Below are 228987 nucleotides of genomic sequence, written 5' to 3'. Positions count from 1 at the left end.
CCACGCCGATGCCGCGCCGCCGCGATGCGTTGCTCGGCGCGTCGCGCGTGGTGCAGCTCGTCAATGAAATCGGCCTGCGTCATGCGCCGCTCGCGTGCGCGACGGTCGGCATGATGCAGGTGCATCCGAACTCCCGCAACGTGATTCCGGGCCGCGTGTTCTTCACGATCGACTTCCGTCACCCCGAAGACGCCGTGCTCGCGAAGATGGACGCCGAGCTGCGCGAAGGCATCGCGAAGATCGCGGAACAAGGCAAGCTCGAAGCCGAAGTCGAGCAGATTTTCTACTACGCGCCGGTGCCCTTCGACGCGGCCTGCGTGAAATCGGTGCGCGCGGCGGCCGAGCGCTTCGGCTATTCGAATCGCGACATCGTCTCGGGCGCGGGCCACGACGCGTGCTATCTCGCGACCGTCGCGCCCACGTCGATGGTGTTCGTGCCGTGCATCGACGGCATCAGCCATAACGAAATCGAGGACGCGACGCCCGAGTGGATCGAGGCCGGCGCGAACGTGTTGCTGCACGCGATGCTCGAACGCGCGAACGAGCCGAGCTAGCCGCTCGCGCTTGAACATCGCTTGTTCATAGCTTGATCGTCGACTGAATGCCAGCGGCCACAGAGCCGCACAGTGATTCCGCTTTGTCCCCACGTACCGGCCGCGCTGCCTCGCGCACGCGGCCGGCGGACCCGTGTTTTGCCTCGCAAGGAGCATCCGGATGTCCCACTCCACGAAGAACAACGTGCGTGCCACGCCCGGCATCGCCGCAGGACGACTCAGCGCAGCGGAACTCGGCTGCCAGTTCGCCGATGTCGCGCCGCCGCTGTCCGCCAATGCGGCCATCGTCGCCGCCGACCGCTGCCACTACTGCTACGACGCGCCCTGCGTCACGGCCTGCCCCACCGGCATCGACATTCCCAGCTTTATCCGCAAGATCGGCAACGGCAATCTCAAGGGCGCCGCGCGCGACATCCTGAGCGCCAATCCGCTCGGCGGCATGTGTTCGCGCGTCTGCCCGACCGAGATTCTGTGCGAAGGCGCGTGCGTGCGAAATCATCAGGACGGCGAACCCGTCAGCATCGGCGCGCTGCAACGCCACGCCACCGACTTCCAGATGGCGCGCGAACGCGAAGGCGCACCGCCGCTCTTCAAGCGCACGACCGAAACGGGCCGCAAGGTGGCCGTGATCGGCGCGGGTCCGGCGGGGCTTGCGTGCGCGCATACGCTCGCGCTCGCGGGTCACACGGTGAGCGTGTTCGATGCGCGCGCGAAGCCTGGCGGCCTCAACGAATACGGCATCGCCGCCTATAAGACCGTCGACGATTTCGCGCAGCGTGAAGTCGAGTGGCTGCTCTCGATCGGCGGCATCGAGTTGAAGCAAGGGCAGCGTCTGGGCCGCGAGATCGCGCTCGATACGCTGCGCGCGGACTTCGACGCCGTGTTCGTCGGCATCGGGCTGGGCGGCACGCAGGCGCTGAAGATCGAAGGCGAAGGGCTCGACGGCGTGCGCGACGCGGTGGATTTCATCGCCGATCTGCGCGAGTCGCGCGATCTCGCGGCGCTGCCCGTGGGCCGCCGCGTCGTGGTGATCGGCGGCGGCAACACGGCCATCGACGCCGCCGTGCAAAGCCGCAAGCTCGGCGCGGAACACGTCACGCTCGCGTACCGGCGCGGTGCCGCGCAGATGAGCGCGACATGGGCCGAACAGGAATTCGCGCGGACCCAGGGCGTGAGCATCGTCGAGTGGATGAAGCCGTTGCGCATCGTAGGCGCGGGCCGCGTGGAGGCGATCGAGTTCGAACGCAGCGCGCTCGATGCGAACGGCGCGCTGCACGGCACCGGCGAGATCGAACGCATCGAGGCGGATGCGGTGCTCAAGGCGATCGGCCAGACGCTGTTGCCGGAAGGACTCGACGCGCTCGCGTTGAACGACGCCGGCACGCGCATCGCCGTGGACGCCGATGGCGCGACCTCGCTCGCGGGCGTGTGGGCAGGCGGCGACTGCGCCGGACACGGCGCGACCGACCTCACCGTGCAGGCCGTGCAGGACGGCAAGCTCGCGGCGCGCGCCATCGACCGCTGGCTCGCCGCGCAAAGCGAGCAGGCGGCCTGAGCGCAGCGCTGACGCACCACGCACGTACACGAGACAAACCATCGACAAGGAGCCTCATCATGGCCGATCTGCGCTGCACGATTGCCGGTATCGAATCGCCGAATCCGTTCTGGCTCGCCTCCGCGCCGCCCACCGACAAAGCCTATAACGTCAACCGCGCCTTCGAGGCGGGCTGGGGCGGCGTGGTCTGGAAAACGCTCGGCCTCGACCCGCACGTGGTCAACGTCAGCTCGCGTTACGGCGCGACCACCTGGCGCGGCCAGCGCATCGCGGGCCTGAACAATATCGAGCTGATCACCGACCGTCCGCTCGAAGTCAACCTCAAGGAAATCGCCCAGGTGAAGCGCGACTGGCCCGACCGCGCGCTGATCGTTTCGCTGATGGTGCCGTGCACGGAGGCGGACTGGAAATGGATTCTGCCGCTCGTCGAGGACACCGGCGCGGACGCGGTCGAACTGAACTTCGGCTGCCCGCACGGCATGAGCGAGCGCGGCATGGGCGCGGCCGTGGGCCAGGTGCCCGAGTACATCGAAATGGTCACGCGCTGGGTGAAGGAAGGCACGCGCCTGCCCTGCCTCGTCAAGCTCACGCCCAACGTCACGGACATTCGCCACGGCGCGCGCGCCGCGCACAAGGGCGGCGCCGACGGCGTCTCGCTCATCAACACCATCAACTCGATCGTGGGCGTGGATCTCGACGCGATGGCGCCGCTGCCGACCGTCGACGGCAAAGGCACGCACGGCGGCTACTGCGGCCCCGCCGCGAAGCCGATCGCGCTGCACATGGTCGCCGACATCGCGCGCGATCCGCAAACCCAGGGCTTGCCGATCTCGGGCATCGGCGGCATTTCCGACTGGCGCGACGCCGCCGAATTCATCGTGCTCGGCGCGGGCAGCGTGCAGGTCTGCACCGCCGCGATGCATTACGGATTCCGAATCGTTTCCGACATGATCGACGGCCTCTCGAACTGGATGGACGACAAGGGCTACGCGAATCTCGACGCGATCCGCGGCCGCGCCGTGCAGAACGTGACCGACTGGCAATACCTGAACCTGAACTACGACATCAAGGCGCGCATCGATCAGGACCGCTGCATCCAGTGCGGCCTGTGCCATATCGCCTGCGAGGACACCTCGCATCAGGCCATCACCGCGACGAAGAACGGCGAGCGTCACTTCGAGGTGGTCGATGCGAATTGCGTCGGGTGCAATTTATGCATGCATGTTTGCCCGGTCGACGCATGCATCACGATGGAGCGTGTCGATTCGGGCCGCTATGCGAACTGGACGACGCATCCGAACAACCCCGCGCGCGTGGCCGATCCGAAAGCCGCTTGAAACATTGGCCTGAATTGCGCGCGTCGACTTGAACAAAAAAAGCCAACCACAAACCGAACGACAAGCCACGGAGAATCCGCATCATGAGCCAGTCAGCAGCCAGCAGCGGCAGCGACGCAAGCGCGCGGCGCAGCGCCAGCGAACTCTATAACGACGACCTCGCGCCCACGGGCGCCGCGCAGCGCACCTGGCGCTGGTATCACTTCGCGGCGCTGTGGGTGGGCATGGTGATGAACATCGCCTCGTACATGCTCGCGGCCGGGCTCACCGAGCAGGGCATGTCGCCGTGGCAGGCGGTCGTCACCGTGCTGCTCGGCAACGTGATCGTGCTGGTGCCGATGCTGCTGATCGGCCACGCGGGCGCGAAATACGGCATCCCCTACGCCGTGCTCGTGCGCTCCTCGTTCGGCACCCAGGGCGCGAAACTGCCCGCGATGCTGCGCGCGATCGTGGCGTGCGGCTGGTACGGCATCCAGTCGTGGCTCGGCGGCAGCGCCATCTACACGCTCGCGAACATCCTCTTTCACAACGCGCTGGTCGGCGACGCGCTGCCCTTTCTCGGCATCTCCATCGGCCAGGGCGCGTGCTTCCTGATCTTCTGGGCGCTACAGCTTTACTTCATCCTGCACGGCACTGAATCGATCCGCTGGCTCGAAAGCTGGTCCGCGCCCATCAAGGTCGTGATGTGCGTGGCGCTCGTCTGGTGGGCCTGCTCGAAGGCGGGCGGCGTGGGCTCGATGCTATCGCAGCCCTCGCAATTCGCGCCGGGCGGCAAGAAGGCGGGCCTCTTCTGGATCACGTTCTGGCCGAGCCTCACGGCGATGGTGGGCTTCTGGGCCACGCTCGCGCTGAACATTCCGGACTTCACGCGCTTCGCGAAAACGCAGAAGGATCAGCTCGTCGGCCAGGCGATCGGTCTGCCGATTCCGATGGCGCTGCTCTCCGTGGTCTCGGTCGTGGTGACGTCGGCGACCGTCGTCATCTACGGCAAGGCGATCTGGGACCCGATCGACCTCACGAGCCGCATGGAAGGCATCGGCGTGGGCATCGCGCTCGTCATCCTCACGCTCGACACCATGTGCTGCAATCTCGCCGCGAATCTCGTCGGTCCCGCCTACGATTTTTCGAGCCTCTGGCCCAAGGGCATTTCGTACAAGGCGGGCGGCCTGATCACGGCCACGCTCGCCATCGTGATGATGCCGTGGAAGATTCTCGCCACCACGCAGGGCTATATCTTCACCTGGCTCGTCGGCTATTCGGCGTTGCTTGGGCCCGTCGCGGGCATTCTGATGGTCGACTACTTCCTGATTCGCGGCACGCGTCTCGACCCCGATCAGCTCTTCGAGGAAAACGGCGAATACGCCTACACCAACGGCTGGAATCGCGCCGCCGTGATCGCGCTGCTCGCGGGCGTGCTGCCGAATCTGCCGGGCTTTCTGAACATTGCGTTCCCGAGCGCGTTTCCCTCGGTGCCGGACGCGTTCAAGGCGCTCTATACGTATGCGTGGTTCGTGGGTCTCGCCATCGCGGCACTGGTCTACGGCGTGCTGATGAAGCTCGGCAAGAGCCGCAGGCCGAGTATTGCGAGCGCGTGAAACCCCTGTATTTACAGGCTCAAACCGAAGGAGACATAGCATCATGGCGATCCTGATTCGAGGCGGCACTGTCGTCGACGCGGACAAGACCTGGCGCGCGGACGTGCTCTGCGAAAACGGCGCGATCCAGGCGATCGGCGAAAACCTCGACGCGCCCGCGGGCGCCACCGTCGTGGATGCGGGCGGCCAGTACGTGATGCCCGGCGGCATCGATCCGCACACGCACATGGAGCTGCCGTTCATGGGCACCAAGGCGCACGACGACTTCTACACCGGCACGGCGGCGGGACTCGCGGGCGGCACCACGTCGATCATCGACTTCGTGATTCCGAACCCGAAGCAGCCGCTCATGGAAGCGTTCCGCGAGTGGCGCGGCTGGGCCGAAAAGGCCGCCGCCGACTACGGCTTTCACGTGGCCGTGACGTGGTGGGACGAGAGCGTGCACCGCGACATGGGCTTGCTCGTCAACGATCACGGCGTGTCGAGTTTCAAGCACTTCATGGCGTACAAGAACGCCATCATGGCCGACGACGAGATCCTCGTGAACAGCTTCGCGCGCTCGCTCGAACTGGGCGCCCTGCCGACCGTGCACGCGGAAAACGGCGAGCTGGTGTTCCAGCTTCAGCGCCAGTTGCTCGCGCGCGGCTTCACAGGACCGGAGGCGCATCCGCTCTCGCGTCCGCCCGAGGTCGAAGGCGAAGCCGCGAACCGCGCGATCCGCATCGCGCAGGTGCTCGGCGTGCCGGTGTACATCGTGCACGTCTCGGCGAAAGAGGCGCTCGACGCCATCACGCGTGCGCGCGCCGAAGGTCAGCGCGTGTTCGGCGAAGTGCTCGCGGGCCATCTGGTGATCGACGAGGCCGTGTATCGCGATCCCGACTGGACCCGCGCCGCCGCGCACGTGATGAGCCCGCCGTTTCGCAGCAAGGAGCATCGCGACGCACTCTGGCGCGGTCTGCAAGGCGGCGTGCTGCAGACCACGGCCACCGATCACTGCGTCTTCTGCGCCTCGCAGAAAGCGATGGGCCGCGACGATTTCACCCGCATTCCCAACGGTTGCGGCGGCGTGGAAGACCGCATGGCGATACTCTGGGATCAGGGCGTGAACACGGGCCGCCTCACGCCGAACGAATTCGTGCGCGTCACGTCGACGAACGCCGCGCAGATCTTCAATCTCTATCCGCGCAAGGGCGCGGTGGCCGTGGGCGCCGACGCCGATCTCGTGGTCTGGGACCCGGAAGCCACGCGCACGATCTCGGTGAAGACGCATCATCAGAACGTCGATTTCAACGTGTTCGAAGGCATGACGGTGCGCGGCGTGCCCACGCACACGCTGTCGCAAGGCGAACTGGTGTGGGCGAACGGCGATTTGCGCGCGAAGCGCGGCGCGGGGCGTTATCTGAAGCGGCCGGCGAATCCGGGCTATTTACAGGCGTCGCGGCTCGCGAAGCAGTTGAAGGAAACCGAGCCCGTGCATCGCGAGGGCGACAAGGTGAAGTGAGCGTAGCGTGTCGATGAAGATGTCGAAGCGCGTGTGCTTCGCCATCTTCATCGAAGAAATCGAACTCAAATTCAGATTCAAGCCGCCAGCTTGCCGACCGATCCATTCGCAGGCGGCAAAGCCACTCCCGCGCGCGCGTAGCGGATCGCGTCCATCAGCGCTTCGTGCTCGCCCACGTGGTTCGCGAGCAGCAGAATCAGTTGCGCATTGACCGACTGGCTCTGCGCTTCGTCCAGATCGCGATGCATGTCGATCAGCGCTTCGTAGAAGTCGTCGGGACGCGCGAGATTGGGTTGCGTGTTCAGCATCGTTGTCTCCATCTTTGATAGTGTGAGGCGCGCGGTCGGATCAGGTCATGCCGTGCCCGCCACGCACAACGCCCGCTTGAGCGCGCGCTCGACGCGCGGCGCGTCGGCCTGACGCCAGCGTGCGCACACGTGCTGGTCCGGGCGGATCAGATAGCACGCGCCGTCGCGCGCGTCGTAACGCTGCGCCGCGTGGCCGTTCGTATCGCGCAGCACCGCGGTGCCCGAAGGCAGTCCGGCGGGCGCCGCGCCTTCGCCTTCGAGCACCGCCACGAAATGTATCGGCACCGGGCCGCCCGCGAGCGCGTCCAGCGCCGCGCGCGTGCCGCTCGCGAGCGCGGCGCCCGCGCGGCAGAACACGAGCGCCGTGAAGCGGTTGCCGAGTTGCGCGAGCAGCCATTGCTCGCGGCCTTGCGCGTCGGCGAGCGGCGCGTCGGCGCACGAAGCGCCCGGCACCATCTGCCCCGCGAATACGTCTTCGTCGGCGGTATTGAGCGCGGATTCGTGCAGCACCGCGGGCACCGAAAGCCGTCCGCTGTTCACCAGTTGGCGCGCGAACGCATGCTCGCGCGCCAGGGTGAGCACGGCGTCGCGGAACACGCGGCTCACCGCGCTCTTTGGCGTGATGAAATCGGTCGAACGCGTGGAATTGCGCAGGTTTTCGTCGGCGGCGAATTCGCGCTCGCTCGCATAGGTGTCGAGCAGCGCGTCGGGCGCGCGCCCTTCCAGCACCATCGCCAGTTTCCAGGCGAGGTTCTCGCCGTCCTGGAAGCCGCTGTTCGCGCCGCGCGCGCCGAACGGCGAAACGAGGTGCGCCGAGTCGCCCGCGAACAGCACGTTGCCGTGCCGGAAACTGTCCATGCGCAGGCACGAAAACGTGTAGATGCTGACCCACTCCAGTTCGAATTTCACGTCCGGGCCGAGCAGCGCGCGCACGCGCGGAATCACGCGTTCGGGCGTTTTTTCGAGCACCGGATCGGCGTCCCAGCCCAGTTGAAAGTCGATGCGCCAGACGTTGTCGGGCTGGCGATGCAGCAGCACCGACTGGTTCGGATGGAACGGCGGATCGAACCAGAACCAGCGCTCGGTGGGGAAGTCGGCTTCCATCTTCACGTCGGCGATCAGGAAGCGATCCTTGAAGGTGCGGCCGTGGCTGTCGAGGCCCATGAGCTTGCGCACGGGACTGCGCGAGCCGTCGGCGGCCACCACGTAGCGCGCGCGCAGTGCATACGGGCCATCGGGCGTCTCGATCTGCAGCGTGACGAGCGGCTCGGCTGCATTGTCATCGTTACGCTGCGCGATGCCCATGACCTTGCTCTTCCAGCGAATCTCCAGATTCGGCAACGCCTGCGCGCGTTCGAGCAAAAAGCCTTCCACGTAATACTGCTGCAAATTCACGAAAGCCGGACGATGATGGCCGCTCTCCGGCAGCAGGTTGAACGTATAAACGAGTTCGTCCTTGCGGAACACCTTGCCCACGTTCCAGCTCACGCCCTTCTCGACCATGCGCTCGCCGCAGCCGAGCCGGTCGAAGATATCGAGCGAGCGCTTCGAAAAGCAGATCGCGCGCGAACCCGTGGACAGCGTGCAATCGTCGTCGACGAGCACCACGGGCAGGTTCTGCTGCGCGAGGTCGATGGCCGTCGCGAGTCCGACCGGACCCGCGCCCACCACGACGACCGGATGCACGCATGCATCCGCATGCTCGCCCTGCTCGTTCTGCTCGCGACAACGCGTGTAGTCGAAAGTCAGCGTCTGATAATCGATCATTGTTTTGTCTCCACCATGCCTTTAGCGGCATTCAGCGCGCGCGTGCGTGCCTGCATGCATGCACCCGGCGACGCGCGCGCCCTGCTCATCGCCCGCTCAATCCTGCAACGCGTCCCACATTTCCTTGTCGCGCTGCGCGGTCCAGATGCGCGGATGCGTGATGCCGCTCGCTTCGTCGTACGCGCGCGAGACGTCGAACGGCAGGCAGTGTTCGTAGATGAAGACGTGGCCGAACTTCGGGTCCATCGCCTCGCGCGTGAGCGCCATCGACTGCTTGAGATCGAGCTGGCGTTCGACCGCCTTGCGGCCCTGCGCGAGCAGCGTGGAAACGAAATCCTTCGTGTAATCCAGGCCCTTGTTCACGTCGGCGGGATTGAGCAGCGCGGGGCCGCGGCCCGGCACGAGCTTTTGCGCGCCCAGCGCGCGCAGCGCTTCGAGCGTGGCGGGCCAGTCGGCGAGTTGCGCATCGCCGCAATAACAGGCCGCGTCGTATTCCACGAGATCGCCGGAGAACAGCACCTTTTGCTGCGGCAGCCAGACCACGGTGTCGCCCTTCGTGTGGCCCGAACCCAGATGCGCGATCTTCACTTCGAGCTTGCCGAGGAACAGCGTGATTTCCTTCTCGAACACGAGCGTGGGCCACGTGAGGCCCGGCACGGTTTCGACGCCCGCGAACAGACGCGGAAAGCGCTCGATCTCCGACTTCATGTCCTGTTCGCCGCGCTCGACGATCATCTCGTACGTGCCGCGGCTCGCGATGATCTGCTGCGCGCCTTCCTTGAAATACGCCGACGCGCCCAGCACGCGCACCGCGTGATAGTGAGAGAGCACGACATATTTGATGGGCTTGTCGGTGACGCTGCGGATCTTCGCGATGAGGTCCTGCGCCATGGCGGGCGTGGCCGTGGTGTCGACGATCAGCACGCCGTCGTCGCCGATGATCACGCCCGAATTCGGGTCGCCTTCGGTGGTGTAGGCGTATGCGTTTTCAGAGAGCTGCGTGAACGTGACCTGCTTCTCTTCGAGGTCGGCCTGGGATGCGAACGCCTTTGCCATCGTGAGTCTCCGTTTGTAGGGGGAGGCGTATGCCTCGCCCCGTCTCGTTTGAATGATCCGCTGTTCTGCCGGGGTGAGGCCATGATCGTCCCGCGATTTTTATTTGTCAATAGCGAATACTATCGCTATTTGCTAATTTCTGGATCGCGCCGACAGTTGCGCTTTGCGCCGCTTCGCCCGCGCAGGCGATCGGCGGGCGATCGGCGGGAAATCGCGCGCGCTTCGGTTAACATGGACCCTTTTTCAGCCCGGGACAACGCGTGAAGACCCCTCGCAACGCCGACACGGAAGGCGCGAAAACGCAGCGCGGCATTCAGAGCGTGGAAGTGGGCGCGCGCCTGCTGCGCATGCTCGCCGACGCGCGCGTGCCGCTCGCGCCCAGCGATCTCGCGGCCGGCGCGGACATTCCGTCGAGCCAGGCGCACGCCTATCTGGTGAGCCTCACGCGCCTCGGCCTGATCAAGCGTGACGCGCTCTCGGGCCGCTACGAAGCCGGTCCGCTCGCGCTGCGCCTCGGCCTGCTGCATCTCGCGCAGCAGCCCGCGCTGCGTGAAGCCGTGCCGCACGCGGCGGCGCTCGCGCAGGCGCACAACTGCAGCGTGGCGATCTGCATCGCCGGACCTCAGGGACCGACCATCGTGCGCTACGAGCATGCGAGCCTGCCGCTGCACGTGAATCTGCACGTGGGCACGGTGATGTCGCTGCCGGCCACGTCCACGGGCCGCGTGTTCTGCGCGTATCTCGACGACGCCGCATTGCACGCGATGTGGGCCAACCAGACGTCGCAGCCGGTCTGGCGCGGCACCCTGAACACGCCCGACACCGCGCCCGACGCCGCGCCGCGCGAGGACGCGGCCTTCGCCGCCGCGCTCGACACGATCCGCGCGCGCGGCTTCGAACTGGGCATCGACGCCCCGAGCCCCGGCGTGAGCAGCGTCTGCGTGCCGGTGCTCGACGCCGCGGGCACGCTGCGTCTCACGCTCACGGCGATCGGCGCGAGCGGCGCGCTCGACGTGCGGACCGACGGCGCACTCGTGCGCGCGCTGCGCGAGGCCGGCGGCGCCATCGCACGCGCCGCGTTTTCATCGACATCGAATTGACCATGCCGAAGTCCGACCCTACGCCGCCCGTCCAGACCGACACCGCCGACAAACCGCAACGCGGCATCCAGGCGCTCGACGCCACCGGCGAGCTGCTGGCCGCGCTCGTCGCGGCGGGCGAACCGCTCGCGCTGCGCGCCCTCGCGGCGGCGGCGGGCATGCCGAGCGCGAAGGCCTTTCCGCACCTCGTGAGCCTGCTGAAAACCGGTCTGCTCGAACGCGACGAAGCGGGCCGCTACGGCGCGGGGCCGCTGAGCCTCGAACTGGGCCTGCTGGGTCTCGCGCGCCTTTCGCCGGTGCGCGAAGCCGACGCCGAACTCGTCGGCCTCGCCGCCGCGACCGGCATGAGCGTCGCGCTCGCGGTGCAAGGCCCGCTCGGCCCGACCGTCGTGCGGCTCGAAGAATCCACGCGGCCGTTGCACGTGAGCCTGCGGCCCGGCACCGTCATGTCGATCGTCAACACGGCGATCGGCCGCGTGTTCGCCGCCTGGTTCGACGACGACGTGCGCGCCGCGCTGCTCGCGCAGGACGGCCTGCGCCTCGCGGGCGCGACGCCGTCCGCGAACACGGCCAATGCGGCGAACGCGAACGCCGCCTACGTCGAACGCCTCGCCGCGATCCGCGCGCAAGGGCTCGACACCGCGCTCGACAAGCCGATTCCCGGCATCAGCACCGTGGCCGCGCCGGTCTTCGATCACACCGGCAGCGTCTGCCTCGTACTCGCGCTGATGGGCCCGTCGGGTCACCTCGACACCGGCCGCGACGGCGCCTGCGCGTCCCTGCTGATGGCGGCGGCCGAGCGCCTCTCGCGGCGCTTCGGCTACGTGGCGGGCGCGGCGGCAGCGCCGCTATAATCGGCTTCCATCAGACGATTCACGCGCAACGCCTGGCGCCGCCACGCGCCCCGATCCGGTGTGTCGACGCGCCAATCCGCGCAAATCCGTGCCGATACGCGTCGACAGATATCGGCAGGCACGGCGGCCCCATCACAAGGACAGCCCCATGAGCACCGCCTCCACCGGTTCCGCCACCGCGCTGCGCCAGGTCGCCGACCTGCCCTGCCCGCGCGGCCTGCCGCTGATCGGCAACCTGCTGCAACTCGAACCCACGCGGCTGCACCAGATCCTCGAACGCTGGGCCGAAGAACTCGGCACGCCGTATCGCTTTCAGGTCGGCAGCATCCCCATCACGATCTGGACCGACACCGAACTGATCCAGTCGATCATGCGCGAGCGCCCGCACCGCTATCGCCGCTATTCGCCGATCGAAAGCGTGTTCGACGAAATGGGCGCGAACGGGCTCTTTTCCTCCGAAGGCGTGCAGTGGGAATCGCATCGGCGGCTCGTGATGCAGGCGCTTTCGATCCCCAACATCAAGGCGTTCTATCCGACGCTCGCGGAGATCACGCAGCGTCTGCGCACGCGCTGGCTGCGCGCGGCCGAGCGCGGCGAGACCGTCGAGATGACCGACGACCTCAAGCGCTACACGGTGGACGTGACGAGCGCGCTCGCGTTCGGCGAAGACCCGCGCACGCTCGATCAGGATCACGGCGTGATCCAGGAGCATCTCGAACGCATCCTGCCCGCCGTGATGGGCCGCATCAACGCGCTGTTTCCGTACTGGCGCGTATTCAAACTGCCCGCCGACCGCAAGCTCGATCACTCGCTCGCGGAAGTACACCGCTACATCGACTCGATGATGGCGCGCGCTCGCACGCGCATGCGCGACGAGCCGTCCGAACTGCCGCGCAACCTGCTCGAAGCGATGCTCGTGCAGCAACAACACGACGGCGAGCCGATTTCCGATGCGCAGATTCGCGCCAACGTGCTCACGCTGCTGCTCGCGGGCGAGGACACGACCGCCGATTCGATCGCGTGGACGCTGCCCTATCTGGCCGCCGACGCCGCGTTGCAGACGCATCTGGGCGAGGAAGCGCATCGCGTACTCGGCGACGCGCCCGTGTGCCCCGACTACGCCACGCTCAAGGACCTCGACATCTTCGAAGCGATCGCCATCGAAGCGACGCGTCTGCGGCCGGTCGCCGCCGTGCATTCGTTCGAACCGCTCGAAGACGTGGTGGTCGACAACGTCGCGCTGCCCAAAGGTACGCGCATGTTCTTCGTCGCGCGGCCCGCGATGATCGACGAGAAAAATTTCGCCGATCCGCAGCGCTACGATCCGTGGCGCTGGATGCGCAAGGGCGAGCACGACGCGCCGCGCGAAGGCGCGCATGGCGCACATGACGTGCGTGCGTATCTGCAATTCGGCGCGGGTCCGCGCGTATGCCCCGGACGCCATCTCGCGACGGTGGAAATGCGCCTCGCGCTCTCGATGCTGATGAACGAATTCGAAATCGAACTGGCCATCGATCCAGAGCAGATCAAAGAGGTGTCGGCGTTCACGATGGTGCCGGACACGATGCCGGTGAAGCTGCGCAAGCGCGTGCGCTAGCACTTCAGCGCGCGTTACGCCTTCACTTCGCCCGCGCTGTCCGAGTCGCTGCGCGCCTGCGCGTCGCGCATCTTGGCGAGCGTCGTCGGTCCGAGCCCGAGCGAAACGCCCAGCGCGAGCGCGTCGATCACCGTGAGATGCGCGATGCGCGGCACGCCCGGCGCGTGCGCTTCGTCGGCGGCCGGCACGCGCAGCAGCAGCGGAATGTCGACCACCCACGCGAGCCGCGAGCCCGCGTTCGTCAGCGCGATGGTTGTCGCGCCGCGCTCCTTGGCGATCTGAATGCTCTCGTTTACTTCCACGCTGCGGCCCGACTGCGAGATCGCGAAAGCGACGTCGCCGGGTTCGAGCAAACCGGCATAAAGGCGCTGCAAATGCGCGTCGGTGAACGCGCTCGCGGCCACGTCCAGACGCAGGAAACGCAGCGCCGCGTCGTTCGCGACCAGCCCCGAACCCGCGCCCACGCCGAAGAAAAACACCCGCCGCGCGCTGCCGAGCGCCGCCACCGCCGCCTCGAACACGGCCGGATCGAGCGAGGCGCGCGCGTGCATCACGCCCTGCACCACGGCGTCGGCGACCTTGTCGAGCAACGAGCCGATTGGCGTGGGCTCGCCGTTCGCCGCGTCGTCGGCGGCGGAAAACGGCACGCCGCCCGCGGCGCTCTGCGCGAGCCGCATCTTGAAGTCGCGCAGCCCGTGCGCGCCCACCGCGCGGCAAAAACGCGTGACCGAAGGCTCGGAGACGTCCGCGCGCAACGCGAGTTCGGTGATGCTCGCGCGCATCGCGAAGTCGATGTCGGCGAGCACCATCTCCGCGACCTTGCGTTCGGCGGGCCGCAGCGACTCCGCCACGTTGCGGATGTGATGGATCAGGTTGGAGACCGGCAAGCTATGTTCCGTGGGTTGAACCGTGGAAGATGCGAGACGCCCGACGCCCGGGTTCAATGCTTCAATCGAGACGCTTGCCGCTTTCTGTGTCGAACAGATGCAGATGCGCGAGAGGCAGACCGAGCGTCATGCGCTGGCCCGGTTCGATGCCGGGACGCGCGCGGGTCGTGACGCACCATGACTGGCCGCCTATTTTCCCGTACAAGTGCGTTTCCGCGCCAGTCGGCTCGATCACCTCGACGCTGAACGGCACCTCGCCCGCGTTGGCCTCCACATGCTCGGGGCGAATCCCCAGCGTCACGCGCGCGCCCGCCTGCGCGCGGCCTTCGGGCAGCGCGATGCGCACGCCGTCGTCGAGCACGAGCGCCGTGCCGCGCGCGTCGTTCATCACGCTGCCCGCCACGAAGTTCATCGACGGCGAACCGAGAAAGCTCGCCACGAACAGATTGCCGGGCTTGTCGTAAAGATCGAGCGGGCGGCCGATCTGCTCGATACGCCCCGAGTTCATCACGACGATGCGGTCGGCCATCGTCATCGCTTCGATCTGGTCGTGCGTGACGTAGACGACCGTGTTGCGCAGCCGCTGATGCAGCGCCTTGATTTCGGTGCGCATCTGCACGCGCAGCTTGGCGTCGAGATTCGAGAGCGGTTCGTCGAACAGGAACAGCGACGGCTCGCGCACCACGGCGCGGCCCATCGCCACGCGCTGGCGCTGACCGCCCGACAACGCGCGCGGCAGGCGGTCGAGATAGTTCGAGAGATTGAGCATCTTCGCGGCGGCTTCGATGCGCGGCTTGAAGCCGTCCTCGCGTTCCTTGCGGATGCGCGGGCCGAACGCGATGTTGTCGTACACCGAAAGATGCGGATAGAGCGCGTAGCTCTGGAACACCATCGAGATGTTGCGCTGCTGCGGCGGCAGCGCGTTCGCGCGCGTGCCGCCGATCGTGAGGTCGCCGCCCGAAATATCTTCGAGACCCGCGATCATGCGCATCAAGGTGGTCTTGCCGCAGCCCGACGGTCCGACCAGCACGACGAACTCGCCGTCCTCGATGTCGAGGTCGACGCCGTGCACGACCTGCGTGTCGCCGTAGCGCTTGTAGATGCCGTTCAGTTGTACCGCTGCCATGCTGTCCTCGTGTGCTGTCGTGTGCTGTTATCGCTGCTTGCGTGTGTGTTCCTGCTTGTTTTCCTGCTTGTTTTCCTGCTTGTTTTAGCGGCTTTTCTGCGGCTCAGAACGGATCGAGCGTCAGCTCGTTCGCCATCAGCCGGTTGCCCGCCATGAGGCCCGCATCCACCGGCAAGGCCACGCCGGTAATCACGCGCGCTTGCGGCGACGCCAGAAAATGCACGGCGTCGGCGATATCGGCGGGTTCGGCCACATCGCCGAGCGGATACCACTTGCTCAGTTGTTCGAAGATGGCCGGATGCTGCTCCACGCGCGCGCGCCACGCGGGCGTCTTCACGGTGCCCGGACACACGATGTTGGCGCGGATGCCGTGCGGCCCCAACTCCATCGCGAGCGCCTTCGTGTAGCTCACGAGGCCCGCCTTCGCGGCGCTGTACGCGGGATGCCCGAGCGCGCTCAGTCCGTTCACGGAGCCGATCAGCACCAGCACGCCGCGCTTGCGTTCGATCATCGCCGTTCGCACGGTTTCGATCGTGTTGTAGGTGCCGTTGAGATTGAGGTCGACGTCGCGCCGCCAGCTCGCCGCATCGGTATGCGCGAGCGTCGTGCCGAGCGCGCCGCCCGCATTGGCGACCGCCACGTCGACCGGACCGCGCGCCGCCACGCCGCGCGCCACGGCGTCGGCCATCGCGAGCGGATCGCTCACGTCGGCGGCCAGCGCCTCCAGCCGTTGCGCGCCGAATTCGTCGGCGAGTTGCTGCACGCCCGCCGCGTCGCGGTCGAGCGCGAGCACGGTGTCGCCGTCGTCGAGAAATCGCTTGCACAGCGCACGGCCGATGCCGCCGCTCGCGCCCGTCACCAGCACTACCCGGCTCATGTTCGAACTCTCCGCGTATCGACTGAAAAAGCCCGCCGGCGTGCGCGCCAGCGGGCCTGTAAATTTCCAACAGACGCACGTTAAATATCGTTTGGCATGCGATCCGTTGCGGGTTTACACGCAGGCGTCCCACATAGTGCACTGCATGATTTCCCCCATGTTTTACGGCATGTTAGGCAAATTCAGGAGCAGAAAACAATATCGCGTTTCCCAGGTGACAACGTTTTTTTCATCCTGTAGGATTTTTTCAAACAAGGCAACTGGCACAAAAAACAGGCAGCAAAAAAACGCGCCCATCCAGGCGGCGGCAGTCGGTGCAATAAAACAGGAAGACCACATAGGAGAGTCAGAATGTCGTTTCAGCAACGTGCAACCCTCACGCTCGGCAAGCTGGCCGCCGCGCTCGCGTTCGCCGGCATCGCCGTCGCGGCGCACGCCGACACGGTGCGCGTGACCGTCGCGCACTACAGCGACGCCACCGCGCCGTACTTCGAGAAAATGGCCAAGCAGTTCGAGGCCGCCAATCCCGGCACGACCATCAAGATCGAAGACGTGAACTGGGACTCGCTGCAACAGAAACTTCAGACCGACATCTCCGGCGGCGCCAACGCCGACCTCGCGATCATCGGCACGCGCTGGCTGCTCGACTTCGTGAAGGACGACATCGCCGAGCCGCTCGATCCGTACATGGACGCGAACTTCAAGGGCCGCTTCATCGGTCCGTTCCTCGCGCCGGGCGAGATCAACGGCAAGATCTACGGCCTGCCGATCGCGGCCTCGGCGCGCGCGCTCTACTACAACAAGGACATGCTCGCGTCGGTCGGCTATCCGAACGGCCCGAAGACCTGGAACGACGTAATCGACGCCTCGAAGAAGCTCAAGGCGAAGGGCATCGCGGGCTTCGGTCTGCAAGGCAAGGAAATCGAAACCGACGTGTACTTCTACTACGCGCTGTGGACGCACGGCGGCGACGTGGTGGGCAAGGACAACAAGGCCGCGTTCAATTCGGCCGCCGGCGTGAAGGCCGCCACGCTCTACAAGACCATGATCGACGAAGGTCTGACCGAGCCGGGCGTTACGGGATACAGCCGCGAAGACGTGCAGAACCTCTTCAAGCAGGGCCGCGTGGCGATGATGATCTCCGCGCCGTTCCTCGCCAAGCAGCTGAAGAAGGAAGCGCCGAACATCAAGTACGGCATCGACCCGATTCCGGTCGCGACCGCGCCGGCCACCTACGCGGTCACCGACTCGATCATGATGTTCAAGAACTCGAAGGTGAAGAAGAGCGCCTGGAAGTTCCTCGACTTCCTGTTCACGAAGCAGCCGCGCGTGGAGTTCACGAGCACCGAAGGCTTCCTGCCGACGACCAAGGCCGAAGCAAGCGACCCGGCGTTCCAGGATCCGGACACGAAGGCCTTCGTCGCGCTGCTGCCGCACGCGAAGTTCGCGCCCACCGTGACGGGCTGGGAAGACACCGCCAAGGCCGTGACCAACGCGATGCAGTCGATCTATCTCGGCAAGGCCAAGCCCGCCGACGCGCTGAACCAGGCCGCGACCGAAGCGAACAAGTCGCTCGGCAAGTAAGCGGGCGTTACGTCAGCAGGCGGCACGCCGCGGCGTGCGCCTGCGGCACGAACCGGCCCGAACCGGCGCGACGCGTAGCCCGCAGCACCGCTACGCGTCGCGCCGCTTGCGTCATCCTGCTTCACGCTGTTTCATCGACCGACCGGACGCCTCACGACATGACCACGGGTCCCCTGAAGCCGACACCGCCAGCCGCTCCGGCGGACGGCGCTGCCCCCGACCCCACACGCGCACGCCAAAGCCCCAGCATGAGCCGCCCCGACCGCGCCGCCCGCAACGTTTCCGCGCCCCGCGCGCCCTGGCTGCTGATCGTGCCGAGCCTCGCGCTCGCGCTGTTCATCATCAGCTATCCGATCTTCAATATCGTCTGGCAGTCGCTGCACGACGTGTCGCGCTTCGGCCAGATCCGCGACTTCAGCGGCTTGCAGAACTTCCTCAACGTGTTCGGCGACCCCGTGTTCCTGACCGCGCTGAAAAACACCATCATCTGGACCTTCTGCGTCGTGGTGGGCACGGTGGCGATCTCCGTGCCGGTCGCGCTCGTGCTGAATCAGGACTTCTACGGGCGCGGCATCGCGCGCACGATCGTCATGCTGCCGTGGTCGGTGTCGCTCACCATGACCGCCGTGGTGTGGCGCTGGGCCTTCAACGACGACTACGGCATGGTCAACGTCACGCTGCAAAAGCTCGGCCTGATCGCCGGGCCGATTCACTGGCTCGCCACGCCCGAGTACGCGTTTCCGGTGGAAATCGCCGTCGGCATTCTGGTGTCGATTCCGTTCACCACCACGATCTTTCTCGGCGGCTTGTCGTCGGTTCCGGGCGACATCTACGAAGCCGCGCGCATCGACGGCGCGAGCGCCTGGCAGCAGTTCCGCCTGCTCACGCTGCCGCTGCTCAAGCCCTTCATCAACATGGCGATCCTGCTCAACGTGATCTACGTGTTCAATTCGTTTCCGATCATCTGGGTGATGACGCAGGGCGGTCCCGACGACAGCACGCACATCCTCGTCACCTATCTCTACGAACTCGGCTTCCGGCTCGGGCGTCCGGGCGAAGCGGCGGCGGTGTCGCTCATCATGCTCGTGATCCTGTTCGCGTTTTCGGTGGCGTATCTGCGCGTGCAGGCCAAACGCGGCGGCGCGCAAGGAGACCTCGCATGAACCGCAAGCTCAAACGCTCGCTCTGGTGCTGGCTCGCGCTTTCGCCGCTGGTGGTCGCCGTGCTGTTCCCGTTCGCGGTGATGTTCTTTACGTCGTTCAAGCCCGCCAACGAAGTATTCGTCTACCCGGCGCGCTGGTTGCCGCAGCATTGGCGCTGGGAAAATTACGTCGATATGTGGCAGGCCGCGAACTTCGGCGTCGCGCTGCGCAACAGCATCGTGATCTCGTTCCTCTCCACGGCGCTCGCGCTCGCGGTGAGCCTGCCCGCCGCCTACGCGCTCGCGCGCTTTCCGTTTCGCGGACGCGGCGCGTATCGCCAGTTCCTGCTGGTCACGCAGATGCTCTCGCCGATCCTGCTGGTGGTGGGCCTGTTCCGCCTCGCCGCAATGATTCCGTACGGCGACGGCAATCTCGTCGATTCGAAGCTCGGCGTGATCGTCTCGTATGCGGCGTTCAATATCGCCTTCGCGGTGTGGATGCTGTCGTCGTATTTCCAGACCGTGCCGCGCGATCTCGAAGAATCGGCGTGGCTCGAAGGATCGAGCCGCACGGGCGCGGTGTTCCGCGTGTTCCTGCCACTCGCGATTCCGGCGGTGGTGGTCACGGCGATCTTCACGTTCATCAGCGCGTGGAACGAGTTCGCCGTGGTCTACACGCTGATCCGATCGCCCGAGAACAAGACGCTGACCGTGCAGGTCACCGACATGGTCGCGGGCAAGTACACGGTCGAATGGGAACTGGTGATGGCCGCCACGCTCGCGGCGACGCTACCGGTGTCGGTGGTGTTCGCGTGGCTTCAGCGTTATATGGTGAAGGGGCTCGCGCTCGGCGCGGTCAAATAGGCTGGCAGGGCGTCGTTCGCCGCGCTCGCTCAACAAAACACCATGGGCCGATCTCGCGATCGGCCCGTTTTTTTTTGCGCGACGAAGGTGCAACGCAAGCGCCCTCAAGCGTCCGGCGCGCCCTTCTTCAAACACGCGATACGGTACACGCCGTCTTCGGCTTCCACGCCGTGCGTATCGTGCGCGAAGCCCGGAAAACGCCGGTCGAACGCTTCGAGCGCCTTCAGATAGCCGAGGAATGGCCCATCGCCGTCGCCGGCATTTTCGCCGGGCATCAGCAGCGGAATGCCGGGCGGATACGGCACCACGCCGGTCGCCACCGTGCGTCCTTCCATGCGCGCGAGTTCGAGCGTTTCGATGTCGTTGTGGACGAGCCGCTCGTACGCTTCGGCGGGACTGCAATCGGGATGCGGCAGCGTGGAAAACGCCTGCGCGAGCAGCTCGGTCGTGCGCAGATCGCGCATCGCCGCGAACATGCGGTCGCACAGTTCGCGCAGCCCGATGCCCGCATAGCGCTGCGGATGCTGTTCGACGAGTTCGGGCAGCACGTGTTCGAGCGGCGCGTTCGCGTCGTAGTCGCGCTTGAAATCAAGCAGCGTGTTCACAAGCGTGCCCCACTTGCCTTTGGTCACGCCGATCGAAAACAGGAACAGGATCGTGAAGTCCGCGGTCTTTTCGACCACCACGCCCTGGCGGTCCAGATACGCCGTCACCACGCTGGCCGGAATGCCCACCGGCAACAGCCCGCCGTGCGGCGCCACGCCCGGCGTCACGATCGACACCTTGATCGGATCGAGCATGCAGTAGCCGTCCTCGATGCGGCCGAAACCGTGCCAGTCGTCCTCCGGATGCAGCACCCAGCACGACGGGTCCTGCAACAGCAGCGCTTCGGGCGCGTCGTGAAAGGCGTAGCGGCGCGCGCTCTGCCGGTCCACCACGGAGCCGGGCTGCCAGACGTGGAAGAACCAGTCGTCGCGATCGTCGAAACCGGCGGCGAGACGCGCGAGCATCTGACGAAAGCCGATCGCCTCGCGCATCGCGTCGGTCGTCAGCGCGATGCCGCCGGGGCCGTCCATCATCGCGGCGCTCACGTCGTTCGACGCGATGATCGCGTATTGCGGCGAGGTCGACGCGTGCATCATGAACGATTCGTTGAAGCGCGCGTGGCCAATCGCGCTGCGCCCGTTGCGCACGTGAATGAACGAGGCCTGCGAGAGCGCGGCGAGCAGCTTGTGCGTCGATTGCGTGGCGAACACGGTCGGGCGGCTCGCGTCGTGCTCGGCGGGGTCGCCGTGCATCGCGTAGCGCTCGCGATAAAGCGGATTGAAACGCGCGTAGCCGTACCACGCTTCGTCGAAATGCAGGCGGTCCACGCTCTCGCCGAGCAGCGCTTCCACGCGCGCGACGTTGTAGCAGAGGCCGTCGTAAGTCGAGTTGGTGATGAGCGCGTGCACCCGCTTCGGCTTCACCTCGGGGCGCCCCTTCACCAGCGGATTCTGCTCGATGGCGAGCCGTATCGCCGCTTTCGTGAGCCGCTCGGGCATGATCGGCCCGATGATGCCGTAACGGTTGCGCGACGGCACGAGATACGTGGGAATCGCGCCCGCGAGCGTCATCGCGTGCTCGACGGACTTGTGGCAGTTGCGGTCGCACAGCGCGACTTCGTTGCGCGTCACGCTCGCCATCACGATCACGCGGTTCGAGGTCGACGAGCCGTTGGTCACGTGATAGCTGCGATGCGCGCCGAACACGCGCGCGGCGTACTTCTCGCTCGCGCCGATCGGCCCGCTGTGATCGAGCAGCGAACCCAGTTCGCCCACCGAGATCGACAGGTCGGAGCGAAACAACTGCTCGCCGAAGAACTCGAAGAACGCGCGCCCGACCGTCGACTTGAGGAAGGCCGTGCCGCCCGTGTGGCCGGGCGTGTGCAACGAATATTCATAGACGCGCGAGAAGCGCGCGAGCGCGCCGAACATCGGCGGCAGCACGGTTTCGCGGTAACGCTCGATGGCCGCGACGACGCGCCCGCCGATGAACGACGTGGTGTCCTCGAGCATCCAGATGAAGTCGTCGGCCTGGCGCATCGCTTCGACGGGCACGCCGGCCGCGCTCGTGCGATCCGCGAGCAGGAACACGGGCAGCGTCGCGTTGCGCGCGCGCAGCGCGTCGAGCACCGTGCGCGCGGCGGCGTGCGCGCTGGCGTGCGAACCGGCGTCGGCGTCGCCGGCGGCCGTGCCGAGTTCCCAGTCGAGCAGCAGACACTGCACGCCCGGATCGGCGCCGATCACGGCGACGGCGTCGTCGGCGCTCGCGGCCGTCACCACGTCGACGAGACGCTCGCGCAGTTCCTCGATCAGCGCGCGCGCGGCGCGGCCGTTGGCCGTGGCGGCCTCGATCTGCGGATGGACGAAGAGCGCGCGCATGCCGAGGCGGCGCGACGCGTGTAGCGGGGTCACAGTGCTCATGAAGCATTCTCCGAGTTCGTGGAAGGCGTGGCGGGCGACGCGGCTGGCGCAACCGTCGCCACCGGCGCGCTCGCGACGCCCGGCAGCGGCACGCGCGGCCGCAGCGTGAGGCCGCGATCGCGGCCCACCGACATCCAGAAGGTCGCGACGAGCGCCACCACGGCGACGCCGAACGACATGTAACGCACCCAGCCGGGCACGCGCCCGCCGGGATGCAGATGCTTTTCAGTGATCTCGCGCTGGCGATTCACCGACAACTCGTAGAACACCACCGTCGCGATCACGAAGATCAGCGACCAGCGCGTCTGCTGGCCGTCCGAGCCGACCATCGCCCAGAGCGCGTAGACCGCGCCGATCAGCCCGACGACCGTGTAGAACGAGAACTGATGCGGTGACATCTTCCCGTAGCCGAGCACCTTGATCGCGATGCACGAATAGATGTACGGCAGCAGCGTCATGATCACGGCGATCGACGCGATCTTGCCGAACTGCTCGCTCGCGTTCGGCGACATGGTCGCGAGCACCTGCACGGTCATGATCGTCGCGACGATGGCAAGCCCCGCCGAGGGCACGTTCTTCGCATTCACGCGGGCGAAGACGTTGCCGAACAGACCGTCGTCGGCGGCCGCTTTCGCGGTCTGGCCGACCAGCAGCGTCCAGCCGCCGAGCGAGCCGAGGCAGCCGAGCGCCGCGCACAGCGCGACCGCGTTCGCCGCCGTGCTGCCGAGCGCGACGCGTGCGGCGTCCGCGAACGGCGCGTTCGAGGCGATCAGCGCCTTGTTCGGGATCATCCCCATGATGACGGTCGAGCTGAGCACGTAGCACACGGCCGCGATCACCACGCCGCCCACGGTCGCGATCGGCACGTTGCGCTGCGGATTGGCCACCACGGCCGTGGACACCGAGGCGCTTTCCACGCCGATGAACGCCCACAGCGTGAAGTTCAGCGTCGAGCCGATGGCGCTGAACGCGTTGCCGCCGCTCACGTTCCAGCCCGACATGTAGACCGCGCCGCTGAACCAGAACCAGCCGAACACCGCCATGCCGACGATCGGAATGAGCGCGATGATCGTCGTGACCGACTGCACCCGCGCGACCACCTGCGGGCCGAGAATGTTCGCGTAGGTCAGCAGCCAGATCACGAAGATCTGCGCGGCGGCGAACGTGAGCGGGTCGCGCAGCGAAGGAAAAAAGTGCGTGAGATAGCCGAGGCCCGCGACCGCGAGCCCGGTGTTGCCGAGCACGTTGGCGAGCCAGTAGATCAGGTTGGTCTGGTAGCCGACGTAGTTGCCGAACGATTTGCGCGCGTAGGCATAGGGGCCGCCCGCGAGCGGCTCGATGGCGGCCAGTTTGGCGAACACGAGCCCGAGCGACACCGCGCCCACCACCGTGATCAGCCAGCCGAAAATGGAAATGCCGCCCGTGGCGGCGAGATTGGCGGGCAGCATGAAGACGCCCGAGCCCATCATGTTGCCGGCCACCATGAGCGTGGCGGCCACGACGCCGATTTTCGGCGCCCCCTTGCCCTCCGCATCGCGCTCATTACCGCTCGCGGCGCCGCCCTGTGTAAGGGCGGTGCCGGAAGGTGTCGCATCAGACATGCGCTCTCCCGAACAGGTGTGATGCAGCCGTGTGGGCTGCGATGACAACCTGGCGAGACGCGTCGGCGCGACGCCTCGCCGCCTGTGCGAAACCGTCGGATTACGGCTTCGAACAGGTAGGAAGAATAGTCTGACGAAGAAGGAAAACAGAGCGATTCAGGTCAGGAATCGCGTGCATTACGCGACTTCCTGCCTTAAATCAATTCATCCCAATTTTGTCCGGCGTAGCGCGGAACGCCGCGAGCGACGGCGAACGCACGGCGCGTTCTAGCGTGCGTTCACGGTGCGCGGGGCCGCGTGACTACTTGCCGAGTTCGTGCCCGATCACGCCGCCCGCGACCGCACCGCCGACCGTGCCGACGGCACTGCCGTTCGTCGCCTTGTTGCCGACATAGCCGCCCGCGGCCGCGCCGCCGAGCGTGCAGGCGCTGCTGCCGAGCGCCACGAGAACGAGGAGCGCGAGCGCCGCGCCGCTGCGAGAAAGCCGCTTCATCGTCATCTCCTGATCGATGCTGACGGCTATCGGTCAGCAAACCGCGTGCCGCATTCGCAGGCTGAATCGCCCCGGAGCGCGACCGTCAGCCGTGATGCAGATGCAGCAGGATCAGCGTGAGCGTGACGAGCGAGCCGAGCGTCGAATGCAGGATCGTGCGCCCGGTCACGTGCGCCTCGCGCTTGTAATACTCCGCGAGCATGAACGGACCCGTGCCGGTCGGCAGCGCGGCGAGCAGCACGGCCGTCTCCACCAGTTGCGGCGAAAGGCCGAACACGCGGTCGGCGAGCAGCCACGTGAGCGCGGGCTGCGCCACCAGCTTCGAGAGCGTGAGCCACCACGACGACTCCTTCGGCGCGTCGCTTTTCGCGCGGCGCTCGGCAAGGAACAGGCCGAGGCTCACCAGCGCACACGGGCTCGCCGCGCCGCCGAGCAGCTTGAGGAAGGTTTCGGCGCTCGCGGGCATCGTCACGTGCAGGCCGGACATCAGCGCGCCCAGCGCGGGCGCGACCAGCAGCGGATTGCGCATGAGCGAGCGCACCACCTTGATCAGCAGACGGTGCGGACGGCGCTCGCTTTGCAGCCCCGTTTCGATCAGCACGATGGCGATGGCGAACAGCACGCACACCACGAGGATCGTCGCGATGGTGGTGGGCGTGAGGCTCGACGGCCCGAACGCGATCATGCAGAGCGGAAAGCCCACGTAACCGGTGTTCGGATAGGCGGCGGCGAGGCCGTCGATACTCGCGTCGGCGAGCGGGCGGCCGAGGAACAGGCGCACCGCGACCACGCCCACGAACACCGCGAGGCCCGCGATGCCGAACGCGGCCACGAACCCCGGCTGGAAGAGTTCATGCCAGGTGGCGTGCGCGAGGATGTCGAACAGCAGCGCGGGCAGCGCAAGCCAGACGACGAAGCGGTTCAGTTCGGAGGCGGCGGCGGGGCCGAGCACGCCGAAGCGGCGGCAGGCGAAGCCCGCGAAGATGAGGCCAAAGACGGGCAGCAGGATGGAAACAGCGGAGAGCATCGGAGTTCGCTAAATGGAGCGGCAAAAAGCATCGCGCGCGGACCGGGCCGCGCGCACGACGGGGTGAAACAGGAAAAGAAGCGGCGAGACGGGTTCAGTGCATCGGCAAATCCGTCTCAGTCCATGGCCGCGTGGTTCGCCTCGGCGGCGCCCGCGGCGTGCGAGGAAGGCCGGATGAACACCAGCAGCGGAATCACCAGCAGCGTGGCGACGAACATCATCTTGAAGTCGTTCAGATACGCAATCATGGTCGCCTGCTGCGTGATCGACTGGTTCAGCACCGCGAGATCGTAGCGCGATCCGGCTTCGAGCATCGGCTGCACCGCGGGGTTGAACGGCGTGATGTTGGCGGCGAGATCCGAATGCGCGACCTGCGTGCCGCGCGTGACGAAAGTCTGCACGATCGAGATGCCGATACTGCTGCCGATGTTGCGCATCAGGCTGTACGTGGCCGTGCCGTCGGCGCGCAGTTGCGGCGTGAGCGTGGAGAACGTGAGCGCCGACAGCGGCACGAACACGAAGCCGAGACCGAAGCCCTGCACCACGCCGGGCCAGACGATATCGGACGCGGACAGCACGATGGTGTACTGCATCATCTGCCAGAGCGCATACGCCGACACCACGAAGCCGAACAGCAGCATCGCGCGCGCGTCGACGTGCTTGAGCATGCGCCCCGCGATCAGCATGGCGATCATCGTGCCCGCGCCGCTCGGTGCGGTGACGAGGCCGGTGGTGGCGACCGGATAGCCCATCAGGTTCTGCAGCATCGGCGGCAGCAGCGCGCGCGTGGCGTAGAGCACCGCGCCGATCACGAAAATGAAGAACGTGCCGGTGGCGAAATTGCGGTCCTTGAGCAACTGGTAGCGGAAGAACGTCGTCGGCCCGGACGACGCCGTATGCACGATGAAGAACGCGAACGCCAGCACCGCGAGCAGCGCCTCGATGCGGATCTCCAGCGAGCCGAACCAGTCGAGTTGCTCGCCGCGGTCGAGCATCGCCTGCAATGCGCCGATGGCGAGCGCGAGCGTGGCGAAGCCGAACAGATCGAAGCGCGACTCGCGCAGCGGCTCGCGCGCGGGCAGGAAGGTCGAGACGCCGAACAGCGCGAACGCGCCGATCGGCACGTTGATGAAGAACACCCAGCGCCAGTTGTAGCTGTCCGTGAGCCAGCCGCCGAGCGTGGGCCCGAGCACCGGCCCGACCATCACGCCCATGCCCCAGACGGCCATGGCCTGGCCCTGGCGCTCGCGCGGATTGATGTCGAGAAGAATCGACTGCGAAAGCGGCACGAGCGACGCGCCGAAAATGCCCTGCAACAGGCGCGAAAGCACGATTTCGCCGAGCGTTTCCGAGAACCCGCACAGCGCCGACGCCAGCGTGAAGCCCGCGATCGCCACGCCCAGCAGCTTCTTCACGCCGTACCGGTCGGCGAGCCAGCCCGTGAGCGGCGTGGCGATGGCCGCCGCCACGATGTACGACGTGAGCACCCACGTGATCTCGTCCTGCGAGGCCGAGAGCGTGCCCTGCATATGCGGCAGCGCGACGTTGGCGATCGTGCTGTCGAGCGTCTGCATCAGCGTCGCCAGCATGATCGAGAGCGTGATCATGCCGCGATTCAATGGCGCTTCCGTATGGGGCGCGTCCTTGCGCGGCGCGTCGTCGTGCGGCGGCGCCGGACGCGACGCGGCGGCGGCGCCGTCCTGCGTAACAGCGGTCATCGTGAGCCGTTCGGGTGCGTGGGTGAGCGGGTAAGTAAGCGGTCGGGTCAGGTCGAACAGAAATAATAAGCCTGCTTATTATACGAATCCGAAACGCCGGCGCAATCGGGAACAATAGTGACGGGCGCGGATAAAGAGGGTCGATGCACGTCGTGGGCGGCGTGGGTGCGCCTCGCCCGCGCCGGCCGCCGCGCGCGGGGCTGCCCACGGCGCGCCCGTATAATCGCGCCATGACTACCGACACTACCGACCTCGAAAAACGCTTTGGCTTCTTGATCGTCGATGTGGGCCGGCTGTACGGCAAACGTTACGACGAGCTGGCGAAGTCGTCGCTCGATCTCACGCGCGCGCAGTGCCGCATGATCGCGTACCTCGCGCACTATGGCGCGATGAATCAGGCGAGTCTGGCGGAGCAGCTGGAAGTGGCGCCCATTTCGGCGGGCCGATTGCTGGAACGCATGGAAGAAGCGGGCTGGGTCGTGCGCACGCCCAATCCCGACGATCGCCGCGAATTGCTCGCGAGCCTCACGCCCAAAGCGGAAGGCGTGCTGTCCGCCGCGCGCCGCGTGGGCGACGAAGTGCAGGACGAAGCCCTGGCGGGCTTCACACCCGAAGAAGCGGAGCAGTTCAGCAACATGCTCCAGCGCGTGCGGGGCAATCTGAGCGCATTGGTCGAGCGCTAGACGCCCCGGTCGACTCTCACCACCCTCAGCGCCCGGCGACCTTGCGCTGCCGCCACAGGCACAGCAGATCGCACGCGAGATGCGCAGCGGCGAGCGCCGTGATCTCGCTCTGATCGTAGGCGGGCGCGACCTCCACCACATCCGCGCCCACGAGATTCAGCGCCTCCAGGCCGCGCACAATCGCCAGCGCCTGCGCCGACGACAGCCCGCCCGCCACCGGCGTGCCCGTGCCCGGCGCGAACGCCGGATCGAGACAATCGATATCGAAGGTCAGATACGCGGGCCGCTCGCCCACGATCTCCAGAATGCGTTCGCGCGCCGCGCGCGGACCGTGCTCGTGCACCCACGCGGCGTCGAGCACGTTGATGCCGAGAAAGTCGTCGTTCCACGTGCGAATGCCCACTTGCACCGAAGTCTGCGGATCGATCAGCCCTTCTTTCACGGCCTTGTAGAACATCGTGCCGTGATTGAGGCTGTCGGGCGCGTCGTCGGGCCAGGTGTCGCAATGCGCGTCGAAGTGAATCAGCGACAGCGGCTTGCCGTACTTTTCCGCATGCGCGATCAGCAGCGGATACGTGATGAAGTGATCGCCGCCGAACGTGAGCATCTTCGCGTTCGAGCGCAGGATCGAGCGCGCATGCTCGACGATGGCGGGTTTGATGGTCAGCGGATTGTGCGCGTCGAACCAGCAGTCGCCGTAATCGGTCACGGCCAGCGTCTCGAACGGATCGAAACCCCACGGATACGGATGCAGTTCCGCCAGTTGCACGCTCGCCGCGCGCACCGCCGCCGGACCGAGCCGCGCGCCCGAGCGGAACGTCGTGGCCAGATCGAGCGGCACGCCGCTGATCGCCACGTCCACGCCGTCGAGATCGCGCGTGTATTTGCGGCGCATGAACGACAGCACGCCCGCATAGGTGTTTTCGATCGAAGAACCGTGCAGCGAGTCGCGGCGAATGGCGCCGTCACCGTGGAGCGTGGCCGTCATGCAATGCCCTTGTCGTGGAGCCGAGAATGAAGAACGCGGCGGCGCGCGCCGCCGCGCTCACGCTAGACACAGACGCTTAACGCAGCCGCACGAGCGTGGACTTCAGCTCGGTGTACTTCTCCAGCGCATGCAGCGACTTGTCGCGTCCGTTGCCCGACTCCTTGAAGCCGCCGAACGGGAAGTTCATGTCGCCGCCTTCGTCATAGCAGTTCACCCACACCGTACCCGCGCGCAGGCGTCGTGCGATCTCGTGCGCGTTCGTGAGATTCGCAGTCCACACGGCGGCCGCGAGGCCGTAGTCGCTGTCGTTGGCGATACGCACGGCTTCGTCGATCGTACTGAACGTAATCACCGACAACACCGGCCCGAAGATTTCCTCACGCGCGATACGCGCGTCGTGATGCGTGTCGAACACGGTCGGCTCCACATAGAAGCCGCCGCTCGCTTCGTTCACGCGCTCGCCGCCGTAGAGCAGCTTCGAGTCCTTGCGGCCCGCTTCGATATAGCTCAGCACGCGATCGAGCTGGATCTTGTCGACGATCGCGCCCATCGACACGTCCGGGTCGAGAGGATTGCCAGGCTTGTACGACTTCGCCGCTTCCACGAGCTTCACGAGGAACACATCCTTGATGTCGCGATGCACGAGCAGACGCGAACCCGCCGTACACATCTCGCCCATGTTGTAGAAGATCGCGCCCGCCGCCGCGTTGGCCGCGCGGTCGAGATCGGGGCAATCGGGCAGCACGATGTTCGGCGACTTGCCGCCCAGTTCGAGCCACACGCGCTTGAGATTCGACTGGCCCGCGTACTGCATGATCTGCTTGCCGACGTTGGTGGAACCGGTGAACGCAATGCAGTCCACGTCGCGATGCAGGCCGAGCAGCTTGCCCGGTTCGCCGCCGCCGGGCAGCACGTTGAACACGCCCGCCGGGATGCCCGCTTCGTGCGCGAGCTGCGCCACGCGAATGGCCGTGAGCGGCGATTTTTCCGAAGGCTTGAGCACCACGCTGTTGCCCGCCGCGAGCGCCGGGCCGAATTTCCACGACGCCATCAGGATCGGGAAATTCCACGGCACCACGGCCGCCACCACGCCGATCGGCTCGCGCGTGACGAGGCCGACGAGATGATGATCGGCGGGCACGACTTCGCCGCCCACCTTGTCGATGGCTTCGGCGAACCACTCCACGCAATAGGCGGCGCCCGGCACGTCCACCGTGGTGGTGTCGCCGATCGGCTTGCCCGCGTCGAGCGTTTCGAGCAGCGCGAGTTCGTCCTGGTGCTCGCGCATCAGCGCCGCCCAGCGCTGCAGCACGGCCTTGCGCGCGCGCGGATTGAGCCCGGCCCACACGCCTTCGTCGAAAGCGCGGCGCGCGGCCGCCACCGCCGCGTCGACATCGGCGGCGCCGCAGTCGGCCACGCTCGCGAGCACGCGGCCGTCGATCGGGCTCACGCAGTCGAAGCTGCGTCCCGAGTACGCGTCGCGATACGCGCCGTCGATAAATGCGCGGCCTTCGATCGACAGCGTCGCGGCCTTGTCCTGCCAGTAAGCGAGAGTTTTCTTTTCCATCAGGATGCCTCAATAAATGACGATTCGCCCGGCGTGCCACGCATCGTGTGACGCGTGCGGCAGCGGGCGCATCGGTTTCGCGCGATCAGAACGTGGGCGGCGAATTCGCCGACACCACTTCGCAGACGTCGGTCGCGCTGGGATTGCGAAATCGGTGCGGAAGGCGGCTTTCGAAGTAATAACTGTCGCCGGGGTCGAGCAGCCACGTCGTGCCGTCGACGGTCAGTTCGATCTGGCCGTTGACCACGACGCCGCCCTCGTGCCCGGCGTGAACCAGCATTTCAGGTCCGGTATCCGCGAGCGGTTGATACACCTCGCGCAGAATGCCCATGTTGCGGTCCTTCACGTTCGCGCCCGCCAGATAGAACTCGATGGACGCGTTGCCGAGATTGGGCATCTCGTCGCGCCGCGACACCACGCTCGCGCCCTCGTTCAGATCGAAGGTGAAGAACTCCGCGAGGCTCATCGGAATGCATTCGAGCAGTTTCTTGAGCGACCCGACTGAGGGACTGACACGACTTTGCTCGATAAGCGAAATCGCGCCGTTAGTCACGCCCGCACGCTTGGCGAGTTCGCGCTGCGACAAGCCATAGCGTTTGCGCACATAACGCAGGCGCGTGGCGACTTCGGTGGAAACGGATGCGGACTCGGTCACGGTCGAAAACCGGTTTGGGTCAGGGAACGCGCAGGGGACACAGCAGCGCGGCGCGATAAACGTGTTGAATATTCTAATCAGTTTGCTTTTTTTTGCGTCAGTACAAACCCCTGTAAGTAATTCGAAATATAACGACAGTGCGGCATATTTCGCACTCCGCTGTGTTTACGGGCGTCTTGGGGAAAGTGCTGACATAAAAAACGTAAAAAAATAATTGACGGCCTTTTTGGCTCGTATATGCTGAAACACAGGTCGATCGAACGATGATTCACGCATCACATCGCACCGCAACACGCGAACAATGCGCATTACATCGAACGGCACCTATGTTCCGGTTCACGAAGCGCATTTTGCATACCGCGCGGTGCGAACCAGACAACTGACCAACAAACCCCAGTCGAGTGTAATTGTGAGAGTCCGTGGCCCTCTGGTGAGATGGGATCGAAGTCATGCGAGGTGTCTTCGCAGTGACTGCGCCGCCATCGCCGACGGCTGTAGCGGCAGGCTTGCCTCTCGCCTGCTTCTCTCCGTCTTCACAATCCTTTCCCGCCGGTCCGTCCGGCGCCATAACGCCGTTTCCGCACGCGCCTTTATCGCCGTCCACACGGACGAGGTCGCGTCGCTGCTGCCCTAGCGCCTCTCCTTCCTGCGCCGTTCGTTTTTATCGCCGTGTTGTGCATGCGAGGACGTCTGTCGTCCATGCGCGGTGTGCTTGCGCACGTCTGAATACCGTCGCGCCGCATAACGGCAGAAAACGAACCGCCTACATGATCTCCACGCGCAGCGCGATGCGTTAGCGTCGCTCAATTCTGCGCGAACCCGTTTGCAGCCGTGCATGCCGTGCGGTTGCAAGGTCATGTCACGCCTGTTGCGCCTGTGCATTACGTTTGCAAACGCGCATCAGGAAGAAGAAGTGAACCATTAGTCATGCGAACCAAACCTTTGATTGGCGTTACCGCCGATCGCACGATGATGGGACCGCACGCGTCGCACGTGGCCGGCGAGAAGTACATCGCCGCTGCCGTGGATGGCGCCGGGGCGCTCGCGTTCGTGCTGCCCGCGCTCGGCGAGCGTCAGGCGGCGGCGGACATTCTGGATGCCGTGGACGGACTGCTCTTCACGGGCAGTTACTCGAACGTCGAGCCGCATCGCTACGGCGGCCCGGCGAGCGCCGCGGGCACGCTGCACGATCCAGCGCGCGACGCTACCACCTTGCCGCTGCTGCGCGCCGCCATCGAGGCGGGCGTGCCGGTGCTGGCGATATGCCGCGGCTTCCAGGAGATGAACGTGGTGTTCGGCGGCACGCTGCATCAGGAAGTGCATGCCGTCGACGGACTGCACGACCATCGCGAGAACAAGGCCGATCCGCTCGATACGCAATATGGTCCGGCGCACACGATCGCGCTCGTCGAAGGCGGGCTGCTGCGCGAGATCGCAGGCGGCGCGCACGAGGCCAGCGTGAATTCGCTGCACGGGCAAGGTATCGACACGCTCGGCCACGGACTCGTTGCTAACGCAACGGCCCCCGACGGTCTCATCGAAGCGATCAGTGTGGCGAACGCGCGCGCCTTCGCACTCGGCGTGCAATGGCACCCCGAGTGGCAGCACGCGCATAACGCCTTGTCCACCGCCATCTTCCGCGCCTTCGGCGAGGCTTGCCGCGCACGCATGCTGGCCCGAATACCGGGCGGCGCCGCGCATCAGCCCGCACGCGCCCACGCCGCGCACGTCTGAGCCCGGCCCTGAACAGAACAGAGAGAACGAACATGCACGACATCGACGAATTCCTGAAGAAACATCACATCACCGAAATCGAAGCGATCATCCCCGACATGGCGGGTATCGCGCGCGGCAAGATCATTCCGCGCAGCAAGTTCGAATCCGGCGAATCCATGCGCCTGCCGCAAGCCGTGATGATCCAGACCGTGACCGGCGACTATCCGGAAGACGGCACGCTCACCGGCGTCACCGACCCCGACATGGTCTGCGTGCCCGACGCCTCGACCATCCGCATCATTCCGTGGGCCGTCGATCCCACCGCGCAGGTCATTCACGATTGCGTGCATTTCGACGGCTCGCCCGTCGAAATCTCGCCGCGCCGCGTGCTGCGCCGCGTGCTCGAACTCTATGACGCGAAGGGCTGGAAGCCCATCATCGCGCCAGAACTGGAGTTCTATCTCGTCGACATGAACAAGGATCCGGACATGCCCCTCACGCCGCCGATCGGCCGCACGGGCCGTCCGGAAACGGGCCGCCAGGCGTATTCGATCGAAGCCGTGAACGAATTCGATCCGCTGTTCGAAGACATCTACGAGTACTGCGACGTGCAGGATCTCGAAGTCGATACGCTGATTCACGAAGTCGGTGCGGCGCAGATGGAAATCAACTTCATGCACGGCGAACCGCTAGGCCTCGCGGACCGCGTGTTCCTCTTCAAGCGCACCGTGCGCGAAGCCGCGCTGCGTCACCATATGTACGCCACCTTCATGGCGAAGCCGATGGAGAACGAGCCGGGTTCGGCCATGCACATCCATCAGAGCCTTGTGTCGGCGGAAAGCGGCCAGAACCTGTTCACGGGCGCGGACGGCAAGCCCACCGACATGTTCCATGCGTACATCGCGGGCCTGCAGAAGTACACGCCGGCGCTGATGCCGATCTTCGCGCCGTACATCAATTCGTATCGCCGGCTGTCGCGCTTCATGGCCGCGCCGATCAACGTGGCATGGGGCTACGACAACCGCACCGTGGGCTTCCGCGTGCCGTATTCGTCGCCGGCCGCGCGCCGCGTGGAGAATCGCATTCCGGGCGTCGATACGAATCCGTACCTCGCCATCGCCGCGACGCTCGCGGCCGGTTATCTGGGCATGACGCAGCACCTCAAGCCCACCGAGCCGCTCGTGAGCGACGGCTACTCGCTGCCCTACCAGTTGCCGCGCAATCTGGAAGAAGGCCTCACGCTGATGGGCGCGAGCGAGCCGCTGATGGGCATCCTCGGCGAGAAGTTCGTGCGCGCGTATCTCGCGCTCAAGGAAACCGAATACGAAGCGTATTTCCGCGTGATCAGTTCGTGGGAACGCAAGCACCTGCTGCTGCACGTGTAACGAGAAAGGAGACATTGCAATGAGCTATCGAATCGACGCCCCCGCCAGCGCGCTCCAGGAAGCGCCGACGACGCTGCGCGCACAAGCCGCGCAAGGCGCACGCACGACCGCTGAATATCGCGCGCTGGACGCCGCGCATCACATCCATCCGTTTTCGGACATGGGCTCGCTGAACAAGGCCGGCAGCCGCGTGATCGTGAAGGCCAAGGGCGTGTATCTGTGGGACTCGGACGGCAACCAGATCATCGACGGCATGGCCGGTCTGTGGTGCGTGAACGTAGGCTATGGCCGCAAGGAACTCGCGGACGCCGCCTACGAGCAGATGCTGCAACTGCCGTTCTACAACACGTTCTTCAAGACCACGCATCCGCCGGTGATCGAACTCTCGGCGCTGCTCGCCGAAGTCTCGCCGGAACCGTTCAACCACTTCTTCTATTGCAACAGCGGCTCGGAAGGCAACGACACCGTGCTGCGCATCGTGCATCAGTACTGGCTCACGCAGGGCAAGCCGTCGAAGAAGGTCGTGATCTCGCGCCGCAACGCGTATCACGGTTCGACCATCGCGGGCGGCACGCTCGGCGGCATGGGCTATATGCACGAGCAGATGCCTTCGAAGGTCGAAAACATCGTCCATATCGATCAACCGTATTTCTACGGCGAAGCCGAGGGCAACATGACGCCCGAGGAATTCGGCCTCGCGCGCGCCCAGCAGCTCGAAGCGAAGATTCTCGAAGTAGGCGCGGAGAACGTGGCCGCCTTCATCGGCGAGCCGTTCCAGGGCGCGGGCGGCGTGATCTTCCCGGCGTCGACCTACTGGCCGGAAATCCAGCGCATCTGCCGCAAGTACGACATTCTGCTGTGCGCCGACGAAGTGATCGGCGGTTTCGGCCGCACGGGCGAATGGTTCGCGCATCAGCACTTCGGTTTCGAGCCGGACCTCATCACGATGGCCAAGGGCCTCACGAGCGGTTATGTGCCGATGGGCGCGGTGGGCCTTCACGACCGCGTGGCCAAGGCGCTGATCGAGAACGGCGACTTCAATCACGGCCTCACGTACTCGGGTCATCCGGTGGCCGCCGCCGTGGCCGTCGCGAACCTGAAGCTGCTGCGCGACGAGAAGATCGTCGAGCGCGTGAAGACCGATACGGGTCCGTACCTCCAGCAGCAGTTGCGCGAGACCTTCGCGAATCATCCGATCGTCGGCGACATTTCGGGCGCGGGTCTGGTGGCCGGTCTGCAACTCGCCGAAGACCCGAAGACGCGCAAGCGCTTCGCGAACGGCGGCGACGTGGGCACGATCTGCCGCGACTTCTGCTTCAACGGCAACCTCATCATGCGCGCCACCGGCGACCGCATGCTGCTCTCGCCGCCGCTCGTCATCACGCGCGGCGAGATCGACGAAATCGTGTCGAAGGCGAAGAAGGCCGTCGACGCCACCGCGCAGCAACTGGGATTTTCGTAACGCAGTCACCACCGGGCCGGCGGCGCACAACGGGGTGCGGGCGCCGCCCGCCAACCTTCATCACCTGGGGAAATCAACATGAGTGTCAGACATCTTCGTCATGCCGTCGCACTGGCCGCGCTCGCCGTCTGCGCGGGTCTCACGGCAACTTCGAGCCAGCCGGCTCGCGCCGCGGACGACACACTGAACGTCTACAACTGGTCCGACTACATCGCGAAAGACACGATCCCGAACTTCGAAAAGCAGACGGGCATTCACGTCAAGTACGACAACTACGATAGCGACGACACCTTGCAGGCCAAGCTGCTCGCGGGCAGCTCGGGTTACGACATCGTCGTGCCCACGTCGAACTACATGGCCAAGCAGATTCAGGCCGGCGTATACCAGAAGCTCGACAAGTCGAAGCTCCCCAATCTCTCGAACCTCGATCCGGTGCTCATGCACATGATCGCGGACGCCGATCCGGGCAATCAGTACGGCGTGCCCTGGGCCTACGGCACCGACGGCATCGGCTACAACCAGGAAGCCGTCGAGAAGGCACTCGGCACGAGCGCGCCCGTCGACAGCTGGTCGCTGATTTTCGATCCGGCCAATCTGTCGAAGCTCAAGGGCTGCGGCGTGTCGTTCCTCGACCAGGCCGCCGACGTGTTCGCCGCCACGCTGCAATACATGGGCAAGAATCCGAACAGCACGAATCCGGCCGACTATCAGGCCGCTTTCGAAACGCTGAAGAAAGTCCGCCCGTACATCACGCAGTTCAATTCGTCGGGCTACATCAACGACCTCGTGAACAACGACATCTGCGTGGCCTTCGCCTGGTCGGGCGACGTGGGCATCGCGCATCGCCGCGCCGAGGAAGCCAAGCGTTCGTATCACATCAAGTTCGGCAACCCGAAGGAAGGCGGCCTGCTGTGGTTCGACGTGATGGTGATCCCGAAGGATGCACCGCACCCCGAAGCCGCGCTCAAGTGGATCAACTACATCCAGGATCCGAAGGTCAACGCGGCGATCACCAACGAAGTGTTCTATCCGACCGCCAACAAGGCCGCGCGCCAGTTCGTGACGCCTTCGGTGGCGCAGGACCCGACCGTGTATCCGGGCGACGAAGTCCTCAAGAAGATGACGCTGATGAAGCCGATGCCGGCCGAAATCCTGCGCCTCGAAAACCGCCTGTGGTCGCAGTTGAAAACGGGCCACTAAGCGCATAACAGGAGAAGGAAGGAGACACCGCGCGGTAGAGGGATCGCTCGACCCCTCGCCGCCACCAGGCAAGTCCGCTGTTCGAAGTCCGGCTGTGCGCGTCGCCCCCTTTCCCCGGCAACGCGCCAGCCTCCACCGAGCTCCGTTCGCAGTACTGACGTCCGCGAGTCGCCTTGTGCGCCCCGTGCGGGGCGACTCGCGCCCGCGCTTTGCAGAACCGCCGCGAGGCAGCAGGCAAACAGGCAAACCGCGCGACAACGCGCAGTGCCGCGATCAGAAAGGAAACCGTTACATCATGAATTCGACGTCCAAAGTCCACGCCTCCGAAGCCGCGCAACCGGGCGCGCAGGCCACCTCCCGCGACGCTTTCGTGCGTATCGAAAACGTCGTCAAGAAGTTCGGCGACAGCGTCGCCGTGAACAACGTCAGCCTGAACATCGCGAAGAATGAACTGTTCGCGCTGCTCGGCAGTTCGGGCTGCGGCAAGTCCACGCTGCTGCGCATGCTCGCCGGGCTGGAAACGGCCACCTCGGGCAAGATCTTCGTCGATGGCGAGGACCTCGCGGCGCTGCCGCCCTATCGCCGTCCGGTCAACATGATGTTCCAGTCGTATGCGCTCTTTCCGCATATGAGCGTGGAATCGAATGTTGCGTTCGGCCTCAAGCAGGAAGGGGTGCCGAAGAACGAAATCCGGGAACGCGTGGCCGACGCGCTCAATCTCGTGCAGATGAGCCGCTACGCGAAGCGCAAGCCGCATCAGCTCTCGGGCGGCCAGCAGCAGCGCGTCGCGCTCGCGCGTTCGCTCGTCAAGCGCCCCAAGCTGCTGCTGCTCGACGAACCGATGTCGGCGCTCGATAAGAAGATCCGCCAGAAGACCCAGCTCGAACTCGTGAACATCATCGAGAAGGTCGACGTCACCTGCGTGATGGTCACGCACGATCAGGAAGAAGCGATGACAATGGCCAATCGTCTCGCGGTCATGAGCGAAGGCCGCATCGTGCAGATCGGCTCGCCCAACGAAGTCTACGAATTCCCCAACAGCCGCTTCTCGGCCGAGTTCATCGGCTCGACCAATCTGTTCGAAGGCAAGGTGGTCGAAGACGAGCCCGATCACATCTACGTCGAAAGCGAAGACCTCGAAACGCGCATGTACGTGAGCCACGGCGTGACCGGCCCGCTCGGCATGCCGGTCGGCATTTCGGTGCGCCCCGAGCGCGTGCGCGTGACGCGCGAGAAGCCGGGCACGCAGACGAACTGGGCGCGCGGCGTCGTGACGGACGTGGCCTACATGGGCAGCTATTCGCTCTATCACGTGCGCCTGCCCGGCGGCAAGGTGGTGGTGTCGAACCTGTCCAGCTCGCATCTGATGAACGAAGGCGCGCCGGCCTGGAACGACGACGTGTATGTGTCGTGGTCGCCCGCCAGCGGCGTCGTGCTCACGCAATAACGGAGATGCCGACATGAGTACGTCCCTGCCCTCCACGCCCTCCGTGCCGTCGCGCAGCAACGCGCCGCGCGGCATGCTCGCGCGCGTGTTCTCGCGCTTCGTGCCCTCGGGCCGCACCACGGTGATCGGCGTGCCGTTCCTGTGGCTCGCGCTGTTCTTCGCGCTGCCCTTCGTGCTGGTGCTCAAGATCAGCTTCGCCGACCAGGTCATGGGCATTCCGCCCTACTCGAACCTCGTCGAGATGAAAGACGGCATGGTGCATCTGGCCTTGCAGCTTTCGCACTATGCGTTCCTGCTGCAGGACAGCCTGTATATCGCCACCTACATCAGTTCGCTGAAGATGGCGGCGGTCTCGACGATCTTCTGCCTGTTGATCGGCTATCCGATCGCCTACTACATCGCCCGCTCGAATCCGGCCACGCGCAACGTGCTGATGATGGCCGTGATGCTGCCGTTCTGGACCTCGTTCCTGATTCGCGTCTACGCGTGGATCGGCATTCTCAAGGACGACGGCCTGCTCAATCACGCGCTGATCGCCATCGGCCTGATTCACTCGCCGCTGCGGCTCTATCACAGCGACGCGGGCGTCTATATCGGCATGGTCTATTCGTATCTGCCGTTCATGGTGATGCCGCTCTACGCGCACCTCGTGAAGATGGACCTCACGCTGCTCGAAGCTGCGTACGACCTCGGCGCGAAGCCGTGGGTCGCGTTCACGCGGATCACGTTGCCGCTCTCGAAGAACGGGATCATCGCGGGCAGCCTGCTCGTGTTCATTCCGGCGGTCGGCGAATACGTGATTCCCGAACTGCTCGGCGGCGCCGACACGCTGATGATCGGCCGCGTCATGTGGGACGAGTTCTTCAACAACATGGACTGGCCGATGGCATCCGCCGTCACGGTCGCGATGGTGCTGCTGCTGCTCGTGCCGATGGCCGTGTTCCAGTACTACCAGGTCAAGGAACTGGAGGAAGGCAAATGATCAAGCCCAATCGCACGCTCTCGACCAGCGTTCTCACTGTCGGCTTTCTGTTCCTCTATATCCCGATCATCAGCCTCGTCGTGTACTCGTTCAACGAGTCGAAGCTCGTGACGGTGTGGTCCGGCTTCTCGCTCAAGTGGTACGCGGCGCTGCTGCAGGACGACGAGTTGCTGAGCGCCGCCTGGCTTTCGCTGAAGATCGGCCTGATGACGGCGTTCGCCTCGGTGGTGATCGGCACGTGGGCAGGCTTCGTGCTCGCGCGCATGGGCCGCTTCCGCGGCTTCACGCTCTACACCGGCATGATCAACGCGCCGCTCGTGATTCCCGAAGTGATCCAGGGCATCTCGCTGCTGCTGCTGTTCGTGGCGCTCCAGCAGATGATCGGCTGGCCCGCCGGGCGCGGCATCCTCACGATCTGGATCGGCCACGTGATGCTCTGCGTGTCGTACGTCGCGATCATCGTGCAGTCGCGCGTGAAGGAGATGAACAAGTCGCTCGAAGAGGCCGCGCTCGATCTCGGCGCCACGCCGCTGAAGGTGTTCTTCGTCATCACGCTGCCGCTGATCTCGCAGGCGCTGCTCTCCGGCTGGCTGCTCTCGTTCACGCTCTCGATCGACGACCTCGTGCTCTCCGCGTTCCTCTCCGGTCCCGGCTCGACCACGCTGCCGCTCGTCGTGTTCTCGCGCGTGCGTCTCGGCCTGAATCCGGAAATGAACGCGCTCGCCACGCTCTTCATCACGGCCGTGACGATCGGCGTGATCGCGGTGAATCAGTTGATGAGCGCACGCGAGAAGAAGCGTCTGCGCGATCTGCAGATGGCCTTCACGCAGCCCGATCCCGCCGAAACCGCCAGCGCCGCTTCACCGGCCGGCGCGGTCGGCGCACCGATCGGACGGCGCGCGGCCTGAACCGTTTTTTGAAGCAAGTCGTAAAAGCCGCCCGTAGAGAACCTCGCGCGGAACCTGAGAGTTCGACAACAAGACGGCGCGCCTCGCGCGCGCCGCGTGCAACGGCCCGCCGCAAGAAAAGCAAGAACGCCTCGAAGTGTTTGCAATAACGACCCAATAAGGAGAATTGTCGATGAAGAAGAAGTTAATCTGTCTGCTGGTGGCCGGGGCACTGCCGGGGCTCGCTTTCGCGGACTCGACCAGCGATCAGATCAAGGCCCTCCAGGCACAGTTGAATGCCCTGCAAAAAGAGGTGAAATCGCTCAAGAGCGAAATCGCCAGTTCGAAGAGCACGGCGAAGGCGTCGTCGAAAACAGCCACGGCTTCCGCGGGCGGCGCGGCAGCGGGCACGGCAGGCGCCACGGCCAGCACGGCGGAAGCCGCGCCGGTCGACATCAGCTCGCCCGACTACGGCAAGGCGCCCGCTCACCTGACCAACGACGACGTCGACTCGATGAAGCAGCAGATCGCGAGCCAGCAGTTGAAGGTCGATTCGCTCAGCGACGCGGCCAGCACCGGACCCATCGCGGGCCTCTCGATCACCGGCTATATCGACCCGTCGTACATCTACAACCGCGCGCCGGGCACTTCGTCGTTCCTGTTCGCGAATCACGAGAGCTCGTACAACTACTTCAACAGCACGTTCGGCGATCTCTACCTCGACATCAAGAAGACCTTCGGTGTCGGCCCGATGGCGCCGTCCGCCGAAATCACGCTCATGCCGAACCGCGGCAACGGCATCACGCTGCTCGCGAACGAACACGGCGACATCGGCAACAACATCCTGAACACGGCCGTGGTGACGGTGCCGATCACGGCCACGCAGACCTTCGTCGCCGGTCTGATGCCGAGCTTCGGCGGCTACGAGGTGCAGCAGTCGAACCAGATGCTGACCCTCACGCACAACCTGCTGTACGACTTCTCGGATCCGGGCAGCTACGTGGGCGTGGGCTGGAACTACACGCCGGACGGCAGCCAGTGGGCCTTCAAGTTCATCCTCGGCAACGAGCAGTACCGCACCTACGGCGCGGTCACGCAGACGGGCACGAACGCGCTGGGCGACCCGATCACGACGAGCAACAAGATCCCGACCTTCACGGCGCGCGCGGACTACACGATGTCGAGCGCGCTCGATATCGGCGGTTCGTTCAACATTGGCCGCCAGACGCTGTCGAGCGCGACCAATGCGGACGGTCAGGTGGTCTACGGTCCGGGCGGCCAGGCGTCGAGCTCGGGCGGCTACTTCTTCTTCGGCGAAGTCGACGCGACCTACTCGCTCGCGGACATCCAGTACAACGCCGAAGTCGATTACGGCCAGCAGCAGCGCGCCGCGTTCAACGGCGGCAACGCGCAGTGGTACGGCCTCTCGCTGCTCGCGCACCGCAAGTTCAACGCGCCGGTCGTGGGCCGCATGGGCGTGACCGCGCGTTACGACCTGCTCGTCGACAGCAAGAACGGCGGCGGCGGCGGCGGCGTGGCGCTCAACGGCAATGGCATGGACCCGTACAACGGCTTCGGCATCGGCGCGGACTGCCTCGCGAACTCGCAGGCGGGCGGCGGTTACGGCTTCGAGTGCAAGGGCGCGGTACGCCAGGACGTCGCGCTCGACCTGCTGTTCTACCCGACGCAGCAGATCACCGTGAAGGTCGAATATCGCCACGACTGGGCCTCGCAGAAGGTGTTCCTGCGCAACGACGGCTCGTACAGCAAGAGCAACGACTTGCTGGGCGCGCAGTTCATCTACGCGTTCTGAGGCGTATGCGGCGGGCAGCGGGCCTCGCGCCTGCGCCCGCCGTTTTTTTCGCACGCATTTCCTATGCTCAAATTCGCCAATCAGTCTCATGCGCCGTCGTGGTATGCGGCCACCGCCAACGACGCCACCCGCCATCCGTCCTTGCAAGGCACGCTCGACGCCGATGTCTGCGTGATCGGCGCGGGCCTCACGGGCGTCTCCACGGCGCTCAATCTCGCGGAACGCGGCTATCGCGTCGCGTTGCTCGAAGCCTCGAAAGTCGGATGGGCCGCGAGCGGGCGCAACGGCGGCCAGTTGATCGGCGGCTTCGCCTGCGGCATCGACACGTTCGCGCAGTTCATGAACGAAGGCGAAGTCAAACAGATGTGGGACATGGGCCTCGAAACGCTCGACATCGTGAAGTCGCGCGTGGCGAAGCACAACATCGACTGCGCGCTTACGGAAGGGTATTTCACCGCCGCGAACAAGGCGCGCGACGTCGACGAACTCAAGCGCTGGCGCGACGACGCCGCGCGACGCTTCGGCTACGACCGCTTCCGTTACGTCGACGCCGACGGCGTGGGCCGTTTCGTGCAATCGGGCCGCTATCCAGGCGGCCTTTACGATCCGGACAGCGGCCATCTGCATCCGCTCAACTACACGCTCGGCCTCGCGCGCGCGGCTCGCGAAGCGGGCGTGCAGATCTTCGAAGACAGCGCCGTCATGCGCATTCGCGACGAAGCGGGCGCGCACGTGATCGAGACCGCACAAGGCCAGGTGCGCGCGAAGTTCGTCGTGCTCGCCTGCAATACGTATCTGGGCGCGCTGGCGCCGGCGCTCGCGCGCAAGATCATGCCGGTCGGCACCTACGTGATCGCCACGGAACCGCTCGGCGAGGCGCGCATGCGTTCGCTGATGCCCGCGCAGGCCGCCGTGTGCGACAGCCGCTTCGTGCTCGACTACTTCCGCCCCGCGCCCGACACGCGGCTGCTGTGGGGCGGCAAGGTGAGCTATTCGACCTTCGCGCCGCCGAATCTCGGCGAAGCGATGCGCCGCGACATGCTCAAGACCTTCCCGCAACTCGCCGATGTGAAGGTCGATTACGCGTGGGGCGGCTACGTCGACATCACCATGAATCGCGCGCCGCATTTTGGCCGCGTCTCGCCCACGGTATATTTCGCGCAGGGGTTTTCCGGGCACGGCGTGAACACCACGGGTCTCGCGGGTCAGCTGATCGCCGAGGCGATACACGGCCAGGCCGCGCGCTTCGATCTGTTCGGCAAGATCCGTCACCGCGACTTTCCTGGCGGCGCCACCCTGCGGACCCCGGCCCTCGTGCTCGCGATGGCCTGGTATCGAATGAAGGACCTGCTTTGATGGATCTGAACCGATGAAACTCGACCTCGACGCCCAGGCGGACGTGCTCGCCCGCCACTCGTACTACGAAGCCTCCGTCACGCGCCCCGCCGCCGACGACCCGGTGCTCGAAGGCGCGCTCGACGCCGACGTCTGCGTGATCGGCGCGGGCTTCGCGGGCCTCTCGGTCGCGCTCGAATGCCGCACGCGCGGCCTCTCCGTCGTGGTGCTCGACGCGCATCGTCCCGGCTGGGGCGCATCGGGCCGCAACGGCGGGCAGACGCTCGTCGGCTTCGCGAAGGACGAAGTGCTCGAACAGCAACTCGGTCCGCAAGGCATGCGCGCCGCGTGGGCGCTCTCGATCCAGGGCGTGGAACTCGTGAAGGAGCGCATCGCGCGCTACGGCATCGACTGCGATTTCACCTCGGGCTACGTGACGGTCGCGACCAAACCGAAGCGCGTGCCGAGCCTGCGTTCGTGGATGGACGCGGCGCGTGCGCGCTGGGGCTACGACAAGCTCGAATGGCTCGACACCGACGCCACGCGCGCACGCGTGAATTCGCAGCGCTATCTCGCGGGCGTCTACGATCCGCTTTCAGGGCATCTGCATCCGCTCAAATACTGCCTCGGTCTCGCCGATGCCGCGCGCAAGGAAGGCGCGCAACTGTACGCGCATTCGCGCGTCACCTCGGTCGTGCGCGGTGCGCGGCCCGTGGTGAAGACCGCGCGCGGCGAAGTGCGCTGCCGCTTCGTGGTGTCGTGCTGCAACGCCGCACCGGGCGGCGTGCTACCCGCGCCCGTGGAAGCGCGCATCGCGCCGATCGCCTCGTACATCATCGCGACCGCGCCGCTTGGGCGCGCGCGCGCCGACGCGCTGATTCCGGGCCGCGCCGCCATTTGCGACAACAACTTCTTCCTCGACTACTTCCGTCTCTCCGCCGACGACCGCCTGCTGTTCGGCGGCCGCGCGGATTCGACCGGCGCCGCGCCCGCGCAGCTCACCGAAGCGATGAAGGCGCGCATGACCGGCGTGTTCCCGCAGCTCGAAGGCGTGCAGGTGGAGTATGCGTGGGGCGGTTTCGTCGACGTCACGCGCAACCGCGCGCCCGACTTCGGCGCGGTCGATCCGAACTGGTTCTACGTGCAGGGCTTTTCGGGGCACGGCGTGGCGCTCACGGGCATCGCCGGGCGCGTGGTTTCGCAGGCCATCGCGGGCGAGCGCGCCGCATTCGATCTCTTCGCGCAGCTGCGCCACGCGCGTTTTCCGCTTGGCCCCGCGTGGCGTCGTCCCGCGCTCGAAATCGGCATGTTCTATCACCGCATCATGGAGATGTTTTGAGCGTGTCCCGCATCGCGGCTCACAGCATTGCGCGCACCACGCGCGCGAGCGTGGCCATCAGCGCATCCGAATCCTCCGGCGTGGCTTCCGCGTAACCGAGCAAAAAGCCGTTATAGGGCGCGGTATCGGGCGCTTCGAGCCGATACGCGCTCAGCGGCGACAGCGCGAGTCCATGCTCGCGCGCGGCTTCGCTCACGGCCACATCGTCGAGCGGCGCATCGAGACGCACGCTCAGATGCATGCCGCCCGCGTCCGCCGAGACCGTCATCAGCCCGCACAGATGCTTGTCGATGGCGGCGACGAGGCCGTCGCGGCGCGCGAGATACAGCTTGCGCATGCGCCGCAGATGGCGCGCGTAACGGCCGCTCTCGATGAATTCGGCGAGCGCGCGCTGGTCGGCCACGCGGCCCTGGCGCACCAGCGTGCGATGCGCCATGTCCACCTGCTCCACCACCTGGCGCGGCACGATCATGAAGCCCATGCGCAGCGCCGGAAACAGCGTCTTGCTGAAGGTGCCGAGATAGATCACGGGCGTGTCGTCGGCGAGGCCCTGGATCGAGGGCAGCGGCGGGCCGTCGTGGCGCAGCTCGCTGTCGTAGTCGTCTTCGATGATCCACGCGCCGCACGCCCGCGCGCGCTCGATCAGCGCGAGCCGCCGCTCGAGGCTCAGCACGCAGCCGAGCGGATATTGATGCGACGGCGTCAGATAGATCAGGCGCGGCGGCGCCTCGCGCCAGTGCTCCTCGCGCGCGGCCATGCCCGCCGCGTCCACGGGAATCGGCACGAGTTCGAGACTGGCCGCCTGCATCGCGACGCGCGCGCCCAGATAACCGGGATTCTCGATCCACACGCGCTCGCCCGCATCCGCGAAAAAACGCGCGCAGAGATCGAGGCTTTCCTGCGTGCCTTCGGTGATGAACACCTGATCGGGCTGACAACGCACGCCGCGCGACACGCGCACGTATTGCGCGATGGCCTGGCGCAGCGCCGGAATGCCCGCGCTCGCGCCATAGCTGAGATCTTCCGGGCTCAACTCGCGCTGCGCGCGTTCGAGCGTGCTGCGCCATTGCGCGAGCGGAAACGCGTCGAGCGCGGGCACGCCCGGACGCAGCGCCGTCACGCCCGCGCGATACGCGTGGCGCGGCGGCAATTGCCGCACGCGGCGCGACAGCGTGCGAGGCGCATTCTCCGCCGATTCCGCCGATTCCGCCGCGACTGCCGCGCGCCCCGATGTGTGCGCGGCCACCGACTTCACGTCGTTCACCACGGAGCCGTGCCGCGTCGCCGTGATGAAACCCTCCTCCAGCAAGCGCTCGTACGCGTAGAGCACCGAATTGCGCGCGATGCTCATCTCCTCGGCCAGCGCGCGGCTCGACGCGAGACGCGTGCCGCGCACGATATCGCCGTCAAGAATCGCGCGGCGCAGGCTCTCGTAGAGCAGATCCTGCTGTGTGAGCCGGCGCTGCACGCTGGTGCGCGCCTTGCGCTCGTAGGCCGCCATCATCAGCGCGTAGTCCAATTGCGTGGCTCCATCATTTGTCGGTTGCGTGGGACTAACAATGGTGCCACAGATCGCTTACGCTGACACTTCCCCTCGCATACGACACCAGGAGAACGAGATTGAGCGAAGCGATTCATGTGCGCCCCGTGACGCCCGACGACTACGCGGCATGGCGTCCGCTGTGGGACGGCTATAACCACTTCTACGAGCGTTCGGGCCCGACGGCGCTGCCCGAGTCGATCACGCGCACCACGTGGACGCGCTTCTTCGACGGCTACGAACCCATGCACGCGTTCATCGCGCTCAAGGGCGAGCGCGTGGTCGGTCTCGTGCATTTCATCTATCACCGCAGCACCACGCTCGACGGTCCGATCTGCTATTTGCAGGATCTGTTCACGGCGGCGGACGTGCGCGGCCAGGGCGTAGGACGCGCGCTGATCGAAGCGGTGTACGCGCATGCGAAGGCCGCGAACTCGTCGCGCGTCTACTGGCATACGCACGAGACGAATCACACCGCCATGCGCCTTTACGACGACGTCGCGGTGAAGCCCGGCTTCGTCATGTATCGCAAGGACGTTTGACGCGCGGCGCGGCGCGAAGCATCATGCGCCGCGCTCAGTCGAGATCGCCGAGCAGCGACTCGCGCACCGCGCCTTCGATGGTCTGCACCGGCACGCGATAGTTCGGATGATCGCAGCCGATTGTGAGCGCCGCGCCTTCTCGCAGGCGCGTTTTCATCGCCGGCGTCAGTTCGAAGCGCACGAAATGCACGGCCGAGGTTTTCTCTTCGTTGTCGCGTTCGAGGTCTTCGTCGGCGATGGCGAACACGGGCGCTTCGCCCGCTACCTGCACGAACACGCGGTCCTCGATGCCGATCAGCCGCGCCAGCGCCGCGCGGCGCTCGGTTTCGTTCTCGTATTCGATTTGCAGCGTGGCCTTGAAGTTGCTGCCGTCCGGCACGAGCGGCGCGTAAGCGTCGAGTTCGCCCTGAATGCCCGCCTCGTCGAAAATACGCTCGATATGCAGCATTTCCTGAATCTGATAGCGGATCGTCGCGTCGTCCTCGAACAGAAACGTGAGGTGATTGCCGAGCGCCACGGCGCGGCGCTTCTTGTGCTCGATGATGCGGCTGCGCATCTCGATGCGCTGTTTCGCATACGCTTCCAGCGTGAGCAGCGAATCTCTGGCGATGGTCATCGGAATCTCTCGTGGCTTGATTGCATCGTTATCCTGATCAAATGCCGTACGCGCGGCGCAGCAGCGTCAGCGGATGCGCGAGCGGCGGTCCGCCCTGCGCGTCGCGCAACTGCATCTCGTCGATCCCCTGCGCGATGTGATGGCCCGCGAGCGCGCAATCGGAGGCAATGAAATCCGGCTCGCCCTGCGCCATCTGCCTGAATACCGGCGTGCCGATCTTCATCGCCATCGCATGGAATTCCTTCTTCACGCCGAAGGTGCCCGCGTGGCCCGAACAGCGCTCGACCACGTTGACCTTCGTGTCCGGCACAAGCGACAGCAGATCGGCGGTCTTGCGGCCGATGTTCTGCACGCGCGCGTGACACGGCACGTGATACGCCACCGTGCCGAGCGGCGCGCGAAAATCGGTTCTGAGCAGGCCGTCGCGATTGCGCGCCACGAAGTATTCGAACGGATCCCAGAACGCGTCGCTCACGGCGCGCGTGTCGGCGTCGTCGGGGAACATGAGCGGCAGTTCGTGCTTGTACATCAGCACGCAGCTCGGCACCGCGCCCAATAACGCGTAACCGTCGCGCGCGTACTGCGCGAGGATCGGCGTGTTGACGTCGTGCTTCTTCGCCACGCCGGCCAGATTGCCCTGTTCGAGCAGCGGCATGCCGCAACATGATTCGCTTTTCACGAGCACGTAGGGAATCGCGTTGTGATCGAGCACCGCGAGCAGATCGTGGCCGATGCCCGGCTCGTTGAAATTCACGTAGCAGGTCGCGTAGATCGCGACCTTGCCCGGCGTGCGCTCGCCGTCGCGCACCTCGCTCGCCGACGCCTTGCGCGCCGCGCCGCGAAACTTGCGCGTGGCGAACGACGGCAGCCACGCATGCCGATCCACGCCGAGCGTGTCCTCCAGCGCCGCGCGCATCGCCTTCGTGCCGTTCACCGCATTCACCGTCTGCGTGACGACCGGAACGCCCGCGAGCTGACCGAGCGCGTCGGTGTTCGAGAGCACGCGGTCGCGCAGCGTCACCTCGCCGTTGCGATAGTCGATCGCCTTCGCGCGCAGCATCAGATGCGGAAAATCGACGTTCCACGGATGCGGCGGCACATAGGGACACTTCGTCATGTAGCAGAGATCGCACAGATAGCACTGGTCGACGACCTTCGGGAACGCGGCCTTGTCGACGTCGTGCGCCTCGCCGCTATCGGTTTCGTCGACGAGATCGAACAGCGCCGGAAACGCGCCGCACAACGACACGCAGCGGCGGCAGCCTGCGCAGATGTCGAAGACGCGCGCCAGTTCGTCGTCGAGCTGGGCGCGGTCGTAGAACGCGTCGGCGCGCCAGTCGAGCGGATGCCGCGTCGGGGCTTCGAGACTGCCTTCCTTGTGGGGCATGACGTCTCCTTGTTTTCGTTTTTCTATGTCGATACGGCGCGCGCGCACGAACGCACGCGACGCGGCGCCGGCCGCGTGCGCGTGGCGGCGGCAAAGCGCCTGCGTGGGCGCGCGGGTCGCGCCGTGAATCGTCGGGACCGGATCGGCCGGAATTACCTGGCCGGCGCTAATCGGCCAAACCTAAACGGCCAAATCCAATCGGCCAACCCTAATCGGCCAGCGATTCCAGCGCTTTCGTATAACGATTCGCGTGGCTGCGCTCCGCCTTGGCGAGCGTCTCGAACCAGTTGGCGATTTCGTCGAAGCCCTCGTCGCGCGCGGCCTTGGCCATGCCCGGATACATGTCGGTGTATTCGTGCGTTTCGCCCGCGATCGCCGCCTGGAGATTCAGCCGCGAACTGCCGAACGGCAGGCCCGTGGCCGGATCGCCGACGGTTTCCAGATATTCGAGGTGGCCGTGCGCGTGGCCGGTTTCGCCTTCGGCCGTCGAGCGAAACAGCGCGGCGACGTCGTTCTGGCCTTCCACGTCGGCTTTCGCCGCGAAATAGAGGTAACGCCGGTTCGCCTGGGATTCGCCGGCGAACGCGTCCTTGAGATTTTGCTCGGTCTTCGAGCCTTTGAGCTGTGCCATCTGTGCCTCCATCCATCGTCTGATTGTGGGAACTATGGGGACGCGGCGCTGCGCATCTTCGTGCGGTGCAGCAGACATGAATGCGGACGACGCCGCTCTATCAATCTAGGAAATGCCCTTTGCAGTCCCAATTGCGAATTTCAATCTCGCCGATAGCCGGAACGCAAATCGCCGCGCGACGGCGCGCCACCGGCAGCGAAGCTTGGCCCAATCCGGACACTGCACAGGCGCGACGATTTGACGTCCCACTATGTGAAGAATCGCCTTGCACAAGCGCGTACACATCCTATGCTGAATGTCTGCCCCCGAGTCTCAACGAGTGTCACGACAGTTTCCGCGCCGATGGCGCGTCTTTGCGGAGATCACATGCGACTGACGATCCTGATTAACGGTCCCGATCCGACCGTCAACCACGACTACGCCGTGCTCTGGCTCGATACCGACCAGCAACGCTGGTCGCGCGAGTCGCACGACGGCATCGAGCTTCCCGCCTGGGGCGAGATACGCGATGCGAACGGCGTGACGGCGCTCTGCGCGCCGCGCGAGAACGAACCGCTTTGCACCCTGCGCGGCCTGCATGTGAACCGCCGCCAGGAAATCAGCTCGGCGCACGGCGACGCCACCTGGGCCTGCGAAACCTCGCACGCGCAGATGGAAGGCCAGTGGCGCCTGCAAGCGGTGGATCGCCAGGCGATCCACGCCGAAAACGCGCTGTTCGCAGGCTGATCCCTTCGCGCCGCGCGGCGCGGTCGTTCCCTTTAGCGTCTTTGCTACATGCCTTGCGGCGCCGCTTCCAGCGGCGCCGTTTTACTTTGTGCGCGCTGTCTGCCCATATGGCCGCTCGCGAACGCGGCCGCTATACTTTCGGGCCCTTTATGCATAGTGCGCAGGGCACGCCCGAAGCGTCGCTGGCGTTTGAATTTGCGCTTCGCGTTTCACGTCGCCCCGCGTGATCCGATCGTCTCCCGTCTTCCCGTATTCCCGCCGATGAAGAAGCTGTTTGCCTGTCTCGTCATGGCCGTGTCGAGTTTCTCGAGCCATGCGTTCGCCGCGCCCGCCTGCACCGATTTCGTCCCCGACGGCCAGTTCCCCAAGCTCACCAATCCGCGCATGGCGCCGAAGACGCGCATGCTCTGTTATTCCGATTTCGTGGTGCTGCATTCGGGCGTCACGCACGGCCCGCTCTGGTCGGCGGAACACCTCACGCGCGATCACCTCGAAGACGCGAAGGAGATGACGCGCACCAATCGCTTCTTCGAAGACGACCGCCTGCCGGCCGGCGAAGGCGCGACACTCGCCGACTACAAGCGCAGCGGCTTCGACCGCGGTCACATGAGCCCGGCGGGCAATCGCTGGAATCCGCAGGCGATGGCCGAATCGTTCTCGCTCGCGAACATCGTGCCGCAGAACCGCGAGAACAATCAGCGGCTGTGGTCGCATATCGAAACGGCCGTGCGCAAGCTCGCATCGAAATATGGCGACGCCTACGTCGTGACCGGGCCGCTGTTCACGGGCGCGCAGTTGCAGACGATCGGCGCGTCGCGCGTGCTGGTGCCCACGCAGATCTTCAAGGTGGTGTACGTGCCGTCGCAGCAGCTCGCGTTCGCGATCGTCGCCGACAACACGACCGTCGATCGTTACGACGTGCGTTCGGTGCGCGATCTGGAAACGCAAAGCGGCATCGCGTTTCCGGGCATTCCGGCGAACGTCGCCGCGCAGTCGAAGGTGACGTTCAACGGGCGCGCGTTCGCCGTGAAGAAGTGGGGATGGTGAGGACGTGAAGGGACGAAGCGCGGGCGGATCACAGATCCAGCCGCGACACCTTCGACCCTTCGAGCGACACGCCGGCCATCAATCCCGCATTGGTCAGCACGAAGGCCTCGATGGGATTGACGGCCGTGGTGGTATCGAGCGTGCCGTTCGCGCCCATCTTGACGAGCGCGACGGTCGCGTCCGCGCCCGCGGCCCAGCCGCTGCTGCGCTTGAAGCGATCGAGCGCGCCGCGGGTCATGAACGCGTAGACAATCGTGCGTGACTGAGCGCCGATCTGCACGCCGAACGAGCCCGAGGTCGTGCTGAAATAGCCGATCGTGCGTGCGCTCACGCGCAATGCGCCGCGCCCGTACTGGCCGCCCACGCCGAAGCTCGCGCCCACCACGTCGGGGAACACGAGCACGCCGCTCGCCTTGTCGATCAATTCGCGCGAGCCTTTCACGGTGCGATAGAGCCTGGCGAGCGCGGCGTCGACATCGGCGTCGATTGCGCGGCGCGCGCGGATGTTGTCCGCAGCGATGTCGCCCGGCGAAGCGGACGGGGTCGTGCACGCGCCCAGCGCGAGCGTGGTCAACGCGGCGGCGGTTGCTGCGCCGCTCGCGAGAAATTGCCTTCTGTCCATGAGGTGTCCAATCTGTGCGGCGGGATGGCGAATCGATCGCCGTGTGTCAGGGCGTGGCGCGCGGCAAACGGGTTTGCGGATCGACCGCCTTGCCGTCCTCGCGCACTTCGAAAAGCACGCCGCCTTTGTTCGCGCCATCGGCGGCGCTGGTGGCGAGCGTCTGGCCCTGCTTCACGGCGTCGCCTTCCTTGACGAGCACTTTGCCGTTGCGCCCGTAAGCGGTAATGAGATGCGCGTCGTGCTTGACGATCACGAGCTTGCCGTAGGCCTTCATGCCGCTGCCCGCGTAGACCACGCGCCCGGCGGCGGCAGCCTTGACCGGTTGCCCCGGCTCGCCCGCGATGGCGATGGCTTTCGACTTGCCGATCGTCGTCGGAGTGACGGTGCCGTTCATCGGCCAGACAAGGCGGCTGCCGGCGCGTGCGGTGGTCGTCGCGGCGGAGGTGGATTTCGTCGCGCTGCTTGAGGCTGAAGAAGCGGCTGCGGCTGTGGAAGCGGAAGCCGGTGTGGTCGTGGAAGCCGCAGACTTCGCCTCGGCGACAGCCGATGCGGCGGCAGGCGGCGTCACCCGCAGCAGTTGCCCCGTCTGCACCTGGCCCGACGCGGGCAGCTTGTTCCACGCGGCGATATCGGTGGCGCGCTGCTTCTGGGTCGCCGCGATGTGATACAGCGTGTCGCCCGCCTTGACGCGATAGAAGCCCGCAGGCGCGGCTGCGGATGTGGCGGCCGTCGGTGTCGCGGAGGTCGTCACGAGCGGCATGGCGACCGGCGACGCTACGGCGGCGCCGGTTTCGTGCCTTTCGGCCGCCGCAGTGGCGTCATCGTCGCCTTCGCGCGAGAGCGACTGCCACGGCGTGAACGTGCAGGCGGCGAGCAGCGAGACCATGCCGGCGGCCACCGCCACACCGGCGATGTCGCTCGCCTTGTCTAGAATTCCCATGACGCTCTCCCTGTTCAAGCTGCACGATTCGTCCGCGCCGCGCGGCGCAGGTGCGTCATGATCTTCGCTTTACTGGAAAGTGCTGCGGATTCGCGCGAGAATTCTGACGTTAATCAACGTCATGACCGGGCATCACGCAATATTTGACAATCAATTAACGCTTTCGCGCACAAATCGCGCAATGGATCGATGCCGTTGCACAGCGGTTTGATCGCGTCGCGGGCGGCTTCTTATAATGCGGGCCCGCGCTTTACGCTCAAGGAGATTTCGATGGGGTTCGACGCATACGCAAACGACGACGACGTGCTCAACGTGCAGGGCGACGCCCTCACCGTCACGAACGGCACCACGCGCGTGACGCTGGCCGGCACGCTCGAACTGACGCGCGACAAGCGCGGCCTCGCCGCCGCGCTCGCGCTCAAGGCCGCGCTCGACAGCGTGGTCGCCGCACTGCAGACCGACCCGCATCTGCCCGCGCAGGTGAAGGACGAGCCGGACGCGAAGCCCGGCGTCGTCGACAATCCGTTTCGTTGAGCGTTCATCGCTGAACGTCGGTCGCTGAACGTTGATCGCTGAACGTCGGTCGCGGATCGTGAACGCGCGCGCCGCGCGCGTCAGAACGGCTTGCCTTCGCTCGTTTGCCACGCGGGCATGAGCGTGTTCGACGGCAGCGTTTCATCGAGCAATTTCTTCGCGCTCGCGATGCCCGCGATCGGCAGCCCGGTCGGATCGATGGCGCCGATCTGCGCGAGCACCGAAGCCTGATCCCAATAGATGTGCTCGTTATAGAGCTTCGCGCCGCGAAAGCAGATCACGGCCAGCATCGGCACTTCGAAATACTTGCCGGTGGGCGCGAGGCCCGGCAGCAGCCAGTCGATCTCGCGGTCGTGCGTGCAGCAGAAGATGAACTCGTCCACCACGCGGTCCGAGCCGATGGTGCGCGAGATCGGAATCAGGCGCGTGTCGGCGGGATTCGAATGCACGAAATGGTGCGTGTAGAAGCGCTTGAGTTCGTCGTGGCCCACGCCGCCCGTCATCGTCGGAATGTGGTTGACGTAGGGCTGCGCGACCATCGTCGGCATCACGTCGTGCGGATTGCGCGTGACGAACTCGTGATAGCAGTGCTCTTCCCAGAGCGCATTGAAATCGTAGATCGGACCGAGCACGCGGCGCAGCATCGCGAGCGTGCGCGAGTAGGCCATCATCGCGGCGGGCTTGTCGTATTGCGGACGCGCCGCCGATGCGAACGCATGATCGCAGCCCGGATACGTGTACAGCTCGACGCCCGGCTTGCCCGCCAGCGCCTGCGCGATGCGCTCGCGCGCCGCGGCGTCGCACCATTTATCTTCGGCGGGGAAGTGCAGCATCAGCGGACAGCGGATCGTATCGGCTTCGTTCAGCACGTTCTCAAGGCCCACGGCGTAGTAGCCGATCGCGCAATCGATGTCGGTGCGCGCCGCCGCGAGATACGCGAGCCGCCCGCCCAGACACCAGCCGACCGCGCCCACCTTGCCGCGCTGCGAGGGATGCGCGCGCAGCGCCGCGAGCGTCTGCGCGATGTCGTCGATGGCGAGATCGACGTCGAAGCGGTCGTAGAGATCGAGCGCTTTCGCCATGTCGGCGCCCTCGTAACCCAGATCGACGTCCGGCTCCAGACGCCAGAACAGGTCAGGCACCATCACCACGTAGCCTTCCTCGGCATAACGCTCGGCCAGCGCGCGCATCGATGCGTTCACGCCGAAGATCTCCTGCAGCAGCACGAGGCCCGGCCCGCTGCCTTCGGGCGGCAGCGTCGTCCAGGCGCGGAACGTGCCGCCGTCGCGCGAAGTCACCTGAGTCCATTGTCCGTTCATGGGTGCGTCTCCTTGTGTTCGTTTTTGCGTTCGATTGTGGGTTCGCTTGTGCGTTCGATTGTGCGTTCGTTTATGTGCCGACGTGCGCGTCACGCGGGAATTGACCGGCGGCGCTCAGGCCGGCGCGAAGCCGCCTTGCGGCGCGAGCGCGGGCAGCGGCGCCTCGCCGCGTATCCAGGCGTAGTTCGCGAGTTCGGCCATTTCGCGGTCGCCGCGGCTGTCGCCGTAGGCATACAGCGTGGCGGGCGCGTGCTCGCCCCACCAGCCGCGCAGCCGCGCGACCTTCTCCGGGCCCCAGCAGTTCTTGCCCGCGAGCTGTCCAGTGTAGACGCCCTCGCGCCAGGCCAGTTCGCTCGCCAGCACGGTGTCGATGCCGACGCCCGGCGCCCACTTGCGCAGATAGATCGACGGCGACGCGCTCACGAGCACGACTTCGTGGCCGAGCGCCTGATGTTCGCGGATGCGCGCGAGCATCTCGGGGCGCAGCAGATCGGGCAGGCGCGTCTCGACGAAACGTTGCGCGGCGGCTTCGAGCGCCTCGCGCCGCACATTGCCGAGCGCGGCGCGCAGAAAGCGCGCCTTGGTGCGGCCACGGTCGGACCAGCCGGGCGCGATGCCCGCGAGCCACGGCAGGCAGCGCAGCGCGGCGAGGGCGAAGCGCGCGGGCCCGGCGGCGTCGAGCATGAAGGCGCGGAAACTATCGGACGTGGTGATGGTGCCGTCGAAATCGAAGGCGGCAACGACGCGGTCGGTCATGAAGCTCAAGGGGGAGCGCGGAAATCCGCGAGGTCGATAGGCCGGGCTTGCCGGTCGAAAGCAACGAAAGCCGCGTCATTGTCGATGCAAACGGCGCGGCGCTGCAATGGCGCGGATGTTCTGGCCGCATGCTTTCGTCAATGTTGATCTTGTCGATCAATATTGATTCCACCCACCTTCGGCGCGATCAGTGCGCCTGCTGCTCCAGCCGCACCGCATCGACGATCTCAATTTCACCGTAGCGCAGTTGCACGAGTCCGTCGCGTTCGAACTGGCGCAGGATCTGGTTCACGGTCTGGCGCGAGAGCGCGAGCATCAGCGCGAGGTCTTCCTGCGGCACGTTCACCACGCGCCGCGCCGACTGCGTGCCGCCGTCATCGGCCGCCAGCACCAGCAGGCGGCGCGCGACGCGCGCGGCGGCGGGCAGCAGCGCGCTTTCCTCGATGGCGTCGAAGGCGAAGCGCAGCTTCTGCGCGAGCAGCAAACCGAAGGCATGCCAATAGGCGGGCGTGGCCGCGAGCAGCGCGGCGAGCGGCGCGCTCGGCACATGAAAGAGCGTCGAGTCGCGTTCGGCGTAGGCATCGTGCGTGCGCACGCCCGCATCGAACAGCGCGATCTCGCCGAACCAGTGCGCGGGGCCGACCACGGCGAGCAGCGCCTCGCGTCCGGTCATGCTGGCCGCGCCGACGCGCATCGCGCCGTCGAGCACGCAATAGAGTCCGTCGGCGGCGTCGCCGCGCAGGAACAGGCGCTCGCCCGCGCGCAGCACGCGCACGCGGCCCGCCGCCCGCAACGCTGAACGCAGCGGCGCGGGCGCGGCGGCGAACCAGGCGCTGCGTTCGAGCGCGACGCTCACGGCGGCGGCATCGTCGGCGTAAACGACGTTAGCTGAGGAAGCGGGCGAGGCGGGACGGGTCGAAGTCATCGGATCGGGTCGGTGCCGGCGCACGGGATCATGGCGCGGTGCAGCGGTAACACGCGCGGTAAAAAGCGCGGCAATTGTCGGCTAGCCGAAGGTTCGGGGCCGCGCGCCCGACGATCATAATGATTTTGGAGACAGAGGGGCATCCATGAGAAACCTGACAGAGCAGCTCACCCAGTACGCCGGCTATCACCGCGACGCCCGCAATATCGCCACGCATTTCGTCGGCATTCCGATGATCGTGCTGGCGCTCGCCGTGCTGCTCTCGCGCCCGGCGTTCGCCGTCGCCGCATGGCCGCTCGCCGCCGTGCCGCTCTCGCCCGCGTGGCTGCTGTTCGGCGGCGCGACGCTCTATTACCTCGTGCTCGACGTGCCGCTCGGCGCGATGATGGCCGTGTTTTCGGCGTTCTGTCTCGGCGTGGGCGCGTGGCTCGCGCGCGAATCCACGGCCGTGTGGCTTGCGGCCGGCGTCGGTCTGTTCGTGGTGGGCTGGATCTTTCAGTTCGTCGGCCACGTGGCGTGGGAGCATCGCAAGCCCGCCTTCGTCGACGATGTGATCGGCCTGATCGTCGGGCCGCTGTTCGTGCTCGCGGAGGCGCTGTTCGCGCTCGGCTGGCGCCCCGCGTTGCGCGAGGCGATCGAAGCGAAAGTGGGCCCGACGCGTATCAATCCGCCGCGCGCGCAGCACGCGCAGTGACCGCGCGCAATGAGCCTGGTCAGCGCGCGCCGCTTCTTCACCGCTTCTTCACCCAATCAGCGTGACACGCGCACGAGCCGCGCGCCGTGCAGCGCCGTCAACGCGACCGCCAGCCAGATCGGCACATAAGTCGCGAGCTGACGCGCGCCCAGATGCTCGCCGAGCAGCGTCACCGACACCACCACGAGCAGCACCGGCTCCACATAACCGAGGATGCCGAACAGCGCCATCGGCAGCAGCCGGCTCGACTTCAGGAAGGTCGCGAGCGCGACCGTGCTGATCACGCCCAGCCCCGGCAGCAGCACCCACGCGAGCAGCGCATGCTGGCCGAGCAGCGCGAGCGAGCCGCCCGCATGCACTTCGATGAAGGCCACGGGCAGCAGCAACACCATCTCGATGGCGAACATCGCCAGCGAATCCGCGTGGATCTTGCGGCGCAGCACGAAATACGGCGGATAACCGAGCGCCGTGATCAGCGTCGGCCACGAAAACGCGTGCGTCGCCCAGAGTTCGTGCGCCACGCCCACGGCCGCGCAGGCCACCGCGATCCATTGCAGCGGCTCAAGGCGCTCGTGATAGTAATAGCGTCCGACCAGCACCATCACCAGCGGCAGCATGAAATAGCCGAGCGACACCTCGAGCATGCGGCCGTGCAGCGGCGCCCACAGAAACACCCATAACTGCACGCCGAGCAGGGCCGCGCCCGCCACCAGCATCAGCGCGATGCGCGGATCGCGGATCGCGCGCGCAAGCAGGTCGCGCATGTGCGGCAGACGCTTGCGCAGCACCACCAGCGCGAGCGCGCCCGGCACGGTCCAGATCACGCGCCACGCGAAGATGTCGAGGCCGCCGAGCGGCGCGAGCAGCAAGGTGTACGCCGACATCAGCGCGAACAGCGCCGAAGCGGTCACGGAAAGCGTGATGCCGCGCCCGGGTTCGTAGCTTATCGACATGTCGAGCGGCGCGAAAAAGCGGAATCGGCAAGCACGGCGGCCGGCGAGGCGAGGGCGGCGGCGCGTCGGTGCGACGCGGCGGACGCCGGAAAAAGCGTTGTCATTTGAATGTTGTATTGATTTAGCAGCGGCCGGATGCGGCGCTCGCGCCGGTCGGCCAGCCGGCATTCTAGTCTCCCGCCAGCCGCGCCGTAACGGCGGGCACGGCCGATGCTGACTCTGCCGAGGCAGCGAAACCGCCAATTTAGTCCGTGAATTGCACGCGATGATGGACTAGAACGTAAGTCTCGCTTCGGAACCGCCCACCGGCCGCCGCGCATCGAGGCCACGCCGTCGCCGCGCCCCCGCCACCCGCCGTCCAACGCAACTGGAGCCCGCATGTCACTTCCTGCGTCCCGCCCCACGCCGCAGCCAGGCCCGCCTTCCACCTTCGCCGCCGACGTCCGCGCGGGTCTCACGCACGCGCCGCAGAAGGAATTGCCGTCGATGTATCTGTATGACGAAGTCGGTTCGGCGCTGTTCGAGGTCATCACGGTCTTGCCCGAATACGGCGTCACGCGCGCCGAGGAGCGCCTGCTCACGCGCTACGCCAACGAGATCGTCGACGCGCTGCCCGCCGACGTCAAGGTCGCCGAACTCGGCAGCGGCAGCGGCCGCAAGACGCGCCGCATTCTCGAAGCGCTGTGCCGCAAGCGTCCCACCGCGTATTGTCCGATCGAAATTTCGCGCACCGCGCTGCAACTGTGCCGCCGCGAACTGGCCGACATCGAGCGCATTTCGATCGTCGGCTACGAGCGCGACTATCTGGCCGGTCTCGCCGAAGTCAGCCGCCAGCGCAAGGACGGCGAGCGCCTGTTCGTGCTGTTTCTCGGCAGCACCATCGGCAATTTCGCGCGCCTCGCGGCGACGCGTTTTCTGCGCGACATCCGCGCGATGCTGCGTCCCGGCGATACGCTGCTGCTCGGCACCGACCTCGTGAAGCCCGTCGATACGCTGATCGCCGCCTACGACGACTCGATCGGCGCGACGGCCGCGTTCAACCTGAACCTGCTCTCGCGCATCAATCGCGAACTCGACGGCGACTTCGACCTGCACGACTTCGAGCACGTCGCGCGCTTCAATCCCGACGTGCGCAGCGTGGAAATGCACCTGCGCGCGAAGCGTCACGTCGAGGCGCACGTGGGCGCGGCGCGTCTGAGCATCGAACTGGAGCCGGGCGAGACCATCTGGACCGAAAGCAGCCACAAGTATCACGCCGACGAAATCCCCGCGATCGCCGCCGATGCGGGCTTCGACTGCGCGCATCAGTGGGTCGAGAGGGAGTGGGGCTTCGCGGAAAGCCTGCTCGCGGTGCGCTGACCCGCGCATCGTTTTCCCGAGCCGGAATAAAAACGGGGCGCTTTCACAAGCGCCCCGTTTTTTCATCGCCGGATCTCAGTGCTGTTCGAAGCGCTCGTAACGCTTCTCGGTGCGGCGCTCCTCGCTTTCCACGGCACTCACGCGCGCGGCGGGCGGCCCGTGACGCAGCCACGACAGCATGCGGTCCACCTGATTCGCCGAGCCCTGAATCACGGCTTCGACCGAGCCGTCCTCAAGATTGGCGACGTAGCCGCGAATGCGCAGCGCGTGCGCCTGACGCACCGTCGCGTGACGAAAACCCACGCCCTGCACCGTTCCGCGCACGCGCACGTAATACGTTTCCAGGCGCGCATCCAGATCCGGTTCGCTCATCGTTCGATCTCCTCTAGCCGTGCTTGCAACTTACGGTCGGCATTGTAGACGCGATTGCCTTGACCCTGCGCGCGCACGCGCCGCCGCCGCGCCACGTACAATCCGTGCCACTGCGGCGGCCTGCATCACGGCGCGCCGCTCATCGAACCCGAAAGCGAAATCCAGAATGACCGACACTTCCCGCGCTAACAAGGACCTCGTGCTGATCACCGGCGCGTCCGGCTTCGTCGGCTCGGCCGTCGCCCGCATCGCGCTGGAAAAAGGCTTCGCCGTGCGCCTGCTGGTGCGCGCGACGAGTCCGCGCAAGAACCTCGAATCGCTCGACGTCGAGATCGTCACCGGCGACATGCGCGACGAAGCCTCGATGCGCCGCGCGCTAGACGGCGTGCGCTACCTGTTCCACGTCGCCGCCGACTATCGCCTCTGGGCGCCGGATCCGCTCGAAATCGAGCGCGCCAATCTCGAAGGCGCCGAAGCCACCATGCGCGCCGCGCTCGCGGCGGGCGTCGAGCGCATCGTCTACACGAGCAGCGTGGCCACGCTCAAGGTCACGAGTTCCGGCAATTCCGCCGACGAAACCTCGCCGCTGAAGGCCGATCAGGCGATCGGCGTGTACAAGCGCAGCAAGGTGATCGCCGAGCGCGCGGTCGAACGCATGATCGAGCAGGACGGCCTGCCCGCCGTGATCGTCAATCCGTCGACGCCGATCGGTCCGCGCGACGTGAAGCCGACGCCCACGGGCCGCATCATCGTCGAGGCGGCGACGGGCAAGATGCCCGCATTCGTCGACACGGGCCTGAATCTCGTGCACGTCGACGACGTCGCGAACGGTCACTTTCTCGCGCTGGAGCGCGGCCGGATCGGCGAGCGCTACATCCTCGGCGGCGAGAACCTGCCGCTGCAACAGATGCTCGCCGACATCGCCGGCATGGTGGGCCGCAAGCCGCCGACGATCGCGCTGCCGCGCTGGCCGCTCTATCCGCTCGCGATGGGCGCGGAAGCCGTGGCGCGCATCACGAAGCGCGAGCCGTTCGTGACCGTCGATGCGCTGAAGATGTCGAAAAACAAGATGTATTTCACGTCGGCGAAGGCGGAGCGCGAGCTGGGCTATCAGGCGCGGCCGTATCGCGAAGGCCTCAAGGACGCGCTCGCGTGGTTCCGCGAAGCCGGTTATCTGAACGCGAAATAAGCGACGCCCGGCCCCCGTCCGGATCGACCCAAACGCCCGATCTGCGGGCTTCTGGCGGCCATCCGCGCACTTTGTTACAACTTTTGTTGCGTCATGCTTACAACGGCGGACGGGCAATGCGCGTGCGCTATGGGTAAAATCGCGGGTCTTACCAGAGAAGCCTCGCATGAATCTTCAAGACCAGATCGGCGCGCTCGAAGTGGGCGTCGATCAGCTCATCCAGGCCGTCCGCACCGCGCCCGCGCTGCATATCGTCGATACCCCGGCCGCCGGCCCGGCGCTCGCGCCGACCGACACGCCCGTGTTCGAAGCCCCGCCGAAGCTCGAAGTCCCGCCTTCGCCGTTCGAAGACGCCGGGTCTGTCGCGTCTGTCGCGTCTGTCGATACGCCGGCGCAGCCGTCCGCGCGCGCGGAGACGGTAGAAGCGCCGCAGGCTGAACCGCAAGCCGCCGAATCCGCTGAAGCTGAAACCGCAGCCGTTGAGGTCGCTGACGCTGCCGACTCCGCGAGCGCGCAAGCCGAAGCCGTGGAAACCTCGGCAGCCTCGGAAACCGCAGCCGCCGCCCCGTTGCTCGAAGTCGGCCGCCCGTCGCAGAACGAGATCACGATGACGATCGGCGGTCAGACCGTGTCGCTGCATCCGATGCAGATTGGTCAGCTGATCGAGGAACTCGCGAACGCGCGCGCCTCGATGCAGCCCGAGCCGCCGCCCGGCATTCCGCCCGGCTGGCGCTTCGCCTCGACGAAGAATCCGACGATGGCCGTGCAGAAGCAGTCGAACGGCGACCGTCTGCTGGTGCTGCGCCATAACGGCCACGGCTGGGTGCCGTTCACGTTCTCGCCCGACATGGTCGTGCAGATGTACATGATGCTGACGCAGCGCTAAGCCGCGCCGCATCGCCGAAGCGCGAACCGCATCGGCATAAAAAAAGCCGCCGCGTGAAGACGCGGCGGCTTTTTTACTGGCGCGCGGCTCAAGGCACGCGCGCCGGCGAATCTCAGCGCCCTTGCACCGGCGCCTGCACGCGCGCCTTCCACTGGCCGCCCTTGCCGCGCCAGAAGCGCCACGCCGAAGCGAAGGTCGCGCCCACGTAGAACAGCGCGACGAGCGGCAGGAACGGCGCCCACAGCGGCGAGCGGCGATAGTAGGCAAGCATCGGCGCGTAGGCGCAGCACATCAGCGCCCAGGCGAGCCACGCGGGCCAGCCCTGCGCGCCCAGCGCGAGCGCGACCACCGGCGGCGCGAGATAGATCACCGCCATGCCCAGCAGCGTGCCCGCGAGCTGCCACGCCGAGTAATGCAGCTGCGTGAACGCGGTGCGCGCGATCATGTTCCAGATGTCCTTCCACGAATCGTACGGGCGCAGCGACACGCTCTTCGCCGCCACGTCCAGACGAATCGGATGATGCCCCTCGCCGCGATGCTTGATGCGCGCCGCGAGGCTGCAATCGTCGATGAGTTCGGCGCGGATCGACTCGATGCCGCCCGCTTCCTCCAGCGCCGTGCGGCGCACCAGCATGCAGCCGCCCGCCGCCGCCGCCGTCTTGTTGCGCGGATTGTTGACCCACGCGAACGGATAGAGCTTGGCGAAGAAAAACACGAAGGCGGGAATCAGCGCCTTTTCCCAGAACGAGTCGCAGCGCAGACGCACCATCAGCGAAACCAGGTCGCGCTTCTCGGCCTGCGCGCGCACCACGAGTTGCGCGAGCGCGTCGGGCGGATGGCCGATGTCGGCGTCGGTGAGCAGCAGGTAGTCGGCATCCAGACCGAGCGTGCGCACGGCTTCGATGCCCTGCGACTGCGCCCAGACCTTCCCCGACCAGCCCGCAGGCAGCGGCTTCGCGGTGATGACGGTGAGCTTTTCCGGGCAGTGCAGCGCGAGCGCGGCGGCGCGCGCGGCTTCGGCGGTGCCGTCGGTGCTGTGATCGTCGATCACGATCACGTGGAAGTCGCCGCCATAGTTTTGCTGGAGCAGCGAGGCGACGGCTTCGCCGATCGCGTCGGCTTCGTTGCGCGCGGGCACCACGGCGCACGCCGACGGCCAGCCCGCCGCGGGCTCGACGACCGGCAGCGGCTCGGCCGGACGCGAGCGCCAGAAGCCGCCGCGCCCGAACAGCAGCACGAACCAGATCACCAGCGACAGGCAGGACACGGCAAAGAGAATCGTTGTCATCATGCGTTATTACTCTCGATCGAAGGCGCGCGCACGCCAACCCGGCGCGACAGCCACATGGCCGCCGTGCGCATCAGCACCACGGCCCAGTCGGATGCGCGCAGCGCGGGCCGCACGCGGAAAATATCGTAATCGGCGCGCTCGATGAGTTCGAGCACGCGCAGGCCGCCGTGCACCACGCTGCACAGTTCCAGCCCGAAGCGCCCCGGCACGCGCAGCGCGAGCGGCGCGCCGCTGAGCATCAGCGCGCGCGCTTCGTTCACCTCATGGCGCATCAGCGCGCGCCACGCGTCGTCCACGACGCCCGCGGCGATCTGCGCCTCGGTGACGTTGAAACGCTCGCGCTCGGCTTGCGGCAGGTACACGCGGCCGCGCTGCCAGTCGGCGGGCACGTCCTGCAAGAACGTGATGAGTTGCAACGCCGTGCAAATCGAATCGGAGTCGGCGAGATTCGCGGGCGAGGCCTCGTCGATCAGTTGCAGCATCAGGTGCCCGACTGGATTCGCCGAGCGGTGGCAGAAGTCGAGCAGCGTGAGGCGGTCGGCGTAACGCGTGGTGTCGATGTCCTGATCGAACGCCGACACCAGGTCGTAGAACGGCTGCAGCGGCAGACGGCAGCGGCGCACCACGTCGGCGAGCCGCGCGAACAGCATCGGATGCACGGGCGCCGGGCGGCCTTCGGCGACGGCGTCGAGCCCGTCGCGGAAGTCGTCGAGCCGCGAATGGCGCTCCTCCGGAAGCCAGTCGCCTTCGTCGGCGATGTCGTCGAGCGCGCGCGCGACATGGTAGATCACGCCGACAGGCGCGCGCAGCGCCTTCGGCAGCAACAGCTTCGCTACCGGAAATTCGTCGTAGTGGTCGGGTTCCATGGCGTCCATTGGGGTCGGTCCCGCCCGGCATCGCGATTACGCGCGGACGGCGGGGAGCGATAGTTTAAGGGTTCCGGCGTCATGTTGCACCGCGCCACGGTCGGCCGTCGGACAAACCGGCCGCGCGTCGGCGCAGCGGCCGGCCAGCCGCCTCCAAGCCCTTCATTTTCCTTACTAAAAGCCGCTGAAGCCCGCCAGCCGGGCCTTGTCACGGTGCCGCCACGCACCTGACACTTCGCTGACATCGCATCGTCACGGGCCAAAACAGCCGCGAGAAAAGAGGCCAAAATGGGGCCCTAATCGATTATCGTCGCGTGCGCGCAGCACCTTCTCGTTCGCCAACCAGCAAACACAAGGCGATGGGGTTAAAATGCGCGTCTGGTTTTTCCGCCATCCCCTGGCGGATCAAGCATTTACTAGCTTCTTATTAATAATGATGGTCGCGGCGAGCGGGGCTGACACGTCCCTTTCGGTAACCGCGGCAGTCGGAGTTCGCCACCTTATGCGAGTGATCCTTGCCCAACCCCGCGGCTTTTGTGCGGGGGTTGTCCGTGCGATCGAAATTGTCGATCGCGCACTGCAGAAGCACGGCGCGCCCGTCTACGTGCGCCATGAAATCGTCCACAACCGGCACGTGGTCGAGAACCTGCGCAACAAGGGCGCGCGTTTCGTGGAAGAGCTCGACGAAGTGCCCGAGGGCGCAGTCGCCATTTTCAGCGCCCACGGCGTTGCCAAGACGGTCGAACGCGCCGCCGAAGAACGTGACCTCGACGTGCTGGACGCAACCTGTCCGCTCGTCACCAAGGTCCACGTGCAAGGCCGTCAGTACGTGGCCGCCGGCCGCACGCTGATCCTGATCGGCCACGCCGGTCACCCGGAAGTGGAAGGCACGATCGGCCAGATTCCCGGCACCGTGCTGCTGGTGCAAAGCGAAGCCGATGTCGCGAAGCTCGAACTGCCGCTCGACGCGCCGCTCGCGTACGTGACGCAAACCACGCTGTCGGTGGACGACACGCGCGGCATCATCGACGCGCTGCTCAAGCGGTTCTCCGACATCGTCGGTCCGGACACGCGTGACATCTGCTACGCCACGCAGAACCGTCAGGCCGCCGTGCGCGATCTGTCTTCGCAGGTCGATGTGCTGCTCGTCGTGGGCGCGACCAACAGCTCGAACTCGAATCGTCTGCGCGAAATCGGCAGCGAGTCGGGTCTGCCGAGCTACCTCGTCGCGGACGGCTCGGAAGTGAAAGCCGAGTGGTTCGAAGGCGCACATACGGTCGGTATCACGGCCGGTGCGTCGGCGCCCGAAGAAATGGTGGAAAACGTGATCGACGCGCTGCGCGCGTTGGGGCCTGTCGAGGTGTCGACGATGGCGGGCCGTGAGGAAAAAGTCGAATTCAAGCTGCCGTCGAAGCTGCTGCAACCGCTCGTCGCGCGCGAAGTTTAAGGAGGACGTCTTGTCTATTCCGCTGCTACAAAAAGTCCGCGTTGGCGCCTACATTTTCCGCCAACATTTCGGCGGCAACAAACGCTATCCGCTCGCGCTGATGCTCGAGCCGCTGTTCCGCTGCAACCTGGCCTGTAACGGCTGCGGCAAGATCGACTATCCGGATCCCATCCTGAACCAGCGTCTGTCGCTGGAAGAGTGCCTCGGCGCCGTGGACGAATGCGGTGCGCCGGTCGTGTCGATCGCAGGCGGCGAGCCGCTGCTGCACAAGGAAATGCCCCAGATCGTCAAGGGCATCATGGCGCGCAAGAAGTTCGTGTACCTGTGCACGAACGCGCTGCTCATGGAAAAGAAGATGGACGACTACGAGCCGAGCCCGTACTTCGTCTGGTCGGTTCACCTCGACGGCGACCGTGAAGCGCACGACCATTCGGTCTCGCAGGAAGGCGTCTACGACAAGGCCGTCGCGGCCATCAAGGAAGCCAAGCGCCGCGGCTTCCGCGTGAACATCAACTGCACGCTGTTCAACGACGCGCAGCCGGACCGCGTGGCGAAGTTCTTCGACACGGCTCACGCCATCGGCGTCGACGGCATCACGGTGTCGCCGGGCTATGCGTATGAGCGCGCGCCGGACCAGCAGCACTTCCTGAACCGCGACAAGACCAAGAACCTGTTCCGCGAAATCTTCAAGCGCGGCAACAACGGCAAGAAGTGGTCGTTCAGCCAGTCGAGCCTGTTCCTCGACTTCCTGGCCGGCAACCAGACCTACGAATGCACGCCGTGGGGCAACCCGGCGCGCACGGTGTTCGGCTGGCAAAAGCCGTGCTATCTGGTCGGCGAAGGTTATGTGAAGACCTTCAAGGAACTGATGGAAACGACCGAGTGGGACAAGTACGGTACGGGCAAGTACGAGAAGTGCGCGGACTGCATGGTCCACTGCGGCTTCGAAGCGACCGCCGTGATGGACACGGTCGCGCATCCGCTGAAGGCGCTGAAGGTCGCGTTGAGCGGCCCGAAGACCGAAGGCGCGTTCGTGAAGGACATCCCGCTGGACACGCAACGTCCGGCTGAATACGTGTTCTCGCGTCACGTCGAAATCAAGCTCGACGAGATCAAGAACTCGGCCAAGACGAAGAAGCCGGTGACGGTCGCGGCAGGCTAAGCCATCGCCATCGCGATACGTTCAGCGCGATCGCGCCGCGAGGCGCGAGGCTGAATCGAAAAAGGCGCAACGGTGCAGACCGTTGCGCCTTTTTCTTTTGGCGAAGGCGAAGCCGAACGTCGCGCCTTCAGTTTTTCGCCGACTGGATCATCTTCCAGCCGTTGCCCGCCGGGTCGCGGAATCCCGCGTCGATGTTGCCGTAACGCTCGGTCGGCTCCTGCGTGAACTCGACGCCGCGCGCCGACCATTGCGCGTAAAGCGCCCGGCAGTCGGCCACGGCGAGCACGAGCGGCGGCATCGCGCCTTTGGCCACCATCGCGCGCAGCGTCTGCGCCGTGGCTTCGTCGTGCACGGGCGGACCGGGCGTGAAGAGGCCGAGCTGAAACGACGGCTGTTCCGGATGCTGGACCGTGAGCCAGCGATACGCGCCGTTACGCACGTCCGTGTGCACGCGAAAGCCGAGTTTGTCGACGTAGAACGCGAGCGCCGCGTCCTGATCATCCACGTAGATGCCCACCACATTGACGCCCTGCTGGGCGCCGTGTTCGTTACCCTGATTCATCCTGTCTCCCTGGCCTTCGGCCGCGTGCTGGTTGATGGCCGCACTGTAGCCTTCGCCGCGCGGCGGCGCTTCTCCAAAACTGCCATCGTCAGATCGGGGCGCTGCGCGGCCTTCAGCACGCAGGCGGGCACGCTGCCCGGTTCGGCCACGCTCGCGCACGCCGCCACGCGCATGGCGCTCGGGCTCGTCCCGGTGATGTCGCGAAAGATGCGCCCGAAGGTGCCGAGGCTTTCCCAGCCCGTGGCGAAGGCGATATCGGTGATCGCGAGGTCGGTGTCGCGCAGGAGCGTGGTGGCCTGCTCGATGCGCCGGGAGAGCAGGTAGCGATGCGGCGGCAGGCCGAACGCGCGCTTGAACGAGCGCGCGAAATGCGCCTCGGAGACGCCGCTCACCGCCGCCAGCCGCCTGACGGGCCACGCTTCGTGCGAGGCGGCGTCCATGCGATCCTTGGCGCGCAACAGGCGGCGCAACAGCGCGGGATCTTCGAGCGCGTCGGCGGGCGTCGCCGATGGCGCGGCATCGAACTCTTCGCGGGCGGACATGATCGGCGGCGATCCTCGGGACACGTCCAACGGACGGGATGCGCGTAGTGTAGGCCGCTTTGCGCCGCCCATGAAAAAAGCGCGAAGGCTTTCGCCCTCGCGCTTTTTTATCGACAGCGGCCGCGGCTTGTTTCAGCGGCTTGTGCCCGCTTACGGCCCGCGCCTCAGCAGCATTTCCCCGCGCCCGAACCGTAACGCGCATTCTGGCGCTCGCGGAAAAACTCCTCGTAAGTCATCACCGGACGATCGGGATGCGTCGCGCGCATGTGCGCGACGTAACCGTCGTAGTCCGGCAGACCGACCATCAGACGCATCGCCTGGCCCAGATAGCGGCCCGCGGTCTGCACGTTGTCGCGAAGTTCCGAGAACATGATGCGCTCCGTTCAGTGCGTCAGTATCAATGCACGCGATGCGCCGCGACGGCCGCGCCGTTCGCCGGCATCGCCTCGTACGGCGTTTCCTGCACGGTCGGACGGTCGATGCGGCGCGCGCGCGCGATCGCGATCAGGCCGTACACCACGATGCTCACCACCACGAAGATGAACAGGCCCGAGAGCGCGGCATCGACGTAATCGTTGAAGATCATGCGCTGCATCTGCTCGACCGACTTCGCGGGCGCGACGATCTTGCCCGCGTCGAGCGCCGCCGACAGCTTCTGCGCGTGCGCGACGAAGCTGACCTTCGGGTTGCTGTCGAAAATCTTCTGCAGACCCGCCGTGAGCGTGCAAATGAGCAGCCACAGCGTCGGCAGCGCCGTCACCCATGCGAACTTCTCGCGCTTCATCTTGAACAGCACGACGGTCGCGAGCATCAGCGCGATGCCGGCGAGCATCTGGTTCGAGATGCCGAACAGCGGCCACAACGTGTTGATGCCGCCGAGCGGATCGACCACGCCTTGATACAGGAAGTAGCCCCACGCGGCCACGCACAGCGCCGTGGCGATCAGATTCGCGGGCAACGATTCCGTGCGCTTCAAAGCCGGATGGAACGTGCCGAGCAGATCCTGCAGCATGAAGCGGCCCGCGCGCGTGCCCGCGTCGACGGCGGTCAGGATGAAGAGCGCTTCGAACAGAATCGCGAAGTGATACCAGAACGCCATCATCGCCTGGCCGCCCACGACCTGGTGCAGGATCTGCGCCATGCCGACCGCCAGCGTCGGTGCACCGCCGGCGCGCGCGACGATGGTCGTTTCGCCCACGGCCTGCGCCGTTTGCGTGAGCATGTCCGGCGTCAGCACGAAGCCCCAGTGGCCGACCGTCTGCGCCACCGCGTCCGGCGTCGTGCCGAGCACGGCGAGCGGCGCGTTCATCGCGAAGTACACGCCCGGCTCGATCACCGAAGCGGCCACCAGCGCCATGATCGCCACGAACGATTCCATCAGCATCGCGCCGTAACCGATGAAGCGCGCGTTGGTTTCGTTATCGAGCAGCTTGGGCGTGGTGCCCGACGAGATCAGCGCGTGGAAGCCCGAGACCGAACCGCACGCGATCGTGATGAAGAGGAACGGGAACAGGTTGCCCGACCACACCGGACCGGTGCCGTCGATGAACTTCGTGAACGCGGGCATCTTCAGTTCCGGCGCGACGATCAGAATGCCGATCGCGAGCGCGAGAATCGTGCCGATCTTCAGGAACGTCGAGAGATAGTCGCGCGGCGCGAGCAGCAGCCACACCGGCAGCACCGACGCCACGAAGCCGTAACCGATCAGGATCCACGTGAGCTGCGTGCCCGTGAACGTGAACCACGCGGCGAGCGTCGGCGAATCGTGCACGTGCTGGCCGAACGCGATCGACGCCATCAGCAGAATGAAGCCGATGATCGAGATCTCGCCGATCTTGCCCGGACGGATGTAACGCACGTACAGGCCCATGAAGATCGCGATGGGAATCGTCGCGGCCACGGTGAACGTGCCCCACGGCGAGTTCGTCAGCGCCTTCACCACGATCAGCGCGAGCACCGCGAGAATGATGATCATGATGAGGAAGGTGCCGAACAGCGCGATCACGCCGGGCACCGGGCCGAGTTCCATCTTCACGAGGTCGCCGAGCGAGCGGCCGTCGCGGCGCGTGGAGAGGAACAGCACCACGAAATCCTGCACCGCGCCCGCGAACACCACGCCCGCGAGAATCCACAGCATGCCGGGCATGTAGCCCATCTGCGCGGCCAGCACCGGGCCGACCAGCGGACCCGCGCCCGCGATCGCCGCGAAGTGGTGGCCGAACAGTACGTATTTGTTGGTGGGCACGTAATCGAGCCCGTCGTTGTGGCGCACGGCCGGCGTCATGCGCAGGCCGTCGAGTTGCAGCACCTGGGTCGCGATGAAGCGGCTGTAGAAGCGGTACGCGATCAGATAAACGCACACGGCGCAGATCACGATCCACAGTGCGCTGATTCGCTCGCCGTGCGCGAGCGCGATCGTGCCGAACGCGAACGCGCCAAGTAGCGCGACGATCGTCCACACGACAAAACTGGATGTCCGACTCATGCGGTGTCTCCTGTCTTATTTATAGATTCGTTGGGTAGTCTTTGCGCGCGCCCGACATCGGGAGCGACGCGCGACGCGCCGGGCTTCGATTCATACTAGTCGAAGGCGGCGCGGCAGGTGGCGCAGTTGCGCCACGCTATGGGCGTGTAGTATTCGCTTTCGCCTTGTGCGCCACAAGCGGACAACTACGTAAGGGAACTACGTGAAATTACGTAGGCCGAACCGCGCATCGAGCCGCTCACCATGACTCTCAAGACCCGAATTTTTCTGCTCGCCGTGGTGCCGTTTCTCGCGGCCATCGCAGGGATCGGGATCGGCGTGCGCCAGCAGGCCACCGCGCTCGCGCAGACCCAGCACGCGACCATGCAGGCCGCGTACCTGTCGAGCAAGGAAATCGAACTGCGCCATTACGTTGAGCTCGCCACCAGTGCAATCGCGCCGCTGTATGCGCCGGATTCGGATTCGGCCGCGGATTCAGCCCCGGATTTCGCCGCCACGCCCGCCAGCGAGGCCGCGCGCCAACGTGCCGCACTCGCCGTACTGCAAAAAATGGACTTCGGCCCCGACGGCTATTTCTTCGTCTACGACCTGCACGGGCGCTCGCTCATGCATCCGCGCGAGCCCGGTCTCGTCGGCCAGGACCTGTGGAATCTGCGCGATCCGCAAGGCTCGCTGACGATCCAGCAACTCGTGGCCGCCGCGCAGCATGGCGGCGGCTATGTGCGCTACATGTGGCATCGACCGTCGACGGGCAAGCTCGCGCCCAAGCTCGGCTATGTCGTGCCGCTGCCGCGCTGGGGCTGGATGATCGGCACCGGCATCTATCTCGACGACGTCGATTCCACGCTCGCGCATATCGACGAACGCGCCTCCGCGAATATCGAGCGCACGCTGCAATGGCTCGGCGTGATCGCGCTCGCGGGCGTGGGCGTGATCGCGCTCGGCGCGCTCGTGCTCAACGTGAGCGAATACCGCAGCACCGACGCCAAGCTCAAGCGCCTCGCGCAGCAAGTGGTGGAATCGCAGGAACAGGAGCGCGCGCGGCTCTCGCGCGAGCTGCACGACGGCATCAGCCAGATGCTGGTGTCGGCGAAACTGCTGCTCGAATCGGCGCTCGCGCGCTTCGAGCGCGGCGAAACGCGCGTGGCCGCCGCCGAAGCTTCGCTCGCCACCGGCCTCACGCGCCTGTCGGACACGCTGCGCGAAGTGCGGCGCATCTCGCACGCGCTGCGTCCGGCGATGCTCGACGATCTCGGCCTCGCCGCCGCGCTCGAACAGCTCACGCGCGAACTCGCCGAGGAGACGGAAATCGAGATCGGCTTCACGCTCTCGGGCGATTGCCCGCCGCGCACGCGCACCCGCACGCCGACGAGCGCCGCGCCCTTGCCCGACGCCGTCAACACCGTGCTGTTCCGCATCGCCCAGGAAGCGCTCACCAACATCGTCAAGCACGCGCAGGCGCGGCGCGCGGCGCTCACGCTGGCAGTCACGCCGCAAGCGGTATCGCTCTCGATCGCCGACAATGGCCGCGGTTTCGACGTCGCGCACGCGCTGGCCGATCCGCGCGCGGGCATGGGTCTGCGCAATATGCGCGAGCGTCTGGAGCCGCTGGGCGGCACCCTCACGGTCAGCTCGAAGCCCGGCCACACGGTCGTCAGCGCGTGGGTGCCGATCCACGCGGCCCACGTCGCCGACACAACGAACGAAGTCAGACACACATGAACGACCCCAGCAAACCGGCGCGCCTCGTGCTCGTCGACGATCATCCGCTCGTGCGCGACGGCCTGCGCGCGCGTCTCGAAGCCGTGCCGGGCCTCGAAGTCGCGGGCGAGGCGGGCAACGCCGACGAAGCGATCGACCTCGCCGCCACGCTCGAACCCGATCTCGCCCTGATGGACGTGGGCATGGCCGGCATGAACGGCATCGCGCTCGCGGGCATCTTTCACGAACGCTTTCCGGCGATCCGCGTGCTGATGCTGTCGATGCACGACAACGTCGAATATGTGACGGAAGCCGTGCGCGCGGGCGCGAGCGGCTACGTGCTCAAGGATTCGCCGGCCACGGAAATCGTGCGCGCGATCGAGGCCGTGCTCGCGGGACAGACGTATTTCAGCGCGGGGCTGGGCGCGCGCATGATCCAGGCGTCGCTGAAGGAAACGCCCATCGAGCGCCTCACGCCGCGCGAACGCGACATCCTCGACGCGCTCGCCGAAGGCCTCTCCAGCAAGCAGATCGCGCAGCGCGAAGGGCTGTCGGTGCGCACGGTCGAGACGCACCGGCTCAATCTGAAACGCAAGCTCGATATCGAAGGGCAGGCGGAACTGATCAAGTTCGCGGTGGAGAATCGCAGGAAGTAGGGGACGCGCGGCGCCACCGGATCGCGGCGCACAAAAGCAGAACGGCGCGCCTCTTGCGAGAACGCGCCGTTCTTTTATGCGAAGCTGCGAAGCGTGGGCCTCGCTCACGCGGACTTAGCTGCGCGCGTTGTGATCGATCAAGAACTTGATGAGCCCGTCGATGCCGCCTTTGGCGATCTGGTCGGCGAATTGCGTCTGATAGACCTGGATGAGCCACGCACCCATCATGTTGATGTCGTAGATCTTCCAGCCGCCGGCCGTGCGTTCGAGGCGATAGTCGATGGCGTCGTCGCCGCCGTTGCTGAGCACGTGCGATTGCACGACGGTGTCTTTCGCGCTCCCGGCCGTGTTCGACGGCACGAACTTGAAGTTCACCTGGGTGTCGCGTAGCTGCGCGAGCGACGAGGCGTAGGTCTTCACGAGCAGGAGTTGAAATTGCTCATAGAGCTTCTGCTGTTGTTCGGGCGTGGCCGTGGTCCAGGCCTTGCCGATCGCGATACGCGTGGTGCGCTGGAAGTCGGTGGCCGGCACGAAATGGGTCTCGACCACTTGCGTGATCTGTTTCATGTCGCCGCCGCGCGCTTGCGGATCGGCCTGCATGGCCTTCACGGTGCCTTCCACGGCCGCTTTGACGACGGCGTCCGGGGAGGACTGCGCGAAGGCGGCGCCCGACACGCCCGACAGGAAGGCAGCGGTGAGTAATGCGGTCAGATAACGTTTCATACGCGTTTTTGGAACAGTAAATATCAGGCGCCGACGAAGCGGACCACTACACCGGCCTGCTCGATGGCACGTCTGGGGCTCGATCCCGCCCCGGCCGGACCAGTATAACGGCTTTGACGTTCGCGCTCGTGTGCGCGAGGCGCGCCGAGTTGGGCGAGGCCGGTATACTTGAGCGCTTCGTTCAAGAATATTAATCGCCGAGGCTCCCCTCGCCTTTATGCTGAAGCCATTCATCATTCACCTCGTCGCCTGGTCGGTTCGCCGCGCGGCGTGGGTCATCGCACTTGCGATCGTACTGGCCGTGCTGAGCGGCACGTACGTCGCGAAGCATTTCAAGATCAACACGGACGTCAGCGGCCTCGTCGAGAACACCGCCGAGTGGGCCGCGCTCAGCGACGCCAAGGACAAGGCCTTCCCGCAACGCAGCAGTTCGCTGCTCGTGGTGGTGGAAGCGCCCGCGCCCGAACTCGCCGACGCCGCCGCCGACAAGCTCGCCGACGCGCTCAAGCAGGACTCGCGCGAATTCAGCGCGGTCTCGCAGCCCGCGGGCGGCCCGTTCTTCGAGCACAACGGGCTGCTGTTCCCGTCCACGCCCACGGTGCTGTCCACCACGGGCCAGCTCGTCCAGGCGCGTCCGCTGATCAACCAGCTGGCGAAGGACCCGAGCCTCGCGGGCCTCGCGGGCACGCTGATCACCACGCTGCAACTGCCGCTCACGATCGGTCAGGTGAAACTGCCGCAGATGGCGGGCCTGCTCGGCAGCGCCGCCGACACCGTCGACCAGGTGCTGGCGGGCAAGCCCGCCGCGTTCTCGTGGCGCGCGCTCGTCGACAAGGACGCCGCCGCGAAGCCCGCGTTTTCGTTCGTGACGGTGCAGCCGGTGCTGAATTTCGCCGCGCTCAAGGCGGGCGCGAGCGCCTCGCAGGCGATCCGCGACACGGCCGCCTCGCTGCATCTGGACACCGAATACGGCGCGCGCGTGCGTCTGACCGGCGAACAGCCGCTCGCCGACGACGAATTCGCCTCGGTGCAGGACGGCGCCGCGCTCAACGGCGCGATCACGACGATCGTCGTGCTCGTGATCCTGTGGCTCGCGCTGCGCTCGGGCCGTCTGATCGGCGCGGTGCTCGTCACGCTGGTGGTCGGGCTCGTCGTCACGGCGGCGCTCGGACTCCTGATGATCGGCTCGCTCAACATGCTGTCGGTCGCGTTCATGGTGCTGTTCGTGGGGCTGGGCGTCGACTTCGGCGTGCAGTTCGGCGTGAAGTATCGAGAGGAACGCTTCCAGGACGACCGGCTCGACGCCGCGCTGCTCAAGACCGCGCGTCTGATCGGCGTGCCGCTCACGCTGGCCGCCATCGCCGTCGCCGAAAGTTTCTTTTCGTTCCTGCCGACCGCCTACAAGGGCCTCTCCGAACTCGGCCAGATCGCGGGCGTCGGCATGTTCGTCGCGTACTTCGCGAACATGACGCTGCTGCCCGCGCTCATCAGCGTGTTCAAGCCCAAGGGCGAGCGCGCCTCGCCGGGCTTCGCGTTCCTCGCGCCGGTCGACACCTGGCTTGCCGAGCATCGCAAGCCCGTGCTGATCGGCACGCTGATCGTCGTGCTGGGCGCGTCGCCGCTGCTGTTCCATCTGCGTTTCGACTTCAATCCGCTGCATCTGAAAGATCCGCACACGGAGTCGATGGCCACGCTGATTGCGCTGAAGAATTCGCCGGTCATTTCGATCAACGACGTGAGCGTGCTCGCGCCCTCGCTCGCCGACGCGGACAACATCGCCGCGAAGCTCTCGAAGCTGCCGGAAGTGGGCCGCGCGACCACGCTGAGCTCGCTGATCCCCGACGACCAGCAACAGAAGATGATGCTGATTTCGAGCGCCGCGCAGCAGCTCATGCCCGCGCTGACGCAGCAGCCGTCGTCGCCGGTGACGGACGCGGTGCGCGTCGACACGCTCAAGCGCGCCGCCAACCAGCTCGCGCTCGCGGCGGGCGATCACCCGGGTCCGGGCGCCGCCGAAGCCAAGCATCTCTCGGACGGCCTGACGAAGCTCGCCAACGCCGACGCCGCCACGCGCGACCGCGCCGAAAAGGCCTTCAGCCAGCCGCTCAAGCTCGCGTTCGCGCAGCTCGAACGCCTGCTGCAGCCGTCGGAAATCACGCGCGAAAATCTGCCGAAGGCGATGGTGCAGGACTGGGTGTCGCCGGTCACGGGCGAGGCGATCGTCGATGTCGCGCCGCGCGTGCCCGCGGGCGTCGATCCGAACGACGACGCCATGCTCGCGCGCTTCTCGCACGCCGTGAAGGCGGCGGAGCCGAACGCCATCGGCGGCCCGATCTCGATCCTGCACTCGGCGAACGTGATCATTCTCGCGTTCCTGCAGGCGGCGGCGTGGTCGGTGCTGCTCATCACCGCGCTGCTGTGGATCACGCTGCGCCACTTCGGCGACGTGCTGCGCACGCTGATTCCGCTGCTGGTATCGGCGCTCGTGACGCTTGAGTTGTGCGTTGTGCTCGGTATCCAACTCAATTTCGCCAATATCATCGCGCTTCCCCTGATGCTTGGCGTCGGCGTCGCGTTCAAAATCTACTTTGTGATGGCCTGGCGCGCGGGTCAAACCGGCCTGCTGCATTCGAGCCTCACGCACGCGGTGCTGTTCTCGGCCGCAACCACGGCCACGGCGTTCGGCAGCCTGTGGCTTTCGCATCATCCGGGCACCTCGAGCATGGGCAAACTGCTCGCGTTGTCCTTGTTCTGTACGCTGATCGGCGCCGTGGTGTTCCAGCCGGTGCTGATGGGCAAGCCGCGCGCGAAGCGCGCACGATCGCATACGCAGGGGATCGATCAATGAAGAAAAAACAAGCCGCGCTCACCATGGCGGCGGCGAGCCTGACGCTCCTCGTGACGTCGGGCTGCGCCACAGGTCCCGACCGCAAGCCGGGTGATCCGTTCGAACCGGCCAATCGCGCGATCTTTACGTTCAACGACGCGCTCGATACGCACATTGCCCAACCGATTGCGAAGGGGTATCAGAAAGTCACGCCGCAGCCGATCCGGCAGGCGATCACGAACTTCTTTTCCAACCTCGGCGACGTCAGCAATTTCGCCAACGACCTGCTGCAACTGAAGATCACCGACGCCACCGAAGACCTCATGCGTCTCGCGATGAACTCGACCTTCGGTCTGGGCGGCCTGATCGACTTCGCCACGCCCGCGGGCCTGCCGAAGCACCATCAGGACTTTGGTCTGACGATGGGCCATTACGGCGTGCCGGCCGGTCCGTATCTGGTGCTGCCGGTGTTCGGGCCGAGCTCTGTGCGCGACGGCATCGGCATGGGCGTGGATGTGAAGTTCAACATCCTCAACTACATCGAACCCGCGGTGCGCAATCCGATGTACATCGCGCAATTCGTGAGCGCGCGCGCCGATCTGCTGGGCGCCACCGACCTGCTGCAACAGGCGGCGCTCGACAAGTATTCGTTCGTGCGCGACGCGTACCGCCAGCAGCGTCAGTCGCTGATTCGCGGCTCGCAGAGCAACAATGCGCCGCTGCCGGATTACGGCGATCCTGGCGCCTCGGATGACAACGGCGGCGCGGGCAAGTCGGGGAACGGGCTGCCGAATTACGACGATCCGGGCGAGTCGGGTGGTGCGGGTGGTGCGGCAGCTCCGGCGGCTCCGGCCAAGGGCGGCGCGTCGGACAACGGTTTGCCGAACTACGAAGATCCGGGCGAGGGCAGCGCGAACGGCGCGGCAGCGGCCGGCGCGGGCGCCGGTGCGGCTGCGGCAGCCGGGACGGCGGGGGTGGCTGCTGCTGCGGCGGCGCAGGCGGCTTCGGGTGCCTCGGCGCCTGTGGCGGCTTCGGCACCGGCTGCGGCTTCGGCCACGGCGGCGCCCGCGAAAGCGGCTTCGGCGCCTTGAAGATGCGCTGATTCCGCGATCAATTCGCGATGATTCGTGCCGCTCGAAACTCGGGCGGCGCGAGACGCAAAAAACCCGGCCGGAGCTTTCGCCCCGCCGGGTTTTTCTTTGCCTCGCGACTGCGCTGACGCGCTCAGTGCACCGCTTCGTCTTCGTTCAGCGCTTCGCGCTCGGCTTCCTTCGCCGCCGCGGCCGCCGTGGCGTCCACCGCCGTGTGCACCGTCTGGCGATAGCGCTCATAGGCCTCTTCGGCGTAACGGATCCGGTCGCGGCCGTGCGGCGCGGGCTTGCCTTCGGCGTCCATGTTCACGAACACCATCCGCTCGATCGTCAGGATGCTCTTGCGCGTGACCTTGTTGCGCACTTCGCAGCGCAGCGTGATCGACGTGCGGCCGAAATCGGTGGCCGTCATGCCCAGTTCGATGATGTCGCCCTGACGCGCCGAACTCACGAAATTCACCTCCGAGATGAACTTCGTCACGACGCGCTGGTTATCGAGCTGGCAAATCGCGTAAATCGCGGCTTCTTCGTCGATCCAGCGCAGCAGGCTGCCGCCGAACAGCGTGCCGTTGGGGTTCAGATCTTCCGGCTTGACCCACTTGCGAGTATGGAAATTCATATTGGTAACTCCCTATGCGTGATCCGTCCCCAGATCGAAACCAGCGGACCTAGGGTTAACACTCAGATGGTATCAGAGATAGGGGTTTTCCCTAGGCATTTCAATATTCCGCGCCGGCAACAGTGCGGCGCGAAATCGTGAATAAAGGGAAGCGGGGGAGACCGGAAGGGAATCGGTGGGGAGTCGGCGTGGAATCAGCGCGGAAAAAAAGCGCCCGATGCCGTGAGCACGCGCCGCGCCGCCGTGAGCGCCTTGCGCGCCGCACCGGCGTCGGCGGCCACGCGCAGCAGGCCACCCAGTTGTAGCGGATCGCGCGCGAGTTCGCGCAGGATCGGCAGAACGGCCGTGGAGCCGTCGTCGCGCAGTCCGGCCATCGCGGCCTTGGGCAAGCTGCGCCATGCCGGATCGACCACCGCGCGGCACACCGCGAACGGCAGGCCGCGCGCGGCCGCGGCCGCCGCCGCGAGATGCGATTCCATATCGACGGCCAGCGCGCCGTTCGACTGATGCAGCGCCGCCTTGTCCGCCGCGCCCGTGAGCGGCGCGGCCACCGCGGCTTCAATGCCCCGGCGCGTCTGCGCGGCCAGCGGCGAGGCCATCAGCGCCGCCGCCATGCGCGCGCTCCAGGCCGCGTCGCACGCGATGCGGCCAAACGGACCGTCGACGGCTTCGGCGATCACGATCGTCCCCGGTTCGAGATCCGGGCCGAGACCGCCCGCCGTGCCGAAGCTGATCACGCCCGCCGCGCCGCGTTCCAGCGCGGCGTCGAGCGCGCGTTGCAGCAGATCGGCGCGCGCCGCGTAGACGGCCTCGATGCCGTCGCCGCCCTTGCCCGCGGCGATGCTCGCCTCGAACGCCATGCCGGTCACGGCGATCACGGGCAGCGCGCCGCCCGCACGCGGATTCAATGCCGCCGCCATCGTCACAAACCGACCGTGACGCGCGTCGCGCCGTCGCGTTTGAGGTTGCGGTAGCGCGCGAGCGCCCACAGCGGGAAGAACTTGCGATAGCCGTGGTAGCGCAGATAGAACACGCGCGGGAAGCCGGTCGCGGTGAAGCGCGTTTCGTCCCAGAGGCCGTGGTCCTGCTGCGTCTGCTGCAGCCACGCGATGCCGCGCGCGACCGACGGATGATTCACTTCGCCCGCCGCCATCAGGCCGAGCAGCGCCCAGGCCGTCTGCGACGCCGTGCTCGTCGCGCGCTCGTAGCCGCGGTATTCGAGCTTGTAGCTGGTGCCGTCCTCGCCCCAGCCGCCGTCCTCGTTCTGGATCGAGATCAGCCACTGAGCCGCGCGTTTCATGCGCGGATCGGCGTGTTCGAGACCGGCCGCGTTCAGCGCGCACAGCGCCGTCCACGTGCCGTAGATGTAGTTCATGCCCCAGCGGCCGTACCAGCTGCCATCCGCTTCCTGCTCGTCGAGGATGTAGTTGTACGCGCGGCGCGCCGGCTCGCTCGCCACCGGCAGTTCGCCCATCTGCGCGAGCATCGACAGACAGCGGCCCGAGACGTCGGCGGTCGGCGGATCGAGCAGCGCGCCGTGGTCCGAGAACGGGATGTTGTTCAGATATTCGTGCGTGTTTTCCGGCTCGAACGCGCCCCAGCCGCCGTTGCTGCTCTGCATGCCGACCACCCACTCGCGCGCGCGCGACATCACCTCGGCGTAGGACTGGGTCTTGTCGAGCTTGTCGACGCGATCCATCGCGGCCACGACCACGGCCGTGTCGTCGACGTCGGGGTAGTGCGGATTCGCGTACTGGAACGCCCAGCCGCCCGGACGCACGTCGGGACGACGCGAGATCCAGTCGCCGCGCACGTCGAGAATCTGCAGCGGACGCAGCCATTCGAGGCCGCGCCGCGCGCCTTCCTCGGCACGCGCGTCGCCGGTTTCGAGCAGCGCGTGCGCTGCCAGCGAGGTGTCCCACACGGGCGACAGACACGGCTGCACGTAGGCTTCGTCGGTATGCACCGTGACAAGTTTTTCGACCGACTGGCGGGCAATCGCGCGATGCGGATGATCGGCCGGATAGCCAAGCACGTCGTACATCATGACGGCGTTGGCCATCGCCGGGAAGATCGCGCCGAGGCCGTCTTCGCCGTTCAGGCGTTCGTCGACGAAGGCCACCGCCGCGTCGATCGCGCGCTGGCGCAGATACGTCGGGAACAGCGGATCGGTCACGCGCAGCACGCCGTCCACGGCGCGGAAGAAGCCGAACCAGCCCTTGCTCTGATGCGGCGCGCGCTCGTTCAGACCGGTGGTGACGGGCGCGCTCAGGAACAGTTCGTCGATGCGCACGCCGCGCGGATTCTTCGCGACCGGACGCTTCGCGCCGAGCACGAGCAGCGGCACGATCACCGTGCGCGCCCAGTACGAGACCTTCGAGAGATGGAACGGGAACCACTTCGGCAACAGCGTGATTTCCACCGGCATCATCGGCACGGCGTACCACGTCACCACGCCGAACAGCGCGAGCAGGATGCGCGTGAACACGTTGGCTTTTTCCGCGCCGCCGGCCGCGAGAATCGCGTCGCGCGCGCGCACCATGTGCTCGGCATCTTCGGCGTCGCCGATCATCTTGAGTGCGAAATACGCCTTGATGGTCGCGCTCACGTCCATGTCGCCGTCGGTGAACAGCGGCCAGCCGCCGCCCGGCAGCTGGATGCGGCGCAGGTAGCGCGCGATCTTCTGTTCGAGCTCGAGGTTCGCTTCCTCGCCCAGGTAGTGGACGAGCAGCACGTATTCGGCGGGAATCGTGGCGTCGGCTTCGAGTTCGTAGACCCAGTGGCCGTCGGCGCGCTGATCGGCGAGGATCGCATCGGTCGCGCGCGCAACGGCGGCGTCGAGGGTTCCGGCCGGCAGCGCGGCGGCGCCGTCGTCGAGCGCGGGCGCGAGCGTGGGCGCCAGCGCGGCGGCGCTCAGGACGCGCGCCGTCTCGTCGGTCGGCATGGCTTGGGATAAGTCGTTCATCGGCACTTCCTAAGGTTCAGACAGGAGCCCGTCCGCGGCCTTGCGGCCGGAGCGGATCGCTCCTTCGATCGTTGCGGGGAGGCCGGTAGCCGTCCAGTCGCCCGCGAGCATCAAATTGGTCCAGCGCGTGCGCGCCGCCGGGCGGCGCAGTTCCTCGTCGGGCACGGCGGCGAAGGTCGCGCGCGCGTCGCCGGCGATCTGCCACGCGGGCAGCGGCGTCACGGGCAGCGACGCCGCGTTCGCGACATCGGTCCAGACGCGCTGCGCGATCACGTCGGGCGCGAGCAGGGCCAGCGAGCCCGCGTCGTGGATCGTCGCCGAAATCCGGCCCGCGCCGGCGAACAGCCAGTCGGCCGTGCCGTTCACGAGCGCCATCGGCGTGGCGAGGCCGGGCGGTGCGTCGGCGGCGAAATGCACGTCGATGATCGACGTGAAACGCTGCGGCGTCTGCAACGCGGGCACCAGCGCGGCGGCCGCAGCGGGCGGCACCGCCAGCACCACGGCTTCGTCCATGCCCAGCAGCACGCGGCCGCTGTCGAAATCGAGCGCGACGACGCGGCGCGCCGCGTCGTCGTAAGCGATCGCTCTCAAGGGCGATTCGAGCCGGATCGCCGCGCCGCCATGCTGGAGCATGCGCAACGCCGGATCGACGAAAGCGCTCGACAGGCCGTGGCGCGCCACCAGCGGACGCAGCGATTCGCCGCCCGCCGCCAGCGCCTCGCGCAGCATCGCCGAAGCGAGTTCGGCGCTCGCTTCGCGCGGCTCGACGTTGAGCCCCGCGAGCAGCAGCGGGCGCACCAGGCGGTCCCACAACACGCCATCGCAGCGCATGGTCTGCTCGACCGTGCGGCCAGGTCTCGCGAACAGCAGCGGCAGCAGCGCGAGATAGTCCGAGACCCGGGTGCCCGGCACGCGCGCCTGGGCGTCGCCGATCCAGAACGGCACCCGCGAGCGCGAAAAGCGCACGCTCCAACGCGAGCGCGCCGCGAGGTCCATGAACGCGAATCCGGGTTCGGCCGGTCCCGTCAGTTCGTCGGCGGCGCCGATCGCGCGCACGTAGTCGAGCGTGTGCGCGTGAGCGGCCAGCACCAGATGGTTGCCGCTGTCGAGCGTGGCCGCCAGCGTGCGGTCATAGTACGAACGGCATCGTCCACCTGCCTGCGCGCCCGCTTCGTGCAGGGCGACCTGCACGCCCCGGCGCTGCAGCCGCACGGCCGTCGCGAGGCCCGCCAGCCCCGCGCCGATCACGTGGACGAGCCGCGGCATCAGAACAGCGCGTAGCGCGCCACGATCCACATGAGCCGCGCGCGCGGTTTGGCCACCTTGGTGCGCGGCAGGTCGAAGCCGCGCTCGATGGTGCGTTCGAGCAGCACGCGGTAGACGCCCGACATGATGCGCGGCGCCTTGACCTGGACGCGCGGCGTGCGGTCCATGATCGCGTCGGCGGCGGCGAAATGGCCGAACGCGCGCTCCACCAGCGTCGCGCAGACGCGCGGCAAGCGGGGATCGGCGGCGATCTGGTGCGGACCCGTGGCCGCGATGCCTTCGCGCGCGAGCAGTTCGCGCGGCAGATAGCAGCGGTTGATGTCCGCGTCCTCGTCGATGTCGCGCAGGATGTTGGTCAACTGGAGCGCACGGCCGAGGTGATGCGAGAGCAGCCGGCCCGGCTCCTCTTCCATCCCGAAAATTCTCACTGACAGACGGCCCGCCGCGCTCGCGACGCGGTCGCAATAGAGGTCGAGCGTGTCCTCGTCGGGGGCGCAGATGTCCTCGGCGGCGTCCATGGCCATGCCGTCGATCATCGCGTGGAAGTCCTCGCGCTGCAGCCCGAACGTGTGGATATGGCGCGTGAGCGCGGCCAGCGAGGCGCGCGGCGTGCCGGCGTAGCACGCGTCGATGTCGGCGCGCCATTGGTCGAGCCCCGCCGCACGCTCGGCGCGCGGCAGGTCGCTGTCCGCGATGTCGTCGACAGCGCGGCAAAAGGCGTAGACCTGATACATGGCGTCGCGCTGCGCGGCAGGCAGGATGCGCATCGCCAGATAAAACGAGCTGCCCGACGATGCGGCGGCGGCGTCGGTTTGATGTGTATCGTCCACGACGAGGTTGGAAACAGCCAAGACGATCTCCGCTGGGGTCGCCCTCGACGGGGCGTTTCAGATATTCGGGCCCGCATGGAGCGGGTCGCCCGCGCGCGCGGACACGCGCGAGGCACCGGCTCTCTCGAACGCCATTCAGGGTCCAAGGCCGGAAACGGGCCAAAGTATATCAACCTTTGCGGGCCGCCGCAGTCGGGAACCTCGCCGCAATCAGGGGCAAATCGGTCAGCAGCGGCGTGCGGCGCCGGACTGAAGCGCCAACGCGCGTCTCGCGCGGGTTTTTCGCGGACCTATCGTCGGCCTATGACGGACAACGTCGCGCAGATTCCCGCCATCGTCCGCCATGTTCGAGGAACGCGCCCCAGAAGGCGCGATCCCGGTCGAGGAGCTAAGACAGCTCGTGCAGCAGCACCACCGAACGATTGCGGCCCTGGCGCTTGGCGCTGTAGAGCGCGGCGTCGGCCTCGTTGATCATGACCTCGTAGTCGCTCGAGCCGGGCCGCGCCGCGGCGGCGCCCACGCTCGCCGTGACCGGCACGACCACGCCCTGCACGTCCACGGGCGTGTCGCCGATCGTGTGGCGGATCTTCTCGGCCACGTGCAGCGCGTCGTCGAGCGGCGTGCACGGCAGCAGCAGCGCGAATTCCTCGCCGCCGAAGCGGCCGAACACGTCCTGCTTGCGCACCACGTCGGCCACGCGCTGCGCCATCGAGCGCAGCACCGTGTCGCCGGCGACGTGGCCGAATTCGTCGTTGATCTTCTTGAAGTGGTCGAGATCGAACAGCAGCACCGAGAGGTCGCCGCCATAACGCTGCCAGCGCGAGAATTCCTCCATCAGGCGCGACTCGAAGAAGCGCCGGTTCGCGATGCCCGTGAGGCCGTCGCGGTCGGCGTATTCGCGCAGCTTGGCCACGGCGTCCTCGCGCTCGCGCTGCATCACGCTCACGTGCGTGACGTCGGACACCGTGACGCACACGGCGATCACCTCGCGCTCGCGCATCAGCGGCATGAAGGTGCAGTCCTGCTGCATGTAGTCCACGCCGCCCGTGATCGGCCGGTCGTGATCGAAGCGGAACAGGTAGGGTCGCTGCTCCCACGAGCTGAAGGCGAAGCTGCCGAGCTGGAACACGCTTTCGACCTTGCGCGCGAGCCACGCGCGCGGCAGGTCGGGAAAGCGCTCGAAAATCGGGCGGCCGATCACGTCTTCGGCGGACACGCCGCTGTGGTCCTGCATGAAGCGGTTCCACATCAGCACGTTCATGTCGCGGTCGAGCACGAACAGGCCGAAGCCCACGCGTTCGACCACGAGGTCGGACAGCGAGGGCGTCGACAACGGCAATTCAGGGGTAGTCATAGGCTGTGCAACAGCGCGTCGATGGCCCGGCTTACGTGATGGATCGACTCTTCGGCCATCAGCATGACGAGATGCGCGCGAAAACGCTGGTCTTCCAGCGCGAAGTTGACTTCGACGAGCAGCGCGAGATCCCACGCGAGCAGGCCGGGCTGGAACACTTCGTCGAGCGTGACGGCGTCGCCGAGCAGGCCCGGCTGCGAAAACACCGGCAGACGCCCGAGCTGGTCGAGCATCGACGAGACACACGCGCCGGTCAGCACGTTCGCCACGTCGAAGATCAGTTCCTGCTCGGTGAGCGCGTCCCAGGTCGACTCCGCGAACGGGCCGCCGATCAGCGCGCCGAGTTCCGCAATCTCGCCGCTGCGGCAGATCACCAGCGCCTCGCCCTTGATTTCGGAGCGAAAACCCTGGCGCACGGCCGTCACCGGACCGTCGATGCCGGTCATCTCGCGCAAGGCGTCCGCGGCCTCGCTGACCGCCACCACGCGCACGCGCGGCACCGACAATTCGATGAAAGCATTCAGGAGCCCCGACAAACGCGTGGCTGCCTGGCCCATCCCCAGATTGGCGATCTCCTGAAGCGCGTCGCGCTGCAGTTCCGTGAACACTCGATCAGGCATACAACCCGTACTCCTTCAGGATGGGTAGCAGCGCTTCCTGGGTGACCGGCTTCGGCACGAACGCCATCGCGCCCAGCGCGAGCGCGCGCTCCTGGGCGCGCGGCTGGACGTCGGCGGATACGACGATCACGAACGTATTCAGATCCTCGTGCTGCATGGCTTCAAGAACCTGAAAACCCGTCATGCCGGGCATCGTCAGATCGAGAAACATGACCGGAGCACGCCCGGCGCGATAGAGCGCCAGCGCTTCATGTCCGTTCGACGCGTACGAGATGTCGACGTCCCAGTCCTCGGGAAGCGCCTTCGTGAGCACCTTGCGGGCTAACAGCGAATCATCGGCGATCACGATGGGCAAGGACATGGATATGCTGAGTGAATGTGCGTTGGACGGAATGCGTTAAGACGTATTAACGGCCGCGTGCGCACTATCTTTAGGGCGGACGCGTATTTTATGCGCGATGCGTGAATTACCGCATATGACAGCGCGACGGGAAGCGTGGCTGGCGCGGCAAATCGGATCGACCCGGTGAGAGCGGCGCCCCGAATTCCGCCGCATTACTCGTCCCCGCTGCTTTAGCTGAGGGGGCCGACTTACAGAATGGATACGAGAAAAACAGCGCGCTGCCCGTGCTCATTTTTCATACGTATTTATCGTGCCCCGAATTCTCGAAGCAAATGAAATGAAATGCAACTCGTCGATAATCGTTACGCGATCAAATTTGACTTTCTTTTCGGGTTTTTCGGAAAATAAATAATCGAACCAACGAATCAGCGCCGATAATTATCCTTTTGTGTACGTTTGCGCTACGCGGATTTTCGCGCAATCGCGCGTCTGTCCGAAAAAATCGTTCTTTTTTGCGACGTTAAGTCCGGCGGCGCGTGAAATTGACTTTTTCCCGGTGCGCGCGCCGCGCACAGGGCCGCGAACGGACCGCGCGAGCGTGCAATCGGGCACGCCGGCGCGGCGGTTGGAACGCTGCGGTCGTTTATGATGTCAGAAGCTCCGCCGCAGCTTCCATCCCCTTAATCCGTACGATGATTTCCGACCGGCCCGCCGGGCCAGACGATCGCTCGCCCGCTTCGCCGCGCACCGATGAAGCGCCGTTTCCGGCCGCGCCCAGCCACGACTTCACGGTCCGCCGCCGCACGCTGATTGCGCTGCTCGTGGCGGCCATCGTGCTGCCTTGCGTCTACGTGGCCACGATGGCGTGGAACGACCTGCGCACGCGCGAAGCCGACGCCACCGACGTCACGCTGCGCACCGTGCGCGTGGCCGAGGAGCACGCGCTCAAGGTGTTCGACATGAACGACGCGCTCGACACGCGCATCGTGGACGGCGTGCAGGATCTCGACGACGAAGGCATCCGCCTGAACGAAGCGCAGATTCACGAGAAGCTCGACGCGATCGGCGGCGGCTATCCGCAGGTGGCGGCCGTGTCGATCTTCGGCCGCGACGGCGACCTGCTCGCGAGCAGCCGCTACTCGCCGCCGCCGCCCGTCTCGATCCTCACGCGCGACGACTTCGTGGGCATCCGCGCGGGCCGCATGATCGATCACGTCTCGCGCGTGATGCAAGGCCAGGTGAGCGGCGAAATCGTGTTCAACACGGGCGTGGCGCGCCACGACGCGCAAGGCCAGTTCGACGGTCTCGTTTCGGTCGCGCTGCGGCCCGCCTACTTCGGCACCTTCTATCGCGAACTGCTGGGCGCGGACTCGCCGATGGCGCTCGGCCTCGTGCGCAGCGACGGCGCGATTCTCGCGTTCGAGCCGCCGCCGCCGGCGGCTCAGGCGCGCGCCGGCGGTCCGGGCATTACGGCGGGCTCGCCGTTCGCCTCGGCACTCGCCGGCGGCAAGGACGCGGGCGTCGTGCACATGCGCTCGCAACTGCTCGACGACAAGGTGATCCTCGCGTATCGACGTGTCGGCGCCTATCCGGTTTATGTCACCTGCGCGTACCGCAGCTCGGCGATCTGGGCCGCGTGGTACCGGCACCTGAGCGTGCTGATCATCTCGATGTTCACGCCGTCGATCGCGCTCTGGTGCGTGATCTGGCTGTCGCTGCGCCGCCTCGCCGCCGAAGAGGAAGCGTGGGAGCGCTGGCAGGCCGAAGCGTCGATGCGGCGCTCGATCGAATCGGCCTACCGGCAGTCGCGCAAGATGGAAGCGCTCGGCAATCTCGTCGGCAGCGTCGCGCACGACTTCAACAATCTGCTGATGATCGTCTCCGCCAACGTGCAGATCGCGCGGCGGCGCGGCGCGGCCGCGTTCGAACGCGAACTCTCGGCGATCGAGCGCGCGCTCAAGAGCGGCCAGTCGCTCACGCGCCAGTTGCTCGGCGTGGCGCGCAAGCAGCCGCTGCGCAACGAGACGATCCACGCCGGACGCTGGCTGCCCGCGAGCCGCGAACTGCTGCGCGCGTCGCTGGGCGCGAAGGTCTCGCTCGTCGTCGATGTCGACGAAAGCGTGTGGCCCGTGAACGTCGACGTCGCCGAATTCGAACTCGCGCTCATCAATCTCGCCGTCAACGCGCGCGACGCCATGCCCAACGGCGGCCGCTTCACGGTGCGCGCGCGCAATATCGCGTTCCGGCCCGGCGAGGGCTTTCCGCTCGACGGCGAATTCGTGCACGTTTCGCTGGAGGATTCGGGCGTCGGCATGTCGCCCGACGTGCTCGCGCGCGCGTTCGAGCCGCTCTATACGACCAAGCCGAAGGGCATGGGCACGGGGCTCGGGCTGCCGCAGGTGTTCGCGTTCTGCGAGCGCTCGGGCGGACTGGCCGCGATCGACAGCGCGATCGGCGCGGGCACGTCGGTGCATCTGTATCTGCCGCGCGCCGCGGCCGCGCCGGCGGTCGCGCACGAACCGGCGCCGCGCGAGGACAGCGTCGCGCCGCCGCACGGCCTGCGCGTGCTGCTGGTCGAAGACAACGACGAAGTCGCGGCGGGCACCGAAGCGCTGCTGCAGATGATGGGCCATCACGTCACCGGCGCGAACGACGCGGCGAGCGCGCTCGCGCTCGTCAAGGCCGGCCACGTTGCTGCGGCGAACGACGACGACGCGACGCCCTTCGCGCATTTCGATCTTGTGCTCTCGGACATCCACATGCCCGGCGAGATGAACGGCATCGATCTGGCCGAGGCGCTGCAGAACTGCGAGCCGACGCTGCCCGTGATTCTCGTCACCGGTTACGCGGAGGAACTGGAGCGCGCGCGTCACGTGGACGTGCGCGTGCTCTCGAAGCCGTTCGACATCGCCCTGCTGGAGAAATTGCTCGAGGCGATCCAGCGCGACCTGCAGACGCGCGCGCGCCGGGAACGGGACGCCACGCTGTAGGTCGAAAAATCTGGATCGGAAAGCCTCGCGCGAGATGCCCGCGGCACGAAGATTGCGGGACGCTCGACCAGGCGGCGGCGGGCGCGCCGCGAGCCGGATTGACCACTTCATGTCGCCATGATGCGTGGATCTCGGGAACGCGCGCCCACCGCCATGTCAGACTTAGCCACCGCTTTTGCCACCATTGCCCGACGGGCGAGGAGTGAGCCATGAGACAGACCGTGACGGGTCTCTTCGAGACCCTGGATGCAGCGCGACACGCGCAGGAAGCGCTGCTGCAGCGCGGCTTCGCGCTGAACGACATCGAATTGCCGGTGCACGAAGCCGGCGTGCTGGCCGGCATCGAACGGCTGGTGTCGAGTTTCTTTTCGACGACCGGCGACGTGCGCGCGAACGCGGGCGCCGTGCCGGAACCGGCGCCGCACGCGCCCGGCGCCGCTGACGCTGCGAGTGCGCCGGCCGGCAACGTGCTGATCGGCGTGCGCGTGAGCGACGAAGCGCGCGCCGATCTCGCCCGCGAAACGCTGCGCGAAGAGCACGCGCTCGAAGTGGCGATTCGCGGCGGCAGCTGGGCGTGGGCGGCGGCCAGCGACACCGATCCTGTCACGCGCGAGCATTCGGCGCTCGACGAACTCGGTATCGCCGGGCTCGCCGATGCCATGCGCCGACGCGTCGCGCCGGAAGGCTCGGCGGATCAGCCGGTCTCCGCCGAAGCGCAAGCGGGCGCTGTCGATCCCGCGCGTCCCGCCAGCGAAGCCGAAGCCACCGTGCTCACGGCGGCAAGCGCGCCCGGCGCCGGGGCCGTGATGGGCACGCAAGCGAGCGTGCCACCTGCCACGCACGCTCCGCACGTGGACGTGCCGTCCGCGCCCCAAGCGACGGAAACGGCCAGCGGTGCGCAGCGCATCCCCGATGAATTCATCGAGTACGAAGAGGATTCGCACGACCACCGCGCGTCCGACGCCCCCGACCGCCCGGTGACCGGATCGCGGCCGACGCTGCATTGACCTGAAAGTTGACGAAAAAAAGCGCGGCCGAGCCGCGCTTTTTTTGTGTCTCCGGATCGAAACCGGATTCAGCGACCGAGCTGACGCTTGACCCAATCCGCGTAGCGATCGACGAACGCCTGCAGGAATTTTCGCGTATCGTCGTTCACAATCTCGCCATTTTCGTTGATCCTGCTGGCATCGTGCTTGATGAACATCTCGGGTTGACCGAGCGTCGCCACGTCGAGATAGGCGAGCACGTTGCGCAGATGCGCCTGCGACAGCGCCGTGCCGATCGCGCCCGGCGAGGTGCCGAGCACCGCGCCCGGCTTGCCCGTCCATGAATTCTTGCCCCACGGCCGCGAGCCCCAGTCGATCGCGTTCTTCAGCACGCCGGGAATCGAGCGGTTGTATTCGGGCGTGACGAACAGCAGCGCGTCAGCGGCCTCGATCTTCTGCTTGAACTGCCGCGCGACCTCGGGGAAATCGGCGTCGTAGTCCTGGCTGTAGAGCGGCAGCACGCCGATGTCGAGAAACTCGAACGAGAAGTCGGACGGCGCGAGCGAGGCGACCGCGTGCGCGAGTTGCCGATTGAAGGATTCCTTGCGCAGACTGCCGACCACGACCGCTACTTGATAAGCCATTTCCTTCTCCTCGAAAGCGCGCGAAGCGCGTTGGAACGAAACGACATCATAGGCGCGAGCGCTTTCGCACGTCGCTAAGATGGGCCGGCGCGGCGCGCCTGTGGATAAGCAGGGGCGGCGCGGATTTATCCACAGATTTCGTTCATAACCTTGTGGACAACTCCGCACCAGGCCCGGTGGCATCGGGCCTCGGTCGGAATCGCGCCGAAGACGTTATCCGACCATTCACCTGCCTCAGTTCAGCAGGCTCCAGAGCAGCAGTGTGAGCACGAGGCCGACGACCGATACGATGGTTTGCAGGATCGACCAGACGAACACGGTCTGCTTGAGTTTCAGGCCGAAGTACTCGCGCACCATCCAGAAGCCCGCGTCGTTCACGTGGCAGAAGAACACCGAGCCCGCGCCGATGGCGAGCGCCATCAACGAATTGTGCGTGGCGCTCAGTCCGGTAACGACCGGCGCGACGATGCCGGCCGTCGCGGTGGTCGCGACGGTGGCCGAACCCGTGGCCTGGCGCAGCGCGACGGCGATCAGCCACGCGAGCAGCAGCAGCGGCAGGTGCGCGCCGACGGCGATCTTGCTGATGGTCGTGCTGATGCCCGCGAGCACGAGCGTCTGCTTGAGACCGCCGCCTGCGCCGATCGTCAGCAGCAGACCCGCGATCGGCGGCAGGCTTTTGCGCAGGATGTTACCGACGCGCTCGCGCGCCATGCCGCGCGACCAGCCGAGCACGACGATCGCGAACAACACGGTGAGTCCCAGCGCGATCAGCGGCTCACCCAGAAAATTCAGCGTCGTGAATGCGAGCGTGTCCGGCGTGAGCGCGAGTTTCGCGATCGTGCGGCAAAGCATCAGCACGGCGGGCAGCAGAATGGTCAGCAACGAAACGGCAAAACCGGGTGCGGCCAGCTGCGTGTCGTGACTCGTGAACAGCTTGCCGAGATCCTCGGGCTCGTCCACGTGCATGCGACGCGACAGCCACGAACCGTAAAGCGGCCCCGCGAGGATCACCGCCGGCAGCGCGACGAGCACGCCGAATCCGAGCGTGATGCCGAGATCGGCATGCAATGCGCTCACGGCGATCAGCGGACCGGGATGCGGCGGCAGCAGCGCGTGCAGCGTGGTCATACCGGCGAGCGCGGGAATCGCGATGCGCAGGATCGGCTGCTTCGAGCGGCGCGCCATTACGAAGATGATCGGCACCATCATCACCAGACCCACTTCGAAGAACAGCGGCAAGCCGATGATCACGGCGACGAGCGCCATCATCCACGGCAATGTGCGCGGCGTGGAGTGATCGAGCAGGGTGGTCACGAGCCGGTCGGCCGCGCCGGATTCGGCCATCAGCGCGCCGAGCATGGCCCCGAGCGCGATGATGATGCCGACGTCGCCGAGCAGGGCGCCCGCGCCTTTGCTGAACGCGCTGGCGACGCCTTCAAGCGGCACGCCGGCGGCAAAGCCCGCCGCGAAAGTGCCGACGAGGATCGAGAGAAACGGCGCGAGCTTGAGCACGCTGATCAGGATGACGATCAGCGCGAGGCCCAGCAGGCAGGAGAGGATGAGGCGCGTGTCGTGGAACGACCACGCGGATAGAGTTGCAAGCGATTCCACTGAAGTCTCGTTATTGGCGGTTGGCGGGTGAGAGCCTGATGGTTTTTTTCTGCGTCGGCGCCGGGGAAAGGCGAGCGGGGGAGGGCTTGCCTGCACTGGCGACGACCATCGTTTGGGGCGTCGGCGCGGCCGCTATCTGGCCTGGTCGGCGCTCGATGTTTTCGAACGTCTTCGGTGTCGATCAGATGCGCAGTCTGATCCGATGCGGTGTCTGCCGCGTGTCAGGCAAACAGCGCCGCGACATTCTCCGGCGGTCGACCGATCACCGCACGGCCATCGCGGACGACGATCGGGCGTTGCAGCAGGATCGGGTGGCTCGCGATTGCTTCGTAGAGCTGAGCATCCGTAACCGTGGCGGCGCCGAGGCCGAGTTCCGCGTATTCGGTCTCGCCGGTACGGATCATGTCGCGCAGCGCGCCGCCGAGCATCGCGTGCAGGGCCTTGAGCTGCTCGACCGTCGGCGGCGTCTTCAGATACTCAATTACGTCGACGGGTTCGTTTCCCGTGTTGTAGGTGCTGGTGACCAGCTCACAGGTGGCGCGTGACTTCGAGCATCGAGGGTTGTGGTAGATCGTGATCATCTGTTCGGTTGCTGTTGTGATTGGTTATCGGTGGCGGTCGTAGTCGCTATTGCGCTCGCGCGCGGTGCGCTGCTGGCTGATGCGCGAGCAAGTAGCGGCGCGTGCGTCAGCGTGCATCAGGCCGGCATCGATCGATGTCGGCGGTGCCTGATTCGATCACGGCACTCTTGCGCCTTTGCCTGCGACGTACGGTCGCGCTGATTTTAACGGGCAATGGCGAAGAGAGCAGGGCGGGGCTGCAAGGGCTCCGCGTGGACGACCGTGAGGTGCCGGAGTTTTATGCGCATAAAGATGGGCGGCTTGGGGAGTTCTGATGAGGGAGAAGTGCGAGAGTCTCACGGTTGATCGAGCCTTTATGCGCATAAATCCGTCCGCCTTTGCTCTGTTTGATACGCGCGGCTGAATGAACGTTTCGGCTGCACCTAAACGATTGCCTTGCGGTGCGTGAAGGACACAAAGCTGGTCCCGCACTCGCATGCTCACTTCCTGTGTGAGCCAGCCTTCAGACGACACCGGCTTCGCCTTGCGAACGCCGCGTTTCGCTTCTCGATCGCCCGGCCTGGTCATCATCGCTTATTGGACCGACATCACAGATCTGTCGGTGGCTCCGCGGCCACGCTCGTGCGCATGAACTTTATGCGCATAAACCTTGGCCAAACGGCTAACGTTCGCAGTAAAAATCGAAAATCACAAACTCAATCATTGAATCGCAACTCAATCCAGGTAAAATCCAAAACAATTAGCAAAAGGAGAAAACCAATTGGCAGCAGAGATAATCGCAGTCACGCAGCAAAAGGGCGGGGTCGGCAAGAGCACGATCGCGATGCATCTCGGCGCAGCATTCCACGAAAGAGGTAAGCGCGTGCTCGTGGTCGATGCCGACGGCCAAAACACGCTCGTCCATTGGGCCAGTGCGTCTTCCGATGGAGAAGCCGGCATTCCGTTCCCGGTCGTCAACCTCTCCGAAGCCGGTGGACAGATCCATCGTGAGATCAAGAAGTTCATCGGTGACTACGACATCATCGTGGTCGACTGCCCGCCGTCGATCACGGAAAAGGTCTCGGGCGTCGTTCTGCTCGCTGCCACCGTCGCTGTTATTCCCACTTCGTCGTCCCCCGCGGATTACTGGTCGAGCGTCGGCCTCGTCAAACTGATCCAGCAGGCTCAGGTGATGAACGAGGATCTCAAGGCCGTTTTCCTGCTGAACAAAACAGAAGAGAAGCGCATGCTCACGCGCGAGTTGAAGCGCGCGCTGGAAGAACTGGGCTTCCCCTTGCTCAAAACCCAGATCCCGACCCGCGAAGCCTATAAGCAGGCCATGGCCCTCGGCCAGACGGTGCTGCAAATGAGCGACCGCGGTGCGCGACTCGCTGCGACGGAGGTGCGTGCTTGCGCCGACGAAATCGCAGAGATGCTCCCCTGACTTTATGCGCATAAAGGACCCTGAATGAAGCCCTCACAATTTGCCAAAGGTTTTCAGGCCCGGCCTGACACCACGAGCAGCGAGAAGCGCACGGCGCTTGACCGACTCAACGCCATCGACGGCCTCGTCCAGGACAAGCCCAAAGCCCGTGAAACGGCCGGCCGCTCGAGCCAGCCGGAACCCATCGCCGTCACTACCGACGACGCGACCTCACCGGTTGAAAACGAGTCGGCGGAATACCGCGCGTGGCGTCTGGAGCAGGGCTATCGCCCCGGCCAGATCATCGAACTGCCGCTCAAGGCCATCAAGGCGAGTCCGTTCAACCCGCGCCACTTCTATCTGAAGACGTCGATTGCAGAACTCGCGGTCAATCTCGCGAAGCAAGGGCAGCAGCAGGCGATCCACGTGATTCCGGATTACGCCGCGCCGGGCAGCTATTACGTGAGCGACGGCGGACGTCGCGTGCGTGCGCTCAAGGAAGCCAACAAGGAAGTCGTCAAGGCGATCGTCGTCGATCTGCCGATTGGACTGGAGAGCTACAAGCTCGGCTACGACCTCAACGTCCAGCGCGACTCGCAGACGGTGTTCGACAACGCCGTCGTCTGGAAGCGTTTTATCGACGACAAGCATTTCCAGAGCCAGCGCGAACTCGCCGATCACCTCGGCCTCGACGAATCGACGGTCGCGGTCGCCTTGTCCATCGGCAAGTTGCCCGAGTCGGTCATGCACGAGATGGTGGCGCGCCCCGACCGCTTCGGTTCGAACATGGCGTATCAGGTGGGCCGCTATCACGGTGCGCGCGGCACGGACGCCACGCTGCGGCTGATCAACCGGATTCTGGCCGACGACCTCAGCACGCGACAAGTCGCGGATATCGTCAAGGGCCGCGCGACGCCGCAAGAAAGTCCAAAGCCGGCCGGCCGTCAGCGCTACGCGCAACGGCTCGAGATCAAACTCGATGGCATGGCCGTCGGCGATCTGAAGTCGTACGGCGACGATCGACTCGAACTGCGCCTCAAAGGGCTCTCGAAAGATCGGCGCGATGCGATCCTTCACCAGATCGAAGAAATGCTGAAAGTCTGATTGAGCCTGATTGCAGCGATAAAGAAAAACGGTCTTCACGTGTCGAACGTGAAGACCGTTTTTTATGGCTCAACGAATCGTGAAGCGCTGCGTGCCGGATTGTGCGCGCAGCGTCACTTCGCTTCTCAGGCCGCGCGAGCCTGGTTCAGCGTGAACGCGAGCAGATCGCCATCGGTCGGTTCGCCCCAGGTCTTGCGGGCGAGCCAATCGAAGAATGCCGTGTCGGCCAGTTTCGAGTCGAGGCCACGCCGACGCCAATCGTCGCGCAGGTGAGCGCCCAGACCCGGCAATTCGTCGTTCTCGAACGAGTTGCGTGCGAGTTCGCGTTCGAGGTCGCCCTGCTCGTCGTAGAGGGCACGAGCTTCCTTCCGCCGATACGCGGCGTACTCGTCCATCAGACGCGCCTTGGGATCGTCGGCCGTCACGCCGCCGGTAGCCAAGCGGCCCGCGGCTGCGGGCTTTTCCGCTGCGGTTTCGACTGGCGGCGCGTAGCCCTTCTTCAGCGCATCCTTGAACAGCGCGGCGGCACTGCGCACCGGCGGCAGCGTCGTGCTGCGCATGCGCTGCTCGGTGAGCTGAAGCGCCGCACGAATACGGTTTTCCTCACTGTCCGCGTAAAGCGACTGCGCTTCCTTGAGCGGAATGCCGATCTTGACCATGCGATCGACCAGCGTGCTGTCGAACACGTTCGGGTGCTCGTCGAGCGCCAGCATCGGCTGCTTGCGCTCGGTCACGCGGAACTGGATCTCGGCGACACGCCGACCTTCGCGATGCTCGATCAGTTCGACGAAGATGTTGGTCACGGCGTTCACTTCCGCGATCGCCGGGCGCAGGTAATCGCGCTTGAAATACTTGTATTCGCGTTTCGCTTCGTCGCCGGCTTCGGTATCGGGCGTGCCCGAGAGAATCGGCCGCCACCATTCCCACGTCTCGCGCATGGTGAGATGGCTCGGATTCGTGAGATAGCGCACGCAGATTTCGTAGAGCGCGAGGCCGGCGCTGCTGCGCAGCTGGCTCTGGAATTGCAGGCTCAGGCGGGCGTACTGGACCGGGTCCAGCAGCTTCTTCTTGATCTTGGGCGCGAACGAGAATTCCACCCAGACGCGGCGCGTGGCCGGATCTTCGAGAATTTCCGCATCGGCGATCAGCGTGGAGATACCCCATTTGCGGCCAGGCTTCTGGCTTGAGGTGCCCTGGCTCCATTCGACCTGCACCGACACCATGCGCCGCAGATGCTCTTTCACGAGCGCGGTGTCGTTCGAGTCGAACGCCGAGTTCGCGACGATGTCGGAAAGCAGCGCGCGATAGGTATCGCCCCCTTCATCCGCCTGCTGCGCGACGGCGAGCAGCACGTTGAAGAGTTTGCGGGTCAGCAGAGTGATCTTGCCGCTCTTCGGCTGAATCGCGATTGCCTCGACGGCCTTGCGCAATTCGGCCGAGCTCGGGCTCACCACATCGGTTTTTTTCACGCGCTTCGTGGCCATGCGTCGGGTCGAGGTGAGAATTTCGCGAAAGGATACCGTCTGGGGTGAAACCCGTCTATAGGGCGACTCTCACCATTGCCGGTGAAGACGTCGTTCACGGGACGGCTCACCGCGACAGGCTCCCGAAGACGCTCACCTTTACGTCGAAACCCGATCCGCCGCATACGCGCAGGGCTGCGGCCTGGCACGAAAGCGCGCGAAGAAGCCGCGCAAGAGCGGTGTCGGACGGTTCCCGAAAAAGCTCACCTCAAATTTTCCTGGCGCAAACACAACATTTCGCGCTTTTTCGGGTGAGCGCAAACGACTGAATAAAGGATCCCGCAATGCGGTGTAAATCGCTCGCTTGTGGCGGTCTTTTCCGTGCGGATGCCTCCTGAATCGTCCTCTATCGGTCGATTTCACCAACGATCAGCACGCACGCAGTCGCCGAAGCCCTCGCCTGCGCTGCTTTAGCTCCCGAAAATACTCACCCTTGGATGAACACGGTGCAAGGCCAGGCACCCGTTTCATCACTTCAGTGAGCCAGCCAGCCCGCAAAACGTCTCCCGAATTATCTCACCTTGGCGCTCAGCAGTCCCGCAGGGTTCCAGAATCCCGAACTGCCGGCTCACCGTCTGCGGCACTCCTGAAAAAGCTCACCAATCAATAGCATTCGGGAAAAAACCAATGGATTCGGGGGCTTATCCACAGGAACGCACGCACGCTCCCTCGCCAGACTCCCCCGAAAAAGCTCACCTGATTACGGGAGCAGGGCGTGAATCAGCGCAGAAAAGTGCGCGTCGGATGCTCCTGAAAAAACTCACCTTTCGCATCCCGCGACGCCATCGCGCGGCATTCGATCGCCTGAATTATCAGCCGTCTAGCGGTAGTGAATGCCAACTTGCTCCCGAAAAAGCTCACCTGAAGGCGAAAAAAGGCGCTGAATTGCCTCCCGAAAAGCCTCACGCAGCGGTAAAACGGTGCTCCCGATACAAATGGCTGAGCGGCACAGTCTCCACCTCCTGTAAAACCTCACCTTAACGAGCTGACTACCGTTTGAAGCGCCAGAGGCTGCGTCCGGATCGTCCTCCCAAATCATTATTGCCGTCCCGTAAAGGCTCACCTTCAGGTCATCGCCCACCCGAATTCAGCCCGATTCGGCCAAAATGCCCGTTCAGCTCCCGAAAAGCTTCACCTTTGCCTGCCGTTTTTTCCCGATCTCTCTCACCACAAGGTTTTGGGCGGCCAAATTGGGCGAAAAAATCGCATCAATCGCCGGTCCTGAATCCGCTCACCGTTGCATTTCACGTAACAGCACATCCTGGCCCCGCGAGCACTGACTTCAGGCCGACTGGCCTCCCGAAATCGCTCACCCTTGCCGTAGAGTCAAGAATCGGCCGTTCCCCGAATCCGCTCACGTCCTTTCCCGCAGGTCCTCACCGGCTTCCCCGAACCCCATCACCCGCGTGTCCCGTAGAGCCTCACTAGGTTTCCCGTAAAGTTTCACCTGATCGGGCTGGAAGCCTTGTCTGATAAGGGTTTGCCGTGGCGTTAACGTTTTTAACGGGTATCAAGGGTGTTTACTTTTATAGCTCTCAAGACAAACTTCCTTTAGCGTTCTCGAAAGATATCCCCAATCCCCTCGAAGAAGGCCCTGAGGTCACGGTCAACCAGGACCGGAGAGACCTTCGTGAAACACTCGCCAAAATCCTATCGCTATTGGAAAACCAAACGTTTACAATGGCTTATGAAATAAAGCTCGCTTTGTTTCACGAAATCGGCAGCGTTTGACACCTGTGGCGCGTTTTCATCGGGCTTTTTTTGCCCAGATTCGGATTGATCACAGCAGCGCCCAATAAAACGTATCGAATACTACGTAATTTGTTATTATTCGATCCGATACTGCTCGCCGAGACCCTCATGATCCGAGACGAAGAACGCGCGGCCATCCGCGAAGAACTCGAACGCCTGCGTGAAGACGGCGCCCGCCGCCAGGATTTATCGCTTCATGCCTGCAAGCGGCTGTTCTTCGATTTGGGTATTCGACCCTCGATGGCCAATGTCCGCGATCTCACGCAGACCGGCAGCGCCAGCGACATCCCCAAAGACATCGAATTGTTCTGGCAGCGCATCCGTACGGCGTCGAAAGTCCGCGTCGGCGGTGGCGCGATTCCGCCTGCACTGGAAGAACGCGCCGGCGAATTGCTCGGCGCCTTGTTCGAGGAAGCACGCACGCTCGCGCGCCAGACCTTGCAGGCCGAGCGCGACGAAATCGAAGTGGGTCGTCAGGACGCCGATCAGGCGTTGCGCGATGCCGAAGCCCGTCGCCTGGCCGCGGACGAATTACTTCAGCGCAGCGAAACTCGCACCGAAGCCGCGTGGGCTCGCGTGCGCGAGCTCGAAAATCAGCTCGCGGCCTCGTCAGCGCATGGCGCTTCGCATCAGGACAATTTGCAGACGACGGTGCGTCGCCTCGAAGCGGACAACGACTCGCTGCAAAAACGGCTCGAAGCCGAGCAGACGACCAATGCCGGTTTGCGCGACCGGATCGACGGTCTGCACGAAGAAATGCGCCGCAGCACCGAGCACTACGCGCAGCAGATCAAGGACGCGCTCGCCGAAGCCGAGCGTCGCGTAAAACCGATGCTGGTGGAACTCGATGCGCTGCGTACGATGTCGTCGACATGGCAGTCGGCCCAGCGCGAAGCCAGCAAGAAAGAATTCGAGTTCATCCAGCAACTGGCCACGGCGAAGGCCCGCGCGGACCGGCTCGACGTGGTGTTGCGCGAACGTTCGGACGAAGTGGATGCGCTGACGAGCCAGCTTGCGCAACTGCGCTCGCAGCAAGGTGTCGATGGTTCGGTGGCGCAGGTGTTGTGTGCGCTGGCCACGTCCGGCCGGCTGGGCGAGGAAGAATTGGCGGCGCTCGGCACGCGGGTGGACGGCCATGTCGCCCTCCCCTCTCGTTGCCCGGGTTGCGAAGAGGGCGAGCCGGAACTGTCCCAGGTCGATGGCCGCTTTGAATTGTCGTGCCCCGAGTGCGATTACACGTCGGGTCTCGGGGCATCACGCCTGGAAGCCGTCGCGCGATTTTCCGCAGGCAAGCGTGATCCCCACGCCAGCCACGATCTCACGCGGTGAGCTTTTACAGGATCCGCCGCGCGAGTCGGGTGTGAGTCTTTACGGGAGCCGCGAAGCCGCGGCCCATTGAAATAGCGGCACTTTCAGGCGTCGCCCGACGCGCTGGCTTTCTGCTCTGGATGCGCCGTTTCATTGTCTGCCGAAGCGATGGCCTGTGCCGTCGCCGCGCGCTCGGCCCACACGCGCCAGGCGCGATGCAGGCGTCCCGACGAAATCGGCTGCATGAAGCCGAGCCATTGCCCTACCTGATCCGGATCGACGCCGCGTTCGAACAGATCCGCCGCAAAACTGTTGCGCAGGGTCTGCGGACTCGCGCGCTCGGCGCGCGTGCTGGCGATGCCGGCCGCTTCCATTTGCGCGTCGATCGCACGCAACACCGTGGCCTTGTGCATCGGCCGCCCATTCGGCGAGCCGGGAAAGACCAGTTTGCCAGGCAGTTGCGCGAGCCGCCGTGCCTCGAGCCACGCGCCCATCACGTCGACCGCGAACGGCGCGAGCCGCGTGCTGTGCGTGAGCGCCGGATTGTCGGCTTCGATCGTGAGCCATTCCGAACCGATCGAGGTTGCGTCGAGCGTGAGCGAAATCGCGTCGCCGGTTTTCAGGCCGCCGCCCAGAAAGACGGCGACGAGTGCGCGGTCGCGCCGCTCGCGCCAGCGCTTGGCCGCCGACTGCTCCGTAAGCGGGGCGAACAACTGGCCGATGACGGCAGCACGTTCCGCCGCGGTCAAAAAACCCGTGGGGTCGTTTTCACGCGCGTTGCGCCAGGCGGCTTCACCGTCCTGGGCGATGAAGCGTGCCGGATTGGCCGATGCCAGTTCGATCTGGCGAACATGATCGAGCACGCGCTCGATGAGCCGAAGGTAGCGCAGACGCTGCGGCTTTTTCACGTCGAGCCCGGCGACGAATTCGGAGATCGTGCCGGTCTCGACCGACAGAATGGTTTGGCGCTTGAGCGTGAGCCATTCGAGAAAGCGCCCCCATTGCACACGATAGATATCGGCGGATGAGCGGCGAAGATCTTGCGAAACTAACCAGGCGTCGAACGCCGCGACAGGATCGTTCTGCCAGTCGGCGCGTCGCTGGTCGAAGAGGTCGCGGGGTTGAGAAGTCATCGCTGTCATTCCGTTAGTTGCATTACTGCTGCGATTGTAGCGAAGTTGAGAAAAGGTGTGCCGAAGACGGTGCGTGCGCGGTAACGTGCGGCGGCATTGGGAGCCGACGCGATCCGAAAACCGCGATCAGCCGCCCCAGGCGCGCGTGCGCCGGACCGCTTCGCGGCGACGGTTTTCGCGCTGAGTTTGCTCGGCCGTTTGCGCGGCCTGTTCGTAAGCGGACACGGCGAAGGCGAACACCGCCGGAAGTGCATTGGAATGACCGAAGTCGACAGTGTCGTCGGTTTCGGGATAGGCGAGGTCGCCGGGACGCTGGAACAGCCCGAGCATGATCGCGTCGTGACGGCTGGCGAAACCGAGGTCCGCGAGCGCCTCCGCCTCGATTGCGTGCAGCAGGCGCCAGGTAAGCGGCACCTGCTGGCCGATGTAGCGTTGCGCGATGTTGCGCACGATGTGCTCCAGGTCGCGCGCGGCCGACTGAAAGCGTAAGGCGGCGAGTGCCTGGTCGTTCGGGGTGGGCGAAAGGTCCATGACGGCTCCGGTCATTCTTTTACTGTATAAATATACAGTACCGAAGCCGATCTTGCAGCCTGTCCGTATGGCCAGGTGCCGGAATCGGGCCGGAACGATCCGGTCCGCCGGCTTAGCCGTGAATCACCACCAGCAGCGCACGCGCCTCGCCTTTCCCCACGTTGTGGACCGCGTGGGGCTGATCGGCGATGTAGCGCGCCGTGTCGGCCGCTTTCAGACGTCGGCGCTCGCCCGCCGATTCCACGTCGATACTGCCCTGCAGCACGGTGAGATGCTCGCGCGTGCCAGGCTCGTGCGCGTTCGACACGAGCGAGCCGCCCGGCTTGAGCGTCAGCTCGTACCACTCGAAATGTCCCGCCAGCTCGATCGGGCCCCAGACACGCAGCTGATAACCCGCGTCGTGACCGAGCAGCGTCGGGATGTCGTGCGGACCGGCCACGCTGATCGCATCCGGCGCCTTGGGCGCGGCGAACAGCGAGTCAAGTTTCACGCCGAGCGCGTTAGTCAGACGCCAGGCCACGGCGATGGTCGGGTTCGCCTTGTCGCGCTCGATTTCCGATAGCATGGATTTCGATACGCCTGCCGCGCGCGAGAGTTCGTCCAGTGTCATCTTGCGCTCCGCGCGCAGCCGCTGGATCTGCTCGCCGACGCGCGGCGGCGCGGCCGGCGAGCTCACGGGAAGCGGCGCATCCACCGCGGACGTCGCTGTTTTGGAGCGGGATTTGCGCGTGCCGGTGCCGCCGGCTTTCGCGCCGGTGTCGGCGCCACTGCTTGCCATACGCTGCCTCATCGATTAGAGTTGTTCGGTATATCGAACTTGAGTTCGAAAAAACGAAAATATTCGCTCAGAGCTGACGGCGACTATAACAGCCGCGGCTCCCCCTGTCTGGAGCACGATGCCATGGCCACACCCTATCTCGACCACCTGCGCGCGACGCTCGACCAGATCCGCGCCGACGGCTTCTACAAAAGCGAGCGCGTGATCGCCACGCCGCAATCGTCGGCGATCGGACTGGCCGACGGCAGCGAGGTGCTGAACTTCTGCGCCAACAATTATCTGGGCCTCGCGAACGACCCGCGTCTGATCGCGGCCGCGAAGGACGGACTCGATCGCGACGGTTTCGGCATGGCGTCGGTGCGCTTCATCTGCGGCACGCAAACGGTGCACAAGCAGCTCGAAAGCGCGCTCGCCGCATTCCTGCAAACCGACGACTGCATTCTCTATTCGAGCTGTTTCGACGCCAACGGCGGCCTGTTCGAAACGCTGCTCGGCGATGAAGACGCGATCATCAGCGACGAACTCAATCACGCGAGCATCATCGACGGCGTGCGGCTGTCGAAGGCGCGCCGCTATCGTTACAAGAACAACGATCTCGCCGATCTCGAAGCGAAGCTGCGCGAGGCGGACGAAGCGGGCGCGCGCTACAAGCTGATCGCGACCGACGGCGTGTTCTCGATGGACGGCATCATCGCGAACCTCAAGGGCATCTGCGATCTCGCCGATCGCTACCAGGCGCTCGTGATGGTCGACGACTCGCACGCCGTGGGCTTCATCGGCGAACACGGCCGCGGCACGCCCGAACATTGTGGTGTCGCGCAACGCGTGGACATCATCACCGGCACGCTGGGCAAGGCGCTCGGCGGCGCATCGGGCGGCTATGTGGCGGCGAAGCAACCCGTGATCGATCTGCTGCGCCAGCGCTCGCGTCCGTATCTGTTTTCGAACACGCTCACGCCGAGCATCGCGGCGGCTTCACTCGCCGTGCTCGATCTGATCGCGAGCGACGAGGGCGCGCAACTGCGCCGCCGCGTGCAGGAAAACGGTGCGCATTTCCGCCGTGAAATGAGTGCACTCGGCTTCGCGCTCGTGCCGGGCGAACATCCGATCATTCCCGTGATGCTCGGCGATGCGCAGGTCGCGTCGAAGATGGCCGACGCGCTATTGCAAGAAGGCGTCTACGTGATCGGCTTTTCGTATCCGGTGGTGCCGAAGGGACGCGCGCGCATTCGCACGCAGATGAGTGCGGCGCATACGCCCGAACAGATTCAGCGCGCCGTCGGCGCATTTGCACGCGTAGGCAAGCAGCTTGGCGTGATTCAGTAAGGAAAACGAACCATCATGAAAGCGCTTGCCAAACTCGAACGCGCGCCGGGCCTCACGCTCACACGCGTGAAGAAACCCGAAGTCGGCCACAACGACGTGATGATCAAGATTCGCAAGACGGCGATCTGCGGCACTGACATTCATATCTGGAAGTGGGACGACTGGGCGCAGAAAACCATTCCGGTACCGATGCACGTGGGTCACGAATACGTCGGCGAAATTGTCGAAATGGGCCAGGAAGTACGTGGTTTTGCGATTGGCGACCGAGTCTCGGGCGAAGGCCACATCACCTGCGGATTCTGTCGCAACTGTCGCGCGGGGCGTCGCCATCTGTGCCGCAACACCACGGGCGTGGGCGTGAACCGCGAGGGCGCGTTCGCCGAATATCTGGTGATTCCGGCCTTCAACGCGTTCAAGATTCCGCCTGAAATTTCCGACGATCTCGCCGCGATCTTCGATCCGTTCGGCAATGCCACGCACACGGCGTTGTCGTTCAATCTGGTCGGCGAGGATGTGCTGATCACGGGCGCGGGGCCGATCGGCATCATGGCCGTGGCGATTGCGAAGCACGTGGGCGCGCGCAATGTCGTGATCACCGAAGTCAACGACTACCGGCTCGAACTCGCGCGCAAGATGGGCGCGACGCGCGCGGTGAACGTGTCGCGCGAATCGCTGCGCGACGTGATGGCCGACCTGCACATGACCGAGGGCTTCGACGTGGGCCTCGAAATGTCGGGCGTACCGAGTGCCTTCACGGCGCTGCTCGAAGCGATGAACCACGGCGGCAAGGTCGCGCTGCTCGGCATTCCGCCCGCGCAGACCGCGATCGACTGGAATCAGGTCATCTTCAAAGGCCTTGAAATCAAGGGTATTTATGGCCGCGAGATGTTCGAGACCTGGTACAAGATGGTCGCGATGCTGCAGAGCGGTCTGGATCTGTCGCCGATCATCACGCACCGCTTCAGCGTGGACGACTACGAGAAAGGCTTCGCCGCCATGCTCTCGGGCGAAAGCGGCAAAGTGATCCTCGACTGGTCGCAGGCCGCAGCCTGAGCCACTGCGATTATTGCGAGGCGGGTTCGGCGGCTTGCGCCTGCTGTTCGAATTCCGCCTCGATACGCACGTCGACGTCGTCGCCCACTGCCGGATACCACGTCGACAAACCGAACTTCGCGCGGCTGAACGCACCGTGTGCGGAGAAGCCGATCGTCGGCTGCTTCGTGAGCGGATTCGGTGCGTAGCCGTTGAACACCACGTCGAGCGTGACCGGTTGCGTCACGCCGCGTATCGTCAGATTCCCCGAGAGTTTGCCCGCAGGCTTGCCGTTCACGTCGGCGCCGCGCACGAAGCGCGTGCTCGCGAAGCGGATCTGCGGATGTTGCGCCGCGTCGAGCATCTGCGAGCCGGTGACCATGCGGTCGAGCACCGGCACGTTGGTGTCGAGACTCGCGGCGTCGATCGAGACATTCACCGCAGCATCGTCGAGCCCGTTCGCGCGCCAGTCGAGCGTCGCGCTCGCGCGGTCGAAGCGCATCACGAAACGCGTGTAGTGCAGATGATCGACGTCGAACACGACGCCCCAGTGATGCGCGTCGAGCGTGTAGGCGCCCGCCGGCACGGCGGTTTCGCTCGCGCTCACGCTGTGCGTCACCACGCGCAGCGGCGTGCAGGCGAGCAGCGCGCATGTGGCGGCCGACGCGGCGGCGAACGCAACAATCGAACGTCGATTCATGATGTCTCCAGTGGCTGGCGATTCGCGTGACAGTGCGCGTGCAATGCGCGTTACTTCAATACGCGTTCCTTCACTACGTTTGGCGGCGCGAGAAGCTTCCGTCGGTCCACCATTTTTCCATATTGCGCGGCCGCGTGTGAAAACCTGCTTGACGCGGGAGAATGATCGTTCTACTCTACGCGTCATGGAGAACGGTCGTTCTCCGGAAATCGCGGATATTCCCGCCGTTAGCCAGAAGCAGCCACGCCATGAACACCACCACCGATCACGCACCCAGCACCGACGTCCGCGAGCGCCTGCTCGAAGCCGCCGAGGCGTTGATCTACGCGGGCGGCATCCACGCCACGGGCGTCGATGCGATCGTGCGTGCGGCGGGCGCTGCGCGCAAGAGTTTCTACACCTATTTCGATTCGAAGGACGCGCTCGTGGCCGCCGCGCTCGAACGCCGCGACGAGCGCTGGATGCGCTGGTTCATCGACGGCACGCTCAAGCGCGGACGCACGCCGCGTACGCGGCTGCTGGCCATGTTCGACGTACTGCGCGAATGGTTCGCGTCGGAAGATTTTCACGGCTGCGCGTTTCTGAACGCTGCGGGTGAGATCGCTTCGCCGGACGATCCGATCCGGCGCGTCTCGCGCGAGCACAAAGCGCGCCTGCTCGCTTTCGTGCGCGAACAGAGCGATGAATGGGCCGCCGCCGCGGGCGCGGACCGTCGCGTGGCGGCGCGGCTCGCGCGTCAATGGCTGATCCTGATCGACGGCGCGATCGGCGTGGCGCTCGTCAGCGGCGAAGCCGACGCGGCGCTCGACGCCCGCGCCGCCGCCCAGGTGATGCTCGACGCGCTCGCGCCGTAAGCCGACGCCGCTTTCCACCGGCTCATCCCACAAGTTTTCGCGGACGCCAACCCGGCGCGCCGCCCGTTCCCAGGAGTCCGAACATGAGTGATCCCGTCCAGAGCACCGCCGAAGTCCGTCCGCCGCTGCCGCCGTTCACGCGCGAAACCGCCATCCAGAAGGTGCGCGGCGCGGAAGACGGCTGGAATTCGCGCGATCCGCAGCGCGTTTCGCTGGCCTATACGCCGCAAAGCGTGTGGCGCAATCGCGCGGAATTCGTCACGGGGCGCGAGGCCATCGTCGGTTTTCTCGCGCGCAAGTGGGCGCGCGAGCTCGACTATCGGCTCATCAAGGAACTGTGGGCGTACACCGAGAATCGCATCGCGGTGCGTTTCGCCTACGAATGGCACGACGATTCGGGCAACTGGTTCCGCTCGTACGGCAACGAGAACTGGGAGTTCGACGAGCACGGCCTGATGGCGCGCCGCTTCGCGTGCATCAACGATCTGCCGATCCGCGAGGCCGACCGACTCTATCACTGGCCGCTCGGCCGCCGTCCCGACGATCATCCGGGCCTGAGCGAACTCGGACTCTGAGCCGCGCGTTATCCGCTGTTCCTTGCGTTCTTCTTCGCGTTCATCGGCGCGACTCATCGGGCTGGCATGATGGGTCGCGCCGCCGCGTGTCGTCGGCGAACAGGCGATACGGCAGGCCGGCCGCAAGACGCGATCCGAGCGTGTGCTCGACAGAGCCGATAGGCGTGCGCAGCGCCTTGCGGTACAGTTTGCCGTCGCCATCGAAGAACAAGACAGCGAGCGCGCGGACCATGCGATCCGCCGCGAGCGAGGACGGAGAATCCATGCGGTTTGGGCAAGCGCGCAATGGCATCACAGGGACGAGCGGCATCACAGCAACCGATACGCGCAAGCGCACCAGGCCGCTTCGACGGCAGGTCGCGGCATGGCTGCTGTTCGCATTCGGCGCCGTGTTCGGCACACTTGGCACATTCGGCGCGGCAAGCAGCGCGCGCGCGGCCGACTGGTGCGGCGCGGGGCTCTGGGTCGACGCCATGGTCGGCTCGTATCACATCCATCCCGACAAAGACTTCGAGCAGTTCAATCCGGGTCTCGGCATCGAATGCTGGCCGAGCGATACCTGGGCGCTCACAGCGGGCGGTTTCCGCAACTCGCTGCGTCGGCCGTCGTGGTACGGCGGCGCGGTCTGGGCGCCCGAATTCCTGCATTGGGGCTTCGTGCGGCTCGCGGCGATGGGCGGCATCATCTCCGGCTACAACTACGGCAACTGGGGGCTCGGACGTAATCACACAGTCGGTCCGGTCGTCGCGCCGATCGTGATGGTCGCGTACAAGCGCGTGGGTGTGAACTTCATCGTCATTCCGCCGATTCCTTCCGACGACCTGCCGTTTACGGTCGGGTTTCAGTTGCGGTTCAAGTTCTAGTGCGCGTGTCGCGATTCGTGAAAGCCGCGATGAAGCCGCGATGCCGGACGGACCGGTGAATCTGCGTCGCGGGTGATCCATTCGGTCGGTGTACGCTCACCGACCGCCGTCCGTTTCGCCGCCATGCAAGACCAAGGTGAGCGTATTCAGGAGCGACAGCGCGGAATATACGGCGTCGCGACGCGAATACTACTGGGGTTTGAAAGACACGCGCTTGCGCGAGCCGCGCCAGTATTTCGCGCTCATGCAGGCCGTCCAGTAAAGCTCGATCGCGTCGTCGGGGGCGAGCGGCAGATTGCGCAGCAAGTCGAGAATCTGCGCCAGCGTGATTTCGTCGCCGTCGCCGAGTTCAACGAGCCAGCGCAGTTCCGAACTCGCGGCGCTCCAGTAGCAGACGCCGCATTCGCCGAGGCCGCCGTCGCCCTGCAACACGAGGTTGTGCGTCGCGCTTTCTTCGGGCGTGACATTCAGCGGTGGCTTCGGCAGGTCGAGATCGCCGCTTCCGTCGTAGGCGTCGCTCTGTTCGAATGTCCAGTAGATGATCCGCGCCGATTCGATATCGTTGGCGATGCCCGCGCGGGTGACGTGGCCGTAGATATAGGCGTCGGCGACCTGGCCGGACATCGTGCAGCCGAACTCGCCGACGGTCACGATGTCGATCGGCGCGTCGGCGGCTGGCGGAAGCGGGCCCTTGTCGAGGCCGCCATGGCCGCGCACATAAACTCGATGAATCGTCATGATCCGTCTCCAAAGGCGGTAAAAAAGCCCTGCTACGCGCCACGTACGCAGGGCAAAGGACGCGTTCCGCAGCAGGCGTCGGGCGTTGCCGGCCGCGGAACGAGGGAAGTCAGCGATTCTGGAAGCTTTGCAGCACGGTGAGCAGGCTCGTCAGGTTGTCGGCGATGCCGGCCTGCGAGACCTTTTCGGTGGCGGCCGCGCCGGCCATCGTGTTCATGCTGTAGATCTGCATCACGCCTTGATTCGCAGCGGCCTGCGCGAGCGTGTTCTGTTGCTGCTGCGCCGACACCGCGTTCTCGAACAGAATGCCGGTCGAGTGCGCCATGGTCTGGTAAATCGAGCCCATCGCCATGGCGGGCGCTTCGCCGAGCACCTTCACGTTCGATTGCGTAACGGCGTCGGTGATCTGGTTATTCACGGAAGTCGGAAAGGTCATTTGAGTTCTCCTTTGAGACAGCGGCCGCGCGCGCTCTGCACGCGCTCAGCGCGCGATCAGCGGTTCTGGAAGGCCTGCATCGTGGCGAGCAGGCTGGTCAGGTTGTCGGAAACGCCGCCCTGGCTCACCTTTTCGGTGCTGGCGGCGTCGGCCATCGTGTCGACGCTGTAGATCTGCATGACGCCCATGTTCGCGCCGGCTTGCGCGAGCGTGTTTTGCTGCTGCTGCGCCGAGACCGTGTTCTCGTACAGAATGCCGGTCGAGTGCGCGAGGCTCTGGAACAGCGAGCCGAGCGCGAGCGCGGGTGCCTGCGCGAGCACGTTGACGTTCGCCTGCGTGACGGCGTCGGTGATCTGCGAGTTGACGGCGGTGGTGTAGGCCATGGTTCAGCTCCGGTGTCGAGGCAGTCGATCAGCGGCGGAACGATTGCAACACGGTGAGCAGGCTCGTCAGGTTGTCGGCGACGCCGCCCTGGGCGACTTTCTCCGTGCCCGCGGCGCCGGCCATCGTATCCATGCTGTAGATCTGCATGACGCCCATGTTCGAGGCGGCCTGCGTGAGCGTGTTCTGTTGCTGCTGCGCCGAGACCGAGTTCTCGAACAGGATGCCCGTCGAGTGCGCCATCGTCTGGTACAGCGAGCCGATGGCCATCGCCGGCGATTCGCCGAGCACCTTGACGTTCGATTGCGTGACGGCGTCCGTGATCTGGTCGTTGACAGAGGTCGGGAAAGACATGGTGTTGCTCCTTGAGGTTGAAGTGTGGATGCACGGCGCCGACGGGCGGCAGCGTTGCGCGTCGCGCCGTGCTACTGCATGGACGAGCCGCCGGACGGCTCGTGAACACCGCTTGCCTGCTCGGTCTGGGTGTTTTGCGTCGCTGCGCCAGCGTTCGTCGTGCTGCCTGCAGCGGGATTGCCCGCGTGGTTCGGCACGGCGGGAGCGTTCGCGCCGCCGTTGTCGAGACCGCCGTTGTTGCCGGGCGCGGCCTTCGCCGCTTCCTGCGCGTTGATTCGCTGGATCAGGTCCTGCAACTGCGTGACGAGCGGCCCGAATTGCTGGTTGAAGCACTGCTCGACTTCCTGTTTCGCGAGGCCGGCCAGATGCGCGGCGATCTGCGTGAGCGCAAGCTGGTTGCCGGGCTGCAATTGCGCGAGTTCGGGATTGAGCGCCGCGGGCCGCAGATCGGAGAGCGTCTTGCAGTGCTCGAGCAGCGCGAGAATCGCCTGTTCCTCTCTGTCCTGGACTTCGAGCGCCTGAGCGGAGCTGGTCTGGATCGTCTCGAGGAGGGTGCGCATGCCGGACGCCGCCTGCGCCTGTCCCTGACCGATGGCGGCCTGCACCTGACGACGCGCCTGCTCGACGGCGTCGAGCGACTGCGTCGCGGACGGCGTCGCTGCCTGGCCCTGGAAGCCTTGCTGGAGCCGCAGCAAGGTGGCTTCTTCCTGGGCTTCGAGCGAGCGGTTCAGATACTGCTCGGCGATCTGGCGCAGCGCGGGGTTGAGCGCGGCATCAGCCATGACTCGCGTCCTGCGCGTGGCCGCCGACGAACGGCTCGAGCGCGTTGCGCACCGACAGCAGCGCGTGCAGCACGCCGAGGTATTTGTTGTCGTCGTGACCGGCCGAAGCGTTGAGGATCGCTTCGCCCCATTGGGCCAGATGGCTGCCGAGCAGTTTCGTGGCGACGTCGTGGATCTGGTTCAGGTCGTTCTGCATGATGAATTCTCCGGGAGTGAACGTGACGGGACAGACGCGAAACGCGCACGCCTGTCGTGGTCAGGACGCTGCGTGCGCGCCGGTTGTGAACGCTCAGCTTGCGGGTGGCGTCAGAAACAGCGCCTGTTCGGCCTGACGTCGCTTGAGCAGGCCCGTCAGTTCCCGGCCGCCGGCGCGGTCCCAGCGTGGGAACTGGTTAGCGGCGGCCGTGAAGTCGCCGCGGTTCAGGCAGCGCAGCAGCGTCGACTGGCGAAGATTGCCGAGCCCGAGGTTGTAGCTGAAGCTCACGAGCGCCGAAAACTGGTTCGCGTTGAGCGGCACGTCTACGAGATTGCCGACGCCGCTCTCGAAGTGCGCGAGGTCGTCGCCGAGCAGCTGGTTGGCGTGCGTCTGCGTGATGACGAGCCCCGGCGTGACATCGGCGCCCGTGTGTCCGTATCCGATCGTCAGCACGCCTACCACGTCGGCGTACGCGATCAGGCGCAATCCTTCGTAATGCTTGATGAGTGCGAGACCGGCGGAATTGGCTTTCATGAGGGTTCCTCGCTGAATGTGTCGATGGCGGGATCAGGCTGGTTCAAGCGGGATCGGGCGCGGGAGCGTCGACGTTGGCGTCGGCGTCTGCACGAGCGCGACGCTCGTCGGGATCGTCGTCGAGCCATTGCTGAAGACAGGCTTGATAGGCGGGGCCCGCGTCGCTGAACCATTGCATCAGCGCTTCGTTTTGCGTGTCCCATTGCCGGCGCGCCGCCTGCTGGGCTTCGCCGGCGATCAGCGCGGCGTCGGCCTGGCCGCGTGCATCGAGCCATTGCGGCAACAGCGCGAAGCCTTGCTCGCGCCACTGCGCCGCCGCGAGCAGTTGTGCGTCGAGCCATTGCTTGCCGAGTTGATGGGTGGTGTGCGCGACCTGCCGTCCGAATTCGACGAGCCCGGCCGTGTCGTAGCGCTGATGCCAGGCGCGCGGCCCTTCCCACGCGTTGTCCTCGATGCGCTCGCCGACGGCCTCGCGCCAGTCGAGCACGGCCTTGAGCCATGGCTTCCATTGCGCGGCCGACGGCGGCGGGGCCGCGAATGTCGGTGCGGGCGCCCAGCGCAGAAACGCCTGCAGAAACGGCTCGGCAAGGGTGCCTGCGATCGGCCCGAACAGCGTGGCCGCGAGCGGCCCGGACGCGGGAGCCGCAGCCCCGTTCGTGGCGCAAGCGCCGGTGGCGTCGGCGCGCCTGCGATGTGAAGTCGAAGGGTTCATCGTTCATCCTTTGCTTTGCGCGCGCTGAGAAGGCGTTGCACCATCGCCTCGATGGCGGACATCTGCGGAGCCGATTTGATAAAGAAGTCCGGGTGCGCGGGATCGTCGCTGGTGTAACCCCAGAAGTCCCAGCAGCCCTTCGGATTGCGCCGGTTGTCGGTGCGGATCTGCGGATAGAGCACGATGATGCGATTGCTGTCCGCGATCTGGTTGTAGCCGGTCGTCGTGAAGAAGCGATCGCCGAGGCGGCTGTCCTCCTGTGTGCAGCCGTGAAAGACCACGTGCACGCGGCATGTCTGCGTGAGGCAGTCGGCGGGGATGTAGACGTGGCCCACATCGGCGAGTCCCGTGCGCGCGCCCTGGAAAAACTCGGTCTGATCGAAGTCGAGCAGCTCGCCGTTCAGCTTGGTGGCCGGTCGCGCGAGTTCGCCATATAGCTGGCGCAGGATGTCGTGCGACTGCACGAAGTTGCAGTTGTTGAGGTTGGGCGGCGCGTTGGCCGCGCAGGGCAGATCGTTGCGGTTCGCGGTGATGAGCGCGTGCCCGGCGTTGATGGTGTCGACATAGGCGATCTGCGCATCGGGGACGTCAGCGCTACGGTAGAAGGCGCGCGTCTGCGCGACGACCTTCGGCAGGACGATCTTGTCCGAGGCGCCCGTGAAGATATACAGGCGCTGGCGCTTGAGGTTCGCGACGTCGTCGATCAGGCCGTCGGCGGCGAAGCGCTGGGCGGCCTTGAATGCCGCGGCGCCGGACGGCGCGGCGCCCGGCGGCGTCATGCAGAGCGTGCTTGCGGTGATCAGAAAGCGGTCGCGGCCGCCGTTCGGATTGAGCCCCGCGCAGTAAAACGGGCCGCCCGCGACAATGCCGGCGCCCGCCACGCTCTGGGAATAGGCGACGCTGAATTGCGCCGCCATGAACGCGCCGGACGACAAGCCCGAGACCGTGACCTGACTTGCATCGGCAGCGAGGGCGGGCAACGGCGGCGCGTCCGCGGCTCGCGCGCTGCCGGCGGCCAGCAGGCCGAGTGTGGCGAATGTGGCGAGCGTGAAGCGTGTGAAGCGTGTGAGGCGTGAGAATCGGGCGGCGGCGAGGCGTCGCGACAAGCAAATCAGGGAGTCCACGGGACGTTCTCCTGTTGGGTGGGGGAAAAGCGGTGATCCGGCTTCGGGTCCTGCCGAGTCTTCCGATGCTGCTGCTGCAACTCGTTGATGCCCGACCAGCCGATGAACAGCAAATCCATTTCCGTCGCGCTGAAGGTGTAGGGCAGGCTGGCGAGCACGCCCATCGCGAGACCTTTGGCGAGCGCGACACCGGGCGAGTCCGAGTCGACTCTCGACTGCGTGAGCGTCGTGCTGAGCGTGGTGACGACGAACAGCAACAGCGCCACGATCAGCAGGAAATGCGCTTTCTGCTCGAACGGCAGCGTTTTGGCCATGTCGAGCAACATGCTGTCCCACAGCTTGTCGACGGATACCGTGACGAGCGCGGACAGCAGATGAATCGGACTGCGGCTCAGCGAAGGCAGTCCGCCCGCGCGGGGCCCTTCTTGACGCGATGCCGGTGCGGGCGGAGACATGTCGGTCGATCCGTGAAAACGGCTAACGGGTTGCGGAAGAAGCTCGCGCGTGAAGCCGCCATGAAGCGCGGTTTTGGAGCGCGATTTTCAAGCGACCCACGCAGGCATCGAATCAAAATAATTCGGATGCCAAAATATAATCGATGGAGCGACGAGGCATCGATCGTGCCACCCAAACCGCGCGAGCACGATCGATGCGATGGCGCTAACGCAAGCGGCTGCTTACAGTCCGCCCCAGACCAGCCCGCCGCGTGGTTGTCCGGCCTGCTGCACGAGCTGCGCGAGATTGCGCGCGATGGTGTCCGCATACGCGTCGATGGCGTCCTGCACGCTGCGGCTTTGCGCGCCGGTCGGAATTTCCGCCGTCAGCGAAATCGGTGCGTCCGGCAATTTGCTCGCGTAGAAGATGCGGTAGTCGCCTTCGGGTTTCATGCTGAAGCGGAACAACGCGCCGTGCTCGGTTTGCGCGGCGGGCGGCATGCTGCAAATGTCGCGCCGCGCGTTCGCGTAGAACGAGTTGTCGGCGGGCACGACGATGGTCTTGTGCGCCGACGGCAGCATCAGGCGCTGGACGGCCCACATCTGCCAGCCGGAGGGCAGGCTGCTCGCTTCGTCGCCGTCGTTCAGACCGATCGCGAGGATGTCGCGCTCGGCGGGCGGTCTGCCGATGATGCTGTCCGCGAAGATGGGCGCTTCGATCGGCATGTTGCTCATGCAGCCGCCATCCGTGTAGAGGAAGTCGCGCAGCGACGGCGACGGCCCGAGCGGTGTCGCCGCGAACAGCAGCGGAAAGGCGCCGCTCGCCTGCGCGGCCGCGAGCAGGCAGACGCCTTCGTGACGCACGAACGCCTTATGGACGGGATTGCGATCGGTCGACCACGTTCCCGGAGGCAACAGCGTCGACACATAGTTCAGCGAGCCGAAGGTCTCGGCGAGCGCCTCGCTGTCGACCTGCGCCGGATAGAGCCGTGTGAGCGTGACGCTCAGATGCTTCCAGCCGGCGTCGATGCCCGCGTCGCGCAGCAGGGTGACGATGCGGTGATGCGTGCCGACAAGATAGCAGCCGAAGCGCCGCAGATCGCGCAGGCCGGTGGCGAGCGCGGCGCGCAGCGCGGCGATGTGCGGGCCGCCCGGGTCGACGTCGTAGTCCCAGAAGCAGCCCATGCCGCGCCCATGCAGCTCGTTCAGGTAATAGCGTTCGCCGTCGAGCGCGAGGTAGCTGTCGCCTTCGTCGTCGAGGTCGATTTGCTCGACGATGCGGCGCATCAGTTGCAGCAGCGCGGTTTCGGCCCAGATCATCAGCACCGAGGGAATCGCCGAGCCGTCGAGCTTGTCGGCCGCGTAGTCGACGACGGTCGACGCGCGGCTCAGGGCGATGCGCTTTTCGCTGCGATTCGCGAACGATTTGGTCGCGAAGGGCAGCGCTTCGCTGATGGTCGGCGAAAGACGTGCGATCGCTTCGGGCGTGCCGCCGAGCGCGAGGATGAAGCCGGTCAGCGCGCCCGCGCTCGCGCCCGCCACGTGGGGCACGGCGCGCAGATCGATCTGGCGGTCGCGATGCAGTTTCTGAAGCGCCTTGGGGTAGACCACGCCTTTGGCGCCGCCGCCGCCGAGCACGAGCGAATGTAGGTCGAGCATGTCGTTCTCCTGTTGATGGAATGGGTCGGCTAGCCGCCCTTGCGGTCCAGCAGCGACTGATACTTGTTGATGCTCTGGTCGATCTTTTCGAGCGCGAAATGCGCGGATTCGCCTTCGATGGCGCCTGCGGCCGCCGCGACGGCCGCCGCCGTGCCGACCAGCAGATCGGTGATCAGCACGCCGAGCGCATCCTCGGCCGCGCCCTTGATGTCTTCCTGGAGCAGCTTCTCGGTCATGTTCTTGAGCAGCACGCTCTTGCTGGCGAGCGCGAGCTTGCTCGCACCGTCGAAGTAGTTCGCGGCCGACTGCGCGACGAGTCCGCTCGCCTGGCTGATCATCATGTTCGGACCGGCGGCGATCTGGCTGCTCGCGTAGGCGGTCGTCTCGGCGTTGGTCAACTGGACCGCCTGCACGATCTGACTGTTGAGCGCGTCGGTGGCGGGCGCAGCGGCCGCGCCGCCTTGCATCTGCGCGGTGAAGCCCGCAAGCGGACTCGCGGGCGGGCTCGCCGGGGTGGGCGGGGTGGCCGGTGCCGTGGACGGGCCGGCGGTCGCCGCGCCGCCGTTTGCCGTGCCGGTGGCGCTTTGACTCGCGGCGGTCGCGCCGGCGTTGTCCGCGCCTGACGTCGCGCCAGCCTCAGGTGATGAGGCCGACGATGAGGGCGACGCCGCAGCGGGCGGCGGTGTGGGCGGTGCGGCGCTGGCGGCGTTCGCGGCGGACTTGCCGCCAAAGAGGTCCTTGAGGCTCATGGTTCAGGTCTCCGCACGCGCGTCAGCTCTTGTCGCCGACGGCGAGAATCATCGTCACGGCCTTGGAAATCACGGCGCTGGAAATCTGGTTCAGCGCCTGTTGGCTGTGCACGGCGTTCTGCAACGACAGGCCCGCCGAATGACTGGCGAACTGATAGAGCGAAGCGAGCGCCTGGGCCGGGGCTTCGGCCACGACCTTGACGTTGGTTTGGGTGACGGCGTCGGTGATCTGGCCGTTGACGGCGGTGTTGTCTGCCATGACGACTCCTTAAGTACGGCATGGGGGTGGCGGAAAGCGCGAGGCGACTGGCATCGCGCTGCGTGGTTTGCCTGAATACGGACGCATCGCCGGCGTGCTTGTGAAGGCTGCGAAGCCGGCGGGCGACGCGCATGCGCGGCGCGCCTAGTCGAGCTTCTGGCGCAGTTTTTTGCGCAGCAGTTCGACGCGCTTGCGTGCGAGCGCCTCGCTGATGCCGAGCGTGTCGGCGATTTGCGGATACGGCAGTTCATCCTCGAATTTCAGGGCGAACAGCGTGCGTTGCGCGGGCGCGAGTTCGGCGACGGCTGCCTCCATGCGCGCGAGTTGCTGCTTGAGCGCGAGTTGCTGATCGATGGGCAGCGCGCGATCGGCGACGGCAATGCACTGCTCGTCTTCCCATTCGGCGCCGTGCTCGATCACGCGATCCTCGCGGCCGCGTCGGCGCGCATGATCGAGAAAGGCATGGTTGAGTGCGAGAAAGAAAAAGCCCGCGAGGTTCTTCACGCGATCCGGGGAGCGCTGCATGTAGAGATGGACTTTCAGCGCGGTGTCGGAGAGCAGATCGTCGGCGCGCGAGGGATCGCCCTTGCATAGCAGACGCGCGCGTCGGCGCAACTTGCCTTGCACATCTCTCCAGGTGCAATCGAATTGCTCGCGGTAGGCCGTGGTCTCGTCGCCGCCACAAGTTGTGATGTTCATTCTGCGTCCTCCGTGGATGGAATCAGCAGGATCCGGCCAATCGTGTGAAGAAAGCAGTCGCGTACGTAACAACGCGCGCGATGCCCATGCAGCGTGCTTCATCCGGCCGTGGCGATATGGCGAAGGCGCTCCGGATTTTCGATGCACAGCATGTGTGCCTGCGGCCGGATCAGCCCTTCGCGCTGCCAGCGTTGCAGCAGCGAATTCAGGCGCGGCCGGCTCACGTTGAGCATCGCGGCCATGATGCTTTGATTGCCAGGCAGACGGACTTCGTGTCGCTCGCCGTCGCCCATGCGCGTGAGCAGATGGCGCGCGAGCCGCGCTTCGAGCCGGTACAGGCAGGCCGATTCCACGAAGTCGCTCAGTTGCTCGAGGCGATTGCAGAGCAGTTGCTGGACGCGCAGCATGAAGAGCGGATTGGCCTGCAACACGGCGAAATGCGCTTCGTGCAGCAGCGAGATCTCGCAGTCGGGACTCAGTTGCGCATTGAAGCTGCGCCGACGCGGATGCAGCAGCGCACTCTCGCCGACAAGCCCGCCCGCGAGCGTGTAGTCGAGGATGATTTCGCGCCCGCCCGGCTCGTGCAGCGTGTGATAGATGTGTCCGCGATGCACGAAGGCGACGAAATTCTCCGTATCGCCCTTGAAGAACAACAGCCGGCTGCGTTGAGCGGGCCAGGGCGTGAGGCGTTCGTCGATATGCTGCACGAGTGATTCGGGCAGCCCCTGTAGCAACGCGAATGAGCGAACCCCGTAATGGTCTTTGGCGGCTGGCATGACGTCCTTGCCTTTCTTGATGTGGTGTGGCGACTCACTGGCGGAAACGTCCTGCCATGCCGGATGTGAAGCGCAGGCCCCTTTACCCTGTCAATGTTGATAGCTGCGCTCGCCCGCGCCGCGCCTGCGCGCGACACGTGTCGCACGTGCGGAACGTGTGCGATGAGCGGATGATGCGGAGCGCATTGCATCGCGCATAGGCCGACCGCCGCGAGGCGAGCGTCATGCGGGATGCGTAATATGCCTTGTTTCAGGGCAGGATTCGAGAAATCGCCCGCCGCGCGAGAGAAAGGGCGGCGAAAGAATCGGTCGAATGCGGTAGCGAAGTTTGCGATCGCGAAAGGAAGCGCGATGCGTCGGCTTACCGAAACGCGAGACCGGGTATCGAATCGATTGACTTCAAATTAATTTGCATTCCAGATTAAATTGCCGGGCGATATCTGGGTGAAGAATCACAACGCATTTGCCGGCCGTCGTCGCGACGGAAAATCGCGCGCATTGCGCATTCAAACATTGCGCATCGCCAATTCGTCGCTCGCCGATTTCGAGTCGCGCAGCGTCCCGCAAACTCTCACCTTCGATCGCCTGGTCGCGCCTCCTGACATTTCTGCCAGGTTCGCGTCAGGGGCGGGCCACGTCTGCGCCATAAGATACGGGCTCCGCGCGCGGGCAACGCGCCTGCATTCGACGCGCGCGGAACGAACCTGAGGTGAATAATGAAGAAGTGGATCAGCATTCTGATCGCCGCGAGCGCATTCGGCGCGGCGGCGCCCACCATGGCCGCGGACGATCCCGCGACCGTCTGGCTGCCCGCCACGGCAGCCGCGCGATTCCAGAGCGCGAGCGCGATCGTCGAAGGCGCGAGCGGCGCGAACGTCAAGTCGACGCTTTACGTCTTCATGGACCCGAACTGTATTTTCTGTCACCTGGTGTGGAAGGCGCTGCAACCGTATGAAGCGGCGGGCCTGCAGGTGCACTGGATTCCGATGGGCTTCCTCAAGCCCGATTCGCCGGGCAAGGCGGCTGCGCTATTGCAGGCGAAAGACCGCGCGGCGCTCCTGAAGGTGCTGGAAACGCGCTACAACGAGAAGGACGAATCGGGCGGCATCGCGCCGCTCGCCACCATTCCCGCCGCGGCGAAAGCGCAACTCGACAGCAATATGCAGTTGTTCCAGGACCTCGGTTTTCAGGGCACGCCGTCGATCATCTACCAAGGTTCGGGCGGCCGCTGGGCCGACTATGACGGCGTGCCGAAGCTGAGCGCGCTGCCGGGCCTGCTCAATCTGCCCGAGCAGCCGATCACGGATCCGGAGTTGCAGAAGTATCGGTGAGACGTTCCAGGAGATGCGCGTCGAGGGTGAGACGCGGCGCGCATCGCCGCTTCACCGCACGCAGGCAAAAAGCGCTGAAGGTGAGGAATTCCAGGCGATCAACCATCAAGGTGAGTCGCCTGGTACGCCGATCTATCACCCGAAGCAGTCGGAATCACCTGGAATGACCCGAAACGGTCGGCCACGCGCTTCAAAAACGCAAAAGGTGAGGAATTCCAGGAGTCAGAGGCCGTATTTTCCGGTGAGCGCGCGATGCAACCCGCGCTTCACCCCGTCCACTCTCCCGAAAACCCTCACCTTGATCGCGACGCACGCGCGAACTAGAACTTGTAGTCCGGATTCTTCGGATCGAACGCTTCGGCATCGAAACTTTTCGGCGTGATGCTGTCGATCACGATCTTCTCGAAGATCTGCCCGTCGTCGCCGTACGCTTCCACGGTGCGGAAATACGGATGACGCAGATCGAGCCCGAGCGTCTGCTTCTTCGCGTAGAACTGCGGCTTGCCGCTCGGCGACGTGTAGGTGAGCGCGACCACGCGCACGCCGTTCATCGTCTTCACCTCGACTTCGGGCTTGTACGGCGCGCCCACTTGCACGTACTTCTTCGCGTCGGTCATGAACTGGCTGACGATGAACTCGGTCCCGAGATCGGTGATCTTGTGATTCGACTGCGAGCGCGCGAGCGTGCCGTCGAGCGCGGTCCACATCGGCATCACGCCGAGCAGGCCGCCCAGGTGGCCGTACATTTCATCGGACTTCTTCGAGGCATCGTAGATCACTTCCTCGCCCGAATGCTCGCCGTCGGGCAGCCACTTCGCGTAGATCCGCAGCGGATCGTGATCGAGTTTCACGAGCATGTGCGCGGGCTTGCTCGGCCACTTGCCGTTCAGGCGCTCCCAGCGCGACAGCGTGAACTCGTACGACGGATAACCCGACGGCCCGAGCTTGATGACCGTGGGCACCACGAGGGGATCGAGCGCCTGGAACAGCGCGGTGAGCTGCGCGTCGTCCATCTTCACGAGCGCGCCGCTCTTTTGCGCCTTCTGCAGCCAGCGCACCTGCTGATCGACGGAAAGCTTGCTCACTTCGGCGGCCGACGGCGCGGCGCCTTGCGGTGCGGCGGCGCCGGTCTGTTCGCTGGCGGCGTTGTCGTCCTGCGCGAACGCGCCGGCGCACGCGAGCGCGAGCGCCGCGCACGCGATCGCCCTGAATGCGCGGCGAGGTTGGCGAGGCAGCGAAGCAAGCGTTGAAGCGGTGTTCATGATGCGTCTCCCTGTTTATGTTGGCCTGCTCGATAAAAGCCGGTGTAGCCCGCGCGATCTACGCCGCGCGTTGCCGGGCGATTTCCTCGTCGCGCAGCGCGCGGCGCAGGATCTTGCCGACGTTGGTTTGCGGCAGCGCCTCGCGAAACTCCACGAGGCGCGGCACCTTGTAACCGGTGAGCTGACGGCGGCAATGCGCGATCACAGCATCGGCCGTGAGCGAGGGATCGCGCGCGACCACGAACACCTTCACGCGCTCGCCCTGCACGGGATCGGGCACGCCGATGGCGGCCACTTCGCGCACGTCCGGATGCATCGCCACCACGTCCTCGATCTCGCTCGGATACACGTTGAAACCCGACACGATGATCATGTCCTTCTTGCGGTCGATGAGCTTGATGAAGCCCTGCGCGTCCATCACGCCGATATCGCCGGTCGCGAGCCAGCCGTCGGCGTCTAGCACCTGCGCGGTTTCGTCGGGACGATTCCAGTAGCCAAGCATCACCTGCGGGCCTTTCACGCACAGTTCGCCGGGTTCGCCGATGTTGGCCCACGTGCCGTCCTCGCGGCGAAAACGGACTTGCGTCGACGGCACGGGCAAGCCGATCGAGCCTTCGAAATCGCGCATGTTCTGTAGATCGACGGGATTGGTCGCGACGATCGGCGAGCACTCCGTGAGTCCGTAGCCTTCGACGATCGGCTGCCCGGTCACGGCCTTGAAGCGGTCGGCGACGGCCTTCTGCGTGGCCATGCCGCCCGCCATCGCGAGCTTGAGCGCGGAGAAGTCGCGCCGACGGAATGCCTCGCTGTCGAGCAGCGCGTTGTAGAGCGTGTTGATCGCCGTGATGCCGGTGAAGGTTTCGCGGCGCAGGATCATCATCATGCGCTTCGTGTCGCGCGGATTCGCGATCAGGATATTGCGTCCGCCGAGCCCGAGAAAGATCAGCGCATTCACCGTGAGCGAATAGATGTGATAGAGCGGCAACGGCGTGAGCACCGTCTCGACTTCGCCCGAGAGTTGCGAAGCCGACCACGCCTTCGCTTGCAGCACGTTGGCGAGAATGTTGCGATGCGTGAGCATCGCGCCTTTCGCCACGCCGGTCGTGCCGCCGGTGTATTGCAGAAAGGCGAGGTCGCCGCTCGTGCGCAGCGCGTTCGCGAGCGTGCGCCGCGCGCCGATGTCGAGCGCCGCGCGCAGACGCACCGCGTTTGGCAGCGTGTAGTTCGGCACCATCTTCTTCACGCGGCGCAGCACGAAATTGAGCAGACGACCCTTGAGATTGAGGCCGTCCGCGAGCAGATCGCCGAGACCCGTCACCGCGATGTGCTCGATGCGCGTGCCGGGCAGCGCCTCTTCGAGCGTCTTCGCGAAGTTCTCGAACACCACGATCGCGCGCGCGCCGCTGTCCTTCAACTGATGCGCGAGTTCGCGCGGCGTATAGAGCGGATTGACGTTGACGACCACCGCGCCGGCCTTGAGCGCGCCGAACAGCGCGACGGGATACTGAAACGTATTCGGCAGCATGATGGCGACGCGCTCGCCGGGCGCGATGCCCACGCCTTGCAGCCACGCCGCGAACGCTTCGGCCTTGCGTGCGAGCGCGCCATAAGTCAGCGATGCGTCCACGCTCACATAGGCCACGCGTTCGCTGAACTGCGCGACGCACTCGTCGAAATACTGCGAAATTGTTTCGTATTGCGTAACGTCGATCTCGGGCGGAACGCCGGCGGGATAGGACGCGTACCAGATGCCGTCGGTGTCGGGCGCGGCATGCTGCGCGCCGCGAGCCGTCGTCTGCGCTTGCAGTTGGGCTGCCATGGTCGTCTCCAGTCTGTCTTTGTTTTGGGCGCCGCGCGCGTGCTGATCGACACGGCCGCCCTTACGATAACAACGACGCCTCGCAAAACGCTTGCATCAGTACCGAGCAGTCACTCTAGCGGCGCGTGGCCGCGCGCCGTTCAGATCGCCGGACGTCCTTGCATGGGCGCGTCGAGCGGCAACTCGCGTTCGTCACGCTGATCGACGGCAATCGCGCGTTCGGCGCTTGCGTGCGCCGTACCCGCGATCGCGCTGCGCAACCAGTCGTAAGTGGTCGACGGCGCCGTCACGGGCAGCATGTGGCCGCCGTTCACGACCTTGAGCGACACGCGCGGCGACGCAAGGCGCAGCGCCTCGCCGTGACGCGTCCAGTCGAGCACGATGTCGTCGCGGCCGAACAGCACGTCGACGGGCACGCTCAGCTGCGCATAACGCTGCGTCATCCGGTCGAGATCGTCGGCGTCCTCGATGGCGACGAGGTCGCGCGAACCGTTCACGAAGCCCTGCGGACGCAGGCTCAGCAGCGCGCCGCCGCGCGTGCGGAAGTCGCGCGGCACGGCTTCGGGCGCGAACACCGCGCGCAACGTGCTCGCGCTCGTGGCGAGGCCGAACGGCGTCGCGAACGTGCGCGACACGAAGCGGCGCACGGCATTCGAGCGCAGCACGAGCGGACGAAACGCCTTCGGCACCTCGGTCTGCACGTGCGTGAGCGGCGCGATCAGCGCGAGACGCGCCACTGCTTCCGGATGATCGAGCGCGACGGACAACGCGAGCGCGCCGCCGAGCGAATGCCCCACGAGCACGGTCTGTTCGAGCCCCAGCGCGGCGATGAAGTGCGCGACGCTATCGGCCTGCGCGCGAATATTCGCCGGGCCGTTCGGCGCGCGCGTCGAGTAGCCGGAGCCGGGGCGATCGAGCAGGATCACGCGATGGTCGCGCGCGAGCGCTTCCAGCGGCAGATACGCGAAGTTGCGCAACTGGCCGCACAGACCGTGCACGAACACGACGGGCTGACCGTCTGGGTTGCCGAATTCGACGTAATGCAGGCGCTCGCCGTCGATCTCGATGTGACGGCCGTCCATCGGCACGGCGGTTTCGATGCGGCGCGTGGCGCGTCGCGTATAGAGCGCGAGCGCGGCGCACGCGGCCACGATCACGGCGATTCCGGTTGCAAGGGGCAGGGCGATGGCGTTCACCGGCGGACCTCTCCGAAGGGGTGTGTCTCGATGTTGTCATGACCGCGCGTTGCTGCGTGGCGATGCGCGCGGTAACGACGCTGTTCAAGTTCTCTCAGGCAGCACGCTCGCGCGGGCGTCGCTCGTCTGCGAAGCCTCCACGGCCTGCACCGGCGGCGACGCCTCGTTGCGCGCCCACGCGATGAAGCGATGCACGCGCGCGGCGATCAGTGGTGCGTCGCGCACCACGGTCCAGTGCGGCGCGTCGATGAGCTCGCGCCGGTAACGCCCGAGCCATTGCGCGACGTGCTCGGACATCGCGGGCGTCACATAGCGGTCGAAGCGCGGCACGATGAACTGCACGGGCACCTGCGTGCGCCGCTCGCGCGGCCGCCGCGCGCACGCGATGAAATTCGCGCGATACAGCTGCAAACCGTTCAGGCAGTTGCGCAATTGCTGCGGATCGCGTTCGGCGCGCACGCCTTCGGTCTTGCGCAGCCACCACGGCCAGAGCGCCGCGCCGCCGAGCCGCCAGACGAGCTGCGGCACCAGCGGCAGATGAAAGAACGCGATGTACCAGGACTTGAGCGTCTGGCGGAAATTCGTCGGCGCGCGAAAGACGTGATCGAGGCACGGCCCCGAAATCGACGTATAGGACGCGAGGCGCGCCGCGTTGGCCGGATCGGTGACAGCTTCCCAGCACTGAATCGAGCCCCAGTCGTGCGCAACGAGATGAAACGGCCGCGCGCCGCACGTCGCCTCGGCGACCGTCATCAGATCGTGCGCGAGCCGTTCGAGCCGATAACCCGCGCGATTCGACGGCGCGCTCGACGCGCCCATGCCGCGCACGTCGTACGCGATCACGCGATAGCGCGCGTCCAGTTCGCGCCGCAACGCGTCCCACACGCGCGCCGAATCGGGATAGCCGTGCACGAGCACGAGCGGCGGCGCGTCGCGCGGGCCGCTCGCATAGACCGCGAGCCGCACGTCGCCGGCATCGACTTCGAAGGTTTCGATCGCGGCCATGATGCGTCAGGCCGCGCGCGGCGAGCCCGCCGGATGCAGCGGCACACGGCGCGGCGCGGCCTGCGAGGCGTACTGCGCGTTAGTGGCGTCGATCTGCGAGATCAGGCCGTCGATGCGTTCGAGATGCTGGCGGTTGTTGTGATCCCACGGATGAAAACCGGGCTTGAAGAAGCGCAGCCATTCCATCGCGATGCTCGGGAACACGCCGTGACGCGGACCGTAGAGAAACTTGAACAGCTTCCACCAGCCGCTGAATTTGCCGATGCGACGCTTGTGGCGGCGCATCAGCGCGAGGTGATAGTCGAACACGATGAGCCAGAACAGCACGGTGGTCGCGAGCATCGTGCCGGTGCGCATCAGATAGCGCTTCGGGCCCGGCTTGATGACCGTATTCCACACGTCGTACGAGACCGACTTGTGCTCGGTTTCCTCGAGCGCGTGCCAGAGCCACATCTGCTTGTAGCCTTCGACCGAGCCTTCGATGCGCGAACCGGTCTCGGCGAGCAGCAGATCCGCGAGCATGGCCGTGTAGTGTTCGAGCGCGACCGTCTGCGCGAGTTGCAGCGAAGGCGGCAACACCTTGCGCCCGAAGTTAAGGATCGCCCACAGCCGCTTGTCGAGCTTGTGCGCGGGCAGTCCCGCCGCTTGCAGCAGGTCGTTGTACTCGACGTGCTCGCGCGTGTGCATGGCTTCCTGGCCGATGAAACCCATCACCTGCTTCTTGAGGTCGGGGTCGTCGATCTGGTCGCGATAGTGGCGCACGGAGTCCATGAAAAAGCGCTCGCCCGCCGGAAAAAGCAGCGACAGCGCGTTGAAGAAGTGGGTGACCGGCACGCCTTCGACGTGCCAGTCGCAAGCCCGTTCGGGCGGTAGCGCGAAGCGGATATCGCGTCGGACCGGCATGATCATGCTGTTTCTCCCTGATTATTGCCTGCGTTGTTGTTTCTTGCACCGCCGTTGAGCGCGGCTTCGCGCGCGGCGCGTCGGGCGCGGCGGTTCGCCTTGGCGGCTTCGCGGCGCGCGCTCATCACGACGAGCGCCTGGTACGCGGACGGCAGCACGCGCGCGAGCCAGTCGGCGGCGCGCGCGTCGCGCCCGATCAGCACGCGGCGCGCGTTGCGGCGCACGCCGGTGAGGATCGTGCGCGCGGCGTCGTCCGCGGTGGTGATGAAGAACTTCTCGAATTCGTCCTTGCCCTGCTGCTCGCTCGCGACCATGAAGCCGACCATGTTCGACGCGACGCGGCTCGCCTGGGCGATGTTGGTGCGGATGCCGCCCGGATGCACGCAGGTGGCCGAGACGCCGCACTTCATCATGTCGAGTTCCTGGCGCAGCGATTCGGTGAAGCCGCGCACCGCGAACTTGGTGGCGTTGTAGCCGCTCATGCCCGGTTGCGCGAACAGGCCGAACACGCTCGACGTATTGACGATATGGCCGTCGCCCGACGCTTTCAGATACGGCAGAAACGCCTTCGTGCCGTGCACGACGCCCCAGAAGTTGATGTTCACGATCCATTCGAGATCGTCGTACGACATGCCGTCGATGGTGCTGGAGAGCGCCACGCCCGCGTTGTTGAACACGAGGTTCACGCGGCCGTGCGCGGCGGCGGTTTCGTCGGCCCACGCGAACATCGCGTCGCGCTTGCCCACGTCGAGCACGCGCGTCGTCACACGCACGCTCGGCGCGAGCGCGCGCACGATGCGCTCGGTTTCGGCGAGGCCCACGGCGTTCTTGTCGGCGAGCGCGAGATGGCAGCCCGCGCCCGCGAGCTGCACCGCGAGCGAGCGGCCCATGCCCGAGCCTGCGCCCGTGATGGCGGCGACCTTGTTGTCGAAGTGTTTCATGTCAGTGCTCCCTCTCCCTGTTGGGCCGCTCAGGCGGCCTCGGTCGTGTGTGTCGTGTGCGCCGCGACGCTCAACGGTAGTTCGGCATCCTGATGATGTGTTTTGCGGAACACCTGATATTCGCCGATCGAAAAGCTCGCGGTGGCCTGGCGAAAGCGCCAGGTGAAGCCCGGCCAGAGCGTGGTGTTCTTGCCGTTGCGCGGATCGAGATACCAGCTCTTGCAGCCGCCCACCGACCAGATCGCGCGATCGAGCTTCTGCTGGATGCGCTCGTTGAAGCGCGCTTCGACGCTCGGACGAACCTCGATCGAATCGGCGCGGTCCTTCTTCATGGCGTCGAGCGCGCCGAGCACGTATTCGATCTGCGACTCGATCATAAACACCATCGAGTTGTGGCCGAGCCCCGTGTTCGGGCCGACCAGCATGAAGAAGTTCGGATAGCCGGGCAGCGCGGTGCCCAGATACGCATGCGCGCCGTTGCGCCACGTATCGACGATATCCACGCCGTCGCGGCCGATGATCGCGCCGCGCGGAAACGGATCGGCGACCTGAAAACCGGTGCCGTAGATGATGCAGTCGACTTCGCGATGCCGGCCGTCGGCGGTGATGACGCCGGTGGCGTCGATGCGCGCGATGTCGTTCGTCACCACGTCGACGTTCTCGCGCGTGAGCGCCGGATAGTAGTCGTTCGAGATCAGCACGCGCTTGCAGCCGATCGTGTAGTCGGGCGTGACGGCCGCACGCAACGCCGGGTCCTTCACGTGATGGCGGATGTGGCGCAGCGCGATCTTCTGCACGTTCTTCATCAGCGAGGGATGAATCGCGAAGCCGAGCACGCGCGATTCGAGCAGCCAGTACAGGCCCGTGCGCATGATCTTCTGCGTGAACGGCAGCGTGCGGAACATCCACTGCTCGAACGGCGAGAGCGCGCGGTCGGGTTTGGGCATGATCCACGGCGGCGTGCGCTGGAACAGGTCGAGCTTCGCCACTTTCGGCGCGATCTGCGGCACGAACTGGATCGCGCTCGCGCCCGTGCCGATCACGGCCACGCGCTTGCCGTCGAGCGCATAGGCGTGGTCCCAGTGCTGCGAGTGGAAGGCCTTGCCCGCGAAGCTTTCCACGCCGGGAATCGCGGGCAGCGCGGCGCGCGAGAGACCGCCCATCGCCGAAATCAGCACGCGCGCGCTGATGCGGCGGCCGTTCGCGAAGGCAAGGCGCCAGCAATGTGCGGCGTCGTCCCATTGCGCGCTCTGGAGCTCGTGGTCGAAGTTGAGCCACGGCGAGAGACGGAACTTGTCGACGCAGCGGTTCAGATACGCGCGAATCTCAGGCTGGGGCGCGAACATGCGCGTCCAGCGCGGGTTCGGCGCGAACGAAAACGAGTAGACGTGCGATTGCACGTCGCACGCGCAGCCGGGGTAATGGTTGTCGCGCCAGGTGCCGCCCACGGAGCCGGCCTTCTCGAATACGGCGAAATCGGTGTGGCCGCGCTGCAGCAGACGGATCGCCATGCCCAGCCCCGCGAAACCGGTGCCGATGATGGCGACGCCAAGCGGCTCGCCCAAAGACCGGGTGGATGCGTTCATCCGGAGCGTCTCCCTATGGTTCATTTTTAACTGTTACATTGGATGATGTAAACATAGTGCGCGCGGCGAGATCGCGCAAGGGGCTAGAGGGAGCATTCGGGACACAACGCGCGGCGGCTGCGAATACGCGAAAACGCCTGCCTGGCATGGGTTTCAGGCGGATTTGGCGCGACTCGGACGGACGTGGGAGCGGGAAAAAACGGAGAGGAAAAAACGGGGCCGAAAACGCGGGAGCGTGTTTAGGGCGTTTTCAGGCGTCGCGCGCAAGGCACGCGCAAGGCACGCGAAAGCCGCGCAAAAGCCGAAACGCGCGCCGTGGCGGCGCGCGTCAGAAGCCGGATCGGCGTGAGATCGGCGGGAGATCAGCGCTTCTTCAGCGCGGACTTGAGCGAAGGTTTCTTTGCCGTGCGCGAGGCGCTTTTGCGCGCGGCCGGCGGCGCATCGGCGTCGCTATCCGCATCGGCAGGGGGATCGGCGCTCGCGCGCTGGCCGAGTTTGGCGTCGAGGATGGTGGCCACGCGGCCGCCCAGATACTCGCTCGACTGCGCTTCGAGCGCGCGCAGGATCTCGTTCTCGACGAACACCGAGGAGAGCGGACGCAGCCGCCAGATCGCCTCGACGAGTCCCGGCATGTCGGTCGCGGGCGGCAGCGCGCCGGCGTCGTAGCGGTCGAGATGGCGCACGACCATTTCCACCAGCACGCGCGCGATGGCGTCGAAATGCGGACGCGCCTTCTCCAGCACGTCGAGCAGGTCGCGCGCGGGAATGCCTTCGCGCACGGTGGCCGCGGCCGCGTCGAGCATGGCCGGATTGCGCGCGACGAACGACAGGCCCTTGCGTTCCAGCAGGCCGAATTCGGCGAGCCGCGTGAGGCTGCTGGGCGCCTGCGGGCCGAACAGCTTGATCAGTTCGGGCAGCGAATAGGTTTTGGGCCGCGCATGCGACCACGGACCGCCGATCGCGTTTTCGAGGCCGAGGATCGAGCGCAGATCGCCGCCGTCGTCGATGGCCTTGATGAGGTCCTGGATATTCGAGAGCGTGTAGCCGCGCGCGAGCAGGTGATTGATGAGCTTGAGCCGCGCCACGTGCGAGTCGTTGTAAATGCCCACGCGGCCGCGCTTGTCGGGCGGCATGAGCAGATCGCGGTCCTGATAGGCGCGCACGTTGCGCACCGTGGTGCCGGTCACGCGCGCGAGTTCGTCGACGGTGTACTCGCTGTCGTCGGGGCGCTCGGGCGCGGAATCGGGAACGGGAGTCGTGGGCGTTTTCGGCATGCGCCGATTTTAGCGCGAGCCGCCGTGCTCGCGCGAGCCGATGTCCGCCGAAATCGTCCCGCTATCCGCCTTATATTGCTGCAAGTGTGCGCATGCACGCGCAACGCGGCGTGCATGCGTAAGCGCCGGTCAGAACTTGTAAGAGACCGCGAGGAACGAAATGATCGGGTCGGCCTTGAGTTCGGCGCGGCTCACGCCGAGTTCGGTGCCGTCGGCGGCCTTGATGATCACGGATGACGTGGTCTTCAGCGGAATATACGTCAACGACGCCACCAGCCCGAGATGCTGCGTGATCTGATATTCCGCGCCGATATTGAACACCGGCTGCCACGACGACGACGCCTTCGCGCTGATCTGCGTCTGCCCCGTCTTGCCCGCGCCCGCCGCGAGCACCGAGCCCAGATTGTCCTGGGTCGCCTTCACGAAGTTCGGGTTGAGCTGGATGTCCGAGAACCAGTTGTACGACACGCCGATCCCCACGAACGGCCGGAACTTGGCATCGGCGTCGCGGAAGTAGTACTGGAAGATCACCGCCGGGCTCCACTGCCGCACGCTCTGGACGATCGGATTGGTGGCCGGATCGTCGAGATTCTGGCTGCCGAGCGCGCCCGCCGGTCCCGGCGGCTTGATCGTGCCGTGGCCGTAGAGCTTGAACTTGGGCGGCACGCCCGCCACCGTCGAGATCGCGATGTGATCGGTCAGGAAGTGGCTGAAAACGAGGCCGAGCGTGTTCGCGTTGTTCGTCGACAGACTCGTGCCCGGCGAGGTGAACGAGTCCGGCAGACGCAGCGGCGTGTTGATCGGCGTCGGCGCGACCGTGGTGGTGAGCGGCGTGCTCGATTGCTGGGGCGCGACGTGAAACCAGCCGAGTACGGCCACGTTGTCGCCCGCATGCTGGGCATGCGCAGCCGTGGACAAGCCGGCGGCCACCGCCGCCAGCGCAAGACGTCTCATCATTGTTGTTCCTCCCTGTTTCTCTCAGGTTCGGGCAAACCTGCCTGCGCGCGGCGGCCGTCTCATGAACGGCCGGTCCTGCGCGTGCCTTGCGGCCCGTGTGCGCGTTGCCGGCGGCGCGGCGCACACGGAGAGCGGTTGCCTCATGGGCACGGCATCGTCATGTGTCGATCGATGCGCGTGGCGGGCGTGCGGATTACTGCACGAACGCGCCCGCGGTGAAGTACGGCGACGAAGCATTCGTCAGGTCGAGGAAGCCGAACACGCCGCCCGTGAAAATCATCTTGCCGGTCGGCGTGGTGCCGGTCGACGCATTCACGTGCGTGGTGGTCACGAGACCCGGCACGCTCTCGGTGAAGTTCAGATCGAGCGCGGTGGCCAGCGCCGCCTGCGACGCGTTGAACGGATCGAGCAGCGTGCCCTGCGTGCCCGACAGCGCCAGCGTGCGGTAATCGAACTGGCTGTCCACGCCGATGTACTCGCCGTCCTGCGAACCCTGCGCGACGGCCGTCTGCGGCGCGAGCACCGAGATGCCCGACTCGTCGTCGGCGACCGGACCGGTGGCGCCGCTCTGCGGATCGACGCCGACCTGCGGATACGCCACGCCCGTGCGCACGAGCACCGGCACGAGCTGATTGCGCAGCTTGCCGACGATCATGAAGCCCTTCGCCGCGTTCTTGCCGGTGACGAGCGTGGGCTTGACCTGCCCCTGGAAGTTGTCGGTTTCGAACGCGCCGCTGCCGTCGCTCGACTGCACGAAATTCGTGCCGGGCTGCTGGCAGGTGCCGGCGTTCACGCCGCTGTTGTCGCACTCCTGCCACGTGCCGTCGGCGTTGATGGTGATCTTCGCGTCGACGGCGGCGGGCAGGAAGTTCTGCGACGGCACCTGGTGATAGCCGAGCTGGTTATACGTGCCCGCGACGTTGGCGATATTGGTTTCGAGCGTCGAAAAACCGATGAACGGGTAGTACGGGAACTTCGTGTCCGGCACCACGCCGATGCCGCCCGAGCCCGCGAACTGGATTTCCGCGCCGGGAATCGTGCCGCCCGCGACGCCGAAGCCGATGAACACGCGCGCCGGACGGCTCGCATCGAGGCTCGCGCCGTTGAGCTGGAACGCGCACTGATTGAGCTTCGCCGTGGGCAGCGCGGTTTCCTGGGTAATCGTGCCCGAGACCACCTGGCCCTTGCGCGTGGGCGTGACCGTGCCGGTGGTGGCCGGAATCGGCGATTCGACGTAGGTGATCTGCCAGGTCTTCTTCGTGGTGTCGAGCTGGAGCTTGACCAGTTCGCCGTCGCCGCCGCCGCCCGTGTAGACCGTGTTGTAGTCGAGCGAGGTCGGGCACAGGGCGGTTTCGACCAGCGGCGGGCTGCCGCTGCCCCCGCCGCCGCAGGCGCTCAGCGTGAGCAGCAGCGGCGCGCCGAGCGCCGAGAGCTTCGCGAGGTGCTTTACGGAATGCTTCAATGTCATACCGCGTCTCCGGAATATTCTTGTTGGCGGGGCGCAGGCTCCCTGTCCTTGCGCCCCTTTTCGAGCTTGCTTGCTGCTATTTCGGCATCCTGAGCGATGGCTCGAGGAGGCGTGCCGGCGGCTTTACTGCGGCTGGATCAGTGCGCCCACACCGAAGTACGGCGAGTTGGACGTCTGACTGTTCGCGGATGTCGAGGTCACGCCGCCGTTCTCCTCGCCGTTCAGGAAGATCCCGTACAGGCCGCCCACGGCGATCACGTTGCCCGCATTGCCGTTGTTGTCGGTCGCGCCGATCAGGCCCGGATGCGTTTGCGTGTAATCGAGCGTGAAGGTGCTCTGCGTCGTCATCGTCGAGGGCTTGAGGAAGCCGGCGGTCTGACCGTTGATGAGCGTGGCCGTGTAGGCGAAGTTCGAATCGGCGCCGATGTAGCTGCCGTCGAACGAACCGGACGTGAGCGACGTGGCGGGCGCCATCATCGCGATGCCGGATTCGTCGTCGATGGCGATCGTCAGCAGGTTCTCGTTCACGTAGCCCGTGCGCACGACGACCGGCACGATCTTGCCGTTGAGCTTGCCGAGAATCAGGTGGCTCGCGCCGCCGGTCGCCAGCCCCGAGAACTGCGGCGTGATGATGTGCGGCGCGTTGCTGCTCGTGAAATAGCTGCCGTTGGGATCGGTGGCCCATTGCGACGAGGACGTATCGCATTGCGTGTTGGTCGCGCCGCTCGTCACGCTGCAATTGCCGCTCGCGTCGTAGGTCTCCTGCGCCGTGGTCGCGGCCGCCGCGAAGCTCTGCGTCGGCACGATGTGATACAGCAGCGCGTTCCAGTTGCCCTGCAGATCCGCGATGTTCGTGCTGACCGACGAGAAGGCGAGAAACGGATAGAAGTCGAAGGTGCGCGACTGGACATTCGGGAACAGCAGCGCGGCGAGGCTGTCGCCTTGGAGGTTGACCGTCGCGCCGGGAATGCCGCCGCCCGCCACGCCGTAGCCCACGTAGATCGTGGGCGGATTGTCCGCGTTATAGGCCGTGGTGTAGCTGTTGCCGTTGAGCGTGCCGGTGCCCGCCTGGAGCTGGAACGCGCAGGCGATCTGCGCGGCCGTGGGCAGCGCGCCGCTCGGCGGATGCTGGACCGCGCCGGTGACCGTGAGGCCCGCGCGCGTGGCCGACACCGAACTCGATTGCGCCGGTATCGGCGAAGCGAGATAGGTCAGCGTGTAGGTCATCTTCGTCGGATCGATGTTCAGGCTCACGACCTCGCCGCTGCCCGCGCCGCCGAGATAGGTGTTCTTCGCGATGTCGGCATCGGCGGGGCAGAGCGCCGTGGCGGCCGGCTGGCTCGTGGGCGCGCCCTGGTTCGTGCAGGTCGAGCCCGAACATTGCGCCGGCGTGATCGGCGCGGGGTCGCTGGCGTTGCCTCCACCGCAAGCGACGAGTAACGGCGTTGCGGCTGCGGCCAGCGCGACGCAGCGGACAATGCTCTCCAACATGTGTCTGCCTCCCTGTCTCGTAATAATTTGTGCGGTGAAGATTGGATCATTACATTGACCGCTGTCAATTGAACGAATCACTCTAAAAGCCGCCATCAGGGCGCTTCCGCTTGCTCCGTCGCGGCCGGGGCGGATGCAACGCGGGTTTGTCCTGATGTGTGATTGAGACGCGCCGGCGTCGCTGAGCAAAGCGTATTCCCGGAGAAAACGCGGCCCGGAGGCGCGATCTGGCCGGGGGCACGGTGCACGAAACGGTGTGGGAAAGCGGATCGCTTACGGTTGGATGTTCGCGCAATGATTCGATATGCCAGGCATATGCCTGGCAATCGGCGACGCGTTCTGAAGCGGAGCCACGCTTATCCGCGAATCCGAAGGTGAGGGAATACGGGAAACGTTTGCGCTCGACCGGATGCCAACGGTGAGGACATTCGGGAGCCAGACCTGGGGAGTGCCAGGAAACGTGAAGGCGAGTGTGTCGCCGCACTCACCGATCCACCCAACTGCACGATCGAACCGCCCGCGAACCGTAAAGGTGAGTGTTTGCGGGAGCCATTATTCACGGGATCGACACCCAATCGCGTTTTGTAGCTTGATGTCGTCAAGTTGCTTCGCGGATTTTTTAACATCAAGTGTCTGGAAGAAAATCCAAAGGTGAGCGTTTTCAGGAGCACAGGCGCGCGGCGCGCACACGCTTCGTTGCCGGCCTTTCAGGGAGCGCGAGGCCCGACGCGGTATAGTCGACGACGATGCGCGCCGGCCAGGCGGCAACTCGAATCCACCGGCCGGCGCGGCGCTACGGGAGCCGTCTCATGGTTTTTTTCGATCGACTGTGGCCGCGCAAGCCCGCGCGGCCCGACCCGCAAACCGAACAGACACGCGCGCTGGCGGACCGGCTGACCGAGCTGAGCCCGCCGCTGAAGCTCGCGCGCGACTGGCGCGCGCGGCTCACGCCCGCGCTCGCCCAATCGCTGAGCTATGTGAGCGATGTGGTGCGGACCTTGCCGCCCGCGCACGAGGCGAGCGCCGCGAACTGGCTCGCCGATCCCTATATCCACGCGTTTTTCGCCGCGCCCGACGAGATCGCGCATGTGCTCAGCCGCTCGGCCGAACTGCATGCGTGGTTCGAGAGCCATCCGCTCGCGAACGAAACCTACGCGGTGCTCGGCATGGCGATGAGCGAGCGGCGCTCGTTCGGCGTCGCGCAACATGGCGATCAGGTGCATGCGGACGTCGCGCAGACGACCTTGAGCTTCGACGACCATCAGGTGCGCGTGTGCGGCGAGACCGAAGCCGATCTGCGCGCGCTGATCGTGCAGCGCGTGGTCGAGCAGATCGCGCTTGAAGGGCTGGCGCAGATCAGCGCCGACGAAACGCGCCGCGACGCGCTCGAGCAGGAGCGCGCGCTGCTGCGCACGCGACTGCAATTGCTCACGCGTCACGGCGCGGGCACGCACCGGATGGTCGGCGAGCGGGCGGTGGCGGACGCAGCGGAGCTTGCGCGGCTGGAGGCGCTGATCGCAGCGAACGAGCAGGCGCTGGCGGCGCTGGGACTCAAAACCGACGCGCTGGAGCACGAACTGAGCGTGATCTGCGAGGTGCTCGCGCATCCGGCGCAGCACGCGAACGTCGAGATGCGGCAACTGCGGTTGAGCCCGATGAACGTGCTGATCGAACCGGGCGTGGCCGAGACGGGCGGCGTCAGCGGTGCGCCGATCGTCGTGCCGCTCGCGCATATTCCGGCGAGCCCGGCGGGGGTGCGTGCGTTCTCGCTGGTGCGTTTCGCGCGCAAGGATCTGCAGCCGCTGCCGCGCGTGCTCGACGAGGACAGCCGCTTCGTGATTTGAACGCCGTACGCGAAAGGTGAGGCTTTTCGGGAGTGCGGTGAATCGTTACGCACTCCAACGTGGATGACGTCAGGTGATGCTGAGCGCGAAGGCGATGCTCACCTTGTCTCGCACGCGTCGGCAAGACATGACGCGTTGAGCGCGCAAAACAAGGCAGAAAATTTCCTGGGAGTCCCAGGTCACGCGATTCGAAGCGAAGCGTTCTGTTGATCCGACGCGCGCACGCATGCCGATCGATCAAGGTGAGGATTTACGGGGGGCACGCGCCGCGTCGAGATTCAGGTGTGCCTGGTGAGGTCGGTGAACCGCTTGTTCATCACCGTACATGCGAGCGGATTCGCCGGTCGCTTCCGCGTGCAGAAGGCGCGGAAACCCGCGTTTTCCAGCGTATTTCGCGAGTTTTTCCTGGTAGTCCCAGGTTAAACGATGCGAATTTTGCCGATGACGATCGATGCGCTTAGCGATCCGGATCACGATGTCGATCGCGTGCGAATCCGAACGAACGCCGTTGAGGTGAGCGTTTTCAGGACCCACATTCCTGGTCGTATTTCAGCAGCGACCAAAAAGAAAAAGCCCTGAAAACAGGGCTTTTTTTACGAATCGGCCTGACAGTTCAGGTCCGGCACGGACACTAAAGGTGAGCCTTTTCAGGACCCGTCCGCCGTCCACACCGACACGCCCGCCTCGTCGATATCGAAACGCAGCGTCTGCGCCTGGGGCGCATGTGGCGCATCGTCGGCGGCGATGTCGAACGTTTCGCCGCCCAGTTCGACTGTCACATAGCGATCCCCGTGACGCAGCGACGTCCCCGCGAGCCGTCCTTCGTAACGGCCATCGGACGCGGCGCGCAGCGCACGCGACGACACGCGCCACATCGCGCGCGCGCCCACCTCAAGCGGCGCGCCTGCGCCGTCCGCGAAACGCAGCCGCAGCCCGGACGCCGTTTCGATCTCGCCCACCGCGCGCACGATCCCCTCGCCGATGTTGTGCAGTCCGAGCAGTTCGGCCACGCGCACGCTCGCGGGCTGCGCGAACACCGCGTCCACGGCGCCTGCCTGGAGCGCGCGGCCGTGTTCGATCACGAGGACTTCGTCGGCGAGCAGCGCGGCTTCGTCGGGATCGTGCGTGACGATCACCGTGACCGCGCCGATCTCGCGTTGCAGCGCGCGCAGCGACTGTTGCAGGCGGCGGCGGCGCGGCGTGTCGAGCGCCGCGAACGGCTCGTCGAACAGCAGCAACTGGCTGTGCCGCGTGAGCGCGCGCGCGAGCGCGACGCGCTGACGCTGGCCGAAGGAAAGCTGACGCGGCAGTCGCTGCGTGAGCGCGTCGAGGCCCAGATGCGCGAGCCAGTAACGCGCGCTGGCGGCGTCGGCGTCGACGGGAAACGCGAGTTGCTGCGCCACCGTCATGTGCGGAAAGAGGCCGTAGTCTTGCGGCATGTAGCCGATCTGACGACGCTCCGGCGGCAGCGCGCCGAGGTCGGTCGCACCAAGCGTGACCGACCCGGCGTCGTTCGGCTCCAGCCCCGCGACGATGCGCAGCGCGAGCGACTTGCCCGAGCCCGACGGTCCGATGATCGCGAGCCGCCGCGTGCGCGGCTGCCAGGCGACGTCGAGCGTGAACGCGCCCAGCTTGCGTCGCGCGGTGAACGCGAGCCGCAGGCCGGTGTGTTCGGGCGCGGCGGCGGGCGTGATGGCGGTGAGTTCGTCGCCGTTGTCGGTGCTCACCGCCAGCGTGGCGCGCGCGCCGCGCGTGTAGACCGACAGCATCGCGCAGACGATCGCGATGCCGAGCGTGGGCAGCAGCAGCGGCATCATCGCGGGCAGGCCCTGACCGCCGAACACCACATAGGTATAGACGGGCAGCGAATACGGGTGATACGCGACCATCACGGTCGCGCCGAATTCGCCGAACGCGCGCAGCCACGCGAGCGCGAGCCCCGCGCGGATGGCGGGCCACGCAATCGGCAGCGTGACGCGGAAGAAACGGCTGGCGGCGTGATGGCCGAGCGTGGCCGCGACGTCGTCGAAAACGGGATCGACGGCCGCGAACGCGGAGCGCGCGGCGACGATCAGAAAGGGCGCGGCCACGAAGGTTTCCGCGAGCACGATGCCCGTGAACGAATCGGTGAGCGTACCGTTGAACAACTGGCCGATGCCGCTATACGGGCCGATCAGGAACAGCAGCAGCACGCCGCTCGTGAGCGGCGGCAACGCGAGCGGCAACTGCACGACGAAGCCGAGCAGCGCCACGCCGCGCGCATGCGAACGCGCGAGCCAGTAACCGAGCGGCACGCCGCCCACGAGAATCACGAGCGACGCGACGCTCGCGCTCGCGGCCGAGACGGCGACCGCCGACCAGGTCTGATGCCAGTCGACGCCGGCCCAGTCGGCCTGGCCGATCTGCGGAATGCTGGCGAGAAACGGCGCGCACAGATACACCGCGAGCAGCGCGCCGAGCCACCAGAGCGGCCTCGCGGCGCGCTGCACGGGTTGGGTCATGACGGCGCGATCACTGCTGCGCGGCGTCGATCACGGCTTGCACCGACGGCGGAATTGCCTGGCCGTTGCCGTTCACGCCGGGCTTCGTCACGTCGACGCCGTGTTCGGCGAGCAGCTTGCGGCCTTCCGCCGACAGCAGGAAGTTGACGAAGCGCGCGGCCCCCGCGTTGTTCGGGGCGTCGTTGAGGATCGTGAGCGTGTAGTTCGCCTTGATCTTCAGTTCGGGCGCCGGGTGGATCGACGGAATCTTCAGGTCGGACGTTTCGGTGGAGTAGAAGAAGCCCGCGTCGAGCTGACCCGATTGCAGACGGCCCACGAGCGTTTCTTCCGGCAGCACCTGCGCGGGATTTTCGGGCGCGCCCAGCGTCTTCTCGACGAGGTCCGGCTGGTTATACGCCTGCGCGGCCTTCGTCATGAGTTCGACGGTGAAGGCGCCCTTCGGGTCGAGCTTCGGATCGGTGCGTCCCAGACGAATGCCGTCCTGTTGCAGCACGTCGCTCCACTTCTTCGTCTTGAAGTCGTTGGCGAAACGGCTCTTGGGGTTATAGCCGATCAGCAGCGGCGATTCGGCGAAATTCACGTACCACGAAACGTGATTGCCATTCGCTTCGCCCATCAGGCTCGCGTTGACCTTGGGGCTCGCGCTGATGAACACGTCGCCGCGACGCAGCTTGCCTTTGATCTCATTGGCGATCTTGTTCGAACCGGCGGCGTAGCCCTTGAAATGCAGGCCGGTTTCCTTTTCGAACGCGGGACCGACGCTTTTCTCCATCAGGTTCACGAGCGAGCCTGCATAGAGCACGTTCACGTCGTTGTCATCGGCGGCGAATGCGCTCGAACTTGCGGCGAGCACGCCCGACATCATCACGACCGATGCGATCAGCTTGCGGATCATCTGTTCTACCCCGTTCCGTTATAAAGGCCACTATATTACGACAGGCGTGCTGCGTTTATATACCTGGCCGAACGGCCAATTTTTAGTATTGGCTCTGTGCGGGAGGCATCGGGACGACTACACTGGGCTCCTTTATTTCGCCCTTTGCATCGCCTGCGCGGTTGGCCCCGGCCGTCACCGCGCCGCGTATCTTCATGGAGACCAACATGCGTACGAGCGCCCGTAATCACTTCACCGGTCAGATCGCCGCCGTCAAGCCCGGCGCCGTCAACGACGAGATCACGCTGCGCGCCGACGGCGGCCTGGAGATCGTCGCGATCATCACGCACGGCAGCGCGGCGTCGCTGGGTCTCGCGGCGGGCAAGGGCGCGTTCGCGCTCGTGAAGGCCTCGTCGGTGATCGTCATGGTCGACGGCGATGCGAGCAAGGTGTCCACGCGCAACGTGATCGCGGGCAGCGTGGCGTCGGTCACGAAGGGCGCGGTGAACGCCGAAGTCGTGATCGCGGCGCCGGGCGGTGCGCAGATCGCGGCCATCGTCACGAACGAGAGCGTCGACCGCCTCGGTCTCGCGGCGGGCAAGGCGGCGTCGGCGCTGTTCAAGGCGTCGAGCGTGATCGTCGGCGTGGACGACTGAACGCAGCGGTTTCACCGCAGCATGACGCAGCGCGAAACGGGCAATCCGGCGCACCGCCAATCCGCGGATCAGCCCGTGGATCAACCCGCGGTTCAAGCGGCGAGCGCAGCGCCGGATGTCGAGCGCTTGGCCGCCGCGTGCCGCGACCGCTTGACGGGCATGCCCGGCGGCGCGCCCACGGCGGACGCGTGGCTGTTCGCGCGACTCGTGGCGGCGCGCGCCGTGCGCGGCGAATGCGCGCTGCTCGGTTTATCGGCGTCCGAACTCGCCGAGCTCGCGAGGCGGCATTTCGTGGCGGGATCGCTCGACAGCGCGCCTGATGCGCCGCTGTCGAATGTTGCGAACCTCGCGATCGTCACGATGACCGACGACACGCATGCGTCGTTCGTCGCCGCGATGCGCGACTTTCTGCTCGGCCTGGCCGCGCCCGATGTCGACGGCGAGGACGCACGCTGCCTCGCCGCGATACTCGCGCATGCGTGTCTGCGTCCCGACCACCTGTGGCGCGATCTCGGCCTGAGCGGACGCGACGACGTCACGCAGATGCTCACGCGTTTTTTCCCCGCGATGGTCGCGCGCAATACCGAAGGCCTGCGCTGGAAAAAGCTGCTGGCGCGCGAACTCGCGCTGGCCACCGGCGGCGTGCCGGGACCCGCGCCGGGCTGTCCCGGCTGCGAGGACTTCGGCTTCTGCTTCGGCCACGCGCGTTAGCCAATCGGCCAGGCTCGCGCGCGAGGCCATCGTGTATGCTTGCGCGCATGACCAGACCCGCAAAAGACCGCGTGCAGACGGGCGCTTTGCCCCTTGCCAACCCGAATGTGAATGCGAACGTAACAGCGACCGTGAAGACGAGCGAAACAGCGAAATCGAAGCCGCAAACCGCAGCCGAAACGCCCGAAGCCGCGAGCGGCGTGCGCCGCGAACCGCGCGTGCGTTTTCGTATGCGCGTGATGCAGGACGACACCATCGCGCTGGGACCGGGCAAGGTGCAATTGCTCGAAGCGGTGCGCGAGCACGGCTCGATTTCGGCGGCGGCGCGCAGCCTGAACATGTCGTACCGGCGCGCGTGGCTGCTCATGGACGAACTCAATCGCGCGCTCGAATCGCCGGCCACGGTGTCGGAGCACGGCGGCCAGAGCGGCGGCGGCAGCATGCTCACGCCCGTCGGCGAGGAAATCATCCGTCTCTATCGCGGCATCGAGGAGCGCGCGGCCGCAGCCTGTGCGCCCGAAATCGCCGCGCTCAGGAAGCTCGTGAAGGGCTGAGCGCGCCGTCACGGCGCGTCAGCGGGACGCTTTCAACCGTGCCGCAGACAGAAGCGCGAAAGCGGCACCGCGGTGAGCGTGGGCACCGTGTTCGTATGCAGGCGTGTCATCAGTTCGACGAAACTCGCGAGACTCGCCGTGCGCAGCGGGTGATAGCTCACCTGATGCCGTTCGCACACGCGCTTGAGCGTGTTCATCGAATCGTGGTCGATGCAGTCGACGGGAAACACCGCGAGATCCGCGCCCGCGAGCGCCGCCGCGAGCAAACCCTTGCGGTCTTCGATGCCGCCGTCGTGCACCGTCAATTCGCCGCCCGCCGCGGCCACCCAGCGCCGTAGCGCGTGATTCGATCCCGGCCGTCCGCCCACATAGACGATGCGCCGGTTCTTGAGCGCGTCGCGCGGCAGGGCGCGGGTTGCGACTGCGTCGTCGTCGGGTTGCGCGGCGTCTTCGAGCGCCTGCGCTTCCGCGCGCAACGTGTCGATCAGTGCGAGCGCGTCGTCCAGTTGCGTGCGTAGCGCGTGCAGTGCGATTTCGTCGGCGTTCGCGCGCTGTTCGGCGGCTTCGCGACGGCTTGTTTCGAGCGCAAGGCGGGCGTCGCGCGCGGCCAGCGCGTCCTGCAACGCGGCGTGTTTTGCGTGCAGCGCGGACGCATCGCGGTCCATGCGCTGGGCGGCCGCGCGCGAGGTCTGCTCGGCGAGCGCATCGCGTGCGGCGTCGCGCTCGCGGCTCATGTCGTGCAGACGCGCCTGCTGGCGTTCGATCTTCGCGTGCAGTTCAGCGTTGTCCTCTTCGAGCGCGACGAGGCGGCGCAGATCCGCGCGATTCGCCGCGCCGACCAGATGCGACAGCATGTGCAGTTCGCCGAACGCGGCCTGACGCACTTCCATCGTCGTGGCCGGATGGCTCATCAGCGCCCAGTAGGCGGGCGGAATGTCGCCGTTGGCGCGCGCCTCGTTCCAGAGCGTGAGCACCGCATCGGCGTCGCGCGCGCCGGCAAAGCACCGCAGCGCGCCGGCATAGCGCGTGTCGAGCGCCTTTTGCAGCGCCTTGCCGCCCGCGCCGCCCTGGATCGCCAGTTCGACGGCCGTGTGATGAATCTCCAGATCGCTCGCGTGGCGCGCGTCGAGCGGCGCGAACTTCGGCACGAGCTTGCGCAGTTCATGCGTCGACAGACAGGTGCCGATGATCGAGCAGTGCAGATGCGCGTCGAGTTCGGCGAGACGCGTGCGGCGGCGCGAACGGTCGAGTTCGTCCTGCGACGGGCCGCAGCAGTCGGCGGACGGGGCGAAGGCGCGCAGATGCGGCGCGTCGTCCGGCGTCGCGGTGCCCGGCGTGCGGGCGAGGCGAAACGGCGGTGCGTGCATGGTGACCTCTGTCCGGTTAGGAGCGCGCGAGGGCGCAGCGCGTGGCGCGGCGTCCGGGTTCGCGCAGGGTACGTTCAGGGTGACGTCGACGTGACTTCAGGTTCACTTCAGACGCTGCCGCGCACCGTCAGCGAAATATATCACGGAATATAGCGGAGTCCGTCCAGTCATCGGGACGGCGCGCAGCCTGCTTGTCCGCATCCCTTGCGTGTTGCAGCAGCGGTTTTCGGCGATCGTCAGGCCGCGTCGCGGTGTTCGGTCGCGGCGTCGGCGCGGGTGTCAGGATTGGCGAGTGTCTGCATGCGTCGCGTCGCGGTGGTCGCGGACGTCGGACGTATGACCCGATGCGCGGGCGTCGCGCTGGCCGAGCCGCTCGCGGACTGCGCATGGCGCGCCATGACGTGCTCGACGCACAGCGCCACGAGGGCCGTATCGGTATGCTCCAGTTCGGCGGCCGTCGCGCGCATCGCCTCGGTGTCGAGGCAGAAGGCGTCGGAGAACATGGCGTCGCGGGTTTTGTCGAGACGGCGCGCGTCGCGGATCGCGCGTTTCAGTTCGCGCTGACGCGCGAAGCCGACGAGTTCGGCGCGGCGCGCCAGCGAGGTCAGCAGCGGTTGCAGCGAGGTCGCGGCGTCGGCGCTTGCGGACGGCGCGTCGGCGTCCGGCGCGAGCGAGCGGTTGAAGCGCTCGACGCTCTCGCGCAGACGCCGGAACGCGTCGATCACGTCGCGCATGCGCTCGGCGCGCTCGTGGCCCGAAGCGGGGCGCAGCGCCGTGATCGTCGCGGCCATGCTCGCCGTTACGCGCGGCGGCGCGGAGCGCGCAACTGCATTCATCATCCGTGGCCGACTGCTCACTTACCCACCTCGTGTCATCTGCGGAAATCGTCGCCGTGCGGATCCCGGCAAGGATCGCTGGCGCAGTCGTTATATTCTAATGTATATATCGATGCCGATAATGGCCTGCGTGCATGAATCCGACGCGCTTCTGTGACGTCGTGCCCAATCGACTAAAATCAGCCGCTTTGTATGAAGCTCCGGTGAAGCCCCGATGACCCGGTAACGTCACCGCGTCGCCGTGGCCCTCGCCGCGCCCTTTCGCCTTCCGCCGTACATGAACACACCTTCTCCCGCTCCCGGCGACGCGCCGCAGAGCATCGCGCGCAATCGCGGTTTCCAGCGTTTCTGGGGCGCCCGCGTGCTCGCCTCGATGTCGTTTCAGATGCTGGCCGTCGCGATGGGCTGGCATATCTACGCGCTCACCAAAAGCGCGTTCGCGCTCGGCCTGCTCGGTCTCGCGCAATTTTTGCCGATGTTTCTGCTGACGCTCGTCGTCGGCCATGTCGCCGATCGCTACGACCGCCGGCGCATCGCCGCCGTCTGCCAGAGCATCGAATGCGTGGCCGCGTTGACGTTCGCGCTCGGCACCTTCGGCGGCTGGCTCAGCGCGCCGATGATCTACGTGCTGGCGGCCTGCGTGGGCGCGGCGCGCGCGTTCGAGTCGCCGGCGATCTCGTCGCTGCTGCCGGGCGTGGTGCCGCGTGCGCAACTGCCGAACGCCACCGCGTGGTCGACCTCGGCGACGCAGACCGCGCAGATCGTCGGTCCGGCGCTGGGCGGCCTGCTGTACGGACTCGGCGCGGGGCCGGCGTTCCTGGCCTGCGCGGTGTCGTTCGCGATCGCGGCGACGCTTTCGGCGACGATTCCGCTCAAGGCGCGGCCGCCGTCGCGCGCGCCCGTCACGCTCGAATCGGTGTTCTCGGGCATCGCGTTCATCCGCTCGCAGCCGGTGATTCTGGGCGCGCTGTCGCTCGATCTGTTCGCCGTGCTGTTCGGCGGAGCAACCGCACTGCTGCCGGTGTTCGCGCGCGACATCCTGCACGCGGGGCCGCTCGAACTGGGGCTGCTGCGCTCGGCGACCGCGGCGGGCGCGCTTGCCGGGACGATCTGGCTCGCGCACTTTCCGCTGCGCCGACGCCCGGGGCTGTCGATGTTCGGCGGCGTGATCCTGTTCGGCTGCGCGACGATCGTGTTCGGGCTGTCGCATAACGTCGTCGTCTCGCTGATCGCGCTGGCGGTGCTGGGCGCATCGGACGTGGTGAGCGTGGTCGTGCGCACGTCGCTCGTCCAGTTGCGCACGCCCGATGAAAAGCTCGGCCGCGTGAGCGCGGTGAATTCGCTGTTCATCGGCACGTCGAACCAGCTCGGCGAATTCGAGTCTGGCCTGACCGCCGGATGGTGGGGCGCGCAACCGGCGGTGCTGGTGGGTGGCGTCGCGACCATCGGCGTCGCGCTGCTGTGGATGAAGCTGTTTCCGGGATTGCGCGACACGCGCTCGCTCGAACGCGAGGATGCGCACGCGACGGCGAGCGCGGCGGGTTGAGCGGGAGAGGGTGCGACTGACGGCGGCGACTGACGGCGGCGACTGACGGCGGCGACTGACGGCGGCGATCGACGCAACTAACTGCCGCGTACGTCGCCGCTCGGTCTTGCGCTGAAGTGCTGAAGAAAAGCCCGCGCGCCGCCGCCGGCCTGGCGCGTCATCCTGTCTCATTTCACGTCGATCTGGCCTCGTTGCTGCCTCTTTGAAGCCAGTTTCGACGCCTTTCGGTCCCTTTTCGCCCCAATTCTGCTCGCCGATACCAGGCAAACGCGTCAATTCCCGGTATCCTTTCGCCGAAGCGTCGCGTTCGCGTCGCCGCGTCCAGTTCTGTCCAGCCACACCCAGGTCACACCCGTCACCCGCATGTCCCAGTCATCCCGTCAGCCATCGCCAACGTCCGCTTCCCGGAGTACGCCATGCGCGTAGGCCGTCCGGTCAAGGCGCTGCCGCAACCGCTCTGCGACTACTGCGGCGCGAAGGCAGTACTCGCGCGTTTCGGCGACGAAGCCTACCCGTACCGCGACGATCACGGCACGCTCTGGGTCTGTGCCGCCTGCGAAGCGTGGATCGGCGTACCCGCGCGCAGCACGCGCAACGTGCCGCTCGGCCGCCTCGCCAACGGCGCGCTGCGCGACGCCAAGAGCCGCCTGCACGACGCGCTCGAACCGCTCGTCGCGGCCAAGGTGCGGCGCGACAAGGTCAATATTTTCGAGGCGCGCGGCCGCGCGCTGCGCTGGCTCGCCGAGGAACTGGGCTTCGACCTGCCCAATCCGTCGATCCATCATCTGACACTCGATCAGTGCGAAGCGGCAATCCGCCACGTCGAGGCCTTCATGGCCGCGCGCCGCGCCAGCGACGACGAGCGCTGACGCGTCGGCGAACGCACGCAACCATCCGCCGCTCGCCGGATTCCGCCGATTCCGCAGTTTTCGCCCGCATCCGCGTATCGCCGCGAATATCCGCAAATCGACGCGCATTCGCGCCCGTTCACGACCTCGCGGACACCTTTAGTTACATCCTCGTCGCAAAACGGCGCTCAACCTTGGCCGCCACGTGCCGTTATTGCACCTGAACTGATTCTTTCCTGTGCCATGGCCAAGACGATCCCCTTTCCGGCGCAACACATCCAGGCCACGCGCGCACGGCGCCACAAGGCCAAAGCCGAGTTGCTGCCGATGCCGCGTGCAAGCGCGGATGAACTGGCGCTCCAGGTGCATCTGGCGCTGGCCGCGTTGCGCGCGGGCGGCTCACAGCATGACGCCCAGGCGCTCCTGCACGCGCATGTGCTGGCGCAATCGATCGCGGATGCCGGTTACGGCGATCTGACGCCCGAGCAGGTCCGTCCCGCCGACGAAGCGATCATCGCGTGCTTCTCGCGCGGCGGCGCGCAAGGCGAGTGGCGTCTCGACGATGCGCAGTTCGAAGCCGTGCGCCCGGTCATCAATGTCTACGACGTGCAACTGCAAAGTGCGCCGATGTGGGTGCTGACCGACGCGAGCGAGCGGCTCGAGCGCATGCGCGCGGGCGAAGCCGCGCAGGCACGCAAGCGTGCGTAACGTGCGCGTGACGTGTCCGGTGGGCATGTCGATTGCGGGTGACAACGCCGAAGTCGACGCTCGCACGTCCAGGCGGCGTACGAAGCGGACCCGCCGGCAGATGTACCAGACAGCACGAAGCAAAATGTAAGCAAAGCAGCCACAGCGCGCAGTGATGACGCAGACGCGACGCGATGATTCGGCCCCCGGCCGACCGTGCCACGCAACGGGTTCACGGTGCGCAGTGAAGCATTCAGCCCGATCGCGCCCAATGCGCCGTCCGGCGGCGCTGTGGCGGCATTGGCACGGGATTTGACGCGCGGCGCGAATCGTGTTGACTTCCGACAGCGTGCGTGACTAAAATTCGCCCGTCTTAACAAAAGGGGCTGACGCCTTGGACAGTAGCAGTAGTCGATCTTCGAACAGTTTCGCTGCCTGACCGGCAGGACGTCCGCGCTCCCTTTTCTCTCAGCCGCCGTCTTGCCAGCCAGGCAGATGGTGCGCGTCCAGCAGTACATTCTCGTGCACTCTTTTTAGCGTCGACCAGGCGCCGCAGCGTCGTATGCGCAGCGCGCCAGGCCGATATCGCGCCGTGAGCCCTGTTCGCTCGCGGCACGGTCCGTTCGTCACGCCGATCATCCGCCTTGCGGAATTCGCGCGACGCACGGATCGCCACATGCGCCGCCTGGGACCGGTTTCCAGCGCGCCGCCGTGACGATAAGGAGTTCCGATGTCCGACAGTGACAGTTATCCGTTATGCCGCTTCCTTTTTTCGTTCCCTGAGGAAAGCGCGCAGACGTGAGCCGCTGACGCGCGTACGCCGCGCGCAGCCGGGTCTGCTGGCTTTCCTCGCAACCGCGTTCGCTCCCTGAGCGACGTGAGGAGATCCAGCATGAACTTCGGCCTTCTTCTGCCGCACCTGCCGCAAACGCAGCACACCCTTCATCCCGACCAGCTCGGCGCCCGCGAGCGCACGAGCGACACGCCGCCGTGCCCGCCGTCGCGCCTTGCCGCGCGCTGGCGCGATTTGCGCGCCCGCGTGTTCCGCGCGTCGGGGCGAGGTTGACCGGGGCTGAACGCAGTAAGACAAGAAAGAACGGCCCCCGCCCGAACGCGTCGCCGCCCGAATGGCGGCGCGCTCGACGCGCGAGCCGCGCATCATCCAGATCGCCGGTGCAACAAGACATGAATCAGATCAACCGCTCCATGCGAACGACCCGCCGCGCCGCGCGTGCAGGCGGCGTCGCGCATGCCATCGCCCTGGGAGGCCGCTAATGGAGTTCAGATTCAACCTGAACCGTACGGCCAACGCTTCGGCGTGGCGCGTGCTGCCCAACCGCTGGGACTTTGTAGCGTTCCCGCTCATCATCTGCCTGATCGCCATGGCGGCCGTGGGCTTCCACGAAACGATGGCGCCTATCGCCACGCTCAAGGCGCAGCCGATTTCGCTCGATCCGTCGAACCTGCCGGAGTACGCGATGCGCACGACGCTGCGCATGCTGGCGGCGATGGTCGCCTCGCTGATCTTCACGCTGGTGTACGGCACGCTCGCGGCCAAGAGCCGTCGCGCGAGTCTCGTGCTGGTGCCGATCCTCGACATCCTGCAGTCGGTGCCGGTGCTGGGCTACATTTCGTTCACGGTCACATTCTTCCTCGCGCTGTTTCCCTCGCGCGTGTTGGGCGCTGAACTCGCGGCCATCTTCGCGATCTTCACGAGCCAGGCGTGGAACATGACCTTCAGCTTCTATCAGTCGCTGCGCACGGTGCCGCGCGATCTCGACGAAGTCTCGAAGGGCTTCCACCTGACTGGCTGGCAGCGCTTCTGGAAACTGGAAGTGCCGTTCTCGATGCCGGGCCTCATCTGGAACATGATGATGTCGATGTCGGGCGGCTGGTTCTTCGTGGTGGCCTCCGAAGCAATCACGGTGGGCAATAACACGATCACGCTGCCGGGTATCGGCGCGTATCTGGCGCAGGCGATTTCCGAAAAGAATCTGCACGCCATCGGCTGGGTGATCCTGACGATGACGGTCGTGATTCTCGCCTACGACCAGTTGCTGTTCCGTCCGCTCGTGGCATGGGCCGACAAGTTCCGCATGGAAAACACGAGTTCCGGCGACGCACCCGAATCCTGGCTGCTCGACCTGATCCGCCGCACGCATCTGATTCACCGCCTGCTGGTGCCGATGGGCTTCCTGCTCGCGACGTTCGCACGTATTCCGTTCCGCGTGCAATTGCCGAAGGCGATGCCTGCCGTGAACCTCACGCTCAGCAAGCGCTCGCGTTTCGGCGACGCGATCTGGGCCGTGTTCGTGATCGCGCTCACGCTGTTCGTGGTCTGGCGCGTGGTGGCCTACGTGCGCACAGGCGTCTCGCTCGACGAAGTGGGTCACGTGTTCGTGCTCGGCCTCATCACGCTGCTGCGCGTGATCGTGCTGATCGCGATTGCCTCGGTGATCTGGGTGCCGCTCGGCGTGCTGATCGGCCTGCGTCCGGCGCTTGCCGAAAAGGTCCAGCCGCTCGCACAGTTCCTCGCGGCATTCCCGGCGAACCTGCTGTTCCCGGTGTTCGTGATTGTGATCGTGCGCTTCCATCTGAACGCGGACATCTGGCTGTCGCCGCTGATCGTGCTCGGCACGCAGTGGTACATCCTGTTCAACGTGATTGCGGGCGCAAGCGCCTATCCGAACGACTACAAGGAAGCGGCCAAAAACTTCCGCATTCGCGGCTGGCAGTGGTGGCGTCAGGCGATCCTGCCGGGCATTTTTCCCTACTACATCACGGGTGCGATCACGGCCTCGGGCGGCGCGTGGAACGCGAGCATCGTCGCCGAATACGTGCAGTGGGGCGATACGAAGCTCGAGGCGCACGGCCTTGGCGCGTACATCGCGCAAACGACTGCCGCCGGTGATTTCCCGAAGATCATTCTGGGCATCGCGATGATGTCCCTGTTCGTGACGCTGTTCAACCGCGTGCTCTGGCGTCCGCTGTACACCCACGCCGAGTCCAGGCTGCGGCTCGATTGAGATGGAGTAATACATCATGCTGAATCCGAAAATCGTCTCATCCGACCTGCTGCCCGCACGGCCCACGCTCGGCGACGAAGTGCTGTCGGTCAAGCACATGTCGCGCGGTTTCGCGAAAAAGGACGACGAGCGCCTCGTGCTCGACGACGTCAACCTCTCGCTGCGCGAAGGTGAAATCGTTGGGCTGCTCGGCCGCTCCGGCTCGGGTAAATCGACGCTCCTGCGCATCATCTCGGGCCTCATCGAACCGAGCGCGGGCGAGGTGAACTGGCTCGGCAAGCCGCTCGACGGCCCGGCGAAAGGCGTCTCGATGGTGTTCCAGACCTTCGCGCTGTTTCCGTGGCTCACGGTGCTGCAGAACGTGGAAGCGGGCCTCGAAGCGCAGGGCGTGCCCGCGCGCGAGCGCCGCGAACGCGCGCTGGCCGCGATCGACCTGATCGGTCTCGACGGCTTTGAAAACGCCTACCCGCGCGAACTCTCGGGCGGCATGCGCCAGCGCGTGGGTTTCGCGCGCGCGCTCGTGGTCGACCCGGCGCTGCTGCTGATGGACGAGCCGTTTTCCGCGCTCGACGTGCTCACGGCCGAAACGCTGCGTACCGACCTGCTCGACCTCTGGACGCAGGGCCGCATGCCGATCAAGTCGATGCTGATCGTCACGCACAACATTGAGGAAGCGGTGTTCATGTGCGACCGCATTCTCGTGCTCTCGTCGAACCCGGGGCGCCTGGTGGCCGACATCAAGGTGCCGTTCAAGCACCCGCGCAATCGTCTGGACCCGGCGTTCCGCAAGCTCGTGGACGAGATCTACGCGAAGATGACCGCGCGCGACGCCGCCGAAACGACCACGCGCCGTCTCGAAGTGGGCAGCCGCCTGCCCGACGTCTCGACCAACCTGATGGCCGGCCTGATCGAAACGCTGGCGGCCGCGCCGTACCACGGCCGCGCGGACATGCCGGAAATCGCGCGCTCGCTGCATCTGGAAGTGGACGACCTGTTTCCGATTGCGGAAATGATGCAACTGCTCGGCTTTGCCGACGTGCGCGACGGCGACCTGCTGCTCACGCCGCCCGCGCGCGTATTCGCCGAGATGGGCACGCAGGCGCGCAAGCTGATGTTCGCCGATCATTTGCTGCGCAACGTGCCGCTCGCGGCGCGGATCAAGAAGGTGCTCAACGAACGCCCGGGCCACCGCGCGCCGCGCGTGCGCTTCGAGCAGGAACTGGAAGATTTCCTCTCGGATACGGCGGCCGAAGGAACGCTCGATACCGTGATCGACTGGGGCCGCTACGGCGAGATTTTTTCGTATAACGACCAGTCGGAAATTTTCAGTCTCGAGGACGTGGAAGCTTAAGGTTCGCAAGGGACGCAGCGCACGCGGCGCTCCTCCTGAAAAAAACGCTGTGGATGACGGCTCAATTGTGCCGTTGACCGCAGCGTTTTTTTTTGTGCCATCGACAACTTCGCAGTACGAACCTCAAAGAAGTGACGATTCTCCGCTGCTAGTATTTTTTCGACGCGAGCGGTGCACGACGTACGTCACCTCGCACGCGAGATGCGCCTCGATTTGAAATCGAATGAGCATCGAATCGGTTGCATTTTTTGCGGTCATCGGAAGGGAGAACACGATTATGTCGATGGATCGAAGGACACTCTCCGCGGAAGCGGTCACGGCGGCGTTCAACCAGATCTGCGCGCATCTCGACGAAGACGCGGGCGAGCTCGACGCGGCCACGCGCAAGCGCCTGGAACGCATCGCGAAGGAAAGCATGGAAGCGCATCCGGCGCTTGCGTGGCAAACGCTGGGCATGCTCGCCGCCGAGCGCTGGGACAGCGAGGCGCTCGAAGTGGCGTACGCGAACGCGTTGCGCTGCGAACGCGGGGTGCAGGCCGGCATCAACTGTGCGGTGGCGCTCGCGGCCTGCAATCGTTTCGGCGAAGCCGCGGAAGTGGCCGAGCGTGCGTGGCAGGCGCAGCCGTCCAGCCTGCTTGCGCTGCGCGGCGCAATCGACATGGCGTGGCAGGCGGGGCGCTGGGCGCGTGCGCTGGAACTCATGCAGGCACTCAGTCCGCGCTCGAATGCCACGGATCGCGAAACCGAGGCGTATCGGCGCAAGGCGGTGGCGATTCTGGAACGCCACGCGGTGCCGCTGTCGGCGGTCGAGGCGTTTCACGACGCGCTCTATGGTTTTCTCGCCACGCGCCGCGTGCGCGCGCTTGCAGCGTGTGAATTCGTCGACGACGGTCCGGGGGAGGAGACCGTGTATGTAACCGTTCAGATTGCGCGAGAGCACGACGAGGTCGCGCAGCTGGATGAGGCGTTGGCGGAGGCATTGTCCGATGCCGTGGAGGCTTATCCGCTCGCCGCCTTCGCGATCGATCTTGCAGAGAGGGAGACGGCCTGATGTCGGCGCAGGCGTGCATCGATACAGCCGGGCGTCTGTTGCTCGAACCGGCGCGCGAGGCCGACAGGCGTCGCGCGGTCCCGTCGTGCGCGAACGCCACGATCAATCGGCGCGCGCTGCGAATCGACAACGCAGGAAGCGCAAAGGTGAGCTTCTTCGGGAGAGAGCGAATCGCGCGTGTTTTGCGCGCGATTCGCAAGATGCGATCACGCGCAAAGCCCCGCCGTTGCGTGAAATCCCATCACGCTTCGCGCGCCGCACAGCGAGTGTGCGTGCACGAAGGTGAGCTTTTACGGGATCACGACGGTTTGCGGCGCGGTGTCGTGCGCGAGTCGTCGTCGCGTTCGTCGTTGCCGAATACATGGCCTTCCACATCGCTGTCGTGCGGCACCCCGATCACAAAGTTGCGCTGCGGGTTTGCCAGTTCGATGCCGCGCTCCGTGAAAAGCGCGAGCACGCGTCGGTTGAATTCGCGTTGCACACCCCAGCGCGAAGAGTCCTTGCACTGGATCTGGCCCACGAGCGTGACGCTGGCGCCGTCGACCTGATCCACGCCCCAGTAGGCGAAGTCGCTGAGTATGCCGTTTTTGAAGGCGTCGTCGGCGCGGATGGAAGCGCCGATATCCTTGAGCGTGTCGATCGCGCGTTGCAGGTCGTTGCCGTGCGCGATCACCACCTTGACCGCGGCGTTGCCGATGCCGCGATTCGTGTTGTTCACGGTCGTCACCGAGCTGAAGGGCACGGTGTAGAGCGAGCCGTCGCCGCCGCGCAGACGCACCGTACGGATCGAGAGGAACTCCACCGTGCCCGAGACGCCCGCCACGGTCACCCAGTCGCCGACCTGCATCGCGTTTTCGGTGAGCAGGAAGATGCCGGTGATGAAGTCCTGCACGAGCTTCTGCGAGCCGAAGCCGAGCGCCACGCCGAAGATGCTCGCGCCCGCGATCAGCGGTGCGGTATTCACGCCGAGCTGCGAGAGCGCGGTGAGGCCCACGATCACGAAGATCGCGACGAACAGCGTGGTGCGGAACATCGGCAGCAGCGTGCGCAGACGTGCGGCGCGTACGTAGTCGCCGGCGTCGGTCCAGGCGTTGAGGCGGCGTTCGGCTGCGCCGTTCGCGACTTCCCAGATCACGATGGCCACGGCCACGGCCACGGCGATCGTGAGCAGCGCGGAGCCGAGCAGGTGCCCGATCGGCGCGTTCATGAGCAGGCGTGCCGGGCGCAGGCCCCATACGTGCAGCAGCACGTCGATCGTCACGATCCATAGCGCGGCGATCACCACGCGGCGCAAGGCGGGGTAGTAGCGGTAGGCGCGGCGCTGCGAGATGGTCATGTCGGCGCGGTTGCCGAGCGGATCGAACACGCGTCCGAGCGCGCCGAGCGCGACGATGGCGGCCACGCGCGCAGCCAGCAGCACGGCGAGCGAGAGGCCGCCCGCGCGCATGAGTTCGCGGTAGCCGCCGCGCAGGTCGAGCGCCCACACGAACCAGAGCGCCATGACCACGAAGATCGCGGCCACGGCCCAGATGTCGGCGAACCAGTGCGCGAGCCAGGCCAGCGAGCCGCGCTGCGCGGCCACGTTGCGCAGCCAGGCGGCCACGGGCTTGCGGCATTGCAGGATCATGACGGCGAGCGCGAGGTGGCCGACCAGCGTGACGATCTTCACGAGCGCGAGGTGCGCGTCCTCGGTCATGCCGAGCGGCACTGCGCCCGCGAGCGCGCCGCCCACGCCGCCGATCGCGACGATGCGCACGACCCAGCGCTGCGTGAACGCGGCCCAGGTCGAGCTCATGCGCGTGAGGCGCAGCGCGTCCGAGTCGGGCGCAAATAGCAGGGCGCCCAGGGCGATCACGACGCGGCAAATCACCCACGTGTCGACGAGCTCGCCCACGGCGGCGGCGGGTGCGGCGTCGTCGGCGCCAAAGAGCGAGAGCACGCCCGCTGCGACCAGGCCGAAGCCCATCACGGGCACGAGGTCGAGCAGCGTCACGAGCAGTGCGGCGGGCAGGCGTTGCAGCAGGCGCCAGTGATGGGCGCCGCGGCTGCGATGGCGCGCTTCGCGTGCGCGCGAGAGCGGGTCCTCGTCGGGCGCGGCGTCGTCGGCTGCGGCGGCATTCACGGTCTCGCGTGCTGCGGCGTTGGCGGCCGGGTTCGCGTTGGGGCCGGCGTTCGGATCGTCGTTCGGATCGGCGTCAGCCGCTTTTGTGGCTTTTGCTGTGGTCGTGACGTTTGCGGCTTTCGTGTCCGCCGCGTCTGCCGTGCCCGTAGCAGGCGCGTCGGCGGCTTCCATGCCGGCGGCGACGCGCAGGGCGTCGTCATCGTCGCCGGGTTGCGCGGCGGCTTTGAGCGCGGTGGCCGTGCCGGTCGCTTCAGGTGTCTGCGGTTGCGCTTGCGGCGGCTGGGCGGGCGCGGCAGCGTCGCTGGCGTCGTCGAGCGTGGCGGCCGCGTGGGCCACGATCGAGCGATGCGGCTTGGCGAGCGCGCGGCGCAGCAGCGCTTCAATCGCCAGCGCGGGCACGAGCGTGAGCAGCAGCACGCGCAGCAGTCCGAGCAGCATCGCGTGACCTTCAGGTGTGCTCAGGCGCTCGCGCCACCAGCCGCGCGCGGAGCCGGTGTCGAACAGCGCCGTGCGCGCGTGCACGAGCCGATCGCCGATGAGGCGCGCGCTGTGCGCGGCGTGATCGGCGAGTTGCAGGACAAGGCCGTTCGAGCGCAGCGCGTCGGTGAGCGGTGCGGAAGCCGAGGTGGCCGCGGATGCGGTCGCGGGCGCGCTCGCGGGCGTTGCGCTCGACGCGGGCGTGGCCAGCGCGCCGGCGGCGGCGATGGCGCGCAGCGTGTCTTCGATGTGGCTGCGCTGCACCGGATCGTCGAGGACCTGCAGCGCGGCGTGCGCCTGCGCAGGCGTGAGCACGACCGGTGCGGCGGGATTGGCGGGCGTCGCGGCCGGGGCCGGTGCAGCGGCAGCAGCCGACGCGCACGGTGTCCACGCGAGCGCCGTTATCCAGACAAACGCGGCGAGCAGGGCAGCGCCGCGCGGCAGCCGCAGCGTTCGTAACACGGAAGAAAGGAGCATCCTGGGCATAGGCAAATACGGAGTCGGGCGTCGGTGACGGTCGATGAGCGTCAAGGATTGGCGGCGATGGCCGGATGTCGGACAGCGTGCCGGTTGGCCGGTTCAGGTAACGTCGCTGCCGGCGTCGGGCGCCGCCTCCGGCTTACGATGCGCGCGGCAAGGTTTCGTCGGAACATTCGACGCCGCGCCGCAAATCTCGTGCCCCGCAGCGTGAAAACGGGGGTGAAAACGGGTAGGAAATCAGGGCCTGAAATCGGGCGCTAACGCGGAGCGAAACATGGGCACAACAAGGGACGCAGCCAGGCGAGCACACCATCGAAGCGATCAGCGCGGCGCGAGGCCCCAAAGTATGCGCCGGATGGCGATTGTGTGTCGCCAGGCTAACACTGGCGCAGTCGCGACGGCAATGGGTAAGTCCGTGCGTCAAGGAGGAGAAAGAGAAAGCGCGGCGACCTTAGCCCGCCTCGCTCTCGCGCCAATGCGCGAGAATGCGCGCCTTGGCATCGAGCAACGTGGCAACGTGCGTGTCGAGCTGCTGGCGGATGCGCTCGGTCGGCCCGCCAATCGAGAGTCCGTAACAGTCACCGCCGAAGTCGAGCGCTACGGCCACGGCAGACAACTCGGGCGCGCTCTCGCCGATATTCGCGTACCAGCCGCGCGCTTTCGCGGCGGCGGCCTGTTCGACGAGCGTCGGCAGATCGGTGGCCGTCGCTTCCGTATAGCGCTCGAAATCGAGCTTCGCGCCGAGCGCGGCCTGCGCGTCGGGCGCGAGTTCGCCGAAGATCGCCTTGCCGATGGAGTTCGCGTGCAGCGGCCGCAGCGCGCCGGGCTGGCACGCGTAGCGCACGGACTTTTCCGATTCGACCACGTCGAGGTACACGACCGCCGCGCCGTGAATCTTGCCGAGCACGATGGTTTCGCCGCTGGCGTCGCGCAACGCGACGAGCGTCGGATGCAGCATCTCCACGACCGGATCGACGGCGTCGATCGCGCTGGCGAGCAGATGCAGACGCCGCGTCGGATAGTAGCCGCCGCGCTTGCGCACCTCGTAGAGATAGCCGCGGCTCACGAGGGTGCGCGCGAGCGCAAGACAACTCGACGACGGCACGTTGAGCAGCCGCGCCATTTCGACGAGCGGCAGCGGCCGCTGTTCGGCGGCGAAAAGCTCGAACAGGTCGAGCGTGCGGGCAACGAGTTTGACGTCCATAAATACGCGATGAAAGCGAGGCGGCGCGCGCCTGCGTGTGCGGCCGCGCCCCAAACCGCGAGGCGCAACTCAGTACGACTTCGGCAACCCGAGCACCTTCTCCGCGATGAAGCAGAGAATCATCTGCGGACTGACGGGCGCGAGCCTCGGAATCATACACTCACGCAGATAGCGCTCGACGTGATACTCCTTCGCGTAGCCCATGCCGCCGAGCGTGGCGATGGCGGTCTGGCACGCCTGGAACGCGGCTTCGGCGGCGAGGTACTTGGCCGAGTTCGCTTCGGCGCCGCAGGGCTGGCCCGCATCGTAGAGCGTGGCGGCTTTCATCACCATCAGATCGGCGGCTTCGAGCGACATCCACGCCTGCGCGAGCGGATGCTGGATCGCCTGGTTCTGGCCGATCGGCCGGCCGAACACCACGCGCTCCTTCGCATACTGCGTGGCGCGCGCGAGCGCCGCGCGGCCGAGTCCGACCGCCTCCGACGCAATCAGGATGCGCTCCGGATTGAGCCCGTGCAGCAGATAGTGAAAGCCCTTGCCTTCCTCGCCGATGCGGTCCTCCACCGGCACGCGCAGATTGTCGATGAACAGCATGTTCGAATCGACCGCCTTGCGGCCCATTTTCTCGATCTCGCGCACTTCCACGCGCGCGCGGTCGAGGTCGGTGTAGAAGAGGCTCAGCCCGTCGGTGGGTTTGGCCACGCGATCGAGCGGCGTGGTGCGCGCGATGATCAGCATCTTGTTGGCGACCTGCGCCGTCGAAATCCAGATCTTGCGGCCGGACAGCACGTAATGATCGCCGTCGCGCACGGCCTGGGTCTTGAGATGCGTGGTGTCGAGACCGGCGTCCGGTTCGGTCACGGCGAAACAGGCCTTGTCGCGGCCCTCGATCAGCGGCGGCAGGAAGCGCCGCTTCTGTTCGTCATTGCCGAACACCTGCACGGGATTGAGCCCGAAGATGTTCATATGCACCGCCGACGCGCCCGACAATCCCGCGCCCGAGCCGCTGATCGTGCGCATCATCAGCGCGGCTTCGGTCATGCCGAGTCCCGAGCCGCCGTGCTCCGGCGACATGGCGATGCCGAGCCAGCCCGCGTTGGCGAGCGCGCCGTGAAAGTCGTGCGGAAAACCGCCTTCGCGGTCGCGTTCGAGCCAGTAACTGTCGTCGAAACGCGCGCAGATTTTTTCGATCGCGGCAACGATCGCTTGCTGGTCATCGGTCAGATTGAATTGCATGGCGGACATCCTCGTAAAACGAAAAAACGAAATCGACGGCGTTCAGAGCGGAAACACGCCGAACAGCACTGCGGTGAACACCATCAGCACGGTGGCGGCGAACAGAAACGGAATCGTGAACTTCTGGTGTTCGGCCAGTTCCACGCCGGTCATGCCGACGATCAGGAACGTCGCGGGCGTGAGCGGGCTCACGGGAAAACCGGTGGTCATCTGACCGAGCAGCGCGGCCTGCGCCATCTGCACGGGCGGCACGCCGAGCATCTGGCCGCTCTGCGCCAGAACAGGCAGGATGCCGAAATAAAACGAATCGGGATCGAACAGCAGGCTCAGCGGCATCGACACGAGGCCGAGCACGAACGGCATATGGCGCGCATGTTCGGCGGGCACGTGGCGCACGACCACCTCGGCCATCGCGTTGAGCATGCCGGTGCCGGACATGATGCCCGTGAACGCGCCCGCCGCGAGCAGCACGCTCGCCATCATCAGCGCGGCTTTGGCGTGCGCGTCGACGCGTTCGCGTTGCATGGCGACGTCCGGATAGTTGATGACGAGCGCGAGCACGGTGCCGATCATGAACATCACCATCGGATCGACGATGCCCGAGACCAGCGTGCCGAGCACGACGAAGGTGAGCGCGAGATTGATCCAGAAGCGTTGCGGGCGGCGCAGCGCGGCTTCTTCCGGCGTGAGCGCGCGCGGCGTGGCGGCGATCGAGGCGGCGTGGGCACGCGTGAGGCCGAGGCGCTTTTCCTCGCGCTTGCCGAGCCAGTACGCGGTGCCGAACACGAACAGGAGGCCGACGATCTGCACCGGTATCATCGGATAGAAGATGACGGTGCCCGGAATGTGCAGCGCGGCGCTCGCGCGCAGCATCGGCCCGACCCACGGCAGGAAGTTGACGCCCGCCGCCATCGACGCCACGCAGGCGAGAATGCGGCGATCGAGGCCGAGGCGCGTGTAGAGCGGCAGCATCGCGGGCAGCGTGACGAGAAATGTCACCGCGCCCGAGCCGTCGAGATGGATCAGCAGCGCGAGCAGCGCCGAACCCATGACGATGCGGGTTGGATGGCAGCCGACGATGCGCAGCACGCCGTTGATGATCGGGTCGAGCATGCCCGCATCGGTCAGGATTCCGAAGAAAAGAATCGCAAAAACAAACATGCCGGCCACCGGGCCGATAGTCTGCACGCCGTGCACGATGAACTTCGCCGTCGAGAGGCCGAAACCGGCGGCGAGCGCGGCGACGATCGGCACCGCGATCAGCGCCACGAGCGGCGAGAGCCGCTTCGTGATGATCAGCGTGAACAGCGCGACGATGGCAAGCGTTCCGATTAGCGCGAGCACGACGGGTCCTCCGCTGCGCCGAACACCTGCGCCGTGTGTTCGCCGAGCGCGGGCGGCGCGCTGCGATAGGTGGCGGGCGTGCGGCCGAGCTTGATCGGCGAGGCGATGCCGCTATACGTTCGGCCAGGGTTGTGCTCCGCCGCGATCTCCACTCGCATCGCGCGATGCGCCGTGTGCGGATGCGCGAGCGCCGCGCCGAGTCCGAGCACGGGCGCGCAAGGCACGCCCTGGCGGATCAGCGTGTCGGCAAGTTGCGCGCCGTCCCAGGCGGCGAAGTGCGCTTCGAGCGCCTCGCGCAATTCGCGGCGATGCTGGCTGCGCAGCTTGTTGTCGGCGTAGCGCGCGTCGTCGGCGAGTTCGGGCGCGGCGATCACGCGGCACAGCGTGGCGAACTGCGCGTTGTTGCCGACCGCGAGAAAGATATCGGTGCTGCCCGTATGGAACATGTCGTAGGGCGTGATGTTCGGATGCGCGTTGCCGCTGCGCTGCGGCTCCTTGCCCGAATAGAAGTAGTTGGTCGAATGCGGATGCAGGATCGAGAGCGCGCAATCGAACAAGGTCGATTCGACGAACTGGCCGCGTCCGCTCGTATCGCGCTCGCGCAGCGCGAGCATGATGCCGAGCGCGGCGTTCAGTCCCGTCACGAGATCGACAACCGGCACGCCCACGCGCAGCGGCGCGCCGCCCGTTTCGCCGTTCACGCTCATCAGACCGGTCAGCGCCTGGATCGCGGCGTCGTAGCCGGGCAGCGCGCCGAGCGGGCCGTCCGCGCCGAAGCCCGAGATGCGGCAATGCACGAGGCGCGGAAAGCGCGGCGCGAGCGTGGCCTCGTAGGCGAGACCCCAGCGTTCGAGCGTGCCGATCTTGAAGTTTTCGACCAGCACGTCGGCGCTGTCGAGCAGCGCGAGCAGACGTTCCCGATCCGCGGGCTGCGAGAGATCGAGCACCGCGCCGAGCTTGTTGCGGTTCACGCCCTGAAAATAGGCGGCCGTGTCGCCGTCGAAGGGCGGCCCCCAGGTGCGCGTTTCGTCGCCGTTCGGCGGCTCGATCTTGATGACCTCCGCGCCGTGATCGGCGAGGATCTGCGTGCAATACGGACCGCCCAGCACGCGCGACAGATCGACCACGCGCAGGCCATGCAGGGAACCGGGAATGAACGACACGGCGCTTGTCTCCTTCATAGGGACTGCTGATCGATGGCGGGCTGCGCGATCATCGACTTAAATCGCAACTAACAGCCAATCGAAAGACGCATCCACGAAGTGGATATCTCGCGGAACTCATAAAGACCGATAAGTCCCCAGCTTGTGGCCACGAATCGCAGATCATTAATTCATGTGCATGAATTAATATTCACACAAGTGAATTTTCAGGTCAAGGCAAGACGCCCGCGGTGAGCCCAGGACTGTCCCTGGTGCGCGGGTTTTGATCAGTGGCGCACGCGACGGCGCCGATGCTACCGTTAGCCCGTCTGTCCCCAAGCTGTCCTCAAACTATCCCCCAGCGGATGCGCCAGTCGATTCGCTCGGCAGCCAACACCACGAGCCGCGCGGCGGCCACGGAGCGCGTGCCTATGAACAGCGTCAGCGTCGCCGGAGTGCGGAAGGGCCAATTGAGCCGCGCGCAGTTGATCGTCGCAGCCACGCTCGGCAATGCGCTCGAATTCTTCGACTTCACCGTCTACAGTTTCTTCGCGCTGACCATCGGCAAGCTGTTCTTCCCGACGATGTCGAGCTACGGCCAGTTGCTGGCGTCGGTGGCGACCTTCGGCGTGGGCTTCGTGATGCGGCCGCTCGGCGGCGTCGTGATCGGCGCGTATGCCGACCGCGCGGGCCGCAAACCGGCGATGACGCTCACGATCTTCCTGATGGCGCTCGGCTGCACGCTGATCGGCCTCGCGCCCACTTACGCGCAGATCGGCATCGCTGCGCCCGTCATCATCGTGTTCGCGCGGCTGTTGCAGGGCTTTTCGGCGGGCGGCGAAGTCGGCGCGTCCACCACCTTGCTGATCGAAGCGGGCACGCCCGCGAATCGCGGCCTGCTCGGCAGTATGCAGTTCGCGAGCCAGGGCGTGGGCGTGTCGCTCGGCGCGCTCACCGCCGCCGTGCTGACGACGTGTCTCACACCCGCCGCGCTGATGTCATGGGGATGGCGCGTGCCGTTTCTGCTCGGCATCGCGATCGCGCCGATCGGCATGTGGATACGCCGCCGCATCGATGAACAGGCGGCACCGCGTGCGCATCACGATGCCAACGCGCAGATGAAAAGCGCGCAGACGAAAAACGCCGCGCGTGCGCCCGTTCGCACCGTGCTGCGCGATCACGGTGCGCGTGCGGCGCTCGGCACGCTGCTGACGATCGGCTCGACGGTGACGGCCTACGTCGTTACGTTCTACATGCCGACCTACGCGATTCACGAACTGAAGGTGCCCGCGCCGACGGCGCTGCTGGCGGGCCTCGTGTCGGGCGTGGTGACGTTTCTGGTCGGGCCGCTGGCGGGCTGGCTGTCCGACCGATTGAGCCGCCGCGCGCTGATCTTCTGGCCGCGCGTGGCCGTGGTCGTGCTGATCTATCCCGCGTTTCTGTGGCTGTCGAGCGCGCCCGATGCCGCGCGTCTGCTGATCACGGTGGGCGGATTGAGCGTGCTGCTCGCGTTGCAGGCCGCGCCGTCGATCACCATGCTGCCCGAGATGTTCCCGCGCGCCGTGCGGGCGACGGGCATGGCGATCGTCTACAGCATCGGCGTGGCGATCTTCGGCGGCTTCGCGCAGGCGATCGCCACGTGGCTCATCAAGGCGACGGGCAATCTGCTCGCGCCCGCGTGGTACGTGATGGCGTGCGTGGCGATTTCGTGCCTCGCGTTGCCGTTCATTCGCGACCTCACGGGCAAGCCGCTGGAAGATTGAACGAACGCATCGCGGACCTCGCGCGGATCAGCGCCAATCAGCGCGACGCGTTGGCCTGGCGCGCCGCTTCGAGATTCGCGTCGAGCTGCCGCGCGAGCCCGTAGAGCATGCCGAGCGACGGCGCGGCGATCCCCGTGCGCCGCGCGAGTTCGTCGGGCGCGCCGAGCAGCGCTTCCACTTCGAGCGAGCGGCCCGCTTCGACGTCTTGCAGCATCGACGTCTTGAACGCGCCGAGCTTGCGCGTGATCGCGTTGCGCTCCTCGATCGTCATCGCCAGATGAATGCCGAGCACCTCGCCGATGCCGCGCGCTTCGGCCATCACGGCGGCGACGAGCGCCAGCGTGCGCGGATCGTCGAGGATCACGTCGGCGGTCGAACGCGTGAGCGCGCTGATGGGGTTCATCGTCATGTTGCCCCAGAGCTTGGCCCAGATATCGTGCTGGATGTGCTCGCTGGCCTGCACGTCGAAGCCCGCCTGCGCGAGCAGCGCGCGCGCTTCGTCCGCGCGCGCCGCCATCTGCGGCGACGCCGCGCCGAGGATCAGCCCGTTGCCGTTGCCCTTGCGGATCACGCCCGGTCCCGCAATCGCCGACGACAGATGCACGACGCAGCCCGACGTTTGCGCGGGCGGCAGCGCCGCCGACACCACGCCGTCCGGATCGACCGACTCGAGCCGCCCGTTCGCGTACTCGCCGCCGAACGCGTGCAGAAACCACCACGGCACGCCGTTCATCGCCGAGACGATATGCGTGCGCGGCCCCACGAGCGGCGCGAGCGTGGCGGCCGCCTGCACCAGCGCCTGACCCTTGAGGCAGACGAACACGATGTCCTGCACGCCGAGATCGGCGGCGTTGTCAGCGGTATTCACGTGGGCCGTGTAGCGCGTGGCGTCGTCCGGGCCTTCGACGATGGTGAGACCGTCGCGGCGCATGGCCTGCAGATGCGCGCCGCGCGCGAGTACGTTGATCTGCGCGTCGCGATGCGCGCGCCACAGACGGGCGGCGATCAGGCCGCCGATCGCGCCTGCGCCGACCACGGCGATCGAGCGCGGACTGGACTGCAAAAGACTCACGGCTTACTCCTTGTACGAGGGATCGATGCGCTCCACGCGGCGGATCAGTGCCGCGAGCACGTTCTCGCCCGCGCCATGCTCGGGCGAGAACTGCAACGCGTCGCGCGTGGCGCGCGCGGTGATGGCGGGATCGATCTGAATGGCCTGGCCGCGCATCGAATCGGTGGCGAGCTGAATTTCGCAGGCGCGATTGAGCGTCCAGAGTAGCGCGAAAGCGTGCGCGAGATTCACGCCGTGCGCAAGCAGCCCGTGATTGCGCAGGATGAGCAGACGGCGATCGCCCATCGACTTCAGCAGACGCGGTTTTTCGTCGTCGTGCACGGTGATGCCTTCGAAGTTGTGATACGCGACCATGTCGTGCAACTGCGCCGAATAGAAGTTCGTGGGCGCGAGCCCGCCTTCCATGCACGCGACGGCGAGCCCCGCCGTGGTGTGCGTGTGCATGACGCAATGCGCGTCGGCCACGTTCGCGTGGATCGCGCTATGAATGACGAAGCCGGCGGGATTGATCGGATAGTCGCTCGGGCTCAGGATCCGGCCGCCGAGATCGATCTTGACGAGATTCGACGCCTTGATTTCGTCATACGTGAGCCCGAACGGATTGATGAGGAAATGCGGCTGCGAGCCGGGCACGCGCAGCGTGATGTGATTGAAGATCAACTCGGTCCAGCCGAGTTGATGAAACACGCGATACGTGGCCGCGAGCTTCACGCGGGCGGCCCACTCCTGCGGCTCGCACCAGGCGGGACGCGCGGATGCTTCGGGGACTGCGCTCATGGTGTCTCCGTCTCCTCATCGATAGGCTGATGCTACGCGCAAATAAATGCGTGTGCAAGCATCAAATACTGCGAGAACGACCGTGTTTTAAAGGCTTTATGAAATGGTATGCTAGCGACGAAGACGCCTTCAGGTTGCGTTGATGAGGTGTCGAGAACCTTTGTGCGAGACGGACATGACGGGCAAACACCCAATCGAAGAGTTGTTCACTTACCGGCTGCACGTGTTGAAGAAGCAAACCGACCGCACGATGAACGAGGCGTTTGCGTCGGCGCTCGCGCTGTCGCTCACGGAGGCGCGGCTGCTGATCAGCGTCGGCGCGTTCGGGCCGATTTCGGTGTCGGATCTCGGGCGCGCGTCGAATCTCGACCGCAGCCAGGCGAGCCGCGCCACCGACGTGCTGGAGCGTCGCGGCCTGCTCGAAAAAACCACCAATGCCGCCGATGCGCGCGGCGTGCTCATCAAACTCACGGCGCAGGGGCGCAATACGTATCGGCGCGCGTCGGCCATCTCGAAGTCGGGCAACGAAGCGATTCTCGGCGTGCTCAGCGCGCATGAGCGCGAAGTGCTGCACGCGGCGCTGGCGAAGCTGGTCGAACAGGGCGGCGCGCAAGATTGAGCCTGAATTCAGGCCTGATTTGCTAACGTTCAGCTTTGCGGCTGGCGGAACCGGCTAGCCAGTTCGCTTGCGCTGCGGGCGAGCAGGCTCACGTCGCTGCCGACCGCCACGAAGGTCGCGCCCGCTTCCAGATACTCGCGCGCGACGGCGTGATCGGCGGCCAGCACGCCCGCCGCCTTGCCACGCGCCCGCACGGCGCGCAGGCCTTCCACGATCGCCGCGCGCACCGCCGGCGCGCCCGGTTGGCCGAGCAAGCCCATCGACGCGCTCAAATCCGCCGGACCGAAGAACACGCCGTCCACGCCTTCGACGGCGGCGATGTCGTCGAGTTGCGCAAGCGCGTGGGCCGTTTCCGCCTGCACGAGCACGCACAATTGCTCGGCCGCGCCACGCAGATAATCGGCCGCGCCGTTCCAGCGCGAGGCGCGCGCGAGCGCGCTGCCGACGCCGCGCACACCATGCGGCGGATAGCGCGTGGCGGCGACGGCGGCGCGTGCTTCGTCGGCGTTCTCGATCATCGGTACGAGCAGCGTTTGCGCGCCGATATCGAGTAACTGCTTGATGAGCGCGTTGTCGTTGCGAACCGGACGCACGATCGGATGCGTGGCGTAAGGCGCGACGGCCTGCAATTGCGCAAGCGTGCTGCGCAGATCGTTGGGCGCGTGCTCGCCGTCGATCAACAGCCAGTCGAAGCCGGTGGTCGCGAGCAGTTCGGTCACGTAGGCATCGGCGAGCGCGGCCCACAGGCCGATTTGCGGGCGGTTCTCAGTCAGCGCCTGTTTGAACGGATTGACGATAACGGGCATAAATCAGTTCGATATCCTGATGATTAGTGAGCGCTGCATTCAGACGAAATGAAAGCCGATGCCGCCCAGCGGACCATAATCGGCATGAAACGTATCGCCTGCGCGTGCCGCAATCGGCGCGGTAAACGAGCCGCTGAGAATCACATCGCCCGCTTCGAGCCGCTCGTCGTGGCGCGCAATCCGGTTCGCGAGCCACGCCACACCCGTTGCCGGATGATTGAGCACGGCGGCGGCAAGTCCGCTTTCCTCGACCGCGCCGTTCTTGTAGAGCAGCGCGCCGACCCAGCGCAGATCCACGTCGAGCGGCTTCACCGGACGCCCGCCGAGCACCACGCCCGCATTCGCGGCGAAGTCGGAAATGGTGTCGAAGACCTTGCGCGGCGCCTTGGTTTCGCGGTCGAACTGCTCGATGCGCGCGTCGATGATTTCGATGGCGGGCGTGACGTAAGACGTGGCGTCGAGCACGTCGAACAGCGTGACGTCCGGGCCTTGCAGCGGACGGCTCAGCACGAACGCGAGTTCCACTTCCACGCGTGGCGCGATAAATCGATCCGCGCGAATGTCGGCGCCTTGCGCGATGAACATGCTGTCGAGCAGCGGCGCGTAATCGGGTTCGTCGATCTGCGAGGCACGCTGCATCGCGCGCGACGTCAGGCCGATCTTGCGACCTTTGATGACGTGGCCCGCCGCGAGTTTGAGCTTGACCCACTCGCGCTGGATCGCATAACCGTCGTCGATCGTCATCTCGGGATGCGCGCGCGAAAAGTGGCGTAGCGGCGTGCGCGTGCGTTCGGCTTCGTCGAGTTGCGTGGCCAGTTCGCGAATGCGTTGCGGATCGAGCATGATGATGTCCTGTGCGAGCGCGCTCACGTCTTGAGCCGCGCGTGCAGATTGTTGTGCTTCCACGCGCCTTCCTCGCTGAACTCGACGATCTCCAGCGAAAGCGCGAGCCCGTGCGCCTCGAAGGCCTCGGCGAAATGCTGCTTGATCGCGGCGAACAGCGCGTCGCCGGTTGCGCGGCGCACGTCGGCGCTGCGCCCGGCGGCGATCTTCAGGCAGCCGTGCAGAAAGGCGTGATGCGGATCGCCATCGGCGATGAAATACTGTTCGCAACGCAGTGCGCGCGTGCGAATGCCGCCGCGCGGATAAACGCGCGCGCCGTGGGCGTCGCGCTGCGCGTCGAGCACCTGCGCGAGCGTGGCGCAGAGGGTGCCGATGCTCGCGCCATCAGCGAGATTGGCGCTGTATTCAAGCGTGAGATGGGGCACGGTGCGTGTCTCCGGAGATCGAACGCAGCATCAGGCGGGCAACGGCGTGACTGGCAACACGGCGTTAATCTGGCCGGTGCCCGAGCTGCCGAAATACGGCGTGACGATTTCCGCGTGGCCTTCGTAGCGGTCCCAGCCGAGCGCGCCGAGCAGCATGGCCGTGTCGTGCATGCCGCCTTCGCCCCAGCATGTTTCGTTGTACATCGGCAGCATGCCGCAGAACGCTTTCCAGTCGCCGCGTTCCCAGAGCGACACCACATGACGGTCGGTCTGTTCGAGAAACGGGTCCCAGACCTTGTGCATGAATGGCTCGGCGCTGCCGTTGTTCGCGAAGTGATGGCTCAGCGAACCGCTCGCGAGTATCGCGACCGAGCCGTCGTAGCGCTCCTCGATCGCTTTGCGCACCGCGAGGCCGAAACGCGCGCTGCTGGCGAGATCATGCCAGTTGCACCAGCCCGCGATCGACACCGTTTTAAAGTGCTGATCGGCGTTCATATAGCGCATCGGCACGAGCGTGCCGTATTCGAGTCCGAGCGTGGTGTCGCTATGCGCGCGCGTTTTCACGCCCATTTCGTTGGCCACGTCGGCGATCAGATGGCCGAGCGCGGCATTGCCCGCATACGCGTACTGCAGATTCTTGATGAAGTGAGGCAACTCGTTGCTGGTGTAATTGCCCTCGAAATGCGGCGCGCAATTGATGTGATATTCACTGTTCACCAGCCAGTGCACGTCGAACACCACAATCGTATCGACACCGAGTTCGCGGCAACGGCGGCCAATTTCCTTATGTCCGTCGATGGCGGCCTGGCGGCAGCCCTTGTGTGGGCCATCGAGTTCGGAAAGATACATCGACGGCACGTGGGTAATCTTTGCGGCCAACGCGAGTTTGCCCATCGCGGTCTCCTTGTTGTGACTCGCTCAAACGCCCCGATTCAAACGCCCCAATGCGGAATGTGATGCGCGCCCATCGACACGCATACGTTCTTCGGTTCGAGGAACACGTCGTAGCTCCATGTGCCGCCTTCGCGGCCCACGCCCGAGGCCTTCGTGCCGCCGAACGGCTGGCGCAGATCGCGCACGTTCTGGCTGTTCACGAAGCACATGCCGGCTTCGATCGCGGCGGCCACGCGCAAGGCGCGGCCCGTGTTCTCCGTCCACACGTAGCTCGACAGACCATAGGCGATGTCGTTGGAAAGACGGATGGCGTCGGCTTCGTCGTCGAAGGGAATCAGGCACGCGACCGGCCCGAAGATTTCTTCCTGCGCGATTCGCATGCGGTTATCGACATCGACGAACACGGTCGGGCGCACGAAATTGCCTTGTTTCAGGGCCTCCGGCAGATCGGGCGCGTCGAGGCCGCCGCAGGCGAGCGTCGCGCCTTCCTTCGGGCCGAGTTCGATATAGCTGAGCACTTTCGCGAGGTGTCCGGGGCTGATCATCGGGCCGACCAGCGTCTTTTCGTCGAGCGGATCGCCGACCGTGATGCGTTGCGCGCGCTCGATAAAGCGCTCGGCAAATTGAGCGTAAATCGAGCGCTGCACCAGAATGCGCGAGCCCGCCGTGCAGCGCTCGCCGTTGTTCGAGAAGATCATGAACACGGCGGCGTCGAGCGCGCGCTCGAAGTCGGCGTCGTCGAAAATCACGAACGGCGACTTGCCGCCCAGTTCCATCGAGAACTTCTTGAGGCCCGCGCTCTTCACGATGCGGTTGCCGGTGGCCGTCGATCCCGTGAACGAGACGGCGCGCACGTCGGCATGCGCGACGAGCGGCTCGCCGGTTTCCTGGCCATAGCCGTGCACGACATTCAGAACGCCCGCGGGAATGCCGGCTTCCAGCGCAAGCTGGCCGAGCATCGACGCCGTGAGCGGTGACAGTTCGCTCATCTTGAGCACCGCCGTGTTGCCGAACGCGAGGCACGGCGCGACTTTCCAGGTGGCCGTCATGAACGGCACGTTCCAGGGCGAAATCAGCGCGCACACGCCGACCGGATGAAACAGCGTGTAGTTCAGATGCGTGCTCGTCGGATAAGTGTGACCATCGACGGCCGTGCACATCTCGGCGAAATACGTGAAGTTGTCGGCGGCGCGCGGCACGAGTTGCTTGCCGGTTTGCGAAATCGTCTGGCCGGTGTCTTTCGTTTCGGTCTGCGCGATTTCCGGCACGTTCTTCGCGATCAGTTCGCCGAGCTTGCGCACGCGTTTCGCGCGTTCGCTCGCGGGTTGCGCGGCCCACGCGGGAAAGGCGTTTTTCGCGGCCTGCACAGCGAGATCGACTTCCTCGGCACCGCCGCGTGCAACTTCGGCGAGCACGTCCTGATTCGCGGGATTCACGGTCTCGAAGTAGTCGCGGCCCGGGTGGGCGCGGCCGTCGATCAGATGGTCGATACGCATGGCGTGCTTATTCCGTGGTGGAGGCGCGGCCGAATTCGGCATCGGACGCGATCGTGTTGATCAGGCGGCCAAGGCCGTCGATTTCGCAGATGACTTCATCGCCCGCATTCACGTTGACGACGCCTTCGGGCGTGCCGGTGAGAATGACGTCGCCGGGCGCGAGCGTCATGAAGCTGCTCAGATATTCGATCAGTTCCGCAATGCCCGTGACGAAATCGCGCGTGTTGCCGCGCTGTTTCAGTTCGCCGTTCACGTAGGTGCGCAATTCGAGCGCGTTGACGTCGGCGATATCGGCGGCATCGACGAACCACGGGCCGAGCACGGTGCCGCCGTCGCGATTCTTCACGCGCAGATTCGGGCGATAGTAGTTCTCCAGATAGTCGCGGATCGCGTAGTCGTTCGCGATCGTGTAGCCGGCGACATACTGCATGGCACTTTCGCGCTTGACGTGTTGCGCCGTGCGACCGATCACGACTGCAAGCTCGCACTCGTAGTGCATGAACGTGACGTCGTCGGGGCGACGCGTGACGCCGCGATGACCGATCACGCTGCCCGGTCCCTTGAGAAAGACGAGCGGCTCTTCCTGCTGCGTGAATTGCAGTTCTTTCGCGTGCTCGGCGTAATTGAGGCCGAGCGCGAAGATCGTGCCCGCTTCGAACGGCGCGAGCCAGACCACGTCGCGCTCGTCGCGCACGCGGCCGTCGGCGAGACGCACGCGCGGGCCGTGCTCGGTGACGATGGGCGTGGCTTCGTGAATCGCGCCTGCGTAGGCGACGCGGGCGCGCATCATGCTGCGTCTCCTTCAGCGACGAAGTCGATGTTCAGCGCGGGAAAGCCGCCGATGGTGAGCGCGGCGCGCTGGCCCGCGTGCGCGATGGGCGCACCGTGCGGCACGCCGAGCGTGATGACGTCGCCGGGCGCGAGCGTCATGAAATCGGTGACGTCGGCGAGCAGTTGCGCGACGCCGCGCACGCTCGTGGAAGTCGAGGCGCTGAAGCGCGGTTCGCCGGAAAGCTCGACGTGAATCGCCAAATCATCAGGATCGCTAACATATCGACGAGCGAGAACCGCCGGGCCGATCACGCAGAACTGATCGCGCGCCCGAAAGCGCACGGAAGGACGATAGACGCTCGCGTGCGGCACGCTCAGATCGGCGACCAGCGTATAACCCGCGATGTAATCGAACGCTTCGCGCGCCTGAATGCGCGCGGCCGTGCGGCCCATCACGATGCCCAGCGATGCGCCCACTTGCACGCCGTTCGCGTCCGGCACGCTCACGCGTGCGCCGTGACCCGCGAGCGTGTTGCGCGGTTTGAGGTAAAGAATGGGCGCGCGCGGCGGCGCTTTGTACGGTGGCGCATGCACGGCGTCGCCGAGCGCGTCCAGCGCGTGACGGTCGTTGAGCAGCGTACCGTAGACCGCGCCCGAGACCGGCGCGCCACAACGGACGCCACGGACGCCATCGGCGAGCAGCGCGTGAACGGCTTCGGCGCTCACGTCGCGCGGCAGCGCTTCGCCTTCGAGATGCAGCAGATGATCGGCAACGGCAAACATGGCGTGTCGTGCTTTCCCGAAAATGCTAATATGTGAGTGAGTTTGCGCTGGCGAGCATCGAGCGTCAACCGTCGACGAGGATTTCGCGGGTTTCCCCCAGGCCTCGTTGGTTGCTGCAACCGACTTTCCGACTTTTCGATTCCGCGCCTTCAACGAAGCCACCATGTCCGATTCCTCACGCCTGTCCACGCGCGTCGCGCATCGCAATCTGCCCATGCTGCTGCTGCGTGCGCGCGAAAAGATGATGGAGCGCTTTCGTCCGCTGATCACCGCGCACGGACTCACCGAGCAGCAGTGGCGCGTGATTCGCGCGCTCAACGAAAGCGGGCCGCTGGAGCCGCGGCAGATTTCCGATATCTGCACGATTTCGAGCCCGAGCATGGCGGGCGTGCTCGCGCGCATGGAGGCGCTCGGCCTCGTGACGAAGGAACGTTTCGCCGACGATCAGCGGCGCGTGCTCGTTACGCTCACGAAAAAGAGCCATCAGCTCGTGAAGGCGATTTCGAAGGAACTGGAGGCGCGCTACGCGGCGCTTGAAGCGGAGGTGGGGCCGGAAGTGGTCGAGCGCGTCTATCGCGCCATCGACGATCTGCTGGCCGGGCTCGAATGAACCCGGCGCGGGGAATGATCTGAACGGCCGGGGTTCAGACGAGCGTTTCGAAAGCGTCGTCGAGTTCGGCGGCGTCGGTCGGACGCACGACGCGCGCGACTTCCGCGCCGTTGCGCAGGAAGATGAGCGTGGGCCAGAGCTTCACGCGAAACGAGCGGCCGAGCGCGCGGCCCGGGCCGTCTTCGACCTGGATGCGCTGCACGGCGGGGTGCTTCGCGAACGCGTCGCCGATCAAGGGCTGCGCTCCCTGGCAATAGCCGCACCAGTCGGTGCCGAATTCGAGTACGGCGGGGCCGCTCAGCGCGTCGATCTCGTTGCGTGCGGGGGCTTTCGTGGCATAGCTCATCGCGTCTCCAGGGGCGTGTCCGTGCGTCGTCATACGATACCGCAACCGGGCCGCGCGCGCTGGCGTGCATCGGCCGCGCGGCGTCAGCTCAGTTCGGCGCGCGTGGCGAACGTGACGCTCGATTCGATGCGCTCGGTCAGCCAGCCGTCGCTGCCTTGCGTGGCGACGAGCGTGTCGATGTCCGCGAGCAGCACGTCGAGTTGGTCGCCGAGCCGTTCGCGCGAGAGACTCGACATCGACAAGGGCCGCGCCTTCAATTGCTCCGCGCTGACGCGCCGATATTCGATGACCGAGATCCGCTCGATGGCGTTGAACGCCGAGCGCGCGAGCACGTCGGTATGGCTTTCGTAATCGGCGGAACGGCGCATTTCGCGCGCGGCGTCGGTGTTCGCGTAGCGGTCGAGCAGGTCGCGGTATTGCGCGGCCCAGGGGCGCTGCGGATCGTCGAGATGCGTGGTGTTGAACAGCGCGACCGCGCCGCGCGTGTCCAGCAAGGCGTCGAGCCGCGCGAGCGTATCGACGCGATCCATCCAGTGAAACGCGCGGCCGATCACCGCGAGATGAAAGCGGCCGAGGTCCGGCGAGAGGTCGTACGAACTGCCCTGGCGATAGTCGATATTGGGCGCGATGCCCGCGCCGAGTTGCGCGGCGACTTCGAGCATGGCCGGTTCCGGATCGATGGCCACGGCGCTCGCCACCCAGCTTGCGAAGGCGAGCGAAAGCTGGCCGGGGCCGCAGCCGAGATCGAGCAGGCGCTGCGAGCCGTCGAGGCCGGCGCGTTGCGCGACGCGGCGAATCAGCGCGGGCGAGTACGCGGGGCGGCCGATCAGATAATGCGGCGCGGCGTTGCGGAAGCGGTCGGGCACGAAGGGCGTGATCTGGTTCATGGCGCGGACGGGCAGGGCGGTGGGAAGAGTCCGCCCAGTCTGCGGATGCGCGGCGGCGGCGTCAAGCAGGGTCCAGGCAGGGTTCAAGCCAGGTGAATCAGCGAAAGGTGAGCCTTTCCGGGAGTGAGAATGGAGCGCAGAAAACGCGCACCGTTCGATTGGCGGCGCGCAACGCCGGTTGTCGTCGAGGAGAAGCTTTATGCCTTAAAACAAGGGATAAAACGCGTTTCCAACGCCAGACGGAAAACGGACGCGGCACGTTTCGTGCGACAGACTTCACGGCGTTCCGGGCGATCGCCGGCGTTAAGGTGAGCGTTTGCGGGAGCACGCCGATACCGCGCGGCGAGCGGGCAAGACGCGCATCCTGCACCGTGGCTGCGCACACCGGATCGATCTATCGACGCCTGCTTTTAAGGGCTATTCGCGCCCACGCGCCACGACGGCGTCAAATCATCCTGCCGACTTGCGCGCCGTGCGTCGCCCAAAGGTGAGAAGATTCGGGAGCCGCCTGCGCGACGCCCGGGCGGTCACGGGGTGCCCATTGGACGGCTGCACGCGATGGGTATATAACTGCATTAAGCCATTCTTTCGATTTCGTTTCAGCAAGAGGAACCTGTTCATCATGACGAGCGACGACACGCAAAAGCATGACGCTCAAACGCCCTCCGGGGCCACGCCGCAACCCGATCTGGAACATCTGAACGCGGCGTTCTCGCACGTCGACGAAGGCGTGCGGAGCGGCAATATCGCGGCAGGCGCGGCCAAGGGCCTCGTGTACAGCCTGATCGAAACGCTGGGCGCGCTGGTGGGCGACCCGGATCTGCCCGAACATGCCCGCTCGGGCTATGTCGGCCTGCTCGAAGCCGCGCGCGAGCTGCGCGTGAAAATCGAGCGCTGACGCAGGCGGCATTCGCGCAATTTCGCGCTTGCGTCGCTTGCGTCAAGCATCACTCGGCGAGCAGCGCCGCGGCCAGTTCGCCTGGCGCGTCGCCGATCTTCAACTCCGGCGTGCCGTGCCAGTCGGCGCAACGCTGTAGCGCACGGCGCAAGTCGGTCACGAGACGGCCGCTCGTGCGCACGCCCGGTTCCAGATGCAGCGACTTCACCTCGAATATGCCTTGCGTGCGATGCGCCTTCGCATCGACGCGTCCGACAAGCTTGCCGCGATTTAATATCGGTAGTACGAAATAACCGTACTTGCGCTTGTGCGCGGGCACGTAGCATTCGATCGCGTAATCGAAGTCGAACAGCGCTACCGCGCGCTTGCGGTCCCACACCACGGGATCGAAGGGCGAGAGCAGCGTGGTGACCGTCGAGGCGAGCGCGCCATTTGCGGCGTCGCCGGCGAACGTCGCGTAATCGCGGTGCACGAACGCGTCGTGCTTCCAGCCTTCCACGCGCACGGGCACGAGTTCGCCCGCGTCGGCGAGCGCGTGCAGCGCTTCGGTGTACGGGCGACGTGGCAGGCGGTAATAGTCGGCGGCCCAGTCGGCGCGGATCGCGCCCAGCGCCTTGCAGGTGCGCAGCAGCAGCGCGCGTTCGGCGTCGGCGCGCGAGGGCAGGTCGCGCGCGTCGCGCCAATGCGGCAGCACGCGCTCGGTCAGGTCGTAGACGCGCTGGAAATTGCGCCGCTCGGCCACCATCAGCGCGCCGATGGCGAACAGCACTTCGAGGTGGCGCTTCTCCGGTTTCCAGTCCCACCAGCCGTCGCTTTTTTCGCCCGCCGCGCGCGCGAAATCGGCGGACCGCACCGGGCCGCTCGCACGAATGCGTTCGAGCAGCGCGTCGATCTCGCGCCGATGCTTCGCGTGCCATTCGCCCGCGTATTTCCAGCCCATATCCGACGGGTCGAGCATGCGATGACGCAGCAGCCCGTAGTCTTCGATCGGCACGAAACAGGCCTCGTGCGCCCAGTATTCGAACAGCCGCCCTTCGGCGAGATGCGCGTCGAGCCAGCGCGGATCGTACGCGCCCACGCGGCTGAACAGCACGAAATACGGGCTGCGCGCGACCACGTGAATCGTGTCGATCTGCAATTGCGCCATGCGGCGGATCGCGTCGAGCACGTCGTCTTTGGTGGCTTTGCGGCGCGGCGGCGCGAGCAGACCCTGCGCCGCGAGATGCAACGTGCGCACGGCGGCGAGCGGCAGCGTCAGGCCGCCGCTCGCGACGGGCGCATCGGGCGCGTTTGCAGTATCGCAGCCGTCTTCGTCACGCATGCAGGCCCGCTATCGCCGCCACGGGCGTGACGCTCGCGTTCGGCGCGGGCGCGGCGCCCAGCATCTGGTGGATCTGCGCGACCACGGCCGCGCCTTCGCCCACGGCGGCCGCGACGCGCTTGGTCGAGCCCGCGCGCGCGTCGCCGATCGCGTAGACGCCTTCGACCGAGGTCGCGAGGCTGCACGATTCGTCGCCCGCGCCGGTCAGCACGAAGCCGTTGGCATCGAGCGCCACGCCGCAATCCTGCAGCCAGTTCGTGTTCGGATCGGCGCCCGTGAAGAGGAACAGATGGCGCGCGTCGAAGTGGTCGACGCCCGCAGGACACGGCGACTTCAGGCGGATTGCGGCGAGCCCGGCTTCGTCCTCGTCGAGCGCACCGATCTCGCTGAGCGGATGCACGTTCACGTTCGGCAGCGAGGCGATGCGGTCGATCAGATAGCGCGACATCGTCGATTCGAAACCGGCCTTGCGGATCAGCACGTCGATCTGGCGCGCGTGCGTGGAGAGATAGACGATCGCCTGTCCCGCCGAATTGCCGCCGCCGACCAGCACGACGTTTTCGTGCTTGCAGAGCTTCGCTTCGACCGGCGAGGCCCAGTAGTAAACGCCGCGTCCCGTGTAGCGGTCGAGCCCGGCGATGGTCGGGCGGCGGTAGATCGCGCCGCTCGCGATCACCACGCTGCGCGCGCGCACGTCGCCGCTGCAGGTTTCGAGGCGGCGCGGTTGCTCGTCGCAATGGAGTTTTTTCACGTTGACCGGAATTGCCACGTGCGCGCCGAACTTCTGCGCCTGCACGAACGCGCGGCCCGCGAGCGCCTGGCCCGAAATGCCGGTCGGAAAGCCCAGATAGTTTTCGATGCGCGAACTCGCGCCCGCCTGGCCGCCCGGCGCGCGCGAATCGAGCACGATCACCGAAAGCCCTTCGGACGCGGCGTACACCGCCGTCGCCAGTCCCGCCGGACCCGCGCCGACCACGGCCACGTCGTAGACGCGTTCGCCGTTCAGTTCGGGCAGCAGGCCGAGGCAGGTCGCGAGTTCGGGCGCGGACGGATGGCGCAGCACCGAGCCGTCGGGGCAGATCACGAGCGGCAGGTCTTCGCAGCGCGCCGCGAAACGCTCGATCACGCAGATCATGCTGCTTTCGTCGCGCTCGTCGAGGACCGAATACGGATGGCCGTTGCGCGAGAGGAAGCCTTGCAGCGAGAGCATCGCGGGGTCGTCGTGCTTGCCGACGAGGATCGGGCCGCCCGCGCCCTTTTCGATCAGCGAAACGCGGCGCAGGATCAGCGCGCGTACGATGCGCTCGCCCAGTTCGGCTTCGGCGACGATGGCCGCGCGCAGGCGTTCGGGCGGAATCAGGACCGCATCGACGGGTTCGAGCGCGATGCCGTCCACCAGTGCCGGGCCGCCCGAAAGCTGGCCGACTTCGGCGAGAAAATGGCCGCGTCCGTGCTCGACGATCAGCCGTTCGCGGCCCAGACCGTCGCGCTGGAACACCTTCACCGAACCCGAGAGCAGCACGAACATGCCGGGGCCGGTCTCGCCGGTGTGGAACAGCAGCTCGCCCGCTTCCCAATGCCGTTGCTCGCCGAAACGCGAGAGGCGCGCGATTTCGTCTTCGGTCAGCTCGGGGAACATCTGGTGCCGCCGCGTGGCGAGCGTCGAGAACGGCGCCTCGGCGGGTTGCGGCTGGGTGTCGGACAGCGTGGAATGCGAGGCGGATTCAGGCGTGGACGGCGCAGCCTCGTAGCGAGGCGGCTCGGTGGCAAGTGAGCCCATCAGGCGTTTCTCCTCGTGCGCGCGATGCGGCGGCGCCGCGCGCGAAACGGACACGATGCAGACAGAAAGCGGACCGGATGCGCGCGGGAAAGAACGCGTGAATCGCGTGAATCAGATCGCTTTCGGCGTGATGCTGACCGGAACCTCGGGATGCGGCGCCATGGGCAGCGATTCGAGCGTGCGGCCTGCGTCGCGCCAGGCGTCGAGGCCGCCGAGCAGCGGCACTACGTCGACGAAACCGGCCTCGACGAGCTTCTTCGCCATCCAGGCCGCGGAAATTTCATTGGGGCATGAGCAGTAGATCACGAGCTTCTGCTCGCGCGGATACCGGCTCAGAATCTCTTCGAGCTGACGCTCGTCGGCGAACAGCGCGCCCGGAATGATGAACGGATCGAGCTTGCGCTTTTCCTCCGAGCGAATGTCGAACACCACGGGCGGCGGCTTGTTCGCCATCGCGCGATAGAGGGCGTCCACGGTGATGCGCGCGTTCGCGAGCTTCTTGATGAGCTGGCGGCGGCGCGTCCAGCGGTACATCGCGTAGAGCAGCAGCAGGACCAGCACGACGACCGCCGCGAAACGGCCGAGGCGGCTCGCGCCGGCGAGCATCATGTCGATCTGCGGTGCGAACAGCACGCCGATCAGCAGACCGGTGCCCGACCAGAGCGCGGCGCCAATGCCGTCGAAACCCAGAAACTGTCGATACGGCGTGCCCATCGCGCCGGCCAGCGGCACCGAGACGAGCGACAGTCCCGGCACGAACTTGGCGATGGCGAGCACGCGCACGCCCCAGCGGCCAAAGAAGCGTTCGGTCTTTTTTACGCAGGTGTCGCGCGAGAGCGAGAGCTTGCAGAGCGTCTTGAGCGTGTTGCCGCCGTAGAGACGGCCGGCGAGGAACCAGACGCTGTCGCCGATCAGCATGGCGACGATCGACAGGCCGAGCACCGGCGCGACCTGCTGGCCGACCGAGCCGGGATGCATGGCGGCCATCGCGCCGAACAGGACGAGCGCGGGCATGGCGGGCACGGGCAAGCCGAGCGAGCCGGCGAGCACGTTCAGAAACACGAGCGCAGGCCCGTACTGCGCGATCAGGTCATGTAGCATCGGCTTACTTCCGTCGCCTGAATGCCGCGCCGGTGGGGCCGGAGCGGCGCAATGGGAAGGGTAACGTAACGATTATGGACGCATTTCGAAGGCGTGCAAGCGAGCGCCAAAGCATACGCCGAATGCGGTTCGGGTGCGTTTAACCGGCGGCGCGCCGAATGCTGCGTTGTACGCGCGAGACGATGCATCAAACATCGGCTTAAACATCGACTTAACTGTCGATCAAACGTCGGCCCGCCAAACGAAAACGCGCGACGGAAACCCGACGCGCGTCGTGCCCACGACGCCGCGCGAACGCGGCGGTGGGCGAGGGCGAAACGCCCGTGATAGACCGACTTTCCGGCTTACCGGTTATGCGATTCCCCGGGTATCTCGGCGCCTTGCGCGCGGATGGCCGCAATCAGCTCCGCGGGCGTGATCTCGTAACGCACTTCGCGGTGGATACCTGCCTTGCGCTCGTCGACTTCGATCAGCAAAAGACTCTTGCCGTCGGCCGCCGATTCGAGGCGCAGCGAACGCAGCTCGCGTCCGGTGGCTTCGTCATGCTCGGTGAGCAGGGTCATGGTTCCAGAAGACCCGGTCATGCGCATTGATGTTGTCCTCGTGCGTTGGGTGGTCGAACTGTGGTCGAAGCGTGGTCGAGCCAGTTACGTGGTACGCGGGCGACGTGCGATACGTGGCCAGTTCATTGTACGGTCTCGGTCGCACGGCGTCTCGACCGAGTGAGCGCGGGCGCACACAAGCGCGCTCGCATCCCTGCCGTCTGGTGAGTGTAACGCGACTGCGCGGGTTTTCACGCATTTTTGCGCGTCTTGCAACGGTGGATGCGGCACGTATTGCGGCGCACGGCATTGTCATGGTTATGACGCAATGCGGCTCTACCGGCTCGCGAGCGTCCCCGCCATGCGGGCAAGAAAAAACGGCTCGCCCGGTAGAGGCCGGGCGAGCCGTTGAAACGCCGTTGTTACTCGGATCAGACACCCACTGGGTGAGCGCTGACGAGTTCAGTGTGAGGCGTGGCGCATGCGCTGTCGAGATGGGACTAATGCCGATCTATCTGAACAATCTGCGTTTGCCTGTTGCGTGATCGATCCGCAAGCGCGCATGCGAATTACGGTACGCGCGCGTTGCGCGAGATCGGCGACAGGCGGCGCCCGCTCCGCGCTCACACCTCGACGGCTTCGTCCTCCAGCATGCGGGCGTGGACCGGCCGCTGCGCGTTGTTGCGCGCCGCAGCGGTGGTCAAGGTCGACTGGCTGCCCGCGACCGTGAAGAGGCGCACGGCTTCGTCGAGCACATCGGCCTGTTCGGCGAGGCGCTGCGCCGTAGCGGCGGCCTGCTCGACGAGCGCCGCGTTCTGCTGCGTCGCGCTGTCCAGATGCGCGACCGCCTGGTTGACCTGGCGGATGCCCTCGGCCTGCTCGCCGCTCGCGTTCGCGACTTCGACGATGATCGATTGCACGCGGCTCACGGCTTCGTCGATGGCGCGCATCTGCGAAGTCGTGTGGCCGACCAGCTCGGTGCCGCGCGCGATCTCGTGGACGCTCGCATCGACGACCTGCTTGATTTCCTTCGCCGATGCTGCGCAACGCTGCGCGAGCATGCGCACCTCGCCCGCGACGACGGCGAACGAGCGGCCCGCCTCGCCCGCGCGCGCCGCCTCGACGGCCGCGTTGAGCGCGAGGATGTTGGTCTGGAACGCGATGCCGTCGATCACGCCGGTGATGTCGGCGATACGCTTCGAGGCGTCGGTGATGCCCGACATCGTGCGTTCCATGCGGCCCGCGATCGAACCGCCTTCGGCGGCCGCTTCCTGCGCTTCGCGCGCGAGATCGAGCGCGCGCGTGCTGGCTTCCGCGTTGGCCTGCACGGTGGTCGTCAACTGATCCATCGTGGCGGCGGTTTCTTCGAGCGAGGCGGCCTGCAATTCGGTGCGGCGCGAGAGGTCGAGATTGCCGGTCGAGATTTCGTGCGCGGCGTCGAGCATGCCGTCGATCTGCGAGCGCACGTCGCAGACGATGGCCGTGAGATTGGCCTGAAGCTGGTTGAGCGCCTGCAGCACGTCGCCGAGATCGTCCTTCGATGCGATCGCGAGCGTGGCGGTGAGGTCGCCCGCGGCCATGCGCGTGGAGGCCGCCGACATCTGCGCGAGCGGCTCGCCGAGATGACGCGTCGAGAGACGCCAGGCCGCGACGCTGCACACGGCGGCCGCGCCGAATGCGCACCAGAACGGCGTGGGCGGCAGACCTTGATACGCCGCGAAACCCGCGGCGGCGAGCGCGGCGGGCACGAGCGCGTAACCGATGGCGATGCGCGTGGCGATCGGCAGACGCATCACCGACTTCACCGCGCCGATGAAGCCGGTGCGCGCGAGCTCGCCGTGCAGCAGACGCACGCCGCGCAGACGGCCCTCGCGCATCTGCGCATAGAGCGCTTCGGCGTCGCGCACTTCGTCGCGCGTGGGCTTCACGCGCACGCTCAGATAGCCGACCACGGTGCCTTGCTCGGACACGGGCGTCACGTTCGCGCGCACCCAGTAGTGGTCGCCGGACTTGCGGCGGTTCTTGACGAGCGCGGTCCAGGGCCGGCCGGCTTTAACGGTCTCCCACAGGTCGGCGAACGCCTCGGCCGGCATGTCGGGATGGCGGATGATGTTGTGCGGCTTGCCGATCAGCTCATCTTTCGTAAAACCCGAAACGGCAACGAAAGCGGGATTGCAATACTGGATGCGGCCTTTGAGGTCGGTGGCCGAGACAAGCATCTGCGAAGCAGGATAGTCGAACTCCTGCTGCGTGACGGGTTGATTGTTGCGCATGGGATTCCTTCCAGGGGGGTCTACGCTGACCCAACAACATGCCGGGAATAACGGCATTTCCCTTCATTTCTTTAGGGCTTTTGGCGAGGGGATTGGCTGTGCGAGTCATGGCGCATCGACGTCGGCGGGGCGCACGGCGAAAACGGTCGCGTGTCGGACGCGCAGGCGCGCCAGAAATTCGCTGTGCGTTCAATGACCTGCCGAATGTGTCGGCGAGATATGCACAGGGTTGCTCAAGATTTCTGTGGATAAATCCACGGGGCGGCAGAGTGTGTTGACAGATTCGGTGCTAATCGCGAGTGTCCCGCGTGGAATCCGATTCGCATCAGCCAGTTAGCGTCGATGTCCCGAAGTTACGCACAGGGCTTTGAACAATTTCTGTGGATAAGGTTGGGCGGGGAGCGGGCGGTCAATCCTTCGCCGGGACGCAACGAGGTCAGTCGAAATGGAAATGCGGAAAAATTAAACAGTTCGTATCGCTAATCAAATTTGACGCGAAAGAAAAGCCGCTTTGTCGCGGTCTTAAATTCTAAAAAATAAAGAGGAATGCAAAAGAATTGGATGAACGTTGCGCGTCGAATTAAAACCCGCTCACTAGAATAAATCAGACAAATACCCGCCAGCAAACAGAAAATTACACAAGCCAATCCAAAAAATTACATTTACATTATTTTGGCTGAATCGGCAAAAACCCCACACGGTGTAGCTGAAACGCATCAATCATTTGAAATAAACAGAAATATCTGGAATGATACTGATTCTCATTCGCCAGCACGGATCCAGGCCGTTTCGGGCTTGTTAAATCCAACCTAGCCAGCCTGTCGCCGAGCCTTCGTCTGCATGAAGGGGCGGCCAGCCAGCCACCTGAATCCACGTCGATCGCGCCTCCTTCGCGCGTTCCATCGACTGGCTTTTCGCCGCACAGGGACCCCCATGTTGAACAGGACGCCGCTCGCGAGTGCGCTCGCGCTGGCTTTTGCCGTACCTATCGCTTCGCCCGCGTTCGCGCAGAGCGCGCCCGTCGCCGCTTCGGCGGTGAGCGCCGCCGCGCCCGCCGGCAAGAACGTCGGCTCGAACGCCACGACGGAAGGCGCCACGCTGCCCGCCGTGTCGGTGTCCGCCGACGCGCCCTCGCAGGACTTTCAGGCCGAAAAATCGTCGGTCGGCGCGAAGACGCCCACGGCGCTGCGCGACATTCCGCAGTCGGTCACGGTGATCAACAAGGCGCTGCTGCAGTCGCAGGGCGCGACCTCGTTCCAGGACGCGCTGCGTAACGCGCCCGGCATCACCATCGGCGGCGCGGAAGGCGGCCAGATCGGCAACAACATCAACCTGCGCGGCTTCACGGCCCAGAACGACATCTATCTCGACGGTTTTCGCGACCGCAATCAGTACTATCGCGACACCTTCGACCTCGAATCGATCGACGTGCTGTACGGCCCCTCGTCGATGCTGTTCGGGCGCGGCTCCACGGGCGGCGTGATCAATCAGGTGAGCAAGCAGGCCGGTCTCAAGCCGATCACCGAAGTTTCGACGACGGTCGGCACCAGCGACCGCTATCGCGCGACCGTCGACGTCGATCGTCCGCTCGGCGACCACGCGGCGTTCCGCCTGAACGCGTTCGGCCAGTCGCTCGGCTCCACGCGCGACCAGATGAAGAACAAGGACTACGGCTTCGCGCCGACGCTGCGTTTCGGCATCGGCACGCCCACGGAAGTCACGCTTTCCGCGCTCATCCAGCACAACTACGATCAGCCCGATTACGGCGTGCAGTCGATCAACGGTCATCCGTTCTCGCCGTCGAAGGGCACGTACTACGGTCTCACCGACGACCGCACGATTCAGGACGTGCAGACCGTGTCCGCGCGCGTGGATCACAAGTTCAACGATCAGTTCAAGATCAGCAACCAGACGCAGTTCTCGCACTCGCTCACCGATGCGCGCGAGACCGCGGCGGGCGCGGTGCTGACCGGGCCGCTCGCGTCGAGCACGGCGCTCAAGAACGGCAACTACACGACGCTGCCGCTGTCCGATCTCTACGTGAAGCTCGCGAGCCACGACCGCGTGATCGAGAATCACTCGATCTACAACGATACGATGACCACGTACAAGTTCAACACGGGGCCGCTGCGGCACGAGATGCTCGCGGGCATCGAGATCGGCCACGACAGTTATACGAATCAGGCCTATACGCGCAACAACCTGCCGATTCTGTCGCTGCTCGATCCGGTCTATGTGCCGACGCCTTCGAACGTCACGCAGACGGTCGGCAATCACGCGGAGTCGGGCGCGACCACGTTCGCGGCGTATTTCAACGAAACGATGTCGATCGGCGAGCACTGGAAACTGATTGGCGGCGTGCGTTGGGATCGCTTCCAGGCGCACATCGCGAATACGATCAGCGCGCCGAGTTATGCGGATCAGACCAACACGTTCACGAGCGTGCGCGCGGGCGCGATCTATCAGCCGACCGACTGGCAGTCGTATTACTTCTCGTATGGCACCTCGTTCGATCCGTCGCTCGAGGCGCTGACGGTCACGAACAACACGCAGAATCTCGCGCCGGAGCACACCAAATCGTATGAAGTGGGCGGCAAGTGGGATCTGCTCGGCGGCAATCTTTCGCTGACCTCGGCGTTCTTCCAGCAGGAAATGGATAACGCGCGCACGCAGACGTCGACGGGCGAATACACGCTCGAAGGCGATATTCGCGTGCGCGGTTTCCAGGCGGGCGCGACCGGCCATATCACCGACAAGTGGCAGGTGTTCGCGGGCTACACCTATATGGACGGCGTCGTGCTGCAGGCCGCAGACGGCACGCAGGGCCACACGCCCGCGAACACGCCGCGCAACACCTTCACGCTGTGGACCACGTATGCGCTCACGCCGCATTGGGAAGTGGGCGGCGGTCCGACCTATATGTCCTCGCGTTATGCGGCCAACACGAATTACGTCGAAGTGGGCGGCTACACGCGCTGGGACGCGATGGCCGGATACCATGCGAAGAAGTGGGACGTGCGTCTGAACGTGCTGAACATCACCAACAAGTTCTACTACGACGCGCTGATCCAGTCGGATGGCGGACGCTCGGTGCCGGGCGTCGGCCGCACGGTGCTCGCGACGTTCGACTACCGGCTCTGATCGCTTCGGCGAGCAGCGTCGCCGCGCAGTCGTGTGAACGGAAAAGCGTGCGCGCGCATCGATCGTCGTTGCTTCGGCGACGTTTCGATGCCGCTTCGACTACGTTTGGATGCACGCGCGCGCGGCAACGCGCATGTCACGCAAAGCCCGCATCATCATGCGGGCTTTGGCGCGTCCGGCGCGCATGCAGTGCGAAGAGTCCGAAGTGAGCCTGGCCCGAAGTTCAGAATAGCGCCTGAAACAAGGCCTGAAATACCGCGTAACATGCGCGCCGTGCTGTCAACCTGTAAGCCAGCGAAGAAGGAAGCGATAATGCTGATTCACATCCCCGACGTACTGACACACGAGCAGGTCCGCGCGCTGCGCGCACGGCTCGACAACGCGGGCGATGCCTGGGTCGACGGCCGTGCAACGGCCGGCTGGCAGGGCGCGCCCGTCAAGCGCAATCAGCAGATCGCGGAACACACGCCGATCGCGCGCGAACTCGGCGACGTCGTGCTGGCGGCCATCGAGCGCAATCCGCTCTTCATCAGCGCCGCGTTGCCCAATCAGGTGTATCCGCCGCTCTTCAATCGCTATGAAGGCGGCATGACGTTCGGCTCGCATGTCGACGGTGCGGTGCGCGTGCTGCCCAACGGCCTGAAGCTGCGCACCGACGTCTCGGCCACGCTGTTTCTCTCGGCGCCCGAGGAGTACGACGGCGGCGAGCTCGTGATCGAAGACACCTATGGCGTGCAGGAAGTGAAGCTGGCCGCGGGCGACATGATCGTCTATCCGGCCACGAGTCTGCATCAGGTGAAGCCCGTCACGCGCGGCGTGCGCATGAGCAGCTTCTTCTGGGTGCAGAGCCTCGTGCGCGACGACACGAAACGCGCGCTGCTTTTCGACATGGATACGGCCATCCAACGTTTGAACGCGAGCGACGCCGACGCCCAGGCGCGGCGCAGTCTCGTGGGTTGCTACCACAATCTTTTGCGTATCTGGAGTGAGACGTGAGTTCTACCGAAGCGGCAGTATTGATCGACGATAGCCAACGCGCCGAACGTGCGAAACGTTCGCGCCGCGCCACTTTCATCAAGTGGCTGCGCAAGGTGCACGGCTGGGTGGGTTTGTGGGGCGCGGCGCTCGGCTTGCTGTTCGGCGTGACGGGCTTCGTGCTCAATCACCGCATGGAGCCGCTGCGCATTTCGCCGGGCGCGCCGCAGGTTTCGTCAATGCAGCTTCCCGTGCCCGATCCCGCGCCGGAAACGCCGCGCGAAATGGCGAAGTGGCTCAAGTCGCAGCCCGATCTGAAGCTGCCGCAGCGCATGGGCCGCGTGCAGAAGGAACCCGAGCACAAGGTGGCCTGGGGCGATCGCGAGACCGTGCAGCCCGAGCACTGGCAGATGATGTTCACGGCGCCGCATGAAACCGTGGCCGTCGAATACTGGGTGGGCAACGATGTCGTCACGCTCAAGCGCACCGACAATTCGCTGATGGCGACCATCACGAATCTGCACAAGGGCGTGGGCATGAGCGTCGGTTGGGTGCTGTTCATCGACACCTTCGCGGGCGCGCTCATTCTGCTGTCGCTCACGGGCGTGCTGTTGTGGACCGAGCTGAACAAGCGCAAGACTATCGGCGCGCTGCTGCTGATCGGCTCGATCGTCGTGGGCGTGTGCGTGGGCCTCGGTTGATCCTGCCGGGTTGTTCTGCCCGTTTGATTCTGGCTAGCCCAGATGCCGCGCGAGATAGTCGATGAACGCGCGGACTTTCGGCGGTAAAAACCGGTTCGGCGGATAGAGCAGCCAGACCGGGCCCGAGTAGGCACGCGCTTCGAAGGTCCACTGCGGCAGCACTTGTACAAGGCCGCCGGCGCGCAATGCGTCGGCGGCGGTGAATTCGGGCAGGCAGGCGATGCCCCAGTCGTCGAGCGCCGCTTCGAGCCGCGCGCCCGCGTGGTTCGCCACATAGCGGCCCTTCACCTCGACGGTCTGCGTGTGCGTGCCTTGACGCAAGCGCCAGCGATGATCGTCGGCGGTTTCTCCCAGCCACAGGCAGTCGTGCTGCGCCAGATCGCGCGGCGTCTTCGGCGTGCCGCGCGCATTCAGATACGCGGGCGACGCACACAGCAGCCAGCGCACCTCGCCGAGCTGACGCGCGGCGAGCCCCGGCGGCGGCGTGCGCGTCGGGCGGATCACGAGATCGAGGCCGTCGCGCAGCGGATCGACTTCGTGATCGGCGAACACGAGCTGCACGTCCACGTCGGCGTAGTCGCGCAAAAAGCCCGGAATCAGCGGATGAATCACGGTTTTCGCGTAGGCCGTGGGCGCGCTGACGCTCACGCGTCCCTGCGGTTTCGCCGCGAGCTGGCCCGCCGCGTCGACGGCGCCCGCAGCCGCACTCACCATGTCGCGGCAGTGCCGATACACCTCCTCGCCCGATTCGGTCACGCGCACCTGGCGCGTCGAGCGTTCCAGCAGGCGTGCGCCAAGCGCCTCTTCGAGACGCTTGATCTGGCGGCTGACCGTCGACGGCGTGCTGCCCAGCTGGCGCGCGGCCAGCGAAAAATTGCCCGCTTCGACCACGCGCGCGAAGGCGGCGAGATCGGGCAGCAGCGCGAAAAGCGTGGTCGGATTCATCGGGATGGACGATGCGATTTGTGCGTTTGCGACATAAAAGCTGTGCGCGACGACCCGATTATCGCGACGAATGCAAGGATGGACAATAGGCGCTCTCCGCAGATTTCCGTTGCGAACGCCCGCCAGAGAGGTCCACGCCATGTCCGCCGCCCGTCACCCATCGATGCATCTCGCCGACTGGCTCCTGCTCGCCGTCGCCTTCGTCTGGGGCACGAGTTACGGCGTGGTGAAGGACGCGCTCGTGTTCTATCCGGTGCTGGGCCTGCTGGCGCTGCGCTTCGGCCTGACCTTCGTGCTCCTCTCGCCCGCGCTGCGGACGCTGCGCACGGCGTCGCGCCGCGCGCTCGGCGGCGTGCTGTGCGCGGGCATGCTGCTGCTGGGGATTTTTCTGTGCGAGACCTTCGGCGTGATGCTGACGCGCGCCTCGAATGCGGCGTTTCTCATCAGCCTGTGCGTGGTGCTCACGCCGCTCGCGGAATGGGCGATGTTGCGCCGGCGGCCGTCGCGCGCCGAATGGGCGGCGGTGGCCGTCTCGCTCGCGGGCGCGTGGCTGCTGGCGGGCGGCGACTACCGGCCCAACGCCGGCGATGCGCTGATCCTGCTGGCGGCGCTCCTGCGCGCGATCTCCGTCTGCGTCACGCGGCGCGTGATGCGCGACGCCGCCATCGCGCCGCTCGCCGTGACGGCGGTGCAGGCGGGTTGCGTGGCGGCGGGCAGCGCGGTGCTCGCGCTGGTGTTCGCGCACGGCCAGTGGCAGCCGCTGCCGACGTTCTCCGCGCATCTGCCGTTCTGGAGCAGCGTGGCGTGGCTCGTCGGCGCGTGCACGCTGTTCGCGTTCTTCATCCAGAACTACGCCGTGCGCCGCAGCAGCCCGACGCGCGTGGCCTTGCTGATGGGCAGCGAACCGGCGTTCGGCGCGCTGTTCGCCTGCGTGTGGCTCGGCGAGCGCCTGAGCGTGGCCGCGTGGACGGGCGGCGCGTTGATCGTCGCGGCCTCGCTGTTCGCGGTGGTGCCGTGGCGGCGTGCCGCAGCGAAGGCTGTGAGCGAAGCGCTCAACGCATGAACGCGCGGTTCAGTCCTTCACGCCGCGCTTGCGCAACAGATACGTATCCATGATCCAGCCGTTCGCCTCGCGCGCCTCGCCGCGCACGCGCACGATTTCGTCCTTCACGTCGTCGAGCTTGCCCGCGACGAGAATTTCGTCGGGCGTGCCCACATACGCGCCCCAGTAAATGTCGAGCTCCTCGCCATCGAGCTGCGTATAGGCGTTCTGTGCGTCGAGCATCACGACGGCGCTGTCGGCGTCGCGCGGAAAGCCGTTTTCGACGAGCCGCCGCCCCGTGGTGATGCTCACCGGCTTGCCGATGAAATTGAGCGGCACGCGATGCTTCGCGGCCAGCGCCTGCACGCTGCTGATGCCCGGGATCACCTCGAACTCGAACGCGAGCCGCCCTTCGCCGAGGATCGCATCGAGAATGCGGATCGTGCTGTCGTAGAGCGCGGGATCGCCCCAGACGAGGAACGCGCCGCATTGGCCGTCGGCGAGTTCATGCTCGATCAGCCCTTCGAATACGCGCTGCTTGTCGCGATTGAGTTCGTCGACAGCCGCCTTGTATTCGACGCCGTCGCGCCGCCGCTCGGGACTCGTCGCCTCGACGATGCGGTAATCGGGGTTCTCGATGAAGCGCGCGCAGATCTCCTTGCGCAGCGCCACGAGCTTGTCTTTCGCGGGGCCTTTGTCCATCACGAAGAACACGTCGGCGGCGTTGAGCGCCTTGACGGCCTGCATGGTCAGGTAGTCGGGATCGCCCGCGCCGATGCCGATGATGAGGATCTTTTTCACGTCGATAGTCCGGTGAGTGCGTCGTCCAGGCGGGCCTCAAAAGGGCCGCAGAAGCGCTGCCAAGGGCCGCGCCGGGCGAGCGGAAGGCCGGAAATGATAGCGCGAGTTGGCGCGCGCGCCCATTTCGCGGGCTGTGTGTACACGGTCATTTTCTTCAATACGCGCGCTCGCGCGCTGCGTACGCTCGACGCTGAATCATCGCCGTCTGGCGTATCGAGGAGAATCGTGAGCACTGTCATGTCCATGGCCGCCTTCGCGCTGGCCACTTCCATCACCCCCGGACCCGTGAACATCGTCGCGCTCGGCGCGGGCGCGCGCTATGGCTTGCGCGCGAGCCTGCGCCACGTGACGGGCGCGACCGTGGGCTTCGCGCTGCTGTTGCTGCTGATCGGCCTCGGCCTGCACGAACTGCTCGCGCAATGGCCGTTTCTCACGCGCGCGATCGAATGGGCGGGCGTGGCGTTTCTGCTTTACGTGGCGTGGCGGCTCGCCATCGACGACGGCCATATCGACGCCTCGCGCGAATCACGCGGCCCCTCGCTGATGACGGGCGCGGCGATGCAATGGCTCAATCCGAAGGCGTGGCTCGCGTCGGTGGCGGGCATGGGCGCGTATGCGGCCTCGGGCGAGAAGGCGCTGGTCTGGCAGTTCGCCGCGATCTATTTCGTGGTCTGCTACGCGTCGATTGCGTGCTGGGCGTGGGCGGGCGCGTCGCTGCGTCAGGCGCTGCGCGAGCCGTCGCGCGTGCGCTTCGTGAACCGGCTGATGGCCGCGCTGCTGGCGGCGAGCGCACTGTGGCTGCTGCTGGGCTGATTGCGTCGAAGCTTCAGCCGCGATACTGACCCGGCGTGGCCGCGACGAATTGCCGGAACGCGCGTTGCAGATGCGCCTGATCGGCGAAACCCGCTTCGGCGGCGACGTCGGCGATAGCGTGACCGCGCCGCAATTGCGCGCGGCTGAACTCGATGCGCCGGTTCACGACATACGCGTGCGGCGTCATGCCGTACTGCTCGCGAAACGCACGGATCAGATGCGACGGCGACAGGTCGGCGGCCGCGCAGATCTCGTCGAGCTTGAGCGCGCGCGTGTAATTGCCGTCGATGAATTCGGCGGCGCGCGCAAGACGTGGATTCGGTTCGCGCGCGGCGAGCGGCGCGGATTCGAGCGCTGGTTGGCGTGCCGGTTGGAGCGCATCGTGCAGTGCCGTGAAATACGCTCTCACGGCGTATTCCTTGCGCGCGTTATCTTCATGCGGATCGACGAGCATGTCGTAGAGCGCGTTGAGCCCCGCAAACAAGGCGGGATCGCGCGTGAGCGTCTGCTCGAAGGGACGCAGGCCGTCCTGCGCGCCGCAGCCGAGTTCGCGTTGCAGCTTCGCGAGCCAGTCCACGTCGACGTAAAACATGCGATAGGCCCACGCTTCATCGGCGGCCGGATTGCACGCGTGCACGACGTTCGCGTTGATGATGACGACCGACCCCGCGCCGATATGCTGCAACGTATTGCCGTTCAGATAGGTGCTGTGCCCGCCCGTGACCGCGCCGATCGAAAACGTGCTGTGCGCGTGACGGCCATAGCTGACCTTGCGGCCATCGGCGATGGCGCGCACTTCGATGAAAGGCAGGGCGTCGTCGCGCCAGAAGCTCGGGGTGCCTGCAGCGATGGCGGACGTGGACGGCATGAATGGGCTCGCGGAAACGAAACAGCGTGAAGCTCGATGGTAGCGCAAACGCGGTGGCAGTCACGCGCGGCGCGGCAAGCATCATAAACAATTAGAGTCCGTGCGCTAACGCACTAATTAAGTACGTTCATCATTTCGTCATACGGATGCGCCGATAATTCGCGTTGAATAAATTGGCCTGCCTTGTCACGAGTCGCGTAACGATAGCGCGACCGGCACGGCGCGGCTCGGGGATTTCAACATGACCATTCGTCACCGCATCACGCTTCTCATCGTGCTGATGTTCGTCGCGTTGTCCGCCATCGGCGGCTACGCGGTCTATCAGACGCGCCGCAGCGCCACCGACGTCCACCAGGTCACGCAGGGCGTCGTGCCGAGCGCACTCGCTTCCTCGGACCTCGTCTCGCTCGTCAAGGACGTGCAGCTCGCGACGATGACGCTCGTCTACGCGCCCGACGCGACCACCGCGCAACTCGCTCAGGACGATCTCAAGAAGAAGGAAGCCGACTTGCGCGCCGCGCTCGACGTGCAGCGCAAGGCCGCCGCGAGCCACGCGCAGGACGGCCTCGTCGCGCAGGCGCAGGAAAGCATCACGAACTATTTCAACGCCATCGCCGACACCGCGAAGATGAAGGCCGCGGGCAAGAACGAACTGGCGCAGGCCTATCTGTTCGCGAACGTGGCGCAGTATCGCGACGAACTCGAAGGCATCGTCACCACGATGCGCGTCGAGAAGAACCGCCAGAAGGACGACGCGATCAGCGCGCTCAACGGCATGCTCGACACGACCACCAGCGCGATCGCCGGCGTGACGGGCGGCGCGGTGCTGCTGCTCACGGCGATCGGCCTGCTGCTGTATCGCCAGATCACGCGCCCGCTTTCGCGCATGCAGCAGGAAATGAGCGAGATCGCGTCGAGCCAGGACTTCACGCGCCGCGTGCCGGTGGGCCGTCTCGACGAGATCGGCCATTCGATCGTCGCGTTCAACGGCATGATCGAGAAGATCCAGCACAGCTCGGCGCAGCTCAAGCGCAAGACCGCCGACATTCAGGCGATGCTGCAGAACATGCAGCAGGGCATTCTCACGGTGGTCGAAGGCGCGACCATCCACAACGAGTATTCGGCCTATCTGGAAGCGATTTTCGAAACGAACGAGATCGCGGGCCGCTCGCTGATGGACCTCGTGTTCTCGAACACGGAACTCGACGCCGATACGCTCTCGCAGATCGACGCCGCCGTGCACGCGTGCCTCGGCGAAGACGACGTGAATTTCGCGTTCAACCAGCATCTGCTCGTGAACGAAATCACGCGCGCGATGCCCGATGGCCGCACCAAGGTGCTCGATCTGTCGTGGTCGGCGATTACCGACGAGAACGACATCGTCGTGCGTTTGATGCTCTGCGTGCGCGACGTGACCGAGCTGCGCGAACTCGCGGCGGAAGCGGGCGAGCAGAAGCGCCGTCTGCAGATGATCGGCGAAATTCTCGCGGTCAGCGAAGAGAAGTTCCATCGCTTCGTGGAGAGCTCGAAGACCTTCATCCACGAAAACGAACGCATCATTCGCCAGCACGATTGCGCGGACATGGACGCCGTCGCGGCGCTGTTCCGCAACATGCACACGGTGAAGGGCAACGCTCGCACGTACAGCCTCCAGCATCTCACGGGCGTGGTGCACGAAGTCGAGCAGCGTTACGACGCGCTGCGCCGCGAAGATCCGGATCACGTGTGGGATCAGCAGGCGCTGATCGCCGACCTGCATCGCGTACGCGAAGCGGTCGATCACTATGCGTCGATCAACACCGAAAGTCTCGGTCGCGGCGGCCGCACGCAGGACGGCAGCATCGCCATCGGCCGCGAGCAGATCGATGCGAGCCTGCGTCTGATCGACAACACCCGCGACGATGATCTTGCCTCGCTGCGCGCGATGCGCGCCGAGCTGCGCCGCGTGCTGGGCGCGTTCGGCACCGAGAGCGTGCACGACGCGCTTGCGGGTGTGCTCGATTCGCTGCCGTCGCTGGCGCAGGAGCTGGGCAAGGTCGCGCCGGTCGTGCGCATCGACGATCACGGCTGGCGTCTGCGCAGCGGAGCGGCGGGCACGGTCCGGGACGTCTTCACGCATCTGCTGCGCAACTCGCTCGATCACGGCATTGAAATGCCGACGCAGCGCCGCGCGCAAGGCAAGGGCGACGCGGGCCGGATTCAGGTCGACGTCAACGTGATCGACGGCGCGCTGCGCCTCGCGCTCGCCGACGACGGACGCGGCCTCGCGCTCGAACGCATTCGCGGCATCGCCGTCGAGCGCGGCTGGCTCGCCGAAGACGAAATGGCGAGCGACGACGCCATCGCGGCCTTCATCTTCCGTGCGGGCTTTTCGACGGCGCAACAGGTGACCGAAGTGTCGGGGCGCGGCGTGGGCATGGACGCGGTGCGCGACTTCCTCGAACGCGAGGGCGGCCGCATCGAACTGCGCTTCACGGACAACCGCGAAGGCGCCGATTACCGGCACTTCGAAACGATCGTGTATCTGCCGCGCGCGTGCGCCGTCGAAGGCGAACCGGCGCGCGCCACGCAGCAGGAAGAGGAAGCGCTGAGCTAGGCGCGGTTCGGAGGTGGCTGTGGTGTTTCCGTATTTGACAGGCGCGCTGGCGGGCGCCGTGATCGTGGCGATTGGCGCGGTTGTGCTGCATCTGCGCGCGCGTGCGCGTACGAACGCGGCGCTGCAATCGCAACGCGCGCAGCACGATGAACAGCTCGCCCAGGCGAGTGCGCAAGCCGACGACGCGCAATCGCGCGCCGCCGAAGAACATGACGCGCTGGCGGCGCAGATCGAGACGCTGCGCGCCGAACTCGCGCAGCGCAAGTCGGTGGCCGACGCGATGGAAGCGGCGCTGGCCGCCGAGCGTTCGCATGGCGCCGACGCCTTGCAGCGCGTCGAGCGCATCGCTGCCGAAGCGGCGCGTCTCAGGCAGATGTCGATGACCTTCGAGCGCTGGCACGAGCAGATGATCTCGCTGATGGCGCAGAACCACGACATGCACCAGAAGAACCAGGAGCTGTCGTCGATCGTGAGCCACGTGCTGATCGTCTCGCTGAATGCGTCGATCGAAGCGGCGCGCGCGGGCCCGGCGGGCCGGGGCTTTTCGATCGTCGCGGGCGAAGTGCGTACGCTCGCCACGCGTTCGCAGGAGTTGTCGAAGAGCTATCGCGACAGCCTGCATCGCAACGATCTGATCACCGCCGCGACGTTCCAGGACGTGCAGGCGGGCGGCAAGATGATCGCGGCCTCGCTCGCGAGTGTGGATTCGCTGACGCAGCAACTGTATGCGCAACTCGGCGAATCGCGCGCGGATACGCACACGCAGTCGCACACGCAGGCGCACGCATGATCGGCACGAACGCGCAGGACAGTTTCGAGCGCATTTTCTTCGCGGCGGCGCGCTCGCGGCTCGTGACCGATGCGCAGCACGCGTGCGAGTTCTCGCCCGCCTCGAACGAGGTGGCGCAAGGCGAACACGTGGTCGTGCTGACGATCTCGTCGATGCAGTTTCGCGTGCTGCTATTGATTCATCTTAAGGATGACGACGCGACGCGCGCGTACTACACGGGCGAAACGGAAGCCGGTGCGGGACGTCCGCTCATCGAGACCTTCACGGAGTTCGGCAATCTCTGCTGCGGGTCGATGAACCAGCAGCTCGTCGAGCATTTTCCGGACCTCGGCATGTCCACGCCGTATGCGCTGTCGGGTCAGTGTTTGCCGTATCTGGGCGAGCTGAAGCCCGATAGCGTGAAGTCCTGGGCGCTGACGATCGACGGTTCGGTGCGCCTCGGCGCGACGCTGTGCATCTGCACGCGCGCGCCGCTCGATTTCGTGGCCGCCGACATGGCGGACGCGAGCGAAAGCGCAGGCGAACTCGAATTCTTCTGACGCGCCGCGCGCGCGTCGGCATGCAGTGTCGTGCAATGTCGTGCAGTTTCGTATCGCAGGGAAGTCGGAAAGAGACGTATGAACACGAATAAGCCGGTGAGCAAGGTGTTGCTGCTCGAAAGCGATTCCGCTCGCGCGCTCGCGCTGGCGCAACCCGATGCCGGGCAACGCCTGATGGGCGTGCCGGTGCGCCGCGACGCGCTCGCGGCCGCGCTGCACACGCATTACGACCTCGGCGGCGTGCTGCTCGGCGAGGACTTCGGCGGCTCGCCCGAAGCGGCGGCGGCGGTGGCCGTGGCGCTCGAAGTGGCGCGCCCGGAGTTGCCGATCGTGCTGCGCCGGACCACCGACGGCGAATTGCCCGAAGCGCTGCGGCGCGTGCCGCGCGCGAGCTGGAACGAGCGCGAGCCGCAGTCGTTGCAGGCGGCGCTCGACGCGCATGTGTTTTCGCAGGATTACCCGGACCCGCTCGTGGACGGTATCGCCGACATGACGCTCGGCCGTCTGCGCGGGCTGTTTCCGGACCTCGAAGTGAACTGGGACACGCCGAGCATCGTGCGCGACCGCATCATCTTCGGCGAGGTGCTTACGCTGATCCCGATCGAGACCGCGTGGTGCCGTGGCTGGCTGCTGATGCAGACCGAGGAGACGCCGCTCATCGACATGCTGCCGCCGCGCGAAGGGCGCGGCGCGCGCGAGGAAGCGAGCGATTTCCGCGATCTGAACGGCGTGCTCGGCGAACTCACGAATCTCGTATGGGGTGCGTTTCGCAACCGCTATCTCGGGAACGCGCGCAATGCGGGCGCGGGCGATAAAGCGGGCGACGGCGGCTGGGTCCGCGCACAGGTGCAGGTGCCGCTGCTCATCAATCATCGGCGGCGCTATCTGTCGTTCGGCTCGGACAATCCGCAGCTATGCATCAAGTACCGGCTCACGTGCCCGAAGACGGGCCGCGAGGCGGTGATCGATCAGCGTTTCGTGTTCAGCCTCGGCTGGTCGCGCGAAGGTTTCGACGAGACGGCCGCACTGGCCGCGGCCGCCGCCGGGCCGGAACCGGTGAGCGGCGAACTCGAACTGTTTTGACGTCAAGATGCGCCGTACACGGCGCAAAGGAAAGAGACAACATGGCTAAGATTCTGGTGGTGGACGATTCGAGTACGGTGCGTGACGAAGTCGCGGGCTTTCTGCGCAAGAACGGCCTCGACGTCGATACGGCGGTGGACGGCAAGGACGGCCTCGCGAAGCTGAAGGCGAATCCGGGCGTGAAGCTCGTCGTGAGCGACGTGAACATGCCGAACATGGACGGCCTCACGATGGTCGAGAAGATCCGCAGCGAACTCGCGAACACGGCGGTCAACGTGGTGATGCTCACGACGGAAAGCAGCCCGGCGATGAAGGAGCGCGGCAAGGCGGCCGGCGTGCGCGGCTGGATCGTCAAGCCGTTCAAGGGCGAGGCGGTGCTGGAGACGTTCAGGAAGATGGCGGGCTGAGCGCTCGTTTAGCGCTTGGTTCGCGCTCGGTTAGCGTCTCGCGAAAATGAAAAAAGGCCTGCGTTTGCAGGCCTTTTCTATCGATGCCGCGTGAAGCGGCGCGGCGTGTCGAACGCGCTTCGAATCGTTACGCGGCGAGCGCCGCCGCGCCCGCCTTCGCGGGCATCAGCAGCACCGGAATCGATTTCGACGTGGGCGTGCCCGCGCCATCGGCGATCGATTCCAGCGGCACGAGCGGATTTGTTTCCGGATAGTACGCGCCGAGGCAGCCGCGCGGAATGTCGTACTCCACGAGCATGAAGTCGGTGACGTGACGCTCGATGCCGTCGTCCCAGACGCTCGTGATATCCACGAACTGACCCGGCTCGAAGCCGAGCATCGTCATGTCTTCGCGGTTCGCGAACAGCACGCGGCGCAGGCCGTACACGCCGCGATAACGGTCGTCGAGACCGTAGATCGTGGTGTTGTACTGATCGTGCGAGCGCGTGGTCATCAGCGTCATGAGCTTCTGGCCGTGTTCGGCGCGCGCGCGATGGATCGGCGTGTCGAGCGCGATCGCGTGCACCACGAACTGCGCCTTGCCGCTCGGCGTCTTCCAGACGCGGTCGCGCGACGCGACGCCGAGGTGGAAGCCGCCCGGATGCTTGAGGCGCTCGTTGTAGTTCTGGAAGCCGTCGAACACCTGCTCGATGCCGTCGCGGATCTTCGCATAGTCGCTCGCCTGATCGAGCCAGTCCACTTTCTCGCTGCCGAGCGTGGCGTGCGCCATGCGCGCGACGATCGCGATTTCCGACAGCAGATTGTTCGACGCCGGACGGTTCATGCCGTACGAGATGTGCACCATGCTCATCGAGTCCTCGACGGAGACGCCTTGCGGCACGCCGTTCTGCAGGTCGATTTCGGTACGGCCGAGCGTCGGCAGGATCAGCGCGTCCTCGCCGTGCACAAGATGGCTGCGGTTGAGCTTGGTCGTCACGTGCACGGTGAGCGCGCACGAACGCATGGCGTCGAAGGTGCGCGGCGTGTCGGGCGTGGCGATCGCGAAGTTGCCGCCCAGACCGATGAAAACCTTCACGTGGCCTTCGAGCATCGCGTGAATGGTTTCGACCACGTCGTAGCCGTGCTCGCGCGGCGGCTCGAAATCGTAGGCCTTGCCCAGACGGTCGAGGAACGCCTGGGTCGGCTTTTCCTCGATGCCGACCGTGCGGTCGCCCTGCACGTTCGAGTGGCCGCGCACCGGGCACAGGCCCGCGCCGCGGCGGCCGATATTGCCGCGCATCATCATCAGATTCGAGAGCAGCTGAATCGTCGCCACCGAATTCTTGTGCTGCGTGATGCCCATGCCCCACGTCGAAATGACGGCCTTGCCCTTCACGTAGATGTCGGCGAGCTTGAGCACTTCGTCGAGCGGCACGCCCGCTTCGGCGACGATCGTGTCCCACGATTCCGCGCGCAGATCGGCGGCGAAGCTGTCGAAGCCGACCGTATGTTCGGCGATGAAGGCGACGTCGAGAATGCGTTCCGTGCCTTGCGACACGGCTTGATCGTCGAGTTCGATCACGCGCTTGGCCATGCCCTTGATCAGCGCGAAGTCGCCGCCGATACGCGGACGGATGAACACCGAGCTGATCTCCACGCCCTTGGGCGAGAGCATGTCGAGCGTATGCTGCGGGCTCGCGAAGCGCTCCAGCCCGCGTTCCTTGAGCGGATTGATCGAGACGATGGTCGCGCCGCGCTTGGCGCATTCGCGCAGTTCGCCCAGCATGCGCGGGTGATTCGTCGCGGGATTCTGGCCGAAGATCAGCAGCGTGTCGGCGTGCTCGAAGTCGTCGAGCGTGACTGTGCCCTTGCCGATGCCGACCGTGCCCGGCAGGCCGCGGCTGGTGGCCTCGTGGCACATGTTCGAGCAGTCGGGGAAGTTGTTGGTGCCGTACATGCGCACGAACAGCTGATACAGGAACGCGGCTTCGTTGCTCGCGCGGCCCGAGGTGTAGAACGCGGCGCGGTCCGGGTTGTCGAGCGCGTTGAGATGCTTCGCGATCAACCTGAACGCGTCGTCCCATTCGATCGGCACGTAACGGTCGCGCTGCGCGTCGTAGACCATCGGATCGGTCAGACGGCCATGCTGCTCCAGCTCGTAGTCCGATTGCGCCATCAGTTCGGTGACGGTGTGCTGCTCGAAGAAGGCCGGCGTCACGCGCTTGCTGGTGGCTTCGGCGGCCACGGCCTTCACGCCGTTCTCGCAGAATTCGAAGGTCGACGCGTGCTCGCGGTCCGGCCACGCGCAGCCCGGGCAGTCGAAGCCGTCCGGCTGGTTCTGCTTGAGCAGCGTGCGGTAGTTGCCGCCCGACACCTTCTCCTTGATCAGGTTGATCGCGACCTGCTTGAGTGCGCCCCAGCCTGCGGCGGGGTGGTGATACGGTTCGATGCGACCTTGCGGCTTCTTCATGCTTCGGCTTCGGATTCGTGAGGGCGGTTCGCCCGATGAGGCGAGACTACTGTGTTCCTGTGCTCCCGGTGATCACAGAAATCCGGAAAGCCGAGGGATACAGTTGCGACGATTTGCCATAGACTGGTGGGGTTTGTGTTGCCCGTCCTTTCCCTTGCCTTTCGTTTGCCCTGGTTTGCCTCTGCCATGCCCGCGCCGCCTTCCTCGCCGTCTTCCTCGATTACCCGCTACGAACAACTCGCCGACGACATCGAGGCCGCCGTGCGGCGCGGCGTGTTCGGGCCGGGCGAGCGCGTGCCGTCGGTGCGGCGCGCGAGCCAGCAGCACGGCGTCAGCATCAAGACGGTGCTGCACGCCTATGCGCTGCTGGAAAGCCGGGGCGTGATCGAGTCGCGGCCGCAGTCGGGCTTTTTCGTGCGCGCGCGGCCGCTGGCGCGCGGGACGGGCGAGGCCGGGCGGGAGAACGGCGGCGAAGCGGGCCATGAAGGCGGCGGCGCGGCGCACGACGGCCGCGCGCGCCGTCCGGGCGGCGCGTCCCGACACGCTGCCGCGGCGGCCGCGACGCCCGCTTTGCCGCCGGCCTCGGCGCCCGCGCCCGTGGACGTGAGCCGCCTCGTGCTCTCCACCCTGCGCACCATCGGCGCGCAGGACGCGGTGCCGCTCGGCTCGCCGTATCCGGACCCGGCGCTGTATCCGTGGCGACGCATCAATCAGTACGCGAACGCCATCGCGCGGCGTCACGCGAGCTGGAACCTGATCGACGACCTGCCGCCCGGCAATCCCGAGCTGATCCGCCAGATCGCGCGCCGCTACGCGGAGAACGGCGCGACCATCGACCCGGACGAGATCGTCATTACCGTGGGCGCGACCGAGGCCATCAACCTGAGCCTGCAGGCCGTGGCGCGTCCGGGCGACACGGTAGCCGTCGAATCGCCCACCTACTACGCGATGCTGCACGCGATCGAGCGTCTGGGCATGCGCGCCATCGAAGTGAGCACGCACCCGGACACCGGCATCGACCTCGACGCGCTCGAACGCGTGCTCGCGCGCCAGAAGGTCGCGGCCTGCATGGTGATGCCGAACTTCCAGAATCCGCTGGGCTTTCGCATGCCGGACGCCAGCAAGGCGCGGCTCGTGGAGATCGCGCAGGCGCACGATCTGCCCGTGATCGAGAACGACGTCTATCAGGAGCTGTATTACGGCGATACGCGGCCATCGTCGCTCAAGCAGTTCGACACGCGCGGGCTGGTGCTGCACTGCGCGTCGTTCTCGAAGAGTCTCTCGGCCTCGTACCGCATCGGCTGGGCGATGCCGGGCCGCTATCGCGCGCAGGTCGAAAAGCTCAAGTTCCTCAACACGCTCACCACGCCGTCGGTGCCGCAGGTGGCGCTCGCGGACTATCTGCGCCATGATGGCTACGACCGTCATCTGCGTCGTCTGCGGCGCTTCTACCGGCAGCAGGCACGGCTCATGAAGGCGATGGTCGAACGTTTCTTTCCGGCGGGCACGCGCACGTCCGATCCGCAGGGCGGCTACGTGCTGTGGGTCGAACTGCCGCCGCGCGTGGATTCGATGCGGCTCTATCAGGCCGCGCTCGCGCAGGGCATCACCATCGGGCCGGGATATATGTTTTCGATGCGCAACGACTTTCACCACTACATTCGCCTGAACTATAGCTATCCGTGGACCGCGCAGACCGAGGCGGCGCTGAAGACGCTCGGCGAGCTGGCCGCGAAGATGGCCTGAGGAGACGCACGATGCACGACGAAGACAAGGACGACGATCTGCATAACGGCAACGGCAGCCACGGCGCGCGCGACGAGGAGGACAGCGCGGACGGCGATGTCGATCCCGCGCTGGTCTCGATCCTCGAACAGCTCTGGCGCGCGCATCGCGAGACGCCCGGACGCGAGTGGTCGCTCGCCAAGCTCTCGAAGCAGGCGGGCGTGCCGATGAGCGGCTTGCGCCGCCACTTGACCGGACTCGTCGACAGCGGCCTCGTGGTGACCACGCTCGCCGAGGACGGCACGGGCCGGGCGAGCCTTTCGGAAGACGGCTGCGCGTTCTGTCTGGAGGTGTTCGGCGACGCGGACGGCGCGGAGGGGACGAACTGAGCTTGGGAGACGAACGCGCCGCGTAAGTCGCGTATGCCGAGTACGTCAAGCGCGTTTGCGCGCGGCGCATTACACTCGCTCGAACTTCATCGTCATCGCCATGGACTATATCGACACCTTGCGGATCTTCCGTTCCGTGGTCGAGGCGCGCAGCTTCACGCGCGCCGCGGACATGCACGGCCTCGCCACGCCGGTCGTCTCGCGCGCGATCGCGCGGCTGGAAAAGCGGCTCGGCAGCCGCCTGTTTCACCGCACCACGCGCGCGGTGTCGCTGACCGAGGCCGCCGAGCGTTTCTACGACGGCTGCTGCCGCGTGCTCGACGACCTCGACGCGCTGGAGGCGGGCGCCACCGAGCAGACGCGCGAAGCCAACGGCGTGCTGCGTCTCGTCGCGCACACCACGGCCACGGTGAACCGGCTCGTGCCGCTCATTTCGAGCTTCAAGCGCGCGCATCCCAAAGTCACGCTCGACGTGATGCTGACCGAGCGCCAGGTCGATCTGGTCGCGGACGGCTACGACCTCGGCCTCGTGCTGCCGTTCATGCTCAACAACGACACCACGGTGACGAAGCTGCTCGAACGCATTCCGCTCGCGCTCGTCACCTCGCCCGCGTATCTCGCGGCCACGTCCACGCCGCGCCATCCCGCCGATCTCGCGCAGCACGTCTTCGTGCCGATGCCGCCGTCGCTGCGCAAGCCCTCGCTCACGTTTCGCGGCCCCGAAGGCGAGGACGACGTGACCGTGCAACTGAAGTACGAGATCGCGTCGAACAATCCCGAGTTCAATCGCGCGATGGTGCTGGAAGGCTTCGGCATCGGCATTCTGCCGGTCGCGCTGGTGCAGGCGGATCTGGCGGCGGGCCGCCTCGTCACGCTGCTCGACGACTTCCCGATCAGCGACATGCAGATCGAGATCCGTCTCGCGTACACGTCGCGCACGCTGCTGCCCGCCAAGGTGCGCGCTTTCATCGATCACGCGACGGAGTTTTTCGGCGGCGTCACGCACGCCCAGCCGCATACTCAGGCGCTCGCCGATGCGCAGGCACAGCAAGTCGGTTGAGAATTCAGCGTGCGCTGCATAGCCGCTTCATAGCGCGTTGCGCAGCGATTGTTGCCGCCGCGGTCATAAATTGATGCCGCGCGCGGCAGTTGTAGCGGCCCGCCAGGCCGTCTAATCTGTGCGTATGCACACTTCCGACCGTTCTTCGCCGGCGCAGTCGTTTTCCGCCCTCGCCCTGGAGCACGACGACTGCTTCGCGGTGCGTCAGGCGGCGCGCCATCTTTCGCAGCTTTACGAGCGGCATCTGAGCGCGGCGGGGCTCACGCCCACGCAGTTCAGCCTACTCGGTGCGCTCGGCGCGACGGACCCGGCCGACCCGGCGCAAGGCCAACCCTCGCTGACGATGGCGCAACTCGCCCGCACGATGGTGATGGAACGCACGACGCTGGTGCGCGCGCTGCGGCCCTTGCTGCGCAGCGGTCTGGTCGCCGATCTGGCGGTGGCAAAACATTCGGCAACGGACGGCGAGCACGCGCCGCAAGGCGCGGATTGCCGTCGCCGCCAGGTTGCGCTCACGGCGGCGGGGCGCGCGCGGCTGGACGAAGCGGGCGTGCATTGGCGCGCCGCGCAGGACGAATTCGAGCGCCGTTTCGGCGCGCAGCGCGCCGCGTGGCTCAGGCGCGAATTGCTGCGCATCACGCGGGCGGTGTGAGTTGATACGCATCGGTTTCATCACGCTGCGGCATTTTTTTATTCTCATTAGTGCATATACACAGGTGAACGTCATGTCGAGTCCTTCCACTCCTGCCACGGGCGCCGCGCCGCGCGAACGGGCGCGTCTGCCCTGGATGCGCCTCGCAGTCGGCGCCGTGGCGCTCGCGCTCGCGGCGGCGCTGGGCTACTGGTTCCTCGTGCTGCGCTTTGTGCAATCCACCGACGACGCCTACGTGGGCGGCAACGTCACGGTGATGGCGCCGCGCGTGAGCGGCTTTGTCGCCGAGATCGACGTGCAGGACAACCAGCGCGTGAAGGCCGGCCAGGTGCTGATCCGGCTCGACGCGCGCGACTACGACGCGAAGCTCGCGCAGGCCGACGCCGAACTCGCGAGCGCGCGCGCCGCCGTGGCGGAACTCGATGCGCGCCGCCCGCTGCAAGCCGCCGTCATCAATCAGAGCCAGGCCGAGGCGCGCGCCTCGAACGCCGAACTCACGCGCAGCGCGCAGGACCAGACGCGTTACCGCGCGCTCGTGAAGGACGACGCGGTGTCGAATCAACTCGTCGAACGCGCCGACGCCGACGCCGCGAAAGCCCAGGCCTCGGTCGCGAAAAGCGGTGCGGCGGTGCTGGCCGCGCAGCGTCAGCTCGACGTGCTGGCCGCGCAGATCGTCGACGCGCAGGCGCGCGTGGCAACCGCCGAAGCGAGCCGCCGTCTCGCGGCGCTCAACGTCGATTACACGACGATCCGCGCGCCGGTGGACGGTTTCATCGGCAATCGCACGGCGCGGGTGGGCATGCTCGCGAACGTGGCCGCGCCGCTGCTGACCGTGGTGCCCGCGTCGGACCTCTGGGTGGACGCGAATTTCAAGGAGGATCAGCTCCGCAAGATGCGCGCGGGCGATGCCGCCGACGTCGAACTCGACGCCGCGAGCGGCACGCTGCATGGCCGCGTCGAAAGTCTTGCGCCGGCCACGGGCGCGACCTTCAGCGTGCTGCCGCCCGAGAACGCGACCGGCAACTTCACGAAGATCGTGCAGCGCGTGCCGGTGCGCATTCGCGTGCAGGTGCCGCCGGGCATGGAGGGCGTGCTGCGTCCGGGCCTCTCGGCGACGGTGAAGGTGCATCTGGACAGCGGCGCGCAGCACGCCGCCGCGCAATGACCGCTACGGACCCGACATGAACGCCCCGACCACCGAACTCGAAGTGCGCCCCACAGCGGCCGCAAGCGAGACTCTGAACGCAGCCGCGCCGCGCCCGCTTCAGCCGCACGAACAGCCGATGGCGCAGCGCGCTTTCGCGTTCGCGCTGATGTGCATCGGCTTCTTCATGGCCACGCTCGATATCCAGATCGTCGCTTCGTCGCTGCGCGATATCGGCGGCGGACTGTCCGCGAGCCAGGACGAACTCTCGTGGGTGCAGACCGCGTATCTGATCGCCGAAATCATGGTGATTCCGATGTCGGGCTGGCTCTCGAAAGTGTTCTCGACGCGCTGGCTGTTCGTCGGCTCGGCGGTGGGGTTCACGATCACGAGCATGCTGTGCGGCCTCGCGTGGGACATCAACTCGATGATCATCTTCCGCGCGCTGCAAGGCGCGCTCGGCGCCGCGATGATTCCCACCGTGTTCACCACGGCATTCGTGCTGTTTCCCGGCAAACAGCGCATCGTGGCCTCGACGACCATCGGCGCGCTGGCCTCGCTCGCGCCCACGCTCGGCCCCGTGATTGGCGGCTGGATCACCGACCAGTGGTCGTGGCACTGGCTGTTCTATCTGAACCTCGTGCCCGGCATCGCCGTGGCCGCGCTGGTGCCGAAGTACGTGCATATCGACGAACCCGATCTCTCGCTGATCAAGCGCGGCGATTATCTCGGCATCGTGCTGATGAGCGCGTTTCTCGGCTGCCTCGAATACGTGCTCGAAGAAGGGCCGCGCAAGAACTGGTTCGGCGACGACGCGATCGTGTTCTGCGCGTGGATCGCGGCCATCGGCGGCTTTCTGTTCATCGTGCATGCGCTCACCGCGAAAGAGCCGATCGTCGATCTGCGCGCGCTCTCGGTGCGCAACTTCGGCATCGGCAGCGTGCTGTCGTTCGTGACCGGCATCGGCATCTTCGTGGCCGTGTTTCTCACGCCGCTGTTTCTCGCGGAAGTGCGCGGATTCAGCTCGTTGCAGATCGGTTTGTCGCTGCTTTCGGTGGGCGCGTTCCAGTTGATCGCGCTCGGCTTCTACGCGTTCGCCACGCGCTATTTCAGCATGCGTGCGCTGCTGCTGTTCGGGCTCGTGTGCTTCGGGCTCGGCTGTTATCTCTACGTGCCGCTCACGCACGATTGGGGCTGGCAGCAATTCCTGCTGCCGCAGGCGCTGCGCGGCATCGGCCAGCAATTCGCGGTGCCGCCCATCGTGACGATGTCGCTCGGCTCGCTGCCGCCTTCGCGGCTGAAATCGGCGAGCGGGTTGTTCAATCTGATGCGCAATCTGGGCGGCGCGATCGGCATTGCAGTGAGCGCGACGATGCTCAACGATCGCCTGAATTTTCACTATCTGCGCCTGAACGAGAGCGTGACGCACGGCGTGCCGCAAGTCGAACTCCTGCTCGCCGGACGCACCGCGTACTGGTCGACGATGGCGGGCAACACGCTCGACGCCGCGCAAACGGGACTCGCGCAACTGCACGCGCTGGTGCTGCGCGAAGCGCTCGTCATGACGTTCTCCGATACGTTCTTCGTGCTGTCGCTGTGCTTCGTGGTGGCGATTGTCTGCGTGGCGTTTTCGCGGCCGATCACGACCGCCGCGCCGCCGCCGGACGCGCATTGAGTCCGCAATCAAGTTCGCACTGAAGCTTGCACCGAAGTTCGCATAGAAGCTTGCATTGAATCTCCGAGGTTCACCATGTCACGTTCGACGCTTTCTCCTCTGAAGCCGATCCGTCTTGCGCGGTCGACGCTTTCGGCACTCGCGCTCGCCGCGCTCGCGGCCTGCGCCGTGCAGCCCGCGCAACACGCCGATTTTCCCGCGACGGTGCACGACACCGCGCCCGCCGCGTGGCGCATCGACGCCCCGCAGGACGCCATCGACGCCCGCGCCTGGTGGGCGCAATTCGACGACCCGACGCTCGACGCGCTGCTCGCCACGGTGCTGGGCGGCAATCTCGACTTGCAGGCCGCCGCCGAGCGCGTGAAGCAGGCGCAATCGATCACGACGCAGAAGCACGCGGCGCTGCTGCCGCAACTCGACTTCACGGCGCAGGGTGCGTATGCGCGGCAGAACACGCCGCCGCCGCTTGGTTATGTGAAGCAGGCGGGCGCGGGCCTCGCGCTGAGCTGGTCGCCCGATGTGTTCGGCGGCGAGCGGCTCGATCTGCTGGCGGCGCAGGCGAATCTCGTCGGTCAGCAACACGCGCTCGACGCCGTGCGTCTCGCGCTGGCGGCGGATACGGCGTCCGCGTATGTCGATCTGCGCTGGGCGCAGGCGGAACTGAAGATTCTTCAGGACAACGTCGGGATACGTCAGCGCACCTTGCAGCTCACGCAAGATCGCCTGAAATACGGGCTGTCCACGCAACTCGACGTCACGCGTGCGCAAACGCAGTTGAGCGAACTGCAGGCGCGGATTCCGCGCGCGCAGGCGAGCATCGATCATCAACTGAATCTGCTTGCGGTGTACACGGGCCGCACGCCGGAATCGGTCGCGCAACTCGCGCTCGCGACGCCCGCGCCGATTCCGGCCGCGCCCGCGAGCGTGCCGCAACTGCTGCCTTCCGAAGCGCTGCTGCGTCGCCCCGACGTGCAGGCCGCTTACGCGACGGTCGAGCAGCGCGCGGCGGAAGTGGGCGTGGCGCGCGCGGAGCGGTATCCGAAGTTCTCGCTCAATCTCGCGGATGGCGTGCTCGCGGCTTCGTATCTCGGGCTGCCGACGCTCACCGACAACCTCTTCAGCGCGGCGCTGAGCGCGACGAGCCCGATCTTCAACGCGGGCCGCATCAGCGCCGATATCGCGCAGAGCGAAAGCCGCATGCGCGAATCGCAGCTGAATTTGCAGCAGACGATGTTGCAGGCGTTGCGCGAAGTGGAGGACAGCCGCACCGACCTCGTGAGCACGGCCGCGCAGACGCAGCAGTTGCACGACGCCGTGACGGCTTCGGCGCAATCGCTCAAGCTCGCGAATCAGCTTTACAAAGGCGGCGCGACGGATTTTCTCGATGTGCTGAGCGCGCAGCAAACCTGGCTCGCCGATGCCGATCTGCTCAACGACGCGCAGCGCGAGCGCGCGCTCGCGGCGGTCGCGTTGTACCGCTCGCTCGGCGGCGGCTGGAGCGAAAGCGGCGAGGTGGTCGCGTCGTCGCCGGGCGCGGCGCGCGGCGGCTGAGTCGCTGGATGAGTCGTTGGCTAAGTCGGCGTGCGCCCGTTCAGGCTTCGGCGCGTGCGGCGGCGCGCCATTGCGCGGGCGTCATGCCCACGTGGCGCTTGAAACCGCGCTGGAACGCGGCATCGGATTGATAGCCGACGAATTCGCCGATCTCCGCCACCGGCTGATTGCCCTGCGCGAGCAGACGGCCCGCGAGCGTCATGCGGATGTCGGTGAGCACGTCGGCGGCCGAGCGTCCGATCGCTTCATCGAAATGACGCGCGAAGGTCGCGCGCGACATGTGGCAGAGCGCGGCGAGATCGGGCAGCGTCCACGGGCGGCCCGGCGTCTCGAACATGGCGTCGATCGCCGGTTGCAGACGCGGTTGCCGGGCCAGCGCGAGCAGGCCGCGCGGCGGCGCGTCGGTGCCGCTCGCGTAGCGCAGCGTGAGCGCGAACAGCGCGCCCGAGAGATGGTTGACGAGCGAATCGCTGCCCGGCCCCGCTTCGAGCGCCTCGTCGCGCAGCAGCGCGATCAGGCGCACGAGCCGCTCGGGCGCATGGCCGCCCGCGGGCGCGCTGTGCACGACGAGGCGGCCCGGCAGGTTCTCGCGCAGCAGCCGTTGCGGCACGGCGGGCAGCAGGAAGCGGCCGCAGAGCACGTCGGTGCGGTGCGCGTCGGTCTGGTTGGTCGCCACTTCGAGGCCGTTTTCCACACGTTTTTCGACCGCCGAGGGCGCTTCGCCGCTGCCGTCGTGCAGCACGTGCGCGCCGCCCGCCGGGAACAGCACGATGTCGCCCGCATGCAGCGCGGTGGGCGTGCCGTGCGCGTCCTCGACGATGGCCGAGCCCGCGATCAGCACGTGATAGCGGATCTCGCGCGGGCCCGCGCCGGGCTCGTCGATACGCCACGGCGCGCCGAAGTGGCAGCGCACGTCGAGTCGGCCCGCGACGGGCATGAGCGAAAGGAGGCGGCTGAGGATGTCCATGATCGGCGGCGTAAGTGGAGGGGCGGTGAGACGATCGAGCATGAATTCGCGCCATTCTGGCATTAAAAGCGTCGGCGTGCGCGTCTAGACTGGCGTCATGCCATCGACGATGGCGGTGCAGCAGAAACGCGATGCCGGCGCACTTCCGCGCGGCGCGCTTGATCCACGAATGCAGCGAATTCAACGAACCAGGAGTCGATCATGTCCCGTCTTTCCTCCATCAAGCCCGAAGAAGCCACCGGCGTCGCCGCCGACGTTTTCGCGAAGATCCGCAAGGCCGTCGGCAAGGTGCCGAACGCCTACGCGACCATCGGCACGCACAGCCCGGAAGCGCTTGCCTCGATACTCGGCGTGGAAGCCGTGCTCGCGGGCGGCGCGTTGTCGAAGCCCGATATCGAAGCCGTGAAACTCGCCGTGAGCGAAGTGGCGGGCTGCGATTACTGTCTCGCCGCGCACACGCTGGCGGGCAAGTTCGCGGGCCTCGCACCGGAAACGATGAAGCAGATCCGCGCGGGCGACGCCAGCGGCGACGCGAAGCGCGACGCGCTCGTCCACTTCGTGCGCCTGCTCGTGCAAACGCGCGGCACGGTCGCGGAAGCCGAGGTGCAGGCGATTCGCGCCGCGGGCTATACCGAGCGCCAGATCGTGGAGATTGCGCTGGCGATTGCGTCGATCACGTTCACGAACCTCGTGAACCGCATCAACGATACGACGCTCGATTTTCCGGCCGTCGCGTAAGCGGGTTCACGCGCCTTTCGCCGCGAGGCGAGGGCGTCGAACCCGGCGACAGGCCACGTGCGCCGCATGCGCCGCCGACATAAAACGTGCCACGAATCAGGAGTATCGATTCGAGGAAACGCCTTGGATGTGTGCATATGCATACATAGAATGAAACGGTGCATGCAGCGATTGTGAGTGTCCATGCTGTTCCATCGAATGACTCTGGAGAGAACACGATGAGCCTGTCGAATTCCACCCCGAATTCCCCCCTCAATACCGGCGCGAACGCCGCGCGCGAGATCGTGCTGTGCCATCCCGTGCGCACGGCGATCGGCGCGTACAACGGCGCGCTCAAGGGCGTGCCCGCCACCGAACTGGGCGCGATCGCGGTGCGCGAAACGCTCGCGCGCGCGAAGCTCGATCCCGCGCTGCTGGGCTCGGTCGTGCTCGGCAACGTGATCCAGGCGGGCAACAAGATGAATCCCGCGCGCCAGGCGGAACTGGGCGGCGGCGTGCCCGTGCAGGTGCCCGCGCTCACCGTGAACCGCGTGTGCGGCTCGGGCGCGCAGGCGGTGGCGAGCGCCGCGCAGGAAGTGCTGCTCGGTCTCGCCGATGTCGCGCTCGCGGGCGGCATGGAGAACATGGACCGCGCGCCCTATCTGCTCGACGGCGGACGTTGGGGCTATCGCATGGGCAACGCGCAGATCCACGACAGCATGCTGCGCGACGGTCTTGTCGATGCGTTTTCGGGCGAGCATTCGGGCTGGCACACCGAAGACCTCGTGACGCAGGCGCAACTCACGCGCGACGAGCAGGACCGCTGGGCCGCGCGTTCGCAGCAGCGTTTCGCGGCGGCGCAGGCGGCGGGGCGTTTCAGGGAAGAGATCGTCGCCGTGGAGCTGAAGGGCAAGAAAGGCGTGGAGCGCTTCGACACCGACGAAGCGCCGCGCCCCGACACCACCTTCGAGGTGCTTGCGAAGCTCAAGCCCGCGTTCCGCCCCGACGGCACGATCACGGCGGGCAACGCGCCGGGACTGAACAGCGCGGCGTCGGCGATGCTGGTGGCCGAGCGCGGTTTCGCCGAGGCGCACGGTCTCGCGCCGATGGTGCGGCTCGTGGCGTGGGGCGTGGCGGCGGTCGAGCCGGGTCTGTTCGGCCTCGGCCCGGTGCCCGCCGTGCAGCTCGCGCTGCGGCGTGCGGGCTGGTCGCTCGGCGACGTCGAGCGCTTCGAGATCAACGAGGCCTTCGCGGCGGTGCCGCTCGCGGTCATCAAGCAACTGGGCATTCCCGACGACATCGTCAACGTGGAAGGCGGGGCGATTGCGCACGGTCATCCGATCGGCGCGACGGGTGCGATTCTGACCACGCGTCTGGCCTGGTCGATGCAGCGCGACGGCGTGCGCCGGGGCGTCGTGACGCTGTGCATCGGCGGCGGCCAGGGTATCGCGCTCGCGCTCGAGAAAGTATGATGGCCGGGCGCGCGCATCGGCGTGATCGACGTGATCGACGTGATCGACGAAACGGCGCGCGCGCTCCAGATCCACGAAATTCACGAGATTCACGTGATGGCGAACGAAGCACGAGAAGGTGACCGGCAATGACGAAGCGAGTGACGCGCGAGGAATGCAACTGTTTTGCACTGCGGCAGGCGGCGCGCTTCGTCACGCAGCTCTATGAGCGCCATCTCGCGCAGGCGGGCGTGACGGCCGCGCAGTTCACTATTCTCTCGCGCCTCGCGGGCCGCCCCGACGCCACCGCCGCCGAACTTTCCGACGACCTCGTGATGGACCGCACCACGCTCGTGCGCGCGCTCAAGCCGCTGCAGCGCGACGGCCTCGTGCTCACGGCCGCCGCCGAGCACGATACGCGCACGCTCGTCTACCGGCTCTCCGCGAGCGGCTTGCGCCGCTACGACAAGGCGCACGCGCTCTGGCAGGACGCCCAGGCGGAATTCGAAAAGCATATGAAGCGCGACCGCGCGAAGGCGCTGCGCGCCGAACTGTTCGCGCTCACCAAAGCGGCGGCGTGATGCGTTGTGCGTAGGCGCGCGCTTACGTAGCTTTCAGCGCGCGGGCAGCCTCGCAACCACTCGCCAGCACGGGCATCCCCGAGTATCCCCCTGCGTCCCGATCCGGCGCGAAAATGGCATGATGGGGCTTCCAGAGATCGACGCATCGCCGCCGGGTTCTCATGAGACGCCACCGTCCACCTTTGCCGCATTTCATGCGTGACCCGTCGCATCCGGCGTGGCGCGACATCGCGCTCTCCACGCTGCCGGTCGCGCTGTTCTGCATCGTCGTGATCGGCCTGGTCGTGTGGCTCGTCGATCCGGCGCCGCCGCGCGCCATCACCCTCAGCGCCGGTCCGCGCGACAGCTCGTTCATGCAGATGGCCGAGGCGTATCGCACGGTCCTCGCGCGCAACGGCGTGAAGCTGAAGATCCTCGAATCGGACGGCTCGGTGCAGAATCTCCAGCGTCTGCTCGATCCCAAATCGAAAGTCGATCTCGCGTTCGTGCAGGGCGGCGTGGCCGACGGCCAGGACACGCGCTCGCTGATGTCGCTCGGCAGCGTGGCATATCTGCCGATCGTGGTGTTCTATCGCGGCTCCGGACTCACGCAGCTTTCCGATCTCGACGGCAAGCGCATCGCCATCGGCCGCGTGGGGAGCGGCACGCGCGAACTGTCGCTCAAGCTGCTCGATGCGAACGGCATGGACCCGGGCGGCGACGCCACCTTCCTGCCGCTCGACGGCATGGAGGCGGCCACGGCGCTGGTCTCGAACCGCGTCGACGCCGCCATGCTGAGCGGCGATTCCACCACGCGCACGCTGATGCTGCGCCTGCTGAACATTCCCGGCATTTCGGTGATGAGCTTCGAGGAATCGTCGGCATATACGCGGCTTTTTCCGTATCTGGAGGCCATCGACCTGCCGACCGGCGTGCTCGATCTGCGCCGCCGCGTGCCGCCGCAGACCGTGCATCTGATCGGGCCGACCGTGGAGATCGTCGCGCGCGACACGCTGCATCCGGCCATCTCCGATCTGCTGATCGAGGCCGCGAGCGAAGTGAACGGCGTGCCGGGGCTGCTGCAGCGCTCCGGCGAATTTCCGAGCCCGGTGGCGCACGATTTCCGCATCAGCGAAGACGCCACGCGTTACTACAAGTCGGGCAAGAGTTTTCTCTATCGCAACCTGCCGTTCTGGCTCGCGAGCGTGACCGATCGGCTGCTCGTGCTGCTGTTGCCGCTCGCGGTGCTGGTGTTTCCGGCGCTGCGTGCGATTCCGGCGCTGTACCGCTGGCGCGTGCGTTCGCGCATCTATCGCTATTACGGCGCGCTGATCGCCATCGAGCGCGACGCGCTCAAGCACACCAACGAAGAGGAACGCCATGCGCTGATCGACGAACTCGACGAGATCGAACGTTCGCTCAATACGCTGCGCATGCCGCTTGCGTATGCGGATGCGTTCTACGTGCTGCGCGAGCACATCGGCTTCGTGCGCATGCATCTCGCGCCGACCGAGCGCCGCACGGCCAACGCGGAGCACTGATCCGGCGAGGCGCGCTTCGATGTCCTGCGCATTGTTGCGTTCCGCGCATTTGCGCGCTTCATTGATGCGTCTCCTGAAACGCTGCGCTTTCGCGGCTGCGCGGTTGACACCGCGGCTGCGCGGCTCGTATTTTGGCGGGTACGTTTTGCGCGCAGGGATATGCACAAGTGCGCTATATAACAGTACGTCGCGTGCTTCATGTTCTTGACGCACTTCGCACGCGTCGCACTTTGCAGAGCGCATCAGAACACACACCATCGCGCCCATCAGCAATCAGGAGGACCGTTACGTGAACTCGTCCGGTGTACGCCAGCGTGCTGCCTGGCTCCTGTGCGCCGCGCTCGCGGCCGCACCGCTCTTCATTGGCCCGTCCGGGCCGCGTTCCGCGCTCGCGCAAAATGCCGCGCACCTGTCGAACCAGCAACTCGATTCGCTCACGGCGCCCATCGCGCTTTATCCGGACGCGCTGCTCGCGCAGGTGCTGATGGCCGCCACGTTTGCGCAGGACGTGCAGGCGGCGGCCGCGTGGTCGAAGGCCAACCCGAAACTGCAGGGCGACGACGCCGTGAAAGCCGTGGCCTCGCAGCCGTGGGACCCGAGCGTGCAGTCGCTGGTCGCGTTTCCGCAGGTGCTGGCGACGATGGAGTCGAAGCCCGACTGGGTCGCGCAGATCGGCAATGCGTTTCTCGCGCAGCCCAATGATGTGATGGATTCGGTGCAGCGTCTGCGCACGCAGGCGCAGAAGGCGGGCAACCTCAAATCGAACGAGCAGCAGAAGGTGGTCGTGCAGCAGGCGCCGAGCAGCAGCACGCAGACGATCATCATCGAGCCGGCGAATCCTCAGGTGGTCTACGTGCCGACCTATAACCCCACGGTGGTGTACGGCGCGTGGCCGTATCCGGCGTATCCGCCCGTCTACATGCCGCCGCCTCCGGGTTACGCGCTCGCCACCGGTTTCGTGAGCGGGCTCGCGTTCGGCGCGGGCGTGGCGGTGGCGAATTCGTTGTGGGGCGGCTTCGGCTGGGGCACCCACGACGTGAATATCAACGTCAATCGCTACAACAACATTAACGTCAATAACCGCATCAACGCCAACACCAGCACGGCGAACTGGAATCGCAACACCAACGTCGAGCGCCGCAACCAGAATTTCAACAACGCGAATATGAATGGCCAGCGCAATAATTTCCGCGGCTACGACCAGTCGCGTTCGCAGGCCATGCAGACCTTGCAGAACCGCACCGGGCAGAACATGGGCGGCAATGCGAGCGAGCGTTTGCACGACATTCAGCAGGGCGGCAACCGGCCTGGCGCGAACGGCGCGAACCGGCCGGGCGGGAACGGGCCGAACGGCGGGGCCAACGCGCTGAACAATCGCGACAATCGCGACAATCGCGACAATCGCAGCAATCGCGGCGAGGGTGCGCAAGGCGGACGCATCGGTGGCCAGGGCGGCACGCAGAACAACGCCGCCAATCGGGCGCAGAACGCGAATCGTCAGAACGAGATCGGCAATCGCGCGCAAAACGCGAATCGCGACAACGCGTTGCGCGGCGCGGGCGACGGCGGTGCGGCGCGGGCCGACTCGCAGCGCGGCCAGCAGAGCCGCCAGGCGCTGCAGAACCGCGGCGGCGGGGGCTTCGGAGGCGCTCAGGCGGGCGGCAGCGCGCGTCCCTCGTTCGGCGGCGGCGGCGGTGGTGGCGGCCGGGTCGGCGCAGGCGGTGGCGGCCAACGCCACTTTGGCCGCAACCGTTGAACCCCGACAGGAGACTCGCGATGATCCGCAATCAAGCACGCCGTTTGCCGCAAGGCGCGCCGCGCCGCGCGCAGCCCCGCTCCTGCGGGTGGAGACGCGCCGGGGTGTCGGCTGCCGCCGCGCTCGCGTTCGCGCTGGGCGCCGCACCCGCTGCATTCGCGCAGGCCGTCTATCCCACACCCGACGCTGCGGCCGAGGCGTTCACGAACGCGCTCGCCACCAACGACCACGACGCGATGAAGCACGTGCTCGGCAGCGACTTCCAGCAGTTCATTCCCACGCAGAACATTGGCCGCGAGGACATCGACGACTTCCTCGGCGCCTGGTCCAAGGGCCACGAGATCGTGCCCGACTCGCCGCCGGTTGCGGGCAAGGCCAGCGCGCATCTGGCCGTGGGCGACAGCGGCTGGACCTTGCCGATCCCGATCGTGCAGGGCGCGGGCGGCTGGCGCTTCGATCCGCGCGAAGGCGCGAGTGAAGTGCTCACGCGCCGCATCGGCCGCAACGAGCGCTCGGCGATGCTCACGGCGCTCGCCTACGTCGACGCCCAGAACGACTACAAAGGTCTCACGCAGCACTACGCGCAGCGCTTCGTAAGCACGCCCGGCACGCACGACGGCCTTTACTGGCCGGCCGGTCCCGGCGATACCGAAAGCCCGCTCGGCCCGCTCGCCGAAACCATGCCGCACAACGCGAAGATCACGCCGCAGGAGGGCTATCACGGCTATCACTTCCGCATCCTCACGGCGCAGGGCGCGCATGCGAGCGGCGGCGCGCGCAATTACGTGGAGAACGGCGAACTGACGGGCGGCTTTGCGCTGGTGGCGTGGCCCGCGCAGTACGGCAAGACCGGGGTAATGAGCTTTATCGTCGATCAGGACGGCAAGCTGTATCAGAAGAATCTTGGGCCGAATGGGGCGCGCGTGGCGGCGTCGCTGAAGGCTTTCGATCCCGATCCGTCGTGGCAGCCCGCGACGCCTTGAGCGGCTGAGCGGGCGGGCGGCGAGGGCGCGCGTGTCGGCCTTCAACGCCCGGTCACGGTAAATCGGGCAGAATCGTTGCCGAGCGGGGTGCGGCGCGCGAGCGTCGCCCTGCTTGCGCCTGCGGACAGGACAGGCGTGGCGCCCGTCAGACGTCGGGCACGCGGATTGCTGTACCACTGCGCAAATTCTTATTCGTGTGGAGATAACGACATGCAACGACGCAACTTCATGCTTTCGGCGGCCGCGGCGCTCGCCACCGGCGGTTTCGCGCTCGCGGGCTGTACGACTACGGGTACGAACAACTCGAACGCGGCGACTGATATGTCGAAGCGCCAGTCGATCGACGCGAGCGTCGACAACGCCATGACCAAGCTGTACTCGACGGTACCGGGCTCGCGCGAACTGATCGCCAAGTCGCGCGGCGTGCTGGTGTTCCCGTCGGTGCTGCAGGCCGGCTTCATCGTCGGCGCGCAGTACGGCGAAGGCGCGCTGCGCGTGGGCGGCTCGACCTCGGGCTACTACAGCACGGTGTCGGGCTCGTTCGGCCTGCAGGCGGGTGCGCAGTCGAAGGCCATCATCTTTGCGTTCATGACGCAGGAGTCGCTCGAGAAATTCCGCGCAACCGACGGCTGGGCCGCAGGCGCCGACGCCTCGGTCGCGCTCGTGACGATCGGCGCGAACGGTGCGGTCGACACCAACACGGCGACCCATCCGGTCGAAGTGTTCGTGATGACCAACGCCGGTTTGATGGCCGACGTCTCGCTCGCGGGCACCAAGGTCTCGCGTCTGAAGATCTAAGCTGACCCAGGCGATCCATGACCGCGCCGGCCGCCGGGCCGGTGTCACTCGATGTAGAAAGGGCAAGACGAAACGTCTTGCCCTTTCTTTTTTACATGCCCGATTCTGTCGATATTTCCCCTCTCTACGACGCCGGCAGAGGAACACGCTGCGATGACGTACAAAGTTAGCGTAATATATCAGCGGACATAACGGGCGGAACGTCGCGGACGCGTCATGAAAAAAGATGCGCGGCGCCCACCGGATCGGGAGACAGGCGATGTTCATCCGGCAACTCAACTACCTGGTGACGCTGGCCCGCGAGCAGCACTTCGCGCGCGCCGCCGAGCTATGCAACGTCACGCAGCCGGCGCTGTCGTCGGCGATACGCAGCCTCGAAAACGAACTCGGGCTCGTGATCGTACGCCGCGGGCGCCGCTTTCTCGGCCTCACCGAGGAGGGCGAACGCGTGCTCGGCTGGGCGCGCCAAACCATCGCCGCGCTCGATCACATGCGGCAGGACGTGTCCGCGTCGAACCTGCTGACCGGCACGGTCAGAATCGGCGTGATTCCCACGACGATGCCGGTCGTGAGCATGCTCATCTCAACGTGCCGCGCGGCGCATCCCAAGCTGAGTTTCGCGGTGCGCTCGCTGAGTTCGGACGCCATCTTGCGCCAGCTCGACGACTACGAACTCGACATCGGCTTCACCTATCTCGACGATCACACCCAGGCCGGTTTCGAAGTGCATTCGCTGTATCGCGAACGCTACGTGCTGGTTTCGCCGTCCGGCGCGGGCGAGAGCTCGTGCTCGGGCGCGCGTCGCTGGGACGCGCTCGGCGATCTGCAATTCGGTCTTCTGGATTCCTCAATGCAGAACCGGCAGGTGATCAACGCTGCGTTTCGCCGCGCGGGCGTTCAACCGAAAGTCGTGCTCGAAGCCGATTCGCTGCTCACGCTGATGTCGAATGTGCAGCACGCCGGTTTGCACACGGTGCTGCCGCATAGCGTGCTGAGCGTGATGGACAGCGCGCAACGCGATGCCGTGACGCCGCTCGAACCCGAACTCACGCGCGAGATCGGTCTGATCGCGCGCGATCTGCCGTCGCGTCCGCCACTCGTTGCGGCCTTGTGGAAGGCCGCGAAACACCTCGACATGCAAACGCGTTTCGACGCTTTCATAGCGCGGCCACACGCACCGCGAGAAGCGTTGCCCGCCGTTTGATAAGTCGCGTTTATCAGTTCATACGTCGAAAGAATTGGATCGCCATCGAGCTTCTCGTCGACACTCTGTCCGTCGATCGATCGCATGCAGCGCGGTCGTACAACCGGCGGCGCCCAGAGCCGCCGGATTCCCGTCCATCAGAGTGGAGACAACATCGTGGCTAAAATTGTTTGTGTGCTTTATGACGATCCGGTCAACGGTATGCCGAAGCAGTACGCGCGCGACACGATTCCCGAAATCACGCGTTATCCCGACGGACAAACCACGCCGACGCCGCGTGCCATCGACTTCACGCCGGGTCATTTGCTCGGTTGCGTATCGGGTGAACTGGGCCTGCGAAAATATCTGGAATCGAAGGATCATCAACTCGTGGTGACGTCGAGCAAGGACGGCGCGGACAGCGTGCTCGACCGCGAACTGCACGACGCCGAGATCGTGATCTCGCAACCGTTCTGGCCCGCGTACATGACGGCCGAGCGCATCGCGAAGGCGCCGAAACTCAAGATGATCGTGACCGCGGGCATCGGCTCCGATCACACCGATCTGCAGGCCGCGATGGATCGCGGCATCACGGTGGCGGAAGTCACGTACTGCAACAGCAATAGCGTCGCCGAGCATGTGGTGATGACGACGCTGGCGCTCGTGCGCAATTACATGCCCTCGCATAACTGGGCCAATAGCGGCGGCTGGAATATTGCCGATTGCGTCGAGCGCTCGTACGACATCGAGGGCATGCACGTGGGCACGGTGGCGGCGGGCCGCATCGGTTTGCGCGTGCTGCGTCTGCTCAAGCCGTTCGACATGAAGCTGCATTATCTCGATCGCCACCGTTTGCCGGAGTCGGTGGAAAAGGAACTGAATCTCACGCATCACACGAGCCTCGAAAGCCTGACGCGCGTGTGCGATGTTGTCACGCTGAATTGCCCGCTACATCCCGAAACCGAACACATGATCAATGCGCAAACGCTCAAAAATTTCAAGCGCGGCGCGTATCTGATCAACACGGCGCGCGGCAAGCTCTGCGATCGCGACGCGATTGTCGATGCGCTGAAAAGCGGTCAACTCGCGGGCTATGGCGGCGACGTCTGGTTCCCGCAGCCCGCGCCCGCGGATCATCCGTGGCGCAGCATGCCGCATCAGGGCATGACGCCTCACATCTCCGGCACGAGCCTGTCCGCGCAGGCGCGTTATGCGGCGGGCACGCGCGAAATTCTCGAATGCTATTTCGAGGGCCGTCCGATTCGCGACGAGTATCTGATCGTGCAAGGCGGCAAACTCGCCGGCGTGGGCGCGCATTCATACAGCGCGGGCAACGCGACGAAGGGTTCGGAAGAAGCCGCCCGCTTCAAGGCGGCCTGATCGCTTATGACGACTCCGTCCGCCGCTTCCGCAAGCGCTAACGGAGCCTCGACGTGGCGCACCCAGGCCGGCGGTATTCTGCTCGCCGGCCTGGGCGCGTTCGTTGGATTGGCTCTCGTGGGCGTATTGGCGCAAGAGACCTCGGAACCGTGGATTCTCGGTTCATTCGGGGCCACCTGCGTGTTGCTGTTCGGTTTTCCGGCCAGCCCGTTTTCGCAACCGAGAAACATCATCGGCGGCCATGTGCTGACCTCGCTAACGGGACTCGTCTGCTTGCATCTGTTCGGTCCCGGCTATATGCCGATGGCGATTGCGGCCGCATCCGCACTGATGCTGATGATGCTGACGCGCACGGTGCATCCGCCTGCGGGCAGCAATCCGGTGATTATCTTCGCCGCGCAGCCGGGCTGGTCTTTCCTGGTACTCCCAACCATGTTGGGCGCCGTCGCGCTGGTGCTGATCGGCTGGATTTACTGGTCGGTCGTCAAGCGGGGAGCGTGGCCGCATCGGCCGAAATGATTGGCGAAGGGGATCGTGCGGGTTGGTATGCAGACGCGCCGGGTCAGCGAATCGAATCCCGGCGCGTCTGCATTTCATTTTGCGTTATTGGCTGCGCCGGTTCGCAATGGCAATCTCTTCCGTCACGGCGAGAAACTTCGCCATATCGCCGGGCGCGTGACAATGCAACGGCGAGATGCGAACCGCACCGTCGAGATTGAACGATTTCAGCATGCGCCCGGAATACAGGCTGGTCGCGATCCGTTCATAGACGATCACACCGCGTTCTTCATAAGCGCGCACGGCGGCGGTCGGATCGAGATGATCGAAGCCGATGCCGGCGATCAGATCTCGGCGCGTAAGGTCGTCGTGATCCCAGAATACGTGCACGCCTTCGATTGCCCGCAGTCCGCGCTGACCGTCTACGCCGTCGAGCAATAGCGCAAGCAAGGCTCGCTCGTGCATTTCGATACGTTGCATGCCGTGCACGAACAATTCTCGCCGGTCGTCGGCGTCGCTGAATTGTGCGCCGATCCACGTCACGTAATCGACGATGGCGCTCACCACCGCGAATTGCGCGGGCGCGGGGCTGCCGAGTTCCCAGACACCTTTTTCCTTCGCGGCGAGCCGATGATGCGGAAGCGCCGCGAGCCGTTCGGAAAGCCACGTCACGCCCGAACCCCGGCAGCCGAAAAACTTGTACGGCGCGAAGTTGATACCGTCGACCGGCGTCTTTTGCAGATCGATTGCGGCGTGCGGCGCATGCTGAACCGCGTCGACGATGATGAAGATATCCGGCTTGCGCGCGCGCGCCCGTTCGACGATCTCGGCAATATCGAGCTTGGCACCCGAAATGTTCGACGCGTACATCACGCTCAATAACGCCGTGTCGTCGTCGATGAGCGCGACGATGGCATCGACATCGATACCGCCGGTTTCCACGTTGCTCGGCGCGACGCGCAGCGTTTTACCGGTGCGCTCGCAATACATCGTCATGGCATCGAACGACGACGGATGTTCGAGTATGGTCGTGACCGCGTTCGTGCCGGGCACGTTCTCCATGACCGCGCGCACCATCTCGAACATCGCCGCGGACGCGGTCAGCGAAAGATACACACTGCCGTTGCGCGCGTTGAGCATACGGCGAACGTCGTCTTCGCCCCGTGCCTGAATGTCCTGCAAAACGAGCGCGCGTTCGTGAATGCGCTCGGGACAATCGGGCAGCGCATCGACTTGCGCGAACGCTTCAAGCGCCGATTTCAATCTGAAAGAACCGCCGGCATTATCGAAAAAGAGGCGCGCTTTGCCGTCGATATCGTGATCGACATAATGAAAGCGGCCCTTGATGGCCTCCATGAGCGAATCGGAAAACAACTGTCCGCGATGGCTGCTCATCTCTTTGGTTCCTCGTTCCATGATTGCTGTTCCTGACTGATCGGTTCTTTTTGAATCTCATACGTCCAGCGACGCGACATAGGCTTTGCCTTTTTCCGCGTCGTACTGGCCTTCCCACTTTGCGATGATGAGCGGTGCGAGCGCATTGCCCACGACATTGAGCGCCGTGCGTCCCATATCCATGATCCGGTCGACGCCCGCGATAAAGGCGAGCCCTTCGAGCGGCAATCCGGCGCTCGCGAGCGTGGTCAGCAAAATGACGAACATGAAGCCGGGCACACCGGCCGCGCCTTTCGACGTCACCACCATCGTCAGGACGAGCACGATCTGTTCTTGCAGGCCGAGGTGAACGCCATAAAGCTGCGCAACGAACAGCGTGCCGATGCCGAGGTAAATCGATGCGCCGTCGAGATTGAACGTGTAACCCGTGGGAACCACGAACGTCGTGATGCTTTTCGGCACGCCGTAGTCCTCCATCTTTTTCATCAATTGCGGCAGAACCGTTGCCGAACTGCAGGTGGAGAACGCAATGATCAATTCGTCCTTGATGACGCGCAGCAGCGTGAAGATACTGAAACCAAACAGCCGCGCCGCCAGGCCGAGCACGAACACTGCAAACAGAATGATCGCGAGATACGTCACCGCAACGAGTTTAATAAGCGGCAGCAGCGAGCCAAAGCCGAAACTCGCCACCGTGACCGCGATCAGCGCGCACACGCCGAACGGCGCGTAACGCATCACCATGCCGGTGACCTTGAACATCGCGTCGCTCATGCCTTTGAACATAGCCAGCACGGGCTGGCGATATTCGGCGGGCACGGTTTGCAGGCCGAGACCGAACAGCACGGAAAAGAAAATGACCGGCAACAGATCGCCGCGACCCATCGCCATGACGATGTTGTCGGGAATGATGCTCAGCAACAGCGCCATGAAGCCGTGATGGCCCTGCGTCTGCTGCGTGGTCTGCTGATAGCGCGAGATATCGGTGTGGCCGAGCTGGGACAGATCGGTGCCGAGTCCCGGATGCAGCACGTTGCCGAGCACGAGGCCCAGCACGATCGCAATGGTCGTGACGACTTCGAAATAGATCAGCGTTTTCAGGCCGATACGCCCGAGCGAACGCCCGTCGCCGACCCCCGCGATGCCCATCACCATGCTCGTAAACACGATCGGCACGACAACCATTTTGATCAGACGGATAAAGATGTCGCCGGCCGGTTGCAGAAAGCCGTTGATGACCGATTCGCGCGAGCCGGGCAGACGGTTGAGCACCAGCCCCACCGCAATACCGACGATAAGCCCGATAACGATTTGCCACGCGAGCCCGACGCGCGGCTTGCGCGCCACGCGCTCGGGTTGAGGTGCTTCCATGACGGATTCCATGCGTTCTCCAGACACGTATCGATTGATTTGGATAAACCGAGCCTCGTCCGGGACTCGTCGAGAGAAAAATTAACCAGCCAAAATGAACTAAAAAAGCGATTTTTTTCTATGAGAAACTATCGCTTTTAGTGATGTGAAATTCGGGCCATGCTGACGTTCAAACAAATGGAAGCCTTGTACTGGATCGTTCAGCTTGGCTCCTTCGAGGCGGCGGCCACGCGCCTGAACACCACGCAATCAGCGATTTCGAAGCGCGTGCAGGAACTCGAACGCGCATTCGACGTGGCCGTGTTCGACCGCGCGAATCGCAGCGCGCGTCTCACGGAGAAGGGCACGGAATTCTTCGAGCACGCGAAGGAATTGCTGGAGCGACGCGATCAGATTGTCGAGCGCATGAGCTCGAAAGAAGCGCTGGTTCGACAGATTCGCATCGGCGTCACGGAACTCACGGCGCTGACCTGGCTGCCGCGTTTGATCGGGGCGATTCAGGCCGAGTATCCGAAGGTGAAGGTCGAAGCGGAGGTGGATCTCAACGCGACCCTGCGCGAACGGCTGGCGGCGGCGACGGTGGACGTCATCATCGTGCCGCAGACGCATGAGGTCGAGCCGTATGCGTCGACGCTCGTGGGCGAGGTGCAGAACGCGTGGATGTGCGCGGCGAGCCTCGCGCCGGGCAAGCGCGCGATCGCGCTCGCGGAGATCGCGAAATATCCGCTGATTCTGCAGGGCGGATTGTCGGGCACCGGGTATGTGTATAGCCGGTTTCTGGAAGAGCAAGGCGTGGCCTTGCAGAAGGTGCTCGCGAGCAACAGCCTGATCGCGCAAATCGGGCTCACGCTTTCGGGGCTGGGCGTCAGTTATTTGCCGCGGGCGTGTCTTGCACGCATGCTCAAGCGGCGCGCGCTAGTGGTCGTCCCGACGAGGCCCGAGTTGCCGCCGGTTAAATACGTCGCGATGCATCGCGCGGAGCGGGCGCATTCGTTGAGCGCCGCGGTGGCGCGGCTCGCGGCGCAGTCGTGTGACTTCTCGTCGAACCTGCTTGATCCGGGGAGTTGAAGCGCAAAGCGCAGCGAGATGCTGCAACGCGAGCACGCTTGCCGCCTTCCCGCGAGGAGCGGGCATGGCGCAGGCGCGCTCGCTCGCTAACCGATTCTAGAAGTGAATCCAGTGTGCCGCGTTGGCGAGACTGACCACGACGCCCACCAGCGCGACAACCGAGCATGCCGCGCTGATTCGCGCGAGACGCTGGACACGCACGTTCGCATCGTTGAATTTCGCCGCATTCAGATTGGCCGTGTTTTCGGCTTGTTCCAGTTGCGCCTTCAATTCATGCGACTGCTTTTTGCTCGCGTCGAGTTCCGATTTGAGTTGGGCGATCGAATCGGCATGCACGCCGATACGCGTGCCGTTCGCCTCGATACCCGCATTCATCGCTTGCTGGCGCGCGCTCAGAGCGTCGATGGCGAGTTGCGCTTGCGCGTGACGACCGTCCGTCGCTTCGATGCGCGCCACGAGCGCTTCGCCCTGCGCCTGCGTATGGCTCATATGGCCGCCGAGCGTTGCGGCGATCTCGTCGAGACGCGCGGCGCCGTGCGCTTGCGCGGTTTCGAGACGGCTCGTCAATGCGGCGCACTGCGCGTCAACCTGCTGGCTCAATTGCCCGGTTTTCTCCATCACCGACGCGCTGAGCGAAGCCGCCACGTCCTTCACGAACTGTTCGAGCGCGGCGTGGTCGTCGCGCATGCTGGCGGCGGTTGCCTGCACCGATTGAATCAGCTCGTTGCGCGTGCCTTTCACCTCCGACGCGATGGCGATAAGTTGCTTCGCACCTTCTTGCGTCAAACCGCGCAGCTCGAAGAAATCGTTGATCAGATTTTTCAGTTCGACAGCCTGAATATGCAGCTTCTGTTGCTGCTGATCGAGCTGCACCGTATGCGATTCGAGGCGTTCGGTCTGACGCTTGAGGTCGCGTTGCTGCGAGCCGATCTGATCTTGCTGATGCGCGAGCTTCTGCGACTGCATCATGCTGATGACCATCAGTTGCGCGAGGCTCTTGGAGAACTCCGCCTGCAACTCCTGCGCATCGAGTTGCGCGTCCTTCAGCTTGTCGTTGTGCCACCAGCGCATGAGCGCGTTGCGCTGCTCATGTTCGTTACGCGCGCGCTTCAGTTCGTCGAGCCGCTTGAAGTTGTTGCGGAACTTCAAGAGCACGTCGTTCACGTCGATCTGCGAAAGCAGATCGTGCGGGACTTCAATCTTGGCAATGTCCTGGATCAGGTCGTTCATGGTTTCAAGGTTTGGTGCAATAGTCTGCGAGCAGGCGCTCGAGTTCGTCGTCCATCTGCTTCATGTTTGCGAGGCCGGTGCCAAGCGCCTTGTGCGTGCTGGCACCGATCTCGACGGTGGCGGCGGCCGTATCCACGGCAGCCAGCAAGTGGTGTTCGGCTTTTTCCAGGTCTTCGGCCATTGCCTCGTAACAGGCGAGCATTTCCTGGTAGCGCTGCGAGTGCTGATACTGCTGCTCGATGAAGGTCGCAAGACGCTCGCCGAGCGCCGCATCGGCTTCGAGCGTGTCGATCTGCGCTTCGAGATGTTCGGTGCCGGTTTGCGACAGCCAGTCGAACAGGCGGTCGATCGCATAGACCGTCAACGCGGTCATCAGCCCGGTCAGAATGCCGGTGATGACGGGCGCGACATAAGCGGCCAGCGGCGCGAGAAAGGGAATGCTGACCAGAAAGCCCTTGATGGACTGCTCGAACAGAAGCCCGACGCTGGTCGTGATCACGCCCGCAATGATCTTCGTGGCCTGGCGCGCGGCTTCCATCGCCGAGAGACCCTTGGGCGGGAAGCAGACGATCTTGATGGCCTGCCAGAGTCCCTTGAAACTTTCACGGATGACCGTGACGATCTTCGCCGACGTCGTGACGACATTGTTGATGATGAACGTGAGCAGATTGCTCACCGCGCCTTGAACGCCGCCTTCGATGAGCGCGTCGAACGCATGCCCGAGCTTCGCCGTGACGCGATCGAGCGTGCGCTTGAGCGCCTCGGTCACGCGGTCGACGAGATTCTCCGTGGGCGCCGGCGTGCGCACGAGCGTGGCGACTTCCACATAGCTGCTGTTGACGAACTCGTGCAGCAGCACGCCCATCGCCTGGCGCAGTGCGTTCTTGCCCGCTTCCGTGGCGCAGGTGGAGGCGAGTTCCGCGCCTTGCTTCTTTGCCTGAGCCTTGAGCGTTTCGATCTTGCGATGACGATCGGCTTTATCCTGCGTTCTCTTGAGCAATTCCACGTCGACGCCGAACGACTCCGCGTTGGTTTGCCCGGGCGTTTTCTTGCGCTCCGCATTCGCCCAGTCGAGCTTGACCTTGTCCTGCATCGACTGATTGATATCGTGCTCGGCCGGAACGAGATTCTCCGGCGCATTCGCCATCTCCACGCGCTGCGCTTTGTTCATGAAGAGATTGGCGCGAGGGTCGATCTCGATGCTTTTGACCGAATTCACATGATCGAGATGCGTGCGTCCATCGCGCGGCAGTTCCTTGCCCGTATAAGCGCTGATGATGGGCTCGTCATTCTGGAACATCGCCTTGCGCTTTGCGGGAAACGTCTTGCCGTACGTCGTGCGGTCGATGGGATTCGACTGCTTGTCGTGCCATTCCGTATAGGCCGCGGCATCGTTTTGCGTCGCCGTAATGCCTTGTTCGAAATTGTGCAGCGTGGTGACATTGCCGCCGGTCTTGTCGTCGAACATGGCGGGCGTGAGGCCGAACGGACCGATGATCTGTTGCAGCGTTTGCTGTTTGCAGCTTTCGAGCAGTTCGTCGAGTCGCCGCTCGCGCAATTCGCGCGAACTCGGTGCCGATGTCTCCGTGGAAAGCGCGGTGCGGCTCGATAAAGCCGCGACGGGTTCTAATGTAGTCATATCGGAACGCAATCCGGGTCAATAAAAGCCTGCTTTAGTCAGGCAACGTCCGAATTACGATGAAGCCAGTCGGACGGAATACCGTCGAGTTATCGGCGGCTAGTTGTCATTCTTGAGGGGCGTTAAAAGTCGATAAAGACCAGTGCTGATGTGTGAATTCGTGTCAATGAATTCAGGCATGTTTTAAACAAATCGAGATTTAGAGAAATTTCGATAAAAGGAAACGTTTGCTGCGATCAATTGCAAAAGAAAGCCCATTTGGAAGGGCGGAAGAAGATCGCTAAAAAATACATTGAGCATGCCTGGGTGATTATTGCCCGGCAGGTAAAATACTATTTACCGCAATGCCTGCTCTTGCGCGTGGCCGGACGACGCGCCGGCCACATCGGCCATCGCCAATGCTTAATTAGAGTGGTAATTCCACGAATTTCCCAATAATTGAAACGAACGTCGCGAATATTCCGCTTTCCTCATGGATATCCCCTATAAGGGAGTGAATTAAACCTGCCGTTAGTCCCTGCGAAGCGCGAGATTGCGCGGGCGGCCACGCGCCGCGATAAAAAGCCAGGAGACCGACCAGATGCTCAGGAATATCACTATTCGCGGCGGGCTTACCCTCGTCATTGGCCTATTCGTCGCCTTTCTGCTGGTGGTGATCGGCGTGGCGTACGGGGCCCTCAAATTGACCAACGAGAGTCTCGTCGATACGCAGCGCAGCGCCCAGTCGCTCGCCGCGCTCAAGACGAGTTCGGAGCGGCTTCTGCAGGTGCGCCTCGCGCTGGGCGGCTACGAGACGCTGTTCAGCGTGGGCAAGTCCACGGAGGGCCTGCTCGAACAGGCGCACAAGGTGCTCGTCGATTCGAACAAGGATTTCGCGGGCTACAGCGCGGGCCCTTTCACCGACGACGAAGAAGCACGGCTCGCCAAAGCGGTCGCGCAGGCGCGTACGGCGCTCGTCGAGCAGGCGCTGGAGCCGGAGTACAAGGCGCTCGTCGACAACGACTTCAACACCTTCCGCACCATCCAGGGCGAGACGGCCGACCGCTATTACGCCATCTACGCGAAAGCGATCGACGCGCTCGAACAATGGCAGACCGCCCGCGAACAGCGCGATGGCGAGATCGCCGCCGAGCGCTTCCAGGTGTCGGTCATCGTGTTCGGCGCGATTGCCGTGATTGGCGTCGTGCTCGGTCTGTTCGCTCGAAAGGGGCTCGCGGCGGCCGTCGTGAAGCCTGTCGATCAGGCGATTCGCCACTTCCAGCGCATTGCGGCCGGTGATCTGACCGTGGACGTGCGCGTGCGCTCGAACAATGAAATGGGCCAGTTGCTCGGCGCGCTCGCGCAGATGCGCGAAGGGCTGATGGGCACCGTCGCGCGCGTACGCGGCAGCACGCACGAGATCACGCTGGGCGCGGATCAGATCGCGTCGGGCAATGCCGATCTGTCGAGCCGCACGTCGCAGCAGGCGGCGGCGCTCGAAGAGACGGCGGCGAGCCTGGAGGAGCTGGCATCGGCGGTGCGCCAGAACACGTCGGCGGCGAAGGAGGCGAGCGGGCTTGCGCAAGGCGCGCTCGACACCGTGTCGCGCGGCGCGGACGTGGTTGCGCGCGTGAACGAGACGATGAACGACATCTCGTCGTCGTCGCGCAAGGTCGAGGAAATCACCGGCATCATCGAAGGCATCGCGTTCCAGACCAACATCCTCGCGCTGAACGCGGCGGTCGAAGCCGCGCGCGCGGGCGAGGAAGGGCGCGGCTTCGCGGTGGTTGCCGCCGAAGTGCGCAGCCTCGCGCAGCGCTCGGGCACGGCCGCCAAGGAGATCAAGGAGCTGATCACGGCGTCGGTCGCGACGGTGGGCGCGGGCGCGCGTCTCGTCGACGAAGCGCGTCACACGATGGGCGCGGCGCGCGACGCGGTGGCGCGCGTGAGCAGCATCATGGGCGAGATCGAGGCGGCGACGCACGAGCAGAGCGACGGCATCGAGCAGGTGAATCGCGCGGTCGCGCAGATCGACGAGGTCACGCAGCGCAACGCGGCGCTCGTGGAAGAGGCCGCGGCTGCCGCGCAGTCGCTCGAAGCGCAGGCCAACACGCTGCGCGAGGCGGTGTCGGTATTCAATCTCGGCGCTGCGCAAGGGCATGCCGCGCGCCGGGGCGAACCGGGCGCGCCGGCCCTGGAAGGCGCACGGCATGCGGGTGCGGAGCCGGCGCTGGCCTGAATTCGCCGTGCGCGCCGCGTCATCGGGACTTAACCTGAGGTTATATCCCCCGCGCAATTCGCAATTGAGTTCCGTTTTTTGCCCGGTAAGACTGGTGTGGTCGGTCTCGCGAGCGTGGCAGCGAAAGCCTCGCGTGACCCGGTCAAAACCAGTGGACTGAATAACGGGTTATGCGAATTTGCGTGTTGGGCGGCGGCGTCATCGGTGTGACGACGGCCTATTTTCTTGCTCGCGATGGACATCAGGTGACGCTCGTCGAGCGTCGCGCGGACGTGGCGCAGGAGACCAGCCACGCCAACGGCGGTCAGCTGAGCTACAGCTACGTGGCGCCGCTCGCCGATCCCTCGGTGCTGCCCAAGCTGCCGCAATGGCTGTTTTCACGCGATGCGGCGCTGCGTTTCGTGCCGCGTCTCGATCCGCATCAGTGGCGCTGGTGCGTGGAGTTTCTGCGCGCCTGCACGCGTGCGCGCAGCCAGCAGACCACGGCGGAATTGCTTGGTCTCGGCTTTCTGAGCCAGCGTCTGATGCACGAAATCGTCGCGCGCGAATCGCTCGATTTCGACTATGTACGCAACGGAAAACTCGTTGTGTTTCGCGATCGCGAAGGTTTTGAGGGCGCGTGCCGCCAGGCGCAGTATCAGGCGAAATTCGGCTGCGAACAGCACGCGCTCGACGGCGCGGCGTGCGTGGCGCTGGAACCGGCGCTCGCGCATATCGGCGGCGATATTGCAGGCGGCATTCATACGCCCGGTGAAGAAGCCGGCGATTGCGACAGCTTCACGCGTCATCTGGCGCGTGCCGCGCAGCGCGACGGCGTGCAACTTCAACTCGCGACTGAATTATCCGGACTCCGTATCAATGAATCGAATGTGCAGGCAGCCATCACGTCGCAAGGCGATATCGAAGCCGATGCCTTCGTGATGTGCCTCGGCTTCCAGAGTCAGCCGATGCTGGCCTCGCTCGGCGTGAGCGTGCCGGTTTATCCGCTCAAAGGCTACAGCCTCACGTTGCCCGACGCGCGCGAACACGGCGCGCCGCGCGTGTCGGTCACGGATGCGCATCACAAGGTGGTCTACGCGCCGCTCGGCGAACGTCTGCGCATTGCGGGCATGGTCGATCTCACGGGCATGAGCGCGCACGCCGATCGCGAGCGTATCGCGTTGCTCACGCGTCAGGCGCGCGAGACGTTTCCGCAAGCCGGCGATTACGACGCAATTCAAACGTGGACGGGCATGCGGCCTGCCACGCCGGACAGCAAGCCGCTGATCGGCACGACACGCTTTCGCAATCTCTGGATGAACACGGGGCACGGCGCGCTGGGCTTCACGCTCGCGTGCGGCAGCGCGCAACTGCTGGCGGACCGGCTCGCGAACCGCGCGCTGCCACTCGACGGCGACGCCTTCGTGCCGGCGCGTTGGACGCGTTGAACGATTTGTTTCACTACACCAGTCGGGAGAACAGGACGATGATCGGCATGAGAAAAATCGGGGTGGTCGGTGTGATCGGTGCGATTGGAGCAAGCGCACTGGCGGCAACGCTGTTCGCGAGCGCGGCGCAAGCGGAAGAACTCACGGGCACGCTCAAGAAAGTGCACGATACGGGCGTCATCGTGCTTGGCACGCGCGAGTCGTCGATTCCGTTTTCGTATTACGACCAGAATCAGAACGTGATTGGCTATTCGCAGGAAATCGCGCTGAAGATCGTCGAAGCGGTGAAGCAGAAAACCGACACGCCGAACCTCAAGGTGCGCACGATTCCCATCACCTCGCAAAATCGCATTCCGCTTGTGCAGAACGGCACGATCGACCTCGAATGCGGTTCGACCACGAATACGTTCGAGCGCCAGAATCAGGCCGCGTTTTCGAACAGCATTTTTCTGTACGGCATTCGCTTTATCACGCGCAAGGATTCGGGCGTGAAGGATTTCGCGGATCTCGCGGGCAAGACGGTGGCGACCACGGCGGGCACGTCCGACGAACGCATGCTGCGCAAGATGAACGAAGAGAAGCATATGAACATGACGATCATCAGCGCGAAGGACCACGCCGAATCGTTCCTCAACGTCACGACGGGCCGCGCAATCGCATTCGTGATGGATGAGCCGCTGCTGTACGGCGAGCGCGCGAAGACGAAGAGTCCGCAGGATTATGTGGTGACGGGCACGCCGCCGGTGTCGGAAAACTACGCGTGCATGCTGCGTCGCGACGATCCGCAATTCAAGGCGCTCGTCGACGAAACCGTCGCGAAGATGCAGACCTCGGGCGAGATGGCGAAGCTCTATACGAAATGGTTCACGCAGCCGATTCCGCCGAATGGCATGAATCTCGACTATCCGCTTTCGCAGCAGATGAGGGAACTGTTCGCGCATCCGAACGACAAGGCACTCGATTGAATGGCGAGTGTGATGCGCCGATTGGCGCGTGCTGAATAGCGTGCTGATGTGCGCGTATGAAGGCACAAAAGAAAATGGCGCAGACCCGTGAGGGAATGCGCCATATTCACTGCGTAAGCATGATAAAGCGCGCTACGCGATACCACTATATTCGTTGGTAGGCTCGATTGGATTCGAACCAACGACCCCCACCATGTCAAGGTGGTGCTCTAACCAACTGAGCTACGAGCCTGTAGAGAGCGCGAATTATAGAGACACTCTCGCAGGTGCGCAAGCCCCCTTTTCACAAATCGCGAAAATTATTGAAAAGCGCGTGGGCGGGCGCGTTCACGCCTCGCCTTCCTGCCGCTCCATCGCCTCCACCATTTCCTTCGCCGCGCGCTGCAACTCGGGCACGAACCGGCGCACCGCTTCCTGCGGCTGCATGGCCTGCTCCAGATAAATCACGTTAAGGCTCGCGAGCACGCGGCCATGCGCTTCGATCGCCACCGCAACGGCGCCGATCTTGCGCTGGTCGGCCCAGTCGCCGTGATTCGAGCCGAAGCCGTCCGCGCGCGTCTGCTTGACGAGATTGCGGATGAAGGCCGGGTCCGAGGCGAGCTTCTGCTGCTGCTCGCCGCCCGCGCCCGCGCGCAACAGATCGAGCATGTCCTCGCGTTCGGCCTCGGGACACATCGCCAGATAGACGCGGCCCGCCGCCGTGAGCAGCAGCGGCAAGCGGCGCCCGACCATCGAGCGGTGAAACGACAGCGGGCTGAAACGATGCGTGGTCTCGCGCACGATCATCGCGTCGCCGTCGGGCGTCGTGAGGTCGGACGGCCACACGATGCGTTGCATCAGCTGGCCCATGATCGGCGGCGCGACGGTGGCGATCAGTTCGTCGTCGGTGAAGCCTTCGCTCAACGCGCGCACGTTCAGCGTGAGCCGGAAGCTGTCGTCGGAGGCGCTACGCCGCACGAAGTTTTCTTCGACCAGCGTCTCCAGCAAACGCCGCACGGTGGTGCGATGCAGGCCCGTGGCCTCGCTCAGTTGCTGGCTCGTCGCGCGTCCGTTCTCCATCGCGTTGAGCGCCCGGAGCACCTGCAGACCGCGCGCGAGACCTCGCACGTTTGCATACTTCGTCATAAAAAATCTCTTTTAAATCAACTGTGTGCATTCTATGCACATTTCTGCGAAATTGTTGAGCGGGTGTGGGCGCGCCCCTAGACTCGCTTTCATTCACCGGCCTGCGGCAAAACGCCCAAGGCGGTGATCCGTTTCAGGCAAAACCTGTCAGCACCCGCAGCGGCCGCCGAGCCGCGCGACAGATCTGCATGGGATCGCACGCGGCGCATGAACGCCCGCGCGATCCAAACAGGAGACACCATGCACACCACGCCTCATCAGGCGGATTCCGTCCGCCCGCGCCAGCACGTTACCGACGTCGCCATCATCGGAGCGGGTCCGGTCGGCCTCACGATCGCCAATATTCTCGGTCTGCAAGGCGTGCGCGTCACGCTCATCGAAAAGCTCGATCAGATTATCGACTATCCGCGCGCAATTGGTTTGGATGACGAAGCATTGCGCGTTTTTCAGTCGATCGGTCTCGCCGATCACCTCGCGCCGCACACCACGCCCGATCACTGGATGCGCTTCGTGACGAAAGACGGCCACTGTTTCGCGTCGATCGAACCGCGCACCGACGAATTCGGCTGGCCGCGCCGCAATGCCTTTATTCAGCCGCTCGCGGATCGCGTGCTTTACGAAGGGCTCGCGCGCTTCGCTCACGTCGACGTGCTGTTTGGCCACGACGTGAATGGCTTCGTGCAGGACGCGCAAGGCGTGTCGATCGACGTGAGCGACGCCAGCGGCGAGCAGCGCACGATTCGCGCCGCGTACATGGTGGGCGCGGACGGCGGCAACAGCTTCGTGCGCCGCGCGCTGAACGTGCCGTTCGAAGGCCGCACGAAACCGAATCAGTGGATCGTGGTGGATGTGCGCAACGATCCGATCGGCTCGCCGCACATCTACATGCATTGCGATCACACGCGGCCTTACGTGTCGGCGGCGCTGCCGCACGGCATTCGCCGTTTCGAATTCATGGTGATGCCGGGCGAAACCGAGGAAGAACTTTCGCAGCCCGCCAACATGGCCGCGCTGATCCGCAAGGTGGTCGCGGACCCGGACAAGGTCGACTACATCCGCAAGCGCGTCTATACGCACAATGCGCGGCTCGCCGAAACGTTTCGCGTGGATCGCGTGCTGCTCGCGGGCGACGCGGCGCACATCATGCCGGTGTGGCAAGGGCAGGGCTACAACAGCGGCATTCGCGACGCGAACAATCTCGGCTGGAAACTCGCGATGGTCGCGAAGGGTCTCGCCGATGGCCGTTTGCTCGACACCTATACGGTCGAGCGCCGCGCGCATGCACGCTCGATGATTCACCTCTCCGAAGTCGCCGGCGATATCTTCGCGCCGACCACGCGTTTCGGGGCGCGCTTTCGCGATGCGTTCGTGAAGTCGATGAACGTTTTCCCTTCTGTGAAGCGCTATTTCGTCGAAATGCGTTTCAAGCCGATGCCGCGATACGAAGCGGGCGTCGTGTTGTTGCCGCCGCCGCAAGCGCAGGGCGGCTGGCTCGCGCGCACGCTCGAAGGCGCAGGCAGCGGACCGGTCGGTCGCCTGCTCGGACTGATGAGCCAGAAGCGCGATTCGCTGCTCGGGCGTCTTGCGTATGGCCGCGATCCACATGCTGCGTCGCCGGTGGGCCGCATGTTCGTGCAGCCGCGCGTGCGTCTGGCCGATGGCCGCGTCGTGCGTCTGGACGATGCGATCGGCAACGGTTTCGCGCTGCTCGCCTGGGGCGCGGACCCGACCTTCGGCCTCACGCCGCAGGCGCGTGCGTTGTGGGCGAGTCTGGGCGCGCGCTTCGTGGTCGTGAAGCCGGACGTGCAACTCGATTACGGCGACGACGTGCCGCCCGACGTGCTCGCGATCGGCGACGTGCAGGGCCGCCTCAAGGACTGGTTCAGCCGTCT

The 228987-nt window shown here is 65.7% G+C and carries 208 protein-coding genes and 1 tRNA gene (2 of these 209 only partly in view); 96 read left to right on the top strand and 113 right to left on the bottom strand.

The features are described 5' to 3' along the window. From SB764_RS07190 to hydA, 5 genes are all read left to right on the top strand, one after another. On the top strand, positions 1-554 hold the end of the coding sequence (locus SB764_RS07190) for a Zn-dependent hydrolase (RefSeq protein ID WP_410863070.1). It extends 712 nt beyond the left edge of the window; only the last 554 of its 1266 coding nucleotides appear in the window; the start codon falls outside the window, past its left edge; it ends in the stop codon at positions 552-554. A 160-nt stretch (positions 555-714) separates the two neighbouring features. Next, on the top strand, positions 715-2109 hold the full coding sequence (locus SB764_RS07185) for an NAD(P)-dependent oxidoreductase (RefSeq protein ID WP_110325899.1): 1395 nt from the start codon (positions 715-717) through the stop codon (positions 2107-2109). A gap of 59 nt (positions 2110-2168) precedes the next feature. Continuing rightward, complete coding sequence (gene preA / locus SB764_RS07180; protein WP_074981212.1) at positions 2169-3446, top strand: NAD-dependent dihydropyrimidine dehydrogenase subunit PreA; 1278 nt, start codon at positions 2169-2171, stop codon at positions 3444-3446. An 83-nt stretch (positions 3447-3529) separates the two neighbouring features. Continuing rightward, positions 3530-5041 carry an NCS1 family nucleobase:cation symporter-1 gene (locus tag SB764_RS07175; RefSeq protein WP_065057575.1) on the top strand — a complete coding sequence of 504 codons (1512 nt, stop codon included), beginning with the start codon at positions 3530-3532 and terminating at the stop codon, positions 5039-5041. Between the two features lie 43 nt (positions 5042-5084). Continuing rightward, positions 5085-6542, top strand: coding sequence for a dihydropyrimidinase (gene hydA / locus SB764_RS07170; protein ID WP_410863068.1), 1458 nt, complete (start codon positions 5085-5087; stop codon positions 6540-6542). A gap of 77 nt (positions 6543-6619) precedes the next feature. Here hydA and SB764_RS07165 read toward each other — a convergent pair whose 3' ends face one another. From SB764_RS07165 to SB764_RS07155, 3 genes are all read right to left on the bottom strand, one after another. Further along, complete coding sequence (locus SB764_RS07165) at positions 6620-6850, bottom strand: DUF2783 domain-containing protein (RefSeq protein WP_124260616.1); 231 nt, start codon at positions 6848-6850, stop codon at positions 6620-6622. 45 nt (positions 6851-6895) lie between these two features. Next, complete coding sequence (locus SB764_RS07160; RefSeq protein WP_410863066.1) at positions 6896-8617, bottom strand: FAD-dependent oxidoreductase; 1722 nt, start codon at positions 8615-8617, stop codon at positions 6896-6898. Positions 8618-8713: 96 nt separating this feature from the next. Then, on the bottom strand, positions 8714-9673 hold the full coding sequence (locus tag SB764_RS07155; RefSeq protein ID WP_065057571.1) for an MBL fold metallo-hydrolase: 960 nt from the start codon (positions 9671-9673) through the stop codon (positions 8714-8716). A gap of 260 nt (positions 9674-9933) precedes the next feature. Here SB764_RS07155 and SB764_RS07150 point away from each other — a divergent pair, with 260 nt between their 5' ends. The 3 genes from SB764_RS07150 (at position 9934) to SB764_RS07140 (ending at position 13224) form a co-directional block, all read left to right on the top strand. Beyond that, the gene (locus SB764_RS07150; protein WP_410863064.1) at positions 9934-10773 is read left to right on the top strand and encodes an IclR family transcriptional regulator; all 840 of its coding nucleotides are present in this window, start codon (positions 9934-9936) and stop codon (positions 10771-10773) included. Between the two features lie 2 nt (positions 10774-10775). After that, a complete protein-coding gene (locus SB764_RS07145) occupies positions 10776-11627 on the top strand; it encodes an IclR family transcriptional regulator (protein ID WP_110325891.1) in 852 nt (283 codons plus the stop codon). Positions 11628-11775: 148 nt separating this feature from the next. Beyond that, a complete protein-coding gene (locus SB764_RS07140) occupies positions 11776-13224 on the top strand; it encodes a cytochrome P450 (protein ID WP_065057568.1) in 1449 nt (482 codons plus the stop codon). A 14-nt stretch (positions 13225-13238) separates the two neighbouring features. On the opposite strand, the gene SB764_RS07135 is transcribed toward SB764_RS07140, so the two are convergent. The 3 genes from SB764_RS07135 to SB764_RS07125 all read right to left on the bottom strand — a co-directional run bounded on the left by SB764_RS07135 (position 13239) and on the right by SB764_RS07125 (position 16114). Then, complete coding sequence (locus SB764_RS07135; RefSeq protein WP_410863062.1) at positions 13239-14111, bottom strand: MurR/RpiR family transcriptional regulator; 873 nt, start codon at positions 14109-14111, stop codon at positions 13239-13241. 61 nt (positions 14112-14172) lie between these two features. Then, positions 14173-15237, bottom strand: a complete 1065-nt coding sequence (locus tag SB764_RS07130; protein ID WP_065057566.1) for an ABC transporter ATP-binding protein — start codon at positions 15235-15237, stop codon at positions 14173-14175. A 103-nt stretch (positions 15238-15340) separates the two neighbouring features. Continuing rightward, positions 15341-16114: an SDR family oxidoreductase gene (locus SB764_RS07125; protein ID WP_065057565.1), complete on the bottom strand. Its 774-nt coding sequence runs from the start codon at positions 16112-16114 to the stop codon at positions 15341-15343. Between the two features lie 351 nt (positions 16115-16465). On the opposite strand from SB764_RS07125, the gene SB764_RS07120 reads away from it, so the two are divergent. The 3 genes from SB764_RS07120 (at position 16466) to SB764_RS07110 (ending at position 19703) form a co-directional block, all read left to right on the top strand. After that, positions 16466-17698, top strand: a complete 1233-nt coding sequence (locus SB764_RS07120; RefSeq protein ID WP_065057564.1) for an ABC transporter substrate-binding protein — start codon at positions 16466-16468, stop codon at positions 17696-17698. Between the two features lie 248 nt (positions 17699-17946). Further along, entirely contained in the window at positions 17947-18861 is a 915-nt protein-coding gene (locus SB764_RS07115) for a carbohydrate ABC transporter permease (protein WP_065057563.1), read from the top strand. Continuing rightward, positions 18858-19703 carry a carbohydrate ABC transporter permease gene (locus SB764_RS07110; protein ID WP_065057562.1) on the top strand — a complete coding sequence of 282 codons (846 nt, stop codon included), beginning with the start codon at positions 18858-18860 and terminating at the stop codon, positions 19701-19703. The genes SB764_RS07115 and SB764_RS07110 overlap by 4 nt, the downstream gene beginning before the upstream one ends. 104 nt (positions 19704-19807) lie before the next feature. On the opposite strand, the gene SB764_RS07105 is transcribed toward SB764_RS07110, so the two are convergent. The 5 genes from SB764_RS07105 to SB764_RS07085 form a co-directional block, all read right to left on the bottom strand. Continuing rightward, the gene (locus SB764_RS07105; RefSeq protein ID WP_410863059.1) at positions 19808-22168 is read right to left on the bottom strand and encodes an Orn/Lys/Arg decarboxylase N-terminal domain-containing protein; all 2361 of its coding nucleotides are present in this window, start codon (positions 22166-22168) and stop codon (positions 19808-19810) included. Next, the gene (adiC, locus tag SB764_RS07100; protein WP_373681578.1) at positions 22165-23652 is read right to left on the bottom strand and encodes an arginine/agmatine antiporter; all 1488 of its coding nucleotides are present in this window, start codon (positions 23650-23652) and stop codon (positions 22165-22167) included. Before adiC ends, SB764_RS07105 begins: the two co-directional genes overlap by 4 nt. 418 nt (positions 23653-24070) lie before the next feature. Beyond that, a complete protein-coding gene (locus SB764_RS07095; protein ID WP_176079679.1) occupies positions 24071-24268 on the bottom strand; it encodes a glycine zipper 2TM domain-containing protein in 198 nt (65 codons plus the stop codon). Between the two features lie 79 nt (positions 24269-24347). Further along, a complete protein-coding gene (locus SB764_RS07090; RefSeq protein ID WP_074981200.1) occupies positions 24348-25289 on the bottom strand; it encodes an AEC family transporter in 942 nt (313 codons plus the stop codon). A gap of 116 nt (positions 25290-25405) precedes the next feature. Next, positions 25406-26896: a DHA2 family efflux MFS transporter permease subunit gene (locus SB764_RS07085; RefSeq protein ID WP_065057715.1), complete on the bottom strand. Its 1491-nt coding sequence runs from the start codon at positions 26894-26896 to the stop codon at positions 25406-25408. A 341-nt stretch (positions 26897-27237) separates the two neighbouring features. On the opposite strand from SB764_RS07085, the gene SB764_RS07080 reads away from it, so the two are divergent. Beyond that, on the top strand, positions 27238-27690 hold the full coding sequence (locus tag SB764_RS07080) for a MarR family winged helix-turn-helix transcriptional regulator (protein ID WP_074981386.1): 453 nt from the start codon (positions 27238-27240) through the stop codon (positions 27688-27690). Between the two features lie 25 nt (positions 27691-27715). Here the strand turns inward: SB764_RS07080 and speB are convergent, their stop codons facing one another. From speB to SB764_RS07065, 3 genes are all read right to left on the bottom strand, one after another. After that, positions 27716-28678 (bottom strand): agmatinase, encoded by a 963-nt coding sequence (gene speB / locus SB764_RS07075; RefSeq protein ID WP_343664031.1) that lies wholly within the window; start codon positions 28676-28678, stop codon positions 27716-27718. A gap of 76 nt (positions 28679-28754) precedes the next feature. Continuing rightward, a complete protein-coding gene (locus SB764_RS07070; RefSeq protein ID WP_410863056.1) occupies positions 28755-30245 on the bottom strand; it encodes an aldehyde dehydrogenase in 1491 nt (496 codons plus the stop codon). A gap of 85 nt (positions 30246-30330) precedes the next feature. Further along, positions 30331-30900 carry a cupin domain-containing protein gene (locus tag SB764_RS07065; RefSeq protein ID WP_065066067.1) on the bottom strand — a complete coding sequence of 190 codons (570 nt, stop codon included), beginning with the start codon at positions 30898-30900 and terminating at the stop codon, positions 30331-30333. 409 nt (positions 30901-31309) lie between these two features. Between SB764_RS07065 and SB764_RS07060 the strand changes: the two genes are divergently transcribed. The 11 genes from SB764_RS07060 to SB764_RS07010 all read left to right on the top strand — a co-directional run bounded on the left by SB764_RS07060 (position 31310) and on the right by SB764_RS07010 (position 44466). Beyond that, positions 31310-31534: a hypothetical protein gene (locus SB764_RS07060; protein WP_231957831.1), complete on the top strand. Its 225-nt coding sequence runs from the start codon at positions 31310-31312 to the stop codon at positions 31532-31534. Positions 31535-31827: 293 nt separating this feature from the next. Next, positions 31828-32634, top strand: a complete 807-nt coding sequence (locus tag SB764_RS07055; RefSeq protein WP_176079682.1) for a gamma-glutamyl-gamma-aminobutyrate hydrolase family protein — start codon at positions 31828-31830, stop codon at positions 32632-32634. A gap of 32 nt (positions 32635-32666) precedes the next feature. After that, the gene (locus SB764_RS07050) at positions 32667-34001 is read left to right on the top strand and encodes a glutamine synthetase family protein (RefSeq protein WP_065066065.1); all 1335 of its coding nucleotides are present in this window, start codon (positions 32667-32669) and stop codon (positions 33999-34001) included. A gap of 19 nt (positions 34002-34020) precedes the next feature. Then, entirely contained in the window at positions 34021-35463 is a 1443-nt protein-coding gene (locus tag SB764_RS07045) for an aspartate aminotransferase family protein (RefSeq protein ID WP_410863054.1), read from the top strand. 78 nt (positions 35464-35541) lie between these two features. Then, entirely contained in the window at positions 35542-36663 is a 1122-nt protein-coding gene (locus SB764_RS07040) for a polyamine ABC transporter substrate-binding protein (protein ID WP_074981194.1), read from the top strand. Positions 36664-36958: 295 nt separating this feature from the next. Further along, the gene (locus SB764_RS07035) at positions 36959-38110 is read left to right on the top strand and encodes an ABC transporter ATP-binding protein (protein ID WP_074981192.1); all 1152 of its coding nucleotides are present in this window, start codon (positions 36959-36961) and stop codon (positions 38108-38110) included. A 73-nt stretch (positions 38111-38183) separates the two neighbouring features. Then, entirely contained in the window at positions 38184-39092 is a 909-nt protein-coding gene (locus SB764_RS07030) for an ABC transporter permease subunit (protein WP_231957650.1), read from the top strand. Next, positions 39089-40000, top strand: a complete 912-nt coding sequence (locus tag SB764_RS07025; protein WP_065061615.1) for an ABC transporter permease subunit — start codon at positions 39089-39091, stop codon at positions 39998-40000. The genes SB764_RS07030 and SB764_RS07025 overlap by 4 nt, the downstream gene beginning before the upstream one ends. Positions 40001-40172: 172 nt before the next feature. Further along, a complete protein-coding gene (locus SB764_RS07020; protein WP_065061616.1) occupies positions 40173-41792 on the top strand; it encodes a DUF3138 family protein in 1620 nt (539 codons plus the stop codon). A 63-nt stretch (positions 41793-41855) separates the two neighbouring features. Next, positions 41856-43148, top strand: a complete 1293-nt coding sequence (locus tag SB764_RS07015; protein WP_074981189.1) for an NAD(P)/FAD-dependent oxidoreductase — start codon at positions 41856-41858, stop codon at positions 43146-43148. Between the two features lie 13 nt (positions 43149-43161). Further along, a complete protein-coding gene (locus SB764_RS07010; protein ID WP_074981188.1) occupies positions 43162-44466 on the top strand; it encodes an NAD(P)/FAD-dependent oxidoreductase in 1305 nt (434 codons plus the stop codon). A gap of 19 nt (positions 44467-44485) precedes the next feature. Here the strand turns inward: SB764_RS07010 and SB764_RS07005 are convergent, their stop codons facing one another. Then, positions 44486-45985 carry a PLP-dependent aminotransferase family protein gene (locus tag SB764_RS07005; RefSeq protein WP_410863051.1) on the bottom strand — a complete coding sequence of 500 codons (1500 nt, stop codon included), beginning with the start codon at positions 45983-45985 and terminating at the stop codon, positions 44486-44488. Positions 45986-46086: 101 nt separating this feature from the next. Between SB764_RS07005 and SB764_RS07000 the strand changes: the two genes are divergently transcribed. Further along, entirely contained in the window at positions 46087-46548 is a 462-nt protein-coding gene (locus tag SB764_RS07000) for a GNAT family N-acetyltransferase (RefSeq protein WP_065061620.1), read from the top strand. Positions 46549-46582: 34 nt separating this feature from the next. On the opposite strand, the gene SB764_RS06995 is transcribed toward SB764_RS07000, so the two are convergent. The 3 genes from SB764_RS06995 to SB764_RS06985 all read right to left on the bottom strand — a co-directional run bounded on the left by SB764_RS06995 (position 46583) and on the right by SB764_RS06985 (position 49182). After that, a complete protein-coding gene (locus SB764_RS06995) occupies positions 46583-47164 on the bottom strand; it encodes a DUF3501 family protein (protein ID WP_124260625.1) in 582 nt (193 codons plus the stop codon). 37 nt (positions 47165-47201) lie between these two features. Beyond that, on the bottom strand, positions 47202-48551 hold the full coding sequence (locus SB764_RS06990) for a heterodisulfide reductase-related iron-sulfur binding cluster (RefSeq protein ID WP_321868471.1): 1350 nt from the start codon (positions 48549-48551) through the stop codon (positions 47202-47204). A gap of 208 nt (positions 48552-48759) precedes the next feature. Next, positions 48760-49182: a rubrerythrin family protein gene (locus SB764_RS06985; protein WP_065061697.1), complete on the bottom strand. Its 423-nt coding sequence runs from the start codon at positions 49180-49182 to the stop codon at positions 48760-48762. A 366-nt stretch (positions 49183-49548) separates the two neighbouring features. Between SB764_RS06985 and SB764_RS06980 the strand changes: the two genes are divergently transcribed. Together SB764_RS06980 and SB764_RS06975 are read left to right on the top strand one after the other, a co-directional pair. Then, positions 49549-49908 (top strand): DUF3564 domain-containing protein, encoded by a 360-nt coding sequence (locus SB764_RS06980; RefSeq protein ID WP_065061623.1) that lies wholly within the window; start codon positions 49549-49551, stop codon positions 49906-49908. Between the two features lie 261 nt (positions 49909-50169). Continuing rightward, on the top strand, positions 50170-50955 hold the full coding sequence (locus tag SB764_RS06975; protein WP_065061624.1) for a DNA/RNA non-specific endonuclease: 786 nt from the start codon (positions 50170-50172) through the stop codon (positions 50953-50955). Between the two features lie 28 nt (positions 50956-50983). On the opposite strand, the gene SB764_RS06970 is transcribed toward SB764_RS06975, so the two are convergent. Together SB764_RS06970 and SB764_RS06965 are read right to left on the bottom strand one after the other, a co-directional pair. Further along, positions 50984-51577, bottom strand: coding sequence for a YSC84-related protein (locus SB764_RS06970; RefSeq protein ID WP_065061625.1), 594 nt, complete (start codon positions 51575-51577; stop codon positions 50984-50986). A gap of 46 nt (positions 51578-51623) precedes the next feature. Continuing rightward, entirely contained in the window at positions 51624-52517 is an 894-nt protein-coding gene (locus SB764_RS06965; protein ID WP_065061626.1) for a M23 family metallopeptidase, read from the bottom strand. A 270-nt stretch (positions 52518-52787) separates the two neighbouring features. Here SB764_RS06965 and SB764_RS06960 point away from each other — a divergent pair, with 270 nt between their 5' ends. Further along, complete coding sequence (locus SB764_RS06960; protein WP_065061698.1) at positions 52788-53051, top strand: hypothetical protein; 264 nt, start codon at positions 52788-52790, stop codon at positions 53049-53051. A gap of 80 nt (positions 53052-53131) precedes the next feature. Here SB764_RS06960 and SB764_RS06955 read toward each other — a convergent pair whose 3' ends face one another. The 3 genes from SB764_RS06955 to SB764_RS06945 all read right to left on the bottom strand — a co-directional run bounded on the left by SB764_RS06955 (position 53132) and on the right by SB764_RS06945 (position 56051). Beyond that, positions 53132-54370, bottom strand: coding sequence for a dienelactone hydrolase family protein (locus SB764_RS06955; RefSeq protein WP_065061627.1), 1239 nt, complete (start codon positions 54368-54370; stop codon positions 53132-53134). A gap of 114 nt (positions 54371-54484) precedes the next feature. Continuing rightward, positions 54485-55126: an HAD family hydrolase gene (locus tag SB764_RS06950; RefSeq protein WP_074981181.1), complete on the bottom strand. Its 642-nt coding sequence runs from the start codon at positions 55124-55126 to the stop codon at positions 54485-54487. A gap of 187 nt (positions 55127-55313) precedes the next feature. Further along, positions 55314-56051 carry a Crp/Fnr family transcriptional regulator gene (locus SB764_RS06945; protein WP_321891543.1) on the bottom strand — a complete coding sequence of 246 codons (738 nt, stop codon included), beginning with the start codon at positions 56049-56051 and terminating at the stop codon, positions 55314-55316. Between the two features lie 145 nt (positions 56052-56196). On the opposite strand from SB764_RS06945, the gene SB764_RS06940 reads away from it, so the two are divergent. Then, positions 56197-56745 carry a DUF962 domain-containing protein gene (locus tag SB764_RS06940; protein ID WP_065061629.1) on the top strand — a complete coding sequence of 183 codons (549 nt, stop codon included), beginning with the start codon at positions 56197-56199 and terminating at the stop codon, positions 56743-56745. A 56-nt stretch (positions 56746-56801) separates the two neighbouring features. On the opposite strand, the gene rarD is transcribed toward SB764_RS06940, so the two are convergent. Continuing rightward, positions 56802-57698 carry an EamA family transporter RarD gene (rarD, locus tag SB764_RS06935; RefSeq protein WP_065061630.1) on the bottom strand — a complete coding sequence of 299 codons (897 nt, stop codon included), beginning with the start codon at positions 57696-57698 and terminating at the stop codon, positions 56802-56804. A 378-nt stretch (positions 57699-58076) separates the two neighbouring features. Here rarD and egtD point away from each other — a divergent pair, with 378 nt between their 5' ends. Further along, positions 58077-59057 carry an L-histidine N(alpha)-methyltransferase gene (gene egtD, locus SB764_RS06930; RefSeq protein WP_321891545.1) on the top strand — a complete coding sequence of 327 codons (981 nt, stop codon included), beginning with the start codon at positions 58077-58079 and terminating at the stop codon, positions 59055-59057. A 75-nt stretch (positions 59058-59132) separates the two neighbouring features. Here the strand turns inward: egtD and SB764_RS06925 are convergent, their stop codons facing one another. Next, positions 59133-59429 (bottom strand): acylphosphatase, encoded by a 297-nt coding sequence (locus SB764_RS06925; protein ID WP_321891547.1) that lies wholly within the window; start codon positions 59427-59429, stop codon positions 59133-59135. 166 nt (positions 59430-59595) lie between these two features. Between SB764_RS06925 and hpnA the strand changes: the two genes are divergently transcribed. Together hpnA and SB764_RS06915 are read left to right on the top strand one after the other, a co-directional pair. Beyond that, positions 59596-60618: a hopanoid-associated sugar epimerase gene (hpnA, locus tag SB764_RS06920; RefSeq protein ID WP_065061633.1), complete on the top strand. Its 1023-nt coding sequence runs from the start codon at positions 59596-59598 to the stop codon at positions 60616-60618. Between the two features lie 166 nt (positions 60619-60784). Then, entirely contained in the window at positions 60785-61504 is a 720-nt protein-coding gene (locus SB764_RS06915) for a hypothetical protein (RefSeq protein ID WP_410863045.1), read from the top strand. Positions 61505-61616: 112 nt separating this feature from the next. Here the strand turns inward: SB764_RS06915 and SB764_RS06910 are convergent, their stop codons facing one another. Then, positions 61617-62795, bottom strand: a complete 1179-nt coding sequence (locus SB764_RS06910; protein ID WP_410863043.1) for a glycosyltransferase — start codon at positions 62793-62795, stop codon at positions 61617-61619. Further along, positions 62792-63661, bottom strand: a complete 870-nt coding sequence (gene hpnC, locus SB764_RS06905) for a squalene synthase HpnC (protein ID WP_110326018.1) — start codon at positions 63659-63661, stop codon at positions 62792-62794. Before hpnC ends, SB764_RS06910 begins: the two co-directional genes overlap by 4 nt. 502 nt (positions 63662-64163) lie before the next feature. Here hpnC and ispH point away from each other — a divergent pair. Together ispH and hpnH are read left to right on the top strand one after the other, a co-directional pair. After that, positions 64164-65108 carry a 4-hydroxy-3-methylbut-2-enyl diphosphate reductase gene (gene ispH / locus SB764_RS06900; protein WP_065061635.1) on the top strand — a complete coding sequence of 315 codons (945 nt, stop codon included), beginning with the start codon at positions 64164-64166 and terminating at the stop codon, positions 65106-65108. Positions 65109-65118: 10 nt separating this feature from the next. Beyond that, the gene (hpnH, locus tag SB764_RS06895; protein WP_065061636.1) at positions 65119-66270 is read left to right on the top strand and encodes an adenosyl-hopene transferase HpnH; all 1152 of its coding nucleotides are present in this window, start codon (positions 65119-65121) and stop codon (positions 66268-66270) included. Between the two features lie 127 nt (positions 66271-66397). On the opposite strand, the gene SB764_RS06890 is transcribed toward hpnH, so the two are convergent. The 4 genes from SB764_RS06890 to SB764_RS06875 all read right to left on the bottom strand — a co-directional run bounded on the left by SB764_RS06890 (position 66398) and on the right by SB764_RS06875 (position 69859). After that, positions 66398-66832, bottom strand: a complete 435-nt coding sequence (locus SB764_RS06890; RefSeq protein WP_065061637.1) for a VOC family protein — start codon at positions 66830-66832, stop codon at positions 66398-66400. After that, entirely contained in the window at positions 66829-67374 is a 546-nt protein-coding gene (locus SB764_RS06885) for an AraC family transcriptional regulator (protein WP_322007035.1), read from the bottom strand. The genes SB764_RS06890 and SB764_RS06885 overlap by 4 nt, the downstream gene beginning before the upstream one ends. A 164-nt stretch (positions 67375-67538) precedes the next feature. Beyond that, complete coding sequence (locus SB764_RS06880; protein WP_027820406.1) at positions 67539-67745, bottom strand: YbdD/YjiX family protein; 207 nt, start codon at positions 67743-67745, stop codon at positions 67539-67541. Between the two features lie 26 nt (positions 67746-67771). Next, positions 67772-69859: a carbon starvation CstA family protein gene (locus SB764_RS06875; RefSeq protein WP_065061639.1), complete on the bottom strand. Its 2088-nt coding sequence runs from the start codon at positions 69857-69859 to the stop codon at positions 67772-67774. Positions 69860-70102: 243 nt separating this feature from the next. Here SB764_RS06875 and SB764_RS06870 point away from each other — a divergent pair, with 243 nt between their 5' ends. Continuing rightward, positions 70103-71581: a cache domain-containing protein gene (locus tag SB764_RS06870; protein WP_183713283.1), complete on the top strand. Its 1479-nt coding sequence runs from the start codon at positions 70103-70105 to the stop codon at positions 71579-71581. After that, complete coding sequence (locus SB764_RS06865) at positions 71578-72216, top strand: response regulator (RefSeq protein ID WP_065061641.1); 639 nt, start codon at positions 71578-71580, stop codon at positions 72214-72216. Before SB764_RS06870 ends, SB764_RS06865 begins: the two co-directional genes overlap by 4 nt. Positions 72217-72330: 114 nt before the next feature. On the opposite strand, the gene SB764_RS06860 is transcribed toward SB764_RS06865, so the two are convergent. After that, a complete protein-coding gene (locus SB764_RS06860; RefSeq protein WP_065061642.1) occupies positions 72331-72939 on the bottom strand; it encodes a phospholipid-binding protein MlaC in 609 nt (202 codons plus the stop codon). 217 nt (positions 72940-73156) lie between these two features. On the opposite strand from SB764_RS06860, the gene SB764_RS06855 reads away from it, so the two are divergent. Together SB764_RS06855 and SB764_RS06850 are read left to right on the top strand one after the other, a co-directional pair. Continuing rightward, positions 73157-75787 (top strand): MMPL family transporter, encoded by a 2631-nt coding sequence (locus SB764_RS06855; protein ID WP_410863039.1) that lies wholly within the window; start codon positions 73157-73159, stop codon positions 75785-75787. Further along, positions 75784-76857: a VacJ family lipoprotein gene (locus SB764_RS06850; RefSeq protein ID WP_124260635.1), complete on the top strand. Its 1074-nt coding sequence runs from the start codon at positions 75784-75786 to the stop codon at positions 76855-76857. The genes SB764_RS06855 and SB764_RS06850 overlap by 4 nt, the downstream gene beginning before the upstream one ends. A gap of 133 nt (positions 76858-76990) precedes the next feature. On the opposite strand, the gene SB764_RS06845 is transcribed toward SB764_RS06850, so the two are convergent. The 8 genes from SB764_RS06845 to SB764_RS06810 form a co-directional block, all read right to left on the bottom strand. Further along, positions 76991-77476: an acyl-CoA thioesterase gene (locus SB764_RS06845; protein WP_065061645.1), complete on the bottom strand. Its 486-nt coding sequence runs from the start codon at positions 77474-77476 to the stop codon at positions 76991-76993. A 194-nt stretch (positions 77477-77670) separates the two neighbouring features. Continuing rightward, the gene (locus SB764_RS06840) at positions 77671-78396 is read right to left on the bottom strand and encodes a phosphorylase (RefSeq protein ID WP_110325856.1); all 726 of its coding nucleotides are present in this window, start codon (positions 78394-78396) and stop codon (positions 77671-77673) included. A 2-nt stretch (positions 78397-78398) separates the two neighbouring features. Next, positions 78399-80441 (bottom strand): squalene--hopene cyclase, encoded by a 2043-nt coding sequence (gene shc, locus SB764_RS06835; RefSeq protein WP_410863037.1) that lies wholly within the window; start codon positions 80439-80441, stop codon positions 78399-78401. Positions 80442-80450: 9 nt separating this feature from the next. Further along, positions 80451-81707 carry a hydroxysqualene dehydroxylase HpnE gene (gene hpnE / locus SB764_RS06830; RefSeq protein ID WP_410863035.1) on the bottom strand — a complete coding sequence of 419 codons (1257 nt, stop codon included), beginning with the start codon at positions 81705-81707 and terminating at the stop codon, positions 80451-80453. Further along, positions 81707-82558: a presqualene diphosphate synthase HpnD gene (gene hpnD, locus SB764_RS06825; RefSeq protein WP_065061649.1), complete on the bottom strand. Its 852-nt coding sequence runs from the start codon at positions 82556-82558 to the stop codon at positions 81707-81709. Before hpnD ends, hpnE begins: the two co-directional genes overlap by 1 nt. Positions 82559-82925: 367 nt before the next feature. Then, the gene (locus SB764_RS06820) at positions 82926-83891 is read right to left on the bottom strand and encodes a sensor domain-containing diguanylate cyclase (RefSeq protein ID WP_065061650.1); all 966 of its coding nucleotides are present in this window, start codon (positions 83889-83891) and stop codon (positions 82926-82928) included. Further along, complete coding sequence (locus SB764_RS06815) at positions 83888-84511, bottom strand: chemotaxis protein CheC (RefSeq protein WP_065061651.1); 624 nt, start codon at positions 84509-84511, stop codon at positions 83888-83890. The genes SB764_RS06820 and SB764_RS06815 overlap by 4 nt, the downstream gene beginning before the upstream one ends. Continuing rightward, positions 84504-84872, bottom strand: coding sequence for a response regulator (locus tag SB764_RS06810; protein WP_065061652.1), 369 nt, complete (start codon positions 84870-84872; stop codon positions 84504-84506). The genes SB764_RS06815 and SB764_RS06810 overlap by 8 nt, the downstream gene beginning before the upstream one ends. Positions 84873-85546: 674 nt before the next feature. Between SB764_RS06810 and SB764_RS06805 the strand changes: the two genes are divergently transcribed. Together SB764_RS06805 and SB764_RS06800 are read left to right on the top strand one after the other, a co-directional pair. Next, positions 85547-87844 (top strand): response regulator, encoded by a 2298-nt coding sequence (locus SB764_RS06805; protein ID WP_410863033.1) that lies wholly within the window; start codon positions 85547-85549, stop codon positions 87842-87844. Between the two features lie 209 nt (positions 87845-88053). Then, the gene (locus SB764_RS06800; protein ID WP_074981161.1) at positions 88054-88851 is read left to right on the top strand and encodes a hypothetical protein; all 798 of its coding nucleotides are present in this window, start codon (positions 88054-88056) and stop codon (positions 88849-88851) included. 68 nt (positions 88852-88919) lie between these two features. On the opposite strand, the gene SB764_RS06795 is transcribed toward SB764_RS06800, so the two are convergent. The 3 genes from SB764_RS06795 to arsC form a co-directional block, all read right to left on the bottom strand. Beyond that, a complete protein-coding gene (locus SB764_RS06795; RefSeq protein WP_065061655.1) occupies positions 88920-89474 on the bottom strand; it encodes an NADPH-dependent FMN reductase in 555 nt (184 codons plus the stop codon). Between the two features lie 234 nt (positions 89475-89708). Then, positions 89709-91085, bottom strand: coding sequence for a gluconate:H+ symporter (locus tag SB764_RS06790; protein ID WP_065061656.1), 1377 nt, complete (start codon positions 91083-91085; stop codon positions 89709-89711). A 221-nt stretch (positions 91086-91306) separates the two neighbouring features. Beyond that, positions 91307-91666 (bottom strand): arsenate reductase (glutaredoxin), encoded by a 360-nt coding sequence (gene arsC, locus SB764_RS06785; RefSeq protein ID WP_110325846.1) that lies wholly within the window; start codon positions 91664-91666, stop codon positions 91307-91309. Between the two features lie 760 nt (positions 91667-92426). Between arsC and parA the strand changes: the two genes are divergently transcribed. Next, positions 92427-93089, top strand: a complete 663-nt coding sequence (gene parA, locus SB764_RS06780) for a ParA family partition ATPase (RefSeq protein ID WP_065061659.1) — start codon at positions 92427-92429, stop codon at positions 93087-93089. Between the two features lie 24 nt (positions 93090-93113). Then, positions 93114-94172, top strand: coding sequence for a ParB/RepB/Spo0J family partition protein (locus tag SB764_RS06775; protein WP_065061660.1), 1059 nt, complete (start codon positions 93114-93116; stop codon positions 94170-94172). A gap of 125 nt (positions 94173-94297) precedes the next feature. On the opposite strand, the gene SB764_RS06770 is transcribed toward SB764_RS06775, so the two are convergent. Beyond that, positions 94298-95656 carry a replication initiation protein gene (locus SB764_RS06770; protein ID WP_065061661.1) on the bottom strand — a complete coding sequence of 453 codons (1359 nt, stop codon included), beginning with the start codon at positions 95654-95656 and terminating at the stop codon, positions 94298-94300. Between the two features lie 1899 nt (positions 95657-97555). Between SB764_RS06770 and SB764_RS06765 the strand changes: the two genes are divergently transcribed. Continuing rightward, entirely contained in the window at positions 97556-98776 is a 1221-nt protein-coding gene (locus tag SB764_RS06765; RefSeq protein ID WP_124260702.1) for a DNA-binding protein, read from the top strand. Positions 98777-98859: 83 nt separating this feature from the next. Here SB764_RS06765 and SB764_RS06760 read toward each other — a convergent pair whose 3' ends face one another. The 3 genes from SB764_RS06760 to SB764_RS06750 all read right to left on the bottom strand — a co-directional run bounded on the left by SB764_RS06760 (position 98860) and on the right by SB764_RS06750 (position 101197). Beyond that, complete coding sequence (locus SB764_RS06760) at positions 98860-99897, bottom strand: tyrosine-type recombinase/integrase (protein WP_124260636.1); 1038 nt, start codon at positions 99895-99897, stop codon at positions 98860-98862. A gap of 117 nt (positions 99898-100014) precedes the next feature. Then, on the bottom strand, positions 100015-100419 hold the full coding sequence (locus tag SB764_RS06755; RefSeq protein WP_080180831.1) for a DUF2471 family protein: 405 nt from the start codon (positions 100417-100419) through the stop codon (positions 100015-100017). 112 nt (positions 100420-100531) lie between these two features. Continuing rightward, positions 100532-101197 carry a helix-turn-helix domain-containing protein gene (locus tag SB764_RS06750; protein ID WP_110325838.1) on the bottom strand — a complete coding sequence of 222 codons (666 nt, stop codon included), beginning with the start codon at positions 101195-101197 and terminating at the stop codon, positions 100532-100534. 123 nt (positions 101198-101320) lie between these two features. Between SB764_RS06750 and SB764_RS06745 the strand changes: the two genes are divergently transcribed. Both SB764_RS06745 and tdh read left to right on the top strand, forming a co-directional pair. Next, positions 101321-102523 (top strand): glycine C-acetyltransferase, encoded by a 1203-nt coding sequence (locus tag SB764_RS06745; protein WP_321854587.1) that lies wholly within the window; start codon positions 101321-101323, stop codon positions 102521-102523. Positions 102524-102538: 15 nt separating this feature from the next. Continuing rightward, positions 102539-103576: an L-threonine 3-dehydrogenase gene (gene tdh / locus SB764_RS06740; protein ID WP_410863028.1), complete on the top strand. Its 1038-nt coding sequence runs from the start codon at positions 102539-102541 to the stop codon at positions 103574-103576. A gap of 10 nt (positions 103577-103586) precedes the next feature. Here the strand turns inward: tdh and SB764_RS06735 are convergent, their stop codons facing one another. After that, positions 103587-104255, bottom strand: a complete 669-nt coding sequence (locus tag SB764_RS06735) for a YceI family protein (protein ID WP_410863026.1) — start codon at positions 104253-104255, stop codon at positions 103587-103589. Positions 104256-104503: 248 nt separating this feature from the next. On the opposite strand from SB764_RS06735, the gene SB764_RS06730 reads away from it, so the two are divergent. Then, entirely contained in the window at positions 104504-105109 is a 606-nt protein-coding gene (locus SB764_RS06730; protein WP_065061671.1) for a TetR/AcrR family transcriptional regulator, read from the top strand. A gap of 83 nt (positions 105110-105192) precedes the next feature. Next, complete coding sequence (locus SB764_RS06725; RefSeq protein ID WP_065061672.1) at positions 105193-105684, top strand: DUF1348 family protein; 492 nt, start codon at positions 105193-105195, stop codon at positions 105682-105684. A gap of 40 nt (positions 105685-105724) precedes the next feature. On the opposite strand, the gene SB764_RS06720 is transcribed toward SB764_RS06725, so the two are convergent. Next, positions 105725-105916 (bottom strand): hypothetical protein, encoded by a 192-nt coding sequence (locus SB764_RS06720; protein ID WP_410863024.1) that lies wholly within the window; start codon positions 105914-105916, stop codon positions 105725-105727. Positions 105917-105947: 31 nt separating this feature from the next. Here SB764_RS06720 and SB764_RS06715 point away from each other — a divergent pair, with 31 nt between their 5' ends. Next, complete coding sequence (locus tag SB764_RS06715; protein WP_234775122.1) at positions 105948-106547, top strand: hypothetical protein; 600 nt, start codon at positions 105948-105950, stop codon at positions 106545-106547. 189 nt (positions 106548-106736) lie between these two features. Here SB764_RS06715 and SB764_RS06710 read toward each other — a convergent pair whose 3' ends face one another. The 15 genes from SB764_RS06710 to SB764_RS06640 form a co-directional block, all read right to left on the bottom strand. Further along, positions 106737-107285: a hypothetical protein gene (locus tag SB764_RS06710; RefSeq protein WP_065061674.1), complete on the bottom strand. Its 549-nt coding sequence runs from the start codon at positions 107283-107285 to the stop codon at positions 106737-106739. A gap of 109 nt (positions 107286-107394) precedes the next feature. Further along, the gene (locus tag SB764_RS06705; RefSeq protein ID WP_065061675.1) at positions 107395-107721 is read right to left on the bottom strand and encodes a RebB family R body protein; all 327 of its coding nucleotides are present in this window, start codon (positions 107719-107721) and stop codon (positions 107395-107397) included. Between the two features lie 56 nt (positions 107722-107777). After that, positions 107778-108104: a RebB family R body protein gene (locus SB764_RS06700; RefSeq protein ID WP_065061676.1), complete on the bottom strand. Its 327-nt coding sequence runs from the start codon at positions 108102-108104 to the stop codon at positions 107778-107780. 28 nt (positions 108105-108132) lie between these two features. Beyond that, a complete protein-coding gene (locus tag SB764_RS06695) occupies positions 108133-108456 on the bottom strand; it encodes a RebB family R body protein (RefSeq protein ID WP_065061677.1) in 324 nt (107 codons plus the stop codon). A gap of 71 nt (positions 108457-108527) precedes the next feature. Further along, the gene (locus SB764_RS06690; protein WP_065061678.1) at positions 108528-109238 is read right to left on the bottom strand and encodes a hypothetical protein; all 711 of its coding nucleotides are present in this window, start codon (positions 109236-109238) and stop codon (positions 108528-108530) included. After that, a complete protein-coding gene (locus SB764_RS06685; protein ID WP_065061679.1) occupies positions 109231-109434 on the bottom strand; it encodes a hypothetical protein in 204 nt (67 codons plus the stop codon). The genes SB764_RS06690 and SB764_RS06685 overlap by 8 nt, the downstream gene beginning before the upstream one ends. A gap of 93 nt (positions 109435-109527) precedes the next feature. After that, positions 109528-109968, bottom strand: a complete 441-nt coding sequence (locus tag SB764_RS06680) for a lysozyme (protein ID WP_110325834.1) — start codon at positions 109966-109968, stop codon at positions 109528-109530. A 43-nt stretch (positions 109969-110011) separates the two neighbouring features. Next, positions 110012-110680 carry a hypothetical protein gene (locus SB764_RS06675; protein WP_065061681.1) on the bottom strand — a complete coding sequence of 223 codons (669 nt, stop codon included), beginning with the start codon at positions 110678-110680 and terminating at the stop codon, positions 110012-110014. Then, positions 110677-111804, bottom strand: coding sequence for a poly(3-hydroxybutyrate) depolymerase (locus SB764_RS06670; RefSeq protein ID WP_410863020.1), 1128 nt, complete (start codon positions 111802-111804; stop codon positions 110677-110679). Before SB764_RS06670 ends, SB764_RS06675 begins: the two co-directional genes overlap by 4 nt. Continuing rightward, positions 111792-112259 carry a hypothetical protein gene (locus tag SB764_RS06665; RefSeq protein WP_074981136.1) on the bottom strand — a complete coding sequence of 156 codons (468 nt, stop codon included), beginning with the start codon at positions 112257-112259 and terminating at the stop codon, positions 111792-111794. Before SB764_RS06665 ends, SB764_RS06670 begins: the two co-directional genes overlap by 13 nt. A gap of 222 nt (positions 112260-112481) precedes the next feature. After that, positions 112482-113897 carry a patatin-like phospholipase family protein gene (locus SB764_RS06660; protein ID WP_065061684.1) on the bottom strand — a complete coding sequence of 472 codons (1416 nt, stop codon included), beginning with the start codon at positions 113895-113897 and terminating at the stop codon, positions 112482-112484. 29 nt (positions 113898-113926) lie between these two features. Beyond that, positions 113927-114646 (bottom strand): hypothetical protein, encoded by a 720-nt coding sequence (locus tag SB764_RS06655; protein ID WP_237181388.1) that lies wholly within the window; start codon positions 114644-114646, stop codon positions 113927-113929. Positions 114647-114668: 22 nt separating this feature from the next. Continuing rightward, complete coding sequence (locus tag SB764_RS06650; protein ID WP_065061686.1) at positions 114669-114905, bottom strand: RebB family R body protein; 237 nt, start codon at positions 114903-114905, stop codon at positions 114669-114671. 144 nt (positions 114906-115049) lie between these two features. Then, the gene (locus SB764_RS06645; protein ID WP_065061687.1) at positions 115050-115604 is read right to left on the bottom strand and encodes an RNA polymerase sigma factor; all 555 of its coding nucleotides are present in this window, start codon (positions 115602-115604) and stop codon (positions 115050-115052) included. A 98-nt stretch (positions 115605-115702) separates the two neighbouring features. Then, a complete protein-coding gene (locus SB764_RS06640) occupies positions 115703-116380 on the bottom strand; it encodes a Crp/Fnr family transcriptional regulator (protein WP_065061688.1) in 678 nt (225 codons plus the stop codon). Positions 116381-116824: 444 nt separating this feature from the next. Here SB764_RS06640 and SB764_RS06635 point away from each other — a divergent pair, with 444 nt between their 5' ends. After that, positions 116825-117088 (top strand): hypothetical protein, encoded by a 264-nt coding sequence (locus SB764_RS06635; RefSeq protein WP_124260641.1) that lies wholly within the window; start codon positions 116825-116827, stop codon positions 117086-117088. Between the two features lie 8 nt (positions 117089-117096). After that, positions 117097-117711 (top strand): thioredoxin fold domain-containing protein, encoded by a 615-nt coding sequence (locus tag SB764_RS06630; RefSeq protein WP_065061689.1) that lies wholly within the window; start codon positions 117097-117099, stop codon positions 117709-117711. Positions 117712-118031: 320 nt separating this feature from the next. Here SB764_RS06630 and SB764_RS06625 read toward each other — a convergent pair whose 3' ends face one another. From SB764_RS06625 to SB764_RS06575, 11 genes are all read right to left on the bottom strand, one after another. Next, positions 118032-118973: a DUF1571 domain-containing protein gene (locus SB764_RS06625; protein WP_124260643.1), complete on the bottom strand. Its 942-nt coding sequence runs from the start codon at positions 118971-118973 to the stop codon at positions 118032-118034. 58 nt (positions 118974-119031) lie between these two features. Continuing rightward, positions 119032-120792 carry an AMP-binding protein gene (locus SB764_RS06620; protein ID WP_410863016.1) on the bottom strand — a complete coding sequence of 587 codons (1761 nt, stop codon included), beginning with the start codon at positions 120790-120792 and terminating at the stop codon, positions 119032-119034. Positions 120793-120932: 140 nt separating this feature from the next. Continuing rightward, entirely contained in the window at positions 120933-121979 is a 1047-nt protein-coding gene (locus SB764_RS06615) for an alpha/beta fold hydrolase (RefSeq protein ID WP_410863152.1), read from the bottom strand. Between the two features lie 93 nt (positions 121980-122072). Next, positions 122073-122993 carry an alpha/beta fold hydrolase gene (locus SB764_RS06610; protein ID WP_110325819.1) on the bottom strand — a complete coding sequence of 307 codons (921 nt, stop codon included), beginning with the start codon at positions 122991-122993 and terminating at the stop codon, positions 122073-122075. Positions 122994-122999: 6 nt separating this feature from the next. After that, the gene (locus tag SB764_RS06605) at positions 123000-123902 is read right to left on the bottom strand and encodes a metal-dependent hydrolase (RefSeq protein ID WP_065061694.1); all 903 of its coding nucleotides are present in this window, start codon (positions 123900-123902) and stop codon (positions 123000-123002) included. Further along, complete coding sequence (locus SB764_RS06600) at positions 123899-124837, bottom strand: SDR family NAD(P)-dependent oxidoreductase (RefSeq protein ID WP_074981124.1); 939 nt, start codon at positions 124835-124837, stop codon at positions 123899-123901. The genes SB764_RS06605 and SB764_RS06600 overlap by 4 nt, the downstream gene beginning before the upstream one ends. Before the next feature lie 29 nt (positions 124838-124866). Next, positions 124867-126423, bottom strand: coding sequence for a flavin-containing monooxygenase (locus SB764_RS06595; protein WP_260183248.1), 1557 nt, complete (start codon positions 126421-126423; stop codon positions 124867-124869). 362 nt (positions 126424-126785) lie between these two features. After that, positions 126786-127697: a MerR family transcriptional regulator gene (locus SB764_RS06590; protein WP_410863014.1), complete on the bottom strand. Its 912-nt coding sequence runs from the start codon at positions 127695-127697 to the stop codon at positions 126786-126788. Between the two features lie 129 nt (positions 127698-127826). Next, positions 127827-128651: an OmpW/AlkL family protein gene (locus SB764_RS06585; protein ID WP_065064462.1), complete on the bottom strand. Its 825-nt coding sequence runs from the start codon at positions 128649-128651 to the stop codon at positions 127827-127829. 196 nt (positions 128652-128847) lie between these two features. Then, positions 128848-130122, bottom strand: a complete 1275-nt coding sequence (locus SB764_RS06580; protein WP_065064437.1) for a DUF2957 domain-containing protein — start codon at positions 130120-130122, stop codon at positions 128848-128850. Between the two features lie 123 nt (positions 130123-130245). Then, positions 130246-131613 (bottom strand): DUF2957 domain-containing protein, encoded by a 1368-nt coding sequence (locus SB764_RS06575; protein ID WP_074981118.1) that lies wholly within the window; start codon positions 131611-131613, stop codon positions 130246-130248. A gap of 809 nt (positions 131614-132422) precedes the next feature. Between SB764_RS06575 and SB764_RS06570 the strand changes: the two genes are divergently transcribed. Next, a complete protein-coding gene (locus SB764_RS06570; RefSeq protein WP_410863012.1) occupies positions 132423-133457 on the top strand; it encodes a hypothetical protein in 1035 nt (344 codons plus the stop codon). Between the two features lie 237 nt (positions 133458-133694). Here the strand turns inward: SB764_RS06570 and SB764_RS06565 are convergent, their stop codons facing one another. The 3 genes from SB764_RS06565 to SB764_RS06555 form a co-directional block, all read right to left on the bottom strand. Next, complete coding sequence (locus SB764_RS06565) at positions 133695-133991, bottom strand: hypothetical protein (RefSeq protein WP_146229921.1); 297 nt, start codon at positions 133989-133991, stop codon at positions 133695-133697. 113 nt (positions 133992-134104) lie between these two features. Next, complete coding sequence (locus SB764_RS06560) at positions 134105-135958, bottom strand: ATP-binding cassette domain-containing protein (RefSeq protein WP_410863010.1); 1854 nt, start codon at positions 135956-135958, stop codon at positions 134105-134107. Positions 135959-135968: 10 nt separating this feature from the next. Continuing rightward, the gene (locus tag SB764_RS06555) at positions 135969-136853 is read right to left on the bottom strand and encodes an extracellular solute-binding protein (protein WP_065064429.1); all 885 of its coding nucleotides are present in this window, start codon (positions 136851-136853) and stop codon (positions 135969-135971) included. 206 nt (positions 136854-137059) lie between these two features. Between SB764_RS06555 and SB764_RS06550 the strand changes: the two genes are divergently transcribed. From SB764_RS06550 to SB764_RS06540, 3 genes are all read left to right on the top strand, one after another. Beyond that, complete coding sequence (locus SB764_RS06550) at positions 137060-137488, top strand: molybdopterin-binding protein (RefSeq protein WP_065064460.1); 429 nt, start codon at positions 137060-137062, stop codon at positions 137486-137488. A 159-nt stretch (positions 137489-137647) separates the two neighbouring features. Continuing rightward, positions 137648-138199 (top strand): nitrogen fixation protein NifQ, encoded by a 552-nt coding sequence (locus tag SB764_RS06545; RefSeq protein WP_065064458.1) that lies wholly within the window; start codon positions 137648-137650, stop codon positions 138197-138199. Between the two features lie 230 nt (positions 138200-138429). Next, positions 138430-138753 carry a winged helix-turn-helix domain-containing protein gene (locus tag SB764_RS06540; RefSeq protein WP_065064456.1) on the top strand — a complete coding sequence of 108 codons (324 nt, stop codon included), beginning with the start codon at positions 138430-138432 and terminating at the stop codon, positions 138751-138753. Between the two features lie 32 nt (positions 138754-138785). Here the strand turns inward: SB764_RS06540 and SB764_RS06535 are convergent, their stop codons facing one another. Then, positions 138786-140120, bottom strand: coding sequence for a DUF2325 domain-containing protein (locus SB764_RS06535; protein ID WP_410863007.1), 1335 nt, complete (start codon positions 140118-140120; stop codon positions 138786-138788). A gap of 236 nt (positions 140121-140356) precedes the next feature. Then, a complete protein-coding gene (locus tag SB764_RS06530) occupies positions 140357-140959 on the bottom strand; it encodes a hypothetical protein (RefSeq protein ID WP_410863006.1) in 603 nt (200 codons plus the stop codon). A 274-nt stretch (positions 140960-141233) separates the two neighbouring features. On the opposite strand from SB764_RS06530, the gene SB764_RS06525 reads away from it, so the two are divergent. The 7 genes from SB764_RS06525 to SB764_RS06495 all read left to right on the top strand — a co-directional run bounded on the left by SB764_RS06525 (position 141234) and on the right by SB764_RS06495 (position 149465). After that, positions 141234-142502, top strand: a complete 1269-nt coding sequence (locus SB764_RS06525) for an MFS transporter (RefSeq protein ID WP_065064423.1) — start codon at positions 141234-141236, stop codon at positions 142500-142502. Between the two features lie 416 nt (positions 142503-142918). Continuing rightward, positions 142919-143371 carry a zinc-finger-containing protein gene (locus SB764_RS06520; RefSeq protein ID WP_065064421.1) on the top strand — a complete coding sequence of 151 codons (453 nt, stop codon included), beginning with the start codon at positions 142919-142921 and terminating at the stop codon, positions 143369-143371. 222 nt (positions 143372-143593) lie between these two features. Further along, complete coding sequence (locus tag SB764_RS06515; protein WP_065064419.1) at positions 143594-144058, top strand: hypothetical protein; 465 nt, start codon at positions 143594-143596, stop codon at positions 144056-144058. A gap of 871 nt (positions 144059-144929) precedes the next feature. Beyond that, positions 144930-145103, top strand: a complete 174-nt coding sequence (locus tag SB764_RS06510) for a hypothetical protein (RefSeq protein WP_156773883.1) — start codon at positions 144930-144932, stop codon at positions 145101-145103. A gap of 208 nt (positions 145104-145311) precedes the next feature. After that, the gene (locus SB764_RS06505) at positions 145312-147063 is read left to right on the top strand and encodes an ABC transporter permease (RefSeq protein WP_065064417.1); all 1752 of its coding nucleotides are present in this window, start codon (positions 145312-145314) and stop codon (positions 147061-147063) included. 16 nt (positions 147064-147079) lie between these two features. After that, positions 147080-148414 (top strand): AAA-associated domain-containing protein, encoded by a 1335-nt coding sequence (locus SB764_RS06500; protein WP_065064415.1) that lies wholly within the window; start codon positions 147080-147082, stop codon positions 148412-148414. Positions 148415-148697: 283 nt separating this feature from the next. Further along, complete coding sequence (locus tag SB764_RS06495; protein ID WP_410863003.1) at positions 148698-149465, top strand: hypothetical protein; 768 nt, start codon at positions 148698-148700, stop codon at positions 149463-149465. Positions 149466-149763: 298 nt separating this feature from the next. Here SB764_RS06495 and SB764_RS06490 read toward each other — a convergent pair whose 3' ends face one another. The 5 genes from SB764_RS06490 to SB764_RS06470 form a co-directional block, all read right to left on the bottom strand. After that, entirely contained in the window at positions 149764-152526 is a 2763-nt protein-coding gene (locus SB764_RS06490; protein ID WP_410863001.1) for a mechanosensitive ion channel family protein, read from the bottom strand. Between the two features lie 469 nt (positions 152527-152995). Continuing rightward, positions 152996-153748 carry an IclR family transcriptional regulator gene (locus SB764_RS06485; RefSeq protein ID WP_074981102.1) on the bottom strand — a complete coding sequence of 251 codons (753 nt, stop codon included), beginning with the start codon at positions 153746-153748 and terminating at the stop codon, positions 152996-152998. 69 nt (positions 153749-153817) lie between these two features. Then, a complete protein-coding gene (locus SB764_RS06480; RefSeq protein WP_176079709.1) occupies positions 153818-154984 on the bottom strand; it encodes an acyl-CoA dehydrogenase family protein in 1167 nt (388 codons plus the stop codon). A gap of 42 nt (positions 154985-155026) precedes the next feature. Continuing rightward, entirely contained in the window at positions 155027-156328 is a 1302-nt protein-coding gene (locus SB764_RS06475) for a CitMHS family transporter (protein ID WP_065064405.1), read from the bottom strand. Beyond that, complete coding sequence (locus SB764_RS06470; RefSeq protein WP_065064403.1) at positions 156316-157509, bottom strand: CaiB/BaiF CoA transferase family protein; 1194 nt, start codon at positions 157507-157509, stop codon at positions 156316-156318. The genes SB764_RS06475 and SB764_RS06470 overlap by 13 nt, the downstream gene beginning before the upstream one ends. Before the next feature lie 392 nt (positions 157510-157901). Between SB764_RS06470 and SB764_RS06465 the strand changes: the two genes are divergently transcribed. Further along, positions 157902-159233, top strand: a complete 1332-nt coding sequence (locus SB764_RS06465) for an MFS transporter (protein ID WP_183713339.1) — start codon at positions 157902-157904, stop codon at positions 159231-159233. Positions 159234-159270: 37 nt separating this feature from the next. Here the strand turns inward: SB764_RS06465 and SB764_RS06460 are convergent, their stop codons facing one another. Next, positions 159271-160296 (bottom strand): 2-dehydropantoate 2-reductase, encoded by a 1026-nt coding sequence (locus tag SB764_RS06460; RefSeq protein ID WP_410863150.1) that lies wholly within the window; start codon positions 160294-160296, stop codon positions 159271-159273. 12 nt (positions 160297-160308) lie between these two features. Next, complete coding sequence (locus tag SB764_RS06455; RefSeq protein ID WP_410862999.1) at positions 160309-161082, bottom strand: class II aldolase/adducin family protein; 774 nt, start codon at positions 161080-161082, stop codon at positions 160309-160311. Positions 161083-161257: 175 nt separating this feature from the next. Here SB764_RS06455 and SB764_RS06450 point away from each other — a divergent pair, with 175 nt between their 5' ends. After that, a complete protein-coding gene (locus SB764_RS06450; RefSeq protein WP_065064395.1) occupies positions 161258-161701 on the top strand; it encodes a MarR family winged helix-turn-helix transcriptional regulator in 444 nt (147 codons plus the stop codon). Positions 161702-161730: 29 nt separating this feature from the next. On the opposite strand, the gene hpaI is transcribed toward SB764_RS06450, so the two are convergent. From hpaI to SB764_RS06415, 7 genes are read right to left on the bottom strand one after another with little or no spacing between them, the layout of a single operon-like run. Further along, on the bottom strand, positions 161731-162507 hold the full coding sequence (hpaI, locus tag SB764_RS06445) for a 4-hydroxy-2-oxoheptanedioate aldolase (protein WP_410862997.1): 777 nt from the start codon (positions 162505-162507) through the stop codon (positions 161731-161733). Between the two features lie 39 nt (positions 162508-162546). Next, positions 162547-163350, bottom strand: coding sequence for a 2-oxo-hept-4-ene-1,7-dioate hydratase (hpaH, locus tag SB764_RS06440; protein ID WP_410863149.1), 804 nt, complete (start codon positions 163348-163350; stop codon positions 162547-162549). A gap of 23 nt (positions 163351-163373) precedes the next feature. Continuing rightward, the gene (locus SB764_RS06435; RefSeq protein ID WP_065064391.1) at positions 163374-163775 is read right to left on the bottom strand and encodes a 5-carboxymethyl-2-hydroxymuconate Delta-isomerase; all 402 of its coding nucleotides are present in this window, start codon (positions 163773-163775) and stop codon (positions 163374-163376) included. 30 nt (positions 163776-163805) lie between these two features. Further along, positions 163806-164669 (bottom strand): 3,4-dihydroxyphenylacetate 2,3-dioxygenase, encoded by an 864-nt coding sequence (gene hpaD / locus SB764_RS06430; RefSeq protein ID WP_410862995.1) that lies wholly within the window; start codon positions 164667-164669, stop codon positions 163806-163808. Between the two features lie 38 nt (positions 164670-164707). Continuing rightward, the gene (gene hpaE, locus SB764_RS06425) at positions 164708-166165 is read right to left on the bottom strand and encodes a 5-carboxymethyl-2-hydroxymuconate semialdehyde dehydrogenase (protein WP_410862993.1); all 1458 of its coding nucleotides are present in this window, start codon (positions 166163-166165) and stop codon (positions 164708-164710) included. 7 nt (positions 166166-166172) lie between these two features. Next, positions 166173-166955 carry a fumarylacetoacetate hydrolase family protein gene (locus tag SB764_RS06420; RefSeq protein ID WP_065064386.1) on the bottom strand — a complete coding sequence of 261 codons (783 nt, stop codon included), beginning with the start codon at positions 166953-166955 and terminating at the stop codon, positions 166173-166175. After that, positions 166952-167719, bottom strand: a complete 768-nt coding sequence (locus tag SB764_RS06415) for a fumarylacetoacetate hydrolase family protein (protein WP_410862992.1) — start codon at positions 167717-167719, stop codon at positions 166952-166954. The genes SB764_RS06420 and SB764_RS06415 overlap by 4 nt, the downstream gene beginning before the upstream one ends. A gap of 214 nt (positions 167720-167933) precedes the next feature. On the opposite strand from SB764_RS06415, the gene hpaR reads away from it, so the two are divergent. Next, positions 167934-168329 carry a homoprotocatechuate degradation operon regulator HpaR gene (gene hpaR, locus SB764_RS06410; protein WP_065064453.1) on the top strand — a complete coding sequence of 132 codons (396 nt, stop codon included), beginning with the start codon at positions 167934-167936 and terminating at the stop codon, positions 168327-168329. A 34-nt stretch (positions 168330-168363) separates the two neighbouring features. On the opposite strand, the gene SB764_RS06405 is transcribed toward hpaR, so the two are convergent. Both SB764_RS06405 and SB764_RS06400 read right to left on the bottom strand, forming a co-directional pair. Continuing rightward, a complete protein-coding gene (locus tag SB764_RS06405; RefSeq protein WP_221415612.1) occupies positions 168364-168675 on the bottom strand; it encodes a thioredoxin family protein in 312 nt (103 codons plus the stop codon). A gap of 83 nt (positions 168676-168758) precedes the next feature. Then, a complete protein-coding gene (locus tag SB764_RS06400; RefSeq protein ID WP_183713357.1) occupies positions 168759-169562 on the bottom strand; it encodes a class I SAM-dependent methyltransferase in 804 nt (267 codons plus the stop codon). Positions 169563-170184: 622 nt separating this feature from the next. Here SB764_RS06400 and SB764_RS06395 point away from each other — a divergent pair. Then, complete coding sequence (locus SB764_RS06395; protein WP_065064380.1) at positions 170185-170460, top strand: hypothetical protein; 276 nt, start codon at positions 170185-170187, stop codon at positions 170458-170460. A gap of 49 nt (positions 170461-170509) precedes the next feature. Here the strand turns inward: SB764_RS06395 and SB764_RS06390 are convergent, their stop codons facing one another. The 5 genes from SB764_RS06390 to SB764_RS06370 form a co-directional block, all read right to left on the bottom strand. Then, positions 170510-171781 carry a winged helix-turn-helix domain-containing protein gene (locus SB764_RS06390; RefSeq protein ID WP_183038964.1) on the bottom strand — a complete coding sequence of 424 codons (1272 nt, stop codon included), beginning with the start codon at positions 171779-171781 and terminating at the stop codon, positions 170510-170512. After that, a complete protein-coding gene (locus tag SB764_RS06385; RefSeq protein WP_410862989.1) occupies positions 171774-173561 on the bottom strand; it encodes an FAD-dependent oxidoreductase in 1788 nt (595 codons plus the stop codon). Before SB764_RS06385 ends, SB764_RS06390 begins: the two co-directional genes overlap by 8 nt. Before the next feature lie 111 nt (positions 173562-173672). Beyond that, positions 173673-174662: a DedA family protein/thiosulfate sulfurtransferase GlpE gene (locus SB764_RS06380; protein WP_410862987.1), complete on the bottom strand. Its 990-nt coding sequence runs from the start codon at positions 174660-174662 to the stop codon at positions 173673-173675. A gap of 344 nt (positions 174663-175006) precedes the next feature. Next, a complete protein-coding gene (locus SB764_RS06375) occupies positions 175007-175252 on the bottom strand; it encodes a hypothetical protein (RefSeq protein ID WP_065064376.1) in 246 nt (81 codons plus the stop codon). A 575-nt stretch (positions 175253-175827) separates the two neighbouring features. Continuing rightward, positions 175828-177477 carry a PAS domain-containing methyl-accepting chemotaxis protein gene (locus tag SB764_RS06370; protein ID WP_110325783.1) on the bottom strand — a complete coding sequence of 550 codons (1650 nt, stop codon included), beginning with the start codon at positions 177475-177477 and terminating at the stop codon, positions 175828-175830. A gap of 933 nt (positions 177478-178410) precedes the next feature. Between SB764_RS06370 and SB764_RS06365 the strand changes: the two genes are divergently transcribed. The 3 genes from SB764_RS06365 (at position 178411) to SB764_RS06355 (ending at position 182294) form a co-directional block, all read left to right on the top strand. Beyond that, positions 178411-180618 carry a TonB-dependent receptor gene (locus SB764_RS06365; RefSeq protein WP_410862984.1) on the top strand — a complete coding sequence of 736 codons (2208 nt, stop codon included), beginning with the start codon at positions 178411-178413 and terminating at the stop codon, positions 180616-180618. A gap of 312 nt (positions 180619-180930) precedes the next feature. Continuing rightward, a complete protein-coding gene (locus SB764_RS06360; RefSeq protein WP_410862982.1) occupies positions 180931-181614 on the top strand; it encodes a Fe2+-dependent dioxygenase in 684 nt (227 codons plus the stop codon). Then, positions 181611-182294, top strand: a complete 684-nt coding sequence (locus tag SB764_RS06355; RefSeq protein ID WP_065064368.1) for a PepSY-associated TM helix domain-containing protein — start codon at positions 181611-181613, stop codon at positions 182292-182294. Before SB764_RS06360 ends, SB764_RS06355 begins: the two co-directional genes overlap by 4 nt. A 33-nt stretch (positions 182295-182327) precedes the next feature. Here the strand turns inward: SB764_RS06355 and SB764_RS06350 are convergent, their stop codons facing one another. After that, positions 182328-183239: a LysR family transcriptional regulator gene (locus SB764_RS06350; RefSeq protein ID WP_124260656.1), complete on the bottom strand. Its 912-nt coding sequence runs from the start codon at positions 183237-183239 to the stop codon at positions 182328-182330. 139 nt (positions 183240-183378) lie between these two features. Here SB764_RS06350 and SB764_RS06345 point away from each other — a divergent pair, with 139 nt between their 5' ends. Continuing rightward, positions 183379-184302: a DMT family transporter gene (locus SB764_RS06345; RefSeq protein WP_124260657.1), complete on the top strand. Its 924-nt coding sequence runs from the start codon at positions 183379-183381 to the stop codon at positions 184300-184302. A gap of 9 nt (positions 184303-184311) precedes the next feature. Here the strand turns inward: SB764_RS06345 and cobF are convergent, their stop codons facing one another. Next, positions 184312-185082, bottom strand: a complete 771-nt coding sequence (gene cobF, locus SB764_RS06340) for a precorrin-6A synthase (deacetylating) (RefSeq protein ID WP_124260658.1) — start codon at positions 185080-185082, stop codon at positions 184312-184314. Beyond that, positions 185079-185321: a hypothetical protein gene (locus SB764_RS06335; protein WP_146229917.1), complete on the bottom strand. Its 243-nt coding sequence runs from the start codon at positions 185319-185321 to the stop codon at positions 185079-185081. The genes cobF and SB764_RS06335 overlap by 4 nt, the downstream gene beginning before the upstream one ends. Here SB764_RS06335 and SB764_RS06330 point away from each other — a divergent pair. Then, positions 185308-185895, top strand: coding sequence for a LysE family translocator (locus SB764_RS06330; protein ID WP_065064447.1), 588 nt, complete (start codon positions 185308-185310; stop codon positions 185893-185895). The two genes, SB764_RS06335 and SB764_RS06330, sit on opposite strands and share 14 nt — an antisense overlap. 13 nt (positions 185896-185908) lie before the next feature. On the opposite strand, the gene SB764_RS06325 is transcribed toward SB764_RS06330, so the two are convergent. Then, the gene (locus SB764_RS06325; protein ID WP_110325767.1) at positions 185909-186763 is read right to left on the bottom strand and encodes an AraC family transcriptional regulator; all 855 of its coding nucleotides are present in this window, start codon (positions 186761-186763) and stop codon (positions 185909-185911) included. A 241-nt stretch (positions 186764-187004) separates the two neighbouring features. Between SB764_RS06325 and SB764_RS06320 the strand changes: the two genes are divergently transcribed. The 5 genes from SB764_RS06320 (at position 187005) to SB764_RS06300 (ending at position 192178) form a co-directional block, all read left to right on the top strand. Further along, positions 187005-189359, top strand: a complete 2355-nt coding sequence (locus SB764_RS06320; protein ID WP_410862980.1) for a HAMP domain-containing protein — start codon at positions 187005-187007, stop codon at positions 189357-189359. A gap of 19 nt (positions 189360-189378) precedes the next feature. Next, positions 189379-190149, top strand: coding sequence for a methyl-accepting chemotaxis protein (locus SB764_RS06315; protein ID WP_410862978.1), 771 nt, complete (start codon positions 189379-189381; stop codon positions 190147-190149). Beyond that, positions 190146-190688, top strand: coding sequence for a hypothetical protein (locus SB764_RS06310; protein WP_410862976.1), 543 nt, complete (start codon positions 190146-190148; stop codon positions 190686-190688). The genes SB764_RS06315 and SB764_RS06310 overlap by 4 nt, the downstream gene beginning before the upstream one ends. A gap of 78 nt (positions 190689-190766) precedes the next feature. Then, positions 190767-191771: a chemotaxis protein CheX gene (locus tag SB764_RS06305; RefSeq protein WP_410862974.1), complete on the top strand. Its 1005-nt coding sequence runs from the start codon at positions 190767-190769 to the stop codon at positions 191769-191771. Between the two features lie 41 nt (positions 191772-191812). Next, positions 191813-192178, top strand: coding sequence for a response regulator (locus tag SB764_RS06300; RefSeq protein WP_065064350.1), 366 nt, complete (start codon positions 191813-191815; stop codon positions 192176-192178). Between the two features lie 127 nt (positions 192179-192305). Here the strand turns inward: SB764_RS06300 and SB764_RS06295 are convergent, their stop codons facing one another. Beyond that, positions 192306-194627, bottom strand: coding sequence for an FdhF/YdeP family oxidoreductase (locus tag SB764_RS06295; protein WP_065064348.1), 2322 nt, complete (start codon positions 194625-194627; stop codon positions 192306-192308). 219 nt (positions 194628-194846) lie between these two features. On the opposite strand from SB764_RS06295, the gene SB764_RS06290 reads away from it, so the two are divergent. From SB764_RS06290 to SB764_RS06260, 7 genes are all read left to right on the top strand, one after another. After that, on the top strand, positions 194847-196373 hold the full coding sequence (locus SB764_RS06290; RefSeq protein ID WP_183039472.1) for a PLP-dependent aminotransferase family protein: 1527 nt from the start codon (positions 194847-194849) through the stop codon (positions 196371-196373). Between the two features lie 11 nt (positions 196374-196384). Continuing rightward, entirely contained in the window at positions 196385-196741 is a 357-nt protein-coding gene (locus SB764_RS06285) for a helix-turn-helix domain-containing protein (RefSeq protein ID WP_082992216.1), read from the top strand. Positions 196742-196841: 100 nt separating this feature from the next. After that, positions 196842-197801, top strand: a complete 960-nt coding sequence (locus SB764_RS06280) for a LysR family transcriptional regulator (RefSeq protein WP_080180861.1) — start codon at positions 196842-196844, stop codon at positions 197799-197801. 124 nt (positions 197802-197925) lie between these two features. Beyond that, entirely contained in the window at positions 197926-198453 is a 528-nt protein-coding gene (locus SB764_RS06275) for a MarR family winged helix-turn-helix transcriptional regulator (RefSeq protein WP_321854627.1), read from the top strand. 73 nt (positions 198454-198526) lie between these two features. Further along, positions 198527-199618, top strand: coding sequence for an HlyD family secretion protein (locus tag SB764_RS06270; protein ID WP_410862971.1), 1092 nt, complete (start codon positions 198527-198529; stop codon positions 199616-199618). A gap of 118 nt (positions 199619-199736) precedes the next feature. Continuing rightward, positions 199737-201272 (top strand): DHA2 family efflux MFS transporter permease subunit, encoded by a 1536-nt coding sequence (locus SB764_RS06265; RefSeq protein WP_074981366.1) that lies wholly within the window; start codon positions 199737-199739, stop codon positions 201270-201272. 75 nt (positions 201273-201347) lie between these two features. Then, a complete protein-coding gene (locus SB764_RS06260; protein WP_321900809.1) occupies positions 201348-202823 on the top strand; it encodes an efflux transporter outer membrane subunit in 1476 nt (491 codons plus the stop codon). Positions 202824-202863: 40 nt separating this feature from the next. On the opposite strand, the gene SB764_RS06255 is transcribed toward SB764_RS06260, so the two are convergent. Then, positions 202864-203832 (bottom strand): AraC family transcriptional regulator, encoded by a 969-nt coding sequence (locus SB764_RS06255; RefSeq protein ID WP_234775079.1) that lies wholly within the window; start codon positions 203830-203832, stop codon positions 202864-202866. Positions 203833-203991: 159 nt separating this feature from the next. Between SB764_RS06255 and SB764_RS06250 the strand changes: the two genes are divergently transcribed. From SB764_RS06250 to SB764_RS06205, 10 genes are all read left to right on the top strand, one after another. Next, positions 203992-204528 (top strand): carboxymuconolactone decarboxylase family protein, encoded by a 537-nt coding sequence (locus SB764_RS06250; RefSeq protein ID WP_065064337.1) that lies wholly within the window; start codon positions 203992-203994, stop codon positions 204526-204528. A gap of 218 nt (positions 204529-204746) precedes the next feature. Continuing rightward, positions 204747-205979 carry a thiolase family protein gene (locus tag SB764_RS06245; protein ID WP_110325755.1) on the top strand — a complete coding sequence of 411 codons (1233 nt, stop codon included), beginning with the start codon at positions 204747-204749 and terminating at the stop codon, positions 205977-205979. A 128-nt stretch (positions 205980-206107) separates the two neighbouring features. Then, positions 206108-206539 (top strand): MarR family winged helix-turn-helix transcriptional regulator, encoded by a 432-nt coding sequence (locus SB764_RS06240; protein ID WP_065064334.1) that lies wholly within the window; start codon positions 206108-206110, stop codon positions 206537-206539. A 161-nt stretch (positions 206540-206700) separates the two neighbouring features. Further along, positions 206701-208059 carry a TAXI family TRAP transporter solute-binding subunit gene (locus tag SB764_RS06235; protein WP_065064332.1) on the top strand — a complete coding sequence of 453 codons (1359 nt, stop codon included), beginning with the start codon at positions 206701-206703 and terminating at the stop codon, positions 208057-208059. A 289-nt stretch (positions 208060-208348) separates the two neighbouring features. Next, positions 208349-209815, top strand: a complete 1467-nt coding sequence (locus tag SB764_RS06230; protein WP_410862968.1) for a DUF3300 domain-containing protein — start codon at positions 208349-208351, stop codon at positions 209813-209815. A 20-nt stretch (positions 209816-209835) separates the two neighbouring features. Next, on the top strand, positions 209836-210798 hold the full coding sequence (locus tag SB764_RS06225; protein ID WP_176079736.1) for a DUF2950 domain-containing protein: 963 nt from the start codon (positions 209836-209838) through the stop codon (positions 210796-210798). A gap of 210 nt (positions 210799-211008) precedes the next feature. Further along, positions 211009-211596 carry a YSC84-related protein gene (locus SB764_RS06220; protein ID WP_065064326.1) on the top strand — a complete coding sequence of 196 codons (588 nt, stop codon included), beginning with the start codon at positions 211009-211011 and terminating at the stop codon, positions 211594-211596. Between the two features lie 259 nt (positions 211597-211855). Next, positions 211856-212800: a LysR family transcriptional regulator gene (locus SB764_RS06215; RefSeq protein ID WP_065064324.1), complete on the top strand. Its 945-nt coding sequence runs from the start codon at positions 211856-211858 to the stop codon at positions 212798-212800. Positions 212801-212956: 156 nt separating this feature from the next. Next, positions 212957-214159: an NAD-dependent formate dehydrogenase gene (locus tag SB764_RS06210; RefSeq protein ID WP_065064322.1), complete on the top strand. Its 1203-nt coding sequence runs from the start codon at positions 212957-212959 to the stop codon at positions 214157-214159. Between the two features lie 6 nt (positions 214160-214165). Continuing rightward, a complete protein-coding gene (locus tag SB764_RS06205; RefSeq protein WP_065064321.1) occupies positions 214166-214678 on the top strand; it encodes an HPP family protein in 513 nt (170 codons plus the stop codon). 84 nt (positions 214679-214762) lie between these two features. Here SB764_RS06205 and SB764_RS06200 read toward each other — a convergent pair whose 3' ends face one another. Then, positions 214763-216052, bottom strand: a complete 1290-nt coding sequence (locus SB764_RS06200; protein ID WP_065064319.1) for an aminotransferase class V-fold PLP-dependent enzyme — start codon at positions 216050-216052, stop codon at positions 214763-214765. A 57-nt stretch (positions 216053-216109) separates the two neighbouring features. After that, the gene (gltP, locus tag SB764_RS06195; protein ID WP_410862965.1) at positions 216110-217435 is read right to left on the bottom strand and encodes a glutamate/aspartate:proton symporter GltP; all 1326 of its coding nucleotides are present in this window, start codon (positions 217433-217435) and stop codon (positions 216110-216112) included. A 147-nt stretch (positions 217436-217582) separates the two neighbouring features. Here gltP and SB764_RS06190 point away from each other — a divergent pair, with 147 nt between their 5' ends. Beyond that, positions 217583-218491, top strand: coding sequence for a LysR family transcriptional regulator (locus tag SB764_RS06190; protein WP_065064315.1), 909 nt, complete (start codon positions 217583-217585; stop codon positions 218489-218491). 96 nt (positions 218492-218587) lie between these two features. Here SB764_RS06190 and SB764_RS06185 read toward each other — a convergent pair whose 3' ends face one another. Together SB764_RS06185 and SB764_RS06180 are read right to left on the bottom strand one after the other, a co-directional pair. After that, entirely contained in the window at positions 218588-219721 is a 1134-nt protein-coding gene (locus tag SB764_RS06185) for a hypothetical protein (RefSeq protein WP_065064313.1), read from the bottom strand. Positions 219722-219725: 4 nt separating this feature from the next. After that, positions 219726-221360 carry a hypothetical protein gene (locus tag SB764_RS06180; RefSeq protein WP_410862963.1) on the bottom strand — a complete coding sequence of 545 codons (1635 nt, stop codon included), beginning with the start codon at positions 221358-221360 and terminating at the stop codon, positions 219726-219728. A gap of 580 nt (positions 221361-221940) precedes the next feature. Here SB764_RS06180 and SB764_RS06175 point away from each other — a divergent pair. From SB764_RS06175 to SB764_RS06165, 3 genes are all read left to right on the top strand, one after another. Further along, positions 221941-223578 carry a methyl-accepting chemotaxis protein gene (locus SB764_RS06175; RefSeq protein ID WP_074981038.1) on the top strand — a complete coding sequence of 546 codons (1638 nt, stop codon included), beginning with the start codon at positions 221941-221943 and terminating at the stop codon, positions 223576-223578. A gap of 170 nt (positions 223579-223748) precedes the next feature. Continuing rightward, positions 223749-225005 (top strand): D-amino acid dehydrogenase, encoded by a 1257-nt coding sequence (locus SB764_RS06170; protein WP_074981036.1) that lies wholly within the window; start codon positions 223749-223751, stop codon positions 225003-225005. A 47-nt stretch (positions 225006-225052) separates the two neighbouring features. Continuing rightward, on the top strand, positions 225053-225970 hold the full coding sequence (locus SB764_RS06165) for a glutamate/aspartate ABC transporter substrate-binding protein (RefSeq protein WP_321941789.1): 918 nt from the start codon (positions 225053-225055) through the stop codon (positions 225968-225970). Positions 225971-226125: 155 nt separating this feature from the next. Here SB764_RS06165 and SB764_RS06160 read toward each other — a convergent pair. Further along, positions 226126-226202, bottom strand: a tRNA-Val gene (locus SB764_RS06160). Positions 226203-226297: 95 nt separating this feature from the next. Then, a complete protein-coding gene (locus tag SB764_RS06155) occupies positions 226298-227095 on the bottom strand; it encodes a DNA-binding transcriptional regulator (RefSeq protein WP_410862961.1) in 798 nt (265 codons plus the stop codon). 240 nt (positions 227096-227335) lie between these two features. On the opposite strand from SB764_RS06155, the gene SB764_RS06150 reads away from it, so the two are divergent. Then, on the top strand, positions 227336-228987 hold the 5' portion of the coding sequence (locus tag SB764_RS06150; RefSeq protein ID WP_321904209.1) for a bifunctional 3-(3-hydroxy-phenyl)propionate/3-hydroxycinnamic acid hydroxylase. It continues 199 nt past the right edge of the window; only the first 1652 of its 1851 coding nucleotides appear in the window; the start codon lies at positions 227336-227338; the stop codon falls past the right edge of the window.

The sequence above is a fragment of the Paraburkholderia sp. SIMBA_027 genome, assembly GCF_046535315.1.
Taxonomy (GTDB): domain Bacteria; phylum Pseudomonadota; class Gammaproteobacteria; order Burkholderiales; family Burkholderiaceae; genus Paraburkholderia; species Paraburkholderia tropica.
Note: the sequence above shows the minus strand (reverse complement) of the source record. Positions and strands in the feature narration are given on the sequence as shown.

Excerpts from the sequence above, each read along its gene's own strand:
- SB764_RS06180 (WP_410862963.1), bottom strand. The coding sequence starts at position 221,360 with ATGACTACATTAGAACCCGTCGCGGCTTTATCGAGCCGCACCGCGCTT.
- SB764_RS07080 (WP_074981386.1), top strand. The coding sequence starts at position 27,238 with ATGACTACCGACACTACCGACCTCGAAAAACGCTTTGGCTTCTTGATC.
- SB764_RS06225 (WP_176079736.1), top strand. The coding sequence starts at position 209,836 with ATGATCCGCAATCAAGCACGCCGTTTGCCGCAAGGCGCGCCGCGCCGC.
- SB764_RS06545 (WP_065064458.1), top strand. The coding sequence starts at position 137,648 with ATGCCCGGCGGCGCGCCCACGGCGGACGCGTGGCTGTTCGCGCGACTC.
- egtD (WP_321891545.1), top strand. The coding sequence starts at position 58,077 with ATGTCACTTCCTGCGTCCCGCCCCACGCCGCAGCCAGGCCCGCCTTCC.
- SB764_RS06630 (WP_065061689.1), top strand. The coding sequence starts at position 117,097 with ATGAAGAAGTGGATCAGCATTCTGATCGCCGCGAGCGCATTCGGCGCG.
- SB764_RS06625 (WP_124260643.1), bottom strand. The coding sequence starts at position 118,973 with ATGAACACCGCTTCAACGCTTGCTTCGCTGCCTCGCCAACCTCGCCGC.
- SB764_RS06940 (WP_065061629.1), top strand. The coding sequence starts at position 56,197 with ATGAGAAACCTGACAGAGCAGCTCACCCAGTACGCCGGCTATCACCGC.
- SB764_RS07040 (WP_074981194.1), top strand. The coding sequence starts at position 35,542 with ATGAGTGTCAGACATCTTCGTCATGCCGTCGCACTGGCCGCGCTCGCC.
- SB764_RS06655 (WP_237181388.1), bottom strand. The coding sequence starts at position 114,646 with ATGAGCCTCAAGGACCTCTTTGGCGGCAAGTCCGCCGCGAACGCCGCC.
- SB764_RS06675 (WP_065061681.1), bottom strand. The coding sequence starts at position 110,680 with ATGAACCCTTCGACTTCACATCGCAGGCGCGCCGACGCCACCGGCGCT.
- SB764_RS07105 (WP_410863059.1), bottom strand. The coding sequence starts at position 22,168 with ATGAGCACTGTGACCCCGCTACACGCGTCGCGCCGCCTCGGCATGCGC.
- SB764_RS07015 (WP_074981189.1), top strand. The coding sequence starts at position 41,856 with ATGCTCAAATTCGCCAATCAGTCTCATGCGCCGTCGTGGTATGCGGCC.
- SB764_RS06685 (WP_065061679.1), bottom strand. The coding sequence starts at position 109,434 with ATGCAGAACGACCTGAACCAGATCCACGACGTCGCCACGAAACTGCTC.
- SB764_RS06590 (WP_410863014.1), bottom strand. The coding sequence starts at position 127,697 with ATGCCGAAAACGCCCACGACTCCCGTTCCCGATTCCGCGCCCGAGCGC.
- SB764_RS07025 (WP_065061615.1), top strand. The coding sequence starts at position 39,089 with ATGATCAAGCCCAATCGCACGCTCTCGACCAGCGTTCTCACTGTCGGC.
- SB764_RS06165 (WP_321941789.1), top strand. The coding sequence starts at position 225,053 with ATGAGAAAAATCGGGGTGGTCGGTGTGATCGGTGCGATTGGAGCAAGC.
- SB764_RS07115 (WP_065057563.1), top strand. The coding sequence starts at position 17,947 with ATGAGCCGCCCCGACCGCGCCGCCCGCAACGTTTCCGCGCCCCGCGCG.
- SB764_RS06745 (WP_321854587.1), top strand. The coding sequence starts at position 101,321 with ATGGCCACACCCTATCTCGACCACCTGCGCGCGACGCTCGACCAGATC.
- SB764_RS06985 (WP_065061697.1), bottom strand. The coding sequence starts at position 49,182 with ATGGCACAGCTCAAAGGCTCGAAGACCGAGCAAAATCTCAAGGACGCG.
- SB764_RS06970 (WP_065061625.1), bottom strand. The coding sequence starts at position 51,577 with ATGGACAGAAGGCAATTTCTCGCGAGCGGCGCAGCAACCGCCGCCGCG.
- rarD (WP_065061630.1), bottom strand. The coding sequence starts at position 57,698 with ATGTCGATAAGCTACGAACCCGGGCGCGGCATCACGCTTTCCGTGACC.
- SB764_RS06305 (WP_410862974.1), top strand. The coding sequence starts at position 190,767 with ATGAACACGAATAAGCCGGTGAGCAAGGTGTTGCTGCTCGAAAGCGAT.
- SB764_RS06925 (WP_321891547.1), bottom strand. The coding sequence starts at position 59,429 with ATGAGCGAACCGGATCTGGATGCGCGCCTGGAAACGTATTACGTGCGC.
- SB764_RS06805 (WP_410863033.1), top strand. The coding sequence starts at position 85,547 with ATGATTTCCGACCGGCCCGCCGGGCCAGACGATCGCTCGCCCGCTTCG.
- SB764_RS06470 (WP_065064403.1), bottom strand. The coding sequence starts at position 157,509 with ATGAAGGAGACAAGCGCCGTGTCGTTCATTCCCGGTTCCCTGCATGGC.
- SB764_RS07050 (WP_065066065.1), top strand. The coding sequence starts at position 32,667 with ATGCACGACATCGACGAATTCCTGAAGAAACATCACATCACCGAAATC.
- SB764_RS06515 (WP_065064419.1), top strand. The coding sequence starts at position 143,594 with ATGGCCAAGACGATCCCCTTTCCGGCGCAACACATCCAGGCCACGCGC.
- SB764_RS07010 (WP_074981188.1), top strand. The coding sequence starts at position 43,162 with ATGAAACTCGACCTCGACGCCCAGGCGGACGTGCTCGCCCGCCACTCG.
- SB764_RS06815 (WP_065061651.1), bottom strand. The coding sequence starts at position 84,511 with ATGCCTGATCGAGTGTTCACGGAACTGCAGCGCGACGCGCTTCAGGAG.
- SB764_RS07035 (WP_074981192.1), top strand. The coding sequence starts at position 36,959 with ATGAATTCGACGTCCAAAGTCCACGCCTCCGAAGCCGCGCAACCGGGC.
- SB764_RS06695 (WP_065061677.1), bottom strand. The coding sequence starts at position 108,456 with ATGTCTTTCCCGACCTCTGTCAACGACCAGATCACGGACGCCGTCACG.
- speB (WP_343664031.1), bottom strand. The coding sequence starts at position 28,678 with ATGACGGCCACGCTCCACGGTGACGGCGCCATTCGCCGCGACTCGCTG.
- SB764_RS06155 (WP_410862961.1), bottom strand. The coding sequence starts at position 227,095 with ATGACGAAGTATGCAAACGTGCGAGGTCTCGCGCGCGGTCTGCAGGTG.
- SB764_RS06535 (WP_410863007.1), bottom strand. The coding sequence starts at position 140,120 with ATGCACGCACCGCCGTTTCGCCTCGCCCGCACGCCGGGCACCGCGACG.
- SB764_RS06375 (WP_065064376.1), bottom strand. The coding sequence starts at position 175,252 with ATGCGCATGACCGGGTCTTCTGGAACCATGACCCTGCTCACCGAGCAT.
- SB764_RS06885 (WP_322007035.1), bottom strand. The coding sequence starts at position 67,374 with ATGTCCGCCCGCGAAGAGTTCGATGCCGCGCCATCGGCGACGCCCGCC.
- SB764_RS06325 (WP_110325767.1), bottom strand. The coding sequence starts at position 186,763 with ATGCCGTCCACGTCCGCCATCGCTGCAGGCACCCCGAGCTTCTGGCGC.
- SB764_RS06705 (WP_065061675.1), bottom strand. The coding sequence starts at position 107,721 with ATGACCTTTCCGACTTCCGTGAATAACCAGATCACCGACGCCGTTACG.
- SB764_RS06855 (WP_410863039.1), top strand. The coding sequence starts at position 73,157 with ATGCTGAAGCCATTCATCATTCACCTCGTCGCCTGGTCGGTTCGCCGC.
- SB764_RS07130 (WP_065057566.1), bottom strand. The coding sequence starts at position 15,237 with ATGGCAGCGGTACAACTGAACGGCATCTACAAGCGCTACGGCGACACG.
- hpaR (WP_065064453.1), top strand. The coding sequence starts at position 167,934 with ATGCTGCTGCTGCGTGCGCGCGAAAAGATGATGGAGCGCTTTCGTCCG.
- ispH (WP_065061635.1), top strand. The coding sequence starts at position 64,164 with ATGCGAGTGATCCTTGCCCAACCCCGCGGCTTTTGTGCGGGGGTTGTC.
- SB764_RS07090 (WP_074981200.1), bottom strand. The coding sequence starts at position 25,289 with ATGCTCTCCGCTGTTTCCATCCTGCTGCCCGTCTTTGGCCTCATCTTC.
- SB764_RS06725 (WP_065061672.1), top strand. The coding sequence starts at position 105,193 with ATGAGTGATCCCGTCCAGAGCACCGCCGAAGTCCGTCCGCCGCTGCCG.
- SB764_RS06720 (WP_410863024.1), bottom strand. The coding sequence starts at position 105,916 with ATGGTCCGCGCGCTCGCTGTCTTGTTCTTCGATGGCGACGGCAAACTG.
- SB764_RS06190 (WP_065064315.1), top strand. The coding sequence starts at position 217,583 with ATGCTGACGTTCAAACAAATGGAAGCCTTGTACTGGATCGTTCAGCTT.
- SB764_RS06450 (WP_065064395.1), top strand. The coding sequence starts at position 161,258 with ATGACGGGCAAACACCCAATCGAAGAGTTGTTCACTTACCGGCTGCAC.
- SB764_RS06255 (WP_234775079.1), bottom strand. The coding sequence starts at position 203,832 with ATGCTCGATCGTCTCACCGCCCCTCCACTTACGCCGCCGATCATGGAC.
- SB764_RS06915 (WP_410863045.1), top strand. The coding sequence starts at position 60,785 with ATGAATCTTCAAGACCAGATCGGCGCGCTCGAAGTGGGCGTCGATCAG.
- SB764_RS06765 (WP_124260702.1), top strand. The coding sequence starts at position 97,556 with ATGATCCGAGACGAAGAACGCGCGGCCATCCGCGAAGAACTCGAACGC.
- SB764_RS07085 (WP_065057715.1), bottom strand. The coding sequence starts at position 26,896 with ATGATCACGCTCTCGATCATGCTGGCGACGCTGATGCAGACGCTCGAC.
- SB764_RS06420 (WP_065064386.1), bottom strand. The coding sequence starts at position 166,955 with ATGATGCGCGCCCGCGTCGCCTACGCAGGCGCGATTCACGAAGCCACG.
- shc (WP_410863037.1), bottom strand. The coding sequence starts at position 80,441 with ATGAACGACTTATCCCAAGCCATGCCGACCGACGAGACGGCGCGCGTC.
- SB764_RS06960 (WP_065061698.1), top strand. The coding sequence starts at position 52,788 with ATGGGGTTCGACGCATACGCAAACGACGACGACGTGCTCAACGTGCAG.
- SB764_RS06760 (WP_124260636.1), bottom strand. The coding sequence starts at position 99,897 with ATGACAGCGATGACTTCTCAACCCCGCGACCTCTTCGACCAGCGACGC.
- gltP (WP_410862965.1), bottom strand. The coding sequence starts at position 217,435 with ATGGAATCCGTCATGGAAGCACCTCAACCCGAGCGCGTGGCGCGCAAG.
- SB764_RS06525 (WP_065064423.1), top strand. The coding sequence starts at position 141,234 with ATGAACACACCTTCTCCCGCTCCCGGCGACGCGCCGCAGAGCATCGCG.
- SB764_RS07145 (WP_110325891.1), top strand. The coding sequence starts at position 10,776 with ATGCCGAAGTCCGACCCTACGCCGCCCGTCCAGACCGACACCGCCGAC.
- adiC (WP_373681578.1), bottom strand. The coding sequence starts at position 23,652 with ATGGTGGCCGGCAACATGATGGGCTCGGGCGTCTTCATGCTGCCCGCC.
- SB764_RS06730 (WP_065061671.1), top strand. The coding sequence starts at position 104,504 with ATGAACACCACCACCGATCACGCACCCAGCACCGACGTCCGCGAGCGC.
- SB764_RS06645 (WP_065061687.1), bottom strand. The coding sequence starts at position 115,604 with ATGAACATCACAACTTGTGGCGGCGACGAGACCACGGCCTACCGCGAG.
- SB764_RS06200 (WP_065064319.1), bottom strand. The coding sequence starts at position 216,052 with ATGAGCAGCCATCGCGGACAGTTGTTTTCCGATTCGCTCATGGAGGCC.
- SB764_RS06505 (WP_065064417.1), top strand. The coding sequence starts at position 145,312 with ATGGAGTTCAGATTCAACCTGAACCGTACGGCCAACGCTTCGGCGTGG.
- SB764_RS06665 (WP_074981136.1), bottom strand. The coding sequence starts at position 112,259 with ATGTCTCCGCCCGCACCGGCATCGCGTCAAGAAGGGCCCCGCGCGGGC.
- SB764_RS06295 (WP_065064348.1), bottom strand. The coding sequence starts at position 194,627 with ATGAAGAAGCCGCAAGGTCGCATCGAACCGTATCACCACCCCGCCGCA.
- SB764_RS06860 (WP_065061642.1), bottom strand. The coding sequence starts at position 72,939 with ATGAAACGTTATCTGACCGCATTACTCACCGCTGCCTTCCTGTCGGGC.
- SB764_RS06575 (WP_074981118.1), bottom strand. The coding sequence starts at position 131,613 with ATGTTGGAGAGCATTGTCCGCTGCGTCGCGCTGGCCGCAGCCGCAACG.
- SB764_RS07030 (WP_231957650.1), top strand. The coding sequence starts at position 38,184 with ATGCTCGCGCGCGTGTTCTCGCGCTTCGTGCCCTCGGGCCGCACCACG.
- SB764_RS06795 (WP_065061655.1), bottom strand. The coding sequence starts at position 89,474 with ATGGCTTATCAAGTAGCGGTCGTGGTCGGCAGTCTGCGCAAGGAATCC.
- SB764_RS06680 (WP_110325834.1), bottom strand. The coding sequence starts at position 109,968 with ATGAAAGCCAATTCCGCCGGTCTCGCACTCATCAAGCATTACGAAGGA.
- SB764_RS06875 (WP_065061639.1), bottom strand. The coding sequence starts at position 69,859 with ATGAGTCGGACATCCAGTTTTGTCGTGTGGACGATCGTCGCGCTACTT.
- tdh (WP_410863028.1), top strand. The coding sequence starts at position 102,539 with ATGAAAGCGCTTGCCAAACTCGAACGCGCGCCGGGCCTCACGCTCACA.
- SB764_RS06715 (WP_234775122.1), top strand. The coding sequence starts at position 105,948 with ATGCGGTTTGGGCAAGCGCGCAATGGCATCACAGGGACGAGCGGCATC.
- hydA (WP_410863068.1), top strand. The coding sequence starts at position 5,085 with ATGGCGATCCTGATTCGAGGCGGCACTGTCGTCGACGCGGACAAGACC.
- SB764_RS06585 (WP_065064462.1), bottom strand. The coding sequence starts at position 128,651 with ATGAGACGTCTTGCGCTGGCGGCGGTGGCCGCCGGCTTGTCCACGGCT.
- SB764_RS06555 (WP_065064429.1), bottom strand. The coding sequence starts at position 136,853 with ATGATCCGCAAGCTGATCGCATCGGTCGTGATGATGTCGGGCGTGCTC.
- SB764_RS06735 (WP_410863026.1), bottom strand. The coding sequence starts at position 104,255 with ATGAATCGACGTTCGATTGTTGCGTTCGCCGCCGCGTCGGCCGCCACA.
- SB764_RS06205 (WP_065064321.1), top strand. The coding sequence starts at position 214,166 with ATGACGACTCCGTCCGCCGCTTCCGCAAGCGCTAACGGAGCCTCGACG.
- SB764_RS06220 (WP_065064326.1), top strand. The coding sequence starts at position 211,009 with ATGCAACGACGCAACTTCATGCTTTCGGCGGCCGCGGCGCTCGCCACC.
- SB764_RS06595 (WP_260183248.1), bottom strand. The coding sequence starts at position 126,423 with ATGAACGCATCCACCCGGTCTTTGGGCGAGCCGCTTGGCGTCGCCATC.
- SB764_RS06950 (WP_074981181.1), bottom strand. The coding sequence starts at position 55,126 with ATGACCGACCGCGTCGTTGCCGCCTTCGATTTCGACGGCACCATCACC.
- SB764_RS07185 (WP_110325899.1), top strand. The coding sequence starts at position 715 with ATGTCCCACTCCACGAAGAACAACGTGCGTGCCACGCCCGGCATCGCC.
- SB764_RS06175 (WP_074981038.1), top strand. The coding sequence starts at position 221,941 with ATGCTCAGGAATATCACTATTCGCGGCGGGCTTACCCTCGTCATTGGC.
- SB764_RS07055 (WP_176079682.1), top strand. The coding sequence starts at position 31,828 with ATGCGAACCAAACCTTTGATTGGCGTTACCGCCGATCGCACGATGATG.
- preA (WP_074981212.1), top strand. The coding sequence starts at position 2,169 with ATGGCCGATCTGCGCTGCACGATTGCCGGTATCGAATCGCCGAATCCG.
- SB764_RS06240 (WP_065064334.1), top strand. The coding sequence starts at position 206,108 with ATGACGAAGCGAGTGACGCGCGAGGAATGCAACTGTTTTGCACTGCGG.
- SB764_RS06710 (WP_065061674.1), bottom strand. The coding sequence starts at position 107,285 with ATGACGATTCATCGAGTTTATGTGCGCGGCCATGGCGGCCTCGACAAG.
- SB764_RS06310 (WP_410862976.1), top strand. The coding sequence starts at position 190,146 with ATGATCGGCACGAACGCGCAGGACAGTTTCGAGCGCATTTTCTTCGCG.
- SB764_RS06605 (WP_065061694.1), bottom strand. The coding sequence starts at position 123,902 with ATGATCATGCCGGTCCGACGCGATATCCGCTTCGCGCTACCGCCCGAA.
- SB764_RS06500 (WP_065064415.1), top strand. The coding sequence starts at position 147,080 with ATGCTGAATCCGAAAATCGTCTCATCCGACCTGCTGCCCGCACGGCCC.
- SB764_RS06870 (WP_183713283.1), top strand. The coding sequence starts at position 70,103 with ATGACTCTCAAGACCCGAATTTTTCTGCTCGCCGTGGTGCCGTTTCTC.
- SB764_RS06690 (WP_065061678.1), bottom strand. The coding sequence starts at position 109,238 with ATGGCTGATGCCGCGCTCAACCCCGCGCTGCGCCAGATCGCCGAGCAG.
- hpaE (WP_410862993.1), bottom strand. The coding sequence starts at position 166,165 with ATGCGTATCGACCATCTGATCGACGGCCGCGCCCACCCGGGCCGCGAC.
- SB764_RS06370 (WP_110325783.1), bottom strand. The coding sequence starts at position 177,477 with ATGCGCAACAATCAACCCGTCACGCAGCAGGAGTTCGACTATCCTGCT.
- hpaH (WP_410863149.1), bottom strand. The coding sequence starts at position 163,350 with ATGCTCGATCCGCAACGCATTCGCGAACTGGCCACGCAACTCGACGAA.
- SB764_RS06990 (WP_321868471.1), bottom strand. The coding sequence starts at position 48,551 with ATGCCCCACAAGGAAGGCAGTCTCGAAGCCCCGACGCGGCATCCGCTC.
- hpnE (WP_410863035.1), bottom strand. The coding sequence starts at position 81,707 with ATGCCGCGGCTCGTCCACGTGATCGGCGCGGGGCTGGCGGGCCTCGCG.
- SB764_RS07175 (WP_065057575.1), top strand. The coding sequence starts at position 3,530 with ATGAGCCAGTCAGCAGCCAGCAGCGGCAGCGACGCAAGCGCGCGGCGC.
- SB764_RS06510 (WP_156773883.1), top strand. The coding sequence starts at position 144,930 with ATGAACTTCGGCCTTCTTCTGCCGCACCTGCCGCAAACGCAGCACACC.
- SB764_RS06850 (WP_124260635.1), top strand. The coding sequence starts at position 75,784 with ATGAAGAAAAAACAAGCCGCGCTCACCATGGCGGCGGCGAGCCTGACG.
- SB764_RS06980 (WP_065061623.1), top strand. The coding sequence starts at position 49,549 with ATGCGACTGACGATCCTGATTAACGGTCCCGATCCGACCGTCAACCAC.
- SB764_RS06385 (WP_410862989.1), bottom strand. The coding sequence starts at position 173,561 with ATGGGCTCACTTGCCACCGAGCCGCCTCGCTACGAGGCTGCGCCGTCC.
- SB764_RS07120 (WP_065057564.1), top strand. The coding sequence starts at position 16,466 with ATGTCGTTTCAGCAACGTGCAACCCTCACGCTCGGCAAGCTGGCCGCC.
- SB764_RS06485 (WP_074981102.1), bottom strand. The coding sequence starts at position 153,748 with ATGGACGTCAAACTCGTTGCCCGCACGCTCGACCTGTTCGAGCTTTTC.
- SB764_RS06700 (WP_065061676.1), bottom strand. The coding sequence starts at position 108,104 with ATGGCCTACACCACCGCCGTCAACTCGCAGATCACCGACGCCGTCACG.
- SB764_RS06610 (WP_110325819.1), bottom strand. The coding sequence starts at position 122,993 with ATGGCCGCGATCGAAACCTTCGAAGTCGATGCCGGCGACGTGCGGCTC.
- hpaD (WP_410862995.1), bottom strand. The coding sequence starts at position 164,669 with ATGGGCAAACTCGCGTTGGCCGCAAAGATTACCCACGTGCCGTCGATG.
- SB764_RS06170 (WP_074981036.1), top strand. The coding sequence starts at position 223,749 with ATGCGAATTTGCGTGTTGGGCGGCGGCGTCATCGGTGTGACGACGGCC.
- SB764_RS06350 (WP_124260656.1), bottom strand. The coding sequence starts at position 183,239 with ATGAATCCGACCACGCTTTTCGCGCTGCTGCCCGATCTCGCCGCCTTC.
- SB764_RS06300 (WP_065064350.1), top strand. The coding sequence starts at position 191,813 with ATGGCTAAGATTCTGGTGGTGGACGATTCGAGTACGGTGCGTGACGAA.
- SB764_RS06530 (WP_410863006.1), bottom strand. The coding sequence starts at position 140,959 with ATGATGAATGCAGTTGCGCGCTCCGCGCCGCCGCGCGTAACGGCGAGC.
- SB764_RS06965 (WP_065061626.1), bottom strand. The coding sequence starts at position 52,517 with ATGGGAATTCTAGACAAGGCGAGCGACATCGCCGGTGTGGCGGTGGCC.
- SB764_RS06620 (WP_410863016.1), bottom strand. The coding sequence starts at position 120,792 with ATGGCAGCCCAACTGCAAGCGCAGACGACGGCTCGCGGCGCGCAGCAT.
- SB764_RS06415 (WP_410862992.1), bottom strand. The coding sequence starts at position 167,719 with ATGTTTGCCGTTGCCGATCATCTGCTGCATCTCGAAGGCGAAGCGCTG.
- SB764_RS06770 (WP_065061661.1), bottom strand. The coding sequence starts at position 95,656 with ATGGCCACGAAGCGCGTGAAAAAAACCGATGTGGTGAGCCCGAGCTCG.
- SB764_RS06520 (WP_065064421.1), top strand. The coding sequence starts at position 142,919 with ATGCGCGTAGGCCGTCCGGTCAAGGCGCTGCCGCAACCGCTCTGCGAC.
- SB764_RS07165 (WP_124260616.1), bottom strand. The coding sequence starts at position 6,850 with ATGCTGAACACGCAACCCAATCTCGCGCGTCCCGACGACTTCTACGAA.
- SB764_RS06380 (WP_410862987.1), bottom strand. The coding sequence starts at position 174,662 with ATGCTACATGACCTGATCGCGCAGTACGGGCCTGCGCTCGTGTTTCTG.
- SB764_RS06260 (WP_321900809.1), top strand. The coding sequence starts at position 201,348 with ATGTCACGTTCGACGCTTTCTCCTCTGAAGCCGATCCGTCTTGCGCGG.
- SB764_RS06270 (WP_410862971.1), top strand. The coding sequence starts at position 198,527 with ATGTCGAGTCCTTCCACTCCTGCCACGGGCGCCGCGCCGCGCGAACGG.
- hpnA (WP_065061633.1), top strand. The coding sequence starts at position 59,596 with ATGACCGACACTTCCCGCGCTAACAAGGACCTCGTGCTGATCACCGGC.
- SB764_RS06365 (WP_410862984.1), top strand. The coding sequence starts at position 178,411 with ATGTTGAACAGGACGCCGCTCGCGAGTGCGCTCGCGCTGGCTTTTGCC.
- SB764_RS07045 (WP_410863054.1), top strand. The coding sequence starts at position 34,021 with ATGAGCTATCGAATCGACGCCCCCGCCAGCGCGCTCCAGGAAGCGCCG.
- SB764_RS07070 (WP_410863056.1), bottom strand. The coding sequence starts at position 30,245 with ATGGAAAAGAAAACTCTCGCTTACTGGCAGGACAAGGCCGCGACGCTG.
- SB764_RS06250 (WP_065064337.1), top strand. The coding sequence starts at position 203,992 with ATGTCCCGTCTTTCCTCCATCAAGCCCGAAGAAGCCACCGGCGTCGCC.
- SB764_RS06890 (WP_065061637.1), bottom strand. The coding sequence starts at position 66,832 with ATGAATCAGGGTAACGAACACGGCGCCCAGCAGGGCGTCAATGTGGTG.
- SB764_RS06570 (WP_410863012.1), top strand. The coding sequence starts at position 132,423 with ATGGTTTTTTTCGATCGACTGTGGCCGCGCAAGCCCGCGCGGCCCGAC.
- SB764_RS06775 (WP_065061660.1), top strand. The coding sequence starts at position 93,114 with ATGAAGCCCTCACAATTTGCCAAAGGTTTTCAGGCCCGGCCTGACACC.
- SB764_RS06395 (WP_065064380.1), top strand. The coding sequence starts at position 170,185 with ATGACGAGCGACGACACGCAAAAGCATGACGCTCAAACGCCCTCCGGG.
- SB764_RS06540 (WP_065064456.1), top strand. The coding sequence starts at position 138,430 with ATGCGCGTGATGCAGGACGACACCATCGCGCTGGGACCGGGCAAGGTG.
- SB764_RS06495 (WP_410863003.1), top strand. The coding sequence starts at position 148,698 with ATGGATCGAAGGACACTCTCCGCGGAAGCGGTCACGGCGGCGTTCAAC.
- SB764_RS06390 (WP_183038964.1), bottom strand. The coding sequence starts at position 171,781 with ATGCGTGACGAAGACGGCTGCGATACTGCAAACGCGCCCGATGCGCCC.
- SB764_RS06580 (WP_065064437.1), bottom strand. The coding sequence starts at position 130,122 with ATGACATTGAAGCATTCCGTAAAGCACCTCGCGAAGCTCTCGGCGCTC.
- SB764_RS06640 (WP_065061688.1), bottom strand. The coding sequence starts at position 116,380 with ATGCCAGCCGCCAAAGACCATTACGGGGTTCGCTCATTCGCGTTGCTA.
- SB764_RS06800 (WP_074981161.1), top strand. The coding sequence starts at position 88,054 with ATGAGACAGACCGTGACGGGTCTCTTCGAGACCCTGGATGCAGCGCGA.
- SB764_RS07110 (WP_065057562.1), top strand. The coding sequence starts at position 18,858 with ATGAACCGCAAGCTCAAACGCTCGCTCTGGTGCTGGCTCGCGCTTTCG.
- SB764_RS06995 (WP_124260625.1), bottom strand. The coding sequence starts at position 47,164 with ATGACCATCGCCAGAGATTCGCTGCTCACGCTGGAAGCGTATGCGAAA.
- arsC (WP_110325846.1), bottom strand. The coding sequence starts at position 91,666 with ATGATCACGATCTACCACAACCCTCGATGCTCGAAGTCACGCGCCACC.
- SB764_RS06320 (WP_410862980.1), top strand. The coding sequence starts at position 187,005 with ATGACCATTCGTCACCGCATCACGCTTCTCATCGTGCTGATGTTCGTC.
- SB764_RS06335 (WP_146229917.1), bottom strand. The coding sequence starts at position 185,321 with ATGACAGTGCTCACGATTCTCCTCGATACGCCAGACGGCGATGATTCA.
- SB764_RS06840 (WP_110325856.1), bottom strand. The coding sequence starts at position 78,396 with ATGGCGGCGGCATTGAATCCGCGTGCGGGCGGCGCGCTGCCCGTGATC.
- SB764_RS06560 (WP_410863010.1), bottom strand. The coding sequence starts at position 135,958 with ATGACCCAACCCGTGCAGCGCGCCGCGAGGCCGCTCTGGTGGCTCGGC.
- SB764_RS06360 (WP_410862982.1), top strand. The coding sequence starts at position 180,931 with ATGCTGATTCACATCCCCGACGTACTGACACACGAGCAGGTCCGCGCG.
- SB764_RS07155 (WP_065057571.1), bottom strand. The coding sequence starts at position 9,673 with ATGGCAAAGGCGTTCGCATCCCAGGCCGACCTCGAAGAGAAGCAGGTC.
- SB764_RS06975 (WP_065061624.1), top strand. The coding sequence starts at position 50,170 with ATGAAGAAGCTGTTTGCCTGTCTCGTCATGGCCGTGTCGAGTTTCTCG.
- SB764_RS06265 (WP_074981366.1), top strand. The coding sequence starts at position 199,737 with ATGGCGCAGCGCGCTTTCGCGTTCGCGCTGATGTGCATCGGCTTCTTC.
- SB764_RS06465 (WP_183713339.1), top strand. The coding sequence starts at position 157,902 with ATGAACAGCGTCAGCGTCGCCGGAGTGCGGAAGGGCCAATTGAGCCGC.
- SB764_RS06810 (WP_065061652.1), bottom strand. The coding sequence starts at position 84,872 with ATGTCCTTGCCCATCGTGATCGCCGATGATTCGCTGTTAGCCCGCAAG.
- SB764_RS06185 (WP_065064313.1), bottom strand. The coding sequence starts at position 219,721 with ATGAACGACCTGATCCAGGACATTGCCAAGATTGAAGTCCCGCACGAT.
- SB764_RS06285 (WP_082992216.1), top strand. The coding sequence starts at position 196,385 with ATGCACGACGAAGACAAGGACGACGATCTGCATAACGGCAACGGCAGC.
- SB764_RS07125 (WP_065057565.1), bottom strand. The coding sequence starts at position 16,114 with ATGAGCCGGGTAGTGCTGGTGACGGGCGCGAGCGGCGGCATCGGCCGT.
- SB764_RS07020 (WP_065061616.1), top strand. The coding sequence starts at position 40,173 with ATGAAGAAGAAGTTAATCTGTCTGCTGGTGGCCGGGGCACTGCCGGGG.
- SB764_RS06280 (WP_080180861.1), top strand. The coding sequence starts at position 196,842 with ATGGACTATATCGACACCTTGCGGATCTTCCGTTCCGTGGTCGAGGCG.
- hpaI (WP_410862997.1), bottom strand. The coding sequence starts at position 162,507 with ATGCCCGTTATCGTCAATCCGTTCAAACAGGCGCTGACTGAGAACCGC.
- SB764_RS06400 (WP_183713357.1), bottom strand. The coding sequence starts at position 169,562 with ATGAACCAGATCACGCCCTTCGTGCCCGACCGCTTCCGCAACGCCGCG.
- SB764_RS07140 (WP_065057568.1), top strand. The coding sequence starts at position 11,776 with ATGAGCACCGCCTCCACCGGTTCCGCCACCGCGCTGCGCCAGGTCGCC.
- SB764_RS06215 (WP_065064324.1), top strand. The coding sequence starts at position 211,856 with ATGTTCATCCGGCAACTCAACTACCTGGTGACGCTGGCCCGCGAGCAG.
- SB764_RS06845 (WP_065061645.1), bottom strand. The coding sequence starts at position 77,476 with ATGAATTTCCATACTCGCAAGTGGGTCAAGCCGGAAGATCTGAACCCC.
- SB764_RS06235 (WP_065064332.1), top strand. The coding sequence starts at position 206,701 with ATGAGACGCCACCGTCCACCTTTGCCGCATTTCATGCGTGACCCGTCG.
- SB764_RS06865 (WP_065061641.1), top strand. The coding sequence starts at position 71,578 with ATGAACGACCCCAGCAAACCGGCGCGCCTCGTGCTCGTCGACGATCAT.
- SB764_RS06910 (WP_410863043.1), bottom strand. The coding sequence starts at position 62,795 with ATGATGACAACGATTCTCTTTGCCGTGTCCTGCCTGTCGCTGGTGATC.
- SB764_RS06480 (WP_176079709.1), bottom strand. The coding sequence starts at position 154,984 with ATGCAATTCAATCTGACCGATGACCAGCAAGCGATCGTTGCCGCGATC.
- SB764_RS06345 (WP_124260657.1), top strand. The coding sequence starts at position 183,379 with ATGTCCGCCGCCCGTCACCCATCGATGCATCTCGCCGACTGGCTCCTG.
- SB764_RS06275 (WP_321854627.1), top strand. The coding sequence starts at position 197,926 with ATGCACACTTCCGACCGTTCTTCGCCGGCGCAGTCGTTTTCCGCCCTC.
- SB764_RS06750 (WP_110325838.1), bottom strand. The coding sequence starts at position 101,197 with ATGGCAAGCAGTGGCGCCGACACCGGCGCGAAAGCCGGCGGCACCGGC.
- SB764_RS06755 (WP_080180831.1), bottom strand. The coding sequence starts at position 100,419 with ATGGACCTTTCGCCCACCCCGAACGACCAGGCACTCGCCGCCTTACGC.
- SB764_RS06600 (WP_074981124.1), bottom strand. The coding sequence starts at position 124,837 with ATGAAACACTTCGACAACAAGGTCGCCGCCATCACGGGCGCAGGCTCG.
- hpnC (WP_110326018.1), bottom strand. The coding sequence starts at position 63,661 with ATGGAACCCGACCACTACGACGAATTTCCGGTAGCGAAGCTGTTGCTG.
- SB764_RS06455 (WP_410862999.1), bottom strand. The coding sequence starts at position 161,082 with ATGAGCGCAGTCCCCGAAGCATCCGCGCGTCCCGCCTGGTGCGAGCCG.
- SB764_RS06955 (WP_065061627.1), bottom strand. The coding sequence starts at position 54,370 with ATGAACGGACAATGGACTCAGGTGACTTCGCGCGACGGCGGCACGTTC.
- SB764_RS06820 (WP_065061650.1), bottom strand. The coding sequence starts at position 83,891 with ATGACTACCCCTGAATTGCCGTTGTCGACGCCCTCGCTGTCCGACCTC.
- SB764_RS07160 (WP_410863066.1), bottom strand. The coding sequence starts at position 8,617 with ATGATCGATTATCAGACGCTGACTTTCGACTACACGCGTTGTCGCGAG.
- SB764_RS06245 (WP_110325755.1), top strand. The coding sequence starts at position 204,747 with ATGAGCCTGTCGAATTCCACCCCGAATTCCCCCCTCAATACCGGCGCG.
- SB764_RS07095 (WP_176079679.1), bottom strand. The coding sequence starts at position 24,268 with ATGACGATGAAGCGGCTTTCTCGCAGCGGCGCGGCGCTCGCGCTCCTC.
- SB764_RS06945 (WP_321891543.1), bottom strand. The coding sequence starts at position 56,051 with ATGACTTCGACCCGTCCCGCCTCGCCCGCTTCCTCAGCTAACGTCGTT.
- SB764_RS06405 (WP_221415612.1), bottom strand. The coding sequence starts at position 168,675 with ATGAGCTATGCCACGAAAGCCCCCGCACGCAACGAGATCGACGCGCTG.
- SB764_RS06650 (WP_065061686.1), bottom strand. The coding sequence starts at position 114,905 with ATGGCAGACAACACCGCCGTCAACGGCCAGATCACCGACGCCGTCACC.
- SB764_RS06880 (WP_027820406.1), bottom strand. The coding sequence starts at position 67,745 with ATGTTCTCGGAACTTCGCGACAACGTGCAGACCGCGGGCCGCTATCTG.
- SB764_RS06550 (WP_065064460.1), top strand. The coding sequence starts at position 137,060 with ATGCGTACGAGCGCCCGTAATCACTTCACCGGTCAGATCGCCGCCGTC.
- SB764_RS06660 (WP_065061684.1), bottom strand. The coding sequence starts at position 113,897 with ATGCTCGACCTACATTCGCTCGTGCTCGGCGGCGGCGGCGCCAAAGGC.